The organism is Aquabacter sp. DMC10 (assembly GCF_056314145.1).
The window spans coordinates 623,828-851,245 of record NZ_JBQUYX010000002.1; the positions used below are offsets into that span (position 1 = coordinate 623,828).

Below are 227,418 nucleotides of genomic sequence, written 5' to 3' on the forward strand. Positions count from 1 at the left end.
AACTGGCCGCCGCCACCGTCAATGCCCGCGGCGGCGTGATGGGCCGCAAGATCCAGGTGATCGTGGAGGACAACCGCTCCGAGCCCCAGGAGGCGGTCACCGTCTATCGCAAGATGCTGTCCTCCGACGGCGCCCAGGTGTTCGTCTCCGGCTGCGTCTCCGCCGGCAATTTCGCCGCTGCCGGCCTGCTGGTGCGGGCCAAGGTGCCGATGATGCTCTGCTCCATCCTGCCCCAGCAGCCGGATCAATTGAAATGGGCCTTCACCACCTTGCCTCCCGCCGGCTTCGAGGTGGAAAAGCGCCTCGAATATCTGCGCGACAAGACCCAGATCCGGAAGGTGGGCGTGCTCCACGACCCCACCCCCTATGCCAATCTCCAGAAGAGCGTCGCCGAGAAGGTTGCTGCCAAGTACGGCATCGAGATCGTGGCCATCGAGCAATACAAGCAGGACGATGCTGACCTCTCCGTGCAGATCTCCAAGATGCGCTCGGCCGGCGCCGGCGCGGTCATCAAGATCGGCCTCGGCGGCACCACGCTGACCGCCGCCAAGAACATCAAGCAGCTGGGGGCGGACATGCTGCTGCTCACCAGCCTTGAGGACATCGCGGTGTTCCGTCCGGTGGCGGACGTGCTGGGCGACAAGTTCTTCTTCGTCGCCTCCCCCTCGCAGGTCTACGACGCCCTCCCCGAAGGCGCGCTGAAGGCGGAGATCACCAAGTTCCTCAACCCCTGGAAGGAAAAGTATGGGGATCGCGACCCCAACTGGGCCTCGCGCGGCTGGGACGGGCTGATGCTCACCGTTGCCGCCGTTGAGAAGGCCAAGTCCTTCGAAGGTTCGGCAGTGCGCGATGCCTATGAGGCCATCACCGGCTACCAGGGCACGACGGGCGTCTACAATTTCTCGCCCGAGGTCCACCAGGGCATCACCGAGAACCCGTTCGTCATCGCCACCATTGTCGACGGCAAGGTGAAGGTGGTGCAATGAGCACCGCCCTCGCCACGCCCGCCAGCGCGCCCGCCGCGCTGGCAATGCTGGAGACACGGGGCCTTGGCGCCCGCTACGGCCATGTGGAGGCGCTGCACGCCACCGATCTCCAGGTGGGCGAAGGCGAGCTCGTGGCCGTGCTCGGGCCCAACGGGGCGGGCAAGTCCACCTTGCTGCGCGCCATTTTGGGCCTCGTCACCAATTTCGGCAGCGTGCACCTGCGCGGCCAGCCTTTGCCCCGGCTCGACCCGGTGGCGGTGGCGTCGCGCGGCGTTGTGCTCGTGCCGGAAGGGCGCGGCATCTTCGGCCCCATGAGCGTGGCGGAGAATCTGGAGCTGGGCGCCTATCGCCTGCGCGACCGGCACGAATTCCAGCGGCGCTGGGAGCGCGTGCTGGAGCTCTTCCCCCGCCTGAAGGAGCGTCTGTCCCAGGTGGCCGGCTCCATGTCCGGCGGCGAGCAGCAGATGCTGGCCATCGGGCGCGCCCTCATGGCCGGCCCGACCGTCCTGTTGCTGGACGAGCCCTCCCTCGGGCTCGCCCCCCGCGTCACCGAGGAGATCCTGGCCACCCTCGGCCGGCTCAATGCCGAGGGGCTCTCCATCATCCTTGTAGAGCAGAAGGCGCCTTTGGCGCTGGAGCTCGCCAACCGCGCCTACCTGCTTTCGGTGGGCCGGATCGTCGCCACTCTCGATCCCCGCGAGATCACATCCTATGACGAGCTCGCTCAGCATTACTTCGCCTGAGGCCAGGCGCCGACCGCGCCTGTCCTGGCGCGCGCTGCTGCCCTACGTCCTGGTGGCGGCGGTGGTTGGCTATGCCATCGCGGTGGGTGGCTATCCCGCCACCGTAGTGTCCTTCGCGCTCATCTATGCGGTGTTCGTGATCGGCCTCAACCTGTTCATGGGCTTTGCCAACCAGGTTTCGTTCGGCCAGAACGCCTTTGCAGCCATTGGCGGCTATACGTCCGCCGTGCTCACCGCCACCTATGGCTGGGAACCCCTGCCTGCCATGGCGGCTGGGATGGCAGGCGCGCTCGCCGCCGCCTGCGCCATCGGCTATCCGACCTTGCGCCTCAAGGGCCATTATCTGGCGATGGGCACGCTCGCCATCGGCCTCATCGTCTATGAAATCACGGTGGAATGGTCGAGCGTGACCCAGGGCTATATGGGCCTGTCGGGCATTCCGCCGCTGGGCATCGGCAGCTACGAGATCAGCTCCGACCGTGGCCAGCTGGTGGTGCTCACGCTGGTTGTGGCCGCCGCCACCTTCCTGTCCGCGCGGCTGCGCCGTTCCCGCATGGGACGGGCGCTCTCGGCGGTGGCGGGCAGCGAGGAAGCGGCACGGGCGCTGGGCATTCCGGTGGCACGCTACAAGTTGTTGGCCTTCCTGCTTTCCGCGGCGCTTGCCTCCCTCTCCGGCTCACTATTCGTGCACGTGGTGGGCTTCGTGAGCCCCGAAGTGTTTGGCCTGCACATGGTGATCCTCACCTTCACCATGCTCTATGTGGGCGGCATCGGCACCGTCGCCGGCCCGGTGGTGGGCGCGCTCATCATCAGCCTGCTGCCCGAGACCTTCCGTGCCTTCAAGGATTACCAGGACCTCGCTTATGGCGCGGCGCTCATCCTGATGCTGATCTATGCCCCGAAGGGCCTCTCCTCGCTCTTCACCCTGCGGAGGCGCTCATGAGCCGGCTGGTGCTGGAAAATGTCACCAAGCGCTTCGGTGGACTCGTGGCGGTGGACGGCGTGAGCTTCGCGGTGCCGGAGGCGGGCGTCACCGCCGTCATCGGGCCGAACGGGGCTGGCAAGACCACCCTCTTCAGCCTCATCTCCGGCTTCCTGCCGCCCACGGAAGGGCGCGTCCTATTCGACGGGCAGGACATTACCGGCCTCGCCCCGGAAAAGGTTGCCCGGCGCGGCCTCGTGCGCACCTTCCAATTGGTGAAGCTGTTCGAGGACCTGACCACGCTGGAGAATGTGAAGGTGGGCCGTCACCTGCACACCAAGGCCGGCCTGTTCTCCGCCTTCCTGCGCCCGCCCTCGGCGCGGCGGGAGGAAAAAGAGGTGGAGGCCCGCGCCCGCGAGTTGCTCGCCTTCGTGGGCCTCCAGCACAAGGCCGACGACGATGCCTCCGGCCTCTCCTATGGCCAGCAGCGGCTCCTGGAAATGGCCCGGGCGCTCGCCGCCGACCCGCGCCTGGTGCTGCTGGACGAACCGGCCGCCGGTCTCAACGGGGAGGAATCCGCCGCCCTCTCCCGCATCATCCGCCGCATCGCGGAGGGAGGCACCACCGTCCTGCTCATCGAGCACGACATGACCCTCGTCATGAACACGGCGGACCGGGTGGTGGTGGTGGATTTCGGCCGCAAGATCGCCGAAGGCACGCCGGCTGAGGTGCGCACCGACCCGGCTGTCATCGCCGCCTATCTCGGCAGTTCCAAGGCCACCACCGCCCGCAGGGAGGCCGCACATGGCTGACTTTTCCTATATCCCGCAGGTGCTGGTGTCGGGGCTCGGCATTGGTTGCGTCTACGGCCTCATCGGCATCGGCTTCTGCGTGATCTACAATGCCTCGGGCATCGTGAACTTCGCCCAGGGCGCGTTCGTCATGCTGGGCGGCATGGTCACGCAAAGCCTCATGGCGAGCCAGGGCTTGCCGCTGATTCCGGCGGCCCTGGTGGCGGTGGCGCTGGTGGCGTTGCTGGGCGTCGGCCTGGAGCGGCTGGTGGTGCGGCCGCTCTGGAACCGCAAGGCGACCATGTTCACCATGATCCTGGCGACGCTCGCCGCCCAGATCGTGATCGAGCGGGTGGCGCTTCTCGTCTGGGGCGACCAGCCGCGCTCCATGGCGGTCTTCACCGACCTGCCGCCGATCCAGTTCGGCGGGGTGGCGGTGAGCTATCAATTGCTCTGGATTGTCGGCGCATCCCTCATCGCGGTGGGCGGCCTTGCCGCCTTCTTCCGCCTGTCGCGCACCGGCAAGGCCATGCGCGCCTGCGCCATCAACCGCGAAGCGGCCGCCCTCCAGGGCATTCCCGTCTCGCGCATGCTGGCGGCCGCCTTTGCCATCAGCGCCGGGCTTGGTGCCATGGCCGGCATCCTCATCACGCCCACCCAATACACCGCCTTCAATGTGGGCGTGCCCTTCGCCATTTCCGGCTTCATCGCGGCCATCGTCGGCGGCTTCGGGCGACCCTTCGGCGCCTTCCTGGGCGGGCTGATGCTGGGCCTTGTGCAATCGCTGGCGATCCTGGGCTTCGGCGCCGGACTGAAGACGGTGGCCGCCCTTTCCGTGCTGTTGGTCTTCCTCTTCATCCGGCCCTCGGGCCTGCTGGGCGCAGCGAAATAGCGTCAACCTCTCAAGGAGTTGCCTCCATGGACATCACCAAGATCAACTGGGACGCGATGGAATGGACCCCGGTGCGCGAGGGGGTCGAGCGCAAGGCCGTGTCCGGCGAAGGCGCGACCCTCGCGCTGCATCGCCTCATGCCCGGCCACGAGCCCAAGCCCCACAGCCATCCACACGAGCAGATCGCCTATATCGTCTCCGGCACCATCCGCTTCTTCGTGGGTGAGGACGAGCATCTGGTGGGCCCCGGCGGCGTCATCGTGATCCCGCCTCATGTGCGCCACTGGGGCGAGGTGGTGGGCGACGAGCCGGTCATCAATCTCGACATCTTCACCCCGCGCCGGCCCGAATACGCCTGATCTCCCGGCCGCTCATGCCATCCTGGAGCCTCTGATGGAGCCGTTCCGAGACCGCCTCGCCCGCCCCCTGCTGGGCACCTTCGTCAAATCGGCCTCCTATCAGGTGATGGAAATCCTGGCTCTGGGCGGGCTCGACTGCGCCATCATCGATGCCGAGCATGCGCCTTTCTCCCCCGGCGATCTCGACCGCATGATCCTGGCCGCCCGGGCCGGCGGATTGCCGGCCCTGGTGCGGGTGGCAGGGCTTGACCCTGCCCCCATGGCCGCCTGCCTGGACATGGGGGCCACCGGCATCGTCGTGCCTCATGTGCGTTCGGCGGACGAGGCGCGCGCGGCGGTGGCGGCGGCGAAATATGGGGGCCGGCGTGGCTTCTCCCCCTCCCCCCGCGCCGGCGGCTATGGCACGCGCGGAGCGGACGCCTATCTTGCAGCGGCGGATCAGGAGACCTCGGTCTGGTGCCAGATCGAGGATGCCGAGGCGCTGGACCGGCTCGACGAGATCGCTGCCGTGCCCGGTGTGGATTGCCTGTTCGTGGGCCGCGCCGACCTCTCGCTGTCGCTGGGTGCAGCCGGCACCGGCGATCCGCGGGTGGGGGCTGCGGTGAAGGCCGTGGGCGCCGCCTGCCGGAAGGCCGGAACCGTTGCGGGCCTTTTCATTCCCGGGACGGCGGAAATCGCCGACCGGGCGGCCGAAGGCTACAGCGCCTTCATCTGCGGCTCCGACCAGAGCTGGCTGATGGACCAGGCCCGCGCCCGCGTGCGGGCGTTTGCGGAAACCTTGGGCTGAAGAGGGTCACGCGCCGGGCGGGTCCAGGCGCCGCAGTTCCTCGGCCAGGAAGGCGACGAAAATGCGCGTCGCCTCCGGCAAGACACGGCCCTGCATGGTCTGGATCTCATAGCGCCGTTCCGTGCTGGCGCGGGTCTTCAGCGGCACCGAGCGCATGCGGAAGCGCGAGAGGCGTGTTGCGGCCGTGATGCGGCCGGTCATGATGATGCCGCCGCCGATCTCGGCGAAGCTCCAGAGGCCGGCCATGTAATTGGTGGTCATGACCGGCTCGATGACCACACCTTCCACCTCGCACAATATGTCGAACAGCTGCCGGGCGGTGGTGTCCTTGCCGGACAGGCCCACCGGATAGGCGGCGATGTCGGCAAGGGTGACGCAGGCCTGCCCCGCCAGGGGATGGTCCGGCGCCATGAGGGCAACGAGCGGGGCGCTGCCCGCCAGTTCCACCGTGATTCCGGCATCCGGCACGAAGCCGAAGGACAGGGCCACATCCACCGTGCCCTCGCTCACCATGCGCGTGGTGGCGCGCGGACCCGCCACATGCATCTCGAACGAGATGCCGGGATAGGTGGCGCGAAACATGCCGATGGCGCGCGGCACAAAGTCGGTGCCGAAGCCTTCGGTGCAGCCAACGCGCACCAGACCGCGCTCCAGCCCCTTCAGGCGGCGGATTTCCGCCATCACCTGCTCCTCGCCGAGGCGGGTGCGACGGGCATGCTGGGCCAGCAGCTCCCCTGCCGCATTCAGCACCAGGCGGCGGGACCGGCGCTCGAACAAGGGCGTGCCCAGATCCGCCTCCAGCTTGGCAATCTGCCGGCTGATGGCGGACGCCGCCACATTGAGCCGCGCAGAGGCCTCCGCGATGGACCCGCCTTGAACCACTTCGAGAAAATAGCGCAGCGCCGCATCGTCCACCGGTGCACTCCGCATCAATTGCCGTTTCGGCAATGAAACCGACTAAATATTCTAATTGCGGTAGCTCAAAAGCTCAATAAATTATCTCGCCTAGAAGCTGAGCAAAAAGCCCGGCTCAATCAAAAAATTCCAGAGAGAGAGAACATGGCCACCACTTCGTCCCGTCTCTCACGCCTCCTTGCGTCGGCCCTCATCCTCAGCGCGCTTCCGGGTGCCGCATTCGCCGACAAGGCCAAGGACACCATCGTCTACGCCTCGGATTCCGAGCCCGAAAACATCAGCCCGTACCACAACAACTTGCGGGAAGGCATCGTTATTGCCCGGCATGTCTTCGACAATTTGATCTTCCATAATCCCGAGACCGGGAAATACGAGCCGCAGCTTGCCACTGACTGGACCTGGGTGGACCCGCAGACGCTCGACCTCACCATCCGCAAGGGCGTCACCTTCCACAATGGCGACCCGCTGACCGCCGATGACGTGGTGTTCACACTCAATATGGTGGTGTCGCCGGACTCCAAGGTGGTGACCAAGCAGAATGTGAACTGGATCAAGAGCGCCGAGAAGATCGGCGACGATAAGGTCCGCATTCATCTGGTTGGCCCGTTCCCGGCGGCCATCGAATATCTGTCGGGACCTGTGGTGATCTATCCCGAGGCCTATTTCAAGAAGGTGGGGCTCGACGGTTTCGCCAAGGCCCCCGTCGGCTCCGGTCCCTATAAGATCACCTCGGTCGCGCCCGGCAAGGGCGTGAAGATGGAAAAGAACACCGCCTATTGGAAGGACAGTCCGCTGGGCCAGCCCAAGATCGGCAAGCTGGAATTCCGCGTCATTCCCGACCCGGAGACCCAGGTGGCCGAGCTGATGACCGGCGGTCTCGACTGGATCTGGCGCGTGCAGGCCGACCAGGCCAAGCAGCTGGGCGCCGTGCCCAACATCACCGTGCTCGCCGCCGAGACCATGCGCGTCGGCTTCCTCCAGCTGGATTCCCAGGGCCGGGCGCCCGGCGCCGAGCCTTTGAAGGACCCGCGCGTGCGGCAGGCCATCGCCTATGCCATCGACCGCAAGTCCATGGTGGACAATCTGGTGCGCGGCGGTGCCCGCGTCATGAACTCGGCCTGCTTCATCGACCAGTTCGGCTGCACCGACACCGGCGTGCCGCGCTATGACTATAATCCCGCCAAGGCGAAGGCCCTGCTCGCGGAGGCCGGCTATCCCAACGGCTTTTCCATCGACCTTTTTGCCTATCGCGAGCGCGAATATGCGGAAGCGGTGGTGGGCTATCTCGGCGCTATCGGCATCAAGGCCAAGCTGAACTACATGAAATATGCGGCGCTGCGCGAAATGGCCCGCTCGGGCAAGGTGCCGATCTTCTTCCAGACCTGGGCGTCCTTCTCGGTGGCCGACGCCTCCGCCTTCACCGGCGTCTGGTTCAAGGGCGATGCCGACGACATGACCCACGACCAGGGCCTCACGGATCTCCTGAAGAAGGCCGACACCACGGTGGAGACGGAGGCCCGCCTCGCCACCTATCAGGAAGCGCTGAAGCTGATCGCGGAGAAGGCCTATCTGGTGCCGCTCTTCTCCTATTCGTCGAACTATGCCTTCACCAGCGACCTGAACTTCACCGCGCAGCCCGACGAGCTGCCGCGCTTCTACCGGTCGAGCTGGAAATAGTTGCCAGAGGCCCGCGCGCGGCCGGTGCCGGCCGCGCGCGGGTGATCCTGCTTTAGTCCGGGGCCCCCGGCCCTTTCGGTTCCTCCCGAGGACGCCGCCATGCTCGCTTTCACCCTCCGCCGCCTGGTGGTGGCCCTCTCGGTGGCTTTTACCGTGTCGGTCGTCGCCTTCGCGCTGTTGCATCTGTCGGGCGATCTTGCCATCACCATTGCCGGGCCAGAGGCATCCGCCGAGCAAGTGGCGCAGATCCGCCATCAGTTCGGTCTCGACCGTCCCTTGTCGACGCAATATTTCGACTGGCTGTGGGGTGCCCTGCACCTGGACTTCGGCACCTCGTTCTACTTCCGCAACTCCGTCGCCAGCCTGCTGGCGGAGCGTATGCCGGTGACGCTGACACTGGGCGCCATCTCCCTCCTCATCTCGTTGGCCATCGCGGTGCCGCTCGGGGTGCTCGCCGCCGTGTATCGCGGCACGCTGATCGACCGGCTGGCCCTGACCTTCTGCGTGCTCGGCCAGGCCCTGCCCACCTTCTGCCTCGGCCTCGGGCTCATCATCGTTTTCGCGGTGAACCTGCGCTGGCTGCCGGTCTCGGGCAACGCCTCCTGGCAGAATTACGTGCTGCCCTCCATCGCGCTCGGCTGGTACGCCGTGCCGGCGGTGATGCGCCTGTCGCGCAACGGCATGCTGGAGGTCCTCTCGCAGGACTATATCCGCACCGCCTATGCCAAGGGCCTTTCCCCCACCAAGGTCATCCTGAAGCATGCGCTGCGCAATGCCATCATTCCGGTGGTGGCCCTGGCGGCGGTGCAGTTCGGCTTCATGCTGGGCGGCTCCATCGTGGTGGAGGCGGTGTTCTCCATGCACGGCATCGGCCATCTGGCCTGGGAGGCCATCGCACGCAACGACTTCCCTGTGGTGCAGGCGGTCGTGCTGGTGCTGGCCGCCATCTACATCACGCTGACCTTCCTCGCTGACGTCCTCAACGCTTTGCTCGATCCCCGGATGCGCGTCGCATGACCATGACCCTCACATCCGCCACCTCCGAGCCCGGCCCGCTGGACCAGCCTCCGGTTCGCCGCGCGCCCCTCCACACCTTCCTGCTCAAAAGCCTCGGCCATGGCGGCTTTCTCATGGGCGCAGGGCTGCTCGCTCTCATCGTGCTCCTGGCACTGGCCGCGCCCCTCATCGCCCCGCACGATCCCTATGCCCAGAACCTCGCCCAGCGCCTCGTGCCGCCGGTCTGGGACGCCAAGGGCAATTGGAACCATATTCTCGGCACCGACAAACTGGGCCGCGATTATCTCAGCCGTCTCCTTTACGGCGGGCAGATCTCGCTGCTCATCGGCACCGTCACGGTGGTCATTTCCGGCATCATCGGCACGGTGCTGGGCGTGTGCGCCGGCTATTTCGGCGGCCGGGTGGATGCGGTTCTGAGCTACATCGTCACCACCCGCCTTGCCCTTCCGGTGGTGCTGGTGGCCTTGGCCTCGGCGGCCCTGGTGGGCAGCTCGCTGGAAGGCGTCATCATCGTGCTCGGCCTCCTGCTGTGGGATCGCTTTGCGGTGGTCACCCGCTCGGCCACCCAGCAAGTGGTGGGCTCGGACTACATCGCCGCCGCCAGCGCCATCGGCTGCTCGACGCCGCGCATCATCCTCTCCGAGGTGCTGCCCAACATCCTCAATCCGCTCATCGTGGTGGCGACGCTGGAGATGGCCCACGCCATCCTGCTGGAAGCGGCGCTGTCCTTCCTGGGTCTTGGCGTCCAGCCGCCCTCGCCCTCGTGGGGCCTGATGATCGCCGAGGGCAAGCAATACATGTTCTTCAGCCCCTGGGTGATCGCCATTCCCGCGACCGCTCTCGTGGTGCTGGTGCTGGCCATCAATCTCATGGGCGACGGGCTGCGCGACATCACCGCGCCCGAGAACAGGAACTGAGCCATGGCCCTCCTGGAGGTGAAAGACCTCGTCATCGACATCCCCACGGGCGCCGGCGTGCTGCATGCGGTCAGCGGCGTCTCCTTCTCCCTGGAGCGGGGCGAGACGCTGGCCATCGTGGGCGAAAGCGGCTCGGGCAAGTCCCTGACCTCGCTGGCCCTCATGGACCTGCTGCCCAAGCGTGTTCAGCGCAAGGCCGCACGGCTCTCCTTCGACGGCACCGACCTGACGACACTCTCCGCCGCTGGCATGCGCCGGCTGCGGGGCAACCGGATGGCGATGATCTTCCAGGAGCCCATGACCTCGCTGAACCCGGCCTATACGATCGGGAACCAGCTGACCGAGGCGCTCACCTGCCACCGCAAGGTCTCGGCGCGCGAGGCCACCGACCGGGCGGTGCATCTCCTGGAAAAAGTGGGCATCACCGCCGCCGCCCGCCGCCTGTCGCAATATCCCCACCAGCTGTCCGGGGGCCTGCGCCAGCGGGTGATGATCGCCATGGCCCTCATGTGCGGCCCCGAGCTCATCATCGCCGATGAGCCCACCACTGCCCTCGACGTGACCATCCAGGCGCAGATCCTTCACCTCATCGCCGACCTGCAGAAGGAGTTCGGCATGGCGGTGATCCTCATCACCCACGATCTCGGCGTGGTGGCGCGGGTCGCCGACAAGGTGGGGGTGATGTATGCCGGCCGCCTGGTGGAGACGGGCGCCGCCCGCACCCTCTTCCGCCATCCCGCCCATCCCTATACGCGCGGCCTGCTGGACTGCATCCCGGTGCCCGGCCGCACGGTGCCGGGCGCGCCTTTGGGCGCCATACGCGGCCAGGTGCCGAACCTGATCGGCCGGCTGGAGGGCTGCGCCTTCCGCAACCGGTGCGATCTGGCCGGCCCGGAATGCGCCGGCGCCATCCCCCTTCTCCATCCCGAGCCCGCCCACGACGTGCGCTGCCTGCACGCCAGGATCCCGGAGGCCGCGGCATGAGCGACATCGTCCTCGAACTGAAAGACGTCACGCGCACCTTCCAGGTGTCGCAGGGCCTGTTCCGCCCCAAGGCGACGCTCACCGCCGTGGCGGGTGTCTCGCTCCAGGTGCGGCGGGGCGAAGTCTATGCCCTGGTGGGGGAAAGCGGCTCGGGCAAGTCGACGCTCGCCAAGATGCTGCTGGGCCTCCTGCCCCCCTCCTCCGGCGAGATCCGCATCGACGGCACGCCCATCGCCGACACGGATCGCATCGCGGTGGCGCGGCGGATCCAGCCCATTTTCCAGGACCCCTATTCCTCGCTCAACCCGCGCAAGTCCATCGCCGATCTCATCGCCTTGCCGCTGGTGGTGCATGGCATCGGTAGCGCGGCCGAGCGGCGCAAGAAGGTGCTGGAGATGCTGGACGTGGTGGGCCTGCCCCGCCGCCTCCTCGATGCCGGTCCGAGCCAATTGTCCGGCGGCCAGCGCCAGCGCGTCGCCATCGCCCGCGCCCTCATCATGCGGCCGGAAGTGGTGATCTGCGACGAGCCGACCTCCGCGCTCGACGTGTCCGTCCAGGCGCAGATTCTCAATCTGCTGCTGGAGCTGAAGCGGGAATTGGGGCTCACCTATTTCTTCATCAGCCACAATCTGGCGGTGGTGGAGCATCTGGCCGACCGGGTGGCGGTGATGTATCTCGGCCGCTTCGTGGAGGAGCGCACCCGCGCCGGCCTGTTTGCCGGGCCGCAGCATCCCTATAGCCGGGCGCTGCTGGAGTCGGTGCTCACCCCCGACCCCGATCTTGGCGTGCCCGACACCCATCTCGGCGCCGTCTTCCCCAATCCGCTGACGCCAACGCCGGGCTGCGCCTTCCAGCCCCGCTGCCCCGCCGCGCGCGATCTGTGCCAGCGCATTTCGCCCGAGGCCCACTCGCTGCCGGACGGCTATGCCGCCTGCCATTTCGCCACGCCGACCACCCTGCCGAGCGCCGCCTGATCCCTTCCCAGTAAGGTCCCGTTGACATGAGCCGACAAGAAGCCGTCGCCCGCGCGGCGAATTATTTCGACCGTGGAGACTTCCGCACCGATCTTGCCCGGCGGGTCGCCATGCCCACCGAGAGCCAGACCGGCCAGAGCCTGGATGCCCTGCGCGCCTATCTCACCGACGAGATCATCCCGACCGTGGGCAAGCTCGGGTTTTCGTCCCGCATCGTCGACAATCCCGCCCCCGGCCACGGCCCCTTCCTTATCGCCGAGCGCCACGAGGCCGACGGCCTGCCCACCGTGCTGCTCTATGGCCATGGCGATGTGGTGTTCGGCCAGGATGCGGGCTGGCGCGAGGGCCTGAAGCCCTGGGCGCTGGTGGAGGAAGGCGACCGCTGGTACGGCCGCGGCACCGCCGACAATAAGGGCCAGCACTCCATCAATCTCGCCGCCCTCGCGCAGGTGCTGGCGGTGCGGGGCGGGCGGCTCGGCTTCAATTGCAAGCTGCTCATCGAGATGGGCGAGGAAGCCGGTTCGCCGGGCCTGCGCGAGCTGGCCCGCCGGGAGAGCGAGGCACTCAAGGCCGATGTGCTGATCGGCTCGGACGGGCCACGCCTGTCCGCCGTGCGCCCCACCGTGTTCCTGGGCTCGCGGGGCGCCTTCAATTTCGAACTGGAGGTCAATCTGCGGGCCGGCGGCCATCACTCCGGCAATTGGGGCGGAGCGCTCTCCAATGCCGGCACGCTGCTCGCCCATGCCATTGCGAGTCTTGTGGATTCCAAGGGCCGCATCCTGCTGGATGGCCTGAAGCCGAAGGAGATCCCCGCCTCCGTGCGCGCGGCCTTGGATGGCATCTCGCTGGAACAGGGCATGGGCGATCCCGACATCGATCCCGAATGGGGGGAGCCGGGCCTCACCCCCGCGGAGAAGGTCTATGCCTGGAACACGCTGGAAGTGCTCGCCTTCGTCACCGGCGCGCCCGACAAGCCGGCCAATGCGGTGCCTCCCTCCGCCAAGGCCACCATGCAGTTGCGCTTCGTGGTGGGAACGGACCCGGAGACGGTGATCCCGCTGGTGGAAGCGCATCTGGCGGCGCGCGGCCTTGGCATGGTCAAAGTGCGCCCCGCCCGCTCGGCCACTTTCGAGGCCACCCGGCTTGACCCTTCCGACCCCTGGGTGGACTGGGCGCTCGCCTCCATCACCCGCACCACCGGCAAGACGCCCGCCCTTTTGCCAAACCTGGGCGGCTCGCTGCCCAATGACGTGTTCGCGCTGATCCTGGGCATGCCCACCGTGTGGGTGCCCCACTCCTATCCGGCCTGCTCCCAGCACGCGCCCAACGAGCATCTGCTGGCCTCGGTGGCGCGGGAAGCGCTCCAGCTCATGGCCGGGCTGTTCTATGACTTGGGCGAGGAAGGCGGCGCGGTGCTGGAGGCGCGGGCGGCCTGATCCGCGCGGGCCCGCTGCTTGGAAAAGGCCGTCCCTCGGGGCGGCCTTTTTGTTTGAGGACGGCGGTCAGAAATCCAGCGGCCGATTGTCTACCACTTCCTTGATGACAAAGAAGGTGCGGGTCTGCCGTACGCCCGGCAAGGCGATCAGGCAATTGGCATGGATGCGGTTGAAGTCCGCCATGTCGGAGACCCGGATCTTGAGGAAATAGTCGAAATCCCCCGCCACCAGATGGCAATCGAGCACGAAGCTCAAGGCTGCTGCCGCCGCCTCGAAAGCGGCGAAACTCTCCGGCGTCGAGCGGTCCAGGACCACGCCCACCATCACCAGCGCGCCCCGATCCACCTTCTGCGGCGCCACCATGCCCCGGAAGCCGGAAATATAGCCCGCGCGCACCAGCGCCTGGGTGCGCCGGTGGCACGTGGCCGGGCTCAGCGCCACCTTTTCCGCCAGTTCCGCATTGGTGAGCCGCCCGTCCTGCTGCAGCAGGCGCAGGATTTTCATGTCCGTACGGTGGAGGGCGTCGGGCGTGGAAGACTCTTTCATACTATGCGCCAAAAATGAGATCAAATCGCCTGAAATTCTAACATCATCACGCAATGGAGAAAATATGAGGCCGCAGAAAGAAAGGACATTTCACATCGGCTGTGACTAGCATCCGGCCCATCAGAACACCTTCCACGGGATCGGCCATGCTCTCCAAATTTGAACGTTATCCCCTCACCTTCGGCGTCACCCCCATCGAGAAGCTCTCGCGCCTCACCGAGCACCTGGGCGGCAAGGTGGAGCTCTATGCCAAGCGCGAGGACTGCAATTCGGGCCTCGCCTATGGCGGCAACAAGCTGCGCAAGCTCGAATACATCATCCCCGATGCCATCGCCTCCAATGCCGATACGCTGGTCTCCATCGGCGGCGTGCAGTCCAACCACACCCGCATGATCGCGGCGGTGGCGGCCAAGATCGGCTTCAAGTGCCGCCTGGTGCAGGAAGCCTGGGTGCCGCACGAGGATGCGGTCTATGACCGGGTGGGCAACATCATGCTCTCGCGCATCATGGGCGCGGACGTGCGCCTGGTGGATGACGGCTTCGACATTGGCATCCGCAAGAGCTGGGAAGACGCCATCGCCGAGGTGAAGGCCGCCGGCGGCAAGCCCTATCCCATCCCGGCGGGCGCCTCCGTGCATCCCAAGGGCGGGCTTGGCTATGTGGGCTTTGCCGAGGAAGTGCGGGCGCAGGAAGAGGCGCTGGGCTTCAAGTTCGACTATATCATCGTGTGCACCGTGACCGGCTCCACCCATGCGGGCATGACGGTGGGCTTTGCCAAGGACGGCCGCTCGCAGCGTGTCATCGGCATCGACGCCTCCTGCACCCCCGCCCAGACCAAGGCGCAGGTGCTGGAGATCGCCAAGCGCACGGCGGACCTGGTGGAGCTCGGCCGCGAGATCACCGAGGACGACGTGGTGCTGGTGGAGGACTATGCCTATCCGGTCTATGGCGTGCCGTCCGAAGAGACCAAGGATGCCATCCGCCTCGTCGCCCGCCTGGAAGCCATGATTACGGACCCCGTCTATGAGGGCAAGTCCATGCAGGGCATGATCGACCTGGTGAAGAAGGGCTACTTCCCGGAAGGCTCCAAGGTGCTCTATGCGCATCTCGGCGGCGCGCCCGCCCTCAATGGCTATGGCTACGCCTTCCGCAACGGCTGATCAGACACAGCCGGCCTGATCGGAAGGGGAGGCGTCCGCGGGGGTGGCGCCTCCCCTTTTCATTTGGCATCGGCCCTCAGGCCCGCCGCGTTCCGATGAGCCGCCGCAGGAACAAGGTGAGCAGACCCGCCGCGCATACCACCAGGGCCAGCACCTCGAAGCCGGCGGTGAAGCGGCCGGTGTGCTCCTTGATGAAGCCCACCAGATAGGGCCCGAAGAAGCCGCCGAGATTGCCGATGGAATTGATGAGCGCGATGCCGGCCGCCGCCGCCGTGCCGCGCAGGAAGAGCGGCGGCACGGACCAGAAGGGGCCGAGCGCGCCGTAAAGGCCCACGGACGCCGCCGTCACCGCCAGGATGGCCAGCAGGTGGGAGGAGGTGTGGACGCTCGCCACTAGGCCGATGGCCCCGAGAAAAGCCGCCGCCGCCACATGGAGGATGCGCTCGCGGGAATGGTCGGAATGCCGTCCCCAGGCCAGCATGCCCACCGCGCTCAAGGCATAGGGCACGATCAGGATGAGCCCCACCTCGCGGGTGGAATAGCCAAGCGCGTGGATGATCTGCGGCAGCCACAGGCCGATGCCATAGATGCCCACGACGATGCCGAGATAGATAACCCCCAGCAGCAGCACCCGGTGGTCCCGCAGCGCCGGCCACAGGGCGTGATGGGTGGCGGTGTCCTCGCCCGCATGGTCCGCCGCCAGGCGCGCCGCGATGGCGGCCTTTTCCTGCGGGTCCAGCCAGCGGGCATCCTGCGGCCCGTCCGGCAGGAAGAACAGCACCATGATGCCCAGGATGCAGGCCGGCACCCCCTCGATGATGAAGAGCCACTGCCAGCCGGCCAGGCCGAGCAGGCCATGGGTCTCCAGGATCGCCGCCGAAAGCGGCGCGCCGACCGCGCTGGCGATGGGCACCGCCGCCATGAAAAGCGCGATGTAGCGGGCGCGCACGGCGAGCGGAAACCAATAGCCGAGGTAAAGGATCATGCCCGGCAGGAAGCCCGCCTCCGCCGCCCCCAGCAGGAAGCGTAAGATGAAGAAGGAGGTGGTGCCCGAGACCCAGGCGGTGGCCGCCGAGATCAGCCCCCAGGTGACCATGATGCGGCAGATCCACAGCCGCGCCCCCACCCGCTCCAGCATGAGATTGCTTGGCACCTCGAACAGGAAATAGCCGATGAAGAGGATGCCCGCGCCCCAGCCATAGATCTCCGGCGAAAAGCCGAGATCCGCATTCATGGTGAGGGCGGCAAATCCCACATTCACCCGGTCGAGGAAACTGACCAGATAGAGCAGCATCATGAAGGGAATGAGCCGGCGCACCGCCTTGGCGAATGCCCGGGTTTCCACCTCGCCTGCACCGGAGGTTGCCTGTTGCAAGATCATCCCCACCCTTGAAGTCCCCGCGCGCTTGTGAAGCGGCGGGGCGGCGGCGTCAACGGCCGCGCCGCGTCAGGTCGGGCGGTGCGCCGACGACGCGCGCGATCCAACCCTGGGTGTCTGGTGCAACGCACAAAGAGAGTTGATGAATCAAGCAAGACGCGCCCTTATGGCGTTCCTGCCTTTTTGCCGCCTTCAGAGCTGTGCCCATGCCCACCCCTCCGGCCGCCGCCCCGCTTCCCAACGCGCAGCAGGCGCTTGATGCCCTTGTGGCGACCGCCACCCGGGATGTGGCCTATCTGGGCGACGATGCCCCAGGCTGGGTGCCGGTTCGGACGGGCTTCGACCATGACGTGCTGATCGTGGGCGGCGGGCAGAGCGGGTGCGCGGTGGCCTTTGCCCTGCGCCGGGCGGGCATCACGCGCACCAGCGTTATCGATTCGGCGCCCGCCGGGCGGGAAGGGGTGTGGCGCAACACGGCCCGCATGCGCACCTTGCGCTCTGCCAAGACGCTGCCGGGCCCGGAGGGCGGCATCGCCGCCTTGAGCTTCCGCGCCTGGTACGAAGCCAAGTTCGGCGCCTCCGCCTATGAGGCGCTGGTGCGCTGCGGGCGGGAAGACTGGGCAGATTATGTGGAATGGTTTCGCCACGCGGTGAAGGTTCCGGTGCGCAACGGCGTGCGCCTGCTTCGGATCGAACCGCTGGCGGAGGGCTTCCGCGTGCACCTGTCCGAGCAGGGCATGCACAGGAGCGAGACCACGCGCAAGATCGTGCTGGCCACCGGGATGGCGGGCGGGGGGCGCCCTCACATGCCTGCCCTTCTTGCCGCCTTGCCGGAGCATCTTCGGCTGCATTCCGAACAGGACATTGATTTCGAGGCCCTGCGCGGCAAGCGCATCGGCATCCTCGGCGCGGCATCCGCCGCCTTCGACGCAGCAGCGACCGCGCTTGAGCGGGGCGCGCAGAGTGCCGATCTCTTCTGCCGCAGCCCGGACCTGAACCGCGTCAACACGCTGAAAGCCATGTCCTATGCGGGCGTGCTCGACAATTTCCACGATTTGCCGGACGCAACCCGCTGGGCGTTGATGTCCTTCTATCGCAGCCGGGCGGTGGGGCCCATCGCGGACACCGTGCGCCGGGCCACCGATCTCCCCGCCTTCCGCCTGCATCTGGCCGAGGGTTGGACGGCCGCCCGTCCCCTCGCCAACGGCGTGGAGATCGAGACCCCGCGCGGCAGCTACCACTTCGACGTGGTCATCGCCGGGACGGGCTATGACGTGAACCTTGCCGCCCGCCCCGAGCTCGCGGGCATTGCCGCTCATATCGCCCTGTGGCGGGACCGCTACAGCCCCCCGGCGGACCTTCAAAGCACTGCTCTTGGCCTCGGCCCCTATCTGGATGGCGGCTTTGCCTTCCAGGAGAAGGTGCCCGGCACCGCGCCTTATCTGAAAGACCTCCACCTCTACAATATGGCGGCCACCACGAGCTTCGCGCGCGGCGCCGGCGATATCGGCAGCCTGAAGCACGGCGTCCCGCGCCTCGTCCGCACCATCAGCCGCGACCTGTTCCTGGCCGACGAGGCCCATCACGTGGCGCGGCTCACCTCCTTCGACGAACCCGACCTCACGGGCGAAGAATATGACAGTCCGCCCGCGTCCCCGTCCGGTGGGGCGTGAGGGGTGCGCCGCACGGCAGTGGGGAAGGGCTCATTTTTTGTTGGCTGACACGCCGCGACCCTATATTTAAGGCTTCCATGCGATGGAAGTTCGGGACGCGTCAGCCCGCTGCAAGAGCGGCGATCGCCCCTCGCAACCGTCGCAGATCGCTGAAAGGCGATGAAGGTCATAGGGTTATAGAGGCTCGATAAGAGCGGTCGAAGACGCCTCGCCAGGCGCTTGGTGCACGAGATGCGCCATGCACCGAGGGTCGAATCGGCCGCCATGTGCGGGCGTGGCGGAACTGGTAGACGCAGCGGACTCAAAATCCGCCGTCCTCACGGATATGTCGGTTCGAGTCCGACCGCCCGCACCATCCCTCTCCCCCCAGGTGCTTTCCAGTCTCCCGTGTTGACCACCTTACGTTCAGGACCTCCTCGGGATCGCCGGCGCTCGCTGGCGACACACCGATCGACCGTGCGCGCCTGTCGCTCAGCGCCCCCTTGCCGGTGGCCCCGGGTGCGGCGCGGACACGTCTCCAGGGACGGCGTGGAACGACGGGCGGCCGTCCGGGCTTCTCTCTTCGGGGCGAGGACTCCCAGCGGCAAGAACGGGCGCGGCAACACAATGTCCGGATGTCGGCGCACAAAACCATACATATAGACCATACATTCCACACATTGAGGGAGAGTCTCCGTCTCCCAATCAGCATTTGGCGCCCAGGGATGCACCGGCTCACCTGCGGCGCTTCGCGGATGGCACGCAGGGGCACCTTCCCTTCAGGCGCGGATGCAGGGGATCAGAGCCCCTGCGTGGGGCGACAATTTCAGCGCGCCGCCCTGCGCGGCGGACGGACCGGGCCTTGCAATTTAATCCATACATTGCTACTCACAATGTATGTTTATAATCCATACACATGGAAGACCCCCATGCCCAGGCGGAGGCGCACTGACATGGCCCCGATGACAGACCTCGGGCGCGGCGCGGCCGCCCCGGCGACATGCGGACGGATGGCGACCGCTGACGCGACATACCTGCGGCGCGCAAGCGGAGCCCGGCCCGAGGCGCAGGAGGCACCGGCATGTTTGGATTGACTGCCTTGGAACTGGCGCGGATCCAGTTCGGCTTTACCGTCTCGTTCCACATCATCTTCCCCGCCATCACCATCGGGCTTGCCAGTTACCTGGCCGTGCTGGAAGGTCTGTGGCTGTGGAGGAAGGATGCGGTCTATCGCGACCTCTATCAGTTCTGGTCCAAGATCTTCGCCGTCAACTTCGCCATGGGCGTGGTGTCCGGCCTTGTCATGGCCTACCAGTTCGGCACCAACTGGAGTTACTTCTCCGCCTTCGCCGGCTCCATTACGGGACCGCTGCTTGCCTATGAGGTGCTCACCGCCTTCTTCCTGGAGGCGGGGTTTCTCGGCGTCATGCTGTTCGGCTGGAACAAGGTGGGGCCGGGCCTGCACTTCTTCTCCACCATCATGGTGGCCATCGGCACCCTGATCTCGGCCACCTGGATCCTGGCCTCCAACAGCTGGATGCAGACCCCGCAGGGCTACGAGATCCTCAATGGGGTGGTGGTGCCGGTGGACTGGTTCAAGGTCATCTTCAACCCGTCCTTCCCCTATCGCCTCGCCCATATGACGTTGGCCGCCTTCCTGGCCACCGCTTTGTTCGTGGGGGCCTCCGGCGCCTGGCACCTGCTGCGCGGCAACGACACGCCCCACGTCAGGACCATGTTTTCCATGGCCATGTGGATGGTGCTCCTCACGGCACCGCTGCAGATCGCCATCGGCGACCAGCATGGCCTCAACACGCTGAAGCACCAGCCGGCCAAGATCGCCGCCATGGAAGGCCACTGGCGCAACACGCCGGGCGCCGGCGTGCCGCTCATCCTGTTCGGCCTGCCGGACATGGCGGCCGAGGAGACGCGCTACGCCATCGAGATCCCCCGGCTGGGCAGCCTCATCCTCACCCACAGCCTGGACGGGCAAGTCCCGGGCCTGAGCGACTTCCCGCCCGAGGACCGGCCGAATGCCGCGGTGGTCTTCTGGTCCTTCCACGTCATGGTGGGGCTCGGCGTCCTCATGCTGGCGCTGGGGGCGGGAAGCCTCTGGCTCAGATGGCGCGGGCGCCTCTTCCAGGCCCCATGGTTCCTGCGGTTCGCCACCGTCATGGGACCCTCCGGCCTCATCGCCATTCTCGCCGGCTGGTTCACGACGGAGATCGGACGCCAGCCCTGGGTGGTCTATGGCGTCATGCGCACCGAGCACGCCGTGTCGAACCATTCGGCGCTGGTGCTCTCCACGACGCTCATCGTTTTCATCGTCATGTATTTCGCGGTCTTCGGCACCGGCGTCGGCTACATGCTCAAGCTGGTGGCGAAGGGCCCGCACCCGGGCCATGACGACGCCCCGCCGCAGGACGAAAGCCAGTCCCGCCGGCCGGCGCGCCCCCTGTCGGCCGCCCCCGACCGCATCGCCCCCGGCCCGCACTGAGGAGGAACATCCATGGGCATCGATCTTCCCCTCCTGTGGGCACTCATCATCGGTTTCGGCCTGATGATGTATGTCATCATGGATGGCTTCGACCTGGGCATCGGCCTTCTCTTCCCCTTCGTGCGGGACCGGGAGGATCGCGACGTCATGGTCAACAGTGTCGCCCCGGTGTGGGATGGCAACGAGACCTGGCTCGTTCTTGGTGGAGCGGCACTGCTCGCGGCGTTTCCGCTCGCCTATGCGGTCATTCTGAGTGCGCTCTACTTGCCCTTGATGGCCATGCTGGCGGGCCTGATCTGGCGCGGGGTGGCCTTCGAGTTCCGCTTCAAGGCGGATGAGGGGCATAAGCCGTTCTGGGACAAGGCCTTCATGTGGGGCTCCTACATCGCCACCTTCTCGCAGGGGGTGGCGCTGGGCGCCTTCATCAATGGCTTCAAGGTGGAGGACGGCGCCTATGGCGGCGGCGTCCTGGACGTCCTGACGCCCTTCAGCCTGTTCACCGGCCTCGGGCTGCTGGTGGCCTATGCGCTGCTGGGCTCCACCTGGCTGGTGATGAAGACGGAGGGCCCGCTGCAACGGCGAATGCGGGACCTTGCCCGCCCGGTAACGCTGGTGCTGCTGGGCAGCATCGCCCTGGTGAGCCTGTGGACCCCGCTTGCCCATCCCGCGGTGGCCGAGCGCTGGTTCGCGCTGCCCAACCTGCTGTTTTTCGCCCCGGTCCCACTGCTGGTGGGGCTCGCGACCGTCGCGCTGCTGAAGGCCCTCGCGCGCGAGAGCGCCCATGCGGCGCCCTTCGTGCTGGCGCTGGCGCTGCTGTTTCTGGGCTATAGCGGCCTTGCCATCAGCCTGTGGCCCCACATCATCCCGCCGGACACCTCCATCTGGAGCGCCGCCGCGCCGCCGCAGAGCCTGGGGTTTGCACTGGTGGGGGCGCTGTTAATCATCCCCTTCATCCTGGCCTATACGGCGTGGTCCTACTACGTCTTCCGCGGCAAGGTGAAGGCTGGCGAGGGCTATCACTGATGCCGACCACACCGGACCGCACGCTCTGGCTGCGCCGCACCGGCTGGCTGGTGCTCATCTGGGCAGGCAGCATCGCGGCGCTTGCCGTAGTCGCCCTGCTGTTCCGGCTGCTGATGAAGCTCGCCGGCATGACGGCCTGAGGCAACAACCTCGCGGGCCGTCAGGACGCCTCCCTGGCACGCCGGGTCCCCAGCGCCAGCCGGCCCGCCAAATCGTCAGCCGCAGCGGTGAGCATGGCGAGGCGTGCAGGCAGATCGTCATTCATGATGCGCGGCAGGGGCCCGGTGAGGCCCACCGCGTACAGCACCTGCCCATCCGCCTGGCGCACGGGCGCGCCGAGAGCGGCAAGGCCCTCGTCCACCTCGCCGATGCAGGTGGCATAGCCCTGGGCGCGCACGCGCGCGAACTCCTCCCGGATCCAGGCCTCGTCCGTGTGGGTGTTCACCGTCAGCTTGGGCAAGTCGGCGGCCAGCGCCTGGCGGATCACCGCCTCATCCTGGAAGGCGATGATGGCCTTGCTGGTGGCGGCGGCATTGGGGGGCATCTCGATGCCCGGCTGGACATAGCTGCGCCAGCGGACCTCGGGCGCCTGGGAGGCCACCACGAACACGCGGCTGCCGACGAGCCGGGTCACATAGCAGGCCTCCCCGGACTGCTGCGCCAGCGCCACCAAAGACGGGCGCACCAGAACCTCCAGCCAACCGTCATCGGCGGTGGAATGGAGCATGCGCGAAAGCCGCGGGCCGATCACATAGGCCTTCCCCCCCTGCCCGCCCGCCGCCAGCCCCGCTTTGACGAGGCCTTTCAACAGGCGATGGGCGGTGGTCTTCGGCAGGTCGGAGAGTTCGGCCACGTCGGCCAGCGCCAAGCCGGCGGGAAAACCAGCAATAAGCTCCAAGAGGCGCATGTAGCGCTCCAGCGGGCTTTCCGCGCCTGCCTCATCCACCATGACAACTCCCTCCCGTCCGGTTGTTGACAGCACCCGGACAGGCTTCTAAGGTTTACTCGATAAACAGAACGATATTCCGATTATCGGAATATGTCAAGAGAGCAGCGCAAGCCGGCGACGTGCAGGCGTCACCGCTCAGCGCGGCCCCGAGGCCTTTCAACAGAGGGTTCCAAGATGGATTTCACGAGACAGCAGTTTCTGAAGCTGGCGCTGGCCGCCGGCCTTGCGTCCATCGGTGCGGGCGCGGCACTGGCCCAGCAGACTGACATCCTGGTGGGCGCGACCGTGCCCATGACGGGCCCGCTCTCCCTGACCGGCAAGCAGTATCACAACTCCCTTCGCATGGCCGAGCAGGACATCAACGCCGCCGGCGGCATCAATGGCCGCAAGGTCAAGTTCGTGTTCGAGGATACGCAGGCCTCCAACGGCACCGCCGTGAACGCCTTCATGAAGCTGGCGCAGGAGGTGAAGCCCGCCTTCTACTTCCTGTCGAGCTATTCCACCCAGAACCTGGCCGTCTCGCCCGAGCTGAAGAAGGTGGCCGTGCCCGCCATGTATGCGGGCGGCGCCGACGTGGTGGCGGAGGGTGGCAATGAATGGCTGTTCCGCGTGCGCCCGGCCGACAGCGTCTCCGCCGCCGGCATGGTGGAGGCGGCCAAGCTCATCGGCGCGAAGAAGCCGGGCATCCTCTTCATCCAGAACGATTTCGGCCAGGGCGGCGCGCAGATCGCGGCCAAGCTCTTCGAGGCCGCCGGCACGCCGGCCGTGGGCATGGAGGCCTATGGCCAGAACGACAAGGATTTCTCCGCCCAGATGCTGGCCCTGCGCAGCAAGGGCGCAGATGCGATCTTGATGTTCGTCTATCCCCAGGATGGCGCGTTGCTGCTGCGGCAGGCCAAGATGCTCGGCCTGAAGATGCCGATCATCACCTCATCGGCCGCCCTGGTGCCTGCCGCCCTGCAACTCATCTCGCCTGGCGACCTTGAAAACGTCTCCGGCGTGGTGGACGCCTATATGGACCCGGCCGCCGGCGGGCGGATGAAGGAGTTCATCGAGCGCTACCGGGCCGAATACGGCATCGATCCCGATCCCTATGGCCTGGCCTATTATGACGGCGCGCTCATCATGGCCGAGGGCATGCGCAAGGTGGGCACCGACCCGAAGGCGCTGCGGGACTGGCTCGCCCAGGTGCGCGACTGGAAGGGCATCGGCCATGTCTATTCCTTCGATGCCAAGGGCAATGGCGTGCATGACCTCGCCGTCGTGAAGGCCAAGCCCGGCACCAAGACCTTCGAGCTGGTCAAGACCGTCACGGTCAACTGACCGCTCGCGGCGCGGCCGGCCCGCCCCTCGCCGGCCGCGCCTTTCAACACCTTCGCCAGTGACGCCCCGCCCGGAGCCCAGCTCCGGCGCGAATGACCCATCGCGAGCGCAGCATGGCAGATTTTATCCAATTGTTCGTCAACGGGCTCGCCCTCGGCAGCGTCTATGCGCTGGCCGCGCTGGGGTTCGTGATTGTCTATTCCGCCACCGGCGTGGTGAATTTCGCCGCCGGGCAATTCGTGATGCTGGGCACCTTCTCGGGCGTCGCCATGATGACCAACCTGGGCCTGCCCTGGCCCGTTGGCTATGGCGCCGCCTTGCTGGCCATGGTGGCCTTCGGCGTGCTGTTCTTCATCCTGGTCTATCTGCCGCTGCGGGCGAGCCCGGTGGTGACCGTCATCATCGGAACGGTGGCGGTGGGCATCATCCTGCAGAATGCGGCGCTGCTGGGATTCGGTTCCTGGCCGTTCCGCCTGACCTCACCATTGGAGGGCGTCACCCTCGACATTGGCGGCGCGGTCATCACGGCCCATGCGGCGCTCACCGTGGTGGTGACGGCGCTGCTGGTGGGGCTCATCTGGCTGCTGTTCTATCGGACGGCGCTGGGCATCGGCATGCGGGCGGTGGCGCAGGACATGGAGGCGGCCCGCCTCATGGGTCTGAACGTGAACCTGCTGCTGGCGCTCACCTGGATACTGGCCGCTGTGCTGGCCGGCATTGCCGGCCTCCTGCTCGGCCCCATGTGGTTCGCCGACGTGAACATGGGCGACCCCATCGCGCTGAAAGCCTTCGCGGCCACCATCATCGGCGGCTTCGGCAGCCTGCCTGGCGCCATAGCGGGGGGCCTCATCGTCGGCCTCACCGAACTTCTGGGCGCCTCCTACATCTCGTCCGCCTACAAGGACCTCATCGCCTTCGTGGTCATGATCCTCTTCCTGCTCGTGCGCCCGCAGGGCGTGTTCGGCGAGCGCATCCAGGACAGGGGCTGAGCCATGCGCCTGCGCCATCCCCTCCTCGCGGCACTCGCCATTCTCATTTTGGGCGGGCTGCTCTCCCTGGTGCTCGCCGACTACCGGCTGCGGCTCCTGAATGTCTCTGTCATCTCCGCCATCGCCGTTATCGGCTTCAACTTTGCCTTCGGCCTTGCGGGCCTGATCTCGCTGGGCAGCGCCGCCTTCGTGGGGTTCGGCGCCTATACGCTGGCCATCCTGACCACGTCCGGCGGCTGGTCGCCCTGGCTGGCCATGCTCGCCGCCATCCTGGTGACGACGCTCTTTGCGGCGCTCATCGGCACGCCTCTGCTGCGGCTGAAGGGTCATTATCTGGCACTGGCCACCTTGGGCCTGAATGTCAGCTTCACCATCGTCGCCACCAATTGGATCGGCCTGACTGGCGGCACCAACGGCATTTCCAGCATACCGGGGCTGAGCCTCGCGGGCTTCGCCTTCGATGACGAGCGGCGCTTCCTGTGGCTTGCCCTTTTCTTCCTGGCGCTCTGCGCGGCCATCGCCATCGCCCTCCAGCATTCGCGCCACGGCCGCGCCATGATGGCCGTGCGCGACGACGAGACCGCCGCGCGCATGATCGGCATCGACGTAACGCGGGTGAAGATCGCGGCGCTGTGCCTTTCGGCGGCGTTCGCGGGCCTCGCCGGCGTGCTGTTCGCCACCCACATGCGGTTCGTGGCGCCGGAGGATTTCAACTACGCCCACTCCATCGTCTATCTGGCCATGCTGATCGTGGGTGGTGAGGGGTCCGTGGCGGGGGCCATCATCGGCGCGGTGCTGCTGACCTTCCTGCCGGAATGGCTGCGCTTCCTGGGCGATGCCTATCTCGCCTTCTTCGGCCTGATGCTGCTCCTGATCCTCATCTTCCTTCCCACCGGTCTGGTCGGTCTGGTCGGCCGTGTGCGGAACCTCGCGAAGAAGACCGCGAAGAGGTCGACGCCATGACACTGCTGCAGGCCTCTGCCATCTCGAAACGCTATGGCGGGCTCATGGCCCTGTCCGATGTGGACTTCGCTGTGGCGGCGGGGGAATTCGTCGCCGTCATCGGCCCCAATGGGGCGGGCAAGTCCACCTTCCTCAATGTGCTGACGGGGCTGGATTTCCCCACCACCGGCACGGTCCGCTTCGACGGCCGCGACATCACCCGGACGCCCACCCACGGCCGCATCCGGGCGGGCCTCGGGCGCACCTTCCAGCACGGTCGGCTGTTCCCGCGCCTCACGGTGCTGGAAAACGTGATGACCGGCGCGGCCATCCAGCCCCGCCGCAGCGAGCGCCAATTGCGGGAGGCCTCGCTCGCCATTCTCGCCCGCATGGGCCTCGCCGATGAGGCGGACCGGATGGTGAGCGCCCTCTCCTACGGCCAACGGCGCATGGTGGAATTGTGCCGGGCGCTGGCCTGCGGGCCGCGCCTCCTCCTCCTCGACGAGCCGGCCGCCGGCCTCAATCTGGGCGAGGTGGAACTGCTGATGGAGCGCCTCACGGCGCTCAGGGCGGAGCACAGCCTCGCCGTGGTCCTCATCGAGCACAATATGGGCATGGTCATGCGGCTGGCCGAACGCATCCTGGTGCTGAATTTCGGCTGCCGCATCGCCGAGGGCACCCCGGCGCAGGTGCAGCGCGATCCGGCCGTCCTGTCCGCCTATCTCGGGGAGGGCTACAGCCATGCTGGCGACTGAAAATCTGGTGGTCGCCTATGGCGGCAATGTCGCCCTGCACGGCCTCTCTCTCCATGTGGGCGCGGGCGAGACGGTGGCGCTGATCGGCGCCAATGGCGCGGGCAAGACCACCTTGCTGCGGGCCATATCAGGCCTCAACGCCGTGCAGTCCGGCGCCATCCTGTTCGAGGGCCGGGCCATCACGGGCATCGCCAGCGAAAAGCGCGTGAAGCTCGGCATCGCCCAGGCTCCCGAGGGGCGGCGCATCTTTCCCGGCCTCACCGTGGAAGAAAACCTCATCCTCGGCGCCACCCCCTGGCGGCGGATGGGCCAGCCGGTGGCCGATGATCTCGCACAGGTGTTCGATCTCTTCCCGCGCCTGAAGGAGCGACGGGTCCAGCTCGGCTGGTCGCTGTCGGGCGGCGAGCAGCAGATGCTGGCCATCGGCCGGGCCATCATGGCGCGCCCCCGCCTTTTGCTCCTCGACGAACCGTCCCTCGGTCTCGCCCCGCGCCTCGCGGAAGAGGTCTATGAGCGCATCCGCCAGATCGCCGCCGCCGGCCTCACCATCCTGGTGGTGGAGCAGAACACGGTCCTGGCGCTCGCCGTGGCCGACCGCGGCTATGTGCTGGAAAACGGCCGCATCGCCGCCGAAGGCAGCGCCTCTTCCCTGAAGCAGGACGACCGCGTCCGCCAAGCCTATCTCGGCCGCTGAACCGGCGCCGATGGAGTGTCCCCCCATGACCTATCCCGACCCCTCCTCCCGCTCCCAGGCCCTCTATAGCCGCGCCCTCAAGAGCCTGCCCGGCGGCAATACCCGCACCACCGTCTTCATGAAGCCCTATCCGGTCTATGCGGCACGGGGCGAAGGCTGCCGGGTGATCGATGTGGACGGCGTGTCGCGCATCGACTGCATCAACAATTTCACCGCCGGCATCCATGGCCATGCCCATCCCCGCCTGGTGGAGGCCGCCACCCGCCAGATCGCCCTTGGCAGCGCCTTCGGCATGCCCACAGAGGCGGAGATCGATCTTGCGGAGCTGCTCGCCGAGCGCCTCGACAGCGTCGACCATGTGCGCTTCTGCAATTCCGGCACCGAGGCGGTGATGATGGCGCTCAAAGCCGCCCGCGCCTATACGGGCCGCGCCCGCATCGCCAAGTGCGAAGGGGCCTATCACGGCTCCTATGACTATGCCGAGGTGAGCCTGGACCCGGGCCCGGAAACCTGGGGCGCCAATGCGCCGGTCTCGGTGGCCTATGCCAAGGGCACGCCCCCCAACGTGCTCGCGGACACCCTCACCTTGCCCTTCAACGACGTGGACGCGGCGGTCAGCCTCATCCGCGAACATGGGCGGGATCTGGCCTGCATCCTGGTGGACCCCATGCCCAACCGGGCGGGCCTGGTGCCGGCGGACCGGGCCTATCTTGAGGCCCTGCGGCAGGTCTCGCGGGAGGTGGGCGCGCTCCTCATCTTCGACGAGGTCATCACCTTCCGCCTCGGCTACAAGGGTGCGCAGGGGCTGTGGGGCATCCAGCCGGACCTGACCACGCTCGGCAAGATCATCGGCGGCGGCTTCCCGGTGGGCGCGGTGTCCGGCGGGGCTGAGTTCATGGCCGTGTTCGATCCCACCTCCGGTAAGCCCGCCTTGCCCCATGGCGGCACCTTCTCGGCCAATCCGGTCACCATGCGCGCCGGCCATGCGGCCATGGAAATGCTGGACGAGACCGCCTTCGCCCGGCTCGATGCCATCGGCGAACGCCTGCGCGCCGGCACCAACGAGGCCTTCGCCCGCCATGGCGTGCCCGGCCGCGCGGTCGGCCTCGGCTCGCTGGCCAAGATCCATTTCACCGACCGGCCGGTGCGCGATTATCGCAGCGCCTACCAGACCCCGCAGGAGGCGGCGCGCCTTGCCCGCTTCAATCTGGGCCTGCTGAACCGGGGGGTGCTTGCGGCCGGCTATGGCCTCTTTGCCCTCTCAACCCCCATGAGCGACGCCGATCTCGACCACATCGTCGACGCGATCTCGGCCTCCATCGCCGACGTGGCGGCCATGTAGTCTCAACTCCCTTCAGTTCCGCTTCCAACCCATGCGCGAGGCTCGCGGCGCCCCTGAGGGACGCCGGATGCCCCCGCACGCGACGAAAAGGCATGCCCATGTCGACCGCGGTCGATCCCATCACGCGCTCCGTCGTCCAGCACCGCCTCTCCTCCATCGTGGCGGAGATGGGGGAGGCGATGCTGCGCACCTCCTACTCCCAGATCCTCAATTCCAGCCGCGACTTCTCCATCGGCATCTGCGACACCCGCTCGCGTCTGATCGCGCAGGCGGACCATATTCCCGTGCATGTGGGCGCCCTGCCCTGGGCGACGCGGGCGGTGGAGGCGCGCTTCGACGACATCGCCCCCGGCGACGTGTTCCTGCTCAACGATCCCTACCATGGCGGCAGCCACCTGCCGGACCTCACCGCCTTCGTGCCCGTGTTCGCGCAGGGGCGCCGCATGCTCTGGACGATCGTACGCGCCCATCAGAGCGACATCGGCGGCGCCACCCATGGCGGCTATAATCCGCAGGCCAGCGAAATCTGGCAGGAAGGCCTGCGCGTGCCCCCCGTCCGGCTCTATGACGCCGGTACCCTGCGGGCGGACTTTCTCGACCTCTTGGCCCTCAATGTGCGCAACCCCCGCGACTTCCGGGGTGACCTTGCCGCCATGGTGGGCGCGGCGCATCTCGGCCAGCGCCAACTGGAGAAGCTGTTCGCCGAGTTCGGGCTGGACATGGTGGAGCGCGCCGTGGAGGCGATCCTCGACGCCGCCGAGCAGCAGACCCGCGCGGTGGTGGCCGGCTGGCGGGATGGCGTCTTCGAGGGCGAGGCCTTCCTCGACGATGACGGCCATACCCGCACGGACCTGCGCATCGCCGCCCGCGTCACCAAGACCGGCAGCGACATCGAGGTGGACCTCACCCAATCTGACCCGCAGACCGACCGCTTCGTGAACTCCTCCCACGCCAACACCCAGGCCGCCGTGGCCATGGCCTTCGCCTATCTCATCGACCCGCAGACGCCCAAGAATGACGGCGCGCTCCGCCCGCTGAAGGTGGTGCTGAAGCAGGGCACCATCGTGTGGGCCGATCCCGGCCGGCCGGTGACCATGTGCACCAGCCATCCCTCCAATGAAATCGTGGAAGCGGTCATCAAGGCCATGGCCCAATGCTGCCCGGATCGGGCCATGGCCGGCTGGAGCCGGCGCTTCCGCGTAGCCATCCAGGGCGAGGACCCGCGCAATGGCCGCCCCTTCATCTGGCACATGTTCCAGGCCCGGCCCGGCGGGGGCGCGTCGCCGGGGGGAGACGGATGGTCGTCCATCGGCGAATGGCACACGGTGGGCGGCATCAAGTTCGGCCCCATCGAAGTGGCGGAGGCCCGCTTTCCCCTGCATTTCCGGCACCACGAATTCCGTCCCGATTCCGGCGGGCGCGGCCAGCATCGCGGCGGCCTCGGCGTGGCGCTCGATTTGGTGCTGGAGACGGAGAAGCCGGCCCTCGCCAATACGGCGGGCGACGGCACCCGCCATGGCGCCTGTGGCCTCCAGGGCGGCGAGGACGGCGTGCCTCACGCCTATCGCCTCATCTCCGAGGGTCGCCCCCCGCGCCCACTGAAGACCAAGGAAGTGGGCATCGAGCTGCGCCCCGGCGACACACTGGAAATCCGCTCGGCCGGCGGCGGCGGCTGGGGGCCACCCGAGAAGCGCGCGGCGGCGGCCCATGCCCGCGACCTCGCCCAAGGCCTCGTCACCACCAGCGAGAGGGAGCAGTGACCATGTACGCCATCGGCATTGATGTGGGCGGCACCTTCACGGACCTGGTGGTGATCGGCCCCGACGGCAAGGCGGTCTTTGCCAAGGCGCCTTCCACCCCCGCCGACCAGTCGGTCGGCGTCATGGCCGGCCTCGAGGACCTGGCAGCGCGGGTCGGCCTGACCCGCGCCCAGTTGCTGGCGCGCACCACCCGCCTTGTCCACGGCACAACGGTGGCCACCAACGCGCTCCTCGAACGCAAGGGGGCGAAGGTGGCGTTGCTGACCACTGAGGGCCATCGCGATGTTCTGGAAATGCGGGAGGGCCTGAAAGGCGACCGCTACGACCTGCGCACGCCGCCGCCCGAGCCGCTGGTGCCGCGCGAGTTGCGCTTCGGGGTGCGGGAGCGGATCGGGCCGGACGGTGCCGTCCGCATTCCCCTCGACGCCACCTCCCTTGGGGAAGCGATCGAGGCCGTGAAGCGGTCCGGTGCCACATCGGTGGCGGTCTGCTATCTCCATTCCTACCGCAACCCTGCCCATGAGATCGCGACGGTGGAGCGCCTGACGCGCGAACTGCCTGGCCTCTATGTGTCCCGCTCCAGCGATGTGTGGCCGCAGATCAAGGAATATGAGCGGGTCTCCACCACCGTGGTGAATTCCTATGTGGGCCCGGCGGTGCAGCTTTACTTGCGCAATCTGGAACGCAGCCTCGCCGAGGCGGGATTTTCCGGGTCACTCTTCATCATTCTCTCCCATGGCGGCATGGCGCCGGTGGAAGAGGCGGCGCGGCTGGCGGCCGGAACGGCCCTGTCCGGCCCTGCGGGCGGCATTTCGGGGTGCCGGCGCTGCGCCGAGCTGCTCGGCATTGCCGACCTCATCCCGTTCGACATGGGCGGCACCAGCACGGACATTTCGCTCATCGCCGATGGCCGGGCCATGCTGACCGCCGACGCGGGATTGGCGGGCCAGCGCATCGCCCTGCGCAGTCTCGACATCGCCAGCATCGCGGCGGGAGGCGGCTCCATCGCCGGCGTGGATGCGGGCGGCACGCTGCATGTGGGCCCGGCCAGTGCGGGCTCGCAGCCCGGCCCCGCCGCTTATGGCCAGGGCGGCACGGCCCTCACTGTGACCGACGCCAATGTGGTGCTGGGAACGCTCGATCCCGACGCCTTCATGGGCGGCCGGCGGCGGCTCGATACGGATGCGGCGGCGGCCGCCGTCGACACCATCGGCGCAGCCCTCGGCATCCCGCGGGAGGCGGCGGCGGCCGGCATCTTCCGGCTGGTCAATCTCTCCATGGCCGATGGCATTCGGCTGATGACCCTGCGCCGGGGCGTGGACCCGCGCCGGTTTGCCATGGTGAGCTTCGGCGGCGCTGCCGGCCTGCATGCGGTGGAGGTGGCGCGGGAACTGGAGATCCCGCGCGTGATCGTGCCGGTGGCGGCTTCCGTGCTGTCCGCCTGGGGCATGCTGGCCAGCGACCTGCGCTATGAGGTCAGCCGCACCAGCCTCGACACAGGCGAGGCGGATCGCACGGCGACCATTCGCCGCGTGTTCCAGGAGCTGGAGGACACCGCACGAGCCCGCATGCAGGCCTGGTTCGACGGGCCTATCCGGCTCGAGCGTTCGGCCGAGATGCGCTATGGCGAGCAGGTGTTCGAGATCGACGTGGACCTGGACGGCCTCGACCTTGCCGCTCCCGACATCCTCGCGCAGATCGACGCCCGCTTTCATCGCCGGCACGAAGAACTCTACACCTACGCCTCCCCGGACCAGGAAGTGGTGTTCGTGAATGCCCGTGTCTCGGCGGTGGGGACAGTGCCCAAGGTGAGCGAGGCCCACCACGTGGCGTCGGCCGTAGGGGCGCCTCCGGTGCGCGGCACCCGCCAGATCCACTGGCCGGCGCGGATGCACGTCCCCGTCTACCGGTTCGAGGATCTGCGGCCTGGCCATGAGCTGGAAGGACCTGCCCTGGTGGAATCCGACACCACAACGGTGCGCGTTGGCGAAGCCGACCGGCTGCGGGTGAATGGGCTTGGGTGGCTCGACATTGAGGTGGGTCCGGTCACCTGACTGGCGAACCGGCATTTTCCGCGCGGGAGGACCGGCCTCTCGCGGTGCGCCTTGCCGGTGCGGCAGGACATCGCCCGTCGCGACTTGCCAGAATGAGTCTGACCCCCTCGCTGGGGCCGCCCGGACGAGGGGGCCAGACTCCAAGGCACTGCGGACGAGAAGGAAGGGCCGCGGGCAGGCCCTCCCCAACGCCACCCGTTTCCCGGTGGGCCGCGCCTGCCGCGCTGTGCTGCCCTTATGGCCCTGACCACACGCCCGGGAACGTGTGCACGGTTCCGGTTCAGCCAAGGCTTCCCCACCCTGAACAGCTGTCCTGCCTTTGGCCCGGTCCCCGGCTCGCGCCGGGGACCGGGCAGGACAACCGCGCGCCGGAACCACCTGTTAGCTATCGGGGGTGCCGCCAAAGGGGCGGAATAAAATATGAGTTGCCAAGCGGCGACACCGCGCGCCCCTGAATCAGGAGGCGACCCGCCGCTCCCGGCCGGTCAGGGAGACAGCTCCTCCAACACCCGCCCCTTGGTCTCCACCGCGAACAGCAGGGTGATGACCGCGCCGACGAGCAGGACACCGGCAAAGGCGGCGAAGACATATTGGATGCCGGCCATGCCCATGATGGCGCCCACCACCAGCGGCCCCGCCGACGAGCCAAGCCGCAGCCAGGCGCTGCCGAGGCCCGTCCCCAGAGCGCGCAGGCGCGTGGGGTAAAGTTCGGCCGAATAAAGATAAAGAGAAAAGGTCACGGTCTGCATGATGGCATAGGCCAGGCCCGCCAGGATGAGCACTTCCATGGGCGACGTCGCGCCCAGATAGGCAAGCGCCAGCAGGGGCAGAGGGGCCAGCAGGAAGGCGGCGGAATACCAGCGCTTGCGGCCGACCTTGTCGATGAGCAGCGCGCAGCACACCGCCGCCACCACCCCCGCCACCGAGGTCAGGAGACCATACAGCAGCGCCGTCTCCAGCGGCAGATGGAAGGTCTGGCGATAAAGGGTGGGAAGCCAGGCGATCATGCCATTGGCCACCAGGTAGGAGCAGAACCACATGGACCAGATGGTCAGCGTGCGCCGCCGGTAGATGCCCGAGAACAATTCGCGCCAGTCGGAACGGGTCTGCGCGGCCTGGGGCACGGGCTTCGGCTCGGGCAGATCATGGCCGGCGGCGCGGGCGGAGGCCTCAAGATCGCGGACGATCCGGTCCGCTTCCTTATAGCGGCCTTGAGCGGCCAGCCAGCGCGGCGATTCCTTCATGAAGAAGCGCAGCGGGATCAGGATCATGGCGGGGACGAGCCCGACCAGGAACATGGCCTTCCAGCCATAGACCGGCACGAGGGCCCGCGCGATCAGCCCGGCGCCCACAAGGCCGAACAGGAACATGACCTCATAGAGCAGGAAGAAGCGGCCCCGTCCCTTCGAGCCGATATATTCGTTGATATAGGCACTGGCCACCGGCACTTCCCCGCCCGTCCCGATGCCCTGGATGAAGCGGAACATCATCATGGATGCCGCGCCCCAGGCGAACAGGCAGGCCACGTCCATGCTGACGAACAGCAGGATGGTGAAGAGCAATACGCTGAGGCGGCCAATGCGTTCGGCAAGCCAGCCAAAGAAGACCGCGCCGATGAGCTGGCCGAAATAGCCCATGGAGAGGATGGCGCCCGTCTGCTCAGGGTTGAGACCCCATTCCCGCACCAGGACCGGCATGGCATAGGCGATGGCGATCACGGTGTAGCCGTCGAAGAAGGTGGCGGCGCCGATGATGTTGCGGGTCCAGAAGACCCGGCGGGTCACGGGCAGGCGTTCGAGGCGGGCGCTGATGTCGGCCTGGCCGTCGCGCACGCCCGTTTCAGCGCGAACCGAGTCGTGCGGGCGAACGGGGTCTTGGACGTGATCGGATTCCCGGACGCGCGCAGCGTCCCGGCCGCGCCCCGACGCGCGGTGCGGATTGAGCGTGAGCATGGGGGTTCCTTCCCGGTTTCAATCATTTTTCTTGTTGCCGGCCGCAGGACGGCCGGAGATCCCCCGCCGGACCTGCCTTTCTCCGGCGATCCGGCGGGGGATTTTTTGCTTCAATGGGGCAGCGCAGCCGGCCATCGGCCGGCCCCAATGGCTCAGGCGGCGAGCGCGGTGTCCACGAGCGGATAGCCTGCGGCCTTGACGGCGGCGCGGATCTCGGCGTCGGCGGCATCGCCCAGCGGCTTCAGCGGCTCGCGGATGTTGACATTGTCGATCAGGCCGCGGGCGCGCAGGGCATGCTTGAGCGCAACCGTGCCTTCCATGTGCGAGCCGCGGTGATAGACCGCGCGGGTCAGCGGCAGCAGCTGCTCATGATACTTGCGGGCCAGCGTATAGTCCTGCGCCTTGCCGGCCGCGAGGAACTCCAGCAGCAGCTCGGGCGCCATGTTGCCATAGCCCACCAAGAGGCCGTCCACGTCGAACATGGTCGGCAGCAGCCATTCGTCGTGGCAGGACATGATGGCCAGGTTCGGGAAGGCGTTCTTCAGCGCGGGGATCTCATTGTACCAGCGCTTCATGTCCCGCACGCCATTCTTGGTGGCGGTCACGCCGGGGATGGCGGCGATCTCCAGCTGGGTGTCCAGGTCGTAATTGGCCTTGGTCACGGCCGGATACTGGAACAGGATGCACTCCAGGCCCAACTGGGCGACGGCCTTGTAGCGGTCCTGCGGCGCGCCCTTCTGGTAGCCGAAGCGCAGCCAGCCGTGGTTGGGATAGACCAGCGCGGCGCTGGCGCCGGCCTCGATCTTCTGCTTCGCCTCGATCTCGGCCACCTTGGTGCCCTCGCCGGTGATACCGGCCACCACGGGCAGCGGGGTGGCGTCCTTATAGACCCGGATCAGTTCGAGCTGCTCGTCATGGGTCAGGAACGTGCCCTCGCCCGCATGGCCGAGGATCACCAGGCTTTTGACGCCCGGGATCGCCGCCAGCCACTTGGCCAGGCGCGCATTGCCCTCGAAGTCCACATCGCCATTGTCCTTGAACAGGGTCACAGGCGCCGGGTTCAGGCCCTTCCAATCGATCGCCATTTCTCTTGTCCTTCCTTGGGTTTTCACGGGCGGAGCCCGCCTTGTCCGTCGCGCCGGGCGCAACGGCGACCTCGGCTCCCGCAGCCGGTCCCTGAACCCTCACCTAGGGTTAGGATCGTTATCGGGAACGTTCCCATAGAATGACTTGTACTTTCCGCCTGTCAACCGCTAAATGGGATTCATCGCTTCCAGAAACGAGGGCGGGGGATTGGCCGACGAGGCACACGAACGGCAGGGACGTGTCACCATTCACGACGTGGCCGCCGCCGCCGGCGTGTCCAAGTCGACGGTGTCGCGCATCCTGGATGAACGCCTTCCCCGGTCCGAGAGCGAAACGGCCCGCCGGGTGCGGGAGGTGGCGGCGCGGCTCGGCTATATGCGGGACGTGTCGGCCGCCAGCCTGCGGCGGGGACAGACGCACACCATCGGGGTGATCGTGCCTCGGCTCACCGACACGGTCATGGCCATGCTCTACGAGGCGCTGGCGCGGGCATGCGCCCGGTCCGGCCGCTTCGCCATCGTCGCCACCACCGAGGACGAGCCGCGCGCCGATCGCGCCGCCGCCCAGACCCTGCTTCAGCGGGGCGTGGATGGCCTCGTGCTCTCAACGGCGCGCGCCGGCGATGATTTTGCCGGCGAGCTGGCCGATCGCGGCGTGCCTTTCGTGCTCGCCTTGCGCAGCGACGGACGCAGCCTGGCCTCCGTCGGCGATGACCGGCTGGGCGGATACCTGGCCACGCGGCACCTGATCGATCTCGGCCATCGCCGGATCGGCATCATAGCCGGCCCCAACTATGCCTCCTCCTCCCTTGGGCGGGTGGAGGGCTACCGGCAGGCCCTGCGAGAAGCCGGCCTGGCCCAAGACCCGAATCTCGTGGTGGACTCCACCTTCGGCATCGATTCCGGCTCGGAGGCGGCCGAGCGCTTGATGAGCCTGCCCACCCCGCCCACGGCCCTGTTCGCGGTGAATGACAACACTGCCATTGGGGCCCTCTCCGCCCTCGCCCGGCTGGGCCTGTCCGTGCCGGGCGATGTGTCGCTGGTGGGCTATAATGACATTCCCATCGTCAGCCGCCTGCCCATTCCCCTGACCACGGTGCGCGTTCCCTTCGACCAGATCGCGAGCTCCGCGCTGGAGCTCATGACGCGCAGCCCCGACATGGCCGGGGAGCGAATCCGGGTCGCCGCTCCCACCCTCATTCCGCGCCGTTCCACCGCGGCGCCGCGGACCGGACACTGAGGACGCGGCCCCCTCAGGCGTGGTCGAGCCCCAATTCGCGCGCCAGCCACGTGGTGAAGATGCGCAGCGCCCGCCGGGGCTTGGCCTTGGCGGGGAAGACCAGGAAGTGGCCGGTATAGGCCAGGTCCCGCGACCGGCCCGATAGGGGGGCCACCAGCCGCCCGTCGGCGATCTCGCGCTCCGCCAGGCGGACGGATTCCAGCGTCACCCCAAGGCCGTCCACGGCGGCGGCAATGGCCATGAAGGAGCGATCGAACCGACTGCCGCGCGGGCTCGGCGGGGTCAGACCCTGGGCCAGGAACCAGGCATTCCAGCGCACGCGCTTGTGCTCGCTCTCGATCAGCGGCACATCCAGAAGATCGGCGGGGGTACGGATGGCGGCCGCCAGTTCCGGGGCGCAGAGGGGACAGACCGCTTCTTCCCCGAGCGGGATCACGGTGAGCCCTTCCTGGCGCGGCGGGCCGTAGCAGATGTCCGCATCAAATTCATCAGTCAGGAAGCGCGGGTAATCCGTGCTGGCCGACAAGCGCAGCTCGAAGCCCGGATGCTCGGCCATCAGCCGCCGCAGGCGCGGCATCAGCCATTGGGCGGCCATGGAGGGCGCGCAATGCAGCCGCAGAAGATTGCTGGCGCGCCCGCTGACCCGTTCCAGGCCATGACGCAATTCATCAAAACCGGCCGCCACGCTTTGCTGCAGCGCCTCGCCCACCGGATTGAGACGCACCACCCGTCCCTCGCGCTCGAACAAGGCGACGCCCATGAGGTCTTCCAGCTTGCGGATGGCATGGCTGACGGCGCTCGGCGAGATGCCGAGCTCCTCGGAGGCGGCGCGGAAGGAGCCGGTGCGGGCGGCGGCTTCAAAGGCGCGCAGGGCGACAAGGGGAAGCTGGCTCATGCGGCATAGATGAACCTGATTCACCGGTTCGCGCAATTTTTGCGTTTTTGCCGACCGATGGGTTCCGACACACTCCGGGCAACGAAAAGCGGACCGGGAGGACGGGTCGTGTTGCTCAAGGGCAAGACAGCAGTAATTTCAGGCGGCGCGGGCGTGCGCGGCATCGGCTATGCGACGGCGCGGACCTTCGCCGCCCAGGGCGCGCGGGTCGCCATTCTCGACCTCGACGCAAAGGGCGCGCAGGAGGCCGCCGCCAGCCTCGGCGACGGACATCTGGGCCTCGGCTGCGACGTGACGGACCGCGCCGATTGCAGCCGGGCCGTCGACGAAGTGCTGGCCGGCACCGGCGGCATCGACATCCTCATCAACAATGCCGGCATCACCCAGGCCATCAAGGTGTGGGACATCGACGAGACCAGCTGGGATCGCATCCAGGACGTGAACCTGAAGGGCGTGCTCTATCTCTCCCAGGCGGTGATGCCCCACATGCGGGAGCGCAAGGCGGGCGCCATTGCCTGCATGTCCTCGGTCTCCGCCCAGCGCGGCGGCGGCATTCTGGGCGGCGCGCATTATTCCGCAGCCAAGGCCGGCGTGCTCGGCCTCGCCAAGGCCATGGCGCGGGAATTGGGGCCGGACGGCGTGCGCGTGAACTGCGTCACGCCGGGCCTCATCCAGACCGACATCAATGCCGGCAAGATCTCAGACGAAGCCCGGGTAAAGATTCTCGAAAACATCCCGCTGAACCGCCTCGGCGTGCCGCAGGACGTGGCCAACATCTTCCTGTTCCTGGCCTCGGATCTTTCCGCCTACGTGACCGGCGCCGTCATCGACGTGAACGGCGGAATGCTCATCCACTGAGCGCCATCGGCCGCTGGCTCATCGCCCGGCCTCTTCAAGGCGACTTCCATGACCCTATCGACCTCCGGGCACAACCGGCAACTGGCCGCGCGCGCCCATGCCGTGCGCCGCACCGCGCTGCAGATGGGCAAGGTGCAAGGCCAGGGCTACATCGCCCAGGCTCTCGACATCGCCGACATCCTGGCCGTGTCCTACTTTCACGCCATGACCTACCGGCCCGAAGATCCCGAATGGGAGGGCCGCGACCGTTTCTATCTCTCCATCGGCCACTATGCGATCGCGCTCTATGCGGTGCTGATCGAGGCCGGCATCGTGCCGCGCGCCGAATTGGAGACCTATGGCGGCGATGACAGTCGCCTGCCCATGTCCGGCATGGCGGCCTATACGCCGGGCATGGAGATCACCGGCGGCTCGCTCGGCCAGGGCCTGCCCATCGCGGTGGGCGCCTGCCTCGGGCTGAAGCGCAAGGGCTCCAAGGCCTTCGTCTATAATCTCCTGTCCGATGGTGAACTCGGCGAGGGCTCCACCTGGGAGGGCGCGCTGTCGGCGGCGCATTTCCAGCTCGACAACCTCATCGCCGTCGTCGACGTGAACAACCAGCAGGCCGACGGCCCCTCCCTGCAAGTGCTCTCCAGCGAGCCGCTGCAGGACAAATGGACCGCCTTCGGCTGGTTCACCCAACGCGTCGACGGCAACGACCTTGATGCGCTCGTCGCCGCCTTCGATGCCGCCCGCGCCCATGAGGGGCGACAGCCCCGCGTCATCATCTGCGACACCTTGATGGGCAAGGGCGTGCCGTTCCTGGAGCAGCGGGAGAAGAACCATTTCATCCGCGTTGAGGCGGACGAGTGGGACAAGGCCCTTGCCGTGCTGGACACCCAATTTGCCGCCCGGGAGGGCTTCCAATGAGCACCAAGCGCGCGTTCGCGCCGGCCGATCCCGCCCGGCCGCGCCTGACCACCTCGGCGATGATCGCCTCCATCGCCTCGGAAGGGCAACGGACACAGGCGGCCCCCTTCGGCCATGCCCTGGTGGAGCTGGCCAGGCACCGCCCCGAGATCGTGGGCATGACGGCGGACCTCGGCAAATACACCGATCTGCACATTTTCTCGCAGGCCTTCCCGGATCGCTATTACCAGATGGGCATGGCCGAGCAGTTGCTCATGGCGGCGGCGGCGGGGATCGCCCGGGAGGGCTTCATGCCCTTCGCCACCACCTATGCGGTGTTCGCCTCCCGACGGGCCTATGACTTCATCTGCATGGCGATCGCCGAAGAAAACCTGCCGGTGAAGATCTGCTGCGCCCTGCCGGGGCTGACCACCGGCTACGGCCCGAGCCACCAGGCCACCGACGACCTCGCCATCTTCCGCGCCATGCCGAACCTGACAGTGGTGGACCCCTGCGATGCGCTCGACATCGCGCAGGCGGTGCCGGCCATCGCCGCCCATGATGGCCCGGTCTATATGCGCCTGCTGCGCGGCAACGTGCCCTTGGTGCTGGACGAATACGACTACAGGTTCGAGCTTGGAAAGGCGGCCCTGCTGCGGGATGGCGCGGATGTGCTGTTCATCTCCACCGGCCTCATGACCATGCGGGCGCTCGAAGCCGCCGATGCCCTGCGCAAGGACCGGCTGGATGCGGCGGTGCTGCACGTGCCGACCCTGAAGCCGCTGGACGAGGCGGCCATCCTGACGGCGGCGCAGAAACCGGGACGGCTGGTGGTGGTCGCGGAAAACCACTCGGTGGTGGGCGGCCTCGGCGAGGCGGTGGCACGCCTGCTCATGACCAACGGCGTATGCGTGCCCTTCCGCCATATCGGCCTGCCCGACGCCTTCCTGGACGCCGGCGCCCTGCCCACCCTGCACGACCGCTATGGAATCTCCACTCCCGCCGTGACGGAGCAGGTCAAGGCCTGGCTCGACCGCTGACAGGACGGGGCGGCAGCGCCCCGCCTCAACCGCCGCAGAGCGGACGACAAGAAGGCCCAACGCGGCCCGAAGGGAGAGACATGACCGCCATCGCTTTCATCGGCCTCGGCTCCATGGGCCTGCCCATGGCCCTGAACCTCGTGACGCACGGCTTCACGGTGCGGGGCACGGACCTGCGCGCGCAAGCCCGCAGGGCGCTGGCCGCGGCCGGCGGCATTGCAGCCGAGACCGCGGCGGACGCCTGCGCGGGGGCGGACGCGGCGGTGCTGATGGTCGTCAACATCGCCCAGGCGCGGGAGGTCCTGTTCGCCGATGGCGCGCTGGCATCCCTCGCCCCCGGCGCCAACGTGCTGCTGATGTCCACCTGCCCGCCCGCCGAGGTGGCGCAGATGGCACGGGAGGTGGAGGCGCAGGGCTTTTCCTTCGTGGACGCGCCCGTGTCCGGCGGCGTGGTGGGGGCGGCTGCCGGCACGCTCACCATCATGGTGGGGGCATCCGATGCCGCCTTCGCCCGCGCCCGCCCCCTGCTCGAAGCCATGGGCAGCAAGGTGGTGCATGTGGGCCGCGCCGCCGGCCAGGGGGCCACGGCCAAGGTGGTCAATCAATTGCTGTGCGGCGCCCATCTGGTGGTAGCGGCGGAAGCCTTGTCCCTGGCCGAACGGCTCGGCGTCGACACCGCCGTCGTGCTGGACATTCTCGGCGGCTCGGCGGCGGCCAGCTGGATGCTGAACGACCGTGGGCCGCGCATGCTGGAGCAGACCCCCACCGTCACCAGCGCCGTGGACATTTTCGTGAAGGATCTCGGCCTTGTGCTGGAAGCCGGGCGGACTGCGAAGGCGGCGCTGCCGCTGGCGAGCCTGGCCCACCAGCTCTTCCTGTCGGTCTCCGGCGCCGGCCTCGGCGCGGCGGACGACAGCCAGGTCATCCGCGCCTATCGCGCGCTCCAGGGGCGCGCCTGAACCCTGCCCCTCGCCGGCACGCGCCCGAAGAGGCGGGGCCGGCGGCGGGTCAAAACGCCGTCCGTGCACGGCCCGTCACCAAAGAAGCCGCTGTGCGGCACCAAAGGGAGGACACCATGACCAACGCCAAGACCCCAGCCGGCCTGACCCGCCGCGCCTTCATGGCCACAGCCGCGGCAGTGCCGCTGGCGGGCATCATCCGCAACGCGCGGGCGGCGGAATTCACCTACAAGCTGGCCACCGGCCAGGACCCCTCACACCCGGTGAACAAGCGCGCCACCGAGGCGGCGCAGCGCATTCTGGAGGCGACCTCCGGCCGGGTGGAGATCAAGGTCTTCCCCGCCAACCAATTGGGCTCCGACACCGACCTTCTCGCCCAGGTGCGCTCCGGCGGGGTGGAACTGTTCAACCTGTCGGCCTCCATCCTGGCCACCCTGGTGCCGGTCGCGGGCATCGTGAACACCGGCTTCGCCTTTCCCGATTACGCCACCGTCTGGAAGGCCATGGATGGCGGGCTCGGCACCCACATCCGCGACCAGATCGGCAAGGCCGGCCTCGTGGCGCCCATCAAGTTCTGGGACAATGGCTTCCGGCAGGTGACCTCCTCCACCCGTGAGATCAAGGCCCCGGCAGATCTCAAGAGCTTCAAGATCCGCGTGCCGCCCGCGCCCATGCTCACCTCGGTGTTCAAGTCCCTGGGCGCCAGCGCCACCCCCATCAATTTCAACGAGCTTTACTCCGCGCTCCAGACCAAGGTGGTGGAAGGGCAGGAGAACCCGCTCGCCATTATCGCCTCCGCCCGGCTCTATGAGGTGCAGAAATACTGCTCCATGACCGGCCATGTGTGGGACGGCTACCTCATCCTCGCCAATCGCCGCTTCTGGGGCGGACTACCCGACGACCTGAAGGCCATCCTGGTGCGGGAGTTCGATCGGTCGGGCCAGGAAGAGCGCGCCGACATCGCCACCCTCAGCCAGTCCCTGCGCGCCGACCTCACCGCCAAGGGCGTAACCTTCATCGACGTGGACCGCGAGCCGTTCCGCCAAGCGCTGTCGCAGACCACCTTCTACAGCGACTGGCGCGCCAAATATGGCGATGAAGCCTGGTCGCTGCTCGAGGCCTCCTCCGGCAAGCTCGGGTGAGGCCATGGATCGCGCCCTTCCCCAACCCGGAGCGGCCGCCCATGCGGGCGCCCCTCCCACCGGCGCCGCCACCGGCTGGCAGCGCGGCGTCCTGGCCACCGAGCGGGTGCTCGCGCGGCTGGTGGAGCTTCCGGCCGCCCTCCTGGTGCTGGCGGAAGTGGTGGTGCTCTTCCTGGGCGTCATCATGCGCTATTTCGTGCACATGCCCATGGTCTGGTCCGATGAGCTGGCCGCGGTGATGTTCATCTGGCTCGCCATGCTGGGGGCGGTGGTTGCGCTCCAGCGCGGCGAGCACATGCGCATGACCGCCATTGTGGGCGCCCTGCCCCCGCGCCGTCAGGCGGTGCTGGAGACGCTGGCGGTGGCCGCCCCGGTCATCTTCCTCGTGGCGCTCATCCATCCCGCCCTCGAATATGCCGAGGACGAGATGTTCGTGACCTTGCCGGCCATGGACGTGCCCAATGCCTGGAAGGCGGCGGCATTACCGGTGGGCCTGGCGCTCATGACGGCGGTCTCGCTGCTGAAGCTGGCACGCAACACCAACCCGCTCCAGGTGGCGGGGGTGGTCGGCTTCCTCGCCGCGCTCACCCTCGCCGGCTTTGCGCTTTCCCCTCTCCTGAAGGGCCTGGGCAACGCCAATCTCGTGATCTTCTTCGTGGTACTGGTGGCGGCGGGGGTCTTCGCGGGCGTGCCCATCGCCTTCTCCTTCGGCCTTTCGACGGTGGCCTATCTCACCTTCACCACCCAGGCGCCGCTGGTGGTGGTGGTCGGGCGCATGGACGAGGGCATGAGCCATCTCATCCTCCTGTCCGTGCCGCTGTTCGTCTTTCTCGGTCTCCTCATCGAAATGACCGGCATGGCGCGGGCCATGGTTGGCTTTCTCGCCAGCCTGCTCGGCCATGTGCGTGGCGGCCTTTCCTATGTGCTGATTGGCGCCATGTACCTCGTCTCCGGCATTTCCGGTTCCAAGGCGGCGGACATGGCGGCGGTGACGCCCGTTCTGTTCCCCGAAATGATTAAGCGCGGCGCCAAGCCCGGCGACCTGGTGGCGCTCCTGGCTGCCACCGGCGCGCAGACCGAGACCATCCCGCCGAGCCTCGTGCTCATCACCATCGGCTCGGTCACCGGCGTGTCCATCGCCGCCTTGTTCGCGGGCGGCATGATCCCGGCCGTGGTGCTGGGCGCAACGCTCTGCGCGCTCGTCTATTGGCGGTATCGCAACGAGGACCTCTCGGGGGTGCGGCGCGCCACCGGGCGGGAGATCGGCAAGGCGCTTGTGGTGGCGGTGCCCGCCGTGGCCCTGCCGTTTGTGATCCGGGCCGCGGTGATGGAAGGCATCGCCACCGCCACCGAGGTCTCCACCATCGGCATTGTCTATTCGGTGGCCGTGGGGATCTTCATCTATCGCCAGTTCGACGTGCGGCGCATCCTGCCCATGCTGACCGCCACCGCCGCCCTCTCGGGCGCCATCCTGCTCATCATCGGCACCGCCACCGGCATGGCCTGGGCACTCACCCAGTCCGGCTTCTCGCAGGAATTGGCGCGGGTGATGGGCGCCATGCCCGGCGGCGCCGCCGCCTTCATGGTGGTGTCCATCATCGCCTTCATCATCCTGGGCTCGGTGCTGGAGGGCATTCCGGCCATCGTGCTGTTCGGGCCATTGCTCTTCCCCATCGCGCGGCAGCTCGGCATCCACGAGGTGCATTATGCCATGGTGGTCATCCTCTCCATGGGCATGGGCCTGTTCGCCCCGCCCTTCGGGGTGGGCTATTACTGCGCCACCGCCATCGGCGGAGTGAGCCCGGACGAGGGGATGAAGCCCATCGTCGGCTACATGATCGCCCTCTTCATCGGCCTCGTGCTGGTGGCGGCGATCCCCTGGTTCTCCATCGGACTGCTTCCGACCTGACGCCGGGGTCCCCCACCCCGCGCCTCCCGCTTCCTTCCGCAACCCGCCGCCGGGGCCCTGTCCCGGCGCCGGACGAGGCTTGCCCCATGACAGTCAGCGCCCCCCTCCCCGTTTCCTCATCCTCCACCGGCTTTCCCGAAGCCGGCCCCTGCGCGCGCCGGATGGCCGACGCCATCCGCTTCCTCGCCCTCGATGCCATATCGCAGGCGCAGGACGGCCATCCGGGCGCTCCTCTTGGCGGGGCGGAACTGGCGACCGCTTTGTTCACCCATCATCTGAAATGCAATCCCGCCGATCCCCATTGGTTCGACCGGGACCGGTTCGTGCTCTCCAACGGGCACGGCTCCATGCTGATCTATGCCCTGCTCCATCTGTCCGGCTATGAGGGGATGCCCATTGAGGAGATCCGCCGCTTCCGGGAGCTGGGCGCGCACACCCATGGCCACCCCGAGCGTGACGTGGATCTCGGCATTGAGGTCACCACCGGTCCGCTCGGCCAGGGCATCGCCAATGCGGTGGGCATGGCGGTGGCCGAGGCCTGGCTCGGCGCCACCCTCGGCTCGGACATGGTGGATCATCGGACCTATGCCATCGTGGGCGACGGGTGCCTGATGGAAGGGGTGGCCCATGAGGTGATCTCGCTCGCCGGCCACCTGCGCCTGGGCAAGCTGTGTTTCCTGTGGGACGACAATCGCATGACCGATGACGGGGTCACCGACTTCGCCATCTCGGAGGATGTGCGCGCCCGATTCCGCATCGCCGGCTGGCAGGTGATCGATGCCGACGGGCACGATGTGGAGCAGGTGAGCGCCGCGCTGACCCTCGCCGCGGCCGACCCGCGGCCGACGCTGATCGCCTGCACCACCACCATCGGCAAGGGGCTGCCGCGCCTGGAAGGCCTGCGCGGGGCCCATGGCGGGCGCATCTTTCCGCAGGATGTGGAAGCGGCGCGCAAGGCTGCCGGCTGGACCCACGGCGCCTTCGAGGTGCCGGCGGACGTGGCCGCCGCCTGGCGGGCGGGGGTTGCCGGCCGGAACGCCGATGCCTACGCGGCCTGGCAGGCGCGGCGCGCCGCCCTGCCCGCGGACCGGCGCGCGCTGCTGGAGCGCCTCATGCGCGGCGACCTCCCGGAAGGGTGGTCGCGGGCGCTGGCGGCCCATGCCCGAATGCTGGCCGAGGCCGCGCCCGCCCAATCCAGCAACCAGTCCACGGCGGATATCGTGGATCTGCTGGCGGGCTTGATCCCCGAGCTTCTGCCCGGCGCGCCGGACCTGGAAGGCCCCACCAATTGCAAGCGCGGCCTCGCCGCCTTCACAGGCGACGACCGGAGCGGGCGCTACATCCATTACGGCATTCGCGAGCACGCCATGGGGGCCATGATGAATGGCATGGTGGCCCATGGCGGCGTCCTGCCCCTCGGCGCCACCTATCTCGTCTTTTCCGACTATATGCGCCCGCCCTTGCGCATGGCGGCGCTGATGGCGCTGCCCGTCATCACCATCTACAGCCATGACAGCATCGGCATCGGCAAGAATGGCCCCACCCACCAGCCGGTGGAATATCTGGCCTCCCTGCGCGCCATGCCCAACATGGCGGTGTTTCGGCCGGCCGACGCGGTGGAAACGGCCGAATGCTGGCAGTTGGCGCTGGCCCGCCGTCACGGCCCCTCTTCCATGATCTGCTCGCGCCAGCCGCTCCCGCCCCTGCGCCGTGACGCCGACAATAATCGCAGCGCAAGGGGCGCCTATGTGCTCTTGGAGGCGGACGGCGGCGCGCGCCGGGTGACGCTGCTGGCCACCGGCTCGGAGGTGGCGGTCGCGGTCGAAGCGCGCGACCTGTTGCAAGAAGAGGGCATTCCCACCGCCGTGGTCTCCATGCCCTGCTGGGAGATTTTCGAGGCGCAGGGCGAGGCTTACCGCCAGGAGGTGCTGGGCCCGGGCACGGTGCGCATCGCCGTGGAGGCGGCCGTCCAGCTTGGCTGGGAACGTTGGATCGGGACCGAGGGCGGCTTCGTCGGTATGAGCAGCTTCGGCGCCTCCGGGCCAGGCGATGACCTGTTCCGGCATTTCGGCATCACCCCCACCCATGTGGCGGATGCGGCGCGGGCGCGCCTGTGACCGCCCCCTTTCGCCGCCCTGGCATCCCGCGCATCGTCTTCCTCGACCGGGGGACGCTGGCGCCCGCCGTCGCTCTGCGCCGTCCGGCCTTTCCCCATGAGTGGATCGACTATGAGCGCACCGCACCCCACGACGTGATGGCGCGCGCGGCCGAGGCCGACATCCTGATTCTCAACAAGGTTGAGGTGAGGGCACCTGCCATCGCTGGCTTGCCCCATCTGGCCCTGATCGCCGTGGCGGCCACAGGCACGGACTGCGTGGACAAGGAGGCGTGCGCCCAAGCGGGCGTCCCGGTGCAGAATGTGCGTGGCTATGCACGCGCCAGCGTGCCGGAACACACCTTCGCGCTCATCCTGGCCTTGGCGCGGGCCATCGGCCCCTATCACCGGGACGTGCAGGCCGGCGCCTGGCAGGCTGCGGGGCAATTCTGCTTCCACGCCCATCCGATCCGCGACCTCAGCGGCCGGCGGCTCGGAATTTTCGGCGGCGGCGATCTGGGCCGTCAGGTGGCGGACCTGGCGCGGGCCTTCGGCATGGCGCCGGTCTTCGCCGACCGCAAGGGGCTGGCGCAGGCGCGGCCGGGCTATCTGCCCTTCGCGGAGGTGGTTGAGACCGCGGACGTGCTCACCTTGCATTGTCCGCTGACACCGCAGACGCGCGGCCTCATTGGCGCGGGGGAATTTGCGCGCATGCAGCGCCAGCCCTTGGTGGTGAACACCGCGCGGGGCGGCCTGATCGATGAGGTCGCCTTGCTGGAGGCGCTGGAGCAAGGCCGCGTGGCGGGCGCCGGGCTTGACGTGGCCATGCCGGAGCCGCCGCCCCTCGACAGCCCGGTGATGCGCCTCGCCCGCCACCCCCGTGCCATCGTCACGCCCCACGTGGCCTGGGCCTCCCTGGAGGCGCAGCAAGCGCTGGCCGACCAGCTCATCGACCAGATCGAGGCCTTCGCCCGGACGTGCGTGGCGACGCCCCGTGATGCGATGTGAGCATCACCGCCCCTGGTCCATCGGCCATTTTATCTATAATTCTCCACGCCACCCCACGGGCTGCAACGGAGACAAAACCATGCCGCCGGACAGGCAGGAGACACGGGCTGCCCAGATCAGCCGGATTTTGGCCGAGCGGATCATTGCGGGCGAGATCGAGCCCGGCGCGCGCCTGCGGCAGGACCATGTGGCGGAGGAGTTCGGGGCCAGCCATGTGCCGGTGCGCGAGGCGTTCCGCCGCCTCGAGGCGCAGGGCCTGGCGGTGAGCGAGCCCCGGCGCGGGGTTCGGGTGGCCGCCTTCGACCTGGCGGAAGTGAAGGAAGTGGCGCAGATGCGCGCCGCCCTGGAGGTGCTGGCGCTCCGCCATGCCGCCCCGAACCTGAAGGCGGCAGACCTCGACGCTGCGGAAGAAGCCGCGCGGGCGTGCGATGCCTCCAGCGACGTGCGCGCATTCGAGGATGCCAACCGACGATTCCATCGCCTCATCGTCACGCCCTGCCGCATGGCCCGGCTGCTCGGCGCCATCGATGACCTGCATGCGGCCAGCGCCCGCTTCCTGTTCGCGGCCTGGCGCTCCCACTGGGAAGCGCGCACCGATCACGATCACCGCGCCATCCTGGCCGCCTTGCGCAAGGGCGAGGTGGACGGCGCCTGTGCGACCCTGGCCCGGCACGTGCAATGGATCGGCCATCGCGCCGTGCCCGGGAAGGGTGGCGCCGCGCGCGAGGCCTTCGCCATCGTGGGCTGATTTATCTATAGTTTTAAGGCTTTTCAGCGCGACCTTCTGGCTTCATCATAGAAGCCATAGAATTTTATCTATAATTTTGGAGTGCACATGAACGAGACCCTCTCCGTCTCTCCCGCCGCCCTGCGCAGCACCTTCCGCCAGGGCCTCGCCCTCGTGGCCGGCGTGGCCCTGCTGACCCTGAGCGCGAAGATCCGCATTCCCCTGGGCCCCGTCCCGATCACCCTGCAGACGTTCGCCGTTCTGGCCCTGGCCACCACCCTCGGCCCGCGGCTGGCGGTGGCGACCCTTGTGGCCTATCTGGGCGCCGGCGCCGCCGGCCTGCCGGTCTTTGCCGGGACGCCGGAACGGGGCATTGGCCTTGCTTATATGGTGGGCCCCACCGGGGGCTATCTGGCCGGCTTCCTGGTGGCGACCCTCGTGACCAGCCTCGCCGCCGAAGGGCGGGGCATGCTGGGCCGCGCGGCCGCCATGCTTGCCGGCCTTTCCTGCCTTTACGCCCTGGGCCTGGCCTGGCTTGCGCTCTATGTGCCCGCCGGCAAGCTCCTGGCCTTCGGCTTCACGCCCTTCATCCTGGGGGATCTGGTGGCACTCGCCCTCGCCACCGGCGTCACCCTCGTGGTGAGCCGGGACGCTCTGGCGCGCCTGCTGCGCTGACGGCCCCCTGCCCCTGGCCGATGCGCCCCGCGCGCCGGCCAGGGGCAGTTGCCGGCAACCCAGACGCCCTCCAGGCACGCGCCGCCCGTGCCGATCCCGCAGGATACGTTCCACGCGCTCCTGCGCCGCCTCAGTCCCGGACCCGCATGGACCCGCTGCCGCCCCTCCTCGCCTTCACCCTGGCCGCCACCTTGCTGACCCTGACGCCAGGGGCGGACACCGCGCTCGTCCTGCGGACGGCGGCGGTGGAAGGGTCGCGCGCGGCCATGGCCGCGGGCGCGGGCGTGGTGGCGGGCGTGCTGGCCTGGGGGCTGATCGCCTCCTTCGGCCTGGGCGTGGCGCTCGCGGCGTCCCCCGCGCTCTACACCGCCCTGACGGTGGCGGGCGCCCTCTATCTGGCGTGGCTCGGCTTTGACCTGCTGCGCCGGGCCGCGCGCCGCGGTCCCCGCGATGCCCACGTGGAGCCGGCCCATGCGGATGACGGGGGCGCCTCCATGGCCCGCTGGTTTCGGCGCGGCCTGCTGACCAACTTGCTCAATCCCAAGGTGGGGCTCTTCTATATGGGCTTCCTGCCTCAGTTCATCCCGAATGACGCCCCCATGGCGGTCTATGGCGTCGGCCTTGCCGCCATCCATGCCGGCCTCAGCCTCGCCTGGTTCGCCGTGCTGTGCCTGGCCACCCGTCCGTTCGCCCGACTCTTGCGCCGAAGTGCGGTGGCCCGCCTCCTGGATGGCGCCACCGGGACGGTGCTGCTGGGCTTTGGCCTCGCCCTGCTGCTGGAGCGGCGCGGCTGAAGCGCGCCCGATCTGTTCACTTCGCCACCGTTTGACCTTGCACCCTCGGCCCCGAGAAAGTAAGCACGGGTGATGCCTCGTCGGCCCGTCGGAGCATAGCGCAGCCTGGTAGCGCATCTGCTTTGGGAGCAGAGGGTCGCAGGTTCAAATCCTGCTGCTCCGACCACCACTTAGCCCCTCTCCGCCGCAGCCACTTCGGCGACGCTTCCGTGAGTCTCGTCCCGCATGCGGCGGCAGAGGGCAGCAACCGCCGCAGGCCTGCCGGCGCGCAGCAACGTGCCTGTGCGCCGCCCGGACGCAAGGCAGTTGCCGGAGCCGCCCGACGCTGCCAAGCTTGAGCTGGACGTTGAGGAACGAGGCTCGCCATGTCCATATGCCTGCAGCGTCGGGCCGTCATGCTGTCGGCCCTCCTTCTGCTCTCGCCCTTTAGTTTCGCACGCCCCGCCCACGCCGAAGCGCCGGTGCCAGTGACTGAAACCGTTGCCGGCATGCAGACGCAGGTGTTTCTGCCGCCGGGAAAGGGGCCGTTTCCCGTGGTGATTTTTTCCCACGGCAGATCAGCGCAAGCCGATGAGCGCGCCGCCATGGCGTCGCCAATCCTTCCCGGCCACGCCGGCTATTGGCTGGGCAAGGGCTTCGCCGTGGTGGCCCCCATCCGCCCCGGCTATGGCGCCACGGGTGGCGCGGATGTGGAGAAAAGCGGCGCACGCTGGGACGCGAATGGTCGGTGCCTCGCCGCTCCTACGGTCAAGCAAGCGGTCAATGCCGGGGCGGACGCCGTAAATTCCGTGCTCGACTGGGTCCGGCGTCAACCCTGGGCGGCCAAGGACAGGATCGTGCTCGCCGGCCAATCCTTCGGAGGCATCACCAGCGTGGTGCTGGGTGGGCGCAATCCGCCGGGCGTGGTCGCGGTCGTCAACTTCTCCGGCGGCACCGGCGGCAATCCCAAGGACCATCCGGGCAACAGCTGCGGCACATCGGAAGTCGCCCAGGCCTTTGCCGAGGCCGGGCGAACGGCGCGGATGCGGAACCTCTGGATGTACGCGCCGAACGATCTTTATTGGGGACCGGACGTCCCCCGCCAATGGGCGGAGAGCTTCTCGAAGGCGGGCGGGAAGCTCGAATTCGTGATGACCGGTCCCGTGCCGGGCGATGACGGCCACAAGCTGCTCGCCAAGGGCGGCAAAATGTGGAGCGAGCATCTCAACCCCTTCCTGAAAAGCCTCGGCTTTTGAGCCGCACCTCGGCGGGCACAGACCGCACCGCCGGGGTCATTTCAGGCCACGTGACGCGCACCCCGCTCTCCCGCCATCGGCGCCCCGATCAGCGGCTGCCAGGCCTGGCGGAGGCGCCGGCATAAGCAGCTGACTGTCGCGCGCCGAGAGTGTGCAGGGGAGTGCGCTGCGGTGCGCCGGAATCGCGGGAAGACGCCCCCTGCCCCCCGCCTCACCAACCGCTGCCCTCGCGGGTCGGATCTCCGCCCGGCGTGGCGACCCCCGCCTTGTGACCAAACAAAAGCGGGCGGCCCTTTCGGAGCCGCCCGCCGGATGGTGCGCCCTTGAGGGGCAGGTGGGGTTCAGAAGGTCCGCGCAAACATCAGGAGCACCTGATGGGCCTGCTGCGAGGACACCGGGAGGCCAAAGCCCGTGTCAGTGTAGCCATTCGCCTGCCAGACGTTGAAGTCGTACTGCAGGGTGATGGCGAGCGGCGCCACGGGCGTCCAGGTCAGGTTGGCACCCACGTTGTAATTGGTGCCGCTGCTGGCGCCGTAGGACACCTGGGCGACCGGATCGTTCAGATCAAACCGGGCATAGCCGCCGAACACGGCCGTGTTCCACTTGTCGTTCCAATTGTGCAGGAGCTGGCCGACCACGTTCCAGCCGGTGACACGCGACAGGGAGCCATTGGCATTGATGTAGGCATCCGGCGGCTGGAACTCGCCGCTGGCATTGATGAGGCCGAGATAGGAAATGGCCCCGTCGACATAGGCCGACTGCAGGTAGAGGTTGTCGCCCTCGCCGAGGAACGGCAGGTTGAACATGACGCCAGCCTGAAGGGCATAGCCCCACGCGCTGGTGGTCGGTCCAAGAAAGTCGGAGGTCCGCGACGCCACCACCTCGTGCAGCGCGCCGGACAGCTGCCACTGGCCCCATTTCCCGGTCTGGCCGAAGGCCGCGACGAACTCGGGCATGCGGGCGCCGGTCTGGTAGTTGTCAGCGACGTCCGGCCACGCCGGATCGGAGGGATTGACGCCGCTGTTGCGGACCGACGAATCCTCCAGCGAGGCCTTCAGCACGAAGCCTTGGGGCAATTCCCAGGTATAGCCGGCCAAAGTGATGCGGGTGTCATCGCCGATGGTGGCGGGATCGGTACCCATCACGTTGGCATTGGCGTAGAAGTCGAAGAAGGACTGCGCGTAGCCGAAGGTGAATCCGGCGAACTGGATATAGATGTTCCAGGGCGCAACTTCAGACGTGTTCGGCCCGTCGGAGAACATGTCCGAGGACCGCCAGCGCATGCGAACGTCCATATAGGCGCGCAGCGTGCCGTAGTCGGTGGCCGTGCGCGAATCCACCTGGAGACCGAAGGTGGCGATGGAATAGGTCTTGTTATAATTGCTGGGATAGTCGGTGTAGGTATTATAATAACCTTCCGCCCAGACATATCCGCCGATCTTGAGGCAGGTGTCGCTTCCCGGGACATAATAGAAGCCAGGCCCTTCGGAGGTGCACTGGCGAACATAAGTGGCGCCGGCAGCCTTCACCGGAAGGTCGGCCGCCACGGCGGCGCTGGACGCAACCCCCGCTGCAAGGACAAGCCCAAGTCCTCGAATGTTCATCTAAAATCCCCCTGCCTCCGCGGACGGGCGAATGACTCGCAGCGCCGCGACGCGACATCAACAGCCAAGCTAATATGACACGTTGTCGAACGGCTTGCAGCCGGAATCAATCGATCACGCTCACTTTTGATATATTATAACATGTGACTTCCGAGAAGGGGGCAAGCAACGCTCCAGATCTTTCCAGCACGAGACAAGAAAAAACCCCGGCGGTTGCCCGCCGGGGTTCTTCCCTGAAACCAGGAAGACTGGATCAGAAGTTGCGCTGAGCGCGGATGCCGCCCGACCACACGTCGGTGGAGCCACCGGCGATCGTGGTGGGAACCGTGGAGGCATTGCCACCGCGGGCATAGAGCGGCGAGTCGCCATCGACCTTCGAGTAGAGAACTTCGACGCCGAGGTCGAGGTTCTTGACCGGCGACCAGATGGTGTTGGCGCCGACCTGCCACATCTGGGTGCTGTAGGCATTGAGGGTGTTGGTGGGCACGTCCACAGAGACGTAGCCGCCGAACACCGCGGTGCGGATGCCGGGGGTCCAGAAGTGACGGTACTGAGCCTGGATCGCCCAGCCGGTCTCCTTGGAGAAGCCGGTGCCGGTCCAGATCGCGTCGGCCAGCGGGTAGTAAGCGCCGGAGATCGCGTTGGCGACGCCGCCCACGGAGATGGAGCCGAGGCCCGTGGCGCGACCCTGGGACGTACCAGAGAGGCCGAGGTAGCTCAGAGCGCCGTCAGCATAGTTGGCCTGGATGTACAGGCTGTCGCCGGGGGACAGCATGGGGAGCTTGAACTCCACCGAGCCACCGAGCGCCCAACCCCAGCTGTCCGTGGACTGCGCACCGAGGTAAGACACGCCGGGCACCGACGTGGGGGTCATGGCGGAGACCTGGTGCAGAGCACCGGAGAGCATCGCGGTACCCCAAGCCTGGTCGAGGCGGAGGTTGGCGACGATGTCCGGAGCAGACTGGCCATCCTGGTAGTTGGTGTAGCCGCCGCCAGCGTTGTTGAAGGTGGCAGAGCTGGCCTGGATGCCGGTGACGCGGTTGGCGGCGTCTTCCAGGGCGAGGGTCGCCGAGAAGCCGTTGCCGAACTGAGCGGTGTAGCCCAGGACCGTGGTCCACTGGTAGGAACCAGCGTACAGGGTGGTCAGAGCATAGTTCACACCGGTGTCGAAGAACGACTGGGTGTAACCGAAGGTGAAGCCCGCGAACTGGATGAACGCGCGCTCGAAGTACAGGCCGGAACCGGCCGGGCTGCCGGCAGACGCCTGCGAGTCCCAGTTCATGCCGAAGCGGATGTAAGAACGCAGCACGCCGTAATCGGTGGCGGTGCGGGCATCCATGTCGAACACGGCGCGGGCGCGGGTCAGGTAGTCGGGCGAATCCTTCGTGGAGAAGGGATAGCCACCAACCGAGGTGGTGCCGCCGCCGGGCGCATTGAAGGCAATGGCGCCGATGTTAGAAATCGACGGGTTGAACGTGCCGACCGCGTTGATGTACGTGTCGAAACGGGCATAACCACCGATCTTGAGGCAGGTGTCGGTGCCGGGAACGTAATAGTAGCCCGCACCGTAAGCGGAGCACACCTTCACGTATTCCACAGCCTTTGCCTTCACAGGCAGATCGGCGGCCTGGGCTCCAGCCACCGCGACGAGACCCGCCGCGCTGCCGAGGAGAAGGCTCTTCACCATCTTCATCGTGACCTCCAAAAATCTTGTTCCGAGGGAGCGAGCGCCGCTTCGGTGTGCCGTGGCACGCGAGAGAGGTTCTTGCCCCGATTCCCCTCCGCCGGATTTGCGCCCATAACGGAGAGGCGACCGGGGACTGCCCCCCTTCGTCGCAAAGCAACCATACAAAAGGCGGAACCTGGATCAACGGCGGAAGCGCCCGTAACCGCCGCTCCAGCCTGGATTTACGGCGAGTGTTGCAGGAATGGCACGCTCGTGATTGCCTACCAAAATACCGCACGCCGCTTCGGAAAGTGTTTGTTTGCCATATTTCCAACAAACCAGAGCCCACGCTTCCCGACGCTGCGTGAACTCCCGGCCGCCCTCTGTGGATAGGCTCGCCACAGCTCCGGCGCACCGTCCGTCCGGTGCACTTTTCCCGAATCATGCTGCCCGTCGGGAAAGCGGGACTGCTAAGCTGCCCCGCTAGGGCCTCCCCTCGCGCGTCGCTGCACGCACGCGCGAGTCCAGCGGGCCTTCCCGCGGGCGGAACGGGGACTGATGGGATGGGAATGAAGGAGGGCCGGGGCACGGGACGGCAGGGGGAAGCTGCCCCGCCCGAGCAAGGTGGCGCCCGTGGCGCGCCGGCTGAGCTCATTCGCCGGGCGGATGAGCTCCTCACCCAGAAGCAACCGGATCTTGCGGAGGCGCTTTATCTCCAGGCCCTGGAGGGGGACCGCTCGCTTCTGCGCGCCTATCATAAGTTGGCAAGCCTGACTTTGGCCCGCGGCGAGACCGAACAAGCGCTCGCCTTTGCCCAGGCCGGCCTTGCGCTGAAGCCCGGCAATGCCGCTCTTCTTCATGAAAAGGCCAAGGCGCTGCGGCAAGCGGGCCACTTCGCAGCGGCGCTCGACACGCTCCGGCCGCTCTTGGCGCAGATGCCACCCCGACCCGCCTTGCTCCTGCAGGCGGCCGAGCTGGCCCGTCAGCTGGGCGCGCTGGACGAGGCCCGCGCGCATCTGCTGCGCCTGGATCTTGGGGAGAAGGGAGCGAAGGCCGAGGTGGAGCGTCTGGTGCGCGCCTATCGGGAGGCCAAGCGCCCGGCGGAGGCCCTGGACCTGGTTCGCACCATGCAGACGGGGAGCCAGTCCGACCCGCGCCTCCTGGGCGCCCATGCGGACCTGCTGCTGGCCCTTGGCACGGCGGCCGATCCGCACGAATTGGAGGACATATTGGTGCGCCGGCTCGAAAACGAGCCGAGCCACTTGAAGAGTCTCCTGGCGCTCGCGGCCCTGCGCGAGGCCGGCGGCGATCGGGACGCGGCGGCGGCCCTCCTGGATCGCGCGCGCACGGCGCACCCGACCCATCCCAAGCCCTATCTGCGCCTGGCCGCGCTATGGGGCCGGGACCGCCCGGAGGCCGCCATCGCCTGGATCGACCGGGGGTTGGATGCGGGCGCCGAGACCACGCCCCTGCTGCGGGAGAAGGGCCGGCTCCTGGCATCGAACGGACGGCTGGAGGCGGCCGAGACGATCCAGCGGGCCTTGGTGGCGGGCCATACCGAGGGCAGCGAGGCGGCCGCCGCGCGGCTGGATCTTGTTTCCACCCTGCGTCTTCAGGGCCGCCTGGACGAAGCCAGCGAGCTGCTGGGCACCCGCTTCGCTACGCCGGCCGAGGTCCGCGAAGCGATTCGGCTGGTGAAGGATCTGCCGCGCAAGGGACGGGCATCGGAAGCTGTCTCCCTGATCGCGAAAGTCATCGCCCGCCATCCCCGCAACACGGCGGCTCTCCTCGCCTATGCGTCCCTCCTGCGCGAGCTGGAGGCCTACAACAAGGCGCAGGAGATGGTGGGGCGGGCACTGGACATCGACCCCACCCTGGCGCGGGCCTATTGCCTTCTGGCGGACCTGCAGTGGCAGACCCAATCCGCCGCTGCGGCCTTCGCGACCCTCGATGCTGGCTTCGCGCGGGCCACCCCGAGCCCTGAGCTTTATGTGTTGGCTGGGCGCATCCATTTCCAACGCGGCGAAGACGCGACGGCTACCGCCCGCCTGCAGGAGGGGCTCAAGCTCTTCCCGGACCACCGCGCGCTGCTGCGCGCCGCCATCGACCAAGCGATCCTGTCCGGCCGATTGAGGGACATCGACCCGCTGCTGGACGCCCTGGCTGATACGCCCGAGCAGCGCTCCGCACGCTGCGTGTTCCGCTCGCGGCGCGCCATGGTGGCGTTCCGGTATGAAGAGGCGGCAGCGGAGCTCAAGCCGGCGGAGATGGACACGCCGGAAAGTCACGCCGTCTGGATCCAGCATCTGCAGGTCGCCATGAGCTGCCTGGACATGGCGGAAGCGCGGCGGGCGGAGAGGCAGTTGCGCGCCTTGACGCGTGCCGAAGGCAACGCCCGCGCGACCCGGAAGGTCGGCTTCTTCAGCGAATTGTTCAACGACATGGCGACGGACCCCGCGGCCCTGGTGGCCGGACGGAACGCGCTGCTGAAAAACGATTTGCCGCAGCTGTGCGCGGCAGTCCGCGACTTTCCCGATTCGACCGCCGTCGCCCTTGCCCTGGTGGTGGCTTTGCGCCGATGGGGTCACCTGCGGGGGCCAAAGCCCGTCCCAGCCACGTCCCCCCCGCTGATCCCGCGTCGGGTGGCGCAGTTCTGGGATTCACCGGAGCCGCCCGAGGACCTGCGCGCCTTCATTGAAAGCTGGACCGCGCTGAATCCCGGCTGGAGCCATACCCTCTATAGTGTGGCGTCGGCGCGGGACTTCCTTGCGACGCACATGCCCGCGGCCGTGCTCCAGGCCTTCCTGGCGGCGCGGCACCCCGCCCACAAGGCGGACCTCTTCCGCCTAGCCCTGTTGCTCAAGACCGGCGGCGTCTATGCCGACGTGGATGACCGCTGTGTGGGCCGGCTGGACCCCTTGTGCAGCGGCGCGAGCCTGGTCCTGCGGCACGAGCATTTGGGCTCTATCGGCAACAATTTCATCGCCTGCCGGCCGGGGCATCCCGTGATCGGCAAAGCGCTAAAGGGCGCGGTCACGGCAACGCTTGAGGGACACTCGGAAGCGATTTGGCTCTCGACGGGCCCTGGCCTGCTCACCCGAACCTTTGCGGAGCTTTACGCCGGGGATGCTCATGTGCGGCAGGAACTGGAGGCGCGCACCCATCTCCTGCCGGACCCGGTGCTTCGGCGCTTTGCCGCATTCGGGCTCCACGCCGTCTACAAGTCCACCAGCCAGCACTGGGTTCACCATGAGTTCGGCTCCCGCTCTGCAGCCAAGCTGGAGGATGTGGACGGGGGCCTGACGTGAACGGGGGGCGGGACGGGCCGCTCCCGCTCGGCGCGCCGCCGGGATGAGCTCCACCGGACAGTCCCGCGGCGGCGGATGGGGAGCGAATCAGCACCGCCGGCCAACACTTCCGGCAAAAGAAGAAGAAACACGCGCGCTCAAATCGTCCCGAGCGCAGTGACGCGCCCGCGGCGGGGCGTATCCAAGATGAAAAAAGGAAATGATTTAGATGGGGCTGGGTTTCCGTCACCGCTTCAATCCCCGGGACCGGATTGGAACTCTAGAAACCCTTGAGTCGGCTGGTCGGAGTGGCAGGATTTGAACCTGCGACCCCCACGTCCCGAACGTGGTGCGCTACCAGACTGCGCTACACTCCGAACCGAGGGCCGAGCGTCTAGCATCGCCTGTTCGGCGACGCAAGGGCGATCTGGGGACAACCTCGCTTGAACCCCCATCGCCCCCATGCCATAGGAGGCGCCGCCTGCCACGGCGTATCGTTACGGACGGCCATGTGACCGGCAGGCTTGGCACCAGGGAGTACTCGAAAATGGCGAATGACGTCGGCGCCAGCGGGCTCATGAACGGCAAGCGCGGGCTGATTCTCGGCGTCGCCAACAATCGATCCATCGCCTACGGCATCGCCAAGTCGGCGCGCGCCCACGGGGCGGAGATCGCGCTGACCTATCAGGGCGAGGCGCTGAAGAAGCGCGTGGAGCCTCTGGCCGCGGAACTGGGCGGGCATCTGGTCGGCCATTGCGACGTGACCGAGCCGGCCACCATGGACGCCGTCTTCGCCGAGACCGAGCGCCTGTTCGGCAAGCTGGACTTCCTGGTCCACGCCATCGCCTTCTCCAACAAGGACGAGCTGGACGGCCGCTACGTCGACACCACGGCGGACAATTTCAACAAGACCATGCTCATCTCCTGCTACTCCTTCACCGCCATCGCGCAGCGGGCGGAGAAGCTGATGGCGGATGGCGGCTCGCTTTTGACGCTGACCTATTACGGCGCCGAGAAGTGGATGCCGCACTATAATGTGATGGGTGTCGCCAAGGCGGCGCTGGAAGCCTCCGTGCGCTATCTGGCGGCGGATCTCGGCCCCAAGAACATCCGCGTGAACGCCATCTCCGCCGGCCCCATCAAGACGCTGGCGGCCTCGGGAATCGGCGATTTCCGCTATATCCTGAAGTGGAACGAGCTCAACTCGCCGTTGCGCCGCACGGTGACCACCGACGAGGTGGGCGATACCGGCGTCTATCTGCTCTCCGATCTCTCCCGCGGCGTTACGGGCGAGGTGCATCATGTGGATGCGGGCTATCATATCGTCGGCATGAAGCACCCCGATGCGCCGGACCTTGCTCTCGTGCGGGACTGAATGCGGCCCGGGCCGGCCACCGAGTCGGAGCCGCCCGGACCTTCGTCGCGGCCCCATGGGTGGGGCGCGGCCCGTTTGAAGGTGGGCATCCGAACGCCTAGATTGCCCCGCAGTCGAAGCTGGATGCTCTCCAGCCGCCGTGTCGGGATCGAGGAGTTGACCATGAGCCCAGTGCGCTTTTCCCTCCGGTCGCCGTCCGCGCTCCGTCGCCTCTCGGCCCTCGCGGGCGCAGCCGCCTCCGCGGCGCTCGCCCTGTGCGCGCCCTCCCCGGCCGCGGCGCAGGCGCCGCCGGATTTCAAGTCCTACACTTGGCAGGACCGGCTGTTTGGCCCGGGTGGTGCGATCTCGCCCCATTATGTCAATCCGTCGCTGCCCGGCATCGCCTATCTCACGCGCACCGGCGGTGGCCCGCGCGGCATGGTTCTGGGCGTCGCCACGGCCGACATGCTGTGCCAGGCCTCCCAGTGGCCGGTCGTCCAGGTCCTTTCGGGCCCGCCGGGCGTGCGCGTCACGGTTGAGCCCGGCACATTTACCGCAACCGGCACCGACGCCGGCTCCACCTATTGCCTCGGCCGTCCGGTCAGCGGGGTCGTGGTGCGCACGTCCGGCCGCATCCCCAAGGGGGGCGCCACCTTGACCTTGCGCGTGACCTATCCGCCCCTCGGGGCCTGGTATGACCATGTGGTTCGCGTGCCTGCGCGCTGATCGCGCACGCGATGGAAGGGGGAAGATGGCCATGACGAGGCTGGCAGTTCGTGAAGGGGCGGCGCGCGCCGGACTGGCCATGCTGCTGCTGGCGGCCATGGCGGGGACGCCGGCTTTCGCCGAGCGCGACAATGACCCAGACGCCTATGTGGTGAATTTCTTTACCGGCGGCGGCAAGGACGGGGTGCTGTTTGCCGCCGGCACGGCCAACCAGCAATGCATCAGCCAGGGCCCGGCACGGATCGAGGTGGTGTCCACCTCGCCCGGCTTGCGGCTGAACGTGCAGCCCGGTTCGTTCGTGGTTACTGGCACCGACTATGGCTATCTGGTCTGCCTCGGCCAGCGCATTCCCGGCGCCATCGTCACCGGCAGCGGCAGCGGGCAGGCCCATATCCGCGTCTATTATCCGCCCATCGGCCAGTGGTACGACCACACGCTGACCGTAGGGCACTGAGATGAAACGGCACTTTCTGGTTCGCCACGGGGAGACGGACTGGAACGTGGCTGGCCGGCTCCAGGGCCGCACCAATATCCCCCTGAACCGCCTGGGGCGGTTCCAGGCCGCGCAGGTCGGCCGGGTGCTCCACCAATTGGTGGGGGATGTCTCGGCGCTTGACTATGTGTCGAGCCCGCTGGCGCGGGCGGTGGAGACCATGCGCATACTGCGCACCACCCTCGACCTTCCCGCCCACGCCTTCGAGCAGGATCCAGACCTCGCGGAAATTTCCTTCGGCCGCTGGGAAGGCCACACCTGGCCGGACCTGCGCCGCCGGTTCGGCGACGAGGTGAAGGCGCGCGATCTGGATCCCTGGACCTTCCTGCCGCCCGGCGGAGAAAGCTATGTGCAGCTTGCCGCCCGCGCCGAGGCGGCCCTGGACCGCTTGCCGGGGGATGCGGTGGTGGTGACCCATGGAGGCATCATCCGCGCCCTCCTTCATGTGCGGGCGGGCATGCCGGCGGGCGAGGCCGCCATCCTGCCCGTACGGCAGGGCGCCATCTATGTGCTGGCCGGTGGCATGTTCAAGGTGGCGGACTGACCCTCCTGCCCCGCCGCCTCAGGTCACGGCGACCCAATTGCCTTCCGGCGTCCGGCAGGCGATTCCCCGCGAGAGCTGCGGCTTGCCCTGAAGATAGATGGTGTGGGTGAAGTCCCGGCAGCGGGCATAATTGGGCCGGGAATAAGCGGGCCCGGCAATGACGGTGCCATGGGCGCCGTTGTCGCCCCGCCAGCCGACGGGCGAGCCGGGGCCGCCGGTCTCCAGCGCCGTGGTCTCGGCCGCCATGGCACGCTGCCGGTCGGCATCGTCGAGCCCGGTGCCGAAGGCGCCGCCCAGCAGCCCGCCGGGCGCGGCGACCAGTCCCTTGCTTTCCGGCTCCGGGGTCAAGCTGGCGAACATGCCCGTTCCCGCCGGCTGGGTCCCGCCGTCGGTGACGCAACCTGCGAGCAGAGTAGCGCCGAGCACCACAGCCGCCAGTCTGCACGCCTTCATGAAACCCGTCCCCTTCAGCCCAGTGCCTTTTCGATAAGCACGCGAACGGCGCCACATCAATGCCTCAGCATCGGAATGGGTGTGGCATTTTTCAACACCCGCTTGCCCGTTCACCCGGCGGGCGCGGACGGCAGCACCAATTCGGCCCGCAGCCCGCCAATGGGCGCCGTGGAAAGTTCAAGCCGTCCGCCATAAAGATCGGCCAGTTCCTGCACGATGGACAGGCCCAGCCCAGAGCCCGGCTTGGATTCGTCGAGCCGCCGCCCGCGCCGCCCCACCTCGGCCCGCTTGGCGGCGCCCAGGCCAGGTCCGTCGTCGTCGATGATGACCCTCAGGAAAGTGCGGTCCGCCGGCTGGCGCGGGCGTTCGGCGAACACGCGCACCTCGATGCGGCCGTGGGCCCACTTGCAGGCATTGTCCACCAGATTGCCCACCATCTCCTCCACGTCCTGCCGCTCGCCGCGAAAGCGGACAGGATCGGGCGCGATGACATCGATGGCGAGATCCCGGCCGCGATGGATCTTCTCCATGGTGCGCGCCAGGGAAATCACGATGGAGCGGACCTCGCAGACGGTGGCGGGCGCAGCGGACACGCGGGCCGCCAGGCGCGCCCGTTCCAGATGGTGCGCCACCTGGTCGCGCATGACGCCGGCCTGGTCCCGCACCCTCTGGGCCAGCGGATCGTCCCGCGTGCCGGCCTCGTTGAGCAGAACCGAAAGCGGGGTCTTCAGGGCATGGGCGAGATTGCCCACATGGGTGCGGGCCCGCTCGACAATCTCCTTGTTGGCGTCGATCAGCGCATTCACCTCGCCCACCAGGGGCGAGATTTCCTCTGGATACTCCCCCTCCAGGCGCTCGGCGCGACCCGAACGGACGGCCGCAAGATCGGCGGAGATGCGGGCGAGCGGCTTCAGGCCGAACCGCACCTGGAACAGCACGATGAGGAGAAAGGCGACGCCGAGCACCGCGAAGGTGCCCATCAAGGCCAGGTTGAACTGCACCATGTCGCCCTGGATTTCGCCCGCATCGCCCGCCACCGTCACGATGAAGCGGCCGTCCTCGCCGAGATCGACGCTGCGCTCCACGGCGCGCAGCGACTGGCCTTCAGGCCCGGCGAGATAGCCCTCCCGCACGGCCCCGAGCGGAGCGCTGGCAGAATCGGCGCGCACCAGGGGCAGGACGAAATCCACCAGGGAGCGGGAGGTGCGCACGCGGCTGGCGGTCCCGTTCACTCGCGTCACCTGCCAGTACCACCCCGACATGGGGAAGAGGAACAGCGGGTCGCTGAGGGCCTGGGGATTGGGCATGTCCATGCCCGGCGCGGGGGTGCCCGCCACCTCCGCCACGATGGTCTTCAGGTAAATGTCGAGCCGCCGGTCGAAAGCCCGCTCCACCCCGCTGCGATAGAGCGAGGACAGGACGAAGCCCACCACCAGCAGCACCGCCGCGGTGATGACCACGGCAAACAGGAACAGGCGGAAGGCAAGCGAGCCGGGCTGGGTCTTTTCGGCCATGGCCTCAGACCGGGGCGCCGCGGCGGGAGGGCCGCATCACCGCGTCTCCGGCGGCACAAGCAGGTAGCCGAGCCCACGCACGGTCTGGATGACGTCGCATTCCAGCTTCTTGCGCAGGCGCCCCACGAACACCTCGATGGTGTTGGAGTCCCGGTCGAAGTCCTGGTCATAGAGGTGCTCGACCAGTTCCGCCCGGGAGACAACCCGGCCCATGTGGTGCATGAGATAGGCCAGCAGCCGGTATTCATGGCTGGTGAGCTTCACCGGGCTGCCATTGACCGATACCCGGCCCGAGCGGGTATCGAGCCGCACCGGGCCGCAGGACAATTCGCTGCTGGCATGGCCGGTCGCCCGCCGCAGAAGGGCACGCAGGCGCGCCAGTACCTCCTCCATGTGGAAGGGCTTTGACACATAGTCGTCGGCGCCCGCATCGAACCCCTGGACCTTGTCGCTCCAGCGGTCACGGGCGGTGAGGATGAGCACCGGCATGGTCTTGCGGGACCGCCGCCAGCTTTCCAGGACCGAAATGCCGTCGCGCTTGGGCAGCCCGATGTCCAGGACCACCGCGTCATAGGGCTCGGTGTCGCCCAGATAGAGCCCCTCTTCGCCATCGAAAGCGGTATCCACCGCATAACCCGCCTCGCCCAAGGCCGAGACCAGCTGGCGGTTGAGATCCGGGTCGTCTTCGATCACAAGCAGGCGCACGATAGGCCAGTTCCTTCGGCGGAGGGTCGAGCGGCACACGTTCGGGGCCCGGCCGAGGACGGGTCCGAGCCCGCCCTTGAATCGTGCTCCGTCAATATCTTGAAAGCTAATTCAGCCGCCGGCCCTATTCAACCCGGCGGCGACCCGCGCTCACCAGCCGCACAGGGTCCGGCCCACCGCATTATGGGCTTTCACCTCCCGGATGGTCTGGTCGCTGTCCGCCACCGACCAGTTGATGGGGCGGGCCACCTGGCAGAACACCCCGCTCCCGCCGCCAACCGTCGTCGGCGCGCAGGCGGTCAGGGTCAAGGCCATCACGATCGGCATCCCCGCGCGCCCGGCGCGCCGCGTCCACAGCCCGCTCGTCATCCCTTTCTCCCTTGCGTTGCCGATCCTGCCAGCCGCGCTGGGCGGCGCGGCGATCCACGATGAGGAGCAGGGCGGCGGTGCCCGCCACCGCCGCTACCCGCCAGCCGAAGCGCAGGGCCAAAAGGCCGAGGCCGGCGCCCGCCAGCCCCGCCAGGAGCCACCAGGGCACGCCGTAGGCCAGGCCCTCCGCGAGGACCTCCAAGGCGCCGCTCACAGCCCGGCCCCCGCGCCATCGAGATCCAGCGCCTGCGCCCGCCGCGCCCGTGCCCGCGTGCTGCGCCAGGCGAGCGCGAGACCGGCGCAGCTGGCCAGGAGGCCCGCCAGGGTGAGGGCGGAAAACAGGAGGCTCAAGGTGGGGGAGCCGGCCGCCAGCGGGGCGATCTGCCGGGCCGCTTCGGCGCAGGCTGTGGCAAGCAGCCCGCCGGCCGCGGCGGCTTGCCCGGTTCCGGCCTTCGGCAGGGGCGCGAGGCTCTCCGGCGCGGCCTTGGCGGTGCCCGCCTCGGCCCGCGCCGGGTCCCCGGCCAATGCCACCGGAACAGCCGGGCCGCCGGCCGCCAGCGCACGGGCGGCGAGGCGCACCTCCCCCACTCGCCGCGCCCAGCCGGTGCCGAACACCGGCCAGGTCTTCAGCGCCCGCAGCATGGCGAGGCGGCGGTCGCACACTCCGTCGATGACCCCACGCAGATCGGGCGCCGCGCGGGCCGCATCCAGGGTCAGCGCGCCCACCTGCCCGTCGGCGTTGACGCCAAGGGCCCGCTGCAGCCATTTGGCGGCTTGGGCGGGGCCGGAATTCACCGCCGCGTCAAACACGCAATAATCCAGGCCCGGCGGCAGATCGTCGGCGCGCACCGCCTCCCAATATTGCCGCCGATAGATGGTGCGCAGTTCCTCCTCCGCGATGCCCCGCACCGGGCGTAGCGGCGCGCCGGAGGCGCGGCGGAAGGCATCGTAGACGCGCTGCGTGATGCCTCGCATGGTCGGCCCGCCGGGATCGGCAGGATGATTGGAATAGCCGCCCTCATGGACGAGCACGCGCGCGAGCGCGGGCGCGAAGCTGGACGCTGCCACGCAAACCTCCTAATGTCTGTGAAGATGGGTTCGGCCCAACATATAGGCCGTTCAGCCGGGGCGCCCTGCCGCTACGGTCACGCTTGGTCGAAAGAGGCGCTTGGTATGGACCGTATACTGGCCTGGATCTTCATGATCCTGGCCCTCATATTCGTCACCTTCGTCTTCTATCTTCAGGTCAACTCGCTCGGGGTGCTCTACAACTATCACCGCCGGTCAAACGAGATCGATTGCCACTATTATACGGGCACCTATTTCACCAAGACCACCTACCACAATGCCCGCGGCTTCTGCCCCCTCTGGCAGGACGTGTACTGACGCCCGCGGCACCACCGGAAGGCTTGAGGCCGCCCCCACCGGACGCGCAAAAGCCGCCACGTCGGTGACGTGACGGCCGCTTTGCGATGCCAGCCGGCGGCGGGGCCGCCGGCCGCGCGATCAATGGGCGCCGGCGGCGGTGCGGCGGGTCTTCCAGAGGGAGAAGATCACGCCGCCCGCGATCATGGCGAGGGTGACGCCCAGCGAAATGGCGGGGTCGAGCTTGCCGTAGAAGTGGTTCCAGAAGATCTTGCCGCCGATGAAGACCAGCACCAGCGCCAGGGCGTATTTGAGATATTCGAACCGGTGCACCATGGCGGCCAGCGCGAAGTACAGGGCGCGCAGACCCAGGATGGCCATGATGTTGGCGGTGAAGACGATATAGGTATCGGTGGTGATGGCGAAGATCGCCGGCACCGAGTCGACCGCGAACACGAGGTCGGCAATGTTGATGACCACCAGCGCCAGGAAGAGCGGCGTCACCCAGAGCACGACCCGGCCCGTGGCGGGGTGGGGCTGGCGGACGAAGAAGCGCTGGCCGTGCAGCTCGGGCGTCACCCGCAGGAAGCGGGAGAGCAGGCGCACCAGCGGATTCTTCGACACGTCCGCCTCGCCTTCCTTGACGATGAGCATCTTGATGCCGGTGCCCACGAGGAAGGCGCCGAACAGCAGCAGCACCCAGTCATATTCCTGCACCAGCGCCGCGCCGACGCCGATCATGATGCCGCGCAGCACCAGCACGGCAATGATGCCCCACACAAGGGCCCGGTACTGGTAGACCCGGGGAATGGCGAAGTAGGAAAAGATCAGCGAGATGACGAAGACATTGTCGATGGAGAGCGCCTTCTCGATGGCGTAGCCCGTGAAGTATTGCAGGCTCGCATCAGGCCCCATCGCGTACCAGATCCAGCCGCCGAACACGACGGCAACGGCGATGTAGAAAGCCGACAGCTTCAGGCTTTCGGCGATGCCCAATTCCTTGTTGGCCTTGTTGAGCACGCCAAGGTCGAAGGCCAAGAGCACGAAGACGATGGAGAGGAAGCTCAGCCAGAGCCAGAGCGGCTTGCCGACCAGGTCGGCGGTGAACAGCGACAGCAGGGTTTCCATGGGATCCTCGGGTCAGGGCTCCGGCGAGACACGCACGTCTGGTCCGCAGCGCGGGGGCGCGCCGCAGACCAGAGGGGGCGGGGACCGCCCGGAGGCTGTGATGGAGAGAGGACCGACATGGCGGCTGACGCCGTCAGAGGGGCCCGGACCTCAGGTCAGGCAAATGGGGGAAGCCGCTGGCGGTCAGCGCAGCGACTTGACCCCGAGGGGGGCGAAGCGGCGGCGCTTGCGCACCACCATCACCTCGGCGATCTGGCGCCCCTCGCGGCGGATATAGTCGATCTGCATCCCGATCTGGCGCTTCATCCGCTTCAGGTCGAGCAGGCGCTCGCCGTCCGGGTGGGCGGCCCCACGCTCTGCCGCCATTTCGCCCTCGAGGATCGTGCGCCGCGCCGTCAGGGACTTAAGGAACTGGTCCACGTCAACCTCCTTTCGATGTCCCAAGGATGGCGTGGACGAGCTCATAGCTCCAATGCATAGTCTCAATATCGCCAATTGATCCAGACTATCGCCATGGCCTTCCGTCCCACCCATCGCCAGCTCGAATATGTGGTCGCGCTGGCCGACACCGGCCATTTCGGTGCGGCGGCGCGGCGCTGCCATGTCTCGCAGCCGACGCTCTCCGTGCAGATCGCCCAGCTGGAGGCGCAGCTAGGCGCCCCTCTGTTCGACCGGACGCCCGGCCGCGTCCAGCCCACCCCGGTGGGCACGCAAGTGGTGGATGCGGCACGCCGCGTGCTGCTGACCCTCGACGACATCGTGGCGGCGGCAGCGGGCAGCACCCGCAACCTGGGCGGCCTGATCCGGCTGGGCGTCGCCCCCACCTTCGGCCCCTATTTCCTGCCGAGCCTGCTGCCGTCGCTGCACGCGAAATATCCCGCGCTCCAGATCTACATCAAGGAGGAGCGGCCGACCGTCATCCTGCGCGAGGTGATTTCCGGCGCGCTGGATTGCGGGCTCGGCCCGGCACCGGAGACCAGCCACGCCGTCACCTTCCGACGGCTGTGCCTGGAGACCATCTTTCTGGGCGTGCCGAAGGACCACCGGCTGGCGCCCGCCGGCCATGTGGACCCCAAGGCCTTGCGGGGCGAGCGGCTGCTCACCCTGGGGCGCGGCCATCACCTGTTCGAGCAGGCGCGGGAACTGGCCATCGCCTGCGGCGCCGACATGCGGGAGGACTACGAAGGCACCAGCCTCGACGCGCTGCGCCAGATGGTCCTCATGGGCATGGGCCTGTCGCTGTTTCCCGAGCTTTACGCGCGCTCTGAGTTCCGCGTGCAGGACCACATCGCCCTGCTCACCCTGGACGGCTGGCCCGCCAGCCGGGACATGGGCTATTTCTGGCGCGCCGGCAGCGGGCGCGCCCTGCAGTTCGAGGAGCTCGCCCGCGAAAGCGAGGCCACCTGCACCGCCCTCGGCCTCGCCTCCCGCTAGGGCGCTCTCCCATCAGGAGGTCGGGGACCATTTCAACGGTCCGGCCAGCGCAAGCTGATCGGGCTTGCTCCAGGGCAAGGCCTAATCCGGCACAGCCGGCGCCTCCAAGGCCAGCACCTCATGGGGCAGGAAGGCCTGCCGGGGAAGCCCGGACAGGCGCGGCACGGCGGCGGCGTGGGCGGGGTCCCACAGCACCCGTTCCGGCAGGATATGGGTGGTCCCGTCGGCGAGCGGCACCGGCACCAGCCAGGCACCCGGCGAGGTCTCGCCGCGCACCAGATCGGCATCAGAGGCGGTGAGGCGGATGAAGGTCTCGCTCATGTGCTGATGGCCCCCATGGCCAGGAGATAGGTGCGGATGGCGGCGTAGAGGGCGGCATGTTGTGCGTCGGTCAGGTTCCCGCCAGCGACCACGGCGGCAACTTCTGCGTCCGAGTACAGCGTGGTGGTGGTGCTCAGGACCGCCAGCTTGTTAGACAGCGCGGTGCTCGTCGCCGTATCGGTCTTGGCGAGCGCACCGTTGCGATAGAAGCGCTTGGTGGTGCCATCCGCCCGCGACACCACGAACAGGCCGGGCGCATCGCCGCCGGTGCCGTAGGCGGTGGTGCCGTCATTCATGCGATAGGCATAATCGCCCGTGCTGGCGTTGCGCCGCCCGAGCCGCCCCGCTTCGGTGAACAGGTCCAGGCCCGAGCCGCTGGAGGGGGTGAGCACCCACAGGCCGGCGCTGGCGTTGTTGAGCTGCAGGTTGGCGGCGATGGTCGACGGATCGTAGCCGGCAGCGCGGAGATAGGCCGCGACGCCATCGCCCTTGAAGCCCCGATTGGCGGTGAAGACCGGGCTGTTATAGGCCGCCAAATCGTAGGCAGGGGCGATCCAGTTGAGCCGCGCCGCCTGGTTGTCGTGGGCCGCCAAGAGGCAGAGAAGGTCGAGGCGGGTCCAGACGCCGGCGGCGATCAGCGCCCGGATGAGGGTATCCATGGCCGCCACGCGACCGGCGGAGGGCGCGGTGGCCATGCGCGCAATGAGGGCCGTGGTGGCCGGCGTGCGCCCCCCTTTCGGCCGCCAATAGGCGGCGCTCATCAGCCCTGTGCCGAGGCGGATCATCGGTCGGCCAGGGCATAGAAGGACAGACCCGTGGTGGTCCCGGTCGCCCAGATACGCCGCACCTGCACCGGCGGCAAAGGCTGGAGGCCAGGAGTGGCGCGCACGTCCACCGTATCGGCATCGCCTGCGGCCCCCACCGCCGTGACGCGGATGGTGGCGACGCCGCCGGACACATCCCCGGGCACATAGACCCAGACGCCCTTGGCATAGGGATCGAGGTCCGCGCTGTCGGAGGGGCTCACCAGCCGCAGGGTCCGGGCCGGCGAGGAAGCGGAGGGGGAAAGCGCACGCAGGGGATCGCGCGCCGCATCATAGGCCATGATCGGTCTCCGGGATTTGGGGAGGAGAAAGGGAAGGCCGGCTCAGGCCACGGGGGCCGGGCAGGACAAGAAATGGATCGCCACCCGCACCGTGCCGCCGGTGAAGGCGCCGCCATTGGCGGACAGGCGCACGGGGGTCGCCGCATAGAAGGCGGTAGGGCCGATGACGCCCATGTTGGAGGCGCCGACGGAAATCCCCAGCGACCCGCCGAACTTGGTGCGCTCGGAGGGGGTGCCGCAATCATAGGACGTGGCGCCCGTCACGACGGTGACCGTCCGGGTGGAAACGCCGAGCACAATGGCGCGGTCGGGAATGGCCATTGTGGTGGAGACCGCCGAGCCGGAGAGCGTGACGTCCTCCTCCAGCACCCGCGCCTCGATGGCGGCCCCATGGGCGCTGGCGGCGAGCGGCGACACCCAGCGCGTGCCGTCGAACAGCAGCACCCGGCGCACATCGGCCACATAGGCCAGCAGGCCGGAGGGCAGGTCGAAAAAGTCCCAGGCGCCCGCCTCGTAGGCGGCGATGCGCCCGGTCTGCCCGGCCCAGGCGCCGGTGGCGCCGGATGGCACGAGCCAGCATTGCCCCTCCCCCGGCGTGGTGGGGGGCGTGGCCACCGTCAGGCTCTCCAGGCGGGGCTGGATGAGCGCGTCGAGGCGGCGGATGGCCTCATTGTGGGTCACATGCTTCTGCGCCTGCGCCGCCGCGATATAGGGCAAGGCGAGGCGTGCCGTGGTCTCGGCCATGGCGGTCTCCGTCGGGTTCGAGAAGGGGTGCCGCGCTCACACGGTCCGCGTGGCGCGGGCGGGCGCGCCCGGCCCCAGCACGGCGGAGACCTGGGCGACGCGGAAGGTGATGGAGGAGAGCGGGCGGCCGAAATCCGCCACCTCGCTGGCGGCCGGATAGAGCCATTCGGGGGTCGAGACCGTCACCGCGCGCCGCACGCTTTCGCCGTCCAATATGTCCAGGCGATAGGCCTCCACCTCCTCGGCAAGCGGCGTGTCGGCGGCGTCGAAATCCCCGTCCACCCGGCTGCGGCGCACCCAGGTCAGGCGAAGGCCCTCCCCCGTGCGGCGCGCGGCGAGATGGACCGGCGAGAGCGGCCGCAACGCCCGCCCGCTGACGGCCCCGGAGACCTCGCTCACGTCTTCATCGCCATGGTCGCGATCGGCCCGGCCGACGCGATAGATGAAGCTGCGGCCATAGGCGGAAGGCCCCGATGCGAGCACGGCCAGCGTGCGGTCGAGCAGCACGATCCGCGTGCCCGCTGGCCAGGCCGCGGCCCCGGCGGCTTCCGTGCCCGCCTGCCCGCGCAGGAGGCCGGTGAGGGCATAGGTGCGACCTTCCAGCAGCTCGGCGTTGGTGAACTGGATCACCTCGCTCTCCCGTCCCTCGGCCATGAGGGCGAGGAGATTGCCGCCCTCCAGCACCTGCGCTTCCGAAAGCCCCTGGAGCAATCCGCCATTCAGCTCCACCAACAGCCGCGAGGAACGATCGAAGCGCCAGGCGGGCCCCGTCGGCAGATCCTCCAGAACCTGCCCGAGCGTGGCGGGCGCGGAGAGCGCGGCGATGGCCTCGAAGCTCGCCCCATCGGAGGAACGCCAGACCGCGAGCGCACCGGGCCAGGGCGACACGAAGGCCGCCAGGTGCTGGAGCGGCACGGGATCGGCCGCCTCCAGGAGCGGCAGGTCCAGAAGCTGAAGGTCCGGCGGGCCCGACACGGCGGGCAGGCGCACGGTGCCGCCGCTATCGGCCCGGAGCGAGGCCTCGAACAGGTCCGGCTCGATGGAGCGGGCACTCACCGCGCGCGTCTCACGGTCCTCGATGCGGGTGATCTCCAGGAGGCGCGTGCGCCCGTCGCAGGTCACCTCCACCACGTCTCCGGCGCTGAGCGCGAGGCGCGAGGGCGGCAAGGAGAAGGTGGCCGTCTCCCGCCCCGCCCACAAATCCTGAAGCCACACATCCGCCGCCCGCCCCATGAGCGCGGCGGACGCCACCACGGACAGTTCCGTGCGCGCCACATGCAGGCTCGCCCCCGACAGGCGGCGGGAGGCGACCGTGGCGGTGCGATAGTCGCTGGCGCCATCGATGAAGGTGAGGCCCACCTCCACCGGCAATTCGCTCTCCTGCGCCCGGGTCAAGGCGAGCGGCGCGGCGCCCTCCTCCACCACCAGATCATCCTCCGTGAGGGAGGCCACCACCGCCCCGCCGCGCGGCAGGAAGGCGACGGCGCCCGCCTGCTCCACCGCATCGAAACCGAAGGCGCGGCCGAGCGGCTCGAGCGCGGATCGGGCGGACATGGGCTGGTCCACCAGATAGCCGTCCACCACGCCGGGCAAGGCGTCCGCCTCCACCTCGCCGGCCCCATGGTCGGCGCAGAGCTGCGCCACCAGGTCGGCGAGCGGCGCGGTGCCCAGGCGGCCATTGAGCCAATGGCCGGTCTGCCAGTTGACGCCATCCGCCCAGAGATCGGTGGCGAGGGGAAATTCGGGATAGGGCCGCGCATCCCAGGTCCACAGGAAGACGCAGCCCTCCTCCACCATGCGCCCGCCGCCGGGCCGGGGCGGATTGTCCGCATCCCCGGCGCCGAAATCGGCGTCGAAAGTGGACAGCACTGCCTCCAGCGCGCGACGCTGGATCAGGTCGTCGCGGCGCCGGTCGGAGAAGGGCGGATAGCCGCCCTCCGCCGACTTGGCATCGGGAAAGACGCTCGGCCGGTTGCTGCCCTTGTCCACCGCCGGACAGCCGGCCTCCATGAGGCGGATGGGCTTACCGTTGGGTACGAAGGCGGTGGGAATTGTGGACCGGACGCCGCCGATGCGCTCGTGATGGGCCTTCGACCACCAGGACCAGAGATCCTTTTGCCGGAAGACCCACGGCTCGGCATAAGCGGCATCGGTGATGGCCGTGCGGGCCTGCGCGCTGCGGGCGGCCTCGTCCGCATAGAACCAGTCGAACGCCTCCCCCGCCTTGAGATTGGCCTTCAGGTAAGCGGGGTCATGGATGGACCGCGCCACCGCCCGGTCGAGATGGGTGGCGCCTGCCCGCCAGTCGGAGAGGGGCGGATAATAATCCAGCCCCACGAAGTCGATGGCAGAGGACGACCACAGGCCATCCAAGGGAAAGCGCAGGTCGCCGCCGGGCAGGAGCTGGGCGCCATATTCGGTCCAGTCGGCGGCATAGGAGACCTTAGTGCCGGCGCCCAGAATGGCCTTCACATCGCCCGCCAGCGCCGCGAAGGCGGCGACCGCCGGAAAGCTGCCATCCTCCGCCCGCACCCGCGTCAGCGCGGCAAATTCCGAGCCGATGAGGAAGGCTTCCACGCCCCCCGCCAGCGCCGCGAGGTGCGCATAGTGCAGCACCATGCGGCGCAGGCTCCATTCGGCCGGGCCGAAATAATAGACCTGTCCCGCATAGACGCCGAAATCGGTGCGCGCCGCGCTGCCGAACAGATGGGCCACCTGCGTGCGCGCGCTCGCCGTGCCATCCGCGCTGCCGGAGCGCCCGGGCGCGGAATCGCAGGTGATGCGGCCGCGCCAGGGATAAGCGGGCTGGTCGGACGCGCCCGTCCAGGGATCGGGGCGCCCATTGCCGGCGGGAATGTCCATCATCACGAAGGGGTTGAGCGTCACCTTCAGGCCGCGCGCCTTGAGGTCCGCGATGGCGTGCAGCACGGAGCTGTCCGAAGGCGTGCCGCCATAGGCCGCCACGCCCTCGTGCCGGCTGGCCGCGCTCGCCAGCAAACGCGGCAGGCCGTTGACCATCCAGGCATTGGGCCAGGTGGACTTGTCCAGCCGCTCCACCTTGGGGCGCACCGTGCAGGTGCCCGCCCGCAAATCATCGCCGAACCACGCCACCACCAGCGAGACGCGCTCCAGGCTCGGGCAGAGGGCCTGGAGATGATCGAGCGAGGCGGCAAAGTCCGAGCGCGCGGTGGCCACATGGCGGTTTTCCGCATCATAGGAGCCGGGCCCGTAGACACGCCGCACCTCGCCGGGCTCATAGCCGAATTCGGTGGAACCGGGGATCAGCGTCATCGCCTTCAGGTGTCGTTCCAGCCGGCCCACGGCGCGCTCCACCTCCACCGCGATCTGCGGCAGGCGATTGCCGAATTTGGCGAGCGGCATGCGCTCGAACACCAGATAGGCCAGCCCCCGATAGGCCGGCGCCATGCCAGATCCTTCCTTGGCCTCGATCCAGGGATCGGGGAGCTGGTCCTCGCTCCCCAGATAGGCGCGGATCACATAGGCGGTGGCGTCCAGCGGCTTGCCATCGGCCCAGATGCGGCCGATGCGCGTCACCGGCCCCTCGCACAAAGCGACGGCGAAATTGGCGAAGTAGGAGTAGGAAAGGGTGGTGGTGCGCGTGGAGGTGCGGGCGCTTTTTCCGCCGGCCGACTGCACCTGGGTGGACACCACCTCTTCGAGCCGCGTGCCCCAGATGACCTGCCCGGCCACCCGCACGCGCCCATAGATGCGCGGGATGGGCGCGCCGGCATTGGAGGTCATCACATCGAGGTCGGACAGCCGCGCGCCCTGCACCACCTGACTGCGTCCGCCGCCGGTCAGCGCCGCATCCGCCACCGCGCCCCCGAGCGCCCCCAGCGCCCGGCCCGCAATGGCGCCGAGCGGACCGAACAGGGCGCCGCCCACGAGCCCGCCCGCACCGCCGAGAAGCAGCGTCGCCATGGGTCATTTCTCCGCGTCAGGACAGGCGCTCAGGCGCCGGGAAAGGCGAAGGCGGCGGCCAGGTGCCGGCGCCACCAGGGGGTCAGATGGGTCTCGCAGACGGCGACGCCGTCATAGGCGTGGATCATGCGATGGGGGGCGCTGAGGATCGCCGCGTGCTTGGCCGGCAGATGGGGCCGGAAGCGGAAGAGCAGCACGTCGCCAGGCTGCGCCGCCGCAATCTCCACTTCCACCAGATGCCGCCGCGCGGTGTCGCGCAGCGTCTCCCGCCGTCCCGCCTCCGCCCAGTCGGGTGCATAAGGGGGAAGGGGCGCGGGCTCATCGCCCACCACGGCCCGCCAGACACCGCGCACCAGCCCCAAGCAATCAGCACCGGAGCCGCGCACTGAGGCGCGGTGCAGATAGGGCGTGCCGATCCAGTCCCGCGCCTCGGCGAGGATGCGCGCGCGCAGATCATTCGCGCTCATGACAGGCCCCCGCCGTCATAACCGCCCTCGCCCGGCACGGCGATGGTGAGCAGGAAGTCATTGCCCGGCATGTGCGGATGGCCGCGAAAATTCACCCCGTTGGCGAACCGCGCGCGGCAGGTGGAAAAGCGCTTGTCGCAGCCGGCGGTGACCTGTGCTGCGTCGCCCGCCATCACCGTTTCCGGCGGGCGCTGCCACAGCTCCAGAATGTCGGTGCCGCTCTCCCGCAAATGGCTGCGCACCTCGATGGACACGCCCGCATTGGGACCGGCGGAAAAGGCGAGGCGGCCATGGGAGAAGGCGCCTTCATCATGACCGGACAGGCCGGACACCACGAGCCGCAGCGGCCCCTCCACGGCCACCACATTCACCTGCGCATGATGGGCCGGCGCGGTGAGATCGACCCCGCAGCGGGCATCGCCGAGATCGGCGTCGCACAGGGCGCCGAACAGGCGGCCGCGGGTCTGGTTCAGCGCGTCGGTCAGGGCGCGCAATTCGGCGGTGAAGGCGCCGCCCTCGCGCCGCACCTCGCCGAGGATCGCACGGCGCAGCAGCACGTGGTTTTCCGGCGCCGACCAGTCGATGAGGAGATGGTCCACCTCAGCCCCATCAAACCGTCCGGCGGCGAGATCCGCCTCGGTGAGCGTGGCGGCGCTCAGCGCGCCCGACACCTCCGCCCCGCTCACCGCAAGCCCTTGCGTTGACACGCTTTCCGACCCCGCGACCCCGGAGGCTGCGAGGAAGGCGAGGCCGTCGATTTCAAGATCGCGGTCGTGGTCGGTGAAGCCGAGCTGAAGGCCATCGCGGCGCGTCACGCGCCAGCCGTGGCACAGGGTGGTGACGCCGCCGGACAGCTGCGCGGCGAGCGCGGACGGGACGTTTCGCATGGGGGCTCCATGAGGGAGAAGGGGCGGATCAGGGACGGATTTCCACCACCGGAATGCGCGGGATGGCACCGGCGGCAAACGCGCTCAGATCCACCTCCAGGAAGTCGGTGTCGAAGCGCACGGGCACGTCGAAGAGGAAGCCCGCGCTCACCCGCGCCCCAGGCGGCGGGGCATGGCCAGGCAGGAAGGTGACGAGGCCCGTCGCCACATCGCAGGCGAAGGTGGCGGCCGCCTTTTCCACCCCCGCCACCGCCACCCGCACCGAGCCCGCGACGGGTTTGGCAATGGCCCGCGCATAGGGGGCATGGAGCGCACCATAGGTCTTGGCGAGCTGGAACACGCGGGTCGCGCCATCGCCGGTGCCGAGCGTCTGGTCGCCGGGCGCGATCGGGATGCCGGGCGGGGCGGAGGAATGGTCGAGCCGGTCGCGCCAGCGGAAGCCGTGGAGGCGCCCGCGCCGCTCCTCGAAGAAGACGAGGACCTCGTGCAAGGCGGCGAAGGTTTTCACGCCCGTGCCGGCATCGAAACGCCGCCGCGAATCAGCACGCCGCGTGTTGCGTTCCTCCCGTCCGGTGGCGGTTGCGACGATCTCCGTGGCCCGCTCAGGGCCTCCCGAGGCGCCCAATGCCACATCGAGAGGGAACAAAACCTCATGAAAGGTGGGCATAGCGTTTCATTCCTGCGAAATCTGGCGCGTTTCCAATATTGGGCGGCTTGACATAGTTTTCGCGTGCGCCTTGACTTTCTCATCCTTGTCGAAGGTGGAGCCAGAGCATGGCCACGAAACCCGCAAAGACGCCCGCAGCGAAGGCGCCGACAAAGGCGCCGGCAAAGTCTGCGAAGGCGAAGACGGTAGACGCCCCCAAGGCCGAAGCTCCTCCCCCGGCGGCACCGGTGGCAGCCCCGGCCGCGAAGAAGCCGGCCGCCAAGGCACCAGCCAAAAAGGCGCCAGCAACCAAGGCCCCAGCCGCTCCGCCCCCGGCGGCACCCGTGGCCGCCAAGGCGAGCGCGGCAAAGCCCGCCAAATCGACACCCGCCAAATCAGCTTCCGCGAAGCCGGCCGCCGCACAGACGCCCGAGGCGGCCGCGCCCACCAAGACCGCTGCCATCAAGGCGGCGGCCACCAAGCTTGCGGCGGCCAAGGCCCCCGAAGCAAAGCCCGCAGCAAAGCCGGCCGCAAAGCCGGCGGCGGAAAAGGCCGAGGCGCCGAAGGCGGCAGCCAAAGCCCCGGCAGCAAAGGCCCCCGCTGAAAAGGCCCCGGCGAAAAAGGCGCCGGCGAAATCCGCCGCAAAGGCCGAGCCGAAGGCAGCGGAGCCCGCCGCACCGGCGGCCAAGGCCGCCGCCAAGACGTCACCTGCCAAGACGTCGCCCGCCAAGACTTCGCCCGCCAAGAGTGCACCGGCCAAGGCGGCTCCGGCAGCGAAGGCCGCAGCTCCGAAGGCGGCGACCCCGAAGGCGACCGCAACGAAGACCGCCGCTCCGGCGGCTCCCAAGGCGGCGGCTCCCAAGACGGCCAAACCCGCGGCATCGAAGCCCGCCGCACCCAAGGCCGCTGCGAAAGCTGACACGGCCAAGGCTGACGCCAAGCCCGCCGAGGCCGCGCCCGCCCCCGCCAAGATGCCGGCCAAAGTACCGGCAAAGGCCCCCGCCAAGGCAGCGGCGAAACCGGCTGCGAAAGCCGCCGCCAAACCCGCCGCCAAGGCGGCGAAGCCGAAGGCCCCCAAGGCCTCGTAACGCCGCGCGGCGGAGAATGCGGACCGGGCATGTCCCGCGCGCAAGCGATAGGATGTGCCTGGTTCTGACGTGACCGGTTCTAACTTGCCGGCTTCTGACTTGCCGGCTTCTGACTTGCCGGCTTCTGACCTGCCGGCTTCTGACCTGCCGGCTTCTGACCTGCCGGGTTCATCGGTCCGCGGGCCAGAAGCTCGTCGGCTGGTCGTATGGGCCGACCGGCTTCGCCGGGGTGGGGTGCTGCGCGCGCCCTGCAGAAAACCGGTCAGGCCCGGAGATCCGGCGACGGGCTTTGCGCGGTGCGGGGCTTCCACTATCGTGCGGCCCGATGGCCCAAGGCCGGTCGCGCGCGGATGTCCCTGTCGCGCGAAGCGGGCGGCGGGTGAGGCGCGGAACATGCGCTCCGATGGTCCTGCCCGGTGGCGGGAGCGGAGCGCGCGCCCGCGCGGTGGAGCGTGCCCATGACGACCGGCCCGATGCGGACCTTGAGCCTTGCCAGCCTCGCCCGCCTTGCCCTCGCGGCGAGCCTGATGGCGCCTGCCCTGGCCTATGGGCAGACGACGACGCCCGTGCCCTTGTCGACGCTGACCCTTGATTCCCCCGCCCCCAGCGGGAGCGCGAAGACCGGAGCCACCACCGGCGCGGGCAGCGCCAGCGGCTCGGGCACGAAGATGAAGTCCTGCTCCCAGTTCGGGCCGGACTTCAAGCTCCAGCCGGGCACCGACACCTGCGTGCGCATGGGCATGACGCTGCGCCTTGATGCCGGCACCGGCCATGCGCTCGGCAATGCGCCCAATCCGGGCAACAACAATACGGACATGGGCACGTCCAGCGCGTCCAGTTCCGACGCCTGGAAGAACGCGCGCTGACGGCTCACGCCCCCCGCTGCCCCCGCGCCACCGCCCGCGCCACCAGGCCCGACAGATAGGCATCGGAGCGGCGGAACGCGCCGGGATCGGGGGTCGTCACATTCACCACCACGGAGGTGGCGCTCCCGCCGCCGTCGGTGCGCACGCCGAGCCGGCCATCGGCGCCGCGCGCCAGAGGCAGGATGGCCTCAGCGCCCCGCTCGCCCATGAGGCCGAGCCCGCCGGCCATTGGGAAATAGGTGGGCGCGGCCACCACGCCCCCTTGGGCGAAGGGGCGCACCTGCACGGCGCCCGCCTCTCCCGCCAGCACCCCGCCGTACGCAAAGGGCCGCACCTGGACGCCCGCGCCGCCGCCCGAGAGCACCCCGCCCCGCGCAAAGGCGGTGCCGGACAAGAGCCCCTCCAGCACGCTGCCGACGCTTTGCTCCAGCGGCTTCAGGGCGGCGTTGAGGGCGAGGCTGGAGAGGCGCTGGCCGACCATGCCGATCACATCGCCCACATCCTTGCCCTTCACGGCCACGGCGGTGAAGGCATCGGCAAGTGTGGAGGCGAAGCTTCGCGTGGTGCGCTCGGTGTCGGTGAGTTCGGCGCGAAAGGCGCGGGTGTCGGCGGTGATGGCCACCGCGACGGTGTCAATAGGGGCGTCCAGCTCGGCCATGGGAAACTCCTTCTTCAGCGGGTGTCGGGAAAACGGCGCAGGAGATCCTCGAAGCCGGCGCGGTCGAGGGCGGAAGCGGCGGGCGCGAACGGCCCCACGGCCGCCGCCAGCTCGCGCGGGGTCATCCGCCAGAAGGCATCGGGGGCGAGCCGCAGGAGGCCGAGGCCGGCGGCCATGGCCGCCTCCCAGGGGAAGGGCCGCGCGGGCGCCCTCACGCCTCCTGCGGCGCCGGAGGGCCCGGCGGGCCGCTCCCCTCCCCCGCCGTTCCGAAGGTGGCGGCGAGAAGCGCGCCCACGAGCCGCGCCGCGCCCACCGCCCCGCCCTCAAAGCGCAGGCCCGCCACCTCGTCCGGCCGCGTCGGCGTGCCCGCCCCGGAAAGGCCGGCGGCGAGGATCACCATGGCCTCGCGGGCCGAGAGCCGTCCGCGCTCCAGCCGCTCGGCCAGCGCGATAAGGTCCTCCGCGCCGAAGGCAGCTTCCAGCTCCGCGAGGGCACCCAAGGTGAGGACGAGAATGCGCGGGCGCCCATCGATGAGCGCCTCCACCTCGCCGCGCCGGGGATTGGCCATGGGCCCCTCCCCGCTCAGAGGGCGGTGAAGGTGAGTTCGCCCGCGCTTTCCAGCGTCAGGTCGAACGTCACCTCGCGATCATGGGTGGCGGCGATCTCCAGGGCGGTCACCTGGAACGCGCCGGCCACGGTACCAAAATCGGGGATCACCACCTGGCAGGTCTTCAGCGCCCCATCGAAGAAGGCGGCGCGCACCAGGGCATCGGAGGCGGCGTCCTTGAACACGCCGGAGCCGGAGATGGAGGCGCGCTTCACCGCCGCCCCGCCCAGCAATTCGCGCCACTGGCCGGCGGATTCGGCGTTGGTCACATCCACGCTCTGGGCGTTGAAGGCCAGCGTTCGCGACCGCAGCCCCGCCACGGTGGCGAACGCGGTTCCATCATGGATTTTCAGCAGCAGGTCCTTGCCCTTCTGCGCGGCCATGGCGGCCTCCTCTTGGTGGGTGTCAGACGGCCTCGGTGACGGCGCGGAACCGCACCAAGGCATGGAAGGTACGGCCCTCTTCCTCGCGCCTGATCTCGGCGCTGGTGGCACGCAGATTGGCGAGGCGATGGCCGGAAAGACTGAGGGGGGCATCATGCAGCGCCTGCTGCACAAGGCCCGCCAGCGCATGGGCTTCCGCCCGGCCGGCGGCGCGGGACCAGATGTGCAGGGTCAGCATCTGCTCGCTGCCCGCCTCGGTGGCGGTGGACCAGTCGGAGACCACCGCCTCGCCCAAGGTCACGAACGGAAAGGCGGCCGTGGCGGGCGGCGCGTCATGGATGCGCGCGCCACCCAGCGCCGAAACGAGGGCGGCATCGGATGCGAGGCGCGCATGAAGCGCCGCGCGCAAGGCGAGGGCCGCCTGCATGGGAGCGGGAGCGGTGCTCATCGCCGAGCCCTCACCTCCGCCGCCGCCGGCAGCAGCCAGGGCGTCGGCGGGGTGTTGAGCGTGCCGGTCTCGCGGGCGATGGCGGCGGGATCGTCGGACCCCACCAGCACCCGGTCGCCTTGTTCCTCGACCAGCGGCGCGACTCCCGCCTGGGCGATGCGCTCAGCCAGGGCCGCCCCCGCCTGAAGGCGCGCGCGACGGGCGAGCGGGGCTTCCAGCGCGCCAGCAAGCCGGGCGGCGAGCGCCGTGCCGCCGGAAACCGTGGCGGTGATCCTCATGGCTGGTCCTCCCGGCAGCGGCAGCGGCTGAAACGGCCCCGATTGTCGGGATCGCTCACCGCCTCGACAGCGAAGATGCGCGCCCCCAGCACCAGCCGGTCGCCGGGCTGGAGGGTGTTGGGCGCCCGCACGGTGATGCGATGGGCGAGCACGCCCACCCGTTTCTCGACTGAGAAATCGCCCTCGGCCGAGAGCGTCTCCAGCGCGCCCCACAGCTGGTCGATGGTCAGATAGGTGCGCGAGATGCCGCCCATGCCATCCGGCAGGTCGACGCCGGTCTGGTGGGCGAAGCGGTGGCGCAGGGCGCCGGGAGCGGTCACAGCCGCACCAGGCGATAGGGCCGCAGCAGCGCCTCCACCGGCTCGGGCAGGCGGCCGGCGCCGGTGGTGCCGTCGCGGTTCTCATAGAGGTTTGCGGTGAGCAGGCGCACGGCCTGGATCAGGTCCGCCGGCACCTCGGCGGGCGTTGCGCCATAGCCGAGCGTCAGGTCCAGCTCGATGCCGCCGAGCGCCCGCGTGGGGCGCGGCGCACGGGCGGGATCAAAGCCGATCACAGCCGGCGCGCGGTCCCGCCGCAGGGTGAAGAGATCGAGCGGCAATGTCGCGAAGGCGGTGCCCGAGAAGACGCGGGCGGCGAGCACCGCGCGCACCGGAGCGAGCGGGGCGAGGATGAGGCCGCTCACCGGCCAGGCATCGCGCGTCACCCGCCAGGTCTGGGTCAAGAGAATGCGCCCGCTGGCGCTCTCGATGGCCTGTCGGGCGGCGGTGATGAGGGCGGCCAGCAGAGTATCCTCGGCCGTATGGTCGATGCGCAGGAAGGCCTTGGCATCGGCAAGGGTCAGCGGCTCGGCGGCGGGGCCGGTCAGGCATTCGGGCACGGAAACCTCCGGGAGGAAGCCGGACGCACGCGGCCTCCGGCGATGGAATTGACGGCGCGGCGCGGGAGGGCCAGAAAGCGGCCGATGACGGCCCTTTCCTTCCTCCGCGCCCGCGCCCTCGGCGCTGCGGCCTTCGCCCTCGCGCTCGGCGCGGGTCCCGCTTTCGCCATCGTGGGCGGGGGGCCGGCGCCGGCCGAGGTGGCGGCCCGCACGGTGCTCATCGTCTCGACGCGCGGCGCCTCTTGCACTGGCACGGCGCTGGCGCCGGACCTGGTGCTCACGGCCGCCCATTGCGTGAAGCCGGCGGCGGACTATGCGGTGGCGCTCCTGGGGGGCGGGGCGCCCCGGCTCATTCCCGTCACCGGGATCGTGGTGCATCCCTCTTTCGCGGACGACCAGTTCCGCACCCGCCGGCCCACACCGGACCTGGCGGTCATCCGCCTCGCGGAAAACCTCCCGGCGAGCTTCCGCCCGGCGCGGCTCTCCACCTCCGGCCTGCCGGCGAAGGGCACGGTGTTTCTCCTCGCCGGCTATGGCATGAGCGCCGACGGGGCGGAGAAGACCGCCGGCACGTTGCGTGCGGTGTCGCTCCCCTCCATCGGCACCACGGGCGGCATCATGGCGCGCCTCTCGCCCTCCGAAGGGGCGGCGGGCGCCTGCACCGGCGACAGCGGCGGCCCCGCCTTCGCGGACGGCACGGTGGCCGGCGTGGTGAGCTGGGTCACGGCCGCCGGCGGCGCGCGCGGCTGCGGCGGCGTCACCGGCATCACCTTGGTGGGGCTGTTCTCGGACTGGATCCGTTCGGCGGCGGCCAAGCTCGGGCGGCCGCTGGGGGAGTAGAGGAGACCGTCCCGGTTTCAGGTGCAGTCCTGCTCCGCCCCGTTCCCAGCCTGCCCCCGCCCAGTCGTCCCCGCGTCACCCTCCCCTTTTCCCCCTCCCCACCCCTCCCCCACTTTCGTGGGAGAGGGAGTTTTGGGCGCGTGGGCGGGGCGGGTCCGCCTCCCTCATCGGGACCATCCCCTCGGCCCCCCACCGACCCTCCCCACGCCAGGCGCGCTTCCCTCCCCCGCGCGCGCGGGGGAGGGGCAGGGAGGGGGCAAAGGGCAGCGAGGAAGGGGGCCATAAGCTGAAGCATTCAAGCGCAGCGATGGCCGCATGACCGGAGACGTTCCGCTTTGCCCGGCCGGCCCCCTCCCCAGCCCTCCCCCGCTCGCGTGGGAGAGGGAGCGAAGGCGCGCGGGCGGGGCGGAGCGCCTCCCTCATGGGGACCATCCCCTCCACCCCCACCGACCCTCCCCACGCCACGTGCGTTTCCCTCTCCCGCGCGAGCGGGGGAGGGCCAGGGAGGGGGCAAAGGGCGACAGCGCCGGGCCAGATGCAGGAGCATTCAAGCGCGGCGATGCCCGCATGACCGGAGACGTTCGGCTTTGCCCGGCCGGCCCCCTCCCCAGCCCTCCCCCACGTGGTGGGAGAGGGAGCGAGGGCGCGCGGGCGGGGCCGGTCTCTCATCGGGACCATCCCCTCCGCCCCCCCACCGCCCCTCCCCACGCCAGGCGCGTTTCCCTCTCCCGCGCGAGCGGGGGAGGGCCAGGGAGGGGGCGAAGGGCGACCGTGTCGGAGCGCTCGCGGCCTCAGCTCACCGCGAACTTCAGCAGCTTGGCGGCGTCGAAGTCCTGGATACCGCCGCCCACCCGCTTGGTGGTGTAGAACAGCACATAGGGCTTGGCGGAATAGGGATCGCGCAGCACCCGCACCCCGGCCCGGTCCACCACCAGATAGAAGCGGCGGAAATCGCCGAAGGCGATGGGGAAGGCGCCGTCCGCGATGTCCGGCATCTCCTCGCATTCGGCGATGGGAAAGCCCAGCAGGCTCGCCCCCTGCCCGGCCACGGCCGGCGGGGTCCAGAGGTATGTGCCGTTCTCGTCCTTCAGCTTGCGCACCATCGCCTGGGTGCGGCGGTTCATGACGAAGCTGGCATTTTGCCGGTAGCCGCCCTTCAGCGCATAGACGAGGTCCACCAGCGCATCGGAGGCATTGGTGGCGGAAAACGCGCCGGCGGCGCCGGTGGCCACATAGCCCACCTTGTCCCAGGCCCAGGCGCTCTCGGCGGCCTTGGTGTAGGCCAGGAACCCCTTGGGCTTGGCCACCCCGTCGCCTGAGACGAAGGCGGCGCTCTCCTGGTCGGCGAAGGCGATGTCCACCTCCCCGGCGATCCAGGCCTCCAGGTCCACCGCCGCGTCATCCAGCAGCGGCTGGGTGGCGGCGGGCTGGGCATAGAGCTCCATGGCGGGGAAGGAGAGTTCCGCCAGGACCGGGCTGTCGGTCTGCGGCCGGGCAGCGGTCTCGGCGGCCCAGCCGGCGGCGGGGCCGGTCTTCATGAACGGCTTCTTGTAGGTGCCCCCGCCAATGGTGATGACGGTGGCGAGCGCCCGGATGGGCGAGAGCAAAGACAGGCGCCGGCCGATCTCATGCTCGGTCTCGGTGGGCACCAGATAGCCGCCATCGGCGCCCGAGCCGGCGGTCATGGCCTTGCCTTCCATGGCCTTGGCTTCCAGCACCTTGAGGCCGGCCGCCTCGCCATGGCGCACATAGGTCTCGAAGGCGCCGGCATGGGCATCCGCCGCCAGCGCGCGACTGGGCGCGCCAAGGCCGGGGCGGGCGGCCTTGGTGGCGAGGGCATCGAGCCGGGCCTTCTGGGCGTCGAGGGCGGCGTCGAGGCGCGCCAGCTTCTCCTCCAGCAGCACGTCGGGCGCGCCGCGCCGCTCGATCTCGGCGAGGCGCTGGTCATTGGCGGCGCGATAGGTGTCGAAGGCCACCATCAGGTCCTCATGCTCGGAAAAGGCGCCGGGGCTCGTCACCTTGGTCTCGGGGGCGGCAAAGGGATGGGTCATGGACAATCCTCAGGGTTGAAGGCGAGCCGCCCCGGCGGGACGCGAGGCAGGAAAGGCAGCCGGCATCGCCAGGGCGAAGCGGGCCTGGGGCTGCATGGGGAAGGTCACGACGGACACCTCCCACAGATCGATGCGGGCGATGCGGCGCACGCGGCTGCGTGGATCGGTGCGGGCGGAGGCGGCCTTGAAGCCGATGGACAAGCCATCCAGCGCGCCGACGCGGGCAAGGTTCATCACCTCCCGCCCGCGCCGCACATCGAGGGCGAGGCGGCCACGCACATAAAGGCCAAACTCGTCCTCCGCGATGTCCGTCCACACGCCGATGGGCTCGGCGGGATCGTGCTGGTAGAGCAGCCGCACGCCGGCCGCGCCGCGGGTTTCGAGCGAACGGGCGAAGGCGCCGGGGGCGATGCTGTCGCGGCCGAGATCCACCCGGTCGAACAGGCAGGCATAGCCCTCGATCCAGCCCTCCGCATCCGCCTCGACCGCCCGCCGAAGGGGCGGGCGCAAGGTGCGGGCGAGGCTCATGCGGGGTCCTTTCCGCCCGTGCCGGGCTTGCGGCGCTTGCCGCGCTCCAGGCGCTCCAAAGTGGCGACGAAATCGCGGAACACACCGCCCGGCGCCGGTGCCGGGGCTGGCGCCTGGGCACGGCGAAGGGTGGGCCCGAGCGCGCGAATGCGCGGCGCGGGCGCCTTCTGGAAGGGGGCACGCATGCCGAATGTCTCCGAGGGAGGATGGAAGGCGAAAGGGGCGCGGGCTCAGTGGGCGCGCGCGCAAAGCTCACCCGTCATTGCGGGCGTTGAAGCGGGCCAGCTCCCGCACGAAGGCATCAAGGCGCTCGGTGGCGCGGGAGAGGGCAGAAAGCGCGCGCACCGCCACCAAGGTGGCGCTGCCGGCCCACAGAAGCAGGGCGAGATGGGCCAGATCGCCCCGCTCGGCAAAGGCGCGCAGAAGGGCGTCCATGGGCAGGCCCGCCGCCGGGTTCATGGATGCGGCCCATAGCCCACGGCGGCCCGCTTCTCGTCCTCGGTGAGGAAGGCGGCGGCGCCCACCCGCGCCCAGAGGTCCGAGCGCTCCGTGGAGAGCGCCTCCACCTGGTCGAGGTCCGGCACGAGGGCGAGGTTCCCGCCATAGGCCGGCGCCAGCCAGGCGGATAAGGCCGCACCGATGCGCCGGACCATGGGCAGCACGGTGAGCCGCCACAAGGCGCGGTTGGCCTCGGCATAATTGGCGAAGGTGTTGTCGCCGGGCAGGCCCAGCAGCATGGGCGGCACGCCCACCGCCAGCGCGATCTCGCGCGCCGCATTGGCGCGGGCGGCCTCGAAATCCATGTCCTTGGGGCTGAGGCCGAGCGGCTTCCAGTCGAGCCCGCCTTCCAACAGCAGCGGCCGGCCGGCATTGGCGGCGCCCTGGAAGCTCGCCTCCAATTCCTCCTTCAGGCGCTGGAACTGGTCCTCGCTCAAGCTGCCCGCCCCGCCATAGACGAGCGCGCCGGAGGGCCGGGCGGCATTGTCGAGGAGGGCCTTGTTCCAGGCGGCGGAGGCATTGTGCAGGTCCAGCGCGCGGGCGGCGGCCTCCAGCGGAGCAAAGCCGTAATGGTCATCCAGCGGGTTGAAGGCGGCGATGTGGAGGATGGGCAAGGCGGTGCCGCCTTGCGTCTCCATCCCCTCCTGGGCAATGCGCAAGGTGCGCCCGTCCAGCACATAGTCGAAGGCTTCCGGCCAGCCATCGGAGCCGGGCACCACCTTCACCCGGTCGGGCCGCAGGATGTGGATTTCGCGGGGCAATCCGTCGACGCAGACCAGCTCCAGATAGGCATTGCCGGCCACCAGGAGGTGGCCGCACACCGCCTCCACCAGGTCCGCCCCCCGAAGGCGCGGATTGGGATTGGCGAGCAGCGCCAGGAGCGGATGGCGGTCCAGCTCGCGCCCCTCTTCCATCAGCACGAACGGCACCGAGCCCGCCGCCTCGGCCACGAGGCGCACGGCGCGGTGGGCGATGGCATTGCGGGCATAGCCCTCGCGGGCAAGGCCGGCATAGTCACGCGGCGTCCAGCGCGCCTGGCCGTGGCCGAACAGCGCCACCAGCGCGGCGGTCCGGCTCGCCTTCACCTGCGGCGGACGGGGCCGGAAGGGCGCGAGAAGGGTGCGGAACATGGCGGTCTCCCAAGGGGGCAATCGATGTGGCAGGACGCGCGCGCCCTGCGGCGGCGGTGTTGGATGCGGTCTCAACCCGTTGCCCCTTCGCGTCCCGCCCCCTCCCCGGCCCTCCCCCGCAAGCGGGAGAGGGAGGGGGGGCCGGCCAGCGGTGAGGGGCAGCAGAACCGGCCAACGGCGAGGGGCGGCAGAACCGGCGGCCGGCATGGGGCGGCGGAACCGGGCGCACCGTCCTCCACCCCGCGCGCCCGGCCCCCTCTCCCGCAAAGCGGGGGAGGGAGGGGGACCGGCCAGCGGCAAGGGGCAGCAGAACCGGCGGACGGCATGGGGCGGCGGAATGGAGCGGACGGCATAGACCGGGAAAACCGGGCGGACCGTCCTCCGCCCCGCGCGCCCCGCCCCCTCTCCCGCAAAGCGGGGGAGGGTTGGGGAGGGGGCGCACGGGCCAGATCAACGCCACGGCAACGCACGGGCGCCGGCACGCGGCGAGAAGAGGACCAGCCGACCGCTGGCCCCAGCCGCCCCCTCCCCGGCCCTCCCCCGCAAGCGGGAGAGGGAGGGGGACCGGCCAGAGGCGAGGGGCAGGAGGGAATGACGGCCGTCATGGGGCGCAGCAGCAGAGGGGACGGTTTCGACACCGCGCGACCTGCCCCCTCCCCCGCAAGCGGGAGAGGGAGGCCCGGCCGGCCAGCGGACCCATGGCCGAAAGGGCAAGCGGACCGGCGGCCTTCCAGCGCCCCTCACAGCCCCCGCACGCGGGGGGCGGGGGCGCGGGGGCCGAGGGCGAGGGCGGTGATGGCCCACACCAAGGCGTCGAGACGGTCCGGCGAGCGGCCGTTGGAGAGGCCCTCGGGGGCGAAGTCGCACAATTCGTCTTCGAGCGCGGGAAAGGCGCCCGCATGGCGCACACGGCCCTGCTCGTAGAGGGCGGCCACCGGCTCGGCGCGCAGATATTTGCCGCGCGTGGCGCGCACTGGCTCCACCGGGACGGCACCATCCACCTCGGCGATGACGGCGCGCACCATCTCGCCCCCCTGGTTCACCTCCACCACGATGCGGTCGGCGCTAAAGCGCTGGTAGAGCGCGACCGCGCGGCTCGCCCATTGCACCGGGGTGAGGCCGGCGGCACTGTCATCGGCCAGCACATGGACGATGCCCTCCCTGTCGATGCCGGCGCAGACGAGGCCGCAGGCATCGGCCCCGGCGCGGGAGGAAGCGGGCGGGTCCACCGCCACCACCACCCGCACCAAGGGCGGCGGGGCGGCCTCGCGGGCGGCTTCCAGGCGCGCCCGGCTCCACAGGGCGTCGGGCCGGTCCTCCAGGATTTCGCCGTCCAGCTCCTGCCGGCCGAGACGCGTGCCGCCATAGCGGGTGAGCACGGCGGCGAGAAAACCGGGGGCCAGAAGGCGGGCATTGTCCGCCGTGCGGGCGCGGCTCACCGCCGTGGTGGGGTCGGCCAAGAGGCGCTTCACCAGGGGCGTGGGGCGCGGCGTGGTGGTGATCATCTGGCGCGGCTGGTCGCCCAGGCGCAGGCCGAATTGCAGCATGTCGAAGGTGGCGTCCGCCCGGCGCCACTTGGCCAGCTCGTCCAGCCAGGCGGCCTGAAATTGCGGGCCGCGCAGGCTTTCCGGGTCTTCTGCAGAGAACCCCTGCGCCACCGCGCCATTGGGCCAGACCAGGCGGCGGCGGGCGGCTTCCCAGCGGGGGCGTTCGTGATTGGGATGGATGGCGAGCAGGCCGGAGACGCCGTCCACCATCACCTCGCGCACATCGGCCATGGTCTCGGCCACCAGGGCGATGCGCGACACGGGCGCGGTGGCAAACGGCGGGCGGCCGAGGGCGAGGCCCCGCACCCATTCGGCGCCCGCTCGCGTCTTGCCGGCGCCCCGCCCGCCCAGCACCAGCCAGGTGGTCCAGGGCGCGCCGCCCTGGGCGAGAGGGGGCGGCAGTTGGTCGGGCCGGGCCCACAATTCCCACTGATAAAGCAACGCGGCCATGGCGGGATCCGCCAGCAGCGCGATCAGCTCGTCATCAGTCTTCCGCCTCACGGAGCGCCTGAAGACGTCGCGCAAGCTCGCGGCGGAAGGTGTCGAGGTCGAAGGCAATGGCATCCTCCCGGTTTTCCGCATCCACCGGACGGCGGGGGCCGGAGGCAGCCTCCAGCGCCTTCAGTTCGCGCAGCACCCGCGCCAGCACCGCCAGCGTGCGGGCATCGCGCTCCGCGTCGGCGGCGGGGCCATTGGCGCGGGCAAGGCGGGCCTCGATCTCGTCCACCTGCATCTCGGCGGCGCGCCACAGGCGCTCCACCAAGGCGCGGCGGCGGGCGGGCAGGAGCAGCGAGGTGCGCCGGCTGGTGCGCCGGCGCGGCAAGGGCGCCTTGATGGCGATGCCGTCCGGGCCGGGGGCATGGTCGATCCAATAATAGGTGCGCCCGGTGGACAGGCCCGTGCGGGCCACGATCTCATGGATGGGCACGCCTTCCTGATAGAGGGCGCGCACGGTCGCCGCGACGCCGGGGGACGGTTCGCTCATGGGGACATCCGCTGTGGCAGAAGGAGAGCCGCGGAGGCGGCGGGGCGCGTCAGGCGCACCTCTTGAACATGGACAAACCCTAGCGGAGGAGCGCGCCGCTGTCAAGACGTTATTCCTAGGAATTTTCACAGTCATATGCAGGGATGGCTGGCGAGGCCGCGCCGGCATGCTATGCCTGTGCCACCGGGCACAGGAGAGGCCGCATGAGCGCCGTTCGGGACGATTATTTCTATGAGCCGGCCAAGGGCCACGGCTTGCCGCATGATCCCTTCAACGCCATCGTGGGGCCGCGCCCCATCGGCTGGATCTCCACCCGCGCGGTGGACGGGACGCTGAATCTGGCCCCCTATTCCTTCTTCAACGCCTTCAACTACACCCCGCCCTTGGTGGGCTTTTCCAGCACCTCCTGGAAGGACACGGTGGCCAATATCGAGGCGACGGGGGAATTCTGCTGGAACCTGGCCACCCGCGACCTGGCGGAGGCCATGAACGCCACCTCCGCCTCGGTGGGGCCGGAGGTGGACGAGTTTGCGCTGGCCGGCCTCACCCCGGCGCCAAGCCGCAAGGTGGGCGTGCCGCGCGTGGCGGAAAGCCGGGTCTCATTCGAGTGCCGCCTTGCCCAATTGATCCGCCTCACCGACGCCAATGGCCGGCCGGTGGATGCCTGGCTGAGCATCGGCGAGGTGGTGGCCGTGCACATCGACAAGGCCCTGTTGAAGGACGGCATCTACCAGACCGCGCAGGCCCACCCCATCCTGCGCGCCGGCGGTCCGGCCGCCTATGCGGAGATCAGCCCGGAGATCATGTTCGACATGCGCCGGCCGCGATAGGGGCGGGAGGTTGCCGTCCCGCTGTCCTGGCCCCGCGGGATGGGGCCAGACGGGCGCGGACGCGCCCGCCTGTCACGGGCTCCCCGCCAACGGCCGAGCCTGGAGGCCCGGGACGCGGCCCGGGCATGACAGCGGGGGCAGCGGCGGCCTTGAACGGCGACCGGCCCTCCCCTCAGCCCTTCAGGAAATCCGCCCGCATGGGCGTGAACACGTCCACCAGCACGCCCGGCTCCACGCAGATGGCGCCGTGATGGACGCCGGAGGGGACGTAGAAGCTGTCGCCGGCTTTCAGGCGGGCCGTCTTGCCGTCGATGGTGATGTCGAACACCCCGCTCTCCACGGAGGTGATCTGCACATGGGGGTGAGAGTGCGGCACGCCGCCCGGCCCCGCCTTGTCGAACATGACCCGCACCATCATGATCTCGTCATTATAGGTGAGGATCTGCCGGCGGACGATGTCGTCCACCCGCTCCACCGGGGCCTCGTCGACGAGGCCGAACACGTCGCCCTTGCGGGACATGAGATTGCTCCTTGAAATCCGTAGGGCGTTTGGATGGCCCCTGCCCGTCTCTTGCCGGTCCGTCTCTTGCCGGTCCGTCTTTTGCCTGCCCGTCTCTTGGCCGTCATGCCCGGGCTTGTCCCGGGCATCCACGCCTCTGTCCTAAGCTTGCCCCGGCGGCGCCCCGTGGATGGCCGGGACAAGCCCGGCCATGACGCTGATGGCTCCTCACACCATACCCATCATGCCGCACATGGGGATCGCCTTTACCGGGCGAGCCAGCCGCCGTCCACCGGCAGCACGATGCCGTGCACGTAGCTGGCGGCGGGGGAGGCCAGGAACACGGCCGCCCCGCCCAGTTCATCCGGCTGGCCCCAATGGCCGGCGGGGATGCGGGCGAGGATGTCGGCGGAGCGCTTGGGGTCCTCGCGCAGCGCCTGCGTGTTGTTGGTGACGAAATAGCCGGGCGCGATGGCATTCACATTGATGCCCCGCCCCGCCCATTCGCAGGCCAAAAGCTTGGTGAGGCCGGCAAGGCCGCTCTTGGAGGCCGTATAGGAGGGGATGCGGATGCCCCCCTGGAAGGACAGAAGCGAGGCGATGTTGATGACGCGCCCGCCCTTGCCATCCGCCAGCCAGCCCCGCGCGAAGCCCTGGGTCAGGAAGAAGACGGACTTCAGGTTCACGTCCATCACCGCGTCCCAGTCGGCCTCGGTGAATTCAGCCGCGTCGGCGCGGCGGATGATGCCGGCATTGTTGACGAGGATGTCCACCCGTCCGTCCTGCGTGGCCTCTTCCACCACGCGGGCGATGGGCTCGAGCGTTGAAAGGTCGGCCTTCACCGCCCGGAACGGCACGCCGGCTTTTTCCACCTCCGCCTGGGTCTCATCCATGGCCGAGCGGCCCACCGCCACGATGCCGGCCCCGGCCCGCGCCAGCGCCACCGCGATGGCGCGGCCAAGGCCGGTGTTGGCGCCGGTGACCACCGCGCGGCGGCCGGTGAGGTCAAAGGGAGACGTGCCCATCATGCTCACTTCAGCTGGTCCATGGCCACCATGTCCATGTCCGTATAGTCGATGTTGTCGCCGCCCATGCCCCAGATGAAGGTATAGGCCCGCGTGCCCACGCCCGAATGGATGGACCAGGGCGGCGAGATCACCGCCTGCCCGTCGGCCACAACGAGATGGCGCGTCTGGTCCGGCTCGCCCATGAGATGGATGACGCGGGCATCGGCCGCCACGTCGAAATAAAGATAGACCTCCGAGCGGCGGTCATGGACGTGGCAGGGCATGGTGTTCCAGATGTTGCCGTCGTCCAGCTTGGTCATGCCCATGACCAATTGGCAGGACTTCACCACGTCGGGATGGATCATCTGGTAGATGGTGCGCCGGTTGGCGGTGGCCTGGTCGCCCAGCACCATGGCCTTGGCCTCGGCGATCTTCACCACCTTGGTCTCGTAGCGGGCATGGGCCGGCGTGGAGAGCAAATAGAAGCGGGCGGGATTGGCCGCATCGTCGGAGGAGAAGACCACGGACTTGGTGCCCTGCGCCACATAGAGCGCATCGCGATGGCCGAGCGCGTAGGAGACGCCATCCGCCTCCACCTTGCCCGGCCCGCCAATGTTGAACACACCCAGCTCCCGCCGATCGAGGAAGTTGGGCGAGCCGATGGTGGCCTTGTCGCTCTCCAGCGTCAGCGGCTGATCGGTGGGGGTGGCGCCGCCGATGACGAAGCGTTCCACGTGGGAATAGGTGAGCTGCACCGTGCCGGGCTCGAACAGGCCCTCCACCAGGAAATGCTCGCGCAGTTCCTCGGTGTCGTAATAGCGCACGGCGTCGGGGTGGCTCACATGGCGCACGTCGGAAATCATCTCGAAAAACCTCGATAAAAGGAGGGCGCCGTCAGCGGAAGACGGACGGCAGCCACAGGGAGACGGCGGGCACGTAGGACACGATCATCAGCACCGCGATGGAGGCGCCGAAGAAGGGCCAGATGGTCTTCATGGCCTCGCCGATGGAGATCTTGCCCACCGCGCAGCCCACGAAGAGCACCGAGCCCACCGGCGGCGTGTTCAGCCCGATGCCCGCATTCAGGATCAGGATCACGCCGAACTGCACGGGGTCGATGCCGAACGCCTTGATGAGCGGCAGGAAGATGGGGGTGCAGATGATGATCATCGGCGCCATGTCCATGAAGGTGCCGAGGATCAGGAGCAGGATATTGATGAGCAGCAGGATCACGTACTTGTTGGACGAGATCGAGTTCATCAGTTCGATGGTGGCGGCGGGCACCTGAAGGAAGGCCATGAGCCAGCCGAAGGCGCCGGCGGTGCCGATCACCAGCAGCACCATGGCGGTGGTGCGGACGGCGCCCAGCGTCGCGTGCCAGAAGGAGGCCAGGTCCAGCTCGCGATAGACCAGCACCGTCACCAGCAACGCATAGATGACCGCGATGCAGGAGCTTTCCGTGGCGGTGAACACGCCCGACCGCACGCCGCCGAAGATGATGCCGATGAGCAGGATGCCCGGCACCGCCGCCACCACGGCGCGCAGCACGCCATACCAGCCGGGGAACACGCCGGCCGGATAGCCGCGCCGGATCGCCACCACATAGGCGGTAATCATCATCGCCGCCGCCAGCAGCAGGCCCGGCACGATGCCGGCGGTGAACAGGTCCGCGATGGAAATGGTGCCGCCCGCCGACAGCGAATAGATAATCATGTTGTGGGACGGCGGGATCATCAGCGCGATGATGGCCGAGTTCACGGTCACATTGACCGCATAGTCCTTGGCATAGCCGTGGCGGGCCATCTGGGGGATCATGATGCCGCCGATGGCCGAGGCATCCGCCACCGCCGAGCCGGAAATGCCGCCGAACAAGGTGGATGCCACCACATTCACCTGGCCGAGGCCGCCGCGCAGATGGCCGACCAGCGAGGCCGCCATGCCGATGAGCCGGTCGGCGATGCCGCCGCGCATCATCAGGTCGCCGGCAAAGATGAAGAAGGGAATGGCCAGCATGGAGAAGGCGTTCATGCCGGAATTGATCTGCTGGAACACCACCACGGGCGGCAGGTCCAGATAGAGCACGGTGGCCAGCGAGGCGAGGCCGAGGCAAAAGGCCACCGGCGTGCCGATGAGAAGCAGAAGGGTGAAGACCCCGAACAGAATGGTCATGGCCATGGCGTGTCTCCCCGGCCTCAATCGATGGGATGTTCGGCGCCGAGCGGCACCGCGGGGACAGCCGGGGCGATCAGGTCGCACAGCAGCTTTTCAAACGAGAACAGCGCGATGAGCACGCCGCCGCCGGCCAGCGGCAGATAGTCGACGCCCTGGGGCAGGTTCACGCCGGCCATCTTGGCGCTCCAGGTGCCCATGGCCAGTTCCCAGCCATAAACCGCCATGCACACCCCGAAGGCGGTGATGAGCACATGGGTGGTGAGTTGCATCAGCCGCCGCAGCCAGGGCGGGGCGAAATGCAGGCCGATCTCGAAGCCCAGGTGATCGCCCTCGCGCACGCCCACGGCGGCGCCGAGCAGGATGAACCAGCTCATGAGCAGCAGGGAGAAGGGTTCCGTCCAGCTGGGGGAATCGTTCAGCACATAGCGCCCGGTCACCTGCCAGGCGACGGCGGCAGTCATGGCGAGCAGGCCGAGGCCGGCGATCCATAGCGCGATGCGCGAGAGCCAGCGCACGCCATGGCGCAGGGTGATGAGAAAAGAGGAACCCATGTCGCGGTCTCTGGCGAGGGAAAGGTGGGCCATGTGCGGCATCCGCGTCCGAAGGCGGAGGAAAGGCGGCCCGGCGCACCGGGCCGCCGGCACGTCACTGGGTGGCGCGGATGCGCTCCACCAGGCTCTTCATTTTGTCGGAGGTGACGAACTTGTCGTAGACCGGCTTCATGGCATCGATGAAGGGCTTCTTGTCCACTTCATTGATGAGCGCGCCGCCCTTGATGACGACGGCCTTGGCGTCGGCATCGCGCTTGGCCCACAATTCGCGCATTTTCAGCGTCGCCTGCTTGCCGGCATCCTTGAAGATGGCCTGGTCGGCGGGGGTGAGCTTGTCCCAGGAGCGCTTGGACATGACGAACACTTCCGGCGCCATGGAATGCTCGGTGAGCGAATAGTATTTCGCCACCTCGTAATGCTTCACCGATTCATAGGACGGATAATTGTTTTCCGCCCCGTCCACGAGGCCGGTCTGGAGCGCGGAATACAGCTCGCCGAACGGCATGGGCGTGGCATTGGCGCCCAGCGCGTTGATCATGGCGATGAAGAGGTCCGACTGCTGGACGCGGATCTTCATGCCCTTCATGTCTTCGAGCGTCTTGATGGGCTTCTTGGAATTGTAGATGGAGCGCGCGCCGCTATCGAAGAAGCCGAGCACGATCAGGCCGTGGGGCTCGAAGGCCTTGGCGATTTCCTCGCCCAGCGGCCCGTCCACCACGTGGTACATGTGATCCACCGAGCGGAACAGGAAGGGCAGGCCCAGCACCGCCGTCTCGGGGATGAGGTTGTTGAAGGGCGCGGTGTTGACGCGGTTCAGGTCGATGACGCCGAAGCGGGTCTGCTCGATGGTGTCCTTCTCCTGGCCCAGCTGGCCGGAGTTGAACACCTGCACCTTGATGCGGCCATTGGTCTTCTGCGAGACGATCTCGCCAAAATACTTGACCGACTCGACGGTCGGATAGCCGTCCGGATGGATGTCGGCGGACCGCAGCGTCACGCTCTGGGCGGCGGCGGGCACCACCGAGGCAAGGCTGAGTGCGGCAGCCAGCGCAATGGCGTGGCGACGGGTGAGCATGGGCATTCTCCCTAGACATGCGGCTTGTTGGCGGAAGGACCCTTGGCGGGGCCCGGTTCTTGTTGGGACCGGCGAACCGATCCAGTATGCGGCGGAGATTGAGTTCCGCTCGGATCGACCTTACTTGTATGGTAGTGTCGACTTGTATGCAACTATGGAGGTCCCGTGGACGCCATCAGAGTCCCCTCGCCCGGTTCGGCGGCCCAGCGCGTGGAGGCCGAGCTGCGGCGGGCGATCGTGACGCTGGCGCTGCCGCCGGGGACGCGCCTGTCCGAGCAGGAAATCGCCGAGCGCGCGGGTGTCTCCCGCCAGCCCGTGCGCGAGGCGCTCATTGGCCTTGCCCGCACGCGCCTCGTGGAAATCCTGCCCCAGCGCGGGACGGTGGTGGTGAAGATCTCCGTCCGCAAGATGATGGAGGCGCGCTTCGTGCGCGAGGCCATCGAGACGGCGGTGGCGCGCCGCGCCGCCGAGGGCTTCGACCGCTCCGCCCGCGAGCGCATCTGCGACCTCCTGGACCTCCAGGACAAGGCCGCCACCCGCGAGGACCACGCCACCTTCCAGCGCTATGACGAGCTGTTCCACGCGACGCTCGCGGAAGGCGCTGGCTGCGGCCTGGCCTGGGAGGCCATCGCCGACATCAAGGCCCATATGGACCGTGCCTGCCACCTCTCGCTGGCCGGCGCCATGGCGCCGCTGGTGGACCAGCACCGCGCCATCATGGCCGCCGTGGATGCCGGCGACCCCGACGCGGCCGGCGCGGCCATGCACGCCCATCTGAGTGAACTCCTGCGCGCCCTGCCCCGCATCGAGGCGGAGCATCCCGATTTGTTTGAATAGGGGATGTTCAGGAGCGGACGGTCCGCCTGCGCCCCCCTCTCCCGCCTGCCCCCAGCATGCCCCCTCCCCACCCCTCCCCCGCTGCGCGGGAGAGGGAGCAAGGACATGCCCGGCGGCGCGGATGCGCTCCCGTCCGGCGGACGGATGAGGCAGAAGCCGCCGCTCTTCCCCCGACGCCGTCCCGCCCCCTCTCCCGCTTGCGGGGGAGGGTTGGGGAGGGGGAAAGGGACAAGCGACGCCAACGTAAATTCCTGGCCGCGAATGCAGCGCTCCCACCCCGCCAGGGAGGTGGCCTTCCATCATGCTCTCGTCAGCGGTGGCCACCTCTAAGGCGAGCGCATGCCATGCCCCCTCCCCAACTCTCCGCCGCCATGCCCCCTCCCCACCCCTCCCCCGCTGCGCGGGAGAGGGAGCAAGGACACGACCGGCGGCGCGGATGCGCTCCCGCCCGGCGGACGGATGAGGCAGAAGCCGCCGCTCCCCCTCCGACACCGTCCCGCCCCCTCTCCCGCTTGCGGGGGAGGGTTGGGGAGGGGGAAAGGGACAAGCAAACTCGGCGGACTTCCAGGACAGCGAAGACACCGCCCCCCCAATCAGGAGCGCACCCTCCGCCTTCTGCGCGCCCCTTGCCATCACATCACCGCGCCGATCTGCCAGGGCACGAACTCGGCGTCCCCATAGCCCAGCGCCTCGGACTTGGTGCGCGCGCCCGAGGCGACGCGCACCAGGAGGTCGAAAATCTCCCGGCCCTTCTCCTCCAACGACACGCCGTCGAGGACATCGCCGCAATTGATGTCCATGTCCTCGGTCATGCGGGCATAGATGTCGGAATTGGTGGCGAGCTTCAAAGACGGCGTGGGCTTGCAGCCGAAGGCCGAGCCGCGCCCGGTGGTAAAGGCGATGAGGTTCGCCCCGCCCGCCACCTGGCCCGTGGCCGCCACCGGGTCGTAGCCGGGCGTGTCCATATAGACGAAGCCCTTTTCCGTCACCGGCTCGGCATATTCATAGACCGCCCGCAGCGTCTCAGACCCGCCCTTGGCGGCGGCGCCCAGCGACTTCTCCAGGATGGTTGTGAGGCCGCCCGCCTTGTTGCCGGGCGAGGGATTGTTGTTCATCTCGCCGCCCAGCTTGGAGGTGTAGTCCTCCCACCAGCGGATGCGCGCCACCAGCTTCTCGCCCACCGCCCGGTCGGCGGCGCGGCGGGTGAGCAGGTGCTCGGCGCCGTAGATTTCCGGCGTCTCGGAGAGGATGGAGGTGCCGCCATTGCGCACCAGCAGGTCCGAGGCCACCCCCAGCGCCGGATTGGCTGTGAGCGCCGAATAGCCGTCCGACCCGCCGCACTGGAGCGCCAGCACCAGTTCCGACAAGGGCCGCGTCTCGCGTTTTTGGGCGGCGGCGGCGGGCAGCATCTCCTTCAGCGCGCCGACAATGTGATCCACCGTGCGCCGCGTGCCGCCCTCGTCCTGGATGGTGAGGGTGCGGAAGGCGTCGGTCTCGTCCACCTGGTAGTCGGACTTGAAGCGGGCGATCTGGAACATCTCGCAGCCCAGCCCCACCATCACCACCGCCGCGAAATTGGGATGGGTGGCATAGCCCCACAGGGTGCGGGAGAGGATGTCGAACCCCTCCCCCTTGGAGGCCATGCCGCAGCCGGTGCCGTGGATGATGGGCACCACGCCATCAATGCCGGGATACTCCTCCAGCAGGCCCGAGCGCTCCAAGGCGGCGGCGGCGAAGCGCGCCACCGAGGCCGAGCAGTTCACCGAGGTGAGGATGCCCAGATAATTGCGCGTGCCGGTGCGCCCGTTGGAACGGCGATAGCCCTCGAACGTGCCGCGCAGTTCGGGCGGCAGCAGCGCCGGCGGGCGGGCCTCGGCGGCGAAGGCATAGTCGCGGTCGAAATCGTGCAGAATCACATTGTGCACATGCACATGGTCGCCGGGCGCGATGGCGCCCGAGGCAAAGCCGATGATCTGGCCGAACTTCAGGATGGGTGCGCCATCGTTTATGGGCGTCAGCGCGAATTTGTGGCCGCGCGGAATGCGGCCCGTGGCCACGACGCCGGCCACGTCCAGCCCCTCTGGCACGGTGTCGAGCGCCACAGCCACATTGTCTTTCTCAGACAGGCGCAAGGTGCGCGGCGCGCGCGCGGCGGCACCCGGCATTCCCGCCTCGGATCGCAGATCCAGGTCGCCCATCCAGCTCTCCCCACCCGGCACCAACTCTTTGACAAGGAACGTCTTTCGGCCCTGCTTCGCGAAGCTTTCCCAGCCGGACGTGCCTTGCGGCGCCTCGTTGACGTTATTGATATGCTAATATATTAGTACGCCACCAAGAACAAGTAAAGCGCGTCACGGGGAGGAAAGCCGGTGCTGCTGAGGAGCCGGGAGCGGGGGTCGGAGAGCCTGCGCGGCGTGCCAGCGTCCGCCCGCATCCATGCGGCGCTGCGCGAGCAGATCCTCGGCATGGAGATCCGCCCGGGCACCGCGCTCCAGGAAAAGCAGATCGCGCTCGCCTGCGGCGTCTCCCGCACGCCGGTGCGCGAGGCCATCCTCAAGCTTTCGGACGAGCGGCTGGTGGACATCTTCCCCCAGTACGGCACCTTCGTCTCGCGCATCTCCATTCCCGCCGTGCGCGATGCCATGGTGATCCGCCAGGCGCTGGAGCGCACCGCCGTGCGCGAGGCCGCGGCGCGGGCGCAGGCCGAGGACATCGCCCGCCTCAACGCCACGCTTGCCGCCCAGAAGTCCGCCCACGAGATGGCGCGCCTCGCCGACTTCCACGACGAGGACGAAGCCTTCCACCAATTGATCGCCGACATCGCCGGCCATCCCAATCTCTGGCGGGTGGTGCGGCACGAAAAGGCGCAGGTGGATCGCTGCCGCATCCTCACCTTGCCCGCCGCCGAGCGGCGCATGAGCGTCATGGCCGAGCATGCCGCCATTATCGCCGCCATCGCAAAGGGCGACGCGGACGCCGCCGAGGCCGCCATGCAGGCGCATCTGGGCCGCGTGGTGCCCAGCGTCGACGAGCTGGCCCTGGCGCATCCTGATTATTTCGAGCCCGCGCCCGAGGCGTCCGGCGCTCCGCCCGCCCCTCTCGCCATTGACGGGGACGGCGCCGCGAGCCCCCCGCCCCAGGCAAGCCGCCGGGCGAAAGCATCCGCCAAGACCAAGGCGTCCCCTTCCGCGCCGGAGGCGGACGCCACGGCCGCCCCATCGCCCGCTTCAAAGTCCCGGACCCGAAAAAAGAGGTGAGACCCGCCATGCCCAGCACCGCCCCGGGCCTTCATCCCGACCGCCTGTTCCCGGCCGACCCCACCGTGCGTGCCATCGCCCGGCGCCTTTATGAGCAGGTCAAGGACCTGCCCATCATCTCCCCCCACGGCCATACCGACCCGCGCTGGTATGCGGAGAACGCGCCCTTCCCCGACCCGGCGCAATTGTTCGTGGTGCCCGACCACTACATCTTCCGCATGCTCTATTCCCAGGGCGTGGCGCTGGAGGATCTGGGCGTGCCGCGCCGCGACGGCGGGCCGGTGGAAAAGGACGGGCGGGCCATCTGGCGGCGCTTCGCGGCCCATTACCACCTGTTCCGGGGCACCCCGACCCGGCTGTGGCTGGACCATGCCTTCTCCACCTTGTTCGGCATCGACGAGCGGCTGACCCCCGGCAATGCGGACCTCATCTACGACACCATCGCCGCGGCGCTGCGCACCGACGCCTTCCGCCCCCGTGCCTTGTTCGAGCGATTCAACATCGAGGCCATCGCCACCACCGAGAGCCCGCTCGACGAATTGAAGTGGCACCAGATGCTGCGGGAGTCCGGCTGGGGCGGGCGGGTGGTGACCGCCTATCGGCCCGACCCGGTGGTGGACCCGGAGTTCGAGAATTTCCTCGGCAATCTCGCCCGCTTCGGCGACCTGACCGGCGAGGACACCCTGACCTGGTCCGGCTACCTTGCCGCCCACCGCAAGCGCCGCGCCTTCTTCAAGACCTTCGGCGCCACCTCCACCGATCACGGCCACCCCACCGCCCGCACCGCCGACCTCACGACGGCCGAGGCGGAAGCCCTGTTCGCGCGCGTCACCTCCCCCCATGCGGACCCGCAGGACGCCGAACTCTTCCGCGCCCAGATGCTCACGGAAATGGCCCGCATGTCGCTGGAGGACGGGCTGGTGATGCAGCTGCATCCCGGCTCGGTGCGCAACCACAATGGCGGCATCTTCGCCCGCCACGGCCGCGACATGGGCGCGGACATTCCCTCCGCCACCGATTATGTGCGCGCCCTGAAGCCCCTTCTGGATCGCTTCGGCAATGAGAAGGACCTGACCCTCGTCCTCTTCACCCTGGACGAGACCGCCTATTCCCGCGAGCTGGCCCCGCTCGCCGGCCATTATCCCATCCTGCGCCTTGGCCCGGCCTGGTGGTTCTTCGACAGCCCGGAGGGCATGCGGCGCTTCCGCGAGCTGACCACGGAGACCGCGGGTTTCTACAATACGGTGGGCTTCAACGACGACACCCGCGCCTTCCCCTCCATCCCCGCCCGGCATGACGTGTCGCGCCGCGTGGACTGCGCCTTCCTGGCGGAACTGGTGGCCACCCATCGCCTGGGCGAGGACGAGGCCCATGAGGTCGCCCACGACCTCGCCTACCGCCTCGCCAAGTCTGCCTACAAGCTCTAAGACCGCCGCGAAGAACGCCCCCAATGGGCGCTCGTCATGGCCGGGCTTGTCCCGGCCATTTACGGGGGATGGGCCTGGACCAGTCCTGCGGATGGCGTCTTTGGGGAGCGGCGTGGATGGCCGGGACAAGCCCGGCCATGACGGCAATGTTGTTCCAGGAGGCAGGCCTTCTCCGAACGCCTGTCCCGGCCCTGGCTCTGGCCGAGAGCATGCGCCGATCAGATGGCCTCGCCAACGGATCGGATCGCGCTCTCGCCAAGGAGCGTCCCTCCATCTTCCTTTGCGGCCGGATCCCCGGTCTCCGCGCGGCGGGCCTGGCTCGCCGCCTCACCCGCCTCCACCTGAAGACCCCGCCCCATGACCCGCCCCATGCGCCTCGACCGAACCACCCTCGCCAGCCTCCCCGCCGCCGTCGCCCGGCCCGCTTATGATCTCGATGCGGTGTCCACCGGCATCGTCCATCTGGGGGTGGGCGCATTCCACCGGGCCCATCAGGCCGTCTATGTGGACGACCTGCTGGCGCTGGGGCACACCGACTGGGCCATTTGCGGCGCCAGCCTGCGCAGCCCGGATACGTCGGAGGCGCTCGATCCGCAGGACGGGCTCTATACCCTGGCGGTGCGCTCCGGCGCGGGGACGGACCTGCGGGTGATCGGATCGCTGCGCGGTCTTTTGGTGGGCGCGCGCGATCCCGAGGCGCTCATCGCCGCCATGGCGGACCCGAAGGTGCGCATCGTCACCCTCACCGTGACCGAGAAGGGCTATTGCCACGACCCGGCCACCGGGCGCCTGGACGAAGCCCATCGCGACATCGTCGCCGACCTCGCGACGCCCGAGCGGCCGCGCTCCGTGCCCGGCTTCCTGGTGGAGGCGCTGCGGCGGCGCCGGGCGGCGGGCATCGCACCCTTCACCGTGCTGTGCTGCGACAACCTGCCGGCCAATGGCCGCACGGTCGCCCGCGTCGTGCATCGCTTCGCGGAACTGCGGGACGCGGACCTTGCCGCCTTCATCGCCGCCGAGGTGGCCTTCCCCTGCACCATGGTGGACCGCATCGTCCCCGCCACCACCGATGCCGACCGGGCGGAGGTGGCGGGCGCGCTGGGCGTCGAGGATGCCTGGCCGGTCATGGCCGAGCCCTTCAGCCAATGGGTGATCGAGGACCGCTTCCCCGCCGGCCGCCCGCCCTTCGAGGCGGTGGGCGCGCAGATGGTGGAGGACGTGGTGCCGTTCGAGCACATGAAGCTGCGCCTCCTCAACGGCGCCCATTCCACCCTCGCCTATCTCGGTTATCTCGCCGGCCACGAGACCATTTCCGACACCATGTCCGACCCCGCCTTCGCGCGGCTTGTGGAACGCCTCCAGGACGAGGAGGTGCTCCCCGCCGTCCATGTGCCCGGCGTCGATTTGCCCGCTTACACCCGCGCGCTAAGGGAGCGCTTCTCCAACCCGGCGCTGCGCCACCGCACCTGGCAGATCGCCATGGACGGCTCGCAGAAGCTGCCCCAGCGCCTCTTGGAGACCATTCGCGACCGCTTGGCGGCGTGGGCGTCCATCGACCTGCTGGCGCTCGGGGTGGCCGGCTGGATGCGCTATGTCACCGGCCGCGACGAAAAGGGCGGCGCCATCGACGTGCGCGACCCCCATGCCGCCCGACTCAGGGCGCTGGCCGATGACGCCGGCCTGGATGCGGAGCGCCTCGTGGATGCGCTCATGGGCGTGCGGGAGGTGTTCGGCCCGGACCTGCCCGCCGATCCCCGCTTGCGGGCCGCGCTGGTGCGGGCGCTGAGCGCGTTGCTGAAGGACGGCGCGGCGGCCACGGTGGCGGCCGCCTGAGGCAATCCCGGCGCAAGCCCCCGCTCCTAGCCTGTGGGCGAGCCTGCCACAGGAGAGGACCTTATATGTGGGGACGCCCCCTTGAGCGCCCGGTGCCTGCCGCCGCTGCTGCGCCGCCGGCCCCACCCCGGCCAGAGCCCGTAGCCGACGTTGCGCCGCGCGCGCACAGCGACGACCGCCATCTGGTGGATCTGATCGAGGCGGACATCCGCCGCGCCCGCGCCCGCCTCACCCAGAGCGCGAACGCCATGGCCGGCGCCTGCGACGCCGGCGCCCGCGACATGACGCTGATCGGCCGGGAATCCGACCAGCTCGCGGGACAGACCGACCAGGCCCGCGCCAGCGCGCTGGGGCTCACCGAGGCGCTGGAGGCCTTCGCCGGCACCAATGCCGAGATCGGCCGGCAGGCGCGCACCTCCGATGAACTGGCCACCCGCGCCGGCGCCGCCGCCGGCGAGGCCCACACGGCCGCCGACCAATTGCGCGGTGCCATCGCCGAGATCAAGGCGGTGGTGGCGCTCATCTCCGACATCGCAGGCCAGACCAATCTCCTCGCCCTCAACGCCTCCATCGAGGCCGCCCGCGCGGGCGCCGCGGGGGCCGGCTTTGCGGTGGTGGCGAGCGAGGTGAAGGCGCTGGCGGGCGAGACCCGCAAGGCGACGGTGGAAATCTCCGGCAAGATTGAGCGCCTCGTCGGCGCCGCCCACACCTGCACCGAGGCGGTGGGGCGCATCATAGATTCGGTGGGCGAGATCCGCCCGGTGGCTTCCTCGGTGGCGGAAGCGGTGGCGGGCCAGGCCCGCACGGTGGCCGACATCGGCAGCGCCGCCGGACAGGCCCGCGCCTTCGCCGAGGCGGTGGATGCCGGCGCCCGGCGCATCCGTACCGCCGCCCTGGCCGCCCAGGGCTCGCAGGCCGCCATCGGCGAGAGCGCGACCGCCATGGCCGATGGTACGGACGACATGTCCCGCCAATTGCTCACGGTGCTGCGCCAGACCCCCATGGGCAACCGCCGCCGGCATCCCCGCTGGCCGGTGGAACTGGCGGGCACCTTGCGTCTGGCCTCCGGGACGCGCCGCGCCCGCACCTTCGACCTGTCGCTGGGCGGCGCCCTGGTGACGCTGGAAGGCGCCGCGCCCGCACGGGGCGAAGCCGGCGCGCTGGAGCTTTCCGGCCTGCCGCCCTTGGCCTGCCGGGTGGTGGGGATCAGCCCCCTCGGCTGCCATCTGGCCTTTGACGAGACCGGCGCCCCGCCGCTCGCCGCCCGGCTGGCGCAGCTTGCCACCACCTTCGACACCGTGGTGGAACGGGCCCAGCGCGGCGCGGCCACCGTCGCGGGCCTCATGGAGGCGGCGCTGGCCGAGCGCGCCCTCAGCCTCGACGACCTGTTCGACACCGCCTATCGCGCAATCCCCGGCACCGACCCCGAGCAATATGAGACCCGCGCGCTCAGGGAGCTGGAGCGGCGTATCGCCGCCGCCCAGGAGGCCATCGCGGGAGAGGATGCGGCCATGACGTTCGCCGCCTCGGTGGACATCAACGGCTATCTTCCCGTGCACAATGCCCGCTATGCCAAGCCCCAGCGCCCCGGCGACCGGGCCTGGAACATGGGCAACAGCCGCAACCGCCGCATCTTTGACGACCGGGCGGGCCTGCTGGCGGCGCGGAACCTGGAGCCGCACCTGATCCAGGTCTATGCCCGCGACCTCGGCGACAAGGTGGTGCGCATGCGCGAGGTGGACGCCCCCATTTTCGTGGCCGGCCGCCATTGGGGCGGCTTCCGCACGGCCTATGTGCTGTAGGCGCCCGCGTGCCGGGAGACCGGCCTTGCCCGGCGGTTGACAACCCCTATGGTGACGCTCGCCTCGGCCAGCCGGCCGGGCGTCACATGGGGGCTCTCATGCGTTACATTCCCGGCCTTCTGGCCGTCGCCATGCTTGTGTCCAGTACCGCCGCCTATGCCCAAGCCGCCAAGACCGGCTGGTGGATCCGCATCGACCCGGTCGCCACGCGCTCGGACAGCATCGAGCTGATGGCCGGGCCCGACAAGCGCACGCTGACGTCCTGGATGACCTGGAAGAAGGGCGACGCCACCGAGTTCGACCTGCCGGCGGCGGTGCGCGCGGCCCCGGTCATCGCCATCCGGGCCAAGGCGCAGCCTTACGAGTCCGATGCCAGCTTCTGCGTCTTCTATGCCAACCAGGGCGTGGAGGACTTCCATTTCGACGGCATCGAAACCGAGACCATGCGGCAGACCGAACACGAATCCTATTGCCGCTGAGCCGGCGGGCGGAAGGGCGCGGCATGCCGGGGGCGTGCCGCCCGCGGGCCGGGAAGCCGGCCCGCCTGCCCTTCAGGCCGTGGCGGCGCGCCCGCTGCCGGGGCCCTGCAAGGTGGCGGCGAGGCTCTCCGCATGCCCCTTCCAAGTGGGCAGGTCCAATTTGGCGATCTCCGCGCGCAGGCGGGCCGCCTCGCCATCGTCGAGAAGCCGCAGCAGCGCCGCGCGGATGCTGTCCACATCCACCGTCTTGAGCCGCACCTGGCCGAGCGCCGGCAGGCCCGCCGTGGCGGGGATGTGCTCGGACACCATCACCGGCACGCCCAGCGCCAGGGATTCCACCGGCGGCAGGCCGTAGCCCTCCGCGTCCGAGCAGAACAGCGTGGCCCGGGCCGTGGTCACGATGTCACGCACCCGCGCATCGGAGGCGTCGCGCACCCAGCGGAAGCCCGGCCAGCGCTCCCGGATCTCCGCCATGCGGTCCTGCAGCGCATCGGTCTGCCAGCCGGCGCGGCCGGCCAGCACCAGGTCGAACGCCAGCCCCTCTTCCCACAGGCTCTCGCAGGCCTCCAGCAGGATGTGGTGTCGCTTGCGCGGTTCGATGGTGCCAATGGAGGCGAAGGTGCGGTTGTCAGCCGCGAAGGGGGGCGCGGCGCGGCCGAGGCCGTCGGCTCCCAGCGGATGGACGAACATGCCCGCTTCCGCCCGCCGCAACAGGCGCCTGGCGAAATCATCCCGCGACACGGCGGAAATGAAATGCAGGTTCGGCACCCGCCGCACCGCATGCAGGTAACACATGGTGCTGCCGGCATCGTCGCGGGAGAACAGGTCCGGCCGCAGCCACGGCAAGGCATCATAAATGACGAAATGAACGTCGATGGTCCCGCCGGCACAGAGCCGCTCGTAGAAGCGCGCGCGGCGCGGATCGTAGAACACCTCCGGGTTGAGCAGGGCGCGGGCGCCGGCCAGCGCGCCGTCCGTCACCTTGTGCGCGTCGCGCACCAGGCGGCGCATGGCCTCCTGCCCCGCCGCCAGATCGGCGCCGGTCTCGAAATGGGTGGTCATGGCCCCGGCAAAGCCGGCGGGCAGCAGGTAAAGGGTCTCGCCATCCTCGGCCAGCATCACCGGGGCGAGCGGCGGGGCCTCCTTGGGCCAGTGCCGCAGAATCTCGAACACCACCCGCTGTATACCCGTGCGTAAGGGATGGCGGACGAATTCGGTAACATCATAAAGGATTGCACCGCTCACGCTGGCCATGTGGGCATCCAGCCTTTGACGGCGCCGTGAAAAGGGGCCGTACAGTCCGTTCAAGCTGCGTTGATAGACTGATTTTCGACTTTCCGAAATGCCAAGCGCCGCCCGGCGTTTGCGTGCCCGAAGACTCTCTGGCCGGGCCGAACATCCAAGTGGGCAGCGCAGCACCTGCCATGCTAAGCACCATGAGATTGCGTCGCCCGCGACGAAGCGCGCCGGCGGGGGGCCGGGGCCTCCCGCGGCCGTCACGCCGTGCGCAGCCGCTGTTCGGAGGGGTCCCGTTGGCGATACCGCCTGTGATCGTGTTCGATGCACGCTGCCTGCAGGATCCCGCCTTCCGGCACCGAGGGGTAGGCCAGCATGCGAGCGTTCTGGTGCGCGGCGCGCGGCCCCATTTCGCCCCGGCCAGCCCGCGCCTGGTGGCGCTGGTCAGCCCCCACTTGCCCGAGCTGCTGCCGGAGTTTGTGGCGCTGTTCGATCAGGTCACGCAGGATCTGGGCGACCTGGATGCGCCCGGCGGCTGGTTTCTCCAGCTCTCCCCCCTCACCCATTCCGCCCTGCCCCTGGCGAGCGTGCTCCGCCGTGCCGACCTCCTGAAGGCCACGCTGTTCTACGACGCCATCCCCTCCCTTTATCCCGACTGGTACCTCTCGCGCCCGCAGGCACGCCTGGACTACCTGACCAACACGCTCTGGCTCGGCAAGTACGACACGTTTCACGCCCTCTCCCGCTACGCCCGCGAACAGGCGCGCGACCTGTTGCGGCGGCAGGACCTGGCCTGCTCCGTCACCGGCGTCGGCATCCGCGAGGCGCTGATCGGGACCGCCGCGCCTTTGCCCCGCGCCGCCCGCACCGGCATATTGGTGGCCGGCGGAGCGGACCGGCGCAAGAATGTGGAACTGGCGGTGCGGGCCCATGGCCGCAGCGCGCTCATGCGGGAAAGGCGCATCCCCCTGTGCCTGTTCGGCGGCACCGACGGGGAGACACGCAAGCAGCTGACCGCCCTGCACGCCGCGGAAGGCGGGCTGCAGGGGCTGCTGGACTTCAAGAGCCATCTGGACGACGAGGACCTGCTCGCCCTCTACCGCAGCGCCATCGTCAGCCTCAATCCCTCCTTGAGCGAGGGCTTTTCCATTCCGGTCATCGAGGCGAGCGCGGCGGGCACGCCGCTTTTGGCCTCCGACATCCCCGCCCATCGGGAATTGGTGGAGGATGCCGCCCACCGCTTCGACCCCACCGACGCGGACGACCTGCGGGCGCGGCTCGACGCACTGGTGGGCGACGCGCAGGCCTGGCATGCCGCCCAGGCGGCGCAGGCCGGCATCTGGCGCGCCTTCCTGCCGCAGGAGGTGGCGGAACGTTTCTGGTCCGATCTGTCCGCCGCGGCGGCCCGTCGCGCCCTGCCCGCCGGGCCACGCCTCCAGCGCGGCGCCCGCCCGGTGCTGTCCCTGCTGGCGCCCCTCCCGCCCACCCGTTCGGGGGTCGCCGATTATACGCTGCGGTGCCTGGAGGACCTGACACAGCGTGCCGATGTGCGCCTGTTCACCGATTCCCCGCCGGGCCCGCGCCCGCCCCTGCTGGCGCAAGAGCCCATCTCCGCCCGCGCCTTCACCCAGGGCCAGGCCGACGCCGTGCTCTCGGTCATGGGCAATTCCCATCTCCATCTCAAGGCCTTCCGCCTGATGATGGAATATGGCGGGGACTGCATCTCCCACGATGTGCGCATGCTGGACTTCTACATGCACCTGGTGGGCCGGGACCGCGCCCGGGCCGTGGCGGAGCGGGAACTGGGCCGTCCGGTGTCGGAACAGATGGTCCAGGACTGGCTGGGCCAGCCGGCCTTGCTGCCGGTGCCGCTGCTCAGCGAGATGGCGCTGCGGGCGGGCCATTTCTTCGTCCATTCCCCGCTCACCCGGGACCTGGTGGAGGCCACCTGCGGCAAGCCCGCCATCGCCCTGCCCTTCGCCTATTATTCCACCTTCGATCTGGATCGCCTGGCGCCCGCCGCCCGCCGCGCGGCGCGGGCGCGGCTTGACTGCCCGCCCGATGAGCTGCTGGTCACCACCTTCGGCTTTCTCACCCATGACAAGGCCTTGCCGCTGCTGGTGTGGGCCTGCGACCTGCTGGGCGCCTGGGGCTTCAAGGTGCGCCTTGCCTTCTGCGGCGGCGGCGATGGGCCGTTGAAAGAGGAGCTGGAGCGTCTGGTGAAAGAGCTCGGGCTCGAGGACCGGGTGATCTTCCACCCCAAGGGGGTCTCGAAGGCCACCTATGAGGATTATCTGGCCGCCTCGGACGCGGCGGTGCAATTGCGCACCTATCAGCTGGGCTCGCTGTCGGGCGCCATCGGCGACTGCATCGGCGCCGCCTTGCCCACGGTCGCCAACCTGCATCTGGCGGACGCCATGGACGCGCCCGATTTCGTGCGCCGGGTGCCCGATCATCTGTCCGCCGTGCTCATCGCCGAGCAGCTGGCTGACATCTTCGTCGCCGGCCCGCTGGCCCCGCGCCCTCTCGCCGCCGCGCAGGACTACCGGGACGCACACGCCTTCGCGCGCTACAACACCTTGTTGCTGGAGCATCTCGATCTGGCTCCCGTGGCGGTACCGCGCCGGTCCGCCCTCCTCACCCCTTGACGCTGGCGCGGCGTGGGGCGACGGAACGTAAGGCAAGAGCTTGGAAAGGGGCACATGAAGCGGGCACTCATCACCGGCGTAACCGGCCAGGACGGCGCCTTCCTTTCCCAGCTTCTCCTGAACCAGGGCTATGAGGTCTTCGGCCTGGTGCGGCGCTCAAGCTCGGGCGAGGTGGCGGACGCGCGCATGCGCCGGCTCGGCATCGCCGACGACGTGCATTTCGTGGACGGCACCATCACCGACCTGTCCGCTTTGCTGCGCATCTTCCGCGAGCTGAAGCCGGACGAGGTCTATAATCTGGCCGCCCAGTCCATCGTGCGCACTTCCTGGCAGGAGCCGCTGCTCACCGGCACGGTGACCGGCCTCGGCTGCGCCAATGTGCTGGAGGCGGTGCGCCTGGAATGCCCCACCGCGCGCTTCTACCAGGCCTCCTCCTCGGAAATGTTCGGCATCACCGAGAGCCGGGTGCAATCGGAGACGACGCCCTTCCACCCCCGCTCGCCCTATGCGGCGGCCAAAGCCTATGCCCATTGGATGACGGTGAACTACCGGGAGAGCTTCGGCCTCCACGCCTCCAGCGGCATCCTGTTCAACCATGAATCGCCGCTGCGGGGGCTCGACTTCGTGACCCGAAAGGTCACCCACGGCGTGGCGCGCATAAAGCTCGGCCAGTCCCGCGAATTGCGGCTCGGCAATATCGAGGCGCGGCGCGACTGGGGCCATGCGCGCGACCATGTGCGCGCCATGTGGCTGATGCTCCAGCAGCCCAAGGGCGACGATTATGTGGTGGCCACCGGCCGCTCGGTGAGCGTGCGCGACATGTGCCACATCGCCTTCTCCCACGCGGGCCTCGCCCTGGAGGATCATCTCGTCATCGACCCCTCGCTCTACCGGCCCGCGGACGTGCCGGAGCTGATCGGCGATCCCGGCAAGGCCAAGCGCGTGCTGGGCTGGGAGGCGGTCATCGGCCTGGAAGAGATGATCCGCGAGATGGTGGACGAGGACCTCAAGCTCCTCGCCGAGGCGCACTGAGGCGCCTCTCCCACCCTCAGGCCTTCTTGGTGAGCAGCTAGCTTTTCTTGGTGAGCAGCTTTTTGGGCCGGCGCTGGCGGGCGATGTCGAACAGCGAAAAGGTGCGGTTCACATAATTGGTGACGCCGCTCATGGCATTGATGTGGGCGCGCAGGTCCGGCGTCATCACGGCCTCCACCAGGCGCACCGGGCGGGCGGGATCGGCGGTCTCGAAGCGGGCGTAAAAGAGCGGCTCGCCGCGCTTGATGATGATGTCCTTCTTGGGCTCATGCCACTCGAAGGCCCACATGAGCTGGCGCGGCCAGACCTCGATGGGGAAGCGCCCGCCGATCAGCAGGCCCGGCAGCTGGGTCTCCCGATAGTGGTTATAGGGCGGCAGCTGGTTGATATAGACCGGCTCGTCGGAGACGAAGACATAGGGCGTGATGAGCTGGATCACCGGCCGCTGGGGGTGCCGCCACTCCTTGGGGGAGACGATGGTGATCATCTGCGCCAGATGCTTGGGCCGGACGGTGGACTGGTCGCCCGACACATTGATGAGGGTGGGCATCTTGGTCTTCTCGTCCACCGCGAAGCGCAGATGCATGTCGATGGGCGAGAGCACCTCGAACTGGCGGGCGTCATGGTCGATCACCGCCGGGCAGAAGCGCACCGACTTGGCGTGGCGCATGCCGGTCTCCTCGCGCTGGAGCTTGCGCGGCGCCTCCCAGATGAAGGTGCCCTTCTCCGCATCCAGGAGCCAGCCGATCTCCACCACGCGGCTGGGAACCGGAACCGTGCGACCGAACAGCTTCATGCCTCGTCCTGCTCCATGCTGCGGCGGCCACCGCCCCGTCCGCCTCGCCACGCGCCGGCGCGGCCTCCCCCCTGTTTAGAGCACCTGCCCGCCTTTTTGCAGCGCAAATCAGCCGCAGGGGGCCGCGGCCCGCCCCCGCTCGCGGGGGGCGATGTGGCAGGGGGGTGAGAATTGCGCTATCCAGGGTCCTGCGGGGACAGCCAAGGGAGCGCGCGGGTGACGCAGCACATGGCCGAGACCAACCGGGTGGCGAGCAAGCGCGCCCAAGATCGGACCGACGGCCAGGCCGGCATGGACGCCGGCATGGACGCCGCCCAGGCGAGCCCCGCCTCGGCACACGCCGCGCCCCACGGGCTTTACGCCCCCGAAGTCCCCCTGCTCGCCCCGCCGCCCCCGGCCCCGCCCAGCGCCAGGGAGAAAGAAGCGGCCCAGGACGCCGCGGAGGCCGCCGCCAAGGCCGCGAAAGGCAAGGCCCGCGCCGAAGCCAAGGCGGCGCGGGCGGCCCTGAAGCAGCAGGAATTGGCCCGCACGAAGCTCCGGGCCAAGATCAAGATGACCGCCGTGGTGGTGGTCTGCCTGCTGTCGCCGGGCGTGGTGGGCATCATCCTGCACGCCGGGCTACACATGCCCAAGGGCCAGTCGACCCTGATCGCACTCGGCCTTTATCCGGTCTTCATCGCGGTGTTCGTCTATTTTCTCGTGCGCGCCCTCTTCAAGCCGGGGGCGGACAAGGATGCCGCCAGCGCGCCGCTGCCGCCGGACACCATGGACCCCGCCGGACGGGATGACCCTTCCCTGCTCGTCTAAAACGCGATCCGACCGGATGGGGTCCTGCAAAGGCTGTTTCGGGCGCGCGCCCTATGCGCCCGGCGCGGCGATGGCCGCCAACAGGCTGGCGCATGTGTCTTTCCAGGTGCGCAGCGGCGCGGCCTTGATGCGGGCGGCGCGGGCGGCGCGGTGGTCGGCATCGAAGGTCATGCGCCGCACGGCCGCATGAAGGGCGGCGGGGTCGGCGGGGTCCACATAATCGCACAGGTCGCCGCCCACCTCCGGCACGGAGGAGGCGTTGGAGGCGACGCACGGCTTGCCGAACCACAGGCTCTCGCCCACCGGCAGGCCCCAGCCTTCCATGAAGCTCGGGAATACCGTGAACAGGCAATTCTCATAAAGCCAGGCCAGTTCCCCGTCGCGCAGTCCGCTCAGCCACACCGCCTGCCCGCCGCACCAGCCGGTGGCGGCGCCGAACTGCATGAAGGCCTTGTAGTGCTCGGCGCTGCGGCCGGCGAAGACCAGCAGCGGCAGGTCGAAGGGATGCTCCTGCGCCAGGGCGTTCCACACCTTCAGCAAGGCGAGGGAATTCTTGCGGTCCTCGATGGTGCCCACGCACAGGACGAAGCGCTCGCCGGACAGCCGGCGCACCCCTTCCCGCGCCTCCGGCCCCTCCCCGTTGGGGATCACCACCTTGAAGGCGGGGGCGGGAAATTCATGGGCGAGCGGCACCACGGTGGCGGGGGGAACGGAGAGCCCGTGCTCGCCGGCGAAGCGCCGGACATCATTGAGTGTGGCGTTGGAATTGCACAGCAGGCGATCGGCGAGCGCGAGATAGGAGCGCAGGTAGGCGAGGAATTTCGGCGCCACCCCGTCGCCCACGAACTTGTTGCCGTACCAGGGAATGAGATCGTGCACGAAGACCGAGAGCTTGATGCCGGGGCGGGCCGCCTTCTGGCGGGCCAGCACATCCGCATAGCCCGCAAAGTTCCACACCGCCCCCAGCACCACCACATGGGCATTGGCGGGCAGGTCAACGGGCGACAGGCGGTTGCGGTAGCGCTTGTCCCACAGGGGGCGAATGTCCGTGCGGTAGACATGCTCGGCATATTTGAGCACGTAGCGCAGGCCCCGGAAGCCCTGGAGGCGCTTGGCCTTGGGCAAGGACAGGGAGAGCTGGCGCACCATCTCCTGCACGTTCGGCGCGCCCGCGTCCAGGAACCAGCCGAGCGGCAGTTCCACCATGTCCTGCGTCTGCGGTCGAAAGCAGAGGGCATGCACGCTGCCGGCCGGGCGATTCGCCGCAGCCGCCCGGATCACCTCGATGGCGAAGCGCTGGATACCGCTGGGCGTGGCATTGCCATGAAAGTAATCCACAAGATCCGTGGTATCAAAGTAGAGATGCTCTGGGATGGACGAGGTCGCATTCCCGGCTGCGGGAAGATCTTTCCCTGCAGTCTGGCCGCCGCGGTCCATCGCATGCATGAAAACGTCCTCTGACCGGTTCGCGAGCCGCTGCGCAGCGGCCGCATTGCTCAGGAGCGGGCGTCGGGCAGCCGGAGGAGCTGCACCTGTCCTAAGGAAAGCCCGCGCGCCCCGGCCGTGGTGTGCACCACAACATGGCCAGCGCCCGTTGGCAAATGCCGCAGCGGCGCGGCGAGTGCAAGGGGGCAGCGCGAGGCCAGGGAAGAGGCAAGGGGCGAGGTCAGGGACGGGGCGAAGGACGGCACCGGGACGACGGCGCGAATGGGGCGCACCGCGCCCGGGATGGGGGCGGCGCGCGCCGTCCCCATGTGTGATCGTGGGCCCAGGCCGGATCAGCCGAGCCGGTGGCTGCCCCGCGCGCCCGTTTCCAGCCAGGCCTTGGCGAGGCCCAGATCGGTCTGGGTGAGGCCGTGGCCGGAGGGCACCACCTTGTGCTCCACCTGCGCGCCCGCCGCCTGAAGGGTGGCCGCGAGGCGGGCGGCATTGTCCGCCGGCACGATGGGATCGAGGGCGCCGGACAGGATCAGCACCCGCTTGCCCGACAGGTCGGCCACGGGCGCCTCCTCCAGCGGCACCATGGCCCGCAGCAGGATGGCACCCGACAGCACCTCGGGCCGGCGATAGAGCATGGCGGCCGCGATGTTGGCACCGTTGGAGAAGCCCACCGCGAGCGGCGGCGCCAAGTCCTGGCGGGCCGCCACGGCGGCGACGAAATCCGCCAGTTCGTCGGCGCGGCGGCGCACGTCCTCATGGTCGAACACGCCCTCGGCGCGGCGGGCGAAGAAGCGCGGCATGCCATGCTCCAGCACCTTGCCGCGGGGCGAGAGCAAGGCGGCGCCGGGCGAGAGGGTGCGCCCGAGAGCCATGAGGTCATTCTCATCCCCGCCGGTGCCGTGCAGCAGCAGCAGCGGGGTGCGGCCGGGATGGGTGGCCGGCTCGAAGCGGTGGATGAAGGCGGCCCCTTCCGAGGCGAGCGCCGGTGCAAACGGGTCGGTCATGATGGACCTCCTGCCGCGCGGCCTTGGGGGCCGGCACGGCCATGGAATGATAGCCGAAGTGAGAAGCTTGGCGCACGCCGGGGTTGCGCGCGCAGCCGGGCGCGCCCGGGCGTTCCGGCGCGGTGTGCTGGCACCGCGCGCCGGTCTTTCGCCTCCGGTCGGCCGGATGGGCCCACCGGGGTGCAGGTCCGAGGGCGGGAGGCGCCAGGGGGCGCGGACCCTGCCCCCGGGGTTCGGCCTCAGGCGGCCTCGGGGCTCCGAAGGTCGGGCAGCACGCTCTCAATGTGAGCGCGGTGCGGCTCCAGGAAGGCGGGCAGCTTCAGCGCGGTGCCGAGGCTGTCGGCCGGCTCGTCCACGGCGAAGCCGGGCACGTCGGTGGCGATCTCGAACAGCACGCCGCCGGGCTCCCGGAAATAGACGGAGCGGAAATAGTTCCGGTCCTTCTGCTCGGTGGTGCGGATGCCGTGATTGTCGGCCAACCGCTTCACCATGGCCTCCTCGGCCGCGTCATCGGCGGCGCGGAAGGCGATATGGTGCACCGAGCCGCCGCCCTGGCGACCGCGCAGGAAATTGCCGACCCCGTGCAGGTCAACCACATTGCCCAGAAGGGCATCGGTGGCATAGCGCACATAGGCGCCCTCGCGGGCCACTTCCTTGAAGCCGAACACGTCGGTCAGGATGGCCGCCGTGGGGGCGATGTCGGCCAGCAGGAGGCCAACGCCCTTGAGGCCGCGAATGGCCGCTTCCGCCGGCACGTCGGACCCCGCCCAGCCGGGCTCCAGCTCGGCGCCGGGCACGCCCACCAGGGCAAGCCGCATGCCGTCCGGGTCGGAGAAGGCGAGCATGGTCTCGCCGAAGCGCTTCACCGGCGCCTCATGCTTGACCCCCTTCTCCACGAAGCGGTGGGTCCAATAGCCGATGGACGCCTCCGGCACGCGGAACATGGTGCCCTGCGTCTCCCCCACCCCGAGCCGGCCGGGCGCCACATGGGCCCAGGGGAAGAAGGTGAGGATGGAGCCGGGGGCGGCGGCCGCGTCGCCGTAATAGAAGTGATAGGTGCCGGGATCGTCGAAATTCACCGTCTTCTTGACCAGGCGCAAGCCGAGAACACCGGCATAAAAGGCGATGTTCCGGGGGGCGGCGCCGGAGATGGCGGTAACATGATGGAGGCCGTTGGTGGTCATCTCGATCTCCTGAAGGGGTGTGGTTTCTGTTGAGATGAGATTTAGTGCAATGAGACCGCGGCTTCCACCTAAACTCCATTGCATCTATGCAAGAGAAAAGTGGTGCCGACGCATCCCTATTTTGCGCAAGAGACTGATTTCAAAAGAAAAAGGCCCAGCGGATGCCGGGCCTTCCCTGTTTCACGTGCAACAGCCGAGCTCTCAGGCCAGCAGTTCCGCCAAGGTCCGCGCCACCACCTCGGTGGCGATCCTCAGGTCCGAAAGCCGCAAATTCTCATCCGCCCGGTGCCCATTGGCCTCCTCGATGGTCCGAGGTCCGGCGCCATAGAGCACCACCGGGAAGCCCGCCTCCGCATAAAGGCGCGCATCGGTGTAGAGCGGCACGCCCTTGGCCGGAACGGGCTCGCCAATCACCGCCTCCGCATGGCGCCGGAGCGCATCGGACAGCCGCACCGAGCCCTCGCTCGGCACCAGCGGGCGGGCCAGCAGGATGCGCCGCACATGCACCTTGGCTTCGGGGAAAGCTTCCGCCGCGCTGGAAATCACGGCCTTCACCTCCGCTTCCACCGCCTCGGGGATCTCCTCGGGAATGATGCGCCGGTCGAGGCGGAAGGTGATCCGGTCGGGCACCACATTGGTGTTGATGCCACCGGAAATCAGCCCCACCGTGATCTGCGGCGAGCCGATGCCCTCCACCTTCGAGACCTGGGCCGGCAAGGTCGCCCGATAGGCATAGAGCGCCCCGAGAATGCCGGTGGCCGCCTCCAGGGCGTCAACGCCGGTGAAGGGCAGCGCCGCATGGGCGGACCTGCCTTCCACCTCCACCTCCAGGTGCAGGCAGCCATTGTGGGCCACCACCACCGCATAGGAGAAGCCGGCGGACAGCACGAGGTCGGGCTTGGTGAGGCCCTCCTCGATGATCCAGCCGGGCCCCACCTCGCCGCCGATTTCCTCGTCATAGGTGAAATGCAGCTCAACCGTCCCCTTGAGCGGCAGGCCGGAGCGCTTCAGGGCATCGAGGGCGAAGGCATAGGTGGAGAAGTCGGACTTGGAGACGGCGACGCCGCGCCCGTACATCACCCCGTCCACCACCTCGGCGCCATAGGGATCGCGGCTCCAGCCCTCGCCGGGGGGCACTACGTCGCCATGGGCGTTCAGCGCGATGGTCGGCCCCTCGCCGAAGCGATGGCGGATGATGAGGTTGGTGGCGGTCACCATGCCCGCCGCGCGGGTGCGCTCGGCCGGCACCGCATGGCGCTCCACCTCATAGCCGAGGCCTTCCAAGAGCTCGGCAGCCCGCGCCGCATGGGGCGCGCAATCGCCGGGGGGATTGTCGGAGGGCACCTTCACCAGCTCGGCGAGGAAGGCCTTCTGCTCCTCGAAGCGCGCGTCGATGAGGGCACCGAGCCCGGGCGACGTCGTTTGGGTCATGGAAATGGGTCCTTCATGCATGCCCGCCCGGCATGGGGCCGGGCGGCTTCAAGGTCAAGGAGAGCAGCGGCGAAGCGCCGCCGGTCTCATCGAAAACACGCCGGCCTCAACGAGTCTTGGGCTCCGGCGCCTCCGCCCAGGCCTTCAGCACCGCCCGGTCCTCCGGGCTGATGTCGGTGACATTGTTGGGCGGCATGGCGTGGGTGAGCACCGCCTGCATCAGGATCAACGGCTTGTTGCGGGCGATCTCGGCCGGGCTGTCCAGGAGAATGCCCCGCGGCGGGACGGCGATGCCCTCATATTGGGGGGTCGGATTGTGGCACATGGCGCACCGGCCCATGACGATGTTCTGGACGTCCTCCGGCACCTTGACGACGGGCACCGGCGCGGCCACAGCCGTGGAGGTGAGCGGCGGCAGGCCGAGCGCGAGGCGGGCCGCCGGCGAGGTGGTGGCGGTGAGCACCATGGCCGCCGCCAGGCACAGGAAGGCGACGATCCAGCACCAGCCGAAGCCCGGCTGGCCGGCATGCTTCTTGTTGAAATAGACCCGCACCACCGCCCCGCCCACCAGCGCCAGGGCCACGTTCACATAGGCATAGGGGGTGGAATAGGTGAGCGGATAATGGTTGGAGATCATCAGGAAGATGACCGGCAGGGTGAAGTAATTGTTGTGGGACGAGCGCAGCTTGCCGATCTTGCCATAGATCGGGTCCGGCTCCTGCCCGGCTTTCAGCGCCGCCACCACCTTGCGCTGGTTGGGAATGATGACGCAGAACACGTTGGCGGTCATGATGGTGGCCATCAGCGCGCCGGTATGGATGAAGGCACCCCGCGGCGAAAACACCTGCTGGAACAGATAGGCCATCAGCACCACGAAGACGAAGACGATGATGCCCACCAGCACATCGTTGCGCCCGAGCGGCGAGTGGCACAGCAGGTCGTAGAACACCCAGCCTGCGAAGATGCCGCCGAGCCCGATGGCCATGGCGGTGAGCGGCGACATGTTCATGACCGCCGGATCGATCAGGAAGAGGTTGGCCTGATAGTAATAGACCCACATCAACAGGAAGAAGCCGGAGATCCAGGTCGAGTAGGACTCCCACTTGTGCCACATGAGGTGGCGCGGGAGATTGTCGGGCGCCACCAGATATTTCTTCACCTGGTAGAAGCCACCGCCATGCACCTCCCAGGCCTCGCCGCCCTTGCCCTTGGGGATGTCCGGGGAGGGCCGCAGCGCCGCGTCCAGGTGCATGAAATAGAAGGACGAACCGATCCAGGCCATGCCGGTGATGATGTGCGTCCAGCGCAGCAGCAGACTGCCGAACTCGTGCAGGAGGGGTTCCATGTCAGGCGGACCTTTGGAGGAAGAGAAGAGGGGGACGGCGGCGCCGGACCTTTCGTCCGCCGCCCGATGGACCATAAGCTGACGCCGGGCAAGAGGCCGGCCGGCGCGCGGCGGGCCGGCGGGGGAGCCGGGCACCATGCTTGAGAATATGCGGGCCTTCGTCCAGGCGGTGGAGAGCGAGAGCTTCTCCGAAGCCGGCCGGCGCCTGCGCCTGTCCGCGAACGTGGTCAGCCACCGCATCCAGATGCTGGAAAAGCACCTGGGCTGCCGGCTGTTCAACCGCACCACCCGGCGCATGAGCCTGACCGAGCAGGGCCGCGTCTTTTACGAGAACATCACCGAAGCCCTGCGCCTCATTGAGGCGGCCGAATCCAACGTCACAGAACTGGGCGCCATGCCGCGCGGCGGTCTCAGGGTCACGGCGCCCCTCCATCTGGGCCGCCGCCTCGTCGCTCCCGTGGCGGCCCGCTACCAGGACGCCCATCCCCAGATCGACGTGCGCCTGCGGCTGTCCGAACACACGCTGGACCTGATCGCGGAATCGGTGGACCTGGCCCTGCGCCTCGCCACCTTCGAGGATTCCAGCATGATTATGCGCAAAGTGGCGCGCATCGACCGGGTCGCGTGCGCCGCCCCCGATTATCTGGCGCGCTGCGGGGTGCCGCAGACGCCTTCCGACCTGTTGCGCCATCAATGCCTGCTCCTCCGCTTTGCCGGGGCCCGTGAATTCCGCTGGACCCTGACCGACCAAGGCAAGGAGCTTGCCGTTCCGGTCTCGGGCCATCTGGAGGCCGATGACGGCGACGTGCTCACCGTCTGGGCCATGGAAGGGCGCGGCATCGTGGTGAAGCCGCGCTTCGAGGTGGCGGACGCCCTCGCCGACGGGCGCCTGGTGCCGGTGCTGGCGAGCCACCCGCCGGTCAGCGTCACCCTCGCCGTGCTTTATCCCGCCCGGCAATTGGTGCCGCTGAAGGTGAAGGCCTTCGCCGACATGCTGCTGGAGGAAGGCCGGCGCTTCCTGTCCCGCGAGCTGGCCAAGATCGGCGAGAAACTCACCGGCTAGAGGATGCGCCGATCAGCATGCACCGCGAGCTGATCGGATCACGCATTCTCCCTCAATGAGTTAGAGGGCGATTCCCCGATCAGATTGAGGTGATCTGATCGGATGGCGCTCCAGGCGCGCCGGCCCTTGGCGCGGAAGGGCCGGCGCGGCTCACCTCAGTGCGCCTCCGCCTGCTTGGCGGCCGCCACGATCTCCTCCACCGAGGCCGACTTCACCCCGTTGAAGAAGACATTGAGCAGCACCGCCACGATAGCCGAGAGCAGGATGCCGGACTCCAGCAGCGGGTGCAGTTCGTGGGGCAGGTTCTTGAAGAAGTTGGGCGCCACCAGCGGGATCATGCCGAAGCCCACCGAAAGGGCCACGATGAACAGGTTGAAGCGGTTGGTCTTGAAGTCCACGGCGGTGAGGATGCGCGCGCCGGTGGCCGCCACCATGCCGAACATCACCAGCCCCGCGCCACCCAGCACCACATTGGGCACCGCCTCCACCAGCGCCGCCATTTTGGGCAGAAGCCCAAGAAGCAGCATGATGACGCCGCCCGCCACCGTCACCCAGCGTGAGCGCACCCCGGTCACCCCAACCAGACCCACATTCTGGGAGAAGGAGGTGTAGGGGAAGGTGTTGAAGATGCCACCGATGAGGGTGCCAAAACCGTCCGCCCGCAGGCCCTTGGCCAGCGCCTTCTGGTCCACCGGCTTGCCGGTGATGTCCGAGAGCGCCAGGAACATGCCAAGCGATTCGATCATCACCACCACCATGACGATGCACATGGTCACGATGGGCACCAGGTGGAATTGCGGCACGCCGAAATGAAACGGCACGATCACGTCGAACCAGGGGGCGGAGGCCACCTTCTCGAAGTGCATGATGCCCAGCACGGTGGCGAGCACGGCGCCAGCAACGATGCCCAGCAGCACCGCCACATTGGCGATGAACCCCTTGCCCCACTTGATGAGGCTGAGGATCACCAGCATCACGAACAGCGAAATGCCGAGCCCCTGGAGCTGGCCATAGGCGGGATTGGCAACCTGCACGGTCTCCCCGTTCACCACCTTGGTGAACATGGGAATGCCCCCGCCCGCCCAATTGATGCCCACCCGCATCAAGGAGATGCCGATGACCATGATGATGGTCCCGGTCACCACCGGCGGAAACAGCGGCAAGAGCCGGCTGACAAAGGGCGCCACCAACAGCCCGAACAGGCCGGCGGCAATCACCGAGCCATAGATGCCCAGAAGCCCGATGGACGGGTCCGCCGCCATGGACAGCATCGGTCCCACCGAGGCAAAGGTGACGCCCATCATCACCGGCAGGCGAATGCCAACGCCGAACAGCCCGAGGCATTGGGCCAGCGTGGCGATGCCGCAGGCGAACAGGTCGGCACTGATGAGAAAGGCCACATCCTCGGGCGGCAGCTTGAGGGCTCGGCCGATGATGAGCGGAACGGCGACGGCGCCGGCATACATGACAAGGACGTGCTGAAGACCGAGCGCAACCAATTTCGGCGCTGGCAGCATCTCGTCCACTGGGTGAACGGCTGAAGACATGGAGACCCCCTGGAAAAGGTCAGACTACTCAAGGATTTTGCGGTTCTTGGCGGCGGTCTGCGCCGTCGCTGCATTGCATCACACGCAATTTCTCCGGCGAAGAAAACGGGCCGGAAAATCAGAATATCTTCCGACTTAATCGGAAAATGAGTTCGCACGGTCCGGGTTATGCTGGGGCGCGATGAGGCTTGGTGCCGAAGGAGTCTGAGATGGGTCGTCTATCGACGCATGTGCTGGACACGGTGCGGGGCAAACCCGCCTCGGGCGTTCAGATCGAGCTTTTCCGCATTGCAGCGGACGGCACCCGCTCCCTGCTGACCGCCTGCGCCACCAACGCGGACGGTCGCACCGACGCCCCCCTCCTGTCAGGGGAGGCATTTAAGGCTGGCACCTATGAGCTGGTGTTCCAGATCGGCCTCTATTTTGCCGCCACCGGCGCCCCAACGGCGGAGCCGCCCTTCCTGGATGTGGTGCCGCTGCGCTTCACCCTGGCGGACGAGGGGCATTATCACGTGCCGCTCCTGTGCTCGCCCTGGGCCTATTCCACCTATCGCGGCTCCTGATCCCATCCGCTGAGAAGGCCGACCCCAATGACCGACCAGCCCTATCCCCGCGACCTTATCGGCTATGGCCGCAACGCGCCCCATCCCCGCTGGCCGGGGGATGCGCGGATCGCGGTGCAGTTCGTCATCAATTACGAGGAGGGCGGCGAGAACTCGATCCTGCATGGGGATGCGGCCTCGGAGGCCTTCCTGTCCGAGATCGTCGGCGCCCAGCCCTGGCCGGGCCAGCGGCATATGAACATGGAGTCCATCTACGAATATGGCTCCCGGGTGGGCTTCTGGCGCCTGCACCGGCTGTTCACCGAGCGCAACATGCCGCTGACGGTCTATGGCGTCGCGACCGCTTTGGCGCGCAACCCCGAGGCGGTGGCAGGCATGAAGGATGCGGGCTGGGAGATCGCCAGCCACGGCTACAAATGGGTGGACTATAAGGACGTGCCCCGCGAGACCGAGCGGGCGCACATCCTGGAGGCGATCCGGCTGCACACCGAGGTGACCGGGTCCCGGCCGCTGGGCTTTTACCAGGGCCGCACCTCCGAGAACTCGACGCCGCTGGCCATGGAGGAAGGCGGCTTCGTCTATTCCGCCGACACCTATGCGGACGAACTGCCCTATTGGATCGAAGGGCCCAAAGGCCCGTTCCTCATGGTGCCCTATACGCTCGACGCCAATGACATGCGCTTCTCCATTCCCGCCGGCTTCTCGGCGGGAGACCAGTTCTTCACCTATCTGAAGGACAGCTTCGACCTGCTCTATGCGGAAGGCGCGCGTGCCCCCCGGATGCTCTCCATCGGGCTGCACAACCGCCTGGTGGGCCGGCCGGGCCGCGCCGCCGCGCTGGCGCGCTTCTTGGATTACATCCAGGGCCATGCGGGCGTGTGGGTGGCGCGGCGCATCGACATTGCCCGCCACTGGATCGCCCATCATCCCCCTCAAGGTGGGTACGTGCCGAGCCGCCTCTCCAAGGCGCTGTTCGTGGAACGCTTCGGCGGCGTCTTCGAGCACTCGCCCTGGATCGCGGAAGGCGCTTATGAGGCGGGGCTTTCGACGGTGGACAACACGGCGCAAGGTCTTCACGCCGCCATGTCCAAGGTGCTGCGCGCGGCAAGCCGCGACCGGCAGATGGGCGTCGTCCACGCCCATCCCGACCTCGCTGGCAAGCTCGCTGCCGCCAAGCTGCTCACCGCCGACAGCGCGCAGGAGCAGGCCTCCGCCGGCCTCGACCGTCTCACCGCCGAGGAGAAGGCCCGCTTCACCGCCCTCAACACCGCTTATCTTGAGAAGTTCGGCTTCGTCTTCATCATGGCCATTCGCGGCCGCTCCAAGGAAGAGATCGTCGCCGCCTTCGAGCGCCGGCTCGGCCATGATGCCGAGACGGAATTCCAGGAAGCGCTCGCCCAGATCGAGAAGATCGCCCTCCTGCGCCTGGAACAGATATTGCCGGGAGGTGCCGCATGATCCGCACCGAAGCCTCCAAGGCCCAAACCGCTCCCGCCGAACCCGAGCCCCTGGCCGGCGAGACCATCACGGCCCGCCTGAAGGAACTGGCGGCCTTCACCGATGTACCGGGCGAGATGACCCGCTTGTCCCTGTCCCCTGCCCATAAGAGGGCGGCGGCGCAGGTGGCCTATTGGTTTCGCGCCGCCGGCATGAACCATGTGCACATGGACGCCACCGGCACCATTGTCGGCCGCTATGCCGCCGATCGGCCGGACGCCAGGACGCTGATCATCGGCTCGCACATCGACACCGTGCGCAATGCCGGCATCTATGACGGCAATCTCGGCGTCCTAGTGGGCATCGCCGCCGTCGACCAGCTGCGCCGGGAAGGCCGGCGCCTGCCCTTCGCCGTAGAGGTCGCCGCCTTCGCCGATGAGGAAGGTGTGCGCTTCTTGTCCACCCTCTCCTCCTCCAAGGCCTTTGCCGGGCGCTTCGATCCCAAGTGCCTGGAGGACGTGGACAGCGCCGGCATTTCCCGGCACGAAGCGCTTCGGACCTTCGGCGCGCCGGTGGACACGGTGGCCCAATGCACCCGGACACCCGAAGAGACGCTGGGCTATGTGGAAGTGCATATCGAACAGGGACCGGTGCTTGAAGCGCTGAACCTGCCGCTGGGCATCGTCACCGGCATCGCCGGTGCCTCCCGCGCCTCCATCCGCCTCAAGGGCCAGGCCGCCCATTCCGGCACCATGCCCATGCCCATGCGCCAGGACGCGCTGGCGGCGGCCGCCGAGATCATTCTCGCGGTGGAAGCCCGTGGCCGGGCGGACGTGACGCCGCACTCCCTGGTGGCGACGGTGGGAACGCTGACCATCGCCGGCAGTGCCGTGAACGTGGTGCCGGGTGAGGTGGTCTTCTCCATCGACGTGCGTTCCTCGGACGACGAAACGCGGCGCGCCGCCGTGGCCGACATCACCAGCGTCATCGAAGCCATCGCGGCCCGTCGCGGCATCACGCCCTTCATCTCCTGGGGCCACGATGCACCGGCCGCGCCCTGCGACGAGAGGCTGAAGGCGCGCCTGTCCGAGGCGGTTGCCTCCCTCGGCCTGCCCGTCCATCACCTGCCGTCGGGCGCGGGGCACGATGCCATGGTGTTCCGCGACGTGCTGCCCATGGCCATGATGTTCGTGCGGTCCTTCAATGGCAGCCACAATCCGAAGGAATATGCGGCGCCGGAGGATATCGGCCTGGCCGCCCGCGCCCTTCATGCCTTTCTCCTGCGCCTCGCGTAGGAGGAGATCGGGGCGCCCTGACCCCCAACGCAAAACGGCCGGCGCATGCGCCGGCCGCTCCGTTTGCTCGGAAGAACCTCAACCCAGGACGGGCATCACGAACTCCGCCCCGGTGCGCACGCCGCCAGGCCAGCGGGCGGTGGTGGTCTTCAGGCGGGTATAGAAGCCGACGCCCTCCAGGCCGTAGACGTTGCGATCACCGAAAATGGACCGCTTCCAGCCGCCGAAGGAGTGATAGGCGATCGGGACCGGGATCGGCACATTGATGCCCACCATGCCGGCCTGGACGCCATAGTCGAACGCGCGGGCGGCATCGCCGTCGCGGGTGAAGATGGCGGCGCCATTGCCGTACTCGTGCTCATTCACCAACTTCAGCGCATCATCGAAGCCAGGCACGCGCACCACGGACAGGACGGGTCCGAAGATCTCCTCCTTGTAGATGCGCATGTCGGCGGTGACGTTGTCGAACAGACAGCCCCCCACATAATAGCCGTTTTCATAGCCCTGGAGCTTGAGATCGCGGCCATCCACCACCAGGTCCGCGCCTTCGGCGACACCCAGATCCACATAAGAGCGCACCTTGGCCAGATGCTCCCTGGTGACAAGGGGGCCCATTTCGGAGGCCGGATCATTGCCGGGACCGACCTTGAGCGCGCGGACGCGGGGCGCGAGGCGCTCCATGAGGGCGTCGCCCACGCCCCCAACGGCCACCGCCACCGACACCGCCATGCAGCGCTCTCCGGCCGAGCCATAGCCCGCGCCCATCAGCGCATCCACGGTCTTGTCCAGGTCCGCGTCGGGCATCACCACCATGTGGTTCTTGGCGCCGCACAGGGCCTGCACGCGCTTTCCGTGGGCAGCGGCGGTCTTGTAGACGTACTCACCAATGGCGGTGGAGCCGACGAAGCTCACGGCGGCCACCTTCGGGTGTGACAGCAGGGTGTCCACCGCTTCCTTGTCGCCGTTCACCACATTGAAAACGCCCTTGGGCAGGCCGGCTTCGGCGAGGAGGTCCGCCAGGCGGAGCGCCGTGCTCGGATCCTTCTCGGAGGGCTTCAGCACAAAGGTGTTGCCGGTGGCGATGGCCATGGGGAACATCCACATGGGCACCATGGCCGGGAAGTTGAACGGCGTGATGCCGGCGCACACGCCCACCGGGTGGCGCATGGAGAAGGTGTCGATGCCCCGGCCCACCTGGTCGGAGAACTCGCCCTTCAGCAGGTGGGGGATGCCGCAGGCAAATTCCACCACCTCGATGCCGCGGACCAGCTCGCCCTTGGCATCGTCCACCGTCTTGCCGTGCTCGCGGGAGATCAGCGCCGCCAGCTCGTCCATGTGATGGTCCAGCAGGTCCTTGAACTTGAACATGACGCGGGCACGGGCCGGCGCGGGCGTCGCCGCCCAGGACGGCAGCGCCTGGGAAGCCGCCTGCACGGCCTCGTCAACGGTCGCCGCCGAGGCGAGAAAAACCTCGCCAATCTGCTCGCCGGTGGCGGGGTTGAAGGTGGGAGCGGAACGGCCCGAACCGCTCACATGCTGGCCGGCAATATAATGTCCGATGGTGGTCACGGCGTCCTCCAGAACTCTCGGCGGGTGTCTGGTGCGCAGAGAACATCTGGCAATTGCGCGGAGCAATGCCTAACATCCCGGACACGTTGTGCAAAAATAGGCGTAGCCGATGAATTGGGACCATGCGCGCATCTTCCTCGCCGTGGCCCGCGCCGGCCAGATGCTGGCCGCCGCCCAACGCCTGAAGGTAGACCACGCCACCGTGACCCGCCGGATCAATGCCCTGGAGGCCGATCTCGGTGCGCGAGTGTTCGAGCGGCGGACCACAGGCTGCACGCTCACAGCGGTGGGTGAGCGCTTCCTGGCCGTGGCGGAGCGGGTGGAAAGCGAGATGATCCGCGCCAGGTCCGACCTCGGCAATGCCGACTTGAAACTGGAAGGCACCATCCGCATCGGAGCCCCGGATGCCCTCGGCACCTATTTTCTGGCCCCGAGGCTGCCGCGCTTTGCCGCGCCGCACCCTAACCTCGTGGTGCAACTGGTGCCCCTGCCCAGGGCCTTCTCCCTGTCGAAACGGGAGGCGGACATCGCCATCACCATCGAGCGCCCCTCCGAAGGGCGGCTGTTCGTGCGCCGCCTGACAGACTATTCCCTCTCCGTCTATGCCTCCCGCGCCTACTTGGATGAGACCGGCCCCATCAGGTGCGAAGCGGACCTGAAGGACCGCACGCTGGTCACCTATGTGCAGGACCTCGCCTACAGCCCCGGCCTTGACTATATGGGCGCGTTGGTGGAGCTCTGCGCCCGGCGCTTCGAGTGCGCCAGCGCAGTGGGCCAGCTGGAAGCGGTGCGCGCCGGAGGGGGCGTCGCCATCCTTCACGATTATGCGGCAGCCCCTCACGAGGATCTCGTTCCGGTGCTTCCACAGGTGCGTTTCGAGCGCGCCTATTGGCTGGTGGTGCACGCGGATATGCGGGACCTGCGTCGGATCGCCCAGACCGAGGACTTCATCGTCGAAGCCGTCCGGCAGGAGCGGGACGCCTTTCTTCCGGGGCGCGGCTCAGGGTGATTCCCAGCTTCCAAGCGCCAAGGCGCGTTGAAAAGAGGATCCGCCTCCCGGCTGTCATCGTAGCAGGCGCGCAAGAGATGGTTGAATCCCCCGAGGGATACGATCAGATTGCTATGCAATCCGCCTCTTGTGTGCGCTACAGGAGAATTGCCGCGCGCATCCGCGCCGGCTGTGACGGACAAACAGATGGACGATCGGATCTCCAAACCGGCCGCCGCGTCGGGCCGCGACTTCAAGGTGGCCCGCCTTGCCGCCCCTCTGCGCCATTCGGTGGTGGAAAGCATCCGCGACGCCATCGCGCTCGGCCGCTTCACCACCGGCGAGCGGCTGCCGGAACGGGCGCTCTGCGAACTCACAGGGGTCAGCCGCACATTGGTACGCGAGGCCCTGCGGCAATTGGAATCCGAAGGCCTCATCATCGTCGTGCCTCATAGAGGGCCCATCGTCGCCGGCGTGACGGCTGAGCAAGCCGAAGGCATCTACCAGGTGCGCGCCGAGCTGGAAGGGCTGGCAGCCGAGCGTTTCGCCGCCAAAGCCGGCCCGTCTGAAAAGAAGGCTCTCAAGGCCGCCTTCCGCCAGTTGAAGACCGCCCTGAGTTCCGCCGATCCGCTCGATCGGATCAATGCCAAGAACCATTTCTATGACTGCCTGATCGAAGGCGCCGGCAACGAAGCGCTGGGCCAGGCTCTCAATATGCTGAATGCGCGGATCACGGTCCTGCGGGCCACCTCCCTTCAGACCCCCGGGCGCGGCAAGGAGAGCATTGCGGAGCTGAGTGAACTGGTGGATGCACTGATGGACGGCGATGCCGTCGCAGCCCGCGCGGCCGCGGTGCGTCACGTGGCGAAGGCGGCCGAGGTCGCGCTCCTGAATCTGCGCCGCCAAGACGCTGCCAAGCCCGCGTGACCTTGTTTTCGTCGCAGCCGGGCCTTATCGGCAGGGCCAGCATTATGCGACGCAACGAGGTCTGACATGTCGAAGCCTTCCCTTGCCATGCTCGTCGTTCTCGATGGATGGGGATGGCGCGAGGAAGAGGCGGACAATGCGGTGCGCCTCGCGCGGACGCCCAACTTCGACCGGCTCTATGCCGCCTCCCCCCACGCCTTCCTGAGCACCTCCGGCCTGGATGTGGGCCTGCCGCCCGGACAAATGGGCAATTCGGAAGTGGGGCATCTCAATCTCGGCGCCGGGCGGGTGGTGATGCAGGACCTGCCGCGCATCGACGCGGCCATCGCGGATGGCGAGCTGGCCCGACGCATCGAGGAAAGCGGGCTCGTCTCTGCTCTCAAGCAGACCGGCGGCACCTGCCACATCATCGGCCTCATGTCGCCCGGCGGCGTCCATGCCCACCAGGACCACGCGGTGGCAGTGGCCAAGATCTTGCGCGAGCGGGACATTCCGGTGGCCGTCCACGCCCTGACTGACGGCCGCGACACGGCGCCTCGCTCGGCGGCCGAGGCATTGGGCAAGCTGAATTCCGACCTGCCTGAAGGCGCGCCCATCGTCACCGTCTGCGGCCGCTATTTCGCCATGGACCGCGACAAGCGCTGGGAGCGCGTGAAGCGCGCCTATGATTTGCTGGTGCGAGGAGAGGGCGCGCCGCGCGCAAACGCCGTGGCGGCGGTGAACGCGGCCTATGCGGCCGATGTGTCGGACGAGTTCATCGAGCCGGCCGTGATCGGGGCCTATGCCGGCATGAAGGACGGCGACGCCATCCTGTGTACCAATTTCCGCGCCGATCGGGCCAGGGAGTTGCTGGACGCCCTGCTCCTGAAGGCCTTTGACGGCTTCGACAGGGGCACGCCGGTCAGCTTCTGTGCCGCAGCTGGCATGGCTTCCTATGGCAGCGACCTCGACCAGGTGATGGTGACGCTGTTCCCGCGCCAGTCGCTTGAAAAGGGGCTCGGAGAGGTGGTGGCGCAAGCCGGCCTTGCCCAGGTGCGCGCGGCGGAGACGGAGAAATACCCGCACGTCACCTACTTCCTCAATGGCGGCCGCGAGACGCCCTATCCGGGGGAGGACCGCATCCTGGTGCCCTCACCGAAGGTCGCCACCTATGACCTTCAGCCCGAGATGTCCGCCCCGGAGTTGACCGAAAAGGTCCTGGAGGCCATCCGCTCCGGCACATACAGCCTGATCGTGCTCAACTATGCCAATCCCGACATGGTCGGCCACACCGGCTCCCTGCCCGCCGCCATCAAGGCGGTGGAGACCGTGGATACCGGCCTTGGCAAGCTGGCGGACGCGGTGCTGGAGATGGGGGGCAGCCTCCTGGTGACCGCCGACCACGGCAATTGCGAACTCATGCGGGATCCGCAGACCGGCAATCCCCACACCGCCCACACCACCCATCCGGTGCCCATCTTCCTCGCTGGCCGCCCTGGCGTGAGGCTGGCGGACGGTAGGCTGGGGGATGTGGCGCCCACCATGCTGGCCCTGATCGGCCTGCCGCAGCCGGCGGAGATGACGGGCACGTCGCTGCTGCGCTCCGCTTGACCTGCGAGGGGGGCGAGCGCGCCGGCCCTCTCCCTTCGACCGTGTGATCCGTTCTGGAGAGGGTCGTGCGACATTTCCCGCCGCAGCGCATTGTCTGCCTGACCGAGGAGACGGTCGAGACGCTTTATCTGCTGGGAGAGGATCATCGCATTGTCGGGGTGTCCGGCTATGCGGTGCGCCCGCCGCGGGTGCGGCGGGAAAAGCCACGGGTGTCCGCCTTCACCTCGGCGGACATCCCCAAGATTTTGAGCCTGAATCCCGATCTCGTCCTGACCTATTCCGATCTGCAGGCGGACATCGCCGCTGCCCTGGTGCGCGCCGGGCTCGCGGTGCACGCGTTCAACCAACGGGATGTGGCGGGCATCCTCGCCATGATCCGCACTCTTGGAGCCCTGGTGGGCGCGGGGGAAAAGGCGAACGCGCTCGCAGACAGCCTGCAGGATCGACTGGAAGGCCTAGCGCGCGTCGTACCGGCCGGTCCGCGGCCGGCCGTCTACTTCGAGGAATGGGATGATCCGCAGATCTCTGGCATCGGCTGGGTCAGCGAACTCATCGAAATCGCCGGCGGGCGCGATGTGTTCGGACACCTTTGCAGGCAACCTGCAGCACGGGATCGGATTGTGTCACCAGAAGCGGTGGTCGCCGCCGCGCCCGATGTCATCCTGGCCTCCTGGTGCGGGAAGCGAGTGGCGAAAGACAAGATCGCCACCCGGAACGGCTGGTCGCGCATTCCGGCGGTTGAACAGGGCCGGATCATCGAGATCAAGTCGCCTTTGATCCTTCAACCGGGCCCGGCGGCACTAACCGACGGATTGGATGCCATCCGGGCGGCGTTGGCGGCTTGCCGCGAAGAGATCTCCGAACCGGCGGCACCTGCCGTTGCGACCGGAGGGAGTTGAACGCACACAACCACAAAGTCTTCACCCGCCCGGCTCAGGGCCTGCGGCTAAACGATCGGCGCCACGGAGAGGGGCAGCTCTCGCTCCCCCGTCCGTATCCCATATGGGAGATGACAGGCTTCAACGGTCTCTCATGGAGGCGGTGAAACGATCCACCACGGGCGCAATCAGGAACTGCAAGGCCGTGCGCTCCCCAGTTGGCATGAACACCGTAGCCTGCATGCCGGGAATGATGCGATCCCTGAGTTCCGGTATGATCGTTGACCGGTCGACGGAGACCTCCGCGGCATAATAGGGCCCCCGATCCTTGTCCTCGATCACGTCCTGGGACAGCGTCTCCAGCTTGCCTTTGATCATCTCGCTCTTGAATTCCCGGAACTGGCTGAACTGGATGTCCACGTCCTCTCCCGAGCGGACACGGTCCACATCCATCGGGTCAACCCTGGCGCGGAGCACCAGGACGTCGGACGATGGAACGATTTCCATGATGACATCGCCGGGGCGAACCACGCCCCCTAAAGTAAAGACCTTCATGGACTGAACAGAGCCAGACACAGGGGCCGTAATATCAACGCGCTTGAGACTGTCCCGGGCCACGATAATCTGCTGGGTGAGATCTCCAATGTTCTTGCGCACGTCTGGAAGGGCCGCAGCCGCTTCTTGAACATAGGCCTTGCGCAATTGGTCTGCAGTGGCGGTCAATTCCTTGACCTTGTCTTCCGCTTGGGAGATCGACACCACGGCACCGTCAATGGCGCCTTGAAGGCCAGATTCTTGGCGTTGCAAGGCCGTAACCCGTGGCAAGGCCACAAAGCCTTTTTTGTAGAGGGTCATCACCCCCTCTAACTCGCTCTTCACCGTCACAAGCTGGTCTTCAGATGTCTTCTTGGTGATCGCCGCCTGCTCGATCTGCTTCTGCGCCTGACTGAGCTGGGCATCGATGACATCCAGAGAACTCTGGAGCGTGGCCAAGCGGCTTTCGAACTGACGCTTGTTGTCACTGATGGCTGCGGCCACCTGTGGATCGGACGCCAAGCTCGTGACCTTGTCGGGAAAAGTCACCTGCTTGGCCAAGGATCGCTGCGCGTCCAGGCGCGCTTCCTGGGCAAGTGCCTGGGCGAGTTGCTTCTCATAGGTTTCGGCGGCCGCCAGACTGCGGGTCGGATCGAGCCGCAGAAGCACATCGCCCTTCTTTACGACGCTCCCGTCGCGCACGAGAATCTCCCGTACGATGCCGCCTTCGAAGTGCTGAATCTCCTTACGGTTGGAAGAAACAGACACCACGCCAGGCGCCAGCACTGCGCCATCTATCCGAGCAACGGCAGCCCAGGTGAAGGTCACGACCACGGTAAAGACCATGATGGCATAGCCGTAAGACAGAACAGACTTCCAATCACCAGGTGCGATTGGTGCATGTTCGATAAGAAGATCGTCGTTCATCACTCACGCCCCTCCGCACTGCCGCCAATGACGGTAAGGTTAGGTTGCGCCTTCAGGCGCGGGAGACGATTGACGATCTGGTCTCGCTCACCAAATGCCTGGACCGCACCGCCATTGAGCACCAGAAGATCATCGCAAAAGGCCAGCAGGCTCATGCGATGGGTGATGATGATGACAACCTTGCCCTGCGATCTCAGACGCAGGATCGCATCTCCCAAGGCCTTTTCACCGCTGGCATCCAGGTGGGCATTGGGCTCGTCCATCACCACCAGGTGGGGATCTCCGAACACGGCACGCGCGAGGGCAAGGCGCTGCCTTTGGCCGCCGGACAGGACAAACCCGCCGGTTCCGATCCGCGTGTTGTAACCTTCGGGCAGCGTCCGCACCAAGTCCTGGATTCCCGCCAATTCGACGGCGGCCACGATCAGATCGGAACGCTGGGCCATTTCTGGATCAAGCCGGGCAATATTCTCACCGACCGTGCCGGGCATGAACTCAATGTCTTGAGGTACATAGCCCACGTAGCGGCCAAGTTCGTCGGCATTCCAGTGGGTGAAGTCACTATCTCCCAAAGTGACGGTGCCGCGCCGTGGGGTCCAGACATTGACCAGCAGGCGCGCCAGGCAGGACTTGCCCGCGCCACTCGGCCCAACCACCGCCAGGACCCGCCCCGGAGACACCGCAAAGGACACGTCGTTGATGATCACCTTTTCCGAGTTCGGGGCCGCCCCCCACACTCTCGAAACCACCAGCGGGCCGGCAGGCGCAGGAAGGGACATGCGCTGCACATGATCCTGCCCCGCAATGACAGCATCAAGGCGTTCGCGGGCCGGACCGAAGGCGGAAATCCGCTCCCAGTTCCGGATCAAACCTTCAACCGGACCTACCGCCCGCATCAGGATCATGACAGCGACAAGCATTCCCGTACCACTAACCTCGCCTGCAAAGTACAGGAACGTCGCAAACGTGATAAGCACGATATAAATCATGAGATGGACGAAGCGGGAAAGCGCAACGATCACATCAGCACGCTGGTGTGCCGCATAGCGCCATCCAAGCATGGCCATGTGGAGACGACTCCATTTCATGCGGATCGCAGGCAACATGCCCATGGCCCGCGCGCTCTCAAGCACCCGAGTTGCTGCGTTTCCGTAGCTATGCTCGGCGTGTTGGGCCTCGCGGAACCGGGCGCTGTCCTTGTTCACGACTGACTGTTCAAGGAGGATCAGGGCACCGATCACCGCCAGAACAAAGAAGGCAATTAAACCATACACCCAATGAATGATGCCAAGCACCAAAATGAGAAGCGGGGACCAGACCGCATCCATCAGAGCCATCACGACCCCGCCGGAAAGGAACTCCCGGACGAAATTCAGGTCCGCGATGCTTGCAGCGGAGACTCGTGCGCCGGCATCCTCGCGATAAAGACTGTCAAAAAACTTCTTGCTCAAGCGAACGTCGATCTGAATGCCCAGACGCTGCAAAGACTTGGTCCGCACATAGTCAATGAGCACGGCCATGAGAAGCAGGAACGAGCAGATGACCGCCAGCACCAGCATCGTATTCACATTGTGACTGTGCTGAACGCGGCGCATAATCTGCCAGCCATAAAATGGCCCTGCCAAAAACAGGAGGGGCAGCACGGAACTGAGCGCCAACAACCCTCCGTACGCCGGCGCCAGATCCCGGATCGCGAGAAGCGTCGGAGAGGTGATGGATTTCATGCGTCAAGTCCAACCTTGGATTTTCGAGCGATACCGCACTGCGACAATAGCACAATGCGCGCGCTGCGGCAGAAAGAGAATAAGCGCCCGAACGTTCAGCGCTGCGCCAGCAACGATTCCATCAGGTCGATCTGCCGGGCCACACATCTCCCAACGGAATACCGGCGGACAACAACTTCGCGCGCCGCCCGTTTCATATGCCAAAACAGGTCCGGGCGATCGAGCGCACGGATGACGGTTTCCGCCAGCAGGCCGGGCTCGAAGAAGGGGACCAGCAATCCCGTCTGTCCGTGGGCGATGGCCTCACGGACCGGGGGGGTGTCGGAGCCGATGATGAGGCACTCGGCAGCCATGGCCTCGGTCAAGGACCACGATAGAACAAAGGGATAGGTGAGATAGATGTGCGCCGCCGAGACCTGAAGGACATCAAGGAACGTCGGGCGCGGCACCACGCCGAGGAAATGCACCCGCGACAGGTCCACCTGCCCTTCAACCTCGCGAACAAAGATGTCCCGCCAATTCCCCCCATCCTCGGGGCGGGCGCCATAGGAGACGTCCGATCCACCGACGACCACCACCTGCGCGTCAGGATGGGCCGCCAGGACCCGCGGCAGCGCCCGCATGAAGACATGGAAGCCACGGTAGGGTTCCAGGTTGCGGGCCACATAGGTGACCACCTTGTCCCCCGCCCGAACCGTCCGGCCATCCGGCAAGGTCAAGGTCGCATCCGGATTGGGCCGGACCACATCGACATCAATGCCGTCATGAACGACCTCGATGTTCTGCTGGAAGATGGGAGGGAACAGGCTGCGTTGCCATTCGGTCGGCGCGATCCCAAGGTCCGCATCCGCCAATGCCATGGCCATGGTGGCGTTGCGCAGATGGACGCGCACTTGCCCATCAAGGCCAAAGCGCAGGAACTCTTCGTCGAACCCCACATCCTTGCCGACGGGATGGTAATAGAACTCACAGAAGGCGATGATCTTCGCTGCGGGAAACAGAGGCCGCAGCGGCAAGCCTTCCCCCCAGCCGGGATGCACGAAGATCACGTCGGGCTTGATGCCCTCGTCCTGGAGCTGCGAAGCAAGATACATGATCTCTTCGGCGCGGCGGCATTCGGAATTGAACCGGCGCCCGAAATTATGACCCTCGCTCTCGGGCTCATTGGACCAGGGATAGCGCAGCAGCTTGATGCCGGGCATGTTCCGGGCCGTCGGCGAGCCGAAGGCCACCACACGGTAGCCCGGTCGGTTGGCCAGCGTCGCCGCCAGATGCCGATACTGGGCCGGAAAGTTGTTATGGATGAAGAGAACCGTTGGCACCGTCAGTCACGCTCTTCGCTGAGAGGTTCGATCGGAACGAGATCGCTCTCATCCATGGCAAAATCCAGGTTCTCCAAGCCCGAAAACATGGCCGCCAGCTGATCCTGAAGCTTGGGGACCGCGGCCGGCTGGGCGGGCTCCGGATCTGCAGAACGATGCGCGGACAGGCCGACGGAGGCAGACAACATGCGGCGCGAGAACAACATCGCGAAAAGCAACTGGCTCGCCAGCAGGCCTCCCCGGACCAGGGGGATGGTCCGGCCGGAGGTGAAGCGCGACAGTTTGTCCGCGTCCACAACCAGAAGCTCGCCCCCGTCGCGAAAGGTCACGTCAATGGGCATCAGGAGGTCGGCGAGGTAAAGCAGCTCGGCGGCCTCGCGCAGCTTGCAGATGCCCACCTGGAGGCGCTTCAGCAGAGCGACGGCCTCCGAGAGAGCCTTGCTCGGCCCCCCCGCCTCGTCAAACATCTCGTTCGTCTCGCCAGTCGCCTGGCTCAGGAGCACATCGCTCACGGCAATGCGCAATTGCTCCTGCGGAGACAGGACGGGAAGAGCCAGAACGAAGGGGAGACACTTGAGCTGGAGCGGCTGGTAGAATCGAAGCCAGCGATATTCCCCATCCACAAGCGGCTGGCGTTGAATGCGCGAGGCGAGGCCGCCGACCACATCCAGGATGCCGCCGCGCCGCTCAATCAGGATAGGCAGATAGTGGGAGGTCTGAAGCAGTTCTCCGTCGCTCAGCGGGACTCGTTCCAGCTGGTCCAGGAAGGGAAAGCGGGACACCTTGGACCAGGGGGTCCGCTCATCCTTGCGCAGTGGCCGAAGGCCAAGCTCGTCAGCGCTCACTGGTCGATCCCGTCAGGCGGCCGCGGTGCGCGACAGATCCTGGCGTGCACGCTGATACAAAATCCCGGCCCGGTAAAGCGAGATGGCATGAGCGCTCAGGAGGCGCAGACCGGCAGCACCGAAGGCGCGGGCGAAACTCACGAAGGAATCGGTTTCAAAGGAGTCCGGACGCACCACCAGAAACTCGGGGTAAGGGCCGAGGCCGGCTTCCGCCGCAAAACTCAGATCCCACGGCTGCAAGAGGCCGGCCTCGGCCAAATGATTTCCCATCTGACCGGTGACCGCATGGGCAGACACGAAACGGTGCATGGCGCCCAGGCGCTCTTCAAGCGCCCGGCTGGGGTGGCCCCGTTCTGTGAGCAGCGTGGCCCCGACGTCGGTCGGCTCGTCTGCGACAACATCGTCCACCTTGATGTCGCCCCCCACTTGGCTGGGATCGACGACCACCGGATAGGCCTTAAGGATGAGGGGAACGGAAGCCGGGATCCGAGGTGACCCATGGGGATGTCCGGCGCCGTCGGGGAGAAAGGAGCGCAGGACCACGAGGTCCAGCGGTCCGCGATGACGGGTCCAGACAAGAGGAAACCAAGCGGCCAAATCCAATGCCTCCATGTGCACCACGGGGACGATCTGGAGATTTCGACCGGCGGGATAGGAGTGCGGAGAAAATATGCGCCTGCGGCCCACATGGCCCGTAAGCGGCAAGGGGCGGATATAAAACGCGCCATCCATGTGTCGTGATGACCCACCCAAACGGAGAACGCCCCGGGTCTCCCCGGGGCGTCAAACTCAGGTCGGCGTCGACCAGGTGCTGAAGTTGACCGAGTCGGCGCCTGTGACACCGAAGTTGCCCACTTCCACATTGCTGACCGTGTACACCGCACCATCGATGAAGGTGATGGTGGTAACACCCGCTGCCTCGGTGTGCGACTGGACATCAGCGAGGTTGTACGCCTTGAACCACAAGCCGTCAGAGCCGGCGCCGCCGTCAACCGAGCCGGAGCCGCCCTTGACGGTGATGGTGAAGCCATCGTTGCCGTCGCCGCCGTACATGGACGTGTTGCCGGTGGCGAACACGAACATCTGGTCGTTCCCCTCACCGCCATACAGGGTGTTGTTGCCGCCGTTGACAACCAAGCTGTCGTTTCCGGCATCGCCGTAGAACACGTGGTTTCCGGCAACGGTCGACCAGATGTTGTCGTTGCCATCGCCGCCATACATGGTGGCGTTTGAGGCACCGCCAATCATGGAGTCGGCATCACCGCCACCATAAGCGAGAACACTGTTCAGCGTGGAGTTGGCAACCATGGTATCGAAGCCGTCGCCACCATACAGCGTGTCAACGCCACCACCGGTGGAGCCGAGCGAGGCATAGAGCTGGTCATTGCCCGCTTCGCCATACAGCAGGTTGGAGCCGCCATTCACCCACAGGACGTCGTCACCGGCATCGCCATGCAACGTGTCCGCACCGCTATTGCCGGCCAACTGATCATTACCGTCGCCACCATATGCGAGGGCATGCGTCCCAAGCGCCTTGGTAGTGATGAAGTCCTGGCCCAGGCCGCCGTAGATCGTATCAACGCTGCTGCTGTCCGTGCCGGCCGAAATGCTGTCGTTACCACCGTCGCCGTAGAGAACGTTCGATCCGGTATTGGTCCAAATCTGGTCGTTGTCGTCACCACCGTACAGCGTGTCCTGCCCGCTAGCGCCGACGATCGTGTCGGCACCGGCGTCGCCGTAGATCAAGGCGTGCGTGCCGTTTGCGTTGGACGCGATGTTATCCCCGTCCGCGCCGCCATAGACCGTGTCCACATTGCCAGCGGCGAACACGGTACCGGTGCGGATGAAGTCGGTCCCGGCATCGCCATGCAGCAGGTTGCTTCCGCTGCTCACCCAGACACTGTCGTTTCCGATGCCGCCATAGAGGGTGTCCGAACCGCTGGCACCCACAACCTGGTCATTGCCGGCGTCGCCGTACAGGAGGCCGGAGGCACCACGGGTCGACAGCAGATCGTCGCCATCGCCGCCGTACAGGGTGTCAATGCCACCCGCCGTCAGGCTGCCGGTGATGATGTCGACACCGGCATCGCCATAAAGAACGTTGTTGCCGAAGGAGACCCACAGCTGGTCGTTACCGTCACCGCCGTAGAGGGTGTCCGCACCGCTGGCACCAGAAATGGTGTCGGCGCCGACGCCACCATACATCACAGCGTGCGTCACGCGGCTGATGAGCGTGTCGTTTCCGTCGCCACCATACAGGGTGTCCACGCGGCCGGAGACCGTGTCGAGACCGCCATAGAGCGTGTCGGCGCCAGCATCGCCATACAGAACGTTGCTGCCCACCGAGGCGATCAGCGTATCGTTGTCAGCGCCGCCATAGACCGTATCGAAGCCGAACGCCTGACCCTGATAGGTGTCATTGCCGGCATCGCCGTAAATGACCGCGCCACCGGACACCGTCACGCCGTTGATGACGTGCCAAGTCTGCCCCCAGGCGCCGCGCAGAATGTCGTTTCCGTCGCCGCCATAGAGCGTGTCGCCCGCAGCCTGACCGGGATTGATAACAAAAGCCGCGCTAACCGTGTCATCACCGGCATCGCCATAGAGGATGCTGCCGGAATAGTAAGTGTAGACGTCGTCGTTGCCGGCGTCGCCGTGGAGCACGTTGTAATCGCCGCCATTGGACGACGGGTTGAAGGCAAGCTGAGCGGCCACAGAGGCCACGAGGTCATTGCCCTCGCCGCCATAGACGGTATTGCCCCGCGCATCTTCCGCGAAGCCGGCATATTGGCCGGTCAGATCCCCCGCGTTGCCGGCCACGACAGTGTCGTTGCCCGCGCCGCCGATCAGGACGTTGTCCGCGCCGTAGCTGGCCAGATAATCGTTGCCGTTGCTGGTGGCGATGATGCCGCCGCCCGTGCCGGAATTCACGATGTTGACGGTGACGCCCGCCGTATCGGTGTAGATCAGCGCATCCGACGCGTTACCCACCGTCGTGTCGTTCTGCACCTCGGCCTTGACATTGACCGAAGCGGTCAGGTTCGGGTCCGTGACGCTATAGACGCCCGCCGCCTGGAGCGCCGAGATGATCTGTGTCTGCTCTGCCTCGGACATGCCCAGATTGGTCAGGCCCGGGAATCCCTCAGCGGGATCACCGTTGGAGAGCTGTGCGCTCGTCAAATCATAAAGAGCCATGACAATCCCTCACCCTTCGCCCGCTCACGAGCGTCAAAAACCGATGCATTTCAATCAGAGGGCACCCGCCCGAAACACCCTCACACGACCGGCCCCTTCCGGAGCCACGCGCCGAGGCTCTGCTCGCCCCGCGTCCTCGGCGACGTCGATGGCCAGAGAAAGCCCCACCAGGGGATCCCGCTCGGACACACCGATAAATTCCACTTGGCGCCCCGTGCGGGACACCACAGGCGCTCCCAGAAACAGAGCCTCAGCCCTGATCCTCGCAGCGGCCTCGCCCCCCAATCGCAACCGGACACCCAGCAGCGACAAGGCCTTCCCCCGCGTGCCGGCAAACTCTCCGGCGCGCATCCAAGGGGACCACTGAGCGGGACGGGTCCCGACCAGCACCTGATATTCCAGATCCACCCCGCGCGGCAGGCGCGCGACCTGCAGCCCCTCGATCGGAAGCGGCTGGCGGGGACCGCCGAGCCACTGACCCGAACCCACCTGAACATCTCCGCGACGCGAGAGATGCCCGGTCAGAGCAAACCCATCCTCCACCCCCATGGAGGCGGTCACAGGCGCAGGGCGCCCGCGGCTCACTTCGCCCTCCGACACCCCGCCAGGGGGTGCCGTCACCAGCGCCTCCAGCTGGAGGCGCGCTTCGACGGAACCACCAGGATAACGCGGGCGCGCCGTCATCACGATGCGCCCTTCCCCAGTCGACCGCACCACCACTGCAGACCCAGGCCCCACCAGAAGACCGGCGCGCTGGCGCGGATCGGAAACAATCTCCACGGAACCGGAGGAGCGCCAATCGGGTTCAACTTGAACCACCGGCGCTTCGCCCGAGGGGGGCGCTGAGACGTAGCGGATCACGTAGAGGCCGGCCTCTACGGTAAGCTCCGATACGCGCGCATCTCCCGACTCGACCACCCCAGCCCCCTCACTCATTCCGTTGTGGACCAAGTTTATGTTGATTTTAGTGCATTGCGTCAATCCGCGATGCGCCTAAAAAGAAGCGATTGCGGTTTTTTGATACCACTGAATTTGCCTTTAATTGGTACTGCGTCGTCAGGTACCGCTATATGGGCAGGTGGGGCTACCAAAATACCGCACACCCATAGCAGGATGTTCGCGAGCGTTGCTCAGATGCAACGGCTTACAAACCCATCAATCTTAATTAACACGCGTTCATGTTTCGAAATTACTTAGAGACGACCCACCCATTTCAATGTCTTTAAGCCGTCATTGTAAGACGCATCGGGTATTGTTCCGACTAACTCTCAAACTCGATTTACTTATAGGGAGTAGCCGCCGCCATCAGCGGCGTTCCGCTCCTCGTTCATCGGTCAGATGCGCCAGCTTAGACATGCAGGCCCGCCGGTTGTTAGGTCGCCCCTAAAGAGACAACTTCAGCTTGCCTTTTCTTTCAAGGCCGCATCCGCAATGACGTATATCTACCGCAATGCACCTTTGGATATGGATGGATCGAAGGTGGGTCCGCGCCATTTTGGAGCGAGTGCGGTGGACGGTTCTAGAGGCAGCTCTTGGAGCGCCAGGAGCGCCCAACAGCGCCCTGATGGGGCATGAGAGAAAACCGCGCCACCAGCCGCCATTTTCAAAAGGGGGGCTTGCACGGGTTGCATTTGGGGCAATAAAGTCTCCAGAATTTCCACCAATCTTTGCAGAGGTGCAAGTTAGCCATGATCGCGTGGGATGACTTCCGGCTGGTCCAGGCGATTGCTTCTACGCGATCCCTGGCCGGGGCCGCCGATCTGCTCGGGATCAACCATTCGACGGTTTTCCGGCGGCTCGGCACGCTGGAGGCGAGCCTTGGGACGCGGATTTTCGAGCGCGCCCGGAGCGGCTACGTGCCCACCGCCACCGGCGAGGAAATGGTGCGGCTGGCCGATCGCATGGCCGAGGACATCCTTTCCGTGGAGCGGCACATCACAGGGCGCGACCTGCGCCCGTCCGGGGAGCTGCGCGTCACCACCAACGACACCCTTTTGATCCACCTGATGACGCCGGTGTTTGCATCCTTTCGCAGGGCTTATCCGGAAATTCGGCTCGACGTGGTTGTGTCCAACCAATCGCTGAGCCTCTCCAAGCGCGATGCCGACGTGGCCATTAGGGCGAGCGACCGCCCCGGCGACACGCTGGTGGGGCGGCGGATCGCCGGCATCGCGTGGGGGATCTATGGGCGGATGGATGCTCTTGCCGGCGGCACCTTCGATCCCGCCGATCTTCGGCGACACGACTGGCTCGGCTTTGCGGAGAATCTGGCCTCTCTGCGGGCGGCAAAGTGGCTGCGGGAGCGCGCGGGTGAGGATCGGGTGGTCTACAAGGTCAATACGGTGCTGGGGCTGGCAGAGGCGGCCGCGGCCGGCATCGGGCTGGCTGTCCTTCCCTGCTTTATCGGCGCCGCGACACCCGGCCTCGCGCGCCTGGCGGGGCCGCTCCCCGACATGGAGGCCAGCCTCTGGCTCGTCACCCATCCCGATATCAAGAGCACGGCCCGCGTGCGGTCCTTCATGGACCACATGGGCCGGGAGCTGTCGCGTCGACGGGGATTGATCGAAGGTCGGGAAGAGACCCCCACCGGGGTCACCGGCGAGTAATATGCCACTTATTCCGCGGAGGTCTCCTGGGCGACCGCATCAGCAGGGCGCGGCTTGCGGCGGCTCGCCACCTTCGGCGTATCGGCGCCGAGGCGGGTGAACTCGCACCACATGGTCTCCACCCCCGCCAGATTGCCGCGGAACGTGGACGCGCTGGTCTTCACCACTTCAAAGCAGGGCTCGAAGGTCATCCCCTCCACGAACCCGCAGACATTCTCCCCGCGCACCCGCACCGAATTGGGCGGCAGGCGGACGAAGCGCGTCTGCCCCTGGGCGCGCATGGTGATGGTGCCCGCCACCGAGCCGTCGGAGAAGATCCGGCCTGCGCCGGTCGTCCCCTCGAAGCAGGTGAAGGTGAAGGTTCGCCCGACGACGAACGCCTTGGCCTGTTCGGGATTGAGAGACTGCGCCTGGGCTGCCCCCATCCCGATGAAGGCGAATCCGGCTGCCGCAAGGAGAGTGCTTCGCATGGGGACCGTGAAACGATGGTTGTGAGACCGTGATACAGCGCTTTGGTTAACAAATACGATGCAACGGCCGTCCCCGCGGGGCAAGGTGCTTCGGCGGGCAACGCTCTGCCCGCCGTCGCTTTCCCGGTTCCTGTGGCGCATGTGTCGCGCCTTCCAGGACACGAAGCGGTCAGGCGGCCGCAACCGCCGGGCGCACCACTGGACGTTCCCGGATGGGGAGGTTGATTGCGGCAGACGCGAAGGACAAGGCCACCGACAACCACCACACCACGCTGTATGAGCCCGTCATCTCGTACAGGATCCCGCCGAGATAGACGCCGAGGAAGCCGCCCACCTGGTGGCTGAAGAACGCGAAGCCATAAAGCATCGCCATATAGCGGGTGCCGAACATGAGCATCACCAGGCCCGAGGTCGGAGGCACCGTCGACAGCCAGAGAAGGCCAATGGCGGCTCCGAAGACGAAGCAGCTCATGGGCGAGATGGGCACCAGCACGAACACGGCGATGGTGATGCCGCGGGCGGCATAGATCAGCGCCAGCATCCATTTGCGGGAAAAGCGCGCGGCGAGCGCCCCGGCGCTGATGGAGCCGACAATGTTGAACAAGCCGATCAGGGCCAGCGTCGTGCCGCCCACGGCCGGGGTGATGCCATTGTCAGCCAGATAGGCCGGCATGTGCACGGTGACGAAGGCGAGCTGGAAGCCGCAGGTGAAGAAGCCGAGCACCAGGAAGACATAGCTTGGATGCCCGAATGCCTCGCTCAGGGCTGATCCCAGGGACTGGGTGGGAGCGCTGGCGGAGGTCGTGGTGGCCGTTCCGCGCGTCGCCAGGGCGAATGAGAGTGGAATGACCAGCAGCAGCACGACCGCGAAAATGACCAGCGTCTCCTGCCAGCCCACCGATCCGATCAGACCGGTGGCGAGCGGCGGGAAGAGAAACTGGCCGAAGGAGCCCGCCGCCGTCCCCGCGCCGAAACCCAGCGAGCGCCAGCGGTCGGGCAGCAGCTTGCCGAAGGCGGCCAGCACCAGGTTGAAGGAGCAGGCGGAGAGGCCAAATCCGACCATGACGCCCGCGCTCAAATGCAAGAGGCCGGGCGTGATGGCCATCGACATCAAGGCAAGGCCGGAGGCATAGACGATGGCGCCGGCGCACAGCACCTTCACCGTGCCGAACCGATCGGCAATGGCACCGGCGAAAGGCGAGCCAAGGCCCCACAGCAGGTTCTGAAGCGCGAGCGCAAGGCCGAAGACATCGCGCCCCCAGCCGAACTGGCTGGACATGGGCAGCAGGAAGAAGCCTGCGGTGGAACGGGGGCCGAACGTCAGCATGGCGATCAGACAGCCTGCGACGACGATCAGCCATGTGGAGGCGCGCGCCACGGGCGCGCGAGAGGAAGAAGCGGCGGTCATGATGTGTCCTCGGGAGAGGGGTGGCCCTCTTTTCCCGGACAGCATAAGGCACACGAAGCCGCTGTAAAAAATCAATCTTCGTCACGTCATACATGACGATTTCTCATGCATGCACCGGGAAGGGCCGCGCGGGCCCTCCTCGTTCCAGCCGCTTCCTACCGTTGAGGTATTGAGCAACCTTGGGGTCGAGGGACCCGCCACCCGAGGGTGGCGGGCCGACCTCATGCGATCCGATCAGCCCCGCCGGGGCGCGCCGGGGCCCTGACCGGGATGATGCATGAAGCGCCCGGGCGTGAGATCTTCCCGCAGGAGGATCTGGAGCCGGTGCTTCTGCCCGTCGTCCAGCGTGTTGTAGAGGGGCTCGGCCGCGTCCGCGATCTTCTTCAAGTCGCCGGCGCGGGAGGTCATCAGGTCCGCCTGGACGCGCAGGCGCTCGATGGCGTCGGGCTTGGCATTGTCCGCGCGGGCCTTCTGCCACTCGGCCCGGCGCGCGGCGGCGTCGGTGGCGGTGGTGCGGAGCGCCTGCTCCACTGCGGGCCAGAGCTTTTCCTGATCCGGCGTGAGCTTCAGCCCCGTCTTGAGGGCGGCGATGCGCGCATCCGTCAAGGCGGCGCGATCGGCGGGGCTCAGCTTCCACTGGGCCTGCTCCCCCGCCGCCGGAGGACCGCCGGCCGGCCCGCCTGCCGGACCGGGGCCGGGGTTGGCGGCATAGGTAGCGACGGAACCCGCCAAGAGAGCGGCGGTGGTGGCGGCGATGATGGCCTTCTTCATGTCTCATCCTCCGATGATGATGGCATGAGGATGCGGGACACTCGAACGCGGCTCAACTTAAACATATGTAATTTATGTACCACCTAGCGATGCACAGCCAAAGCTTCCGCTTCTGAATTTCTATGCGGCAGCGGTTACATTCGGAAACCGACGAACAGAAAATCAACACATTTCCATTAATCTGCTTAGGTCAGGATATTGTTTACGATCATTTGCGACACGAGCGCACCGGAGCATGGGTTCATTGACACCCGGCGATCACGCTCAATCGCCCACTGGCCGCCATAAACTTGCCAAGGTGCGCCGCCCGCAACCCGCGAACCGAGGCAGGTCATCGGCGCGCTCGCGCGTTGGAGCGCCGGGCCCAAGCCGAGGGCGCCGGACTACGTGCCTGGAAATGAGGCAGACGGAACCGCCGCTAGAACAGCCGATGGCTCTCGCGGGGACAGACCTGAGTGTCGCCGGACTCATATCCCCGGCTTTCCATCTCGCAATGCCAGTCGCCAGAGGTGCCGGTGATCCGATAGATATTGTAGCGACCCGGTCCTCTCCCATCCTCCGGGCCTGCGGAGGCTGACGGCACGCCCACAACGGGAATGTCGTGCCCAGCGGCGGGGATGGAACCCATCGACGCCCGGTGGTCGTGGCCATGGAGCACCAACTCGGCCCCCGCTTCCGCCAGCACCTCACGCACAGCCGCTGCGTCACGCAGGTCCCGATGGAAGGGACGATCGCCCACCGGGGGATGATGGATGAGCACCACCCGGAACAGGCCCTCTTCCTTCAGGCGCTGCAGGATGGCCCGCAGGCGCTCCCGCTGCTTGCGCCCCACCTTCCCGCTCGCCAGGAAGACGGCGGTGGGTATGGCCGTGGACACCCCCACCAACGCGATGGGTCCCCGACGCCGCACGAACGGGAAGGCCTCGACATCCAGGGGCGTGTTGGGATGGGTGTCGTCCCCCGACAGGAAGGGGGCCCAATGTTCCAGGTGATAGGTCAAGGCCGAGCGCACATAAGTGTCGTGATTGCCGGGGATGACCGTCACGTCCCGCGGGGCACCGAGGGAAGACAGGAAGGTCGCCCCCGTATCGAACTCCGCCGGAAGACTCACATTCACCAGGTCGCCCGTCACGGCGATATGGTCGACCTGCTGGGTCCGCAGGTCGTTCAACAGGGGCGTCAGGGTGGACGCGCCGAAATTGCGCCGCCGTGCGCCGATCCAGTTCATCATCCCGAAGAACCGCTTGCCCAGGAGTTCGGACAGCCGCGCCTCAGGAATGGGACCGAGATGGGGATCGGAAAGGTGGGCAAGCACGAATGGTTCCACGGGTGCCCCTTCTGGCTCTGGCCCTAAACGCGCGGATGGGCGCCGGGTTCACACCCGACTGCGACGCGACACTGCGGCCCTGTATAAGGGCGCGGGCCTGCGGGAGGAAACCGCAACGCGCAGGCGGCCACGATCCTGCCCGCCTATAGCGCCGTGCCGCCAACCAAATATGACCTTCGCATGAGATCCGCGACGCCCCGCCGCTGCTATAAGGTCTCAATCACACCATCGTCGGGGTCCATTCTTCCCGCCCTTGCCACGCCTCAGGAGCCTTCCTTGCGATCCTTGCCCTTCGCCACCCTCCTGCTTGCCCTCGCGACGGCCCCGGCCGTGGCCAGCGTGGTCAGCGTTCGCGGTACGGAATTGCGGGTGGACGGCGCCCCCTTCATTGCCAATGGTGCCGCAGGACAGACGCGGCTTGCCGAACTGAAGGGCGTGGGCGCGACCGTGGTCCGCACCTATGGGGAGGATCCCGGCCCGGTGCTCGACGCCGCCCAGCGGGTGGGGCTTAAAGTCATTGTCGGCTTCTGGCTGGAGCATCCCCGGCGGGGCTTCGACTATGGCAATCGGACCGCTGTGGAGGCCCAGCTGGACCAGCTGCGCCGCATGGTGGAGCATTATCACAGCCATCCGGCGCTCCTGGCCTGGAGCGTGGGCAATGAGGTGGAAACCGAGCTCACCCCGGCGCAGGCGGCCCCGGTCTGGCCGGCCATCGAGGAAGCCGCCCGCCTCGTCAAGATCATCGACCCCTCGCACCCGGTGATGGCGGTCCTGGCCGATACGGGCACGGACAAGGTGTCCACCCTACGCCAGTTGGCCCCCTCGGTGGATCTGCTCGGCATCAACGCCTATGGCGACAGCCTGCTGACGGTGGTGGGCCGCGCCCGCAGCCAGGGCTGGGCCGGGCCCATTGTCATCACCGAGCTGGGAGCCCTCGGCCAATGGCAGGCCGGCACCACGCCTTGGGGGGCGGCCATCGAGCCCACCAGCACCGAGAAGGCGGACAAGGTGAAGTCCTATCTCCAGGTGCTGAAGCAAAGCGGGACCGGCGCCCTGCCCTTCTATTGGGGGCAGAAGCAGGAAGTCACCCCCACCTGGCACAGCCTTTTCCTGCCCACCGGCGAATGGACGGAGACCGTGCAGGTGATGGCGGAGACGTGGGGCGGTCATACGCCCGGCGACGACAAGGCACCGCGCATCCTTGCCCTTCACTCCCGTGGCCCGGCGAGCGTCACCGCCGCCCAGTCTCTGGACATCGAGCTGAAGGCCACCGATCCCGATGGCGACCCGCTGAAGGTGGAATGGCAGGTGATGGCCGAAACCCATGTGAAGGGGGTCGGCGGGGATGCGGAGCCGGTGCCGGCAAGCTTCCCCCAGGCGATCCGAGAGCCGGGGACGTCAGGGGTTCGGATCCAGGGACTTGCCCCGGGAAACTACCGGGTGTTCGTGATCGTGCGAGACGGGCGCGGCGCGGCCGCCGTGGGCAATGTGCCGTTCCAGGTCCGCGATTAAGGCGGCGCGGCGCGCAGCTTCCCTCCGGCCGCGCCCGGCACTAAAGTCCGCCCGCCGAAACGCTATCTGGCCAACCGGTTCGACATCCGCCGAACGCCGTCAACAAGGATAGCCGGGGCTGGAGCCCTCCCCTTCGGGTCCTTTCCGGGGCCGAAAGGTGCGGCTTCAAGGAAGGAGCGCACGCGCTCCGTCTCGGTGTCTTGCAAACGTGCAGCCATCTCATGGAGGATGCTCCCATGGCGAAGATCAACAAGCTGCTGGTCGGCGAATCCCTCGTCGGCGACGGCAACGAAGTCGCCCATATCGACCTCATCATGGGCCCGCGGGGCTCGGCGGCGGAAACCGCCTTCGTCAACGCCCTCACCAACAACAAGGACGGCTTCACCACCCTCCTGGCGGTGGTGGAACCCAACCTGCTCGCCAAGCCCAACACCGTGCTGTTCAACAAGGTCACCATCAAGGACGCCCGCCAGGCCGTGCAGATGTTCGGCCCGGCGCAATATGCGGTGGCCAAGGCGGTGACCGACAGCGTCGAGGACGGCACCATTCCGGCCGAAGAGGCCGACGACATCTTCATCTGCGTCGGCGTCTTCATTCACTGGGAGGCGTCGGACGACGCCAAGATCCAGGAGTTCAACTACAAGGCCACCAAGGAAGCCATCGCCCGCGCGGTGGCCGGCGAGCCGAAGGCCGCCGACGTGGTGCAGAAGGCCAAGACCGCGCACCACCCCTTCGCGGCGTCCTGAACTGGCTTCCTGTTGCCAAACGTGCGGCGGCCCCCTCCCCGGGGGGCCGCCGCTTTCGTTTCAAAACAGGCGCCCGCCGTCCGGCACCTTCAGCGAGGGGCCGATCAACACGACGGCGCCGTCGGCGTCGGGAAAGCCGAGGGTGAGCACTTCCGACATGAAGGGGCCGATCTGGCGCGGGGGAAAATTCACCACCGCGGCCACCTGGCGACCCACAAGGTCGTCCGGCTGATAATGGACCGTGATCTGGGCCGAGGACTTTTTCACCCCGATCTCGGGGCCGAAGTCGATGCGCAGCTTGATGGCCGGCTTGCGAGCCTCGGGGAAGGGTTCGGCGCCGATGATGGTGCCGACCCGAATGTCCACCTTCATGAAGTCGTCAAAGCTGATGGACTTGGCGATCTCAGCGGTCATGGCTTCTTTCCTCGGGCGGCAAGGTCGGGCGACAAAGGGGGGAGACAGGCGGCGCGGCGGCGAATCAGCGCCATGCCTTTCCTTTGGGTAGCAGAGCCCGCGCCCTCGGTAAGCCGGGAGCGCCTGCTCACGCGCCTTCGACCGCGTCCCCGCCCGGAGCGGACATCGCGGCTGAGGCCCGCCGCACCCGCCATGGCAAGGCGATGTAGGCGAGGTCATCCAGCATATCCAGCAGCTTTGCGCCGCTGCTCAGCTCGCGGTCCAGGGTGGCCATGGTGCGGGACAGGCCGGGGTCCTCGTCCTTGAGCCACACCTCCACCACACGGGCGAAAAGCACGGCCAGGCCATGAGCCTTCACATCCCCCTCCAGCCCCGCCGAATCGATGCCGGCCGCCGCCAGCATCCAGTGCTGCGACCGGGTGCCGCTTTTCAGCAGCGCAGCGGCCAAGGCCGGATTGCGCCGCGCCGAGGCAAGAAGAGAGCGGACGGCAGCCCGGTGCGGTTCGAGGGCGTCCAGGCGGCGCATCAGCACCTCGAAAAGCCGCTCCTTGGCGCTCTCCTCCGCCATCTCTTCAGCGATCCCCCCTTCGGCGAGCACCTCCAAGTCGATGCTGCGGCCGAAAGCAAACAGGAAATCGAAGGTGGACGCGTAGCCGACGCGCATCTGCGAGAGCGGTACCCCCGCCCGCTGGGCGATCTGCGCGAAGGAGACGCGCTCGAAGGTCCCTTCCGCCACTAGGGCGAGGAAGGCGTTCAGGCACGCGGCGCGTGTGGTTTCGGACACCATGATGAGCCTCCCGTTCGTGCGGCCATCGGCCCGATGTGTGGATGGCCACCGCCCCCCTCAAGAGGCGGTGGCCCATGGCACCGCTCAGGCGCCCAGTTCTTTCGAGCGCCGGGTGGCGGCCGCGACGGCTTCCGTCAGCAGAGGACCAAAGCCGCGCTCGGGGTCCATGAGGACCGAGAGGGCCGCCGCCGTCGTACCGGCGGGCGAGGTGACATTCTCACGCAATGTGGCCGGCTCGATGCCCGATTGGGCAATCAGCGCGCCAGCCCCGGCAACCGTGGCCCGGGCGAGGCGGTCGGCGAGATCGGCGGGAAGGCCGGCGGCGGCTCCGGCCTTGGCCAGGGTCTCCGCGAGCAGGAAGGCATAAGCGGGGCCGGAGCCGGAGACGGCCGTGGCCGCATCCATCAGCTCCTCGTCCTCGATCCACTCCACCGGGCCAAGGGCGGCGAGAAGGGCACCCACCAGCGCGCGGTCACCCGGCGCAACATGGGGATTGGCCACCGCGACCGTGATGCCCTGGCCGATGCTGGCAGGCGTATTGGGAATGGTGCGCACCACCGACGTCCCGCGCGGCAGCGCCTCCTGGAGAAATCCGATGGTCCGGCCGGCCATGATGGACACCACCAGCGTGCCCGGCTTGACGATGCCGCGCACGGTGGCGAGCACGGCAGGCGCCACCTGCGGCTTCACCGCCAGCAGGATGATGGCAGGATCGGGAAAGGCTTCGAGGGCGGGATTGGCGAGGGCGCCGCGCGCCGAAAGGCTCGCGGCCATCTCGTCCGACATGTTGGGGTCTAGGGCGACCACCCGCTCGGGGTCGATTCCACTGCGCAGCCACCCCTCCAGGATGGCGCCACCCATCTTACCGGCCCCCACCAGCACCACGGGGCCACGCAACTGCTTCAGAACATCTACCGACATGGGCACACCTTCATGGGCGGCGGGACCGGGCAAGCCGGCCCCGCTCAAATCCGAGTGCGTCCAGTCTTAAGCTTCTCCGACGGTATCGAAAAGCGCCGTGTCCATGGCCTCGCGCGCGGACTTGCCGGCCCAGACCACGAACTGGAAGGCGGGGTAATAGCGTTCCACCGCGTCCATGGCGGCATCAACGATGGCCTCGCACTGCCGGTCGCTGGCCGTCGCGCCACCCGCCAGCACCAGGGCGTGGCGGAACATGATGACACCTTCCTGTGCCCACAGGTCGAAATGGCCGAGCCACATCTGCTCGTTGACGAGCGCAAGAAGCTTCAGCACCTCGGCGCGCCGGCCGTCGGGCACCTTGAAATCAAAGGCGCAAGCAAGATGCAGCGCCTCGATCTCGTCCATCCACTGGAACGAGACATGGCAGTCCGTCCAGCGGCTGGTGAGCGAAAGCGTGATCTCGTCCTCGTCGGAGCGCTCGAAGGCCCAGTCACGAACGGCAGCGAGCCGCTCGACCAGGTCGACGGGATTGGCCGGAGCTTCAGCTTCGATATCGATGTCGATGAGAGACATGCCTCGACCTCGCGGTTTGAGGAACGCGGAGAGGGTCGAACGCGGCACAACACGGCACTCAAAGCCAGCCAGGATTTGCGCGACGCGGCGTACCGGCGGCTCCACCGTCCGGCGCCATGGGCCCCGGCCCGATGTGCCATGGCGAGGCTGCACCCCGTCGCGCACAGCGCGACGATCCGGCTCCGAATCGCCACTTACCCACTATATCGCGACGCAGCGCGACACCGCTACGACATATAGGGAGAGGAAACTGTTTTCCTCTGGAATGTATCTTGCGGGCAACGCCCGGACCTCGGTCCCCCGCCGTCAGGCGCCCGTGGGCGGGGTCTGGACGGAAAGACGGGCCTCCAGCTCGGCAATCTTGGCGGAGAGCCGCTCATTCTCCTCGCGGGTGGCCGTCACGAGGTCCTTCAACACCTCGAACTCCTCGCGCTTCACCAGGTCCATGTCGCGCAGGAAGCGCTCCATCTGGCCGCGCATCACCGTCTCGGCTTCCCGACGCACACCCTGGGCAACGCCGGCGGCATCATTCACGAGGCGGGCCATCTCGTCGAAAATCCGGCCTGAGGTCTGGGTCATGGCTTGCCTCCGTCACATGCGCGCGGCCAACCCGCTTTCGGAGAGCAGGCCGCTTTCGAGGAGACAATGGGCATGCCGGCTTCCCGCCGCAAGAGGCGAACCGTCGCCATCCTCACCCGCGTCACCTTGACGGATCGGCTCCCGGCGGGCACATGCCCTGGCTCCGGCCCACGCCGGGCCACCAGTTCCAGACGGGGTCGCCATGATCCAGCTCGCGCTGCCATTTCCGGCCCTCGACCCGGTTCTCATTGAAATCGGCCCGTTCGCCATCCGCTGGTATGCCCTGGCCTACATTGCCGGGCTGCTGATCGGCTGGCGTCTGGCCCGCTGGCTGGTCTCGCGCCCGGCGCTCTGGGGCGGGAGCTCGCCCATGAAGCCGCTGGACATTGACGATTACCTGTTCTGGGCGACGCTGGGCGTCATCCTGGGCGGGCGCATCGGCTATGTGCTGTTCTACAATCTGCCCTACTTCCTCCAGCACCCCGCCGAGATCTTCATGGTGTGGAAGGGGGGCATGTCGTTCCACGGCGGGCTGGCGGGCACCATCGTGGCGCTCATCCTGTTCGCCCGCTCGCGGGGGATTGCGGTGCCCTCGCTGCTGGATGTCTCCGGCGTGGTGGCACCCATCGGCCTGTTCTTCGGGCGGCTGGCCAATTTCATCAATGGCGAATTGTGGGGCCGGCCGTCTGACGCGCCGTGGGCCATCATCTTTCCCACCGGCGGCAATGTGCCACGCCATCCCAGCCAGCTTTACGAGGCGGCGCTGGAAGGGCTCCTGTTGTTCGTCATCATGCTTATCGCCGTGCGTCTCGGCGCGCTGCGGCGGCCCGGGCTGGCCGGGGGCATCTTTGGCATTGGTTATGGGCTCGGGCGCATCACCGGCGAATTCTTCCGCGAGCCGGACCCACAGCTCGGCTATCTCGCCTTCGGCACCACCATGGGCATGATCCTCTCCGTCCCGCTGGTGCTCGCCGGCGTCGGGCTGGTCCTCTACAGCCTGCGGAAGGGAGCGCCCCGGTCGGGACCGGAGGCCGCAAAGTGACGCGGGCGGAGCACGCGACGCCGCTGGAGCAGGAAATCCGGGCGCTCATCGCTGAAGAAGGCCCGCTTCCGGTGAGCCGCTACATGGCCCTGTGCCTCGGCCACCCGGTGTATGGCTATTATCTGACCCGCGACCCGCTCGGCGCCAAGGGCGACTTCACCACCGCGCCGGAAATCAGCCAGATGTTCGGCGAACTGCTGGGCTTGTGGGCCGCTGCCGTCTGGCAGGCCATGCACGCGCCAGATGTGGTGCGCCTGGTGGAGCTGGGCCCCGGCCGGGGCACGCTGATGGCCGATGCCTTGCGGGCGGGACGCATCCTGCCTGGCTTTACTTCGGCCGTGGACGTGCATCTGGTGGAAACCAGCCCGGTCCTGCGCCGCAAGCAAGAAGAGGCGCTGGCCCCGAGCGGCGCCCGCGTGACCTGGCACGACCGCCTGGAGGATGTCCCCGACGGCCCCGCCATCGTGTTGGCTAACGAGTTCTTCGACGCCCTACCCATCGCTCAATTCGTCCGCGGCGCCAATGGCTGGCACGAGCGCAAGGTGGGCATCGGCCCCGATGGAGCCCTCGCCTTCGGCGTCGATCCCATCGCCTCGCCGGCGGCCGCGGCCTTCGCCCGCTTGTTTCCGCCCCCGCATGTGCCCGGTGCCGTGCTGGAGCACCTGGAGAGTGGGGCCATGGAGGCGCTCGCCGCACGCCTCGCCTCCGGGGAAGGCGCGGCGCTCATCATCGATTACGGCCACAGCCGCAGCGCCTTCGGGGACACGCTTCAGGCCCTCTCGGCTCACCGCTTCGTCGATCCGCTGGCCAGGCCCGGCGAGGCGGACCTCACCGCCCATGTGGATTTCGCCGCGCTCGCCCGCACGGCCCGTGCGGCGGGGGCGCGGCCCTTCGGCCCCCTCACCCAGGGCGTCTTCCTGGAGCGCCTCGGCCTTTCCGCCCGCGCGGACCGCCTCAAGTTCAACGCGCCGGACACCCAGCGGGTCGCCATCGATGCCGCACACCGCCGCCTTTCAGGGACGGGCGAAGGAGAGATGGGCGCGCTTTTCAAGGTGCTGTGCGTCACCAGCCCCGCCTTCGAGGCGCCCCCCGGATTTGACCCGTCCGAAGCCTTTTCGGAGACCCCATGAAAATCGAAGCCCCCTCCCTTTCCCGTCTGCCCGGCATCCGGCACGGCTTTTTCACCCGTCAAGGGGGCGTGTCCCAGGGGCTCTATGCCAGCCTGAACGGGGGCATGGGATCCCGGGATGACCTGGCCAATGTCCAGGAGAACCGCGCCCGGATGGCGATGGCGCTGGGCATTGCACCGGAGGCCCTGGTGGCCTGCTGGCAGGTTCACTCTGCCACCGCCGTCATCCTCCAGACGCCCTGGACCCGCGACACTGCCCCCCAGGCCGACGCGGTGGTCACCGCGGTGGCGGGCCTCGGCGCGACCATCACGGTGGCCGATTGCGGCCCGGTGCTGTTCGCCGATCCGGTGGCCCGGGTGGTGGGCGCCGCCCATGCCGGATGGAAGGGCGCGTTCGGAGGCGTCCTGGCCGCGACGGTCGCACGCATGGAGGAGCTGGGCGCGCAGCGGGGCCGCATGGTGGCCGCCATCGGGCCGCTGATCCGCCAGGACAGCTATGAGGTGGGCGACGACTTCATCGCGCGCTTCCTGGACGAGGACCGCGCCCATTCCCGCTTTTTCCGCGCAGCCGAGCGGCCGGGACACGCCTTGTTCGACCTCCCCGGCTTCATCGCGCACCGGCTGCGGGAGGCGGGGGTGGGAGCGGTGGAGGACCTTGGCCTCGACACCTATGGCGACGAGGCCCGCTTCTTCAGCTACCGCCGATCCACCCATCGCAAGGAGCCCGATTACGGGCGCATGGTGGCGGCCATTACCCTCGTGTGACGCAGAGAGAAGCCACCAGCGGGTTGCTGCCGCACGGGGAATTCGCCCGTTAACGACATTTTAACCGTTTTTCTGGACCTCGCGTCCGATTGCGGATAACCCTCCTGTGACGAGACCACAGACGGGGACCACCGCATGATCGGGGCGACGGCCAGCACGGGTTGGGCGAAACGGCTTCGGATCGCGAGCCGCCTCGCAGTCCTTCTCTCCGGCCTTGCGCTTGCGGCCTGCCAGACCGATGGAACGGGCGGCAGCCCCATGGCGTCCTCCGGCAACCGGACGCTGGCCTTCGACTCCATCGATGGCCCGCCCAAGCCCACCTTCGAGAAGCTGGTGACCGAGCTGACCTCGGAAGCCCAGGCCCAGCAGGTGCCGGTGGTGTCCCGCACGGACACGTCCACCTACCGGGTGCGGGGCTACCTGTCCGTGCATTCGGACAAATCCAAGACCGCCGTGAGCTATGCCTGGGAGATTTATGACGCCGACAAGCAGCGCGTCGCCCGCATCACCGGCGAGGAAGTCACCAAGCGCGTGAAGGGCGACGCCTGGGCGGCCTGCGACGAGGAGATGCTCAATCGCATCGCCGGCAAGTCCATGGCGTCGCTGGCGGAAACCATCGGCATTCCCGCCCCCTCGGGCCAGGCGCGCGCCACCGCCACCCCTGCGGCCCCCGCCGCAGCCGCGGCCTCCCCGGCCGCGCCCGCCGAGGCCGAGCCGCCGGCCGCCGCACCGAGCGGCCCCCCCATCGACGGCAATGGCCCCCCCGTGGCCGAGATCGCCTCGTCCACCACCCTCGCTTATGCGGTGCGCTAAGGCTTCTTTACAAAGCCGACGGTAAGGGCCAATCAGGCCGGCATCACAGATTCCCCTTCCGCGGTTTTGGCGGAGCGTCCATGTCGACCGAGAACGGATCCATGAAGATTGTCGCCGGCAATTCCAACCGCGCCTTGTCCGAAGCCATTGCGGCCTATCTCGCAACGCCCCTGACCAAGGCCGTGGTGCGGCGCTTCGCCGACATGGAGATCTTCGTCGAGATCCAAGAAAACGTGCGCGGGCAGGACGTCTTCGTGGTCCAGTCCACGTCCTTCCCCACCAATGACCACCTGATGGAGCTGCTGATCATCATCGACGCGCTGCGCCGGGCCTCGGCCAAGCGCATCACGGCGGTGATCCCCTATTTCGGCTACGCCCGCCAGGACCGCAAACCCGGCCCCCGCACCCCCATCTCCGCCAAGCTGGTGGCCAACCTCATCACCCATGCGGGCGCCGACCGCGTGATGACGCTGGACCTGCATGCCGGGCAGATCCAGGGCTTCTTCGACATCCCCACCGACAATCTCTATTCGGCGCCGGTGATGGTCCGCGACATCAAGGACCGGTTTGACATCGGCAACTTGATGGTGGTCTCGCCCGACGTGGGCGGCGTGGTGCGTGCCCGTGCGCTCGCCAAGCGCATCGACGCCCAGCTCGCCATCGTCGACAAGCGCCGCGAGCGGCCGGGCGAGAGCGAAGTGATGAATGTGATCGGCAATGTGGAAGGCCGGTCCTGCATCCTGGTGGACGACATCGTGGATTCCGGCGGCACGCTGGTGAATGCGGCGGACGCCCTCCTGGCGCGCGGCGCCAAGGAAGTGCACGCCTACATCACCCACGGCGTGCTCTCCGGCGGTGCCGTGGCGCGCATCACCGCCTCCAAGCTCAAGGAGCTGGTGATTTCAGATTCCATCCTGCCCACCGAGGCGGTTCGGGTGGCGCGGAACATCCGCGTGGTGTCCATCAGCACCCTCATCGGCGAGGCCATCGCGCGCACGGCGCACGAGGAATCGGTTTCGAGCCTGTTCGACTGAGGGAGCAGCTTCACCCAAGACGCCATCAAAAAGGGCGCGCCTGCGGGCGCGCCTTTTTTCGTTGCAGGTCAGGATGTGGGCTTGTCGCCGGGAAGGTCGGGCTGTGCCTCCCGCTCCACTTCGCCCCGCTCCTGCAGCCACAGCATGATGAGCCAGCACAGGCACGCCCAACTGGCCCCCAAGGCCCAGCCCCCGAGAACGTCGGTGGGCCAGTGCACGCCCAGATAGACCCGGCTCACACCCACAATGACGGTGAGGCCCGCCGCCATGGCCAGAAGAAAGACCTTCACACGCTGGCGCGGCTGGGAGCGGGCGAGGAGCGCGCCAAGGGTCAAGTAAACCACCGCCGACATGGTGGAATGGCCGCTTGGAAAGCTCGCCGTATAGACATCCATGCCGTGGGGCACGAGATCGGGCCGCGGCCGGCCGATGCCCCATTTCAGCGCGCTGGACAGGATGGCCCCACCCGCGACCGATACCGCCACCATCAAGGCGGTCTGTCGCTTGCGCACCAGAACGAGATAGGCAAGCACGGCCAGGGTCATGAGGGTGAGCAGCGTGGTGCCGCCGAGGGCGGTCAGGTCGCGCATGCTCTCCTCGAACCAGGGCGGTCCAATGGGATCGGAGCGGTCCCCGGTCTCCCGCAGGGCGAGAAGGATCCGCTCGTCAAGGGAATGGACCTCGCCCTCCAGCACGTCCTCCGCCAAGGCGAGGAAGCCATAGAAGGCGAGTGCCGCAAGCGCGATGATGGCGAGCGTCGCCCGCTCCAGTTCGCTCACCCGCAGCAGCATGGGGCCGATCACGGGCAGCCTCTGCAGGCGGCGATTGAGGGTGGAAAGAGCCTCCTTCATGCCGATGGTCCCGAGCCGGACTGCGCTGCGGCATTGAACCCATCGTCTCGCGATGTCATCACACCATCCATGAATACTGAGCCGCCCCGCCCCGAACCGATCGCCATCTATGTGGATGCCGATGCCTGCCCCGTAAAGGAGGAGACATACAAGGTGGCGCTCCGCCATGGCCTAAAGGTGTTCGTGGTGAGCAATTCCCCCATCGCCGTGCCCCGGGAGCCCTGGATCGAGCGGGTGGTGGTGGCAAGCGGCGCGGACGTGGCCGATGATTGGATCGCAAGCCGGGCCGTGCGGGGCGACGTGGTGGTGACGGCGGACATTCCGCTCGCCGATCGTTGCGTGAAGGCGGGCGCATCGGTGATCGCGCCCAATGGCAAAGCCTTCACGGAGGCAACCATCGGAGCGGCGCTCGCCACGCGCAACCTCATGGAGGACCTGCGCTCGGCCGGAGAAATGACGCGTGGCCCCCGCCCCTTCTCCCCGCGCGACCGCTCCGCCTTCCTCTCGGCGCTGGATCTGGCCATCGTTCGGCTGAAGCGGGCGGGCTACCGCACCTGAGGGAGCGGAACAGGGCGCAGACGGAGGGACTTGAAAGGCCGCCCCCGCGCGGGAATAAAAAGCGCCTGACCTGAAAATGCGGCGCACGCGTAACCTGACATTGGGCGGCGAACGGACACAGCCCCGGAAGGACCCTCCATGACCGTGGAATTGCGCTATCTGGCCTTCAGCATTCTGCTGGTTTTCGTCCAGTTGTTCCTCGCCGCGGGGGGCGCCACCAAGGCGCGGGGCCTCGCTTGGAATGCCGGTCCGCGCGATGAAGACTCCCCTCCCCTCCCCGCAGTGGCGGGCCGGCTGGACCGCGCCTTCCGCAACATGCTGGAGACCTTTCCGCTGTTCGCGGCGGCGGTGCTGCTCGCCCATGCGGCGGGGGTGCATTCGGCGCTCACCTCTTTCGGCGCGGCGCTCTATTTCTGGGCGCGAGTGGTCTATGTGCCGCTTTACGCCTTCGGCATTCCCTATCTGCGGTCCCTGGTTTGGACCGCAGCGAGCGGCGGGATCGTCTTGATCCTCTTCGCCCTGGTGTGAGGCGCGGCCCCCCAAAGGGGCCGCGCGCCCGGCCGTCAGCCGTTCTGACGGATGTCGTTGGCGGCGCGGGACAGGATCTCCACGATCCGCAACTCCCCGCCACGGTCGGCTTCCAGCGCCTGCTGGCTGGCCTCGCGCAGGTTCTCGAAGGCGGCCTCCACGAGGCGCGGCAGGCCACCTTCCCGGTGCCCCTCCTCTTCCCCGCGCCCCATCCACTTCTTGAAGCGGCTCATGCGCAGGCCGATCTCGGACAGGCGACCCAGAAGGGCATCGGCGAAGTCGCGATTTTCGGCCAGATGTGCCTCGCCCTCGGGGGTGATGGCATAGCGCTTCTTGGCGCCCTCCGCTTCGGCCACCACGAACCCGGCCTCTTCCAGATAGGTCAGGGTCGGATAGACGACGCCGGGGCTCGGCGAATACCAGCCGCCGGTCTTCTCCTCGATCAGCTTGATGATCTCGTAGCCGTGGCGGGGCTGCTCGGCAATGAGCGCCAGCGCCAGCAGCTTGAGGTCGCCTTGGGCCAGCATGCGCCCGAGGCGGAACATGTCGCCGCCGCCGCCACGCCCACGCCCCCCGCGGCCGCCGCCGAACCCGCCGCCTTCGCCGAAGCGGCCAGCGGCGTGACGTTCAAAATGAGATCTGCATCCAAACATGGGACTTGCTCCGTTAGATATATCTTTTGATACCATGACCTGACCTATATCGTTCGATATATCTTTTTGACAAGCCCCCCCGGCCTGATTCAGCGATCCTTGAGATTTGACGCGCATGAAGGGGAAGCGGCATCCTCGACGAGGCACGGAGGCGCCATGGCCAGCACCGACGAGACCAAGGCGCGGCGCACCCAAGGCGCCCTCCTCAGCGCGAGCGCGCCCGATGTGGCCGCTGCAGCCGAAGGCTGGCTGGCGCGCCTCGCCCATGAGCGTCACCTCTCCCCCAAGACGCGAGAGGCCTATGCGCGCGACCTCACCCGCGTGCTGACCATCCTCACCGAGCATCTGGGCGGGCGCCCGTCCCTCGCCGATCTGTCCGCGCTGAAGCCGGCCGACGTGCGCGCAGTCCTCGCCGCACGCCGCAGCGAAGGCAGCGCGCCCCGCACGCTGGTGCGCCTGCTAGCGGCCGCCAGGTCCTTCGCGCGGCATCTGGAGCGGGAGGGAATGGGAAAGGTGGCCCCCCTCAGCGCGGTGCGGGCGCCGAAAGTGCCGCGCGCCCTGCCCAAGCCGGTGACGCCAGATGCCGCCCGCGCCCTTGCCGATCCGGCCACGCGCGCTGGAGAGACGCGGGACAATTGGGTTCTGGCGCGGGACGCGGCGGTCATCGCCCTCCTGTACGGGGCCGGGCTGCGCATTTCCGAAGCGCTGGGCCTGACCGCCCGCCAAGTGCCCGCGACCGGCGAAGTCGGCCAGATCACGGTCACCGGCAAGGGCAACAAGACACGCATGGTACCGATCATCGCGCCCGTGGCTCAGGCCATCGCGGACTATGTGGCGCTGTGCCCATTTCCCCTTTCCCCGGACGGCCCGCTGTTTCGCGGCACCCGGGGCGGGCCGCTCTCGCCGCGCATCATCCAGCAGGCGGTGGAGCGCATGCGCGGCGCCCTGGGGCTGCCCGACAGCGCAACGCCCCACGCGCTCAGGCATTCCTTCGCCACCCATCTGCTGGCACGCGGGGGCGAACTGCGGGCCATCCAGGAATTGCTGGGCCACGCCTCGCTTTCAACGACGCAGATCTATACTGCCCTCGACGAAACCCGGCTCATGGAGGCCTACCGCGCCTTCCATCCGCGCGCGTGACCGGGTCACGCCCGGTTGCGGGCAAAGATCCGCCGGCGCAAAGCGGCAATGCGCCGGCCGAAGCCGCCACCGGCATGGAATTCAGCGAGCACCCGGACTTTCCAGGCCCTCAACCAGGACCTGACCGGCTCCACCTCCGCCTCGGCCCAGGCCTTCATCTTGAGGAAGAGCGTCACCAGTTGGGCGAACCAGCGGATGGACAGCAATTGCGACTCGCAGACCGCGAACAGGAAGGCCATGACCCCGACGCCGATAAGCTTTACCGCCAGCAGGCAGAGGCTGCCGAAAATCCATTGCTTATGGGCATAGGCCCATACCGCCACCCCTTCCAGCGGCTCCACCAGGAGCAAGGGCGAGAGGAAAAGAGCCAGGGCCGCATAAGGGGGAAGCCGGCGCGCCCAATTGGCCACCCAGTGCTTGAACCGCGCAAAGGGAATAAGATCGGCCAGCCACCGGACCACCGGCTCCATATGACGCCAGAGCCAGGCTTCCACCAGGAACAGGAACGCCAGCACAATGAGGACGGGCCGATAGCGGCGCCGTGGCGCCGGCCCGTGGGATATATGTTCGGACATCGCCACTGATATTGCCTCAGAAGGAGGATCGGGGTCCAATTCCTCTCAGGCATGAAAGCCTGGGATTGTGGCCATGTTCGATCACATGTCGCTCGGCGTGCGGGACTTGTCCCGTGCCATTGCCTTTTACGACGCCGTGCTGGCCCCGCTCGGCATCGTCCGGGTGATGGAGTTTGACGAACCCACCGGCACCGCCTCGGCCGGTTACGACCATCCCGGTGCGAGCGGTGCCACGGACAATGCCGCCTTCTGGCTGGAAGAACGCAGGGGCGCGGACATTGCTTGCCCGCCCGGCTTCCATGTGTGCTTTCGCGCCAAGGACCGGGCGGCGGTTCATGCCTTCCACGCCGCGGGCCTTGCCGCCGGGGGCCAAGACAATGGGGCACCAGGCCCGCGACCGGCCTATGGACCGGCCTATTATGCCGCCTTCCTGCTGGACCTGGACGGCTGGCGGATCGAGGCTGTGACCTATAGCCCATATTAAACGGAAACGGCCCCGCCGGACGCCGGCGGGGCCGCTCAATCACAGGCGAGGCCGCGATAGCGGAGCCTCGCCCCCACGCACTCACATGTGGATGGCGCGCTTCTCCACCGCCATGGCGGCTTCCTTCACCGCTTCCGAGCGGGTTGGGTGCGCATGGCAGGTGCGGGCGAGATCCTCGGACGAGCCGCCGAACTCCATCAGCACCGCGCATTCGTGGATCATCTCGCCGGCCTCGGGGCCGATGATGTGGGCGCCCAGCACCTTGTCGGTGGCGGCATCCGCGAGGATCTTCACGAAACCGTCCGTGGTGTTGTTCACCTTCGTGCGGCCATTGGCGGTGAAGGGGAACTTGCCCACATTGTAGGCGATGCCGGCGTCCTTCAGCTCTTCCTCGGTTTTGCCGACGGAGGCCACCTCAGGGAAGGTGTAAACGACGCCAGGAATGACGTCGTAATTCACGTGCCCCGCCTTGCCCGACAGCAGCTCGGCCACCGCGACCCCCTCGTCCTCCGCCTTGTGGGCGAGCATGGGGCCGGCGATCACGTCGCCGATGGCATAGATGCCATCCACGGTGGACTTGAAATGGCCGTCCACCACCACGCGGCCGCGCTTGTCGGTCTCGACCCCGATTTCGGCGAGGCCGAGGCCGGCGGTGTAGGCCACGCGGCCGATGGCCACCAGCACCACGTCCGCATCCAGCGTCTCGGCAGCGCCGCCGGCGGAGGGCTCAACCGACACCTTCAGCGTCTCGCCGGAGGTGTCGATGCCGGTCACCTTGGTGCCCAGCTTGAACTCGAAGCCCTGCTTGCCAAGGATGCGCTGGAAGGACTTGGCCACCTCGCCATCCATGCCGGGCAGGATGCGGTCGAGGAACTCAACCACCGTCACCTTGGCGCCGAGCCGGCGCCACACGCTGCCAAGCTCAAGGCCGATGACGCCCGCGCCCACCACCACGAGCTTGCCGGGCACCTTGTCCAGCGACAGGGCGCCGGTGGAAGACACCACCCGCTTCTCGTCGATGGTGATGCCGGGCAGCTGCGCCACGTCGGATCCGGTGGCAATCAGGATGTTCTTGGTCTCCAGCACCTGAACGGCGCCGTCGGCATTCAGCGTCACTTCCACCTTGCCGGGCGCCAAAATCTTGCCGGTGCCGAAGAAGGCGTCGACCTTGTTCTTCTTCAGGAGGAACTCGACCCCCTTCACATTCCCGTCCACGCCCTTGTCCTTGAAGGCGAGCATGGTGGGCAGGTCGAGCTTGGGCTCGGAGACGCCGATGCCCAGGGAGGCAAAGACGTGGCCGGCTTCCTCGAACTTCTCGGAGGCGAACAGCAGCGCCTTGGAGGGGATGCAGCCCACATTCAGGCAGGTGCCGCCATGGGTGCCGCGCTTTTCCACCACGGCCACCTTGAGACCGAGCTGGGCGGCGCGAATGGCCGCCACATAGCCGCCGGGGCCGGTGCCGATGACGATGAGATCGTAGGACATGCGTTCGTCTCCAGGCCTCGAATGAAGGAGCGACCCATGTTCCTCTGCGCATCTGGTCCCGTGCGCAGCGGCCCTAAAGCCGCAGGATCGCCCCCGGTCGAGGACAAATTGGTCAATGTCCGGCAGGAACGGGCCGGGAGGGTCTTGGCCCAGCGGCCGATCCTGCAAGGCACATCGCCCGGAACCGGCATCTCACCGCTGGAAGGGGAAAGGCCGCCCGGTGGGCGGCCCTTCCGTACTGAACTCACAGATCGAGCACGAGGCGCGCCGGATCCTCCAGGGTCTCCTTCACGCGCACCAGGAAGGTGACGGCCTCGCGGCCGTCGACGATGCGGTGGTCGTAGGAAAGCGCCAGATACATCATGGGACGGATCACCACCTGTCCCTTGATGGCCACCGGCCGCTCCTCGATGCGGTGCATGCCGAGAATGCCCGACTGCGGCGCATTGAGGATGGGGGTGGACATCAGCGAGCCGTAGATGCCGCCGTTGGTGATGGTGAAGGTGCCGCCCTGCATGTCCTCGATGCCGAGCTTGCCGTCGCGGGCCTTGCGGCCATAGCCGGCAATGGTCTTCTCGATATCGGCCACGGAGAGCTGGTCGGCGTCACGCACCACCGGCACCACGAGGCCCTTCTCGGTGCCGACCGCAATGCCGATATTGTAATAGTTCTTGTAGATGATGTCGGTGCCGTCGATCTCGGCATTCACCGCCGGCAGGTCCTTCAGCGCGGCAATGACCGCCTTGGTGAAGAAGCCCATGAAGCCCAGCTTGGTGCCGTGCTTCTTCTCGAAGGCGTCCTTGAACTGGGCGCGCAGGCTCATGACCGCGGTCATGTCCACGTCGTTGAACGTGGTGAGCATGGCGGCGGTGTTCTGGGCGTCCTTCAGGCGGCGCGCAATGGTCTGGCGCAGCTTGGTCATCTTGACCCGCTCCTCGCGGGCTGCGTCCGCGGGCGCGGAGGCGACGCGGGGCACGGAGACCGGCGCGGGCGCCGGAGCCGCAGCGCCGGAGGCGATGGCCGCCAGCATGTCGCCCTTGGTCACGCGGCCATCCTTGCCCGAGCCGGCAACGCCGGCCGGAGACACGCCGCTTTCGGCGGCCAGGCGAGAGACGGCCGGGCCGTTCTCGGCGCCGGGGGCTGCCTTGGCAGGCGCGGCGGGCGCGGGCGCAGCGGCAGGCGCAGGCGCAGGCGCAGCCTTCGGCGCCTCGGCCTTGGGGGCGGCAGGAGCGGCAGCCGCGCCACCTTCGGCGATAGCGCCGAGCAGAGCGCCGACGCCCACCGTCTCGCCGTCCTTGGCGATGATCTCGGAGAGCACGCCGGCGGCGGGAGCGGGCACTTCCACCGTGACCTTGTCGGTCTCCAGCTCCACCAGGGGCTCGTCGGCCTTCACGGCGTCGCCAGGCTTCTTGAACCACTTGCCGATGGTGGCCTCGGTAACGGACTCGCCCAGGGTGGGCACGCGGATTTCGGTCGCCATCTGTCTCGTCCCCGCAGGGACCTCCCTCGATTTCCCGTCACACGCCGGATCAGGTCCGGCGCAAGATCAGCGACGGCATGGACATCACCTCGTAGGAGAAGCCCACACCCGCCGCCACCACCGGATCGGCGTGCCCCAGGGCCCGCGCGCCGGCCTCGTCATCCACTTCAACCACCGCCAGCCCGAAGGGACCCGCGGGGTCCATGACCGGCCCCACCACAATGGCAGTGCCGGCCTGAGCCTTCTCATGCCAATAGGCGCCATGGGCTTGCATGAGCGCCATTTCTTCAGCGGTGGCGTCAAACGGAAAGGTCACGCGCGGGGCGCGCAACCGCATCGCGAAATAGGCCACCGCCGCCCCCTTCTCAGCCCAGCGCCTCCTCGAGGAAGGCCTTCAGCTGCGCCAGATGCTTGGACATCAGGCCCGTGGCCGTGGCGGCGGACGCCGCGCGGCCGGCATAACGGGGCCGCTTGGCCGCGCCGCCCACATTCTCCAGCACCCATTCCAGATAGGGCTGAATGAAGAACCAGGAGCCCTGGTTCTTGGGCTCTTCCTGGCACCACACCACCTCGGCACCCTTGAAGCGCGAGAGCAGCTGCACCATCGTCTTCAGCGGGAACGGATAGAGCTGCTCGACGCGCAACAGGTAGATGTCGTTGATGCCGCGCTTCTCGCGCTCCTCATAGAGGTCGTAATAGACCTTGCCGGTGCACAGCACGACGCGACGGATCTTGTCGTCCGGCACCAGGGTGATGGCCTCACCGGCGCGGGTCTGGGCGTCGTCCAGGAGCACGCGGTGGAACGAGGTGCCCGCTGCCATTTCGTCGAGCCGCGAGACGGCCCGCTTGTGGCGCAGCAGGGACTTGGGCGTCATCAGGATGAGCGGCTTGCGGAACTCGCGCTTCATCTGCCGGCGCAGGATGTGGAAATAATTGGCCGGCGTGGTGCAGTTGGCCACCTGCATGTTGTCCTCGGCGCACATCTGCAGATAGCGCTCGAGGCGGGCGGAGGAATGCTCCGGCCCTTGGCCCTCATAGCCATGCGGCAGCAGGCAGACGAGGCCGGACATGCGCAGCCACTTGCGCTCGGCCGAGGAGATGAACTGGTCGAACACCACCTGCGCGCCATTGGCGAAGTCGCCGAACTGGGCTTCCCAGAGCACCAAGGTGTTGGGCTCGGACAGGGTGTAGCCATATTCGAAGCCGAGCACCGCCTCTTCGGAGAGCATCGAATTGATGACCTCGTACTTGGCCTGCCCGTCGCCCAGATGGTTGAAGGGCTTGTAGCGGGCTTCCGTCACCTGGTCGGTGAGCACGGAATGGCGCTGGGAGAAGGTGCCGCGCTCGCAATCCTGCCCGGACAGGCGCACGGGGCGACCTTCCTCCAGGAGGGTGCAGAAGGCCAGGGCTTCGCCGGTCGCCCAGTCGATGCCCGCGCCCTCCTCAATCGCCTTGCGGCGATTGTCCAGGAAGCGCTGGATGGTGCGGTGGACGTTGAAGCCTTCCGGCACCTTGGTGATCGTCTCTCCAATGGCCTTCAGCTTTTCGATGTCGACGCCGGTGTCGCCGCGGCGCGGATCATCATCCTCATGGGCGGGGCGGAAGCCGGCCCAGCGGCCGTCCAGCCAGTCGGCCTTGTTGGGCTTGTAGGCCTGGCCGGCCTCATACTCGCCTTCCAGATGGTCGCGCCAGGCGGCGCGCATCTTGTCGAGCTCACCCGCATCGATGACGCCTTCGCTCTCAAGCTTCTTGGAATAAAGCTCGAGCACAGAGGGATGCTCGCGGATCACCTTGTACATGTGCGGCTGGGTGAACGCCGGCTCGTCGCCCTCATTGTGGCCGAAGCGGCGGTAGCAGAACATGTCGATGACGACGGGCTTGTGGAAGCGCTGGCGGAACTCGATCGCCACCTTCGCGCAGAAGGTCACGGCTTCCGGGTCGTCGCCGTTCACGTGGAAGATCGGCGCCTCGATCATCTTCGCCACATCGGAGGGATAGGGCGAGGAGCGCGAATAGCGCGGATTGGTGGTGAAGCCGATCTGGTTGTTGATGATGAAGTGCAGCGAGCCGCCGGTGCGGTGGCCCTTCAGGCCGGACAGGCCCAGGCACTCGGCCACCACGCCCTGGCCGGCGAAGGCCGCATCGCCATGGATGAGCAGCGGCAGCACCTGGACGCGCTCGGTGTCCTTCAACTGGTCCTGCTTGGCCCGGGCCTTGCCGAGCACCACCGGGTCCACGATTTCCAGATGAGAGGGGTTGGCGGTCAGCGACAGATGCACCTTGTTGCCGTCGAACTCACGGTCCGACGAGGCACCCAGGTGATACTTCACGTCGCCGGAGCCTTCCACGTCGTCGGGGGCCCAGGAGCCGCCCTTGAACTCGTGGAAGAGGGCGCGATGGGGCTTGCCCATCACTTGGGTGAGCGAGTTCAGGCGGCCGCGATGGGCCATGCCGAACACGATTTCCTTCACGCCCAGATTGCCGCCGCGCTTGATGATCTGCTCGAGCGCCGGGATCAGGCTCTCGCCGCCGTCAAGGCCGAAGCGCTTGGTGCCGGTATACTTGACGTCGAGGAACTTCTCGAAGCCCTCGGCCTCCACCAGCTTGTTCAGGATGGCGCGCTTGCCCTCGCGGGTGAAGGACACTTCCTTGTCCACGCCCTCGATGCGCTCCTGGATCCAGGCCTTCTCCTCGGGCGAGGAGATGTGCATGAACTCGACGCCGATGGAGCGGCAATAGGTGCGGCGCAGGATGGCCAGCATCTCGCGCACGGTGGCGAATTCCAGCCCCAGCACGTGGTCGATGAAGATCTTGCGGTCGAGGTCGGCCTCATAGAAGCCGTAGGACGCCGGATCGAGCTCGGGGGCCTCGCGCGGCGGGGTCAGATGCAGGGGGTCAAGATCGGCATGCAGATGGCCGCGCATGCGATAGGCGCGGATCATCATCAGCGCCTTGACGCTGTCGCGGGTGGCCTGCTGGACCTCGGAGGCGGAGAATTCGACGCCCGCCTTCTGGGCCTTCTCCTTGACCTTGTCGGAGACCTTCTTCTCCACTTCGATCCAGTTGCCGTCCATGGCGGAGACCAGCTCGCCATTGGCATGGATGGGCCAGCCGGACTTCTTCCAGGAGGCGCCTTCCGCATTCTTGCGGACCTCGTTCGGGTCGTCCTTCAGCGCGGAGAAGAAGCTCTGCCACTGGGCGTCGACCGACGACGGATCGGCCTCGTACCGGGCATAGAGATCCTCGATCCACGCCGCATTGGCGCCATAGAGGAAGGAGGTGGCAAGAAACTGATCATTCTGATCGGCGCGCGACATGGGCTTCCATCCCAGGAGGATCGGGAACGGCCTCGTCTATGGCGCACAATTGCGGCCCGACGAAGCCCCACGATCGTCCACTGGCACAAATTGCATTCGGGGGAGCTTCCCCCATCCGCCGGACCTTCCGGGCTGAACCCGGGCAGCGGGCCGGCACGCTGTACATAAACCTGACGCAAGGAGGGCGAAAGCACCCAGCGGCGCACTTTCCCGCTTTTTGCTGCATTCCCGCCCTGCCGAACAGGCAGACCGAACGCCAGCGGGCCGGAGCAATGCTCCGGCCCGCCAGTTTCATCAGCCCTTCAGCACCTCGACGAGGGTCTTGCCGAGACGCGCCGGCGAGGGAGAGACGCGGATGCCCGCTTCTTCCATGGCCGCGATCTTGTCCTCGGCGCCGCCCTTGCCGCCGGAGATGATGGCGCCCGCATGGCCCATGCGGCGGCCGGGAGGGGCCGTGCGGCCGGCAATGAAGCCCACCATCGGCTTCTTGCGGCCCCGCTTGGCCTCGTCCTTCAGGAACTGGGCGGCATCTTCTTCCGCCGAGCCGCCGATCTCGCCGATCATCACGATGGAGGTGGTGGCGTCATCCGCCAGGAACATCTCCAGCACGTCGATGAACTCGGTGCCCTTCACCGGGTCGCCGCCAATGCCCACCGCCGAGGTCTGGCCCAGCCCCTCCTGCGAGGTCTGGAACACCGCCTCATAGGTCAGCGTGCCCGACCGCGAGACGATGCCCACCGAGCCGGTCTTGAAGATGTTGGCCGGCATGATGCCGATCTTGGACTGGCCGGCCGTCACCACGCCCGGGCAATTGGGCCCGATGAGGCGGGACTTGGAGCCCGAAAGCGCCCGCTTCACCTTCACCATGTCCAGCACCGGGATGCCCTCGGTGATGCACACGATCAGCGGGATTTCCGCGTCGATGGCCTCCAGGATGGCGTCCGCCGCGCCGGGCGGGGGCACATAGATGACGCTGGCGTCAGCGCCGGTGGCCTCGCGGGCCTCGGCCACCGTGTCGAACACCGGCAGGCCCAGATGGGTCGTGCCGCCCTTGCCGGGGGAGGTGCCGCCCACGACCTTGGTGCCATAGGCAATGGCCTGCTCGGAATGGAAGGTCCCGTTCTTGCCGGTGAAGCCCTGGGTGATGACCTTGGTATTGGCGTCGATCAGAACAGACATCACGCAGCTTCCTTCTTCACGGCCGCGACGATCTTCTGCGCCGCATCGTCCAGGTCATCGGCGGGGATCACGTTCAGGCCGCTCTCGCGGATGATCTGCTTGCCCTGCTCCACATTGGTGCCTTCCAGGCGCACCACCAGGGGCACCTTCAGCCCCACCGCCTTCACCGCCGCCAGCACGCCGCGCGCGATCACGTCGCACTTCATGATGCCGCCGAAGATGTTGACCAGGATGCCCTTCACGGACGGGTCGGAGGTGATGATCTTGAACGCCGCCGTCACCTTCTCTTCGCTGGCGCCGCCGCCCACGTCCAGGAAGTTGGCCGGGCTCTCGCCATAGAGCTTGATGATGTCCAGCGTCGCCATGGCCAGGCCCGCGCCGTTCACCATGCAGCCGATGGTGCCGTCGAGGGCGATGTAGGCGAGGTCATACTTGGACGCCTCGATCTCCTTGGCGTCCTCTTCCGTCTCGTCGCGCAGCTCGACCAGGTCGGGATGACGGAACAGGGAGTTGGAATCGAACGACACCTTGGCGTCGAGCACCTTCAGCTGATTGTCCTTGGTGACGATCAGCGGGTTGATCTCCAGCATGGCCATGTCGGTGCCGGTGAAGGCCGTATAGAGCACTTCGGTCAGCTTGCCGGCCTGCTTGGCGAGGTCGCCGGTGAGGCCGAGGGCCTTGGCCACCTTGCGGCCATGGAAGGCCTGCACGCCGCTCGCCGGGTCCACGGAGAAGGTGACGATCTTCTCAGGCGTGTGGTGCGCTACCTCCTCGATATCCATGCCGCCTTCGGTGGAAACCACGAAGGCCACACGGGAGGTCTCGCGATCCACCAGCAGCGAGAGGTAGAATTCCTTGGCGATGTCGGAACCGTCCTCGATGTAGAGGCGATTCACCTGCTTGCCGGCGGGGCCGGTCTGGATGGTGACCAGGGTGTTGCCGAGCATCTGGCCGGCGAAGGCCTTGACCTCTTCCACCGACTTGGCGAGGCGCACGCCGCCCTTCTCGCCGGCTTCCGGCTCCTTGAACTTGCCCTTGCCGCGGCCACCGGCATGGATCTGGGACTTCACCACCCAGAGCGGACCGCCGAGCTCGGCCGCCGCCTTTTCGGCCTCTTCGGGCGAGAAGACCGCGATGCCGCGGGAGACGGGCGCTCCGTATGTCTTCAAAAGAGCCTTGGCCTGATATTCATGAATGTTCATGGGGCTTCGTCCCTGAGGGTTGCGCAGTGCCCCCCTCCCGAAGCCGGGAGCGGAACATGTCGCTGGTGTAATCCGGCGAGGGTTTCCCCGCCGGGACTAAGGTGGCGCCCCCCAGGGCACCACCGTCGATCGCGTCACGCGGCGAGGTCGGGAGCGATGCTGACGCAGGCATCCACCAAACCTTTCACCGCCGCCACCGATTTCTCGAACTGGGCGCGTTCCGAACGGTCGAGGTCCACCTCCACCACCCGTTCCACGCCCCGGGCGCCGATCACCACCGGCACGCCCACATAAAGGTCGCGCAGTCCGTATTCCCCCGCCAGGCACGCGGCGGCGGGCAGAACACGCTTTTTGTCCTTGAGATAGCTCTCCGCCATGGCGATGGCGGAGGCCGCTGGCGCATAAAAGGCCGAGCCGGTCTTCAGGAGGTTGACCACCTCCGCGCCACCATCTCGCGTGCGCTGCACAATGGCGTCGATGCGTTCCTGTGTGGTCCAGCCCATGCGGATGAGGTCCGGCACGGGAATACCAGCCACGCTGGAATAGCGGATCAGCGGCAGCATGGTGTCGCCGTGGCCGCCCATGACGAAGGCGGTCACATCCTCCACCGAAACGTTGAATTCGTCGGCCAGGAAATAGCGCAGCCGCGCGCTGTCCAGCACGCCGGCCATGCCCACCACCTTCTCGCGCGGCAAGCCGCTGGCCCGCTGAAGGGCCCAGACCATGGCGTCCAGCGGATTGGTGATGCAGATGACGAAGGCGTCGGGGGCATATTTTGCAAGGCCCGCGCCCACCTGCTCCATCACCTTCAGGTTGACGGACAGGAGGTCGTCACGGCTCATGCCAGGGCGCCGCGGCACGCCGGCGGTGACGATCACCACGTCGGCATCGGCAATGGCGGCATAGGAATTGGTGCCCGACAAGCGGATATCGATGCCGGCCACCGGGGTCAGTTCCGCCAGGTCCAGCGCCTTGCCCTGGGGAACGCCCTCCACCACGTCAAACAGGACGACATCGCCCAGTTCCTTCAGGCCAGCGAGCAACGCGAGCGTGCCGCCGATCTGACCGGCCCCGATCAATGCAATCTTGTTGCGCGCCATAGACGAGTGTCCCTGTCTCGGGGCATGGAGGTGCGGCCTTGTCCGAGCGGGGTCTGACTACTCCCATCCGGCAAGGCGTTCAAGACGTTCGCACTGCACAATCGCCTCCCAACGACCGCGCGGCGCCATCCTAAGCTGTGCCGCGCGAACTCCAAGTTGGCAATTGGACGGAGAGCACGGCGGAAATCAGGTTTCCACCAGGCCCGTGGTGTTTCCAGTGGCGCGCGAATCCCCGTGGCCATGGGGCCGGGAGAGGTAATCGGCGGAGCGCATCTCGTGAAGGCGCGAGACGGTGCGGGCCCATTCAAAGGCTTCCGCCCCTTCCGTGCCAAGATAAAGAGACTCAGGCTCGGCAGCCGCCGATGCGATCAGCTTCACGCCGCCGTCATAAAGGGTGTCGATGAGCGAGATGAATCGCTTGGCTTCATTGCGCCGATCCCCATCCAGCACCGGAATGCCCTCCAGCACCACAGTGTGATAAGTGCGGGCGATGCGCAGATAGTCGGTGGCGCCCAAGGGCTGCTCGCACAGGCCCTGGAAGGTGAAGCGCGCCGCCCCGTTGGCGGCGGACGGAACGGGAATGGACCGCCCCTTCATCATGATCTGGCTGGGATGGCCGCCCCCCGGCCCCGCAAGGCGCGAAAAGGCCTCATCAAGAGCGGCATGGGCGGCCGCGTCCAGCGGGGTATGCCAGACCTGGAGGCCCTCCAGCTTCAGCATGCGGTAGTCGGTGTCCGCGTCGAGGGCCAGCACTTCCATGCGCTCCTCGATCATGCCGATGAAAGGCAGGAAGAGCGCACGGTTGAGGCCGCCGGCATAAAGGTCCTCGGGCTTCACGTTGGAGGTGGCCACCACCACCACCCCGTCCGCGAACAGCTTCTCAAACAGCCGGCCAAGGATCATGGCATCGGCGATGTCGGTGACGTGAAACTCATCGAAGCAAAGCAGCTTGGCTTCGGCGGCCAACGCATCGGCCACCGGCTGGAGCGGATCGGTGGTCTTGCGCAGGCCGGCCTTCTGGGCCTCCCGCTCGGCGAAGATGCGCTCGTGCACATCCGCCATGAATTCATGAAAATGGGCGCGGCGCTTGGACTTGACCTGGACCGCCTCGAAGAAGAGGTCCATCAGCATGGTCTTGCCGCGCCCCACCCGTCCGTAAATGTAAAGCCCGCGGGGCGGGCCGGACGTGCGGCGGTGGAACAGCCAGCCGAGGGCCGAGGATTTGCGGGCCAGCGCATAATCGCGCAGTTCCAATTCCAGGCGGGCGAAGGCATCCACCACATTGGACTGGGCGGGGTCGGGGGTGATCTGCCCCTCGGAGACCATGGCGCCGTAACGTTCCAGCACCCGGGCCGACGTCTCCGAAACCATGCCCTTACTCCCCTTCGCCGGTGGCGCGGCCCGTCAAAGGCAGGCCGGCGGTGTCGCCTCTGAAGCGAGGCAGCCCTTTAGACCATGCGCTGCAAAAGTCGACCCCCTTTCCGAGACAAGCGCCTCCCCTGAAACCAAACCGCCCGGCGCGCGTTACCTCACCAGACCCGCCGCGGCGCACCCCAGCCCCCGGCGGAGCGATGACGATCCACCAGCGAAGCACAGTCGCAGGGGTGCCGCGTGCGCGGCCCTCATCGGACGATCTGTGTCCGCAAGACAGGGAGAGAGTTCATGAACAAGACCATCGCCGGCGGCGCCGGCCTTATCAGCCTCGCCCTCGCCGCCGCCCTCGCCATCCCCGCGCCCGCATCCGCCGACGAGAGCACGACCCGGGTGAATGACAGCATGATCAGGGTGCAGCAGATGGACTATCTGATGCGCCACGGCGGCTATGTGATCTATCAGGACTCTTATTCGGATTCCGTGGGCGGCCGGAACGCCACCATGGTGGTGCCGGCGAACCGGGTCCACGCGCCCGGCTATGTCCAGCCCGGCACGGTCTATGTGACCCCCGCTCCCACCTATCCCGCCCCCTACTGATCGCGACAAACTGAGCTGTGAATCCCGGCCGGAGCCATTCTCCGGCCGGGATCTGGACATTTTTCCCGTGCCATGTCCCCTGTGTAAGAAGGGCCGAAGCAGCGGGGGAATGGCGTGGGCGTGGACTTGACGGGACCGGAAGGCGACCGTTCCCTCGTCGGGCGGTCCAAGGCGTGGCTGGCCAGCCATGATCCCGGCGCGGTCGACCAGACGCGCGCCCTTCATCTCGGCATCGCCTTCGTCCTCGTCATCGCGGCGGGGGTGGCCACCTCGCGCGGCCTGGGCCTTGGGCTGGACATCGTCTTTCCTATGGCCAGCGCCATCACGGCCATGGTTCTCATCACCTTCACGCCCGCCGCCAGCCGGCGGATGGAAGCCGTCAGCTTCGCAAAGCTTTTCGGGCTGACTTTCGGCCTGTTCGTGGCGGTCATGCTGATCGGGCCGGGCAATGGCGCGGCCAATGCCACATTCCTGAAACTCTCCGTGGTCCCCCTGACGGGCCTGTCGCTCTACATGCGCCGGCACGGCATGGAGGGGATGCGGCAGGGCAACGCCATTGTCGTGGTGGTCACGGTCGCCGCCGTCGTCAGCCCCACCCATGCGGAGACCGCCTCGCTGCTGCTGGCCGCCTGCCAGGGCGGTGCCATTGCGGCTTTGGTACGCCTTGGGCTTCATCGTCCCAGCGCCTTGAAGGTGTATACCGAAACGGTGGAGGCAGCGGGCCAGGCTATTGGCCGCCATCTCCATGAGGTGGCCAGCGCCGTGCGCGAGGGGCGGCAGGTGCCGCAGGCGACGGACGAACTGCTGGACCAGATCCGTGTCCGCGTCCGCTCCGCCCTCGTCAACGCCTCCTCGGAGGCCCCTGACGCGCGTAACTATCTGGAGGCGGTGCGCTCGCTTGCCTATCGGCTGAGGGTGGCCACGCAATTGCTCAGCGCCTGCATTCCCGCCCCCCAGGGCACGGCCGAGGAAGCCCGCTCGGATGCCTGGCGGGCGCCCCTGTCGGCCGCCGCCGACCAATTGGCCCGGCACCTGGAGAACGGCCTGGCCCAGCCCTTCCCGGAGCATGCCCGCATGGGCGGCATCCTGGCACGGCTGCGGCAGGCGGCCATGGCGCCGAACCTGAAGCCCGCCGACCATCTGGCCTTGCTGCGAGCTGTGACCGCCTTCGAGCGCCTGGCCCTGGTGGTCACCGAGCTGACGCGCCTCCTCAACGAAGGTCCGGCGCAGTGGAATGCAGCGGCGCCGCCTGCTCTCCCGGTCCCGCCCACGCCCGTGGCGCAGGGCCTTTCGCCGTTCGCCAAAGTGGCCATCCAGGGCGTGATCGCCACCACCCTGACCACCGCGCTCGACTTCATCCTCCACTTGGACCACGCCTATTGGGCCACCCTTACGGTCATGTTCGTGCTGGGCAATTCCGTGGGGGAGACCTATGTGCGCGTGCGCTACCGCACCGTGGGCACGGCCATGGGCGTGGCCATCGGCCTCGGCTGCGTGGTGGTGTTCAGCGACAATGTGTGGATCCTGGCCCTCCTGTGCCTCGTATGCCAGATGATTTCGCTGGTCACCGTACGGGACCGCTACGACATTTCCTCGGCCATGGTGGGCTTCTCGGTGGTGGTCGCCCTCCATATCGTCAGCGGCCTCGATGTCCACGGCATGGTGGCGCGCATTTACGAGACGGGCATCGGGGCCGGCATTGCCCTCCTCGTCTCCTGGGTGGTGCTGCCCGTCTATGTGGCGGACCAGATCCGCGACCAGGTCATTTCCATGATCAAGCGCTGCCGGACGGCGTTTGCCGCCTCCTGGCCGCGCTATCAGGCCGAAGGCGAAGGCGTGACGCCCCGGGCGGCGACCGCCGCCATGTCGCTGGAGTTGCGCGTGCTGGCCGATCGCCTGCCGCATATCGGGGCGGAGACGAGCCTTGGCCATCGCTCCGCGGGCGATGTCATCACGCTGGTGTCGACGCTGGAAATCCTGACCACCTACCAGGCGCTTCTGGAAGATGCCGCCGAGCGCCTGTCAGGCCTTGCGCCCCCCGAGCGGCTGCTTAACGTGCTGGAGGCGGCCCGCGCGCGGACCTTGCGCGCTTTCGATGCGGCGCTCGGTGAAGCGCCCGCGGGCTCTGATTCCCTCACCGCGCCCGACCTGGATGCCGCCGTGACCCTGGCCATGGACTATGCGGAGGACCCCAAGACCCGCCGCCTCCTGCCGCTGATGGCCGATTATCTCAGCTTCTCCGACGCAGTGCTGCGGCCGCTGAAGGACCTGGGCGGGCTTCTGTCGGCGAGCCGGCCCATCGAACACCGTCACGATGCGGCCCCGCTCCAGCCGCGCGACACCGCCTCCGGTGCGCCACGCACCGCCTGAACCGGCTCACAGGGACGTGAAGGGGCGGAAGTGCTTGGACAGTTTCAGGCCCTGCCCCTGATAATTGGACACGCCGGCCTCGCCATAAAGCATCTCGGGGCGGTGGGACATGCGCTCATAGATGAGCCGTCCCACGGTCTGGCCGTGTTCCAGGATGAACGGCACCTCGCGCGAGCGCACCTCCAGCACGGCGCGGGCGCCGCTTCCGCCCACCGCCGCATTGCCGAAGCCGGGATCGAAGAAGCCGGCATAATGCACGCGGAACTCGCCCACCAGAGGATCGAAGGGCACCATCTCGGCGGCATAGTCGGGGGGCACATGCACCGCCTCGCGGGAGGCGAGGATGTAGAAGGCGTCGGGGTCGAGCACCAGGCTTGCATTGCCGCGCGCGCGGATGGGCTCCCAGAAGTCCTCCACCTCCAGGCCGTGGCGACGGTCCACATCCACCACGCCGGTGTGGCGCTTGGCCCGGAAACCCAGGAGACCGCCGAAGGTTTCGCCGGCCAGGTCAACACCCACCGCGATGCCGCCACTGGCCACGTCCGGCACTTCGGCATCCACCAGACATTCCGCCTTCTGGAGGTTCAACAGCTCCAGGTCGGACAGGCGGGCAACGCCGCGCCGGAACCGCACCTGCGACAGGCGCGAACCCGCCCGCACCAGGATGGGGAAGGTGCGGGGGGAGATTTCCAGATAGAGCGGGCCTTCATAGCCGGCGGGAATGGCATCGAAGGCGCGGGCGCCATCGGCGATCACGCGCACGAAGACGTCGAGCCGCCCGGTGGAGCTCTTGGGATTGGCGGCCGCCGCCACATCCGCCGGTAACCGCAACTTTTCCGACAGTTCCACCAGATAGACGCAGCCGGTCTCCAGCACCGCGCCCTCGCGCAGATCGAGCTTGTGCAGGCCGAGGTCGGCGAGCCGCTGCTTCACACTGATGCCGTTGCCCGGCAGGAAGCTGGCGCGGATGCGCCAGGCGGTGCGCCCGAGGCGCAGGTCAAGGCTCGCCGGCTGGATCTGGTCGTCGTCGAACGCGCGGCGGGAGAGGATGCAGCCGCTCTCATGAAGCGCCGCAATGGCCTGCGAGGGGAGGATTCCCGGTCTCAATTGATCCACCACGCCGCAGCCTCCGCCGGCTTCCCGTCCCACGGCCCCACCACCCGGACTGTTCACCGCGCGCGCCGTCCGCGCATAAAGGCGAAGCCGCTCTGTCAGCGCAAGGGGCTTCTCTGCCACGCCGCCCCATCCGTTCGGTTTACCGGACGAAACGATTGACGAAACCGAACGCCTGCGCTTTAACAAACGCCACGTGGTGAATTTGGGCCGGCCGGCTTGCCGCCACGCTAAAACAACTCGCTAAAAGGCCGGGGACAGGTGGGGCGCACAGGCGTCTCCCGCCTTTTGTCCTCGGCGCCCGGAGGCTCGACGACCTTGGCGCCCTTCATTCCCGCCGATCCCAAGACGCTGCACCCCGAGACCCTGCTGGTCCATGGCGGCACCACGCGCTCGCCTTATGGCGAGACATCCGAGGCGCTCTATCTCACCCAGGGCTTCGTGTACGATTCCGCCGAAGCCTGCGAGGCCCGCTTCAAGGGCGAGGACCCCGGCTTCGTCTATTCCCGCTATGGCAATCCCACCACGGCGATGTTTGAGACCCGCATGGCCCTGCTGGAAGGGGCGGAAGCCGCGCGGGCGACGGCGTCCGGCATGGCGGCCGTGCATGCCTCGCTCCTGTGCCAGCTGCGCGCCGGCGATCACGTGCTGGCGGCCCGCGCCCTGTTCGGCTCCTGCCGCTGGATCCTGGAGGACTATCTCCCCCGCTTCGGCGTGGAGATCACCCTGGTTGATGGCACCGACCTTGATGCCTGGACGGCGGGGGTGAGGCCGAACACCAAGATCCTGTTCCTGGAAAGCCCCACCAATCCCACCCTTGAGATCATCGACATCGCCGCGGTGGGCGCCATCGCCAAGGCGGCGGGGGCAAAGCTGGTGGTGGACAATGTGTTCGCCACGCCCTTGCTCCAGAAGCCGTTCGAGCTTGGGGCCGATGTGGTGGTCTATTCGGCCACTAAGCATATTGACGGCCAGGGCCGGTGCCTGGGCGGGGTGGTGCTGGCTTCCGAGCAGTTCATCACCGACCATCTGCAGACCTATCTGCGCCAGACCGGCCCCTCCATCTCCCCCTTCAATGCCTGGGTGCTGCTGAAGGGGCTGGAAACCCTGGGGCTGCGGGTGGAGCGCCAGCAGGCGAGCGCAGCTCTTCTGGCGGATGCCGTGGCCGCCTCCGACAAGGTGTCCAAGGTGCTATATCCCTTCCGGGACGATCATCCCCAGGCCGCCCTTGCTCGCCGCCAGATGAAGGGCGGCGGCACCCTCGTCACCTTCGTGGTGGACGGCGGCAAGGAAGGCGCCTTCCGCTTCGCCAATGCGCTCAAGGTGATTCGCATTTCCAACAATCTTGGGGATTCCAAGAGCCTGCTCACCCATCCCGCCACCACCACCCACCAGCGCTTCACCCCCGAGGCGCGGGCGCAGATGGGCATTTCCGACGGCCTGGTGCGCCTGTCCGTGGGGCTGGAGCACCCCGACGACCTGATCGCCGACATCACCCAGGCGCTGCGTTCCGTTTGACGCGGCGCGCGGCGCGCACAACATATTCGCGCCGGAGCACGCCGCTCCGGCGCAGAACGAGTTGCGCCCCGCCCCCAACTGCGGCTTCACTGCCAGTGTTCCTCATGGGAACGGGCAGATACGGTTCGCGCGGGGACGGGCCGGTGAAGGGGCAGATCATGTACCGGGCGATCACGCGCCAGATCCAGGTCACGGCGACGCCGCGCTATGTGGCGGAGCGCTCCGACCCCGATCAGAGCCGCTATTTCTGGACCTATACCATCGAGGTCACCAACCTCGGCGCGGACACGGTCCAACTCCAGGCGCGCCACTGGTTCATCACGGACGCGTTCGGGCAGGTGGAGGAAGTCCACGGCCAAGGCGTGGTGGGCGAGCAGCCGGTGCTGGAGCCCGGCGGGCGGTTTGAATATACAAGCGGCGTGCCGCTCGCCACCGCCAACGGCATCATGCGCGGCCATTACGACATGACCAGCCAGAGCGGGGAGGCATTCGCCGTGGAGATTCCGGCCTTTTCCCTCGATCTGCCGGACATGCGGCGCACCCTGAACTGAGCCATGGCCATCCGCAGCGCCAAGGCGCCCCTCGTCGAGACCCAGGCCGCTCCCTCTCTGGATTTGCGGCCCATCGCGACCGTGCTCGGCGTGCTCCTCAGCGTCCTGGGGGTGGCCATGCTGGCGCCGGCGGGTGCCGACCTGACCCTGAAAAGTGGCGGCGAGGGCGCCTTCCTCGGCTCCTCGGCGGTCACCATCTTTGTCGGCGTGCTCCTGTGGATGTCGGGCCGGCAGGCCCAGATCAAGCGGCTCGACCTGCGCCAGGCCTTCCTGCTGACCGCCAGCGTCTGGTTTGTGCTCTCCGCCTTCGCCGCCCTGCCCTTCATGTGGGGCCAACCCTCGCTCAGCGTGACCGATGCCGTCTTCGAGAGCGTGTCCGGGCTGACCACCACCGGCGCCAGCGTCATGTCGCGCCTGGATGACATGCCGGCCGGCATCCTGCTGTGGCGCACGCTCCTGCACTGGTTCGGGGGCATCGGCATCGTGGTCATCGGCATCGCCATCATGCCGCTGCTCAGCATCGGCGGCATGCAGCTCTTCCGCACCGAATCCTCCGACAAGTCCGACAAGTTCCTGCCGCGGGCGGAAGCCGTGGCGAAGGGGCTGCTCTTGTCTTACCTGGTGCTCACCATCCTGTGCGCCATCGCCTATGCCATCGCCGGCATGCCGCTGTTCGACGCCGCCACCTTGGCCATGTCGACGCTGTCCTCCGGCGGATTTGCCAATTCGGACTCGTCCCTTGCCATTTTTGCCGCCCCGGCGGTGGACTATGTGGCCATCTGCTTCATGCTGCTGGCGAGCCTGCCCTTCACGCTCTATGCGCGGGCGCTGGCGGGAGATTTCACCCGCCTATTCGCCAATTCCGAGGTGCGCCTGTTCTTCGCCATCGTGGCGGCCTTCACCTTCGCCTCCTTCCTCCAGCAGAGCTTCCAGGGCGTGGCGAGCGGGGAGACGGCGTTCCGGGGGGCGCTGTTCACGGTGGCGTCCATCATCTCGTCCACCGGCTTCATGAGCGTGGACTATACGAATTGGGGGCCCCTCTCCAATGCCCTCTTCTTCGTGCTGATGTTCCTTGGCGGCTGCACCGGCTCAACGTCGGGCGGCATCAAGGCCCTGCGGCTGGCCATAGCGGCCAAGGCGGCACGCCAGCATTTCAAGCGCATCACCTTTCGCAACGGCACCTTTCCCATCCGCTATGGCGGGGCGCCGGTCAGCGACGACGTGGTCGCCTCGGTGCTGAGCTTCATCTTCCTCTATCTGGCCACGTTCCTGGTCATCGGCACCATGTTGAACCTGATGGGCCTCGACCTGCTGACCGCCTTTTCCGCGGCCATTGCGTGCCTGTCCAATGTGGGACCGGGGCTCGGCCCCATCATTGGTCCGGCCGCCAATTATAGCGCCCTGCCGGACCCGGCCATCTGGCTTTTGTCGCTGGCCATGCTGCTGGGCCGGCTGGAAATCCTCACCGTGCTGGTGATCCTCCTGCCGCGCTTCTGGGTGCGCTGAACAAGAGGCGGGGGACGCCCGCCGCTCCTTCAGGCGTCGGACTGGCCGTCGAGCACTTCCTGGGCCGAGAAGCTGTAGGTGCGCCCGCAGAATTCGCAGGTGACGCCCACCGTGCCGTCGTCCTGGATCATCTCCCGCCGCTCGTCGCGATCAAAGCTCGCCAGGACCCCGGCCACCCGCTCGCGGGTGCAGGAGCAATGGGCCTGGACCGGCACCGCATCGAACACGCGCACGCCCCGTTCATGGAAGAGGCGATAGAGCAGGCGCTCGCTGGACAGGTCGCTGTCGATGAGCTCCACATCCTCAAGCGTCGCGACGAGGGACTGAGCTTCCGCCCAGGCATCGTCGTCCGGCACCTCGTGCAGCTCGACCCCTTCGGGGGCGTCGCCGGGGGGGAAATCCGCCTGCCGGGCGCGGCCGGCCTCGGCGGGGAGGAACTGGGCGAGGAGCCCGCCCGCCCGCCAAGAGGAAGGCTCGCCGCCCGGCCGCATCTCCTCGCCCACCGCGAGGCGCACGCGGGTGGGGATCTGCTCGGACTGCTGGAAATACTGATGGGCGGCCGCTTCCAGCCCCTCCCCTTCCAGCGCCACCACACCCTGGTAGCGATTGGTGGACAGGCCCTGGTCGATGGTCATGGCCAGATGTCCACGTCCCAGAAGGGTCGACGGATCGGCGCGGTTGCCCCGCTCGGCCTCCGCCACCGCTTCCGCATCGAAGCGGGCATAGGCGCGCACCTTGTCGGGGGCGACGAAGTCCACCACCACCATGTCCACCGGACCGTCGGTCTTGGTCTGGAGAATGAAGCGGCCCTCGAATTTCAGCGACGTGCCCAGCAGGACGGTGAGCGCCACCGCCTCGCCGATGAGCCGCTTGACGGCCGGCGGATACTGGTGATGTGCCAGCACCCCGTCGAGCACGGTGCCGAGGCGCACGGTGCGGCCGCGAATGTCGAGGGCATCCACCTGGAACGGCAGGACGGCATCGTCCTGGCGGGGGAGCGTGTCGGTCGGTCGGTCTTCGGAAGCCATGGTGCCTCCCTTTCGGTCACGCGCGGGCGAGGCCGGCGCTGAAGATGATCGGGCGTCGTGCCGTCCTCTTGGACGATCTTGCGGGGTCCGCGCAAGCGCCAGCGGTGCCGGGCGCGATCAGGAACGCGGCATCACCAGGCCCGGACCCGCGCGCGGGCGAGGATCAAGGCAACCGCACCACAGGAATGGAATCGAACCGAGCGGCAGGGCCCAAGGCAGCAGGCGCTGGCGCGCCACCCGCGGGGGCCTCTGGACACTCCTTGTTCAGCCCTGCGCCGGCACGAGGCCGGCGCAGGGAACGTCACCTTCGCTCAGGCGCCGGCCTGGAAGCACCAGGCCAGGATGCCCTTCTGCGCATGCAGGCGGTTTTCCGCCTCGTCGAACACCACCGACTGCGGGCCGTCCATCACCTCGCTGGTCACTTCCTCCCCGCGATGGGCGGGCAGGCAGTGCATGAAGATGGCGTCGGAGGCGGCCCGCGACATCAGGCGGCGGTTCACCTGATAGGGCTTCAACATGTTGTGCCGCTTCTCGCTTTCCTTGTCGCCCATGGACACCCAGGTGTCCGTGACGACGCAGTCGGCCCCCTCCACCGCAGCCTCGGCGTCGTGGGTGAAAGACACCTTCGCCTTGGTGCGCTTGACGAATTCCGTCAGCGCCTTGTGGGGCGAAAGCTCCTTCGGGGTGGCCACATTCAGCGTGAAGTCGAAGCGCTGGGCGGCGTGCACCCAGGAGGCCAGCACATTGTTGGAATCCCCCGTCCAGGCCACTTTGGCGCCGGCGATGGTGCCCCGGTGTTCCTCGAAGGTGAGCACATCCGCCATCACCTGGCAGGGATGGGAGATGCGGGTGAGGCCGTTGATGACCGGCACCGTGGCATTCTCCGCCAGCTCCACCAGATCCTCATGGCTGAGAATGCGGATCATGATGGCGTCGACGAAGCGCGAGAGCACGCGGGCGGTGTCGGCGATGGTCTCGCCGCGCCCGAGCTGCATCTCGGCGCCGGTCAGCATGATGGTCTCGCCTCCCAACTGGCGCATGGCGAGATCGAAGGAGACTCGGGTGCGGGTGGACGGCTTGTCGAACACCATGGCCAGCGCCTTACCGGCCAGCGGCTTGTCGAGCTCGCCCGCCTTCTTGCGCGCCTTCAGGTCCTTCGACATCTCGATCACACGCCGCAACTCCTCGGCGGGAATTTCGGCCAGATCGAGAAAGTGACGCACACCATTGGCACTCATTCGGCCGCTCCCTTCACCGCGGCCATGTTGAGACCGTCCTCGATCCGCCGGCACGCCGCCTCGATCTTGTCGCAGGCGATGCCGACCTCCTCCTCGCTGACCACCAAGGGCGGCAGCAGGCGCACCACATTGTCTCCGGCGCCAGGCGCCAGAAGGCCCTCCTCGCGCAGGGCCAGCACGAGGTCCGCCGCGGGCCCCTGGGCGCGCAGGCCCAGCAGCAGGCCTTCGCCACGCACTTCGGCGATGACCCGGGGATGCCGGTCCATCACCTCGGCGAGGCGCTGTTTCAGGCGGCCGCCCACGGTGCGCACATGGTCGAGGAAGCCGTCGGCCAGCACGATGTCCAGCACCGCATTGCCCACCGACATGGCGAGCGGATTGCCGCCATAGGTGGACCCGTGGGTACCAAGCGTCATACCCTTGGCCGCCTCCTCGGTGGCAAGGCATGCCCCCATGGGGAAGCCGCCGCCAATACCCTTGGCCACCGCCATGATGTCGGGCGTGATGCCGCTTCCCTCGTGGGCGAAGAGCCGGCCGGTGCGGCCGACGCCGGATTGCACCTCGTCAAGCACCAGCAGCAGGCCATGGTCGTCGCACAGCTCGCGCAGTTGCCGCAGGAAGGTGGCGGGCGGCACGCGCACGCCGCCCTCGCCCTGGATGGGCTCCAGCAGAATGCCGGCCGTGTGCGGGCCGATGGCCGCCTTCACCGCCTCGATGTCACCGAACGGCACCTGGTCGAAGCCGGGCATCTCGGGCGCAAAGCCTTCCAGATACTTGGCATTCCCACCGGCGGCGATGGTCGCCAGCGTGCGTCCGTGGAAGGCGCCCTCGAAGGTGATGAGGCGATTGCGCTCCGGCGCGCCGTTCACGAACTGGTAGCGGCGCGCCATCTTGATGGCGCACTCCAGCGCTTCCGCACCGGAATTGGTGAAGAACATGGTGTCGGCGAAGGTCGCCTGCGTCAGGCGGTTGGCGAGCTTCTCCCCGCCCGCGATGCGGAACAGGTTGGAGGTGTGCCAGAGCTTGCCGGCCTGCTCCCGCAGGGCCTCCACCAGATGGGGATGAGCGTGCCCGAGCACGTTGACTGCGATGCCAGCCGTGAAATCGAGATAACGTCGCCCGTCCGTCGTGACGAGCCAGCAGCCCTCTCCCCGCTCGAATTCGAGGTCGATACGCGCATAGGTCGGCAGAACGGGGGTAATCACGGACCCCTCCCAAGGGGTTGGCGGGCCACACGATCGTGGCCACATAGGTGGTCAGAAATGCCAAAGGCCGCCCCGCTTGAGGACGGCCCGACGGCGGGGATTCTAATGATCGCGCGCGCGAGGTCAACCATGCTGCGCCGTTAACGGGATTGTAAGGACTTGGGGAAAACAGGCCGGCGACTCAATCTCGCACTGGGCGAGAGTCTCCGCATATTGTAGCCTTCCAACCGTCGACTACGACATGTCGTGCGACACTTTCCAAGTGGTGTCGGGCAACTCGGCTCCCGCGTGCGAAAGCGCGTTTTCGGGATCGATGTCGGAGTCGGCGAAATGCGGCGGGAACGGAGTCGGATCCGGCTGAGCCGGCCTGATCCGGGAACTCTGGGTCCATCTTAAAAGTGGGGACGGGTGCGGGCTTTTGCCGTGCGCACGTCTCTTGGAGGAGAACGATGAGCTGGAACGACGAGCGCGTCGAACTCTTGAAAAAGCTCTGGAGCGAAGGCCTCTCCGCGAGCCAGATTGCAAGCGAATTGGGCGGGATCACCCGCAATGCGGTCATCGGCAAGGTGCACCGCCTCGGCCTGTCCGGCCGCACCAAGAGCGTCGCCGCGCCCGCGCGACCGCGCAAGGCGTCGCGTCCTGAGACGCCGGCCCCGCAGCAGCGCCCCGCCAGTGCGCCCCAGCGCCCGGCCACCCACGGCAACACGGCCCTCGCGCAGTTGCCCGAGGAAGAGTTCGAGCCCGCACCTGCCCCGGCCCCCGTGGTGGCGGACAATGTGGTGTCCATGTCGCAGCGCTGCACCATCATGAACCTGACAGAAGCCACCTGCCGCTGGCCCATCGGCGAGCCGGGGACGGAAGGCTTTTATTTCTGCGGCGGCCGCAGCGTGACCGGCCTGCCCTATTGCACCACCCATGCGCGCCTGGCCTATCAGCCGGTTCAAGATCGCCGGCGTGACCGGCGCCTCGCCTATCTGTGAGGCCCGTGCGCGGGTGCACCCGCGCCCGAGCGCAGTTCCGCGCGAAGCGGTTTGGCGTTTCGATGAAACGCTGAAAAGCTGAAGCGCTCTAAGATGAACGAAAACGGCCGGCCTCCCATGCGGAGCGCCGGCCGTTTTCGTTCACGCCGCGCGCACCGCGCTCCAGCAGCCGCCCCTCCAAACGAAAACGCCCGGCGCATCGGCCGGGCGTCGGGACAAGCTGCGTGTCCTGGTGCTTACTCGTTGATAGAGGCACCGGAGGCCTTCACCACCGGGGTCCACTTGGCCAGCTCCGCCTTCACATGGGCATCCAGCTCGGCCGGGGTCGAGCCCACCGAGACCGCGCTGAGATCGGCGAGCTTGGCCTTCACCGCCGGGTCCGCCACCGCCTCGATGCAGGCCTTGGCCAGCTTGTCGATGATGGCCGTGGGGGTGCCCGCCGGCGCGAAGATGGCGTTCCAGGAATAGGTCTCATAGCCTGGCAAGCCGGATTCCGAGACGGTCGGCAGGTCAGGAGCGGCGGGCGAGCGATCCTTGGTGGTGACGGCAATGCCCACCACGTCGCCCTTGCGGATGGCGCCGATGGACGAGGGCAGATTGTCGAACATGATCTTCACCTGGCCGGACAGCAGGTCCACCTTGGCCGGGCCCGCGCCCTTGTAGGGGACATGGACCATCTTCACGCCCGCCATGCTCTCGAACAGGGCCCCGGAGAGGTGGAGAGGCGTGCCGACGCCGGACGAGGCATATTCATACTTGTCCGGGTTGGCCTTCAGCAGCGCGATCAGTTCGGCCGTGGTCTTCACGTTGAGCGAAGGGTGGACCACCACCACGTTCGGCACGTTCACCAGCAGGGAGACCGGCGCGAAGTCCTTCACCGGGTCATAGGGCATCTTGGTGTAGAGCGCGGGGTTGATGGCGTGGGTCGCCACCGTGCCCATGAGGATGGTGTAACCATCCGGCGGCGCCTTGGCGACGGCGGCGGCGCCGGCATTGCCGCCCGCACCGGCCCGGTTTTCCACCACCACGGGCTGCTTGAGGATCTCACCCATCTTGGCCGCCACGATGCGGGCGACGATGTCGGTGGAACCGCCGGCGGCGAAGGGCACCACCATGCGGATGGGCCGGTTGGGGAAGTCCTCCTGCGCCATGGCGGTGCCCGTGAAGGCGGCCGTGGCCAAAGCGAGGACTGCAAGCAGGCGTTTCATCAGGCGCTCTCCTCTTGTGCGTTCCGGTACGGCTGCGCCGCACCGCCTTCCCCTCCCCCTGGACCACGGGACACAAGGGTGGAGCGGATATTGGACGAATTGCGCGGCGAGGCAAAGGCCATGCGCGGCGCGAATTCTGCACCTGGATACCCTCCGCACATGACTTTAGGTTAAGGCGCACCCTCGCCTGTCGGCCTCTTCCGGGCGTTGAAAAAAGAAGGGCCCGGCCGGCGGAGATCATCCGCCGGCCGGGCCTTGGATCCGTTGGCGCCTCAATGGGAGCGCGCGAACATCTCATTGAAGGAATAGCCCGCGCCGCGCACGGTGCGGATCGGGTCCATCTGGCGGCCGCGATTGATCGCCTTGCGCAGCCGTCCCACATGGACGTCGACGGTGCGCTCGTCGATATAGACGTCCTGCCCCCACACGCCGTCCAACAACTGTTCCCGCGAGAACACTCGGCCGGGGCTCTGCATCAGGAATTCCAGCAACCGGAACTCGGTGGGGCCGAGATGAATCTCACGGCCCGCCCGGTGCACCCGATGCGTTTCGCGGTCGAGCTCAATGTCCCCCGCCCGCAGCAAGGTCGCCACATGCTCGGGCTTGGCCCGCCGCAGCAGCGCCCGCACGCGGGCGAGCAGTTCCGGCACCGAGAAGGGCTTGACCACATAGTCGTCCGCCCCGGTGGCAAGCCCGCGCACCCGTTCCGTCTCCTCGCCGCGCGCGGTGAGCATGATGACGGGGAGGCGCTCGGTCTCCGCCCGCGTGCGCAGGCGCCGGCACAGCTCGATGCCGGACAGGCCCGGCAGCATCCAGTCCAGGATGACGAGGTCGGGAACCGCCTCTCTCAGGCGGGTCTCCGCCTCGTCGCCGCGCCCCACATTGTCCACCGCATAGCCTTCCGACTCCAGATTGTACCGAAGCAGCAGGCTAAGCGGTTCTTCGTCCTCGATAATCAAGATACGCGCGGGCACGGAGGATCATCCCTGAAGGCTGTGACCCGGGAAGGTAACGGCGGTCTCGCTGGAGCGGTCGGCCTTGGGACGCTCGTCGGAGAGCATCTGTCCGGTGACCATGTAATAGACGGTCTCCGCCACGTTGGTGGCGTGGTCGCCGATGCGCTCGATGTTCTTGGCGCAGAACAGAAGATGCGTGCACACCGAGATGTTGCGCGGATCTTCCATCATATAGGTGAGCAGCTCGCGGAACAGCGAGGTGTACATGGTGTCGACAACGCTGTCGCGGCCCCACACCTCGATGGCCTTGGCCTCATCCTTGCCGGCATAGGCGTCGAGCACCTCCTTCAGCTGCTCGAGCACCAGGTCGGACATGTGCTCCACGCCGCGCACCAGCTTCTGCGGGTGGTACTCGCCCTCGATGGCCAGGACGCGCTTGCCCACGTTCTTGGCGAGGTCGCCGATGCGCTCCAGGTCCGAGGCGATGCGGATGGCCGCCACCAGCTCGCGCAGGTCGGTGGCCACCGGCTGACGCTTGGCGATGACGAGGATGACCTTTTCCTCGATCTCGCGCTGCATGTGATCGACACTGGCGTCGAGCAGGATGACCTTCTGCCCCGACGCGGTGTCGCGGCGGATGAGGGCATTGACGGAATCCGCCACCAGACGCTCGGCCTGGCCGCCCATTTCGACCACCTTGCGGCCGATCTCTTTCAGTTCGGCGTCGAAGGCCGATACGATATGCTCGGGCATCGTGTTCACCCCTGCAGGCTCAGCCGAAGCGGCCGGTGATATAGTCACGCGTCTTGATCTGCCGCGGATTGGTGAAGATCACGTCGGACGGGCCGACCTCCACCAGTTCGCCCAGATAGAAGAAGGCGGTGATGTCCGCGCAGCGGGCCGCCTGTTGCATATTGTGCGTCACGATGACGATGGTGAAGTCCTGCTTCAGCTCGTCGATCAGGTCTTCGATCTTCGAGGTGGAGATGGGGTCGAGCGCAGAGGTGGGCTCGTCCAGCAGGATGACCTCGGGCTGCACCGCGATGGTGCGGGCGATGCACAGGCGCTGCTGCTGGCCGCCGGACATGCCGAGCGCCGAGGTGTGCAGGCGATCCTTGGTCTCGTCCCAGATGGCCGCCTTGCGCAGGCAGCTCTCGACGCGATCGTCCATCTGCGACTTGTTCAGCCGCTCGTGCAGGCGCACGCCGAAGGCGATGTTGTCATAGATGGACATGGGGAAGGGCGTGGGCTTCTGGAACACCATGCCGATGCGGGTGCGCACGATGGTGGGGTCCAGCTCCTTGCCGACCACATTGACGCCGTCGAACAGCACCTGACCCTCGGCGCGCTGGCCGGGATAAAGGTCATACATGCGGTTGAAGACACGCAGCAGCGTGGACTTGCCGCAGCCCGACGGGCCGATCATGGCCGTCACGCGCTTCTCGGGGATGTCGAAGTTGATGTTCTTCAGGGCATGGTTCTGCCCGTAATAGAAATTCAGCTTGTCCACCTTGATCTTGGTGGGCGCCGCCAGGGCGTCGGGCTTGGCGGAGACGGAAGCGGCGATGTTGAAATTGGGGTCCACGGCGGAAGTCATGTGCGGCCTCTTGGATCTCTGAGCGCCGGCTGCGTCGGCCCGGCTTTGGATCACTGAGTGCCGGGCCCCATGGCCCGGCTGGGTGTGTCTTAGGGCCGGGCCTCGCGCCCGGCTGGATCGCGCGCGGCGATCCGGGAAAGGGGGTCCGGGCGCCTTACTTGGTGCGGGCCAGGAAGAACCGGGAGGCGATGTTCAGCAACAGCACGCCCACGGTGATCAGCAGCGCCCCCGCCCAGGCCAGCGCGACCCAGTCATCGAACGGGCTGCCGGCATATTGGTAGATGGCGATGGGCAGGCTGGCCATGGGCTTGGACATGTCCAGCGACCAGGAATTGTTGCCCAGCGAGGTGAAAAGCAGCGGCGCCGTCTCGCCCGCCGCGCGGGCGATGGCCAGCAGGATGCCGGTGACGATGCCGGCCCGCGCGGCGCGCCAGGTCACCATCATGACCACCTTCCACTGGGGCGCCCCGAGAGCGAAGGCCGCCTCGCGCAGGCCCACCGGCACCAGGTTCAGCATGTCCTCGGTGGTGCGCACCACCACCGGGATCACCAGGATGGCGAGCGCAATGGAGCCGGCCCAGCCGGAGAAGCCGCCGAACGGCACCACCAGGAGCTGATAGATGAACAGGCCCACCAGGATAGACGGCGCCGACAGGAGAATGTCGTTCACGAAGCGGGTGGCAGAGGCGATCTTGGTGCCCTTGCCGTTCTCCGCCAGGAAGGTGCCGGCGAAGATGCCGATGGGTCCGCCAATGGCGAGCGCCACCGCCACCTGGATCAGCGATCCGACGATAGCGTTCAAGAGGCCGCCGTTCTGGCCGGGCGGCATGGTGATGCGGGTGAAGACATTGGTCCCCAGAGCCGGCAGGCCCTTGGAGATCAGCGTCCAGAGAATCCAGGCCAGAAGGAAGATGGCGAAGGCGGCAAATCCGACGGAAATGGCCTTGACCACATTGTCCTTGGCGCGACGGGCGGCAAGCGATGCCATGATGGAGAGCCTCCCGGATCAGTCGAGGCGCGAGCGCACGAGGGCGCGCGACACGGCGAGAACGATGAAGGAGATCACGAACAGGATGAATCCCAGCTGAAGCAGGGAGGTCAGCTTCAGCGAGCCGTTGGCGGCTTCGGGAAACTCGTTCGCGATGGTGGAGGCGATGGTGGCGCCCGGCGCAAACAACGAGGCCGACAGTCGGGTCGCATTGCCGATGACGAAGGTGACGGCCATGGTCTCGCCCAGGGCGCGGCCAAGACCCAGCATCACCGCGCCCACCATGGCGGTGCGGCCATAGGGGACGGAGACGTTCTTATAGACTTCATAGGTGGTGCAGCCGACGCCGTAGGCGGATTCCTTGAGCATGGGCGGCACGGATTCCAGCGTCTCCACGAACATGGCGGTGATGAAGGGCACGATCATGATCGCCAGGATCAGGCCGGCGGTGAGCATGCCCGAGCCGAGCGGAGGCCCCTGGAAGAGCGCGCCGAGGACCGGGATCGGGCCAAGCCACTCGATGAGCGGCGGCTGCACATAGGCGCCGATCAGTGGGACAATGACGAAGAAGCCCCACATGCCGTAGATGATGGAGGGCACCGCCGCCAGCAGCTGGACCGCCACGCCGATGGGGCGCTTGAGGCTCTGCGGCGCGATCTCGGTGAGGAAGAAGGCGATGCCGAAGGACAAGGGCAGCGCCACCACCACGGCGATCACCGCGCTCAGCAGCGTGCCATAGATCATGACCAGCGCGCCGAACTTCTGGGTCACCGGGTTCCAGTTGGCGCTCCAGATGAAGTCAAGGCCGAAGGCCTGAAGGGCGGGCAGGCCACCCTTGAAGAGCTGGGCGATGATCAGCCCCAGCAGCAGCAGCACAAGCATGCCGCACGCCCAGAGGATGCCGACGAAAACCGCATCCGCCAGCGCGCCGCGCGGCTTCGCCTTGTCGATGGGCGTGAGCGCCCCCGCCTTTACCTGTTCGATCGTTGCGTCCATTGCCCGCTCATCCCCAGTAGCGCCCGCCACGCCGGCTGCGTGGCTCTCAAGTGTTCCGCGCGAACCGGTCGCGCACGGCCGAACATCGTCTTGCCAGGGGACACGGCCTCAACCCGTCACGGGGGAGGACGCGCCGTGTCCCTGGTGTCTCGCCAGGCCTGGCCATCGGCTCCGCACGCTCCGCGGCACGCGTCCTGGCTTCAGGCGGCAAGGGTTTTGTCGGTTCCTCCGGGACCGGTGGTCCCGGCATCACAAGGTCCGGGCGCCAGCGCCCGGATCGGTCTGCAGGTCCCGCCGCGCAGGAGCACGGCGGGATCGATCCGTGGGGATCAGAGGACGGGCTTGCCGTCCGCAGTCTTCACTTCCGACTTCCAGGCGTCCTTGATCTTGCTGACCACGGCTTCCGGGAGCGGGATGTAGTGCAGCTTCTCAGCGATCTCGCGGCCTTCCTTGCCGTAGGCCCAGTCGAAGAACTGCATGGTGGTGCGGGAGGCATCCACATTGGTGGGGTTCTTCGGCAGCAGGATGTAGGTGGCGCTCACGATCGGCCAGGCGGCTTCGCCGGCGGTGTTGATCATGGAGGCGGCGAAGTCCTTGGCGTTCGCCCAGTCGGCGGCGGCGGCGGCTTCCTCGAAGGCCTTCTCGGACGGCTTGACGAACTTGCCGGCCTTGTTCTCGAGCTGGGTCACGTTGAGGCTGTTGGAGGCCGCGTAGATGAACTCCACGTAGCCGATGCCGCCCTTCACGTTCTTCACGTTGGCGGTGACGCCCTCATTGCCCTTGGCGCCAGCGCCGACCGGCCACTGCACCGAGGTGGCAGCACCCACCTGGGACTTCCACTCCGGGCTGACGTCGGAGAGATAGGAGGTGAAGATGAAGGTCGTGCCGGACGCGTCAGAGCGATAGACCGGGACGATCGCGGTGGAGGGCAGCTTCAGCTCGGGATTGAGGGACGCAATGGCCTTGTCGTCCCACTTGGTGATCTTGCCGAGATAGATGTTGGCCAGCACGGGGCCGGTCAGCTTGAGGGTCTCGGTGCCGACGCCGTCCAGATTGACGGTGGCGACCACGGAGCCGATCACGGTGGGGAACTGCAGCAGGTTGGCAGCGGCCAGCTTGTCGCTCGCCACGGGCGCGTCGGAGGCGCCGAAGTCGACGGTGCGGTTGGTGATCTGGTTCACGCCACCACCGGAGCCGATGGACTGGTAGTTCAGACCGTTGCCGGTCTTCTCCTTAAACTTGGCTCCCCAAGACTGGTAGACAGGAGCCGGAAATGACGCGCCGGCGCCATTGAAGTCGACGGCAAACGCGCTGCCAGCGAACAGGGATCCGGCGAGCGCAAGCGCCGCGCCAAAAGCGGTGACGTGTTTCACGGGGTATCTCCTTGCCATTCCCAAGTCGCCCAAGGCCAAAAGCCGCGAGAGACGCGGGGCTTCGACCTTCTAACGGCGTGGCGCCACCGTTCTATGACTGAGGAATGACACCTTAATGACGTTTCAACCCCTTGATGAGGAAGAGATTTTCTCCCGTTCCGCGATTCGCTCCATGCGCACTGTAAACAAGGCGCCCTCGCCGGGCCGGCTGTCGATGAGGAGGCGGCCCCGGTGGCGGGCCACGATATGCTTGACGATGGCAAGGCCAAGCCCGGTGCCCCCCTGTTCCCGGCTGGCAGCCACGTCCGCCCGGTAAAAGCGCTCGGTCAGGCGCGGCAAATCCTCAGCCGCAATGCCCGGGCCATAGTCCCGCACGGCGATCACCACCGCCTCGCTTTTGCCTTCGCTCTCGGCGGTGAGGCTGACCTCAATGCGCTTCCCGGAGGCGCCATATTTGAGGGCATTCTCCACCAGATTCTCAAACAGGCGGATCAGCTCGTCCCGGTCGCCGAGCACCATGAAGGGACCGCCAGACCGCTGCACCACCAGCTCGACGCCGCGCTCCCGTGCCAGCGGGCTCAGTGTTTCGCACACATGACCCATCAGGCTGCCCACCTCCATGGGCGTGTCGGGCCGCACATGGGCGTTCAGCTCGATGCGAGACAGGGACAGGAGGTCGTCGATGAGCCGCGACATGCGCCGCGCCTGTGCGGACATGATGCCGAGGAAGCGCTCGCGCGCCGCCGCATCGTTGCGCGCCGGCCCCTGCAAGGTTTCGATGAAGCCCGAGAGCGAGGCCAGGGGGGTGCGCAGTTCGTGGCTTGCATTGGCGACGAAGTCGGCGCGCATCTGCTCCACACGACGCTGCTGGGTCAGATCGCGGAAGGCCAGGAGCACGGCGTCGGGCGCCCGCCCCTTGCCGCCTTCGCGATCCGCTGCGTCCGGGTCCAGGCGCACCGGAACCACATGGGCCTCCAGCCACCGGTCGAGCGGGATCCGCTCCCCGAACTCCACCCGGCGCGGAATGCCGTCCAGCGCGCATTCCCGAACGGCCTCAAGAACCTCCGGCACGCGCACCACGAAGGACAGGGGGTCTCCCACCCGCGCCGGTCCGATGGCCAGCGCCACCCGTTCGTTGGCGGTGAGAATGTCGCCTTCCGTGGTGAGCAGCAGGGCCGGCTCCGGCAAGGCGGCGACCAGAGCCCCCATCTGTGATGTGACGCGCCGCCCGGGCCGCGCGGGCTCCACCGGTTCGGCGGGCGCGACGGCCGGCAGCGGCATGGGCGTCGGAAGTACCCACTGCCCCCCCGCCATGCCGATCACCAGCAACCCGAACGCCGCAACGCCCAGCAGAGGGTCCACCAGGACCCCGATGGCCAGGGATACGAGCAGCACAAAGGTTGCGAAAACAATACGCGGCCACACGGGACAAGTCTCCTCCGTGGCGCACCCGGCCCCACCGCCGTCGACGCCCACCCCTTCGCCGGGTCCCAGAGGCCGCCGGTCGCTCAATTTCGATATGGTGGAACGCTTTCACGAACACAATAAGACAGAGGTCGCCAAACCGCCGCAACGGCATGCCATGAAGGCGCAGTGGCGGCCCGCCCACTGCGGGGTGCGATCGCTCCGCTCATTCTCCCTTCCCGCGGGCGGCAGCCCGATCTAAGGATGGCTCATGCAGGTTCATCGCTCGCTTCGATCGCTGATCGCCGGATCCCTCCTCTCCACCTGCGCCCTCGGGGCCGCGCTGGCGGAGCCGGTTCCCCTCCCCTCCACCGACTTCGCCTTGAAGGCCAAGGCCAAGGACGACGCGGTGGTCGAGCTCTGGCACAGCGGCGACAAGATGCGCGTGGTCATCAACGGCCCGCGCCTGCCCGCCACGGTGGCGGGCATCGTCGACATGAAGCGCGCCAAGATGGTGATGCTTCTGCCCGACATGCCGAAGATGGCCATGGAGGCCGAGCTGCCCGACGATTATCGCACCGCCGTGGTCAGCGGCGACGGCACCCGCATCGGCACCAGCCAGGTGATCGGCGAGCCCTGCGACCTTTGGAAGGTCACCACCTCCAAGACCGTCACGACGCCGGTGATCTCCTGCATCACCGCCGACGGCATCGTGCTGAGCACCGATGTGGAGGTCAAAGGCAAGACGCAGCGCGCCTATGAGGTCACAAGCCTCGCCCGGGGGCCGCAGGACCCCTCACTGTTCCGCCTGCCGCCGGGCACCCAGATGGTGAAGGTGCCGCCGGGCGCGGCCAATATGCTGCCCGGCCTGATCCAGGGCCTGGGTGGCCTGAAGCGCTGAGCGGCTGACGCATCTTCCGGGCGGCGGCGCGCCGCCCGGGCCTGTCCCCGCCTACTCCGCCGCGTCCTTGCGCGGCACGTCGGGCAGAGCGGGCGCCAGCTCGCCCTCCTTGGCCGCGCGCCGCCGGCGCAGGGAAATGGTCAGTTCGCGCGACCCCAGCAGCAGCAGGGAGAAGGCGAAGGGCACGATATAATAGAAGAGGCGGAACAGCAGGAGCGCCCCCACCATCTCTTCCTTGTCGAATTGCGGCAGAGCCACCAGCAGCGCCGCGTCGAACACGCCGAGCCCTCCGGGCGCATGGCTGGCAAAGCCCAACAGCGTGGCGGTCACGAAGATCACCGCCAGCGAGATGGGATCGATATAGGGGCTCGCGGGCATCAGCATGTACATGGCGGCGGCACACAAGCTGAGGTCGAGGATGCCGATACCAATCTGCACCAGGGTGGTGGAGCCGGCCGGCAAGGTGACGTACCAGTCGGACTTGCCGATCTTGCGCGGCGCCACGGACACCCACACCACATAACCCACCAGCACCGAGAGCGCGCCCACACCGATGAGGCGGTTCACGAAGGGCGGCAACTGGTCCACCGCCGTGGCGGCGTCGGGGTGCAGGGTGATGCCGAGGCCCAGCACCGCGATATTGCCCAGCCAGAAGGTGAGGCCCGCCACGAAGCAGATCTTGGCCACATCAATGGCCGTCAGCCCCCAGGCGGAATAGATGCGATAGCGCACCGAGCCGCCGGTGAGCACCGTGAAGCCCACATTGTGCCCCACCGAATAGGAGCAGAAGCCGGCCAGCGCCGCCACCCGATAGGGCACATGCTTGCGGCCGATGGTGCGCAGGGCGAAAAAATCATAGAAGGTCAAGGTGAGATAGGCGAGCGCCACCAGCACGAAGGCCGCCAGCACATGCAGCGGGTCCTTGTTGCGCAAGGCCTCCAGCACCTGGTCGAACTTCAGGTCGTGCAGCATGCGATAGAGCACGACGACCGCGAACGCGATGATGGCGAGGCTCACCACGAAGCCGAGTCCGTGCAGCCCGACCTTGTCGCGCAGGAACGGCCACACTTTGTTACGTATCATCGCTCACCATCCCCCTCGGCCCCGCCGACGCCCCGCGCAAACAAGCATGTTTGCGGGCGCTTTTGAATGTCCCTTGACGTTGGGGAGCCTGTCGTCTGCCACTTCGCTTCCCACCTCGCCTGCCAACCTGCCGAAACAGGTCACCAAAGGCATAAGGTGTGCCCCTGGTGTGAAGCAGACCGCCTGAGGCAGGGTCCGCATCCCATGGGAGCGCTCATCTTTGAGGACGCTTGACCGGCACGGAAGCCCTATGCGCTTCGCGGCGGCGGCAAATCGCCCTCTCTTGACGCTCTAGGCCCGCAACGCGGCCATCCCAAGGCAGCCAGATCCAAAGCGGATCGATCCGTCTCTTCAAACTGGCACCGGCAGGCACCTACATCTTGACCGGGTAGCCCAGCTCCATGGTGCGGTTGCGCGGCAGGCCGAACCGGTCGACCGAGCGCTCCGCATTGCGCGCCAGGAAGGCAAAGATGTGGGCGATCACGTCGCGCGGGCGCACGACCTCATCCGGTGGAATGATGCGCTCGTGACCGATCACATAGATGGATTCGTCGGGATCGATCCCCCGCGCGCTGAGGGCGGGGCCCAGCACCGAGGGCACGTCGATCTGCTGCATGTAGCCAAAGCGCAGGTCCACCCGCACGAAGCCGCCATCCAGCAAGGTCACCTTGACGCGATCCTCCACCGAGACGCGCGGCCGGGAGGCGATCCACACCGACACGATGACGGCCCGATCGAAGCGAATGCGCATCACATCGGCCATGCGCGAGAGCGCCACCGGCGTCATCGCCCCCGCGCGCGAGAGGAAGATGGCGGTCCGCGGGCTCAGGCCATCCTGGGCGCGGTCCTTGCGGGCCACGAAACTGTCCAGCGGCTCGGTGAAGCGCACCTGCTGCGCCACCACCGCCTCAAGCCCCCGGCGCCAGGAAACCATGACGAGGATAACCAGGCCGGCAATGGTCAAAGGCAGCCAGCCGCCATCGTGCAGCTTGGACAGATTGGCCACCGCAAACGCCATGTCGATGGTCAGCAGCCAGACGCCGAGGGCGATCACCGCCGGCTTCGGCCACTTCCAGGAGCGGTTCACCTGGGCGATGAAGAGGATGGAGGTGGTCACCATGGCGAAGGCGACAGCGATGCCATAGGCCGAGGCCAGGCTGTCGGAGGAGCCGAAACCGAGCACCACCGCGATGCAGGAGATCATCAGCAGGAAATTGAGCCGGCCCACATAAATGTGCTGCTCATTGTGCTCGCTGGTGTAGCGCATGCGCATGGGCGGCAGGTAGCCAAGCTCGATGGCCTGCTTGGCCAGCGAGAACACGCCGGTGATGATGGATTGGGAGGCGATGACCGTGGCGGCCGTGGCCAGCAGGAGCAGCGGGATAACCAGCGGGTCCGGGCACAGGATGTAGAAGGGATTGTTGACCGCGGTCGGGTCGGTCAGAAGCATCGCGCCCTGGCCGAAATAATTCAGCAGCAGCGCAGGCATGGCCACCGTCAGCCAGGCGCGTGCGATCACCCGCCGGCCGAAATGGCCAAGATCGGCATAAAGCGCCTCGCCGCCGGTAATGGCCAGAAAGCAGGCGCCGATGATGACGCCCGACAAGGCGCTGTGGTCGATCACAAGGCGGATGCCGTGGCGGGGATCGAGCCCCGCCAGCACCTGCGGCGCCCGCAGGATGCCATAGATGCCGAGCACCGCCAGGGAGCCGAACCACAGCAGCATCAAGGGGCCGTAGAAGGCGGCGATGCGCTCCGTGCCAGCCCGCTGCGAGATGAAGACGCCGGCCAGAACGAGGACCGTCAGCGGCAACACCCATTCGTGCATGCGGGGCGAGATGACTCCCAGGCCCTCGATGGCGGACAGCACGGACATGGCCGGCGTCAGCACGCCATCGCCGATGAGCATGGCCGCACCCAGGAGACCGGCCGCCAGGAGATACCATCTGATGCCGATGGCGCTGCGATGCAGGTCCAGCAGGGTGACGAGCGCGAGAATGCCGCCCTCGCCGTCATTGTCCGCCCGCAGCACCAGCATCACATATTTGATCGTCACCGACAGGATGATGGACCAGGTGATGAGGGAGAGCAGGCCCAGCACATCGCTGGCCAGGAAGTTGACACCGCCCACCGCCAGCACGCCCTGCTTGAGGGCATAAAGGGGGCTGGTGCCGATGTCGCCGAACACGACGCCAAGCGCCCCGATTTCGGCGGCGAAGGGCAGGATGCGTTTGCGGTCTCGGATGACGCTCGAGCGCATGTCACAAAGCCCAGAGAATCACCGGTTGACCGGCCGGGGCACGCAGCGCCCCGCCGCGGAAGCCCTGCACCGTCTCACACCGCGCCGTTCTCTACGCAGGATTGGCCCGTGCGGGCGGTGGGAGCACGCGTGCGCATCATCGAACCCGTCGAAGAACACGTCCAAGACCGCCCCCCAGCCGCGCCACGAACCCAGCGTCGCGCATGTCTCACACCTAGCCCCGTTTGCGTTGCGTGACAATGACCAGATGCGGGGGCGCACGCCCCGGCCGCCCGGCGACAAAAAACCCCGGCGCGGAGACCGCGCCGGGGTGAAAAGCCGAACGAGCGCTTGCGATCAGTAGCGATACTGCTCGGGCTTGAACGGACCGGTCTGCGCCACGCCGATATAAGCGGACTGCTCGTCGGTCAGGCGCGTCAGCTTGACGCCGATCTTCTCCAGGTGGAGAGACGCGACCTTCTCATCAAGGTGCTTGGGCAGGGTGTAGACCTTCTTCTCGTAATGGCCGGGCTTGGTCCACAGCTCGATCTGCGCCAGCGTCTGGTTGGTGAAGGACGCGGACATGACGAAGCTGGGGTGGCCGGTGGCATTGCCGAGGTTCACAAGGCGGCCTTCGGACAGCAGGATGATGCGCTTGTGGTCGGGGAACTCGACCTCGTCCACCTGCGGCTTCACATTGTGCCACTTGAAGTTCTTCAGCGCGGCGACCTGGATCTCGCTGTCGAAGTGGCCGATGTTGCAGACGATGGCGCGGTCCTTCATGGCCCGCATGTGATCGACCGTGATGACGTCCACATTGCCGGTGGCGGTCACGAAGATGTCGGCGCGGGGCGCCGCCTCTTCCATGGTGGTGACCTCATAGCCTTCCATGGCGGCCTGGAGCGCGCAGATGGGGTCCACCTCGGACACGATCACGCGGCAGCCGGCGTTGCGCAGGGAAGCGGCCGAGCCCTTGCCCACGTCGCCGAAGCCGGCGACCATGGCCACCTTGCCGGCCATCATCACGTCCGTGCCGCGGCGGATGCCGTCCACCAGGCTCTCGCGGCAACCATAGAGGTTGTCGAACTTGGACTTGGTGACGCTGTCATTGACGTTGATGGCGGGCCACAGGAGCGTGCCCTTCTTCTGCATCTCGTAGAGACGATGCACGCCCGTGGTGGTCTCTTCGGTCACGCCGCGGATGTTCTTGGCCAGCTGGGTGTACCAGCCATGCTTATGCTTCAGGCGGCGCTTGATGGCGGCGAAGAGGACTTCCTCTTCCTCATTGGTGGCGCCGTCGAGGAAGGCGGTGTCGCCCTGCTCGGCGCGCAGGCCCAGATGCACGAGGAGGGTGGCGTCGCCGCCGTCGTCCAGGATCATGTTGGGGGTGCCGCCATCCGCCCACTCGAAGATGCGGTGGGTGTATTCCCAGTACTCCTCGAGGGTCTCGCCCTTCACGGCGAAGACGGGGGTACCAGCGGCAGCGATGGCGGCGGCGGCGTGATCCTGGGTCGAATAAATGTTGCAGGAGGCCCAGCGCACGTCGGCGCCCAGCGCCTTCAGGGTCTCGATCAGCACACCCGTCTGGATGGTCATGTGCAGCGAGCCGGCGATGCGGGCGCCCTTCAGCGGCTGGGACGGGCCGTATTCCGCGCGGGTGGCCATCAGGCCGGGCATCTCGATCTCGGCGATGTCCAGTTCCTTGCGGCCCCAATCGGCGAGACTGATATCCTTGACCACGTAATCGGCACTCATGAGCTTCACTCCGTCCGGGATTGCGGGCGCCCGGGTTGCGCCACCCCATCCGACGGGCGATTTACCATGGCCGCCCGGACATCGCAATCAAGATATAAACAAATGCTTATATCGTTGAAAAGCAGCGCGGAGTCCGCGACTTGCACCACTCGCATGCGAGCCTTGCGCCCGCTGGGCCGGCGTGAAAAGAGCAAGGCTTTGATTCAGGCCGTTTTTGTGCTATACAAGGCGATACAGTCGTTTGCTTCCTGAACCATCCGCACCGTGCCTGTACATTGGCGCATTCTCGGGAACATAGGGGCGAGAATTTGGGCATCCGGCCACCGGCTCGGCATGGATGCGGCTGAACAGTAGTGGCCATCGACTGATAATGAGCGGGTTGTCGGGCGTTCCGGCCGAAACCCAGTCGCCAGCGAAAAGGTGCAGCACCGCCCGGATAATACCGGACGCGGGCGGACGCGCGCCAGCACGATCCGGCCTCCGGGCCGGATCAGGAGTGGTCAAGAGCATGTCGACAAAGAAGACTGCCCAGGTCCGCCTTGGTTTCAAGACGGGCGAGCATATCGTGTACCCCTCGCACGGCGTCGGTCGTATCATGGCCATCGAAGAACAGGAAGTGGCCGGCTTCAAGCTCGAACTGTTCGTCATCTCGTTCGAGAAGGACAAGATGACTCTCCGGGTTCCGGTACCCAAGATTGCCACCGTTGGCATGCGCAAGCTTTCCGAAGGCCCCGTGGTGGCCAAGGCGCTCGACACCCTCAAGGGTCGCGCCCGCGTCAAGCGCACCATGTGGAGCCGTCGTGCCCAGGAATATGAAGCCAAGATCAATTCCGGCGATCTGATCGCCATTTCCGAGGTGGTGCGCGACCTGTATCGCTCCGACGCCCAGCCCGAGCAGTCCTATTCCGAGCGTCAGCTTTACGAAGCCGCCCTCGACCGGATGGCCCGCGAGCTGTCGGCCGTGCAGAACCTCACCGAGACCGAATCCATCAAGCTGATCGAGCAGCACCTCCAGAAGGGCCCGCGCCGCGGTGCCGCCAAGGCGGAGGATGCGGACGCCGATCTGGACGCCGACCTGGAAGCCGACGAAGCGGCCTGATCCGCCCGTCAGCCCTCGTTCCCGAAGGAAAAGGCCCGGGCGGAGACGCCCGGGCCTTTTTCGTATGCACACGCGGATATGGACGCGCGCCCGCGCCGGATGCGCGACCCGAAGGCCGCGCCGGCACGCGTTCACGCGAACAGGCTGTCGATGTCGTCCTGGGAGACCACATTCTCGTCATCGGCCAACGCGGGGCCGTTCAGCAGCGCCTCGTCGCCTTCCCGGGCGATGATGCCGGCTTCCTGGGCCACCACTTCGGCGCCGCCCCAGATCTCGGTCATGCGCTGCACGCGCTGCTCGATGAAGACGAGCAGCTTGACCACCTTGCGGATGCGCTGGCCGGTAATGTCCTGGAAGTTGCAGGCCTCGAACGTCTTGATGACATTGCCCTGGATTTCTTCCGCGATGCTCAGATCATCGCCGGACAGACGGCCCAGCAAGGCATTGACCGACGAATCGATGGCCTCGGCGCAGGACAGGATGGCCTCGGTGGCCTCCTCGGTGTCATAGACCACCGCGTCCAGTTCGTCGGTGGCGCGGAACAGCTTCTCGCCGCGCGTGCCTTCCGAATGGAGACTGGCGATTTCCGTCTTGGTGTTGCGGATGGCGTCCTGAATGGTCTCGATGCCCGCCCAGAGCACGTTGCGGTCGCGCTCGCGATCCGCTTCGGGGTCACGCTGGTTGAACTTTGCGATCTCCGAGCGGATCTCCGCCAGTTCCTGCAGCACGCGGCCGAAATTCGGGTCTTCGACCGCCACCACTTCGATGCCCGCAGGAGCACCGGTGGCGGCGGGGGCAGCGGATCGGGCCGCCGCCGTTGCCTCAATCCTGAAGGGTCGCCGGCTGGCCATCATGGACTCCTCCTGCCTTCTGCTTCGCCGTCACTATTCTATAAATCGAACCGCCTTTTGCCGAAAGACCTCCGAAAACACCCCCGCAAGCTCCGCGCAAGCTAAGATAGACTACAAAGCAAGCGTCATACCGGCGATCTCTCTGCCGGAAATACTTATCCCTGCGCCCCGCTGACGGAGTGAGCCATGGCGGTTGATTTGTCGATGCCGGTCCTTGTGGTGGACGATTACAAAACCATGGTCCGCATCATCCGGAACCTCTTGAAGCAGATCGGCTTCGATGATGTTGACGAGGCCGCGGACGGAACCGAGGCCCTGGCAAAGCTCAAGGAGCGGCGCTACGGCCTGGTGATCTCCGACTGGAATATGGAGCCCATGACCGGCTACGAGCTCTTGAAGCGCGTGCGGGACGATGCGGATCTCGGCGAGATCCCCTTCATCATGGTGACCGCCGAGGCCAAGTCGGAAAACGTGATCGCCGCCAAGAAGGCCGGCGTGAGCAATTATATCGTGAAGCCGTTCAACGCCCAGACGCTCAAGGGCAAGATCGACACGGTGTTCGAGGCCTGATCGCCATCGGCCGCGCCGCGTCACGATGCGGCGCCGCCACGGGCCCCGGCCCCCCCGACACTGAAAAGTTGCGCTCCAAGCGCGCGGCTTGCCGCCCTGACCCGCCCGGCCCCGGCCCGGCGGGTTGGCGCATATGGGCGTCCCGCTGGCGCGTCGTTCCGCCAGGTCTCTGGCAAAAAAGGCGTTTTCGCCCGACACAGACATCCAGCTTGGATCGAAAGCGCCCGGATGAGGGCTTGCGCCAGGCCCACCGCCCCCTGCCGCTGGGGCCGGGATTGGTCCAGATCCGCTGGCAACACTCCTCCGAAACGGCCGGCCGTCACGGGAATCTGGCACCTCAATACCTTACGCACGCCATTTGAAGGGAACGTTCCCTCCAACTTCCCCCCGGAAGGGGGTTTCCCCGTCAAAATGGAGGGATTGTTCGATCCAAACGCGAACGACTTCAACTTGAGGGAGCCGGCCGACAAACCTAATTGTTTACCCATCGGTTGAGCGCCAGATCAATGACCCAAGGCTCGACACCAACCGGAAGATCTACTTCTCTACGGGGGATCCGAACATGTATGTTGTCGTCGATCACCGGCCCAGTGTCGCTGAAAGCTATGTCTCCAGCTTCGCGCGTGAAGGCTTTTCCTCACAATCTTTCAGCAACGACGAGTTCCGCGAGTGGATCAACACCGCCTCCGAAGCCGATATTGGCGCGGTGGAGAGCTTTCTGCTCGGTGATTTCGACGCCCGCCCGGCTTTTGCGGAGATCATCCGCACCCACAGCCCGGCCCCCATCATTGCGCTGGCCGACATCAAGTCGCTGTCCCAGACCCTGGAACTCTTCACCGCCGGCATTGATGACGTGGTGCGCAAGCCCGTCCATGTGCGGGAAATCGTGGCCCGGGCTGACGCCGTGTGGCGGCGCCTGAATTCCGCCACCGGGCCCGCCCTCAGCGGTCGCCTCCAGGTCTTCTTCGATGGCCGCGACCCCACCGTGGACGGCGCGCCCCTGCCCCTCCCCCGCCGCGAGCGGCATATCCTCGAATACCTCGTTAAGAACTCCAAGCGGCGGGTCACCAAGACCCAGATCTTCAACACCATCTACGGCATCTTCAATGACGACGTGGATGAGAGCGTGGTCGAAGGCCACATGAGCAAGCTGCGCAAGAAGCTGCGCCTGAAGCTCGGCCACGAGGTCATCGATGCCAAGCGCTATCTTGGCTACCAGTTCATCGGGTGAGGCTCCTCCCACCCCAACTGGACCCCGCGCCGGCCGCCCCGCCGCCGCGGGGTTCTTTCTTTTTACCGCATCGCCAAGGTCTTGGTCGGCACGGGGACGGCAAGCCTGACGACAGCTTGCCGGCCTAACCATGCCATGCGGCCGCACCCTTGCCGCTCGACCAAGATTGACGCGGCCGCGCCGCCGCCCCGCCTGGAGATGACAATGCGTCTGACCTTGAAGACATCCCTGATCGCGACCGTCGCGCTGCTTTTGGCCTGCATTGCCGGGCTGGGCGCCATTTCCATCGTTCAACTCAGAGGCGTGTCCGGCCACCTCACCGAGATCGCCACCAATTGGCTGCCCAGCGTTCGCGCGGTGGCGGAAGTGCGCTACCTGACGACGCGCATGCGCGCCGCAGCGGTCCGAGCCGTACTTGTGCAGGACCAAGCGATGCATGAGCAGTCGCTGAGCCGAGTTAAAGGCCTGGAAAGGCAGTTGGCCGATGCCTCCAGGCTTTATGAAAAGCTGGTCTCGTCCGACGCCGAGATGGACAATTGGCGGAAGTTCCAGGAGGCCTGGGCCACGTACATGAAGACCCAGTCCGATATGTTCGGTGCCTATGCGCGCAAGGACAAGGAGCAGGTCGACAAGCTGGCGAATCTGTCCGCCGAACAGTTTGACGCGGCAAACGCATTCCTGGCGAACGCCGTCGACATCAACGACAAGGCCGCCCAGGACGAATCCACCGCCAGCGCCGGCGAGGTGTCCTTTGCCTTCTGGATCATCGGTGTGTTCGCCATCTTCGCGGTCGCCGTTGGCATCGCGGCCGTCATCTTCGTGCTCCTCGGCGTGGTGCGCCCCATCAACCGCATCACCGCTTCCATGCAGGCCGTTTCCGGCGGCAACCTGAATGCCGAAATCCCGAGCCTCACCGCCAAGAACGAGGTCGGCGCCATGGCGCGCACCCTCGAAGTCTTCCGCGACGGCCTGGCCGAGACGGAGCGCCTGCGCCTTGCCCAGGTGGAGAAGGAAGCTGAGATGGCCCGCAAGCTCGTCGCCGAGCGTAACGCCATCGCCGATGCCTTCCAGGCCAAGATGGGCGCCATTGCCGACCAGTTCGCCGGCTCGTCCACGGAAATGTCGGATGCGGCCCGCAACCTGTCCGCCACCGCCGAGGAAACCTCTCGCCAGGCCCATGCGGTCACCAATGCCGCCGAAGGCGCCTCCAGCAACGTGCAGACGGTGGCCGCCTCGGCGGAAGAACTGTCCGCCTCCATCCGCGAGATGAGCGACCAGGTGTCCTCGTCCGCCGAGATCGCCCGCTCCGCCGCCAGCGAGGCGGAGAAGACCTCGGACAACATCCGCCAGCTCTCGGCCGCCGCCCAGAGCATCGGCCAGGTGCTCTCGCTCATCAAGGACATTGCCGAGCAGACCAACCTGCTGGCCCTCAACGCCACCATCGAAGCGGCGCGGGCGGGGGATGCGGGCCGTGGCTTTGCCGTGGTCGCCGCCGAGGTGAAGGAACTGGCCGCCCAGACCGCCAAGGCCACCGACGAGATCTCTTCCAAGATCAACGAGATCCAGGCCGCCACCAACTCGACGGTGACCTCCATCTCCTCCATCGTGTCCACCATCAACAATGTGCGCGACCTCACCGCCATCATCGCCGGCGCGGTGGAAGAGCAGCGGGCCGCCACCAGCGAGATCGCGGCCAACACCCACCGGGCGGCCATGGGCGCCACCCAGGTGACCAACAACATCTCCGGCGTCGGCCAGGCGGCGGGCATGACGGGTTCTGCGGCCACCCAGCTGATGAGCCTGTCGTCCTCCCTGTCCGCGCAGTCGCAGGACCTTCAGCGGGAAGTGTCCACCTTCGTGCAGTCCCTGCGGGCTGCCTGAGGTCGACCCCTCGCCTGCCCCGCACGCCGGGGCAGGCAAAGAAAAGGGCGCTCCCGCGGGAGCGCCCTTTTTGCATTGGACTCACGGGTGGCGGGCGGCCGGATGGGCGTCTCGCCCGCCCGGTCAGTCCAGCTTGATGCCGAAGCGGGAGGCCTGGCGCTGGACGAACGCCTCCATGCGCTCGCGACCGAGCTGGGTGAGCTGCACCAGGATGCGGCGCTTGTCGCGGGGGTCCGGCACCCGGTCGATGAGCCCGGCCTCCTTCAGGTCGTCGATGCGGCGCAGCGCCGTGGTGGTGGGCGCGCCAGAGGCGATGCACAGGCTGGTGACGGAGATGGGCCGCCCGCTGGCCTCGGCCACGGCGAGGTCCAGCATCATTTCCCAGGCCGGATCGGAAAACAGCCCCGCCTGGAAAATGGCGTCGCGATCGGCGCGGGCCGCCACCAGGGCCTTCAGATAATTGGGCCGGGCATGGGCGATGGGAGCGGGAGCGGTCTCCTCCTCCTCGCCGGCGGCCATCTGGTCCTCTACCAGCGAAATGGCGCGCTCGATGGAATGAGCCACCTCTTCGGCGGAGAGGGGTTTCTGGAGGAAGTCCACCGCATGCAGGCGCAAGGCGCCCACCGCCCGATCAAGCGAGGCATGGCCGGTGATGACGATGGCCGCCATGGGCCGGTTGTTGCGGCGCATCGCCAGCTTCTGGAGCAGCTCGATGCCGTCGATGCGGGGCATCTGGAGATCGGTGACGATGATCTGAAGCGCCTCATGCTTCTGCACCAGATCCAGCGCTGCCACCGCCGTCTCGGCCGTGCGCGTGGGGATGCCCAGCATGCCGAGCCCCTCGCTGAGTTCACTCAGGATATCGGCATCGTCGTCGACAAGCAGAACCCGCGGTTCGCTCATTTCACTGCTACCCATGAGCTGTCAAACCTCAGCTACTAACGCTTCCCCGCAATCTCAACCAGAGAAGATTGACGATCCCCGCACTGCGACAGCAATGCCAGGAGATCATCCGCCTTCATCTTTCGCGCGACGATGAAGCCCTGAACCAGATCCACGGAGGATTTGCGCACCAGCGCCAGATCCTCGGGTGTCTCGACCCCTTCAGCCACAACCTGAAGGCCCAGTCCATGGCCGAGATCCGCCAGCGACTGGAAGATGCTGCGCGCCTTGCCCCATTCGCGGGCGTCGCGCAGCAATTCCATGTCGATTTTGATCTCGGTCACCGGCAGATTGGCAATCTGGAGCAGGCCGCTCTGGCGCTGGCCGACATCGTCGAGGGCGAGGCCGAAGCCGGCGATGCGCAGCCGCGCCAAGGCGGAAAGGGCTTCGCTCGAGGCGGTGTAAAGGGTGTCCTCGGTCAGCTCGAACACCACGTTCCCGGCGGCAAGCCCCGCCGCGTGTACAGGCCCCGTCAATGCCCCCGCCACGCCGGCGGTCAGCAGCGCGTCGATGGGCAGATTGACGCTCACCTTGGCGTCCCAGCCCAGCTCCGTCCACCGGCTGCACACCGCCACCGCCTCCGTCAGGACATGCTGGGTGATGCCAAGCGATACCGCGCTCTCGGCGGCGGCCGCAGCCAGGATGTCCTGGGGGCCCACATAGCCAAGGCCGGGCACCATCCCGTCCAGCAGGGCCTCCGCCCCGGCGAAGGCCAGCGTGTCCGCCTGGACGAGAGGCTGGAAATTCACTGGCAGGCTGCGCTCCTCCAGCGCCGCACGCAAGGCGGCAAGCACCGCCCGGGGATCATGGCGCGCCCGGCTGGAGGCCCGCGTCGGCAGGCTGGCGTCGGATTCCAGAAGGGCGAGAAGGTCATGGGGATCGAACGGCTTGTGCAGCAGGCCAAGGACCGCCAGACCGTCGCGGCGGGCAGCGTCGGCCACCGTGCGGATCACATCCTCCCCCGATCCGCTCAGCAGGATCACGGCCGGCGCCTTGGCCTGCCGGGATAGGTATTTTAGCACCTCCATCCCATCGATGGAGGGCATGGCCAGATCCAGCAGGAGCACGTCGTGGCCGGCCATGTCGGCATCGGTGAAGAAGCGGGCGTCCCCGGCCGAGGTCACGCGATAGCCGTTGCCCTCCAGGAACTCCACCAGGTCTTCCCGGAATTCCCGCTCGTCATCCAGGATGAAGACGGACCGCTCGGGCGCCCCCGTCATGGCCCCCTCCGAACTGGGGCGATGCCGCCGCCGATTAGTGGGCAGGCGCAGGCGGAGAGGGCGTCCAGCGCCGTGCGCCGCCCCCACCCCTCAGGGCGGGCGGTCTTGCGCCACCTTGCGAACCCGCGCCCCAGCCCCATTCCACGCTCCACCAGGGGAATGCCTGTGCGAGTTTTGCGACAAAGCCGGCTCAAGCGCAACCGACCGCCCACATCCCGCAATCGTTTCAACACATAACGGTCATAGGCGGATGCTGGATCGCAGACCATTGGGACAAGTCCTGAGAACAACGAAAAAACCCCGGTGCCGCAACGCGCGGGGGCCGGCCTGGCGGCTCGGGTCAAGGCAGGTTAGGCGGCGGGGGCCAAAGCGGCCACGGGAATGGGCACGCTGATGTCGAACCGCGCCCCCCCTTCCGTATTGCTGGCGCGGATCTGCCCGTCCATGTCGCGCAGCACATTGCGCGAGACAGCAAGGCCCAGGCCCGTTCCCTTGTCGGCGGGCTTGGTGGTCATGAAGGGCTCGAAGATGTGCTCCAGGATATGAGGCGCGATGCCGCCCGCATTGTCGCAGACGCTGACCTGCAGCTGGCCCTCCACGGTTCGGGCCTCCACCCGCACAGTGGCGCCCGCCGGCGCTTCGCCCTGCCCGGTGAAGGCATCGCGGGCATTCACCAGAAGATTGACGATCACCTGCTCGAACATGGTCTGGTCGCCGCGCACCTGAAGGTCGGGCGGCACCTCCAGGTCGAGCACGAGGCGGATATTGGCGGCGCGATACTGTTCCACCACGAAGCTGGTGGCCAATTCGATGGCAAGCCGGGCGGAGAAGGGCTCCTTCTGGTCGCTGGGCATGCGGCCATAGCGCCGCACCTGGTCGGTGATACGCTTGGCCCGGTCCACCTGGGCGCCGATGCGGTCGAGCTTGCCGAGCACGGCCGCCGGGTCGCCATGGCCGTTGACGATCCGCACCGCATTGGCCACCGCCATCTTGATGACGGCGAGCGGCTGGTTCAACTCGTGGGCGATGGCGGTGGCCATCTCGCCGAGCGTGGCGAGTTTGGCGGTCTGCATGATCTGCAATTGGGTGCTGCGGATGCGCGTGGTGTCCGCCAGGACCAGCAGCCTCTGCCGCCGCCCCTCCCAGATCACCGGGCTCATGGCGCCGCGGAGCGAGATGACATCCCCCCGGGCGCGCGGGAAGGTGAGATTGATAAGGCCCCATTGCGGCTGGCCGGGGCTTTCGGCGGCATCGAAGGCCAGTTCCACCAGCCGTGCCCATTCCCCGTCCTGCGGGGTCGGCGCCACCAGCATGGCCGCGTGGGGATTGATGAACAGCACCTGGCGGGTATCGGCGTCGATGATGATGGTCGCCGCCGGCATCGCCTCGATGATGGCGCGCAGATTGTCCTGCATGGCGCGCGCCGAGCGCTCCAGGCTCGCCAGTTCCGACACGCGGCGGGTGTCGCGCACGGATTGAACGACCAGGATGATGACCAGCGCGATGGTGGCGAAGATGAGCAGGGCGAAGGGAATGCGGGCGGGATTTTCGGCCAGCTCCCGCTCGCGCTGGAACACCTTGTCATTGAAGGCGACGGATTCCTGAAGCACCCGCTGGAGGCTCCCCTCCAGCGGCATAAGGTCCTTGCTGAGGCGGGCGAGCAGAAGGTCCATGCGGTCGTCGGGGTCGCGGTGGCCGAGGCGGTCGCTCCACTGGGCCAGCCGGTGCTCGATCTCCACGAGCGTGGTCTGGCGGGCGGCGATGCTCTCCAGCGCCAGCATCTCGGACGAGGTGTGCAGGATGTTGATGCGCGAGATCAGCAGCTCCAGGCGCAATCCCAGGTCCTGAAGCTGCGTCTCGGACGGGTCGTCACGCGCCTCATGGAGCGCGGCACGGGTCTTCAGGAATTCGAGCTGGGCCTGGTAGGCCGCCCAGCCGGTGCTGCGGATGGACGAGTTGAGGAGCGTCCGCTGCACGTTCTGCGCATCGAACAGCATGATGGTGGCGGCAAACAGCACTCCGATCGCCCCCATCAGCGCCGCGGGAACGATGAAGGCGCGCAGCGAGCGGCGGTTATGGGACGACAAAGTCAATGGCCTTTACCTGCCAGACCATACGGGTGCGGTACAGCTGGCTCTGGAGCTTGGGATTGCGGTCGATGGGATACATGATCCAGAAGGGCCCCTTCTCCCGCACCTTCATGGTCGCCCCATTGAGGCGGGTGGCCAGGATGACGCCGTTCTGCTCCCAATCCTGCGCAGGCACCGTGGCCATATAGTCATTGAGCGCCACCACGATGGCCCGCTCCACCGGCAGCGCGCGCTGGCCCGCCAGCACCGACAGGCTCGGGCCGGCAAACACCTGCTGGCCCTGGGTCCACGGCGTCTTGGTTTCGATGGTTTCCACGGGCAGCTTGTCCAGCTGCTCCAGCGTCAGCACCTGTTCCGCGAGGACACTTCCATTGTCGCGAATCCAGCGCACTTGCAGCGTCTGGGCCTCGGCGCCGGCTGCCATCAGCAGAAGAAAGGCCACGAGCCCTGCAAGGGTTCGCATATTGCGCACCATCATCCCCACCCCGAGCGCGGTCGCACCTCGTCCCCCACAGGACAGCAACCGCATCAACCATGCTGACACAAAGCGGCGGTTGGCAGGTGTGGAATTGGCTCCGAAATGGAAGCAAATGGCCGCAATTGCAGCCGCATCGGCGGCAATAATATCGGCGCCGTGCGAGACAGGCCGCGCAGCATGGCCCTGCCCTTCGCCCTTGCCCTTCGCCTTCGCCCCTGCGAGAAGGCATCCATTATGATCGTGCTTGACGATATCTCCCTGCGCATTGCGGGCCGCCTCCTTTTGGACCACGCCTCGGTTGCCCTGCCGGAAAATGCCCGGGTGGGCGTGGTCGGCCGCAATGGCACCGGCAAGACCACCTTGTTCAAGGCGCTGATGGGGGAATTGGAGCTGGAGAGCGGCAATGTGCGCCTGCCCAGCCGGGCGCGCATCGGTCGGGTGGCGCAGGAGGCGCCGAGCGGGCCCGACAGCCTGCTGGAGCGGGTGCTGGCGGCCGACACCGAGCGCGCCGCCCTGCTTCAGGATCGCGAGACCACCACCGACCCCATGCGCATGGGCGAGATCGAGGCGCGTCTCATCGACATCAACGCCCATTCCGCGCCCGCCCGCGCCGCCCGCATCCTGGCGGGCCTCGGCTTCGACGAGGCGGCGCAGGCGCGGCCTTGCTCGGAATTTTCCGGCGGCTGGCGCATGCGCGTGGCGCTCGCGGCTCTGCTCTTCACCGAGCCGGACCTGCTGTTGCTGGACGAGCCCACCAACTATCTCGACCTGGAAGGCACGCTGTGGCTCCAGGACTATCTGGCGAGCTATCCGCGCACGGTCATCCTCATCAGCCATGACCGCGACCTGCTCGACACCTCGGTCGACCACATCCTGCACTTCTCCGGCGGCAAGCTGAACCTCTATCGGGGCAACTTCACCCAGTTCGACCGCCAGCGCCGCGAGCGCGCGCTGCTGGACCAGAAGGCCCGCAAGAAACAAGAGGCGCACCGCGCCCATATGGAGGCCTTCATCGCCCGCTTCCGGGCCAAGGCCACCAAGGCGCGCCAGGCCCAGTCCCGCATCAAGGCGCTCGCCCGCATGGAGCCTTTGGCGGCGGAGGTGAACGAGCAGGAAGCGGCCATCTCCATCCGCCATCCCGAGCGCCTGCTCTCCCCGCCCATCTTGGTGCTGGAGAAGGTGGCGGTGGGCTATGAGCCCGGCAAGCCGATCCTGCGCAATCTCAACCTGCGCATCGACGAGGACGACCGCATCGCCTTGCTCGGCCCCAACGGCAACGGCAAGTCCACCTTCGCCAAGCTCATCGCCGACCGCCTGAAGGCCCAAAGCGGCAATGTGGTGCGCGCCGACAAGCTGGAAGTGGCCTATCTCGCCCAGCACCAATTGGACGAGCTGGTGCCGGAAGACAGCCCGGTGCAGCATGTGCGCCGCCTCATGCCCGACGCGCCCGAGGCGCGGGTGCGGGCACGGGCGGCGGAGATGGGCTTTTCCGGTGGGGCCGGCGACACCAAGGTGTCCGCCCTGTCCGGCGGCGAGAAGGCGCGCCTGCTTCTGGGCCTTGCCGCCTTCAACGGGCCGCACCTGCTCATCCTCGACGAGCCCACCAACCATCTGGACATTGAGGCGCGCGCCGCGCTCATCAATGCCATCAACGACTTTCCCGGCGCCGTCATCCTGGTCTCCCACGACCGGCATTTGCTGGAAGCCTGCGTCGAACGGCTGTGGATGGTGGGCGGCGGCACCGTGAAGCCCTATGACGGCGACCTCGACCAGTATCGGCGCGAGCTTCTGAGCACCGCCGGCTCCGGCAAGATGTCCGGCGACGCCCGCAAGGGCGAGGAGGCGGCCGAGGCCTCCGCCTCGGAGGACAGCGCTGCCCCCCTGCGCAAGAAGGTGCGGGACGCGGAAGCCCTGATGGCGAAGCTGGAAAAGGACATCGCCGCCATCGACAAGCGCCTGGCCGATCCCAAGATCGAGAAATTCCCCAACGACGCCGCCCGCCTCAACAAGCAGCGGGACGAGGCTGTCGACGCTCTCGCCCAGGCGGAGGAAGCCTGGCTGGACGCAAGCGCGGAGCTGGAGGCGGCCACCGCCTGAACACGAGGGGCACGGGGCCGGGTTTTTCTTTCCAATCCAGGAATTTTTGCCCCGCGCGGAACCGCCGGCGGGGGCGGATCGATATGTAGGGGAACCTTGTCGTCACCTGCCGCGTTCAAGCCGGCGGGGGGCTCAAGGATCGGCGCCACGGTCCCCCGTTCGCGTCCGTCCGCCGCCCAGATGAGCAATGCCCGCCATTCGCGCCTGGAATTTTTGTTCGCCCCGCTCCCCCCTCCGTCCCGGCAAGGGAGGCTGACATGGCCGACCCCATCGCCGCCGGCGACGCCCCGCTCTGGTACAAGGACGCGGTCATCTATCAGTTGCACGTGAAGTCGTTCTTCGATTCCAACAATGACGGGATCGGCGACTTTCCGGGCCTCCTCGCCAAGCTGGACTACATTGCCGAACTCGGCGTCAATGCCATCTGGCTCCTGCCCTTCTATCCCTCGCCGCGCCGGGACGATGGCTATGACATCGCCCTCTATGAAGGCGTGTCGCCGGACTACGGCACCATGGAGGATGCCCGCCGCTTCATCGAGGCGGCCCATGCGCGCGGCATCCGCGTCATCACCGAGCTGGTGGTGAATCACACGTCCGACCAGCATCCCTGGTTCCAGGCCGCCCGCCGCGCGCCCAAGGGGTCGCCGGAGCGCAATTTCTATGTCTGGGCCGATGACGATCAGGGCTATCAGGGCACGCGGATCATCTTCCTGGATACCGAGAAGTCCAACTGGACCTTCGATCCGGTGGCCGGCCAGTATTTCTGGCACCGCTTCTATTCCCACCAGCCTGACCTGAACTTCGACAACCCGGAAGTGCTCGAGCGCATCCTCTCGGTCATGCGCTTCTGGCTGGACCTGGGGGTCGATGGCCTGCGGCTCGATGCCGTGCCCTATCTCATCGAGCGCGAAGGCACGTCCAACGAGAACCTCGCCGAGACCCACGACATCCTGCGCAAGATCCGCGCGCATCTCGATGCCAATTATACCGGCCGCATGCTGCTCGCCGAGGCCAATATGTGGCCGGAGGACACGCAGCAATATTTCGGCGAGAATGCCGATGAATGCCACATGGCGTTCCACTTCCCGCTGATGCCGCGCATGTACATGGCGATCGCAAAGGAAGACCGCTTCCCCATCACCGACATCCTCAGGCAGACGCCGGCCATCCCGGAGACCTGCCAGTGGGCCATCTTCCTGCGCAACCATGACGAGCTGACGCTGGAAATGGTCACCGACGCGGAGCGGGACTATCTGTGGACCGTCTATGCCGCCGACCGGCGGGCGCGGCTGAACCTCGGCATCCGCCGCCGCCTCGCCCCGCTGCTGGAGCGTGACCGGCGGCGCATCGAACTGATGAACGCCCTCCTCTTCACCATGCCCGGCACCCCCGTCATCTATTATGGCGACGAGATCGGCATGGGCGACAACATCCATCTGGGCGACCGCGACGGCGTGCGCACGCCCATGCAATGGTCGCCGGACCGCAATGGCGGCTTCTCCAAGGCAGACCCCGAGCAACTGGTCCTGCCGCCCATTCAGGACCCGCTGTCGGGCTATTTCGCGCTGAATGTGGAAGCGCAGATGCGCGACCCCCATTCGCTGCTGAACTGGACGCGCCGCATGCTGGCGGTGCGCAAGGCCCATCCCTGCTTCGGGCGTGGCGGCTTCCGGCCGCTCTATCCCGGCAACCGCAAGATCCTCGCCTATCTGCGCACCTATGAGGATGAGACCATCCTGTGCGTGGCCAACCTGTCCCAGACGCTCCAGGCGGTGGAACTGGACCTCACCGAATTCGACGGCCGGGTGCCGGTGGAGATGACGGGCGGAACGCCTTTCCCGCCGGTGGGGCGCCTGCCCTATCTCCTCACCGTACCGCCTTATGGCTTCTTCGCCTTCAACCTCGCCGCCAACGTGGCCGAGCCCTCCTGGCACACCAGCCCGCCCGAGCAATTGCCGGAATTCGAGACGCTGGTGCTGCGCGCCGGCCTTGCCGACGTGCTCTCCCAGCGCAACAAGACAATCATTGAGCAGGAGGCGCTGCCCGCTTATGTGCGCCGCCGCCGCTGGTTCACCGCGCCGGGCGACGAGACCGCTTTGCGCAAGGCCGACCGGGCGCCCATCGACCGGGCCTTCATCGAATGGGCCATGCCGCTGCCCAAGGCGGGCGACCATGTGATGGTCGTGCAGATCGTCGTGGAAGCGGGTGGCGAGAGCGCGCGCTACATGATGCCGCTCGCCATCGCCTGGGAGGACGAGCAGCCGAGCCCGCTTTCCGTGCAACTGGCTTTGACCCGGGTGCGGCAGGGCCGCCGCGTGGGCTATCTCACCGATGGCCTCACCCTCGACCAATTGCCCCGCGCCGTGGTGCGGGCGCTGCGCTCGGGCACGGTGCTCGCCTTGCCGGATGGCGGCGAACTGCGCTTCGTGGCCGATGCGGACCTTGCCGGCCTGGAGATCCCGGAAGATGCCCCGGTCCTGCGCATCGGCACCGAGCAGCCCACCGCCACCATCGTCATCGAGGAAGGCGCGGCCTTCAAGGTGATCCGCCGCCCCTATCTGGGCGCGCAGCCCCAATCGGAGATGATCCGGCGCCTCACCTCCCTCGGCTTCGAGGGAACCCCGCCCTTGCTGGGCGAGGTGGTGCGCACCACCTCCGACGGCCGCTCGGCGGTGCTCGCGCTCATGCTTGGCTTCGTGCGCAACCAGGGCAATGCCCGCAACTGGGTGCTGGACCAGGTGAGCCGCGCGCTCACCTTCTCCGCCCAGTCCGGCCGCGAAATCGAGCCCGCCTTCGACGAGCAGATGTCCGGCATCATGCCCTTCCTGCGGCAGGCTGGCCGGCGGCTGGCGGAATTCCACGGCCTGATGCGGGTGGAGAGCGACGACCCCGCCTTCGCGCCCGAGGCCTTCTCCCGCGCGGACGCGGAAGCGCTCGGCGAAGCGGTGGCCGCGCTGCTCGACAGCGCGCTCCAGGCCCTCACCCAGCCGGCGGGCCTTTCCGCGGCGGATGCCGCTCGCGCGTCGGCGATCCTTGACGTGGGCACGGACCTGCGGGCGGTCGCCACCACGCTGGCGGGGAGCCTTGCCGGCACGCCCAAGACGCGCATCCACGGCAATCTGCATCTGGGCCAGATCCTGGTGCGCGGCAATGATGCCTGCCTGGTCAATTTCGGCGACGAGGCGGGCAAGGCGAGCCCCTGGTTCGACCTGGCCAGCCTCATGCGGGCGCTCGCCGCCGCCTCCGCCGCCTTGGTCAATGCGCCCCACGAGACTGTGGGCCTGATGACCGAAGCCCTGCGCACCGACCTGCTCGACCGCTTCGCCAGCCGCGCCGAACGCGCGCTTCTGGGCGGCTACGCCGACGGGGCGGGAGGGCTGGAGCGGGCGCTCATCGACCTGTTCCTCCTTGAACTGGTGGCCCGCGAAATCTGCGGCTCCGCCCTTCCGCCCGCCCCGGCGGTGCGCGTCCTCCACGGCTTTGCCGTGCGCTATGCGGGCGCCGTCGATCCCGAGCTTGAGGACACCCCCACCCGGCTGGAGGAAGCCACCTCATGAGCGCCCGCACCGCACCCGCCCGCCCCTCCCCTGTCCTTCCCCCCTCCGGCCTCTCCGATGGCGAGCTGCATGCGCTGCTTGAGGCGCGCCACGGCGATCCTTTCCGGGTGCTGGGCCCCCATGGGGTGCCGGATGGCGTCGAGGTGCGGGCGATCCGCCCCGGCGCCCGCCGGGTTGAGGTGGTGGACCGGGCGAGCGGAGCAGCCTTTCCCCTCGCCGGCCAGCCCGATGGCGTCCTGTTCGCCGGAAAGGCCGGCGCGTTCGCGCAGCAGGGGCCTTCAGCCTATGTGCTGCGCACCACCTGGCCCGACGGCGTGGTGGAGGAGAGCGAGGACCCCTATGCCTTTCCCCTCCTCCTGAGCGACGACGACCTCTATTTCATCGGCGAGGGCACGCACCTCAATCTCGCGGAGGCGCTCGGCGCCCGCGCCATAACGGTGGAGGGCATTGCGGGCGTGCGCTTCGCGCTCTGGGCGCCCCATGCGGCGGCGGCGAGCGTGATCGGCGACTTCAACATGTGGGACCCCCGCCGCCATCCCATGCGCCGGCGCAATGGGGGCGTGTGGGAGCTGTTCGTGCCGCGCCTCTCCCCCGGCGCCGCCTATATGTTCGAGCTGATCGGCCCCGACGGCAGCCGCCTGCCGCGCAAGGCGGACCCGGTGGCGCGGGCCGCCCAATGCCCGCCGGCCACCGCGTCCATCGTGGCGGATCCCGCACCCTTCCCCTGGCAGGATGGCGCCTGGATGGAGAGCCGCGCCGGCCGCCATGGGGCGCAGGCGCCACTCTCTTTCTATGAGGTGCACGCCTCCTCCTGGATCCACCCCGACGGCCGCCTGCCGGATTGGGACGCCCTGGGAGACCGGCTCATACCCTATGCGGTCGATCTCGGCTTCACCCATCTGGAACTGCTCCCCATCATGGAGCATCCTTTCGGCGGCTCCTGGGGCTATCAGCCCCTCGGCCTGTTCGCGCCCACCGCACGGCTCGGGCCACCGGAGGCCTTCGCCCGCTTCGTGGACCGCTGCCACCAGGCGGGCGTGGGCGTGATCCTCGACTGGGTGCCGGCCCATTTCCCGTCTGACGCGCACGGCCTCGCGCATTTCGATGGCACCGCGCTCTATGAATATGCCGACCCGCGCGAGGGCTTCCATCCCGACTGGAACTCGCTGATCTATGATCTCAGCAAGCCGCAGGTGGCGGGCTTCCTCATTGCCAGCGCGCTGGAATGGCTGCGGCACTTCCATGTGGACGGGCTGCGCGTGGATGCGGTCGCCTCCATGCTCTATCGCGACTATTCGCGAAAGCCGGGCGAATGGATCCCCAACATCCATGGCGGCAAGGAGAACCTGGAAGCCATCGCCTTCCTGCGCCGCCTCAACGAGACGGTGGCGCGCGAGGTGCCCGGTGCGCTGGTGATTGCCGAGGAATCCACCGCATGGCCGGGGGTGACGGCGCCGGTGAGCGGAGGGGGCCTCGGCTTTTCCTTCAAGTGGAACATGGGCTGGATGCATGACAGCCTGCGCTATATGGGGCGCGATCCCATCCATCGGCGCTTCCACGGCTCGGACCTCACCTTCGGCCTCGTCTATGCCTTCTCGGAACGCTACGTGCTGCCCATCTCCCATGACGAGGTGGTGCACGGAAAGGGCTCGCTGCTCGCGCGCATGCCGGGCGATGACTGGCAGCGCATGGCGAACCTGCGGGCCTATCTCGGCTTCATGTGGGGCCATCCCGGCAAGAAGCTGCTGTTCCAGGGCTGCGAGATCGCCCAGCCCACCGAATGGGACCATGACAGCGCCCTGCCCTGGCCTCTGCTGGGCGAGCCCGCCCATCGGGGCGTGCAATCGCTGGTGCGCGACCTGAACCGGCTTTACCGCTCCCATCCCGCCCTTCATGCGGGGGATGCGGACCCGAACGGCTTCCGCTGGGTGGTGGAGGAGGACGCGGAAAATTCCGTCTTCGCCTTCCTGCGCCAGGCCCCCGGCTCCCCGCCGGTGCTGGTGGTCTGCAACATGACGCCCACCCCGCATTACGGCTACCGCATCGGCGTGCCCATGGGCGGACCTTGGCGGGAACTGCTCAATACCGACGCGCCGCTCTATGGCGGCACGGGGGTCGGCAACCTCGGCGGCGCTGCGGCGTTGAGCACGGCGAGCCACGGCTTCGACCATGCGCTCGATCTGACCTTGCCCCCCCTTGCCGCCTTGGTCCTGACCCCGCAGGAGACGTGATGCCCCCGCAATTTCCCGACCGCCTGGAGCCTGGACACCCCTATCCCCTCGGCGCCCATGCGGACGGGCTGGGTGTGAATTTCGCCGTCTTTTCCGCCCATGCGGAAAAGATCGAATTGTGCATCTTCGACGAGCGCGGCCGGCGGGAAGTGGCCCGCATGGCGCTGCCCGAATGCACGGACGAGGTCTGGCACGGCTATCTGCCCGGTGCTTCCGAGGGTCTGGTCTATGGCTATCGCGCCCATGGCCCCTATGACCCGGGGCGCGGCCACCGTTTCAATCCGGCCAAGCTCCTCATCGACCCCTATGCCCGCCAGCTCACCGGCGCGCCCCGCTGGTCGGACAGTCTGTTCTCCTACCGCCTCCAGAGCGGCCGGGCGGATCTCGCCATGGACCGCCACGACAGCGCGCCGGCCATGCCCAAATGCGTGGTGATGGACACTCCCACCGACTGGGCGGACCGCCGCCCGGACGTGCCCTGGCCGGACACGGTGATCTATGAGGCCCATCTGCGCGGCCTATCCATGAAGCGCGACGACATGGAGCCGAGGGTGCGCGGCACCTTTGCGGCGCTGGGGGACCCGCGCCTGATCGACCACCTCCACCGGCTCGGCGTAACCAGCGTGGAATTGCTGCCCATCCATGCCTTCCTGCAGGATCGCTTTCTGGTGGAGCGGGGGCTGCGAAACTATTGGGGCTATTCGACCCTGTCCTATTTCGCGCCGGAGCCGGCCTTTCTCGGACCGGCGGGCCTCCGGGAGATCCGGGGCGCGGTGCGCCGCCTCCATGCGGCGGGTATCGAGGTGATCCTCGACGTGGTCTATAACCACACCTGCGAAGGCAATGAGCTGGGCCCCACCTTCTCCTTTAAGGGCCTCGACAACGCCAGCTATTACCGGCTGATGCCGGACAATCCGCGCTATTACATCAACGACACCGGCTGCGGGAATACGGTCAACCTCTCCCATCCGCGCGTCTTGCAGATGGTGATGGATTCCCTGCGCTATTGGGTGGAGGCCTTCCATGTGGACGGCTTCCGCTTCGATCTCGGCGTGACGCTGGCCCGCGAGCCCAACGGCTTCGACCCCGGCTGCGGCTTCCTGGACGCCATCCGGCAGGACCCGGTGCTCTCGCGGGTGAAGCTCATCGCCGAGCCCTGGGACATTGGCCCCGATGGCTACCAGCTCGGCCATTTCCCGCCCGGCTTTGCCGAATGGAACGACCGCTTCCGCGATGGCGTGCGCCGTTTCTGGCGGGCCGAGCCCGGCCAGCGGGGAGAACTGGCGGCCCGCCTCACCGGCACCAGCGAGGCCTTCGACATGCGCGCGCGCAAGCCCTGGGCCTCAGTGAACTTTCTCGCGGCCCATGACGGCTTCACTCTGGCCGACCTCACCGCCTATGACGAGAAGCACAACGAGGCCAATGGCGAGGACAATCGCGACGGCCACGGCGCCAATTTCTCCGCCAATTGGGGCGCGGAGGGGCCGACCGACGACCCCGCCATCCTCAAGACCCGCCATCAGGTGCGCAAGGCGCTGCTCGCGACCCTGATGCTCTCCCAGGGCACGCCCATGCTGCTGGCCGGCGATGAGTTCGGCCGCACCCAGAACGGCAACAACAACGCCTATTGCCAGGACAATGACATCTCCTGGATCGACTGGTCGCTGGCCGGCACGGACGACGGGGCGGACCTGATCGACACCTTCGCCCAGCTTTCCGCCCTGCGCCGGCGCTTCCAATTGCTGCGGGCGCCCCGCTTCCTGCACGGCCACCACGAGCCCATCCCAGGCATGGCGGACATTTCGTGGTTCGACGAGCACGGCACGCAATTGGAGGGCGATGGCTGGCACGCGGATGGCGGCCACACCCTCAATCTGCGCCGCGCCGGCCCGGCGACGGACGGCGGCATTGATGTGCTGCTGCTGCTGGTGAATGCCAAGGGCGAGGAGACCCTTTTCCACCTCCCGGAACCGCCTCAGGAGTGGCGCCTGGTGTTCGACAGCGCCACGCCGCCGGATGGCGAGCCGCTGGTGGAAGGTGAGACGCGCCTCGCGCCCCGCAGCGTGCGCCTGCTCGCCGCCCATCTAGCCGCCGCCTGACCGATCTTCGCAAGGACCTCGCGCATGACCGACGCGCTCACCCGCCTGGCGGCCCTCGCCGGCCTGTCTCCCCAATGGACGGACGCGTTCGGCCGCCCCCAGACTGTTTCGCCCGACGTGCTGCGCGCCTTGCTCGCCACCCTCGGCTTGCCCGCCGCCACCGACACGGACGTGGCGGATAGCCTTGCCGCGCTGGCGCGCGAGCAGGGCGCCATGACACCGCCGCTGGTGACTGCCGACGCGGGCGTGCCCATCAGCCTGCCCCTCCCGCAACGGGACGGGCGCGTGCGCTACAGCATCCGGCTGGAAGGCGGCGGCAGGGTGGAGGGCGAGGCCGAGGTGGCCCACGGCCAGCTGCATCTGCCGGCGCTGGGGGATGCCGGCTATCACCGGCTTGAGGCCGGCGGCATCGACACCACGCTGGCGGTGGCGCCCGCGCGCTGCTTCAGCGTGGGCGATGCGGTCCGCCGCGACGATCCGCGCCTCTGGGCGCTGGCGGTGCAGGTCTATGGCCTGCGGCGGCCGGGGGATGGCGGCATCGGCGACTTCACGGGGCTCGGCGCGTTCGCGGCGGACGCGGCGCGCAAGGGGGCCACGGGGCTGGTGATGAGCCCCGTCCATGCGGCCTTTTCCGCCGACGCCCACCATTTCAGCCCCTATTCGCCCTCCAGCCGCCTGTTCGTGAATGCCCTCCATGCGGACCCGGCGGCGGTGTTCGGCACCGAAACGGTGGCGCGGGCGGTAACGGCTTTGGGCCTTCAGGCGGAGATGACGGCGCTGGAGGCCGCTCTCCAGGTGGACTGGCCGAAGGCCGGCCCCCTCAAGCTCTCCCTCATGCGGCACCTGTACGCCCATGTCCTGCCCCGGCGGCCCGATCTCCTGGCGGACCTTGCCGCCTTTCGCCGGGATGGCGGGCAGATGCTGGAGGACCATGCCCGCTTCGAGGCGCTCCACGCCGCGCAATTCGGCGCCGACCCGTTCAGATGGCACTGGCGCTCCTGGCCGGAAGGCCTGAGGCATCCCCGGTCACCGGCTGTGGAGCGGTTCGCGCAGGACCAAGCGGACGCCGTGACCTTCCACGCCGCCCTGCAATGGATGGCGGCCCGCTCCCTCCAGGCGGCGCAGGATAAGGCACGGTCGGCGGGCATGCCCATCGGCCTCATCGCGGACCTGGCGGTGGGCGCGGATGGCGGCGGCAGCCAGGCCTGGGGCCACCAGGAGGAAATGCTCATCGGCGCCTCGGTGGGTGCGCCGCCCGATCTCCTGAATTCCATCGGCCAGGGCTGGGGCCTTGCGGCCTTTTCGCCGCGCGGCCTCATCAATGGCGGCTTCGGCATGTTCCGCGACATGCTCGCGGCGGTCATGGCCCATTCGGGCGGGGTGCGCATCGACCATGTGATGGGCCTCTCGCGCCTCTGGCTCATCCCCGAGGGGGCCCCGCCATCGGCTGGCGCCTATCTGGCCTATCCCTTCGACGACATGATCCGGCTGGTGGCGCTGGAATCCCGGCGTCGGCAGGCCATCGTGCTGGGCGAGGATCTCGGCACCGTGCCTTTCGGTTTCCGCGAAAAGCTCGCGGCGCGGGGCATATTGGGGCTTCAGGTGCTGTGGTTCGAACGGGAGGGGGCGGGCTTCAAGCGCGCCGCCGACTATTCCACCCGCGCCAGCGCCGTGACCGGCACCCACGATTTGCCCACCGTCCACGGCTGGTGGCGGGGCGACGACATCGCCTGGCGCGCCCCGCTCGGGCTTCTGGGGGAGGGCCGGACCGAAGCGGATGAGCGGGCCGAGCGGGAAGCGGACCGCGCCGCGCTGTGGCAGGTGCTTGGCGGAGGGGGGGCGGCACCGACGTCCGAGGACCCGGAGCCGGTGCTGCGGGCGGCCCTTGATTTCGTCGGCCGCACGCCCTCTCCCCTGGTGGTGGTGCCCATCGAGGACGCGCTGGGGCGCACGGAGCAGCCCAACCTGCCGGGCACGGTGGACGAGCACCCCAACTGGCGCCGCCGCTATGACGGCGCGGCTGGCACGCTCCTGGACGACCCTCAGGTGGAAACCCGCCTCGCCAGTCTCGCGCAGGCCCGGGCGGCCCGCTGACCGCCCCTTGCCCCGTCAAGCCCGACCCTTGCACGAAGGTCCCCCGCGCCCCATATCGGGAAGCGTCGGGGTGCCGCTTTGGGCCCTGGCGGGAAGATGGCCGGATAGGACATCTTCCGAACCGCAAAGTCGCTTGACGAGGACTTTGGACATGTCGCGTATTTCCTCGCTGTCGAACCCGTTTCTGCTGGGCTTCGACGAGGTTGAGCGGGCGCTCGACCGGGTCACGAAGGGGTCGGAAGGCTATCCCCCCTACAATGTGGAACGGATCGACGCCGACGGCGGGCCGCTGAAGCTGCGCATCACCCTCGCGGTAGCCGGCTTTACGTCCGAACAGCTGGAAATCACGCTCGAAGAGAAGGAACTCACCATTCGCGGTCGTCAGACCGAGGAGGTGGACGGTCGAATCTTCCTGCACCGGGGGATCGCCGCCCGTCAGTTCCAGCGCACCTTTGTTCTGGCCGAGGGCATGAATGTGCTCGGCGCGGAACTGCGCAACGGTCTTCTGTCCATCGATCTCGTCCGGCCAGAGCCCACGCGGCTCGCAAAACGCATCGACATCGTCTCCCGCTCCTGAAGGGGAACGGTGGCCCGGTGTGACGAGTTTGCGGAAAGAGAGGATGAGATCATGATCGAGAAGAGCACCCCCGACACCATCACCATCACACCCGAGGCGCTTGCAGGCCTCGGCGGCGGCGAGATCGCCTATGTGCGGACCATCCGGTCCGAGGACGTGCAGCAGCTGTTCCCCCAGGCGCCTGAAATCGCGCCGGGCATGACGCTGTTCACGCTGCACGCGGCGGACGGCACGCCCATCATGCTGACCGACAGCCGCGAGGCCGCGCTCGCCAACGCGTCCCAGAATGCGCTGGTGACGCTCTCCGTGCACTGAGGACGGCCCGGGCGGGAGCGGATTTGCTCCGCTCTCCCTCCTGCCGTCCCCGGCGGATCAGGCGGCGTCCGAGGTGGGCGCCGTGGTGAGCAGGGTATAGATGGCGGCCGCGTCCCGCGTGGCGCGCAGCTTTTCCGCCGTGTCGGGGTCCCGCAGCATGCGGGCCACCCGCGCGAGCGCCTTGAGATGATCGGCGCCTGCCGCTTCCGGGGCGAGCAGAAGGAAGATCAGGTCCACCGGCTCGCCGTCCAGCGCCTCGAAATCGATGGGCTTGTCCAGACGCGCGAAGGCGCCGAACAGCTTGGGCAATCCGGGCAGCTTGCCGTGCGGAATGGCGATGCCGCTGCCGACGCCGGTGGAGCCGAGCCGCTCCCGCTGCAGGAGCGTTTCGAACACCTCGCGCTGGTCGCGGTCCACAAGCGTGGCCGCCTGGTGGGCAAGCTCCTGGAGAGCTTGCTTCTTGCTGCTCGCCCGCAGTGACGGAAACACCGCTTCGGGAGCGAGAAGATCAGCGAGAGGCATGAATGCTTATCCCTGGCAACATCGGGCTCGGGCAGGCGGCCGGCCGAGGCTCATGCCTGCCCAAAAGCCCGACGGCCATCAATGTTTTTCTTCGGATGAGAAGGCGGCCGGGTCGACCCAGCCCACATGCCCGTCCGGGCGGCGATAGACCACATTCACGCGGCCGTGGCCAGCGTGGCGGAAGACGACCACGGGCGCGCCCGTAATCTCCAGCTCCACCACCGCGTCACGCACCGACAGGGCGCGCAGCTTGGTGGCCTGCTCGGCCACCACGGTGGGGCTCCAGCCTTCCAGCTCTTCTTCTTCCCCTTCCACGTCCGGCACGTCGAGGACATAGCTCTGAGCCGCGAAGGCGCCATTGGCCCCTGCGGGATTGCCATGTCCGTGACGATCCTTGACGCGCTGGCGGTAGCGCCGCAGCCGCTTCTCGATCTTCTCGATGGCAGCATCGGCGCAGGAATTGGCATCCTGGGCCGCGCCATGGGCCTGGAGGTTCACGCCGGAATCCAGGTGCAGCATGCACTCGGACTTGTAGCCGGACCCTTCGCGGGCCACGGTCACATGGCCGGACCATCCGCCGTCGAAATATTTGGAGAGCACCTCGGTGATGCGATCCGACAGGCGGTGACGGAGAGCTTCTCCCACGTCGATGTTCTTACCCGAGACGCGTAGAGCCATGCGATTTGATCCCCTTTGGGTAACGGATGCGGTTCCCCACCCGAAGACCCTGTTCTTGCAAACCGGCCGGCTTATCAGTGGTAGGAGCGAGCGGGCGAACTGTCAACGAAATGCCGCACGTCAACCACCAGACCGCATGGTTGCTGGACCGGTGGCGCCGCTGCGTCCGCGCCGCGCGGGAAATGGACGGCGGATGCGGCGACTCACGGCCGGGAAAATGGCCGGTTTCCACTGAAACCGGCGAAAGCCGACACGGCGCGCCGGCCCCGAAAAAGCGACACCCCCGGCCCTTTCGGACCGGGGGTGCGGGAGTGCGGCCCGAGGTCGACCTCAGGCGATGTCGGAGGCGCCCTTGCGCTCGTTGCGCTTGCGCTCGTTGGGATCGAGGAAGCGCTTGCGCAGGCGGATGGACTTGGGCGTCACTTCCACGAGCTCGTCGTCCTGGATCCAGGCCAGCGAGCGCTCCAGCGTCATGCGGATCGGCGGGGTCAGGCGCACCGCCTCGTCCTTGGAGGTGGTGCGGATGTTGGTGAGCTTCTTGCCCTTGAGGACGTTCACTTCCAGGTCGTTGTCCCGGTTGTGGATGCCCACGATCATGCCCTGATAGACCTTCCAGCCGGGCTCGATCACCATCGGGCCGCGGTCTTCCAGGTTCCACAGCGCATAGGCCACCGCCTCGCCCGCCTCGTTGGAGATGAGCACGCCGTTCACCCGCTGCGGGATCTCGCCCTTGTAGGGCTCATAGGCCTTGAACAGACGGTTCATGATGGCCGTGCCGCGGGTGTCGGTGAGCAGCTCCGACTGGTAGCCGATGAGGCCGCGTGTGGGGGCATGGAAGACGAGGCGCTGGCGGTTGCCGCCGGAAGGACGCATCTCCACCATGTCGGCGCGGCGCTCGGACATCTTCTGCACCACGGTGCCAGAATATTCCTCGTCCACGTCGATGACCACTTCCTCGATGGGCTCCAGCGTCTCGCCATTCTCCCCCTGGGAGTAGACGACGCGCGGCCGCGACACGGCGAGCTCGAAGCCCTCGCGGCGCATGGTCTCGATGAGGATGGCCAGCTGCAATTCGCCGCGGCCGGAGACGAAGAACGAATCCTTGTCCGCCGATTCCTCGATCTTCAGCGTCACATTGCCCTCGGCCTCCTTGAACAGGCGGTCGCGGATCATGCGGCTGGTGACCTTGTCGCCCTCGGTGCCCGCGAGCGGCGAATCGTTCACCAGGAACGACATGGTCACGGTGGGCGGATCGATGGGCTGGGCCTGGATGGGGGTGTCCACCGAGGGATCGCAGAAGGTGTCGGCCACCGAGCCCTTCACGAGGCCGGCGATGGAGACGATGTCGCCCGCCTCGCCCACTTCGATGGGCTGGCGCTCGATGCCGCGGAAGGCCAGGATCTTGGAGACGCGGCCGCTCTCGACCAGGTTGCCGGAGCGGTCGAGCACCTTGATGGACTGGTTCGGCTTCACCGTGCCCGAGGCGATGCGCCCGGTGATGATGCGGCCAAGGAAGGGGTTGGCTTCCAGCAGCGTGCCCAGCATGCGGAAGGGGGCTTCATCCACATGGGCCGGGGGCACATGCTTCACCACCAGGTCGAACAGCGGGGCCAGGCCCTGGTCCTTGGGGCCTTCGGGGGCATCCGCCATCCAGCCATCGCGGCCGGAGCCGTAAAGGATGGGGAAGTCGAGCTGCTCGTCGGTGGCGTCCAGCGCCGCGAACAGGTCGAACACCTCGTTGATGACTTCCTGGGGACGGCCGTCCGGCCGGTCCACCTTGTTGATGGCCACGATGGGCTTGAGGCCGATCTTCAGGGCCTTGCCGACCACGAACTTGGTCTGCGGCATGGGGCCTTCGGCCGCATCCACCAGGACGATGGCGCCGTCCACCATGGACAGGATGCGCTCCACCTCGCCGCCGAAGTCGGCGTGGCCGGGGGTGTCCACGATGTTGATGCGGATGTCCTTCCACACCACCGACGTGGCCTTGGCCAGGATGGTGATGCCGCGTTCCTTTTCCAGGTCGTTGGAATCCATGACGCGCTCGGCCACCCGCTGGTTCTCGCGGAATGAGCCGGACTGCTGGAGCAGCTTGTCCACGAGCGTGGTCTTGCCGTGGTCGACGTGGGCGATGATGGCGATGTTGCGCAGCTGCATGGGGTTCCAAACACCAAAACGCGGGTCCGAAGTCTTCGGGCCCGCTTGCCGTAATTTTGCGCCGCAAAATACACATTACCCGCCGCAAAGCAATGTGGGCTGGCATCCAGATGCGCCGGAGGGTCCCTCAGCACCGGCGCCGCACGCGCCCTGGCCGGAGGGAGGGGCGCCGAGAGAGGCGCCCTGCCGCCCCTGGTGTGGCGCCGTGATGCGCCGCGTCGGCCTATCAGGGGGCGGACATGCACCCCGCCTCCCTTTGGGGCGCCTCATGCGCCCTGTCGCACCTTTTGCGGCGCCTACATGCGCCTTGTCGCCCCCTTTTGCGGCGCCTACATGCGCCCTGTCGCACCTTTTGCGGCGCCTACATGCGCCGCATGGCCCACAGCCGGCGGATCTGGTCCGGCCTCAGGGTGCGCCCATCGGGGGTGCGCAGCCACGCCACCTCGTGGTCCGCCGGCGCCTGGGTCATGGCGAAGGTCACGGCATCGTCGACGGTCGGAAATTCATAAGGCTCGGGCCACTGGTCCGGCGCACTCACCGAGCGCGAGGCGGACCAATATTGCAGCAGGGCTACGCCGCCTGCCGTGCCGGTGTCCTCCGGGTGGGTATGGGGCTCGTCCATCAGCTTGCCCTCCTTTTCTGCACGTCTCCCCCAAGCGTCAGGGGAACGCCGCCCGCCGTACTTTGTTCCCCGCTTGTGGCGCGCGTCCCAGTTGCGAAACCGGCTTGAACTGAGCAGAAGAATGCCGGCCGGAGCCTGACGCCCTTCCAAAGGCCGGCGACCAAGGTGCCGGGAGGGCACCCCAACGGCGCCGGGGCACGGGGCTTGCGGCCGGGGACAAGGCGGGCGGCAGAGCGGTCTGCAAGGGGGCGGGGCGGCATGGTCACACTGGAATTGTGGTACGGGCTGGTCGTCAGCCTCATCAATATCAGCCTCCAGGCGCTGGCAACGGTCGTCACCATTCGCCTGTTGCGTACGGTTTCGGGGCGCCTTTCGGGGCGTCGGCGGGTTTGGACGCTGATGGTGGTGATGATGATGGCGGCCGCCGTGCTGACCCTCGCTCACATCGTCCAGGTGCGCATCTGGGCGCTGGCCTATGTGTTGGTCGGGGCCGTGGATCCGCCATATAATGCCTTCTACCTCGCCTTCGTGAATTTCACCACGCTCGGCTATGGCGACGTCCTGCCTTCCGCCGACTGGCGCATCCTGGGCCCGCTGACGGCGGCCAACGGCATGCTGCTGTTCGGCTGGTCCACGGCCCTTATGTTCGCGGTCCTCTCCCGGGTGTTGCGGCTGTTGCGGATCAATTAGCTTTCAGCAGCGCCAGCAGCGCCTGAGCCGCCGCCGGCGCCCGCTCCTTGGCGCCGTTGATGAAATAGAGGAAGCAGTCGCGCTTTTTCTTCGCCGTGCCAGCCGGGTGAGGCGCGATTGTCCTCAACCCCTCCGGCGCCTCGCCCTTTTCCCAACGCCGCGCCCGCTCCGCCCAGTCATCGAGTGCCGCCGCCTCATAGCCGGTCTCGATCTCCGCCTTGGCATCCTGGAGGCGGGCATAGACGAAATCGGCGGTGACATCGGCGATCTGCGGATAGTCCGGGCTATCCGCCACCACCACCGCCACATTGCGGGCGCGCACCAGATCGAGGAAAGCGGGGCAGCAGAAGCTCTCATGGCGCACCTCCACCGCGTGGCGCAGGGCGAGCCCGCCGGCCTTTTCCGGCAGCAGGTCCAGGAAGGCGGCAAAGTCGTCGGGATCGAACGCCTTGGTAGGGGCGAACTGCCAGTTGATGGGGCCGAGCTTGTCGCCGAGCTCGGCGAGGCCGCTGTCCACGAACTTGCCGATGCTCTCCCCCGCCTCCGCCAGCACCCGGCGGTTGGTGGCATAACGCGGCGCCTTCAGGGAAAAAACGAACCCCTCCGGCACCGCCTCCGCCCAGGCGCGGAAGGTCTTGGGCGTCTGGGTGCGATAGAAAGTGCCGTTCACCTCGATGGAGGTGACGGCGCGCGCGGCATGCTCCAGTTCCCGGGCATGGGGCAGGCCCTTGGGGTAGAACGTGTCCCGCCAGGGCTCGTAGGTCCACCCGCCGATACCGACCCGGATGCTCATGTCTCGTCCTCTATCACTTTGAAAAGCGACGGATTCACCGATCACACTGGGTCGCATGACGATGCAGTGTGATCGGATCCGGCTCTAGGCCAGCGGCAGAACGTTGGAATATTTCACCTGTTCCAGGGCGAAGGAGCTTTCGATGGAGGCGATGCCGTCCAGCCGGGTGAGCTTGGTCTTCAAAAAGCGCTCATAGCTTTCCAGGTCCGCCACCACCACGCGCAGCAGATAGTCCCGCTGGCCGGTCATCAGGTAGCATTCCAGCACTTCCGGCCAGCGGCGGATGGCGGCGGCGAAGGCATCAAGCGCATCCTCCCGCTGGCGTTCGAGCTTGATGGAGACGAACACGCTCACCGGCAGGCCGGCGGCCCGCTGGTTCAGCACCGCCACATAGCGATCGATGAGGCCGGACGCCTCCAGCGCCCGCACGCGGCGCAGGCAGGGCGAGGGGGACAGGCCGACCCGTTCCGCAAGCTCCGCCACCGACATGCGGCCGTCTTCCTGGAGCAATGCCAGGATCTTCCTGTCTATGGCGTCGATCTGCATGTTTCTGCCAAGTTGCGCCCCATTTGTGGCAATATGGACCAAGATCACCGGCGGGGCAGCCCGATTTCGACATAAACGAGCGATCGACCCGCCTTATAGTGCGCGCACCGACCAGATCATCACTTCCAGGAGCCGCAAATGGCCGCCCGCCCCCACCAGGCCGCCCGCCCCACTGAGACCGAGATCCTCGCCGAGCTGGAGCGCAAGGTGCTGTGGCTGGCGAGCTGGACCATCCACAATGCCAACCACCTGCGGCCCAGCACCGACGGTCTGAAGGTGGGCGGCCACCAGGCGTCCTCGGCCTCCCTCGCCACCATCATGACGGCGCTCTACTTCCACACCCTGCGGCCGCAGGACCGGGTGGCGGTGAAGCCTCATGCCAGCCCCATCTTCCACGCCATCCAATATCTCCTGGGCAACCAGACCCGGGAGAAGCTGGAGACGTTCCGCGGCTTCAAGGGCGCCCAGTCCTATCCCTCCCGCACCAAGGACACGGACGACGTGGACTTCTCCACCGGCTCGGTGGGCCTCGGCGTGGCGCAGACGTTGTTTGCTAGCCTCGCCCAGGACTATGTCCACGCCCATGGACTTGCCGGCGGGCGGCCGGAAGGGCGCATGGTGGCGCTGGTGGGTGATGCGGAGTTGGACGAGGGCAATGTCTTCGAGGCCCTGCTGGAGGGCTGGAAACACGACGTCCGCAACACCTGGTGGATTGTCGACTATAACCGCCAGAGCCTGGATGCCGTGGTGCGCGAGGGGCTCTATGAGCGCTTCGTCGGCATTTTCGAGGCCATGGGCTGGCAGGTGGTGATCCTGAAATACGGCTCGCTCCAACAGGCCGCCTTCCGCGAACCCGGCGGGGCGGCGCTGAAGCACTGGATCGACACCTGCCCCAATACCGAATATTCGGCCTTGACCTTCCAGGGCGGCGCGGCCTGGCGCAAGCGCCTCCTGGACGATCTGGGCGACCAGGGCGATGTCACCGCGCTCATCGAGAAGCGCTCGGACGCGGAACTCTCCGCCCTCATGACCAATCTGGGCGGGCATGA

The 227,418-nt window shown here is 67.6% G+C and carries 207 protein-coding genes, 3 tRNA genes, 1 pseudogene and 1 riboswitch (2 of these 212 only partly in view); of the genes and pseudogenes, 101 read left to right on the plus strand and 110 right to left on the minus strand.

The genetic code is table 11. The features are described 5' to 3' along the window. The 7 genes in view from ACT54L_RS07590 to ACT54L_RS07620 are tightly spaced (at most 34 nt apart) and all read left to right on the plus strand, a layout consistent with a single transcriptional unit that may run on beyond the window. Positions 1-986: the 3' portion of an ABC transporter substrate-binding protein gene (locus tag ACT54L_RS07590; RefSeq protein WP_476084933.1), read on the plus strand. The gene continues 154 nt to the left of window position 1, outside the view; only the last 986 of its 1,140 coding nucleotides appear in the window; its start codon lies beyond the left edge, outside the window; its stop codon occupies positions 984-986. After that, on the plus strand, positions 983-1,729 hold the full coding sequence (locus ACT54L_RS07595) for an ABC transporter ATP-binding protein (RefSeq protein ID WP_476084934.1): 747 nt from the start codon (positions 983-985) through the stop codon (positions 1,727-1,729). Before ACT54L_RS07590 ends, ACT54L_RS07595 begins: the two co-directional genes overlap by 4 nt. Further along, entirely contained in the window at positions 1,698-2,672 is a 975-nt protein-coding gene (locus ACT54L_RS07600) for a branched-chain amino acid ABC transporter permease (RefSeq protein WP_476084935.1), read from the plus strand. Before ACT54L_RS07595 ends, ACT54L_RS07600 begins: the two co-directional genes overlap by 32 nt. Further along, positions 2,669-3,463: an ABC transporter ATP-binding protein gene (locus ACT54L_RS07605; protein WP_476084936.1), complete on the plus strand. Its 795-nt coding sequence runs from the start codon at positions 2,669-2,671 to the stop codon at positions 3,461-3,463. The genes ACT54L_RS07600 and ACT54L_RS07605 overlap by 4 nt, the downstream gene beginning before the upstream one ends. Continuing rightward, on the plus strand, positions 3,456-4,334 hold the full coding sequence (locus ACT54L_RS07610) for a branched-chain amino acid ABC transporter permease (protein ID WP_476084937.1): 879 nt from the start codon (positions 3,456-3,458) through the stop codon (positions 4,332-4,334). Before ACT54L_RS07605 ends, ACT54L_RS07610 begins: the two co-directional genes overlap by 8 nt. Positions 4,335-4,360: 26 nt before the next feature. Next, entirely contained in the window at positions 4,361-4,693 is a 333-nt protein-coding gene (locus ACT54L_RS07615) for a cupin domain-containing protein (protein WP_476084938.1), read from the plus strand. A gap of 34 nt (positions 4,694-4,727) precedes the next feature. Next, positions 4,728-5,480: an HpcH/HpaI aldolase family protein gene (locus ACT54L_RS07620; RefSeq protein WP_476084939.1), complete on the plus strand. Its 753-nt coding sequence runs from the start codon at positions 4,728-4,730 to the stop codon at positions 5,478-5,480. A 6-nt stretch (positions 5,481-5,486) separates the two neighbouring features. Here the strand turns inward: ACT54L_RS07620 and ACT54L_RS07625 are convergent, their stop codons facing one another. Next, positions 5,487-6,395 carry a LysR family transcriptional regulator gene (locus ACT54L_RS07625; protein ID WP_476084940.1) on the minus strand — a complete coding sequence of 303 codons (909 nt, stop codon included), beginning with the start codon at positions 6,393-6,395 and terminating at the stop codon, positions 5,487-5,489. A gap of 144 nt (positions 6,396-6,539) precedes the next feature. Here ACT54L_RS07625 and ACT54L_RS07630 point away from each other — a divergent pair, with 144 nt between their 5' ends. The 6 genes from ACT54L_RS07630 to ACT54L_RS07655 all read left to right on the plus strand — a co-directional run bounded on the left by ACT54L_RS07630 (position 6,540) and on the right by ACT54L_RS07655 (position 13,400). Further along, complete coding sequence (locus ACT54L_RS07630; protein ID WP_476084941.1) at positions 6,540-8,072, plus strand: ABC transporter substrate-binding protein; 1,533 nt, start codon at positions 6,540-6,542, stop codon at positions 8,070-8,072. A 99-nt stretch (positions 8,073-8,171) separates the two neighbouring features. Continuing rightward, positions 8,172-9,089, plus strand: coding sequence for an ABC transporter permease (locus ACT54L_RS07635; protein WP_476084942.1), 918 nt, complete (start codon positions 8,172-8,174; stop codon positions 9,087-9,089). Between the two features lie 2 nt (positions 9,090-9,091). Further along, positions 9,092-10,006: an ABC transporter permease gene (locus ACT54L_RS07640; RefSeq protein ID WP_476085183.1), complete on the plus strand. Its 915-nt coding sequence runs from the start codon at positions 9,092-9,094 to the stop codon at positions 10,004-10,006. 3 nt (positions 10,007-10,009) lie between these two features. After that, entirely contained in the window at positions 10,010-10,990 is a 981-nt protein-coding gene (locus ACT54L_RS07645; protein ID WP_476084943.1) for an ABC transporter ATP-binding protein, read from the plus strand. After that, on the plus strand, positions 10,987-11,964 hold the full coding sequence (locus ACT54L_RS07650) for an ABC transporter ATP-binding protein (protein ID WP_476084944.1): 978 nt from the start codon (positions 10,987-10,989) through the stop codon (positions 11,962-11,964). The genes ACT54L_RS07645 and ACT54L_RS07650 overlap by 4 nt, the downstream gene beginning before the upstream one ends. Positions 11,965-11,990: 26 nt before the next feature. Beyond that, a complete protein-coding gene (locus tag ACT54L_RS07655) occupies positions 11,991-13,400 on the plus strand; it encodes a M20 family metallopeptidase (RefSeq protein ID WP_476084945.1) in 1,410 nt (469 codons plus the stop codon). 66 nt (positions 13,401-13,466) lie between these two features. Here the strand turns inward: ACT54L_RS07655 and ACT54L_RS07660 are convergent, their stop codons facing one another. Next, positions 13,467-13,946 (minus strand): Lrp/AsnC family transcriptional regulator, encoded by a 480-nt coding sequence (locus ACT54L_RS07660; protein ID WP_476084946.1) that lies wholly within the window; start codon positions 13,944-13,946, stop codon positions 13,467-13,469. 146 nt (positions 13,947-14,092) lie between these two features. On the opposite strand from ACT54L_RS07660, the gene ACT54L_RS07665 reads away from it, so the two are divergent. After that, positions 14,093-15,106 carry a 1-aminocyclopropane-1-carboxylate deaminase gene (locus ACT54L_RS07665; RefSeq protein WP_476084947.1) on the plus strand — a complete coding sequence of 338 codons (1,014 nt, stop codon included), beginning with the start codon at positions 14,093-14,095 and terminating at the stop codon, positions 15,104-15,106. Positions 15,107-15,182: 76 nt separating this feature from the next. Here the strand turns inward: ACT54L_RS07665 and ACT54L_RS07670 are convergent, their stop codons facing one another. Then, entirely contained in the window at positions 15,183-16,487 is a 1,305-nt protein-coding gene (locus ACT54L_RS07670; protein ID WP_476084948.1) for an MFS transporter, read from the minus strand. A gap of 203 nt (positions 16,488-16,690) precedes the next feature. On the opposite strand from ACT54L_RS07670, the gene ACT54L_RS07675 reads away from it, so the two are divergent. From ACT54L_RS07675 to ACT54L_RS07695, 5 genes are all read left to right on the plus strand, one after another. Beyond that, positions 16,691-18,157: an NAD(P)-binding domain-containing protein gene (locus tag ACT54L_RS07675; RefSeq protein WP_476084949.1), complete on the plus strand. Its 1,467-nt coding sequence runs from the start codon at positions 16,691-16,693 to the stop codon at positions 18,155-18,157. A 268-nt stretch (positions 18,158-18,425) separates the two neighbouring features. Beyond that, a tRNA-Leu gene (locus tag ACT54L_RS07680) sits at positions 18,426-18,512 on the plus strand. A 705-nt stretch (positions 18,513-19,217) separates the two neighbouring features. Then, positions 19,218-20,633: a cytochrome ubiquinol oxidase subunit I gene (locus ACT54L_RS07685; protein ID WP_476084950.1), complete on the plus strand. Its 1,416-nt coding sequence runs from the start codon at positions 19,218-19,220 to the stop codon at positions 20,631-20,633. 12 nt (positions 20,634-20,645) lie between these two features. Continuing rightward, positions 20,646-21,656: a cytochrome d ubiquinol oxidase subunit II gene (gene cydB / locus ACT54L_RS07690; protein ID WP_476084951.1), complete on the plus strand. Its 1,011-nt coding sequence runs from the start codon at positions 20,646-20,648 to the stop codon at positions 21,654-21,656. After that, complete coding sequence (locus tag ACT54L_RS07695; RefSeq protein WP_476084952.1) at positions 21,656-21,796, plus strand: DUF2474 domain-containing protein; 141 nt, start codon at positions 21,656-21,658, stop codon at positions 21,794-21,796. The genes cydB and ACT54L_RS07695 overlap by 1 nt, the downstream gene beginning before the upstream one ends. A 20-nt stretch (positions 21,797-21,816) precedes the next feature. Here the strand turns inward: ACT54L_RS07695 and ACT54L_RS07700 are convergent, their stop codons facing one another. Next, a complete protein-coding gene (locus tag ACT54L_RS07700; protein WP_476084953.1) occupies positions 21,817-22,605 on the minus strand; it encodes an IclR family transcriptional regulator in 789 nt (262 codons plus the stop codon). 174 nt (positions 22,606-22,779) lie between these two features. Here ACT54L_RS07700 and ACT54L_RS07705 point away from each other — a divergent pair, with 174 nt between their 5' ends. The 8 genes from ACT54L_RS07705 to ACT54L_RS07740 all read left to right on the plus strand — a co-directional run bounded on the left by ACT54L_RS07705 (position 22,780) and on the right by ACT54L_RS07740 (position 32,464). After that, the gene (locus ACT54L_RS07705; RefSeq protein WP_476084954.1) at positions 22,780-23,928 is read left to right on the plus strand and encodes an ABC transporter substrate-binding protein; all 1,149 of its coding nucleotides are present in this window, start codon (positions 22,780-22,782) and stop codon (positions 23,926-23,928) included. A 113-nt stretch (positions 23,929-24,041) separates the two neighbouring features. Continuing rightward, the gene (locus ACT54L_RS07710; protein WP_476084955.1) at positions 24,042-24,917 is read left to right on the plus strand and encodes a branched-chain amino acid ABC transporter permease; all 876 of its coding nucleotides are present in this window, start codon (positions 24,042-24,044) and stop codon (positions 24,915-24,917) included. A 3-nt stretch (positions 24,918-24,920) separates the two neighbouring features. After that, positions 24,921-25,880: a branched-chain amino acid ABC transporter permease gene (locus ACT54L_RS07715; RefSeq protein ID WP_476084956.1), complete on the plus strand. Its 960-nt coding sequence runs from the start codon at positions 24,921-24,923 to the stop codon at positions 25,878-25,880. Next, entirely contained in the window at positions 25,877-26,614 is a 738-nt protein-coding gene (locus ACT54L_RS07720) for an ABC transporter ATP-binding protein (protein ID WP_476084957.1), read from the plus strand. Before ACT54L_RS07715 ends, ACT54L_RS07720 begins: the two co-directional genes overlap by 4 nt. Then, positions 26,601-27,308: an ABC transporter ATP-binding protein gene (locus tag ACT54L_RS07725; protein WP_476084958.1), complete on the plus strand. Its 708-nt coding sequence runs from the start codon at positions 26,601-26,603 to the stop codon at positions 27,306-27,308. Before ACT54L_RS07720 ends, ACT54L_RS07725 begins: the two co-directional genes overlap by 14 nt. Before the next feature lie 25 nt (positions 27,309-27,333). Then, on the plus strand, positions 27,334-28,650 hold the full coding sequence (locus ACT54L_RS07730) for an aspartate aminotransferase family protein (protein WP_476084959.1): 1,317 nt from the start codon (positions 27,334-27,336) through the stop codon (positions 28,648-28,650). Between the two features lie 98 nt (positions 28,651-28,748). Next, positions 28,749-30,410 (plus strand): hydantoinase B/oxoprolinase family protein, encoded by a 1,662-nt coding sequence (locus ACT54L_RS07735; protein ID WP_476084960.1) that lies wholly within the window; start codon positions 28,749-28,751, stop codon positions 30,408-30,410. 2 nt (positions 30,411-30,412) lie between these two features. Continuing rightward, positions 30,413-32,464 carry a hydantoinase/oxoprolinase family protein gene (locus tag ACT54L_RS07740; protein WP_476085185.1) on the plus strand — a complete coding sequence of 684 codons (2,052 nt, stop codon included), beginning with the start codon at positions 30,413-30,415 and terminating at the stop codon, positions 32,462-32,464. Between the two features lie 485 nt (positions 32,465-32,949). Here the strand turns inward: ACT54L_RS07740 and ACT54L_RS07745 are convergent, their stop codons facing one another. Together ACT54L_RS07745 and ACT54L_RS07750 are read right to left on the minus strand one after the other, a co-directional pair. After that, positions 32,950-34,416: an MFS transporter gene (locus ACT54L_RS07745; protein ID WP_476084961.1), complete on the minus strand. Its 1,467-nt coding sequence runs from the start codon at positions 34,414-34,416 to the stop codon at positions 32,950-32,952. Positions 34,417-34,568: 152 nt separating this feature from the next. Further along, the gene (locus ACT54L_RS07750; RefSeq protein ID WP_476084962.1) at positions 34,569-35,501 is read right to left on the minus strand and encodes a dihydrodipicolinate synthase family protein; all 933 of its coding nucleotides are present in this window, start codon (positions 35,499-35,501) and stop codon (positions 34,569-34,571) included. Between the two features lie 208 nt (positions 35,502-35,709). Here ACT54L_RS07750 and ACT54L_RS07755 point away from each other — a divergent pair, with 208 nt between their 5' ends. Further along, positions 35,710-36,741: a LacI family DNA-binding transcriptional regulator gene (locus ACT54L_RS07755; RefSeq protein WP_476084963.1), complete on the plus strand. Its 1,032-nt coding sequence runs from the start codon at positions 35,710-35,712 to the stop codon at positions 36,739-36,741. Positions 36,742-36,754: 13 nt separating this feature from the next. Here the strand turns inward: ACT54L_RS07755 and ACT54L_RS07760 are convergent, their stop codons facing one another. Then, positions 36,755-37,636 (minus strand): LysR substrate-binding domain-containing protein, encoded by an 882-nt coding sequence (locus ACT54L_RS07760; RefSeq protein WP_476084964.1) that lies wholly within the window; start codon positions 37,634-37,636, stop codon positions 36,755-36,757. Positions 37,637-37,744: 108 nt separating this feature from the next. Between ACT54L_RS07760 and ACT54L_RS07765 the strand changes: the two genes are divergently transcribed. The 13 genes from ACT54L_RS07765 (at position 37,745) to ACT54L_RS07825 (ending at position 50,966) form a co-directional block, all read left to right on the plus strand. Continuing rightward, on the plus strand, positions 37,745-38,494 hold the full coding sequence (locus ACT54L_RS07765; RefSeq protein ID WP_476084965.1) for an SDR family NAD(P)-dependent oxidoreductase: 750 nt from the start codon (positions 37,745-37,747) through the stop codon (positions 38,492-38,494). Between the two features lie 48 nt (positions 38,495-38,542). Further along, positions 38,543-39,403 carry a transketolase gene (locus ACT54L_RS07770; RefSeq protein WP_476084966.1) on the plus strand — a complete coding sequence of 287 codons (861 nt, stop codon included), beginning with the start codon at positions 38,543-38,545 and terminating at the stop codon, positions 39,401-39,403. Next, complete coding sequence (locus ACT54L_RS07775; RefSeq protein WP_476084967.1) at positions 39,400-40,422, plus strand: transketolase family protein; 1,023 nt, start codon at positions 39,400-39,402, stop codon at positions 40,420-40,422. The genes ACT54L_RS07770 and ACT54L_RS07775 overlap by 4 nt, the downstream gene beginning before the upstream one ends. Positions 40,423-40,502: 80 nt before the next feature. Beyond that, a complete protein-coding gene (locus ACT54L_RS07780) occupies positions 40,503-41,381 on the plus strand; it encodes an NAD(P)-dependent oxidoreductase (protein WP_476084968.1) in 879 nt (292 codons plus the stop codon). Positions 41,382-41,497: 116 nt separating this feature from the next. Further along, entirely contained in the window at positions 41,498-42,523 is a 1,026-nt protein-coding gene (locus ACT54L_RS07785) for a TRAP transporter substrate-binding protein (protein ID WP_476084969.1), read from the plus strand. A gap of 4 nt (positions 42,524-42,527) precedes the next feature. Further along, complete coding sequence (locus ACT54L_RS07790) at positions 42,528-44,432, plus strand: TRAP transporter large permease (RefSeq protein ID WP_476084970.1); 1,905 nt, start codon at positions 42,528-42,530, stop codon at positions 44,430-44,432. Between the two features lie 161 nt (positions 44,433-44,593). Beyond that, entirely contained in the window at positions 44,594-46,549 is a 1,956-nt protein-coding gene (tkt, locus tag ACT54L_RS07795) for a transketolase (RefSeq protein ID WP_476085187.1), read from the plus strand. Then, positions 46,546-47,535 (plus strand): D-2-hydroxyacid dehydrogenase, encoded by a 990-nt coding sequence (locus ACT54L_RS07800; RefSeq protein ID WP_476084971.1) that lies wholly within the window; start codon positions 46,546-46,548, stop codon positions 47,533-47,535. Before tkt ends, ACT54L_RS07800 begins: the two co-directional genes overlap by 4 nt. 79 nt (positions 47,536-47,614) lie before the next feature. Next, positions 47,615-48,283, plus strand: a complete 669-nt coding sequence (locus tag ACT54L_RS07805; RefSeq protein WP_476084972.1) for a GntR family transcriptional regulator — start codon at positions 47,615-47,617, stop codon at positions 48,281-48,283. 87 nt (positions 48,284-48,370) lie between these two features. Further along, entirely contained in the window at positions 48,371-48,937 is a 567-nt protein-coding gene (locus ACT54L_RS07810) for a biotin transporter BioY (RefSeq protein ID WP_476084973.1), read from the plus strand. Between the two features lie 146 nt (positions 48,938-49,083). Further along, positions 49,084-49,731, plus strand: a complete 648-nt coding sequence (locus ACT54L_RS07815) for a LysE family translocator (protein ID WP_476084974.1) — start codon at positions 49,084-49,086, stop codon at positions 49,729-49,731. 89 nt (positions 49,732-49,820) lie between these two features. Beyond that, positions 49,821-49,897, plus strand: a tRNA-Pro gene (locus tag ACT54L_RS07820). 322 nt (positions 49,898-50,219) lie between these two features. After that, on the plus strand, positions 50,220-50,966 hold the full coding sequence (locus ACT54L_RS07825; RefSeq protein ID WP_476085188.1) for an alpha/beta hydrolase family protein: 747 nt from the start codon (positions 50,220-50,222) through the stop codon (positions 50,964-50,966). A 341-nt stretch (positions 50,967-51,307) separates the two neighbouring features. On the opposite strand, the gene ACT54L_RS07830 is transcribed toward ACT54L_RS07825, so the two are convergent. Beyond that, complete coding sequence (locus tag ACT54L_RS07830) at positions 51,308-52,570, minus strand: porin (RefSeq protein WP_476084975.1); 1,263 nt, start codon at positions 52,568-52,570, stop codon at positions 51,308-51,310. A 253-nt stretch (positions 52,571-52,823) separates the two neighbouring features. Continuing rightward, complete coding sequence (locus ACT54L_RS07835; RefSeq protein ID WP_476084976.1) at positions 52,824-54,263, minus strand: porin; 1,440 nt, start codon at positions 54,261-54,263, stop codon at positions 52,824-52,826. Positions 54,264-54,799: 536 nt separating this feature from the next. Between ACT54L_RS07835 and ACT54L_RS07840 the strand changes: the two genes are divergently transcribed. Beyond that, complete coding sequence (locus ACT54L_RS07840; RefSeq protein WP_476084977.1) at positions 54,800-57,544, plus strand: tetratricopeptide repeat protein; 2,745 nt, start codon at positions 54,800-54,802, stop codon at positions 57,542-57,544. 279 nt (positions 57,545-57,823) lie between these two features. Here the strand turns inward: ACT54L_RS07840 and ACT54L_RS07845 are convergent. Further along, positions 57,824-57,900 (minus strand) — tRNA-Pro (locus ACT54L_RS07845). Between the two features lie 170 nt (positions 57,901-58,070). Here ACT54L_RS07845 and fabI point away from each other — a divergent pair. From fabI to ACT54L_RS07865, 4 genes are all read left to right on the plus strand, one after another. Further along, positions 58,071-58,898 carry an enoyl-ACP reductase FabI gene (fabI, locus tag ACT54L_RS07850; RefSeq protein ID WP_476084978.1) on the plus strand — a complete coding sequence of 276 codons (828 nt, stop codon included), beginning with the start codon at positions 58,071-58,073 and terminating at the stop codon, positions 58,896-58,898. A 162-nt stretch (positions 58,899-59,060) separates the two neighbouring features. After that, positions 59,061-59,603, plus strand: a complete 543-nt coding sequence (locus ACT54L_RS07855; protein WP_476084979.1) for a hypothetical protein — start codon at positions 59,061-59,063, stop codon at positions 59,601-59,603. A gap of 31 nt (positions 59,604-59,634) precedes the next feature. Next, entirely contained in the window at positions 59,635-60,057 is a 423-nt protein-coding gene (locus tag ACT54L_RS07860; protein ID WP_476084980.1) for a hypothetical protein, read from the plus strand. A gap of 1 nt (position 60,058) precedes the next feature. Further along, on the plus strand, positions 60,059-60,640 hold the full coding sequence (locus ACT54L_RS07865) for a histidine phosphatase family protein (RefSeq protein ID WP_476084981.1): 582 nt from the start codon (positions 60,059-60,061) through the stop codon (positions 60,638-60,640). Positions 60,641-60,658: 18 nt separating this feature from the next. Here the strand turns inward: ACT54L_RS07865 and ACT54L_RS07870 are convergent, their stop codons facing one another. From ACT54L_RS07870 to ACT54L_RS07895, 6 genes and pseudogenes are all read right to left on the minus strand, one after another. Continuing rightward, positions 60,659-61,093 carry a hypothetical protein gene (locus ACT54L_RS07870; RefSeq protein ID WP_476084982.1) on the minus strand — a complete coding sequence of 145 codons (435 nt, stop codon included), beginning with the start codon at positions 61,091-61,093 and terminating at the stop codon, positions 60,659-60,661. A 110-nt stretch (positions 61,094-61,203) separates the two neighbouring features. Further along, complete coding sequence (locus tag ACT54L_RS07875; protein WP_476085190.1) at positions 61,204-62,097, minus strand: sensor histidine kinase; 894 nt, start codon at positions 62,095-62,097, stop codon at positions 61,204-61,206. A gap of 100 nt (positions 62,098-62,197) precedes the next feature. Next, positions 62,198-62,440, minus strand: a pseudogene (locus ACT54L_RS07880) (hypothetical protein); the annotation flags it as partial. Positions 62,441-62,643: 203 nt separating this feature from the next. Next, complete coding sequence (locus ACT54L_RS07885; protein ID WP_476084983.1) at positions 62,644-63,312, minus strand: response regulator transcription factor; 669 nt, start codon at positions 63,310-63,312, stop codon at positions 62,644-62,646. Positions 63,313-63,462: 150 nt separating this feature from the next. Beyond that, positions 63,463-63,681, minus strand: coding sequence for a hypothetical protein (locus tag ACT54L_RS07890; RefSeq protein WP_476084984.1), 219 nt, complete (start codon positions 63,679-63,681; stop codon positions 63,463-63,465). 210 nt (positions 63,682-63,891) lie between these two features. Beyond that, positions 63,892-64,749 (minus strand): glycoside hydrolase family 108 protein, encoded by an 858-nt coding sequence (locus tag ACT54L_RS07895; protein ID WP_476084985.1) that lies wholly within the window; start codon positions 64,747-64,749, stop codon positions 63,892-63,894. Between the two features lie 105 nt (positions 64,750-64,854). Between ACT54L_RS07895 and ACT54L_RS07900 the strand changes: the two genes are divergently transcribed. Continuing rightward, the gene (locus ACT54L_RS07900) at positions 64,855-65,067 is read left to right on the plus strand and encodes a hypothetical protein (RefSeq protein WP_476084986.1); all 213 of its coding nucleotides are present in this window, start codon (positions 64,855-64,857) and stop codon (positions 65,065-65,067) included. A 120-nt stretch (positions 65,068-65,187) separates the two neighbouring features. On the opposite strand, the gene ACT54L_RS07905 is transcribed toward ACT54L_RS07900, so the two are convergent. Beyond that, positions 65,188-66,174 carry a TerC family protein gene (locus tag ACT54L_RS07905; protein ID WP_476084987.1) on the minus strand — a complete coding sequence of 329 codons (987 nt, stop codon included), beginning with the start codon at positions 66,172-66,174 and terminating at the stop codon, positions 65,188-65,190. Between the two features lie 183 nt (positions 66,175-66,357). Continuing rightward, on the minus strand, positions 66,358-66,594 hold the full coding sequence (locus ACT54L_RS07910) for a hypothetical protein (RefSeq protein WP_476084988.1): 237 nt from the start codon (positions 66,592-66,594) through the stop codon (positions 66,358-66,360). Between the two features lie 93 nt (positions 66,595-66,687). Between ACT54L_RS07910 and ACT54L_RS07915 the strand changes: the two genes are divergently transcribed. Continuing rightward, positions 66,688-67,608, plus strand: a complete 921-nt coding sequence (locus ACT54L_RS07915) for a hydrogen peroxide-inducible genes activator (RefSeq protein ID WP_476084989.1) — start codon at positions 66,688-66,690, stop codon at positions 67,606-67,608. 81 nt (positions 67,609-67,689) lie between these two features. On the opposite strand, the gene ACT54L_RS07920 is transcribed toward ACT54L_RS07915, so the two are convergent. From ACT54L_RS07920 to ACT54L_RS07955, 8 genes are read right to left on the minus strand one after another with little or no spacing between them, the layout of a single operon-like run. Then, entirely contained in the window at positions 67,690-67,929 is a 240-nt protein-coding gene (locus ACT54L_RS07920) for a hypothetical protein (RefSeq protein ID WP_476084990.1), read from the minus strand. Next, on the minus strand, positions 67,926-68,690 hold the full coding sequence (locus ACT54L_RS07925; protein WP_476084991.1) for a hypothetical protein: 765 nt from the start codon (positions 68,688-68,690) through the stop codon (positions 67,926-67,928). Before ACT54L_RS07925 ends, ACT54L_RS07920 begins: the two co-directional genes overlap by 4 nt. 20 nt (positions 68,691-68,710) lie before the next feature. Beyond that, the gene (locus ACT54L_RS07930) at positions 68,711-69,034 is read right to left on the minus strand and encodes a spike base protein, RCAP_Rcc01079 family (protein WP_476084992.1); all 324 of its coding nucleotides are present in this window, start codon (positions 69,032-69,034) and stop codon (positions 68,711-68,713) included. A gap of 42 nt (positions 69,035-69,076) precedes the next feature. Next, complete coding sequence (locus tag ACT54L_RS07935) at positions 69,077-69,778, minus strand: DUF2793 domain-containing protein (RefSeq protein WP_476084993.1); 702 nt, start codon at positions 69,776-69,778, stop codon at positions 69,077-69,079. A gap of 36 nt (positions 69,779-69,814) precedes the next feature. Beyond that, positions 69,815-73,720: a baseplate multidomain protein megatron gene (locus tag ACT54L_RS07940; RefSeq protein WP_476084994.1), complete on the minus strand. Its 3,906-nt coding sequence runs from the start codon at positions 73,718-73,720 to the stop codon at positions 69,815-69,817. 29 nt (positions 73,721-73,749) lie between these two features. Further along, positions 73,750-74,187 (minus strand): NlpC/P60 family protein, encoded by a 438-nt coding sequence (locus tag ACT54L_RS07945; protein WP_476084995.1) that lies wholly within the window; start codon positions 74,185-74,187, stop codon positions 73,750-73,752. Next, positions 74,184-75,074 carry a DUF2163 domain-containing protein gene (locus ACT54L_RS07950; protein ID WP_476084996.1) on the minus strand — a complete coding sequence of 297 codons (891 nt, stop codon included), beginning with the start codon at positions 75,072-75,074 and terminating at the stop codon, positions 74,184-74,186. Before ACT54L_RS07950 ends, ACT54L_RS07945 begins: the two co-directional genes overlap by 4 nt. Positions 75,075-75,102: 28 nt before the next feature. Then, positions 75,103-75,741: a phage distal tail protein, Rcc01695 family gene (locus ACT54L_RS07955; RefSeq protein WP_476084997.1), complete on the minus strand. Its 639-nt coding sequence runs from the start codon at positions 75,739-75,741 to the stop codon at positions 75,103-75,105. 107 nt (positions 75,742-75,848) lie between these two features. Between ACT54L_RS07955 and ACT54L_RS07960 the strand changes: the two genes are divergently transcribed. Continuing rightward, positions 75,849-76,808: a hypothetical protein gene (locus ACT54L_RS07960; protein WP_476084998.1), complete on the plus strand. Its 960-nt coding sequence runs from the start codon at positions 75,849-75,851 to the stop codon at positions 76,806-76,808. Positions 76,809-77,266: 458 nt separating this feature from the next. Next, complete coding sequence (locus ACT54L_RS07965) at positions 77,267-77,674, plus strand: porin (protein WP_476084999.1); 408 nt, start codon at positions 77,267-77,269, stop codon at positions 77,672-77,674. Positions 77,675-77,678: 4 nt separating this feature from the next. Here the strand turns inward: ACT54L_RS07965 and ACT54L_RS07970 are convergent, their stop codons facing one another. The 8 genes from ACT54L_RS07970 to ACT54L_RS08005 are packed head-to-tail and all read right to left on the minus strand — an operon-like array spanning position 77,679 to position 80,925. Next, positions 77,679-78,332 carry a phage tail tape measure protein gene (locus tag ACT54L_RS07970; RefSeq protein WP_476085000.1) on the minus strand — a complete coding sequence of 218 codons (654 nt, stop codon included), beginning with the start codon at positions 78,330-78,332 and terminating at the stop codon, positions 77,679-77,681. 14 nt (positions 78,333-78,346) lie between these two features. After that, positions 78,347-78,547 (minus strand): rcc01693 family protein, encoded by a 201-nt coding sequence (locus ACT54L_RS07975; RefSeq protein WP_476085001.1) that lies wholly within the window; start codon positions 78,545-78,547, stop codon positions 78,347-78,349. After that, positions 78,544-78,900 carry a gene transfer agent family protein gene (locus ACT54L_RS07980; RefSeq protein ID WP_476085002.1) on the minus strand — a complete coding sequence of 119 codons (357 nt, stop codon included), beginning with the start codon at positions 78,898-78,900 and terminating at the stop codon, positions 78,544-78,546. The genes ACT54L_RS07975 and ACT54L_RS07980 overlap by 4 nt, the downstream gene beginning before the upstream one ends. A gap of 14 nt (positions 78,901-78,914) precedes the next feature. Beyond that, positions 78,915-79,322: a phage major tail protein, TP901-1 family gene (locus tag ACT54L_RS07985; protein WP_476085003.1), complete on the minus strand. Its 408-nt coding sequence runs from the start codon at positions 79,320-79,322 to the stop codon at positions 78,915-78,917. Positions 79,323-79,344: 22 nt separating this feature from the next. Next, the gene (locus ACT54L_RS07990; RefSeq protein ID WP_476085004.1) at positions 79,345-79,770 is read right to left on the minus strand and encodes a DUF3168 domain-containing protein; all 426 of its coding nucleotides are present in this window, start codon (positions 79,768-79,770) and stop codon (positions 79,345-79,347) included. Beyond that, a complete protein-coding gene (locus ACT54L_RS07995) occupies positions 79,767-80,048 on the minus strand; it encodes a hypothetical protein (RefSeq protein WP_476085005.1) in 282 nt (93 codons plus the stop codon). Before ACT54L_RS07995 ends, ACT54L_RS07990 begins: the two co-directional genes overlap by 4 nt. Continuing rightward, positions 80,045-80,368, minus strand: a complete 324-nt coding sequence (locus ACT54L_RS08000) for a head-tail adaptor protein (RefSeq protein ID WP_476085006.1) — start codon at positions 80,366-80,368, stop codon at positions 80,045-80,047. Before ACT54L_RS08000 ends, ACT54L_RS07995 begins: the two co-directional genes overlap by 4 nt. After that, a complete protein-coding gene (locus ACT54L_RS08005; RefSeq protein WP_476085007.1) occupies positions 80,365-80,925 on the minus strand; it encodes a head-tail connector protein in 561 nt (186 codons plus the stop codon). The genes ACT54L_RS08000 and ACT54L_RS08005 overlap by 4 nt, the downstream gene beginning before the upstream one ends. 84 nt (positions 80,926-81,009) lie before the next feature. Here ACT54L_RS08005 and ACT54L_RS08010 point away from each other — a divergent pair, with 84 nt between their 5' ends. Further along, a complete protein-coding gene (locus tag ACT54L_RS08010; RefSeq protein WP_476085008.1) occupies positions 81,010-81,765 on the plus strand; it encodes a S1 family peptidase in 756 nt (251 codons plus the stop codon). 791 nt (positions 81,766-82,556) lie between these two features. On the opposite strand, the gene ACT54L_RS08015 is transcribed toward ACT54L_RS08010, so the two are convergent. The 7 genes from ACT54L_RS08015 to ACT54L_RS08045 form a co-directional block, all read right to left on the minus strand. Beyond that, positions 82,557-83,816 (minus strand): phage major capsid protein, encoded by a 1,260-nt coding sequence (locus ACT54L_RS08015; protein ID WP_476085009.1) that lies wholly within the window; start codon positions 83,814-83,816, stop codon positions 82,557-82,559. 9 nt (positions 83,817-83,825) lie between these two features. After that, positions 83,826-84,344, minus strand: a complete 519-nt coding sequence (locus ACT54L_RS08020; protein ID WP_476085010.1) for an HK97 family phage prohead protease — start codon at positions 84,342-84,344, stop codon at positions 83,826-83,828. After that, a complete protein-coding gene (locus ACT54L_RS08025) occupies positions 84,341-84,529 on the minus strand; it encodes a hypothetical protein (protein WP_476085011.1) in 189 nt (62 codons plus the stop codon). Before ACT54L_RS08025 ends, ACT54L_RS08020 begins: the two co-directional genes overlap by 4 nt. Positions 84,530-84,596: 67 nt before the next feature. After that, positions 84,597-84,803, minus strand: coding sequence for a hypothetical protein (locus ACT54L_RS08030; RefSeq protein ID WP_476085012.1), 207 nt, complete (start codon positions 84,801-84,803; stop codon positions 84,597-84,599). After that, positions 84,800-85,972 (minus strand): phage portal protein, encoded by a 1,173-nt coding sequence (locus ACT54L_RS08035; protein ID WP_476085013.1) that lies wholly within the window; start codon positions 85,970-85,972, stop codon positions 84,800-84,802. The genes ACT54L_RS08030 and ACT54L_RS08035 overlap by 4 nt, the downstream gene beginning before the upstream one ends. 740 nt (positions 85,973-86,712) lie before the next feature. Then, a complete protein-coding gene (locus ACT54L_RS08040; RefSeq protein WP_476085191.1) occupies positions 86,713-87,969 on the minus strand; it encodes a DNA-packaging protein in 1,257 nt (418 codons plus the stop codon). 34 nt (positions 87,970-88,003) lie between these two features. Further along, positions 88,004-88,504 (minus strand): hypothetical protein, encoded by a 501-nt coding sequence (locus ACT54L_RS08045; RefSeq protein ID WP_476085014.1) that lies wholly within the window; start codon positions 88,502-88,504, stop codon positions 88,004-88,006. A gap of 203 nt (positions 88,505-88,707) precedes the next feature. Between ACT54L_RS08045 and ACT54L_RS08050 the strand changes: the two genes are divergently transcribed. After that, entirely contained in the window at positions 88,708-89,334 is a 627-nt protein-coding gene (locus ACT54L_RS08050) for a flavin reductase family protein (protein ID WP_476085015.1), read from the plus strand. A 172-nt stretch (positions 89,335-89,506) separates the two neighbouring features. On the opposite strand, the gene ACT54L_RS08055 is transcribed toward ACT54L_RS08050, so the two are convergent. The 6 genes from ACT54L_RS08055 to ACT54L_RS08080 all read right to left on the minus strand — a co-directional run bounded on the left by ACT54L_RS08055 (position 89,507) and on the right by ACT54L_RS08080 (position 94,638). Continuing rightward, entirely contained in the window at positions 89,507-89,854 is a 348-nt protein-coding gene (locus ACT54L_RS08055) for a cupin domain-containing protein (RefSeq protein ID WP_209104946.1), read from the minus strand. Positions 89,855-90,099: 245 nt separating this feature from the next. After that, positions 90,100-90,858, minus strand: coding sequence for a 2-dehydro-3-deoxy-D-gluconate 5-dehydrogenase KduD (gene kduD / locus ACT54L_RS08060; protein WP_476085192.1), 759 nt, complete (start codon positions 90,856-90,858; stop codon positions 90,100-90,102). Positions 90,859-90,863: 5 nt separating this feature from the next. Beyond that, positions 90,864-91,703, minus strand: a complete 840-nt coding sequence (kduI, locus tag ACT54L_RS08065; protein WP_476085016.1) for a 5-dehydro-4-deoxy-D-glucuronate isomerase — start codon at positions 91,701-91,703, stop codon at positions 90,864-90,866. A gap of 31 nt (positions 91,704-91,734) precedes the next feature. Next, a complete protein-coding gene (locus tag ACT54L_RS08070; protein ID WP_476085017.1) occupies positions 91,735-93,015 on the minus strand; it encodes a TRAP transporter large permease in 1,281 nt (426 codons plus the stop codon). A gap of 17 nt (positions 93,016-93,032) precedes the next feature. After that, the gene (locus tag ACT54L_RS08075; RefSeq protein WP_476085018.1) at positions 93,033-93,563 is read right to left on the minus strand and encodes a TRAP transporter small permease; all 531 of its coding nucleotides are present in this window, start codon (positions 93,561-93,563) and stop codon (positions 93,033-93,035) included. 94 nt (positions 93,564-93,657) lie between these two features. Then, positions 93,658-94,638, minus strand: coding sequence for a TRAP transporter substrate-binding protein (locus ACT54L_RS08080; RefSeq protein ID WP_476085019.1), 981 nt, complete (start codon positions 94,636-94,638; stop codon positions 93,658-93,660). 165 nt (positions 94,639-94,803) lie between these two features. On the opposite strand from ACT54L_RS08080, the gene ACT54L_RS08085 reads away from it, so the two are divergent. Beyond that, the gene (locus tag ACT54L_RS08085; RefSeq protein WP_476085020.1) at positions 94,804-95,475 is read left to right on the plus strand and encodes a GntR family transcriptional regulator; all 672 of its coding nucleotides are present in this window, start codon (positions 94,804-94,806) and stop codon (positions 95,473-95,475) included. Between the two features lie 632 nt (positions 95,476-96,107). Here ACT54L_RS08085 and ACT54L_RS08090 read toward each other — a convergent pair. Beyond that, positions 96,108-97,640 carry a UxaA family hydrolase gene (locus tag ACT54L_RS08090; protein ID WP_476085193.1) on the minus strand — a complete coding sequence of 511 codons (1,533 nt, stop codon included), beginning with the start codon at positions 97,638-97,640 and terminating at the stop codon, positions 96,108-96,110. Positions 97,641-97,844: 204 nt separating this feature from the next. Between ACT54L_RS08090 and ACT54L_RS08095 the strand changes: the two genes are divergently transcribed. The 5 genes from ACT54L_RS08095 (at position 97,845) to ACT54L_RS08115 (ending at position 104,273) form a co-directional block, all read left to right on the plus strand. Further along, a complete protein-coding gene (locus ACT54L_RS08095; RefSeq protein ID WP_476085021.1) occupies positions 97,845-98,732 on the plus strand; it encodes a GntR family transcriptional regulator in 888 nt (295 codons plus the stop codon). 8 nt (positions 98,733-98,740) lie between these two features. Beyond that, positions 98,741-100,159: a glucuronate isomerase gene (gene uxaC, locus ACT54L_RS08100; RefSeq protein ID WP_476085022.1), complete on the plus strand. Its 1,419-nt coding sequence runs from the start codon at positions 98,741-98,743 to the stop codon at positions 100,157-100,159. 357 nt (positions 100,160-100,516) lie between these two features. Next, positions 100,517-101,992 carry a mannitol dehydrogenase family protein gene (locus tag ACT54L_RS08105; RefSeq protein ID WP_476085023.1) on the plus strand — a complete coding sequence of 492 codons (1,476 nt, stop codon included), beginning with the start codon at positions 100,517-100,519 and terminating at the stop codon, positions 101,990-101,992. A gap of 65 nt (positions 101,993-102,057) precedes the next feature. Next, complete coding sequence (locus tag ACT54L_RS08110) at positions 102,058-103,794, plus strand: methyl-accepting chemotaxis protein (protein ID WP_476085024.1); 1,737 nt, start codon at positions 102,058-102,060, stop codon at positions 103,792-103,794. 98 nt (positions 103,795-103,892) lie between these two features. Next, positions 103,893-104,273, plus strand: coding sequence for a hypothetical protein (locus ACT54L_RS08115; protein ID WP_476085025.1), 381 nt, complete (start codon positions 103,893-103,895; stop codon positions 104,271-104,273). Positions 104,274-104,345: 72 nt separating this feature from the next. On the opposite strand, the gene ACT54L_RS08120 is transcribed toward ACT54L_RS08115, so the two are convergent. Beyond that, on the minus strand, positions 104,346-105,527 hold the full coding sequence (locus tag ACT54L_RS08120) for a glycosyltransferase (RefSeq protein ID WP_476085026.1): 1,182 nt from the start codon (positions 105,525-105,527) through the stop codon (positions 104,346-104,348). Positions 105,528-105,805: 278 nt separating this feature from the next. Between ACT54L_RS08120 and ACT54L_RS08125 the strand changes: the two genes are divergently transcribed. After that, entirely contained in the window at positions 105,806-108,157 is a 2,352-nt protein-coding gene (locus tag ACT54L_RS08125; protein WP_476085027.1) for a glycosyltransferase, read from the plus strand. Positions 108,158-108,211: 54 nt separating this feature from the next. Further along, entirely contained in the window at positions 108,212-109,189 is a 978-nt protein-coding gene (locus tag ACT54L_RS08130) for a GDP-mannose 4,6-dehydratase (protein ID WP_476085028.1), read from the plus strand. A gap of 37 nt (positions 109,190-109,226) precedes the next feature. Here ACT54L_RS08130 and ACT54L_RS08135 read toward each other — a convergent pair whose 3' ends face one another. After that, a complete protein-coding gene (locus ACT54L_RS08135) occupies positions 109,227-109,985 on the minus strand; it encodes a hypothetical protein (protein ID WP_476085029.1) in 759 nt (252 codons plus the stop codon). A 216-nt stretch (positions 109,986-110,201) separates the two neighbouring features. Between ACT54L_RS08135 and ACT54L_RS08140 the strand changes: the two genes are divergently transcribed. Further along, positions 110,202-110,792: a hypothetical protein gene (locus ACT54L_RS08140; protein WP_476085030.1), complete on the plus strand. Its 591-nt coding sequence runs from the start codon at positions 110,202-110,204 to the stop codon at positions 110,790-110,792. 51 nt (positions 110,793-110,843) lie between these two features. Here the strand turns inward: ACT54L_RS08140 and ACT54L_RS08145 are convergent, their stop codons facing one another. The 5 genes from ACT54L_RS08145 to ACT54L_RS08165 all read right to left on the minus strand — a co-directional run bounded on the left by ACT54L_RS08145 (position 110,844) and on the right by ACT54L_RS08165 (position 117,196). Further along, entirely contained in the window at positions 110,844-112,238 is a 1,395-nt protein-coding gene (locus ACT54L_RS08145) for a glycosyltransferase family 4 protein (RefSeq protein ID WP_476085031.1), read from the minus strand. A gap of 332 nt (positions 112,239-112,570) precedes the next feature. Further along, the gene (locus tag ACT54L_RS08150) at positions 112,571-113,236 is read right to left on the minus strand and encodes an alpha/beta hydrolase (RefSeq protein ID WP_476085032.1); all 666 of its coding nucleotides are present in this window, start codon (positions 113,234-113,236) and stop codon (positions 112,571-112,573) included. 239 nt (positions 113,237-113,475) lie between these two features. Beyond that, positions 113,476-114,420, minus strand: coding sequence for a ring-cleaving dioxygenase (locus ACT54L_RS08155; protein WP_476085034.1), 945 nt, complete (start codon positions 114,418-114,420; stop codon positions 113,476-113,478). Between the two features lie 201 nt (positions 114,421-114,621). Continuing rightward, positions 114,622-115,851: a M20/M25/M40 family metallo-hydrolase gene (locus tag ACT54L_RS08160; RefSeq protein WP_476085035.1), complete on the minus strand. Its 1,230-nt coding sequence runs from the start codon at positions 115,849-115,851 to the stop codon at positions 114,622-114,624. 106 nt (positions 115,852-115,957) lie between these two features. Then, positions 115,958-117,196, minus strand: coding sequence for a urate hydroxylase PuuD (locus ACT54L_RS08165; RefSeq protein WP_476085036.1), 1,239 nt, complete (start codon positions 117,194-117,196; stop codon positions 115,958-115,960). Between the two features lie 136 nt (positions 117,197-117,332). On the opposite strand from ACT54L_RS08165, the gene ACT54L_RS08170 reads away from it, so the two are divergent. Beyond that, complete coding sequence (locus ACT54L_RS08170) at positions 117,333-118,259, plus strand: LysR family transcriptional regulator (RefSeq protein ID WP_476085037.1); 927 nt, start codon at positions 117,333-117,335, stop codon at positions 118,257-118,259. 155 nt (positions 118,260-118,414) lie between these two features. Here the strand turns inward: ACT54L_RS08170 and ACT54L_RS08175 are convergent, their stop codons facing one another. Then, positions 118,415-119,806: a nucleobase:cation symporter-2 family protein gene (locus ACT54L_RS08175; RefSeq protein ID WP_476085038.1), complete on the minus strand. Its 1,392-nt coding sequence runs from the start codon at positions 119,804-119,806 to the stop codon at positions 118,415-118,417. A gap of 209 nt (positions 119,807-120,015) precedes the next feature. Between ACT54L_RS08175 and uraH the strand changes: the two genes are divergently transcribed. From uraH to ACT54L_RS08190, 3 genes are read left to right on the plus strand one after another with little or no spacing between them, the layout of a single operon-like run. Then, positions 120,016-120,369 carry a hydroxyisourate hydrolase gene (gene uraH / locus ACT54L_RS08180; protein WP_476085039.1) on the plus strand — a complete coding sequence of 118 codons (354 nt, stop codon included), beginning with the start codon at positions 120,016-120,018 and terminating at the stop codon, positions 120,367-120,369. Positions 120,370-120,396: 27 nt separating this feature from the next. Continuing rightward, positions 120,397-121,827 carry an allantoinase PuuE gene (gene puuE, locus ACT54L_RS08185; protein WP_476085040.1) on the plus strand — a complete coding sequence of 477 codons (1,431 nt, stop codon included), beginning with the start codon at positions 120,397-120,399 and terminating at the stop codon, positions 121,825-121,827. Continuing rightward, positions 121,824-123,101: an allantoate amidohydrolase gene (locus ACT54L_RS08190; RefSeq protein ID WP_476085041.1), complete on the plus strand. Its 1,278-nt coding sequence runs from the start codon at positions 121,824-121,826 to the stop codon at positions 123,099-123,101. The genes puuE and ACT54L_RS08190 overlap by 4 nt, the downstream gene beginning before the upstream one ends. A gap of 78 nt (positions 123,102-123,179) precedes the next feature. Here ACT54L_RS08190 and ACT54L_RS08195 read toward each other — a convergent pair whose 3' ends face one another. Further along, positions 123,180-124,670 (minus strand): CoA-acylating methylmalonate-semialdehyde dehydrogenase, encoded by a 1,491-nt coding sequence (locus ACT54L_RS08195; RefSeq protein ID WP_476085042.1) that lies wholly within the window; start codon positions 124,668-124,670, stop codon positions 123,180-123,182. Positions 124,671-124,779: 109 nt separating this feature from the next. Here ACT54L_RS08195 and ACT54L_RS08200 point away from each other — a divergent pair, with 109 nt between their 5' ends. From ACT54L_RS08200 to ACT54L_RS08215, 4 genes are all read left to right on the plus strand, one after another. Further along, complete coding sequence (locus ACT54L_RS08200) at positions 124,780-125,679, plus strand: LysR family transcriptional regulator (protein WP_476085043.1); 900 nt, start codon at positions 124,780-124,782, stop codon at positions 125,677-125,679. A gap of 147 nt (positions 125,680-125,826) precedes the next feature. Then, positions 125,827-126,585, plus strand: coding sequence for a GntR family transcriptional regulator (locus tag ACT54L_RS08205; RefSeq protein WP_476085044.1), 759 nt, complete (start codon positions 125,827-125,829; stop codon positions 126,583-126,585). Positions 126,586-126,651: 66 nt separating this feature from the next. Further along, positions 126,652-128,175, plus strand: coding sequence for a 2,3-bisphosphoglycerate-independent phosphoglycerate mutase (gene gpmI, locus ACT54L_RS08210; protein WP_476085045.1), 1,524 nt, complete (start codon positions 126,652-126,654; stop codon positions 128,173-128,175). 65 nt (positions 128,176-128,240) lie between these two features. Then, a complete protein-coding gene (locus ACT54L_RS08215; protein WP_476085047.1) occupies positions 128,241-129,074 on the plus strand; it encodes a cobalamin-binding protein in 834 nt (277 codons plus the stop codon). A 120-nt stretch (positions 129,075-129,194) separates the two neighbouring features. Here ACT54L_RS08215 and ACT54L_RS08220 read toward each other — a convergent pair whose 3' ends face one another. The 7 genes from ACT54L_RS08220 to ACT54L_RS08250 all read right to left on the minus strand — a co-directional run bounded on the left by ACT54L_RS08220 (position 129,195) and on the right by ACT54L_RS08250 (position 138,518). Continuing rightward, positions 129,195-130,514, minus strand: coding sequence for an HlyD family type I secretion periplasmic adaptor subunit (locus ACT54L_RS08220; protein WP_476085049.1), 1,320 nt, complete (start codon positions 130,512-130,514; stop codon positions 129,195-129,197). Then, the gene (locus ACT54L_RS08225; protein ID WP_476085050.1) at positions 130,514-132,238 is read right to left on the minus strand and encodes a type I secretion system permease/ATPase; all 1,725 of its coding nucleotides are present in this window, start codon (positions 132,236-132,238) and stop codon (positions 130,514-130,516) included. The genes ACT54L_RS08220 and ACT54L_RS08225 overlap by 1 nt, the downstream gene beginning before the upstream one ends. Before the next feature lie 95 nt (positions 132,239-132,333). Next, the gene (locus ACT54L_RS08230) at positions 132,334-133,560 is read right to left on the minus strand and encodes a glycosyltransferase (protein WP_476085051.1); all 1,227 of its coding nucleotides are present in this window, start codon (positions 133,558-133,560) and stop codon (positions 132,334-132,336) included. Between the two features lie 2 nt (positions 133,561-133,562). Next, entirely contained in the window at positions 133,563-134,342 is a 780-nt protein-coding gene (locus ACT54L_RS08235; protein ID WP_476085052.1) for a SapC family protein, read from the minus strand. A gap of 75 nt (positions 134,343-134,417) precedes the next feature. Next, positions 134,418-135,137: a SapC family protein gene (locus tag ACT54L_RS08240; RefSeq protein WP_476085053.1), complete on the minus strand. Its 720-nt coding sequence runs from the start codon at positions 135,135-135,137 to the stop codon at positions 134,418-134,420. A 57-nt stretch (positions 135,138-135,194) separates the two neighbouring features. Beyond that, the gene (locus ACT54L_RS08245; protein WP_476085054.1) at positions 135,195-137,600 is read right to left on the minus strand and encodes a beta strand repeat-containing protein; all 2,406 of its coding nucleotides are present in this window, start codon (positions 137,598-137,600) and stop codon (positions 135,195-135,197) included. 54 nt (positions 137,601-137,654) lie between these two features. Then, positions 137,655-138,518, minus strand: a complete 864-nt coding sequence (locus ACT54L_RS08250; RefSeq protein WP_476085055.1) for a hypothetical protein — start codon at positions 138,516-138,518, stop codon at positions 137,655-137,657. A 770-nt stretch (positions 138,519-139,288) separates the two neighbouring features. Here ACT54L_RS08250 and ACT54L_RS08255 point away from each other — a divergent pair. Further along, positions 139,289-140,206, plus strand: a complete 918-nt coding sequence (locus ACT54L_RS08255) for a LysR family transcriptional regulator (protein WP_476085056.1) — start codon at positions 139,289-139,291, stop codon at positions 140,204-140,206. Between the two features lie 8 nt (positions 140,207-140,214). On the opposite strand, the gene ACT54L_RS08260 is transcribed toward ACT54L_RS08255, so the two are convergent. From ACT54L_RS08260 to ACT54L_RS08275, 4 genes are all read right to left on the minus strand, one after another. Continuing rightward, positions 140,215-140,676 (minus strand): hypothetical protein, encoded by a 462-nt coding sequence (locus tag ACT54L_RS08260; protein WP_476085057.1) that lies wholly within the window; start codon positions 140,674-140,676, stop codon positions 140,215-140,217. Positions 140,677-140,845: 169 nt separating this feature from the next. Beyond that, the gene (locus tag ACT54L_RS08265) at positions 140,846-142,084 is read right to left on the minus strand and encodes an MFS transporter (protein ID WP_476085058.1); all 1,239 of its coding nucleotides are present in this window, start codon (positions 142,082-142,084) and stop codon (positions 140,846-140,848) included. A 234-nt stretch (positions 142,085-142,318) separates the two neighbouring features. After that, on the minus strand, positions 142,319-142,855 hold the full coding sequence (locus ACT54L_RS08270; RefSeq protein ID WP_476085059.1) for a Spy/CpxP family protein refolding chaperone: 537 nt from the start codon (positions 142,853-142,855) through the stop codon (positions 142,319-142,321). A 418-nt stretch (positions 142,856-143,273) separates the two neighbouring features. After that, positions 143,274-144,182 carry a metallophosphoesterase family protein gene (locus ACT54L_RS08275; RefSeq protein WP_476085060.1) on the minus strand — a complete coding sequence of 303 codons (909 nt, stop codon included), beginning with the start codon at positions 144,180-144,182 and terminating at the stop codon, positions 143,274-143,276. Between the two features lie 276 nt (positions 144,183-144,458). Here ACT54L_RS08275 and ACT54L_RS08280 point away from each other — a divergent pair, with 276 nt between their 5' ends. Both ACT54L_RS08280 and fae read left to right on the plus strand, forming a co-directional pair. Then, on the plus strand, positions 144,459-145,694 hold the full coding sequence (locus ACT54L_RS08280) for a glycoside hydrolase family 2 TIM barrel-domain containing protein (protein ID WP_476085061.1): 1,236 nt from the start codon (positions 144,459-144,461) through the stop codon (positions 145,692-145,694). 236 nt (positions 145,695-145,930) lie between these two features. Beyond that, complete coding sequence (fae, locus tag ACT54L_RS08285) at positions 145,931-146,440, plus strand: formaldehyde-activating enzyme (RefSeq protein WP_476085062.1); 510 nt, start codon at positions 145,931-145,933, stop codon at positions 146,438-146,440. A gap of 60 nt (positions 146,441-146,500) precedes the next feature. Here fae and ACT54L_RS08290 read toward each other — a convergent pair whose 3' ends face one another. The 5 genes from ACT54L_RS08290 to ACT54L_RS08310 all read right to left on the minus strand — a co-directional run bounded on the left by ACT54L_RS08290 (position 146,501) and on the right by ACT54L_RS08310 (position 149,714). Continuing rightward, entirely contained in the window at positions 146,501-146,854 is a 354-nt protein-coding gene (locus ACT54L_RS08290; RefSeq protein WP_476085063.1) for a tRNA-binding protein, read from the minus strand. A 127-nt stretch (positions 146,855-146,981) separates the two neighbouring features. Continuing rightward, complete coding sequence (locus ACT54L_RS08295) at positions 146,982-147,641, minus strand: TetR/AcrR family transcriptional regulator (RefSeq protein WP_476085064.1); 660 nt, start codon at positions 147,639-147,641, stop codon at positions 146,982-146,984. A gap of 84 nt (positions 147,642-147,725) precedes the next feature. After that, complete coding sequence (gene proC, locus ACT54L_RS08300; protein ID WP_476085065.1) at positions 147,726-148,562, minus strand: pyrroline-5-carboxylate reductase; 837 nt, start codon at positions 148,560-148,562, stop codon at positions 147,726-147,728. A gap of 66 nt (positions 148,563-148,628) precedes the next feature. Then, positions 148,629-149,135, minus strand: a complete 507-nt coding sequence (locus ACT54L_RS08305; RefSeq protein WP_476085067.1) for a type III secretion system chaperone family protein — start codon at positions 149,133-149,135, stop codon at positions 148,629-148,631. A gap of 306 nt (positions 149,136-149,441) precedes the next feature. Further along, on the minus strand, positions 149,442-149,714 hold the full coding sequence (locus ACT54L_RS08310; RefSeq protein WP_476085068.1) for an accessory factor UbiK family protein: 273 nt from the start codon (positions 149,712-149,714) through the stop codon (positions 149,442-149,444). A gap of 202 nt (positions 149,715-149,916) precedes the next feature. Between ACT54L_RS08310 and lgt the strand changes: the two genes are divergently transcribed. From lgt to ACT54L_RS08335, 5 genes are all read left to right on the plus strand, one after another. Then, positions 149,917-150,756, plus strand: coding sequence for a prolipoprotein diacylglyceryl transferase (gene lgt, locus ACT54L_RS08315; RefSeq protein ID WP_476085069.1), 840 nt, complete (start codon positions 149,917-149,919; stop codon positions 150,754-150,756). Beyond that, positions 150,753-151,886, plus strand: a complete 1,134-nt coding sequence (locus ACT54L_RS08320; protein ID WP_476085070.1) for a class I SAM-dependent methyltransferase — start codon at positions 150,753-150,755, stop codon at positions 151,884-151,886. The genes lgt and ACT54L_RS08320 overlap by 4 nt, the downstream gene beginning before the upstream one ends. Then, complete coding sequence (gene pgeF, locus ACT54L_RS08325; RefSeq protein WP_476085071.1) at positions 151,883-152,650, plus strand: peptidoglycan editing factor PgeF; 768 nt, start codon at positions 151,883-151,885, stop codon at positions 152,648-152,650. Before ACT54L_RS08320 ends, pgeF begins: the two co-directional genes overlap by 4 nt. Positions 152,651-152,785: 135 nt before the next feature. Then, positions 152,786-153,463: a hypothetical protein gene (locus ACT54L_RS08330; RefSeq protein ID WP_476085072.1), complete on the plus strand. Its 678-nt coding sequence runs from the start codon at positions 152,786-152,788 to the stop codon at positions 153,461-153,463. An 80-nt stretch (positions 153,464-153,543) separates the two neighbouring features. Next, entirely contained in the window at positions 153,544-154,497 is a 954-nt protein-coding gene (locus ACT54L_RS08335; RefSeq protein ID WP_476085073.1) for a ribose-phosphate pyrophosphokinase, read from the plus strand. 68 nt (positions 154,498-154,565) lie between these two features. Here the strand turns inward: ACT54L_RS08335 and ACT54L_RS08340 are convergent, their stop codons facing one another. Next, complete coding sequence (locus ACT54L_RS08340; protein ID WP_476085074.1) at positions 154,566-155,348, minus strand: phosphatase PAP2 family protein; 783 nt, start codon at positions 155,346-155,348, stop codon at positions 154,566-154,568. Between the two features lie 69 nt (positions 155,349-155,417). Here ACT54L_RS08340 and ACT54L_RS08345 point away from each other — a divergent pair, with 69 nt between their 5' ends. After that, positions 155,418-155,906 (plus strand): YaiI/YqxD family protein, encoded by a 489-nt coding sequence (locus ACT54L_RS08345; RefSeq protein WP_476085075.1) that lies wholly within the window; start codon positions 155,418-155,420, stop codon positions 155,904-155,906. A gap of 138 nt (positions 155,907-156,044) precedes the next feature. Next, complete coding sequence (locus ACT54L_RS08350; protein ID WP_476085076.1) at positions 156,045-156,434, plus strand: MAPEG family protein; 390 nt, start codon at positions 156,045-156,047, stop codon at positions 156,432-156,434. A 35-nt stretch (positions 156,435-156,469) separates the two neighbouring features. Here the strand turns inward: ACT54L_RS08350 and ACT54L_RS08355 are convergent, their stop codons facing one another. Continuing rightward, on the minus strand, positions 156,470-157,087 hold the full coding sequence (locus ACT54L_RS08355; RefSeq protein ID WP_476085078.1) for a PadR family transcriptional regulator: 618 nt from the start codon (positions 157,085-157,087) through the stop codon (positions 156,470-156,472). 156 nt (positions 157,088-157,243) lie between these two features. Here ACT54L_RS08355 and ACT54L_RS08360 point away from each other — a divergent pair, with 156 nt between their 5' ends. Beyond that, the gene (locus tag ACT54L_RS08360; RefSeq protein ID WP_476085079.1) at positions 157,244-158,227 is read left to right on the plus strand and encodes a tyrosine recombinase XerC; all 984 of its coding nucleotides are present in this window, start codon (positions 157,244-157,246) and stop codon (positions 158,225-158,227) included. A 5-nt stretch (positions 158,228-158,232) separates the two neighbouring features. Here ACT54L_RS08360 and ACT54L_RS08365 read toward each other — a convergent pair whose 3' ends face one another. Continuing rightward, positions 158,233-158,802 (minus strand): hypothetical protein, encoded by a 570-nt coding sequence (locus ACT54L_RS08365; protein ID WP_476085080.1) that lies wholly within the window; start codon positions 158,800-158,802, stop codon positions 158,233-158,235. 73 nt (positions 158,803-158,875) lie between these two features. Between ACT54L_RS08365 and ACT54L_RS08370 the strand changes: the two genes are divergently transcribed. Next, entirely contained in the window at positions 158,876-159,286 is a 411-nt protein-coding gene (locus ACT54L_RS08370) for a VOC family protein (protein ID WP_476085081.1), read from the plus strand. Between the two features lie 81 nt (positions 159,287-159,367). Here ACT54L_RS08370 and lpdA read toward each other — a convergent pair whose 3' ends face one another. The 8 genes from lpdA to zapE all read right to left on the minus strand — a co-directional run bounded on the left by lpdA (position 159,368) and on the right by zapE (position 170,420). Next, positions 159,368-160,771, minus strand: coding sequence for a dihydrolipoyl dehydrogenase (gene lpdA, locus ACT54L_RS08375; RefSeq protein ID WP_476085082.1), 1,404 nt, complete (start codon positions 160,769-160,771; stop codon positions 159,368-159,370). A gap of 244 nt (positions 160,772-161,015) precedes the next feature. Next, the gene (gene odhB / locus ACT54L_RS08380; RefSeq protein WP_476085083.1) at positions 161,016-162,251 is read right to left on the minus strand and encodes a 2-oxoglutarate dehydrogenase complex dihydrolipoyllysine-residue succinyltransferase; all 1,236 of its coding nucleotides are present in this window, start codon (positions 162,249-162,251) and stop codon (positions 161,016-161,018) included. A 49-nt stretch (positions 162,252-162,300) separates the two neighbouring features. Beyond that, positions 162,301-162,603: a YciI family protein gene (locus ACT54L_RS08385; RefSeq protein WP_476085084.1), complete on the minus strand. Its 303-nt coding sequence runs from the start codon at positions 162,601-162,603 to the stop codon at positions 162,301-162,303. A 13-nt stretch (positions 162,604-162,616) separates the two neighbouring features. Further along, positions 162,617-165,568: a 2-oxoglutarate dehydrogenase E1 component gene (locus ACT54L_RS08390; RefSeq protein ID WP_476085085.1), complete on the minus strand. Its 2,952-nt coding sequence runs from the start codon at positions 165,566-165,568 to the stop codon at positions 162,617-162,619. 294 nt (positions 165,569-165,862) lie between these two features. Further along, positions 165,863-166,747, minus strand: coding sequence for a succinate--CoA ligase subunit alpha (sucD, locus tag ACT54L_RS08395; RefSeq protein WP_476085086.1), 885 nt, complete (start codon positions 166,745-166,747; stop codon positions 165,863-165,865). Then, on the minus strand, positions 166,747-167,949 hold the full coding sequence (gene sucC / locus ACT54L_RS08400) for an ADP-forming succinate--CoA ligase subunit beta (RefSeq protein WP_476085087.1): 1,203 nt from the start codon (positions 167,947-167,949) through the stop codon (positions 166,747-166,749). The genes sucD and sucC overlap by 1 nt, the downstream gene beginning before the upstream one ends. 134 nt (positions 167,950-168,083) lie before the next feature. Next, entirely contained in the window at positions 168,084-169,049 is a 966-nt protein-coding gene (gene mdh / locus ACT54L_RS08405) for a malate dehydrogenase (protein ID WP_476085088.1), read from the minus strand. Between the two features lie 186 nt (positions 169,050-169,235). Continuing rightward, positions 169,236-170,420, minus strand: coding sequence for a cell division protein ZapE (gene zapE / locus ACT54L_RS08410; RefSeq protein WP_476085089.1), 1,185 nt, complete (start codon positions 170,418-170,420; stop codon positions 169,236-169,238). A gap of 291 nt (positions 170,421-170,711) precedes the next feature. Between zapE and ACT54L_RS08415 the strand changes: the two genes are divergently transcribed. Beyond that, positions 170,712-171,020 carry a hypothetical protein gene (locus tag ACT54L_RS08415; RefSeq protein WP_476085090.1) on the plus strand — a complete coding sequence of 103 codons (309 nt, stop codon included), beginning with the start codon at positions 170,712-170,714 and terminating at the stop codon, positions 171,018-171,020. 114 nt (positions 171,021-171,134) lie between these two features. After that, positions 171,135-173,390, plus strand: a complete 2,256-nt coding sequence (locus tag ACT54L_RS08420; RefSeq protein ID WP_476085091.1) for an FUSC family protein — start codon at positions 171,135-171,137, stop codon at positions 173,388-173,390. Positions 173,391-173,396: 6 nt separating this feature from the next. On the opposite strand, the gene ACT54L_RS08425 is transcribed toward ACT54L_RS08420, so the two are convergent. After that, on the minus strand, positions 173,397-174,506 hold the full coding sequence (locus tag ACT54L_RS08425) for a 2'-deoxycytidine 5'-triphosphate deaminase (RefSeq protein ID WP_476085092.1): 1,110 nt from the start codon (positions 174,504-174,506) through the stop codon (positions 173,397-173,399). Between the two features lie 183 nt (positions 174,507-174,689). Further along, positions 174,690-174,770: riboswitch (SAM riboswitch) on the plus strand. 51 nt (positions 174,771-174,821) lie between these two features. Between ACT54L_RS08425 and ACT54L_RS08430 the strand changes: the two genes are divergently transcribed. From ACT54L_RS08430 to ACT54L_RS08440, 3 genes are all read left to right on the plus strand, one after another. Further along, positions 174,822-176,021, plus strand: coding sequence for an O-succinylhomoserine sulfhydrylase (locus tag ACT54L_RS08430; RefSeq protein WP_476085093.1), 1,200 nt, complete (start codon positions 174,822-174,824; stop codon positions 176,019-176,021). 158 nt (positions 176,022-176,179) lie between these two features. Beyond that, positions 176,180-176,572, plus strand: a complete 393-nt coding sequence (apaG, locus tag ACT54L_RS08435) for a Co2+/Mg2+ efflux protein ApaG (RefSeq protein ID WP_476085195.1) — start codon at positions 176,180-176,182, stop codon at positions 176,570-176,572. A gap of 3 nt (positions 176,573-176,575) precedes the next feature. Further along, on the plus strand, positions 176,576-178,078 hold the full coding sequence (locus ACT54L_RS08440; protein ID WP_476085094.1) for a TrkH family potassium uptake protein: 1,503 nt from the start codon (positions 176,576-176,578) through the stop codon (positions 178,076-178,078). 29 nt (positions 178,079-178,107) lie between these two features. Here the strand turns inward: ACT54L_RS08440 and ACT54L_RS08445 are convergent, their stop codons facing one another. The 3 genes from ACT54L_RS08445 to ACT54L_RS08455 form a co-directional block, all read right to left on the minus strand. Next, entirely contained in the window at positions 178,108-179,106 is a 999-nt protein-coding gene (locus tag ACT54L_RS08445) for an Hsp33 family molecular chaperone (protein ID WP_476085095.1), read from the minus strand. Between the two features lie 311 nt (positions 179,107-179,417). Next, positions 179,418-180,344 carry an ornithine carbamoyltransferase gene (gene argF, locus ACT54L_RS08450; RefSeq protein WP_476085096.1) on the minus strand — a complete coding sequence of 309 codons (927 nt, stop codon included), beginning with the start codon at positions 180,342-180,344 and terminating at the stop codon, positions 179,418-179,420. Further along, positions 180,341-181,549: an acetylornithine transaminase gene (locus tag ACT54L_RS08455; RefSeq protein WP_476085097.1), complete on the minus strand. Its 1,209-nt coding sequence runs from the start codon at positions 181,547-181,549 to the stop codon at positions 180,341-180,343. The genes argF and ACT54L_RS08455 overlap by 4 nt, the downstream gene beginning before the upstream one ends. 449 nt (positions 181,550-181,998) lie before the next feature. Here ACT54L_RS08455 and ACT54L_RS08460 point away from each other — a divergent pair, with 449 nt between their 5' ends. Beyond that, positions 181,999-182,529 (plus strand): GcrA family cell cycle regulator, encoded by a 531-nt coding sequence (locus ACT54L_RS08460; protein ID WP_476085098.1) that lies wholly within the window; start codon positions 181,999-182,001, stop codon positions 182,527-182,529. 236 nt (positions 182,530-182,765) lie between these two features. Here the strand turns inward: ACT54L_RS08460 and ACT54L_RS08465 are convergent, their stop codons facing one another. The 8 genes from ACT54L_RS08465 to ACT54L_RS08500 all read right to left on the minus strand — a co-directional run bounded on the left by ACT54L_RS08465 (position 182,766) and on the right by ACT54L_RS08500 (position 191,072). Beyond that, a complete protein-coding gene (locus tag ACT54L_RS08465) occupies positions 182,766-183,737 on the minus strand; it encodes a Bug family tripartite tricarboxylate transporter substrate binding protein (RefSeq protein ID WP_476085099.1) in 972 nt (323 codons plus the stop codon). Positions 183,738-184,009: 272 nt separating this feature from the next. Continuing rightward, entirely contained in the window at positions 184,010-184,711 is a 702-nt protein-coding gene (phoB, locus tag ACT54L_RS08470; protein WP_209103972.1) for a phosphate regulon transcriptional regulator PhoB, read from the minus strand. A 6-nt stretch (positions 184,712-184,717) separates the two neighbouring features. Further along, the gene (gene phoU, locus ACT54L_RS08475) at positions 184,718-185,446 is read right to left on the minus strand and encodes a phosphate signaling complex protein PhoU (RefSeq protein ID WP_476085100.1); all 729 of its coding nucleotides are present in this window, start codon (positions 185,444-185,446) and stop codon (positions 184,718-184,720) included. A 19-nt stretch (positions 185,447-185,465) separates the two neighbouring features. Further along, complete coding sequence (pstB, locus tag ACT54L_RS08480) at positions 185,466-186,290, minus strand: phosphate ABC transporter ATP-binding protein PstB (protein ID WP_476085102.1); 825 nt, start codon at positions 186,288-186,290, stop codon at positions 185,466-185,468. Positions 186,291-186,444: 154 nt separating this feature from the next. Next, the gene (gene pstA, locus ACT54L_RS08485; RefSeq protein ID WP_476085103.1) at positions 186,445-187,278 is read right to left on the minus strand and encodes a phosphate ABC transporter permease PstA; all 834 of its coding nucleotides are present in this window, start codon (positions 187,276-187,278) and stop codon (positions 186,445-186,447) included. An 18-nt stretch (positions 187,279-187,296) separates the two neighbouring features. Beyond that, complete coding sequence (gene pstC / locus ACT54L_RS08490; RefSeq protein ID WP_476085104.1) at positions 187,297-188,274, minus strand: phosphate ABC transporter permease subunit PstC; 978 nt, start codon at positions 188,272-188,274, stop codon at positions 187,297-187,299. A 329-nt stretch (positions 188,275-188,603) separates the two neighbouring features. Further along, positions 188,604-189,647 carry a phosphate ABC transporter substrate-binding protein PstS gene (gene pstS, locus ACT54L_RS08495; RefSeq protein WP_476085105.1) on the minus strand — a complete coding sequence of 348 codons (1,044 nt, stop codon included), beginning with the start codon at positions 189,645-189,647 and terminating at the stop codon, positions 188,604-188,606. Between the two features lie 123 nt (positions 189,648-189,770). Beyond that, the gene (locus tag ACT54L_RS08500; protein WP_476085106.1) at positions 189,771-191,072 is read right to left on the minus strand and encodes an ATP-binding protein; all 1,302 of its coding nucleotides are present in this window, start codon (positions 191,070-191,072) and stop codon (positions 189,771-189,773) included. Positions 191,073-191,322: 250 nt separating this feature from the next. On the opposite strand from ACT54L_RS08500, the gene ACT54L_RS08505 reads away from it, so the two are divergent. After that, positions 191,323-191,952 carry a hypothetical protein gene (locus ACT54L_RS08505; RefSeq protein ID WP_476085107.1) on the plus strand — a complete coding sequence of 210 codons (630 nt, stop codon included), beginning with the start codon at positions 191,323-191,325 and terminating at the stop codon, positions 191,950-191,952. A gap of 51 nt (positions 191,953-192,003) precedes the next feature. Here the strand turns inward: ACT54L_RS08505 and ACT54L_RS08510 are convergent, their stop codons facing one another. From ACT54L_RS08510 to ahcY, 3 genes are all read right to left on the minus strand, one after another. Then, on the minus strand, positions 192,004-193,035 hold the full coding sequence (locus ACT54L_RS08510; RefSeq protein WP_476085108.1) for a putative bifunctional lysylphosphatidylglycerol flippase/synthetase: 1,032 nt from the start codon (positions 193,033-193,035) through the stop codon (positions 192,004-192,006). A gap of 373 nt (positions 193,036-193,408) precedes the next feature. Then, positions 193,409-195,295, minus strand: a complete 1,887-nt coding sequence (locus tag ACT54L_RS08515; RefSeq protein WP_476085109.1) for a potassium transporter Kup — start codon at positions 195,293-195,295, stop codon at positions 193,409-193,411. A 336-nt stretch (positions 195,296-195,631) separates the two neighbouring features. Next, positions 195,632-197,029: an adenosylhomocysteinase gene (gene ahcY, locus ACT54L_RS08520; protein WP_476085110.1), complete on the minus strand. Its 1,398-nt coding sequence runs from the start codon at positions 197,027-197,029 to the stop codon at positions 195,632-195,634. Between the two features lie 508 nt (positions 197,030-197,537). Here ahcY and ACT54L_RS08525 point away from each other — a divergent pair. Continuing rightward, positions 197,538-198,128, plus strand: coding sequence for a CarD family transcriptional regulator (locus ACT54L_RS08525; RefSeq protein WP_476085111.1), 591 nt, complete (start codon positions 197,538-197,540; stop codon positions 198,126-198,128). Positions 198,129-198,259: 131 nt separating this feature from the next. Here ACT54L_RS08525 and ACT54L_RS08530 read toward each other — a convergent pair whose 3' ends face one another. After that, a complete protein-coding gene (locus ACT54L_RS08530; protein WP_476085112.1) occupies positions 198,260-198,982 on the minus strand; it encodes a protein phosphatase CheZ in 723 nt (240 codons plus the stop codon). 183 nt (positions 198,983-199,165) lie between these two features. On the opposite strand from ACT54L_RS08530, the gene ACT54L_RS08535 reads away from it, so the two are divergent. The 3 genes from ACT54L_RS08535 (at position 199,166) to ACT54L_RS08545 (ending at position 202,661) form a co-directional block, all read left to right on the plus strand. Continuing rightward, complete coding sequence (locus ACT54L_RS08535) at positions 199,166-199,549, plus strand: response regulator (RefSeq protein WP_209103961.1); 384 nt, start codon at positions 199,166-199,168, stop codon at positions 199,547-199,549. 562 nt (positions 199,550-200,111) lie between these two features. Beyond that, positions 200,112-200,780 (plus strand): response regulator transcription factor, encoded by a 669-nt coding sequence (locus ACT54L_RS08540; RefSeq protein WP_476085113.1) that lies wholly within the window; start codon positions 200,112-200,114, stop codon positions 200,778-200,780. A gap of 204 nt (positions 200,781-200,984) precedes the next feature. Then, positions 200,985-202,661 carry a methyl-accepting chemotaxis protein gene (locus tag ACT54L_RS08545; protein WP_476085114.1) on the plus strand — a complete coding sequence of 559 codons (1,677 nt, stop codon included), beginning with the start codon at positions 200,985-200,987 and terminating at the stop codon, positions 202,659-202,661. Between the two features lie 123 nt (positions 202,662-202,784). Here ACT54L_RS08545 and ACT54L_RS08550 read toward each other — a convergent pair whose 3' ends face one another. The 4 genes from ACT54L_RS08550 to ACT54L_RS08565 form a co-directional block, all read right to left on the minus strand. Beyond that, positions 202,785-203,564 (minus strand): response regulator, encoded by a 780-nt coding sequence (locus tag ACT54L_RS08550; RefSeq protein ID WP_476085115.1) that lies wholly within the window; start codon positions 203,562-203,564, stop codon positions 202,785-202,787. Positions 203,565-203,599: 35 nt separating this feature from the next. Beyond that, a complete protein-coding gene (locus ACT54L_RS08555; protein ID WP_476085116.1) occupies positions 203,600-204,823 on the minus strand; it encodes an EAL domain-containing protein in 1,224 nt (407 codons plus the stop codon). A gap of 350 nt (positions 204,824-205,173) precedes the next feature. After that, positions 205,174-206,916, minus strand: a complete 1,743-nt coding sequence (locus tag ACT54L_RS08560) for a sensor histidine kinase (RefSeq protein WP_476085117.1) — start codon at positions 206,914-206,916, stop codon at positions 205,174-205,176. Beyond that, positions 206,897-207,376, minus strand: coding sequence for a putative pterin-binding protein (locus ACT54L_RS08565; RefSeq protein WP_476085118.1), 480 nt, complete (start codon positions 207,374-207,376; stop codon positions 206,897-206,899). Before ACT54L_RS08565 ends, ACT54L_RS08560 begins: the two co-directional genes overlap by 20 nt. A gap of 249 nt (positions 207,377-207,625) precedes the next feature. Here ACT54L_RS08565 and ACT54L_RS08570 point away from each other — a divergent pair, with 249 nt between their 5' ends. From ACT54L_RS08570 to ACT54L_RS08600, 7 genes are all read left to right on the plus strand, one after another. Then, positions 207,626-209,488 (plus strand): ABC-F family ATP-binding cassette domain-containing protein, encoded by a 1,863-nt coding sequence (locus ACT54L_RS08570; RefSeq protein ID WP_476085119.1) that lies wholly within the window; start codon positions 207,626-207,628, stop codon positions 209,486-209,488. Between the two features lie 257 nt (positions 209,489-209,745). Beyond that, complete coding sequence (gene treS / locus ACT54L_RS08575; protein WP_476085120.1) at positions 209,746-213,045, plus strand: maltose alpha-D-glucosyltransferase; 3,300 nt, start codon at positions 209,746-209,748, stop codon at positions 213,043-213,045. Then, on the plus strand, positions 213,042-215,276 hold the full coding sequence (glgB, locus tag ACT54L_RS08580; RefSeq protein WP_476085121.1) for a 1,4-alpha-glucan branching protein GlgB: 2,235 nt from the start codon (positions 213,042-213,044) through the stop codon (positions 215,274-215,276). Before treS ends, glgB begins: the two co-directional genes overlap by 4 nt. After that, entirely contained in the window at positions 215,276-217,375 is a 2,100-nt protein-coding gene (gene glgX, locus ACT54L_RS08585; protein ID WP_476085122.1) for a glycogen debranching protein GlgX, read from the plus strand. The genes glgB and glgX overlap by 1 nt, the downstream gene beginning before the upstream one ends. Positions 217,376-217,399: 24 nt before the next feature. Next, on the plus strand, positions 217,400-219,469 hold the full coding sequence (gene malQ, locus ACT54L_RS08590; RefSeq protein ID WP_476085123.1) for a 4-alpha-glucanotransferase: 2,070 nt from the start codon (positions 217,400-217,402) through the stop codon (positions 219,467-219,469). A gap of 151 nt (positions 219,470-219,620) precedes the next feature. Further along, on the plus strand, positions 219,621-220,046 hold the full coding sequence (locus ACT54L_RS08595) for an Hsp20 family protein (RefSeq protein WP_476085124.1): 426 nt from the start codon (positions 219,621-219,623) through the stop codon (positions 220,044-220,046). A gap of 51 nt (positions 220,047-220,097) precedes the next feature. After that, positions 220,098-220,361 (plus strand): BQ00720 family protein, encoded by a 264-nt coding sequence (locus ACT54L_RS08600; protein ID WP_476085125.1) that lies wholly within the window; start codon positions 220,098-220,100, stop codon positions 220,359-220,361. 57 nt (positions 220,362-220,418) lie between these two features. On the opposite strand, the gene ptsN is transcribed toward ACT54L_RS08600, so the two are convergent. From ptsN to ACT54L_RS08620, 4 genes are all read right to left on the minus strand, one after another. After that, positions 220,419-220,883 (minus strand): PTS IIA-like nitrogen regulatory protein PtsN, encoded by a 465-nt coding sequence (gene ptsN, locus ACT54L_RS08605; protein WP_476085126.1) that lies wholly within the window; start codon positions 220,881-220,883, stop codon positions 220,419-220,421. Between the two features lie 78 nt (positions 220,884-220,961). After that, positions 220,962-221,561 carry a ribosome hibernation-promoting factor, HPF/YfiA family gene (gene hpf, locus ACT54L_RS08610; protein WP_476085127.1) on the minus strand — a complete coding sequence of 200 codons (600 nt, stop codon included), beginning with the start codon at positions 221,559-221,561 and terminating at the stop codon, positions 220,962-220,964. A 330-nt stretch (positions 221,562-221,891) separates the two neighbouring features. Next, positions 221,892-223,718, minus strand: coding sequence for a translational GTPase TypA (gene typA / locus ACT54L_RS08615; RefSeq protein WP_476085128.1), 1,827 nt, complete (start codon positions 223,716-223,718; stop codon positions 221,892-221,894). A 361-nt stretch (positions 223,719-224,079) separates the two neighbouring features. Continuing rightward, the gene (locus ACT54L_RS08620) at positions 224,080-224,340 is read right to left on the minus strand and encodes a hypothetical protein (RefSeq protein ID WP_476085129.1); all 261 of its coding nucleotides are present in this window, start codon (positions 224,338-224,340) and stop codon (positions 224,080-224,082) included. Between the two features lie 258 nt (positions 224,341-224,598). Here ACT54L_RS08620 and ACT54L_RS08625 point away from each other — a divergent pair, with 258 nt between their 5' ends. After that, positions 224,599-225,030 (plus strand): ion channel, encoded by a 432-nt coding sequence (locus tag ACT54L_RS08625; RefSeq protein WP_476085130.1) that lies wholly within the window; start codon positions 224,599-224,601, stop codon positions 225,028-225,030. Here ACT54L_RS08625 and ACT54L_RS08630 read toward each other — a convergent pair. Together ACT54L_RS08630 and ACT54L_RS08635 are read right to left on the minus strand one after the other, a co-directional pair. Further along, positions 225,023-225,823 (minus strand): DUF72 domain-containing protein, encoded by an 801-nt coding sequence (locus ACT54L_RS08630; protein WP_476085132.1) that lies wholly within the window; start codon positions 225,821-225,823, stop codon positions 225,023-225,025. The genes ACT54L_RS08625 and ACT54L_RS08630 overlap by 8 nt on opposite strands. An 84-nt stretch (positions 225,824-225,907) precedes the next feature. Continuing rightward, positions 225,908-226,369 carry an Lrp/AsnC family transcriptional regulator gene (locus tag ACT54L_RS08635; protein ID WP_476085133.1) on the minus strand — a complete coding sequence of 154 codons (462 nt, stop codon included), beginning with the start codon at positions 226,367-226,369 and terminating at the stop codon, positions 225,908-225,910. Positions 226,370-226,507: 138 nt separating this feature from the next. On the opposite strand from ACT54L_RS08635, the gene ACT54L_RS08640 reads away from it, so the two are divergent. Beyond that, positions 226,508-227,418 carry the 5' portion of a transketolase gene (locus ACT54L_RS08640; RefSeq protein ID WP_476085135.1) on the plus strand. It continues 1,501 nt past the right edge of the window, so 911 of the gene's 2,412 nt are visible here — the first part of the coding sequence; its start codon is at positions 226,508-226,510; its stop codon lies beyond the right edge, outside the window.

Excerpts from the sequence above, each read along its gene's own strand:
- ACT54L_RS07595 (WP_476084934.1), top strand. The coding sequence starts at position 983 with ATGAGCACCGCCCTCGCCACGCCCGCCAGCGCGCCCGCCGCGCTGGCA.
- ACT54L_RS07600 (WP_476084935.1), top strand. The coding sequence starts at position 1,698 with ATGACGAGCTCGCTCAGCATTACTTCGCCTGAGGCCAGGCGCCGACCG.
- ACT54L_RS07605 (WP_476084936.1), top strand. The coding sequence starts at position 2,669 with ATGAGCCGGCTGGTGCTGGAAAATGTCACCAAGCGCTTCGGTGGACTC.
- ACT54L_RS07610 (WP_476084937.1), top strand. The coding sequence starts at position 3,456 with ATGGCTGACTTTTCCTATATCCCGCAGGTGCTGGTGTCGGGGCTCGGC.
- ACT54L_RS07615 (WP_476084938.1), top strand. The coding sequence starts at position 4,361 with ATGGACATCACCAAGATCAACTGGGACGCGATGGAATGGACCCCGGTG.
- ACT54L_RS07620 (WP_476084939.1), top strand. The coding sequence starts at position 4,728 with ATGGAGCCGTTCCGAGACCGCCTCGCCCGCCCCCTGCTGGGCACCTTC.
- ACT54L_RS07630 (WP_476084941.1), top strand. The coding sequence starts at position 6,540 with ATGGCCACCACTTCGTCCCGTCTCTCACGCCTCCTTGCGTCGGCCCTC.
- ACT54L_RS07635 (WP_476084942.1), top strand. The coding sequence starts at position 8,172 with ATGCTCGCTTTCACCCTCCGCCGCCTGGTGGTGGCCCTCTCGGTGGCT.
- ACT54L_RS07640 (WP_476085183.1), top strand. The coding sequence starts at position 9,092 with ATGACCCTCACATCCGCCACCTCCGAGCCCGGCCCGCTGGACCAGCCT.
- ACT54L_RS07645 (WP_476084943.1), top strand. The coding sequence starts at position 10,010 with ATGGCCCTCCTGGAGGTGAAAGACCTCGTCATCGACATCCCCACGGGC.
- ACT54L_RS07650 (WP_476084944.1), top strand. The coding sequence starts at position 10,987 with ATGAGCGACATCGTCCTCGAACTGAAAGACGTCACGCGCACCTTCCAG.
- ACT54L_RS07655 (WP_476084945.1), top strand. The coding sequence starts at position 11,991 with ATGAGCCGACAAGAAGCCGTCGCCCGCGCGGCGAATTATTTCGACCGT.
- ACT54L_RS07660 (WP_476084946.1), bottom strand. The coding sequence starts at position 13,946 with ATGAAAGAGTCTTCCACGCCCGACGCCCTCCACCGTACGGACATGAAA.
- ACT54L_RS07665 (WP_476084947.1), top strand. The coding sequence starts at position 14,093 with ATGCTCTCCAAATTTGAACGTTATCCCCTCACCTTCGGCGTCACCCCC.
- ACT54L_RS07670 (WP_476084948.1), bottom strand. The coding sequence starts at position 16,487 with ATGATCTTGCAACAGGCAACCTCCGGTGCAGGCGAGGTGGAAACCCGG.
- ACT54L_RS07675 (WP_476084949.1), top strand. The coding sequence starts at position 16,691 with ATGCCCACCCCTCCGGCCGCCGCCCCGCTTCCCAACGCGCAGCAGGCG.
- ACT54L_RS07685 (WP_476084950.1), top strand. The coding sequence starts at position 19,218 with ATGTTTGGATTGACTGCCTTGGAACTGGCGCGGATCCAGTTCGGCTTT.
- cydB (WP_476084951.1), top strand. The coding sequence starts at position 20,646 with ATGGGCATCGATCTTCCCCTCCTGTGGGCACTCATCATCGGTTTCGGC.
- ACT54L_RS07695 (WP_476084952.1), top strand. The coding sequence starts at position 21,656 with ATGCCGACCACACCGGACCGCACGCTCTGGCTGCGCCGCACCGGCTGG.
- ACT54L_RS07700 (WP_476084953.1), bottom strand. The coding sequence starts at position 22,605 with ATGGTGGATGAGGCAGGCGCGGAAAGCCCGCTGGAGCGCTACATGCGC.
- ACT54L_RS07705 (WP_476084954.1), top strand. The coding sequence starts at position 22,780 with ATGGATTTCACGAGACAGCAGTTTCTGAAGCTGGCGCTGGCCGCCGGC.
- ACT54L_RS07710 (WP_476084955.1), top strand. The coding sequence starts at position 24,042 with ATGGCAGATTTTATCCAATTGTTCGTCAACGGGCTCGCCCTCGGCAGC.
- ACT54L_RS07715 (WP_476084956.1), top strand. The coding sequence starts at position 24,921 with ATGCGCCTGCGCCATCCCCTCCTCGCGGCACTCGCCATTCTCATTTTG.
- ACT54L_RS07720 (WP_476084957.1), top strand. The coding sequence starts at position 25,877 with ATGACACTGCTGCAGGCCTCTGCCATCTCGAAACGCTATGGCGGGCTC.
- ACT54L_RS07725 (WP_476084958.1), top strand. The coding sequence starts at position 26,601 with ATGCTGGCGACTGAAAATCTGGTGGTCGCCTATGGCGGCAATGTCGCC.
- ACT54L_RS07730 (WP_476084959.1), top strand. The coding sequence starts at position 27,334 with ATGACCTATCCCGACCCCTCCTCCCGCTCCCAGGCCCTCTATAGCCGC.
- ACT54L_RS07735 (WP_476084960.1), top strand. The coding sequence starts at position 28,749 with ATGTCGACCGCGGTCGATCCCATCACGCGCTCCGTCGTCCAGCACCGC.
- ACT54L_RS07740 (WP_476085185.1), top strand. The coding sequence starts at position 30,413 with ATGTACGCCATCGGCATTGATGTGGGCGGCACCTTCACGGACCTGGTG.
- ACT54L_RS07745 (WP_476084961.1), bottom strand. The coding sequence starts at position 34,416 with ATGCTCACGCTCAATCCGCACCGCGCGTCGGGGCGCGGCCGGGACGCT.
- ACT54L_RS07750 (WP_476084962.1), bottom strand. The coding sequence starts at position 35,501 with ATGGCGATCGATTGGAAGGGCCTGAACCCGGCGCCTGTGACCCTGTTC.
- ACT54L_RS07760 (WP_476084964.1), bottom strand. The coding sequence starts at position 37,636 with ATGAGCCAGCTTCCCCTTGTCGCCCTGCGCGCCTTTGAAGCCGCCGCC.
- ACT54L_RS07770 (WP_476084966.1), top strand. The coding sequence starts at position 38,543 with ATGACCCTATCGACCTCCGGGCACAACCGGCAACTGGCCGCGCGCGCC.
- ACT54L_RS07775 (WP_476084967.1), top strand. The coding sequence starts at position 39,400 with ATGAGCACCAAGCGCGCGTTCGCGCCGGCCGATCCCGCCCGGCCGCGC.
- ACT54L_RS07780 (WP_476084968.1), top strand. The coding sequence starts at position 40,503 with ATGACCGCCATCGCTTTCATCGGCCTCGGCTCCATGGGCCTGCCCATG.
- ACT54L_RS07785 (WP_476084969.1), top strand. The coding sequence starts at position 41,498 with ATGACCAACGCCAAGACCCCAGCCGGCCTGACCCGCCGCGCCTTCATG.
- ACT54L_RS07790 (WP_476084970.1), top strand. The coding sequence starts at position 42,528 with ATGGATCGCGCCCTTCCCCAACCCGGAGCGGCCGCCCATGCGGGCGCC.
- tkt (WP_476085187.1), top strand. The coding sequence starts at position 44,594 with ATGGCCGACGCCATCCGCTTCCTCGCCCTCGATGCCATATCGCAGGCG.
- ACT54L_RS07805 (WP_476084972.1), top strand. The coding sequence starts at position 47,615 with ATGCCGCCGGACAGGCAGGAGACACGGGCTGCCCAGATCAGCCGGATT.
- ACT54L_RS07810 (WP_476084973.1), top strand. The coding sequence starts at position 48,371 with ATGAACGAGACCCTCTCCGTCTCTCCCGCCGCCCTGCGCAGCACCTTC.
- ACT54L_RS07815 (WP_476084974.1), top strand. The coding sequence starts at position 49,084 with ATGGACCCGCTGCCGCCCCTCCTCGCCTTCACCCTGGCCGCCACCTTG.
- ACT54L_RS07825 (WP_476085188.1), top strand. The coding sequence starts at position 50,220 with ATGCAGACGCAGGTGTTTCTGCCGCCGGGAAAGGGGCCGTTTCCCGTG.
- ACT54L_RS07830 (WP_476084975.1), bottom strand. The coding sequence starts at position 52,570 with ATGAACATTCGAGGACTTGGGCTTGTCCTTGCAGCGGGGGTTGCGTCC.
- ACT54L_RS07835 (WP_476084976.1), bottom strand. The coding sequence starts at position 54,263 with ATGAAGATGGTGAAGAGCCTTCTCCTCGGCAGCGCGGCGGGTCTCGTC.
- ACT54L_RS07840 (WP_476084977.1), top strand. The coding sequence starts at position 54,800 with ATGGGAATGAAGGAGGGCCGGGGCACGGGACGGCAGGGGGAAGCTGCC.
- fabI (WP_476084978.1), top strand. The coding sequence starts at position 58,071 with ATGGCGAATGACGTCGGCGCCAGCGGGCTCATGAACGGCAAGCGCGGG.
- ACT54L_RS07855 (WP_476084979.1), top strand. The coding sequence starts at position 59,061 with ATGAGCCCAGTGCGCTTTTCCCTCCGGTCGCCGTCCGCGCTCCGTCGC.
- ACT54L_RS07860 (WP_476084980.1), top strand. The coding sequence starts at position 59,635 with ATGACGAGGCTGGCAGTTCGTGAAGGGGCGGCGCGCGCCGGACTGGCC.
- ACT54L_RS07865 (WP_476084981.1), top strand. The coding sequence starts at position 60,059 with ATGAAACGGCACTTTCTGGTTCGCCACGGGGAGACGGACTGGAACGTG.
- ACT54L_RS07870 (WP_476084982.1), bottom strand. The coding sequence starts at position 61,093 with ATGAAGGCGTGCAGACTGGCGGCTGTGGTGCTCGGCGCTACTCTGCTC.
- ACT54L_RS07875 (WP_476085190.1), bottom strand. The coding sequence starts at position 62,097 with ATGGTGCAGTTCAACCTGGCCTTGATGGGCACCTTCGCGGTGCTCGGC.
- ACT54L_RS07890 (WP_476084984.1), bottom strand. The coding sequence starts at position 63,681 with ATGACGAGCGGGCTGTGGACGCGGCGCGCCGGGCGCGCGGGGATGCCG.
- ACT54L_RS07900 (WP_476084986.1), top strand. The coding sequence starts at position 64,855 with ATGGACCGTATACTGGCCTGGATCTTCATGATCCTGGCCCTCATATTC.
- ACT54L_RS07905 (WP_476084987.1), bottom strand. The coding sequence starts at position 66,174 with ATGGAAACCCTGCTGTCGCTGTTCACCGCCGACCTGGTCGGCAAGCCG.
- ACT54L_RS07915 (WP_476084989.1), top strand. The coding sequence starts at position 66,688 with ATGGCCTTCCGTCCCACCCATCGCCAGCTCGAATATGTGGTCGCGCTG.
- ACT54L_RS07920 (WP_476084990.1), bottom strand. The coding sequence starts at position 67,929 with ATGAGCGAGACCTTCATCCGCCTCACCGCCTCTGATGCCGATCTGGTG.
- ACT54L_RS07925 (WP_476084991.1), bottom strand. The coding sequence starts at position 68,690 with ATGAGCGCCGCCTATTGGCGGCCGAAAGGGGGGCGCACGCCGGCCACC.
- ACT54L_RS07930 (WP_476084992.1), bottom strand. The coding sequence starts at position 69,034 with ATGGCCTATGATGCGGCGCGCGATCCCCTGCGTGCGCTTTCCCCCTCC.
- ACT54L_RS07935 (WP_476084993.1), bottom strand. The coding sequence starts at position 69,778 with ATGGCCGAGACCACGGCACGCCTCGCCTTGCCCTATATCGCGGCGGCG.
- ACT54L_RS07940 (WP_476084994.1), bottom strand. The coding sequence starts at position 73,720 with ATGGCGACGCTGCTTCTCGGCGGTGCGGGCGGGCTCGTGGGCGGCGCC.
- ACT54L_RS07945 (WP_476084995.1), bottom strand. The coding sequence starts at position 74,187 with ATGAGCGCGAATGATCTGCGCGCGCGCATCCTCGCCGAGGCGCGGGAC.
- ACT54L_RS07950 (WP_476084996.1), bottom strand. The coding sequence starts at position 75,074 with ATGCGAAACGTCCCGTCCGCGCTCGCCGCGCAGCTGTCCGGCGGCGTC.
- ACT54L_RS07955 (WP_476084997.1), bottom strand. The coding sequence starts at position 75,741 with ATGCCCACCTTTCATGAGGTTTTGTTCCCTCTCGATGTGGCATTGGGC.
- ACT54L_RS07960 (WP_476084998.1), top strand. The coding sequence starts at position 75,849 with ATGGCCACGAAACCCGCAAAGACGCCCGCAGCGAAGGCGCCGACAAAG.
- ACT54L_RS07965 (WP_476084999.1), top strand. The coding sequence starts at position 77,267 with ATGACGACCGGCCCGATGCGGACCTTGAGCCTTGCCAGCCTCGCCCGC.
- ACT54L_RS07970 (WP_476085000.1), bottom strand. The coding sequence starts at position 78,332 with ATGGCCGAGCTGGACGCCCCTATTGACACCGTCGCGGTGGCCATCACC.
- ACT54L_RS07980 (WP_476085002.1), bottom strand. The coding sequence starts at position 78,900 with ATGGCCAATCCCCGGCGCGGCGAGGTGGAGGCGCTCATCGATGGGCGC.
- ACT54L_RS07985 (WP_476085003.1), bottom strand. The coding sequence starts at position 79,322 with ATGGCCGCGCAGAAGGGCAAGGACCTGCTGCTGAAAATCCATGATGGA.
- ACT54L_RS07990 (WP_476085004.1), bottom strand. The coding sequence starts at position 79,770 with ATGAGCACCGCTCCCGCTCCCATGCAGGCGGCCCTCGCCTTGCGCGCG.
- ACT54L_RS07995 (WP_476085005.1), bottom strand. The coding sequence starts at position 80,048 with ATGAGGATCACCGCCACGGTTTCCGGCGGCACGGCGCTCGCCGCCCGG.
- ACT54L_RS08010 (WP_476085008.1), top strand. The coding sequence starts at position 81,010 with ATGACGGCCCTTTCCTTCCTCCGCGCCCGCGCCCTCGGCGCTGCGGCC.
- ACT54L_RS08015 (WP_476085009.1), bottom strand. The coding sequence starts at position 83,816 with ATGACCCATCCCTTTGCCGCCCCCGAGACCAAGGTGACGAGCCCCGGC.
- ACT54L_RS08020 (WP_476085010.1), bottom strand. The coding sequence starts at position 84,344 with ATGAGCCTCGCCCGCACCTTGCGCCCGCCCCTTCGGCGGGCGGTCGAG.
- ACT54L_RS08025 (WP_476085011.1), bottom strand. The coding sequence starts at position 84,529 with ATGCGTGCCCCCTTCCAGAAGGCGCCCGCGCCGCGCATTCGCGCGCTC.
- ACT54L_RS08030 (WP_476085012.1), bottom strand. The coding sequence starts at position 84,803 with ATGAACCCGGCGGCGGGCCTGCCCATGGACGCCCTTCTGCGCGCCTTT.
- ACT54L_RS08035 (WP_476085013.1), bottom strand. The coding sequence starts at position 85,972 with ATGTTCCGCACCCTTCTCGCGCCCTTCCGGCCCCGTCCGCCGCAGGTG.
- ACT54L_RS08040 (WP_476085191.1), bottom strand. The coding sequence starts at position 87,969 with ATGGCCGCGTTGCTTTATCAGTGGGAATTGTGGGCCCGGCCCGACCAA.
- ACT54L_RS08045 (WP_476085014.1), bottom strand. The coding sequence starts at position 88,504 with ATGAGCGAACCGTCCCCCGGCGTCGCGGCGACCGTGCGCGCCCTCTAT.
- ACT54L_RS08050 (WP_476085015.1), top strand. The coding sequence starts at position 88,708 with ATGAGCGCCGTTCGGGACGATTATTTCTATGAGCCGGCCAAGGGCCAC.
- ACT54L_RS08055 (WP_209104946.1), bottom strand. The coding sequence starts at position 89,854 with ATGTCCCGCAAGGGCGACGTGTTCGGCCTCGTCGACGAGGCCCCGGTG.
- kduD (WP_476085192.1), bottom strand. The coding sequence starts at position 90,858 with ATGGGCACGTCTCCCTTTGACCTCACCGGCCGCCGCGCGGTGGTCACC.
- kduI (WP_476085016.1), bottom strand. The coding sequence starts at position 91,703 with ATGATTTCCGACGTGCGCCATGTGAGCCACCCCGACGCCGTGCGCTAT.
- ACT54L_RS08070 (WP_476085017.1), bottom strand. The coding sequence starts at position 93,015 with ATGGCCATGACCATTCTGTTCGGGGTCTTCACCCTTCTGCTTCTCATC.
- ACT54L_RS08075 (WP_476085018.1), bottom strand. The coding sequence starts at position 93,563 with ATGGGTTCCTCTTTTCTCATCACCCTGCGCCATGGCGTGCGCTGGCTC.
- ACT54L_RS08080 (WP_476085019.1), bottom strand. The coding sequence starts at position 94,638 with ATGCTCACCCGTCGCCACGCCATTGCGCTGGCTGCCGCACTCAGCCTT.
- ACT54L_RS08090 (WP_476085193.1), bottom strand. The coding sequence starts at position 97,640 with ATGCCGGGTGCCGCCGCGCGCGCGCCGCGCACCTTGCGCCTGTCTGAG.
- uxaC (WP_476085022.1), top strand. The coding sequence starts at position 98,741 with ATGCCCAGCACCGCCCCGGGCCTTCATCCCGACCGCCTGTTCCCGGCC.
- ACT54L_RS08105 (WP_476085023.1), top strand. The coding sequence starts at position 100,517 with ATGACCCGCCCCATGCGCCTCGACCGAACCACCCTCGCCAGCCTCCCC.
- ACT54L_RS08110 (WP_476085024.1), top strand. The coding sequence starts at position 102,058 with ATGTGGGGACGCCCCCTTGAGCGCCCGGTGCCTGCCGCCGCTGCTGCG.
- ACT54L_RS08115 (WP_476085025.1), top strand. The coding sequence starts at position 103,893 with ATGCGTTACATTCCCGGCCTTCTGGCCGTCGCCATGCTTGTGTCCAGT.
- ACT54L_RS08120 (WP_476085026.1), bottom strand. The coding sequence starts at position 105,527 with ATGGCCAGCGTGAGCGGTGCAATCCTTTATGATGTTACCGAATTCGTC.
- ACT54L_RS08130 (WP_476085028.1), top strand. The coding sequence starts at position 108,212 with ATGAAGCGGGCACTCATCACCGGCGTAACCGGCCAGGACGGCGCCTTC.
- ACT54L_RS08135 (WP_476085029.1), bottom strand. The coding sequence starts at position 109,985 with ATGAAGCTGTTCGGTCGCACGGTTCCGGTTCCCAGCCGCGTGGTGGAG.
- ACT54L_RS08145 (WP_476085031.1), bottom strand. The coding sequence starts at position 112,238 with ATGCATGCGATGGACCGCGGCGGCCAGACTGCAGGGAAAGATCTTCCC.
- ACT54L_RS08150 (WP_476085032.1), bottom strand. The coding sequence starts at position 113,236 with ATGACCGACCCGTTTGCACCGGCGCTCGCCTCGGAAGGGGCCGCCTTC.
- ACT54L_RS08155 (WP_476085034.1), bottom strand. The coding sequence starts at position 114,420 with ATGACCACCAACGGCCTCCATCATGTTACCGCCATCTCCGGCGCCGCC.
- ACT54L_RS08160 (WP_476085035.1), bottom strand. The coding sequence starts at position 115,851 with ATGACCCAAACGACGTCGCCCGGGCTCGGTGCCCTCATCGACGCGCGC.
- ACT54L_RS08165 (WP_476085036.1), bottom strand. The coding sequence starts at position 117,196 with ATGGAACCCCTCCTGCACGAGTTCGGCAGTCTGCTGCTGCGCTGGACG.
- ACT54L_RS08170 (WP_476085037.1), top strand. The coding sequence starts at position 117,333 with ATGCTTGAGAATATGCGGGCCTTCGTCCAGGCGGTGGAGAGCGAGAGC.
- ACT54L_RS08175 (WP_476085038.1), bottom strand. The coding sequence starts at position 119,806 with ATGTCTTCAGCCGTTCACCCAGTGGACGAGATGCTGCCAGCGCCGAAA.
- uraH (WP_476085039.1), top strand. The coding sequence starts at position 120,016 with ATGGGTCGTCTATCGACGCATGTGCTGGACACGGTGCGGGGCAAACCC.
- puuE (WP_476085040.1), top strand. The coding sequence starts at position 120,397 with ATGACCGACCAGCCCTATCCCCGCGACCTTATCGGCTATGGCCGCAAC.
- ACT54L_RS08190 (WP_476085041.1), top strand. The coding sequence starts at position 121,824 with ATGATCCGCACCGAAGCCTCCAAGGCCCAAACCGCTCCCGCCGAACCC.
- ACT54L_RS08200 (WP_476085043.1), top strand. The coding sequence starts at position 124,780 with ATGAATTGGGACCATGCGCGCATCTTCCTCGCCGTGGCCCGCGCCGGC.
- gpmI (WP_476085045.1), top strand. The coding sequence starts at position 126,652 with ATGTCGAAGCCTTCCCTTGCCATGCTCGTCGTTCTCGATGGATGGGGA.
- ACT54L_RS08220 (WP_476085049.1), bottom strand. The coding sequence starts at position 130,514 with ATGAACGACGATCTTCTTATCGAACATGCACCAATCGCACCTGGTGAT.
- ACT54L_RS08225 (WP_476085050.1), bottom strand. The coding sequence starts at position 132,238 with ATGAAATCCATCACCTCTCCGACGCTTCTCGCGATCCGGGATCTGGCG.
- ACT54L_RS08240 (WP_476085053.1), bottom strand. The coding sequence starts at position 135,137 with ATGGATGGCGCGTTTTATATCCGCCCCTTGCCGCTTACGGGCCATGTG.
- ACT54L_RS08245 (WP_476085054.1), bottom strand. The coding sequence starts at position 137,600 with ATGGCTCTTTATGATTTGACGAGCGCACAGCTCTCCAACGGTGATCCC.
- ACT54L_RS08255 (WP_476085056.1), top strand. The coding sequence starts at position 139,289 with ATGATCGCGTGGGATGACTTCCGGCTGGTCCAGGCGATTGCTTCTACG.
- ACT54L_RS08260 (WP_476085057.1), bottom strand. The coding sequence starts at position 140,676 with ATGCGAAGCACTCTCCTTGCGGCAGCCGGATTCGCCTTCATCGGGATG.
- ACT54L_RS08265 (WP_476085058.1), bottom strand. The coding sequence starts at position 142,084 with ATGACCGCCGCTTCTTCCTCTCGCGCGCCCGTGGCGCGCGCCTCCACA.
- ACT54L_RS08270 (WP_476085059.1), bottom strand. The coding sequence starts at position 142,855 with ATGAAGAAGGCCATCATCGCCGCCACCACCGCCGCTCTCTTGGCGGGT.
- fae (WP_476085062.1), top strand. The coding sequence starts at position 145,931 with ATGGCGAAGATCAACAAGCTGCTGGTCGGCGAATCCCTCGTCGGCGAC.
- ACT54L_RS08290 (WP_476085063.1), bottom strand. The coding sequence starts at position 146,854 with ATGACCGCTGAGATCGCCAAGTCCATCAGCTTTGACGACTTCATGAAG.
- ACT54L_RS08295 (WP_476085064.1), bottom strand. The coding sequence starts at position 147,641 with ATGGTGTCCGAAACCACACGCGCCGCGTGCCTGAACGCCTTCCTCGCC.
- proC (WP_476085065.1), bottom strand. The coding sequence starts at position 148,562 with ATGTCGGTAGATGTTCTGAAGCAGTTGCGTGGCCCCGTGGTGCTGGTG.
- ACT54L_RS08305 (WP_476085067.1), bottom strand. The coding sequence starts at position 149,135 with ATGTCTCTCATCGACATCGATATCGAAGCTGAAGCTCCGGCCAATCCC.
- ACT54L_RS08310 (WP_476085068.1), bottom strand. The coding sequence starts at position 149,714 with ATGACCCAGACCTCAGGCCGGATTTTCGACGAGATGGCCCGCCTCGTG.
- lgt (WP_476085069.1), top strand. The coding sequence starts at position 149,917 with ATGATCCAGCTCGCGCTGCCATTTCCGGCCCTCGACCCGGTTCTCATT.
- pgeF (WP_476085071.1), top strand. The coding sequence starts at position 151,883 with ATGAAAATCGAAGCCCCCTCCCTTTCCCGTCTGCCCGGCATCCGGCAC.
- ACT54L_RS08330 (WP_476085072.1), top strand. The coding sequence starts at position 152,786 with ATGATCGGGGCGACGGCCAGCACGGGTTGGGCGAAACGGCTTCGGATC.
- ACT54L_RS08335 (WP_476085073.1), top strand. The coding sequence starts at position 153,544 with ATGTCGACCGAGAACGGATCCATGAAGATTGTCGCCGGCAATTCCAAC.
- ACT54L_RS08340 (WP_476085074.1), bottom strand. The coding sequence starts at position 155,348 with ATGAAGGAGGCTCTTTCCACCCTCAATCGCCGCCTGCAGAGGCTGCCC.
- ACT54L_RS08345 (WP_476085075.1), top strand. The coding sequence starts at position 155,418 with ATGAATACTGAGCCGCCCCGCCCCGAACCGATCGCCATCTATGTGGAT.
- ACT54L_RS08350 (WP_476085076.1), top strand. The coding sequence starts at position 156,045 with ATGACCGTGGAATTGCGCTATCTGGCCTTCAGCATTCTGCTGGTTTTC.
- ACT54L_RS08355 (WP_476085078.1), bottom strand. The coding sequence starts at position 157,087 with ATGTTTGGATGCAGATCTCATTTTGAACGTCACGCCGCTGGCCGCTTC.
- ACT54L_RS08360 (WP_476085079.1), top strand. The coding sequence starts at position 157,244 with ATGGCCAGCACCGACGAGACCAAGGCGCGGCGCACCCAAGGCGCCCTC.
- ACT54L_RS08365 (WP_476085080.1), bottom strand. The coding sequence starts at position 158,802 with ATGTCCGAACATATATCCCACGGGCCGGCGCCACGGCGCCGCTATCGG.
- ACT54L_RS08370 (WP_476085081.1), top strand. The coding sequence starts at position 158,876 with ATGTTCGATCACATGTCGCTCGGCGTGCGGGACTTGTCCCGTGCCATT.
- lpdA (WP_476085082.1), bottom strand. The coding sequence starts at position 160,771 with ATGTCCTACGATCTCATCGTCATCGGCACCGGCCCCGGCGGCTATGTG.
- odhB (WP_476085083.1), bottom strand. The coding sequence starts at position 162,251 with ATGGCGACCGAAATCCGCGTGCCCACCCTGGGCGAGTCCGTTACCGAG.
- ACT54L_RS08390 (WP_476085085.1), bottom strand. The coding sequence starts at position 165,568 with ATGTCGCGCGCCGATCAGAATGATCAGTTTCTTGCCACCTCCTTCCTC.
- sucD (WP_476085086.1), bottom strand. The coding sequence starts at position 166,747 with ATGTCTGTTCTGATCGACGCCAATACCAAGGTCATCACCCAGGGCTTC.
- sucC (WP_476085087.1), bottom strand. The coding sequence starts at position 167,949 with ATGAACATTCATGAATATCAGGCCAAGGCTCTTTTGAAGACATACGGA.
- mdh (WP_476085088.1), bottom strand. The coding sequence starts at position 169,049 with ATGGCGCGCAACAAGATTGCATTGATCGGGGCCGGTCAGATCGGCGGC.
- zapE (WP_476085089.1), bottom strand. The coding sequence starts at position 170,420 with ATGGTTTCGGAGACGTCGGCCCGGGTGCTGGAACGTTACGGCGCCATG.
- ACT54L_RS08415 (WP_476085090.1), top strand. The coding sequence starts at position 170,712 with ATGAACAAGACCATCGCCGGCGGCGCCGGCCTTATCAGCCTCGCCCTC.
- apaG (WP_476085195.1), top strand. The coding sequence starts at position 176,180 with ATGTACCGGGCGATCACGCGCCAGATCCAGGTCACGGCGACGCCGCGC.
- ACT54L_RS08440 (WP_476085094.1), top strand. The coding sequence starts at position 176,576 with ATGGCCATCCGCAGCGCCAAGGCGCCCCTCGTCGAGACCCAGGCCGCT.
- ACT54L_RS08445 (WP_476085095.1), bottom strand. The coding sequence starts at position 179,106 with ATGGCTTCCGAAGACCGACCGACCGACACGCTCCCCCGCCAGGACGAT.
- argF (WP_476085096.1), bottom strand. The coding sequence starts at position 180,344 with ATGAGTGCCAATGGTGTGCGTCACTTTCTCGATCTGGCCGAAATTCCC.
- ACT54L_RS08460 (WP_476085098.1), top strand. The coding sequence starts at position 181,999 with ATGAGCTGGAACGACGAGCGCGTCGAACTCTTGAAAAAGCTCTGGAGC.
- ACT54L_RS08465 (WP_476085099.1), bottom strand. The coding sequence starts at position 183,737 with ATGAAACGCCTGCTTGCAGTCCTCGCTTTGGCCACGGCCGCCTTCACG.
- phoU (WP_476085100.1), bottom strand. The coding sequence starts at position 185,446 with ATGCCCGAGCATATCGTATCGGCCTTCGACGCCGAACTGAAAGAGATC.
- pstB (WP_476085102.1), bottom strand. The coding sequence starts at position 186,290 with ATGACTTCCGCCGTGGACCCCAATTTCAACATCGCCGCTTCCGTCTCC.
- pstA (WP_476085103.1), bottom strand. The coding sequence starts at position 187,278 with ATGGCATCGCTTGCCGCCCGTCGCGCCAAGGACAATGTGGTCAAGGCC.
- pstC (WP_476085104.1), bottom strand. The coding sequence starts at position 188,274 with ATGGACGCAACGATCGAACAGGTAAAGGCGGGGGCGCTCACGCCCATC.
- ACT54L_RS08505 (WP_476085107.1), top strand. The coding sequence starts at position 191,323 with ATGCAGGTTCATCGCTCGCTTCGATCGCTGATCGCCGGATCCCTCCTC.
- ACT54L_RS08510 (WP_476085108.1), bottom strand. The coding sequence starts at position 193,035 with ATGATACGTAACAAAGTGTGGCCGTTCCTGCGCGACAAGGTCGGGCTG.
- ACT54L_RS08515 (WP_476085109.1), bottom strand. The coding sequence starts at position 195,295 with ATGCGCTCGAGCGTCATCCGAGACCGCAAACGCATCCTGCCCTTCGCC.
- ahcY (WP_476085110.1), bottom strand. The coding sequence starts at position 197,029 with ATGAGTGCCGATTACGTGGTCAAGGATATCAGTCTCGCCGATTGGGGC.
- ACT54L_RS08525 (WP_476085111.1), top strand. The coding sequence starts at position 197,538 with ATGTCGACAAAGAAGACTGCCCAGGTCCGCCTTGGTTTCAAGACGGGC.
- ACT54L_RS08530 (WP_476085112.1), bottom strand. The coding sequence starts at position 198,982 with ATGATGGCCAGCCGGCGACCCTTCAGGATTGAGGCAACGGCGGCGGCC.
- ACT54L_RS08535 (WP_209103961.1), top strand. The coding sequence starts at position 199,166 with ATGGCGGTTGATTTGTCGATGCCGGTCCTTGTGGTGGACGATTACAAA.
- ACT54L_RS08540 (WP_476085113.1), top strand. The coding sequence starts at position 200,112 with ATGTATGTTGTCGTCGATCACCGGCCCAGTGTCGCTGAAAGCTATGTC.
- ACT54L_RS08545 (WP_476085114.1), top strand. The coding sequence starts at position 200,985 with ATGCGTCTGACCTTGAAGACATCCCTGATCGCGACCGTCGCGCTGCTT.
- ACT54L_RS08550 (WP_476085115.1), bottom strand. The coding sequence starts at position 203,564 with ATGAGCGAACCGCGGGTTCTGCTTGTCGACGACGATGCCGATATCCTG.
- ACT54L_RS08555 (WP_476085116.1), bottom strand. The coding sequence starts at position 204,823 with ATGACGGGGGCGCCCGAGCGGTCCGTCTTCATCCTGGATGACGAGCGG.
- ACT54L_RS08565 (WP_476085118.1), bottom strand. The coding sequence starts at position 207,376 with ATGCGAACCCTTGCAGGGCTCGTGGCCTTTCTTCTGCTGATGGCAGCC.
- ACT54L_RS08570 (WP_476085119.1), top strand. The coding sequence starts at position 207,626 with ATGATCGTGCTTGACGATATCTCCCTGCGCATTGCGGGCCGCCTCCTT.
- treS (WP_476085120.1), top strand. The coding sequence starts at position 209,746 with ATGGCCGACCCCATCGCCGCCGGCGACGCCCCGCTCTGGTACAAGGAC.
- glgB (WP_476085121.1), top strand. The coding sequence starts at position 213,042 with ATGAGCGCCCGCACCGCACCCGCCCGCCCCTCCCCTGTCCTTCCCCCC.
- glgX (WP_476085122.1), top strand. The coding sequence starts at position 215,276 with ATGCCCCCGCAATTTCCCGACCGCCTGGAGCCTGGACACCCCTATCCC.
- malQ (WP_476085123.1), top strand. The coding sequence starts at position 217,400 with ATGACCGACGCGCTCACCCGCCTGGCGGCCCTCGCCGGCCTGTCTCCC.
- ACT54L_RS08595 (WP_476085124.1), top strand. The coding sequence starts at position 219,621 with ATGTCGCGTATTTCCTCGCTGTCGAACCCGTTTCTGCTGGGCTTCGAC.
- ACT54L_RS08600 (WP_476085125.1), top strand. The coding sequence starts at position 220,098 with ATGATCGAGAAGAGCACCCCCGACACCATCACCATCACACCCGAGGCG.
- ptsN (WP_476085126.1), bottom strand. The coding sequence starts at position 220,883 with ATGCCTCTCGCTGATCTTCTCGCTCCCGAAGCGGTGTTTCCGTCACTG.
- hpf (WP_476085127.1), bottom strand. The coding sequence starts at position 221,561 with ATGGCTCTACGCGTCTCGGGTAAGAACATCGACGTGGGAGAAGCTCTC.
- typA (WP_476085128.1), bottom strand. The coding sequence starts at position 223,718 with ATGCAGCTGCGCAACATCGCCATCATCGCCCACGTCGACCACGGCAAG.
- ACT54L_RS08620 (WP_476085129.1), bottom strand. The coding sequence starts at position 224,340 with ATGGACGAGCCCCATACCCACCCGGAGGACACCGGCACGGCAGGCGGC.
- ACT54L_RS08625 (WP_476085130.1), top strand. The coding sequence starts at position 224,599 with ATGGTCACACTGGAATTGTGGTACGGGCTGGTCGTCAGCCTCATCAAT.
- ACT54L_RS08630 (WP_476085132.1), bottom strand. The coding sequence starts at position 225,823 with ATGAGCATCCGGGTCGGTATCGGCGGGTGGACCTACGAGCCCTGGCGG.
- ACT54L_RS08635 (WP_476085133.1), bottom strand. The coding sequence starts at position 226,369 with ATGCAGATCGACGCCATAGACAGGAAGATCCTGGCATTGCTCCAGGAA.